162 protein-coding genes and 10 pseudogenes (1 of these 172 only partly in view) are annotated in these 198062 nt (G+C 61.7%); 105 read left to right on the top strand and 67 right to left on the bottom strand.

The annotated features are described in order from the left end of the window. Both I6F33_RS25270 and I6F33_RS25265 read left to right on the top strand, forming a co-directional pair. A partial coding sequence (locus I6F33_RS25270) for a methylmalonyl-CoA mutase family protein (protein WP_225144460.1) occupies positions 1 to 1292 on the top strand: 1292 nt, incomplete at its 5' end. 117 nt (positions 1293 to 1409) lie between these two features. Then, the gene (locus tag I6F33_RS25265; RefSeq protein WP_346657212.1) at positions 1410 to 1985 is read left to right on the top strand and encodes an FAD-dependent oxidoreductase; all 576 of its coding nucleotides are present in this window, start codon (positions 1410 to 1412) and stop codon (positions 1983 to 1985) included. 1065 nt (positions 1986 to 3050) lie between these two features. Here I6F33_RS25265 and I6F33_RS25260 read toward each other — a convergent pair. Continuing rightward, positions 3051 to 3455, bottom strand: a complete 405-nt coding sequence (locus I6F33_RS25260) for a MarR family winged helix-turn-helix transcriptional regulator (RefSeq protein ID WP_225144459.1) — start codon at positions 3453 to 3455, stop codon at positions 3051 to 3053. 473 nt (positions 3456 to 3928) lie between these two features. Here I6F33_RS25260 and I6F33_RS25255 point away from each other — a divergent pair, with 473 nt between their 5' ends. The 8 genes and pseudogenes from I6F33_RS25255 to I6F33_RS25225 all read left to right on the top strand — a co-directional run bounded on the left by I6F33_RS25255 (position 3929) and on the right by I6F33_RS25225 (position 10811). Further along, entirely contained in the window at positions 3929 to 6190 is a 2262-nt protein-coding gene (locus I6F33_RS25255; RefSeq protein ID WP_197964525.1) for a xanthine dehydrogenase family protein molybdopterin-binding subunit, read from the top strand. 4 nt (positions 6191 to 6194) lie between these two features. Further along, on the top strand, positions 6195 to 6644 hold the full coding sequence (locus I6F33_RS25250; RefSeq protein ID WP_225144458.1) for a CoxG family protein: 450 nt from the start codon (positions 6195 to 6197) through the stop codon (positions 6642 to 6644). Positions 6645 to 6646: 2 nt separating this feature from the next. Further along, positions 6647 to 7519, top strand: coding sequence for a xanthine dehydrogenase family protein subunit M (locus I6F33_RS25245; RefSeq protein ID WP_225144457.1), 873 nt, complete (start codon positions 6647 to 6649; stop codon positions 7517 to 7519). Next, positions 7516 to 8004 (top strand): (2Fe-2S)-binding protein, encoded by a 489-nt coding sequence (locus I6F33_RS25240; RefSeq protein WP_225144456.1) that lies wholly within the window; start codon positions 7516 to 7518, stop codon positions 8002 to 8004. Before I6F33_RS25245 ends, I6F33_RS25240 begins: the two co-directional genes overlap by 4 nt. A gap of 36 nt (positions 8005 to 8040) precedes the next feature. Beyond that, positions 8041 to 8643: pseudogene (locus I6F33_RS38360) on the top strand (FAD-dependent oxidoreductase); the annotation flags it as partial. Between the two features lie 79 nt (positions 8644 to 8722). Further along, positions 8723 to 9253, top strand: a complete 531-nt coding sequence (locus I6F33_RS38355) for an NAD(P)/FAD-dependent oxidoreductase (protein WP_276573697.1) — start codon at positions 8723 to 8725, stop codon at positions 9251 to 9253. A gap of 24 nt (positions 9254 to 9277) precedes the next feature. Further along, the gene (locus I6F33_RS25230) at positions 9278 to 9988 is read left to right on the top strand and encodes an isochorismatase family protein (protein ID WP_225144455.1); all 711 of its coding nucleotides are present in this window, start codon (positions 9278 to 9280) and stop codon (positions 9986 to 9988) included. A 1-nt stretch (position 9989) separates the two neighbouring features. Continuing rightward, positions 9990 to 10811: an alpha/beta fold hydrolase gene (locus I6F33_RS25225; RefSeq protein WP_225144468.1), complete on the top strand. Its 822-nt coding sequence runs from the start codon at positions 9990 to 9992 to the stop codon at positions 10809 to 10811. A gap of 13 nt (positions 10812 to 10824) precedes the next feature. Here I6F33_RS25225 and I6F33_RS25220 read toward each other — a convergent pair whose 3' ends face one another. Together I6F33_RS25220 and I6F33_RS25215 are read right to left on the bottom strand one after the other, a co-directional pair. Beyond that, positions 10825 to 11250 (bottom strand): PaaI family thioesterase, encoded by a 426-nt coding sequence (locus tag I6F33_RS25220; protein WP_197964529.1) that lies wholly within the window; start codon positions 11248 to 11250, stop codon positions 10825 to 10827. Between the two features lie 63 nt (positions 11251 to 11313). Then, positions 11314 to 11751, bottom strand: coding sequence for a MarR family transcriptional regulator (locus tag I6F33_RS25215; protein WP_225144454.1), 438 nt, complete (start codon positions 11749 to 11751; stop codon positions 11314 to 11316). Between the two features lie 632 nt (positions 11752 to 12383). Between I6F33_RS25215 and I6F33_RS25210 the strand changes: the two genes are divergently transcribed. The 12 genes from I6F33_RS25210 (at position 12384) to I6F33_RS25155 (ending at position 27161) form a co-directional block, all read left to right on the top strand. Beyond that, complete coding sequence (locus I6F33_RS25210) at positions 12384 to 13436, top strand: leucyl aminopeptidase (protein ID WP_197964531.1); 1053 nt, start codon at positions 12384 to 12386, stop codon at positions 13434 to 13436. A gap of 43 nt (positions 13437 to 13479) precedes the next feature. Continuing rightward, positions 13480 to 14436 carry a tripartite tricarboxylate transporter substrate binding protein gene (locus I6F33_RS25205; RefSeq protein WP_225144453.1) on the top strand — a complete coding sequence of 319 codons (957 nt, stop codon included), beginning with the start codon at positions 13480 to 13482 and terminating at the stop codon, positions 14434 to 14436. A gap of 6 nt (positions 14437 to 14442) precedes the next feature. Next, the gene (locus I6F33_RS25200; protein WP_225144467.1) at positions 14443 to 14940 is read left to right on the top strand and encodes a tripartite tricarboxylate transporter TctB family protein; all 498 of its coding nucleotides are present in this window, start codon (positions 14443 to 14445) and stop codon (positions 14938 to 14940) included. After that, positions 14940 to 16451 (top strand): tripartite tricarboxylate transporter permease, encoded by a 1512-nt coding sequence (locus I6F33_RS25195; RefSeq protein WP_225144452.1) that lies wholly within the window; start codon positions 14940 to 14942, stop codon positions 16449 to 16451. The genes I6F33_RS25200 and I6F33_RS25195 overlap by 1 nt, the downstream gene beginning before the upstream one ends. A 74-nt stretch (positions 16452 to 16525) precedes the next feature. After that, the gene (pimA, locus tag I6F33_RS25190) at positions 16526 to 18178 is read left to right on the top strand and encodes a dicarboxylate--CoA ligase PimA (protein WP_225144451.1); all 1653 of its coding nucleotides are present in this window, start codon (positions 16526 to 16528) and stop codon (positions 18176 to 18178) included. A 15-nt stretch (positions 18179 to 18193) separates the two neighbouring features. Beyond that, positions 18194 to 19378, top strand: coding sequence for an acetyl-CoA C-acyltransferase (locus I6F33_RS25185; protein ID WP_225144450.1), 1185 nt, complete (start codon positions 18194 to 18196; stop codon positions 19376 to 19378). Positions 19379 to 19478: 100 nt separating this feature from the next. Further along, a complete protein-coding gene (locus I6F33_RS25180; RefSeq protein WP_225144449.1) occupies positions 19479 to 21575 on the top strand; it encodes a 3-hydroxyacyl-CoA dehydrogenase NAD-binding domain-containing protein in 2097 nt (698 codons plus the stop codon). Between the two features lie 219 nt (positions 21576 to 21794). After that, the gene (locus I6F33_RS25175) at positions 21795 to 22871 is read left to right on the top strand and encodes an ABC transporter substrate-binding protein (RefSeq protein ID WP_225144448.1); all 1077 of its coding nucleotides are present in this window, start codon (positions 21795 to 21797) and stop codon (positions 22869 to 22871) included. 76 nt (positions 22872 to 22947) lie between these two features. Further along, positions 22948 to 23778: an ABC transporter ATP-binding protein gene (locus I6F33_RS25170; RefSeq protein WP_225144447.1), complete on the top strand. Its 831-nt coding sequence runs from the start codon at positions 22948 to 22950 to the stop codon at positions 23776 to 23778. A 38-nt stretch (positions 23779 to 23816) separates the two neighbouring features. Beyond that, a complete protein-coding gene (locus I6F33_RS25165) occupies positions 23817 to 24569 on the top strand; it encodes an ABC transporter permease (RefSeq protein WP_225144446.1) in 753 nt (250 codons plus the stop codon). A 110-nt stretch (positions 24570 to 24679) separates the two neighbouring features. After that, positions 24680 to 25864, top strand: a complete 1185-nt coding sequence (pimC, locus tag I6F33_RS25160; protein ID WP_225144445.1) for a pimeloyl-CoA dehydrogenase large subunit — start codon at positions 24680 to 24682, stop codon at positions 25862 to 25864. Between the two features lie 154 nt (positions 25865 to 26018). After that, complete coding sequence (locus I6F33_RS25155; RefSeq protein WP_225144444.1) at positions 26019 to 27161, top strand: acyl-CoA dehydrogenase family protein; 1143 nt, start codon at positions 26019 to 26021, stop codon at positions 27159 to 27161. 17 nt (positions 27162 to 27178) lie between these two features. Here the strand turns inward: I6F33_RS25155 and I6F33_RS25150 are convergent. Further along, positions 27179 to 27396: pseudogene (locus tag I6F33_RS25150) on the bottom strand (DNA polymerase/3'-5' exonuclease PolX); the annotation flags it as partial. Between the two features lie 585 nt (positions 27397 to 27981). Here I6F33_RS25150 and I6F33_RS25145 point away from each other — a divergent pair. Continuing rightward, the gene (locus tag I6F33_RS25145; protein WP_225144443.1) at positions 27982 to 28617 is read left to right on the top strand and encodes a hypothetical protein; all 636 of its coding nucleotides are present in this window, start codon (positions 27982 to 27984) and stop codon (positions 28615 to 28617) included. 649 nt (positions 28618 to 29266) lie between these two features. Here I6F33_RS25145 and I6F33_RS25140 read toward each other — a convergent pair. The 3 genes from I6F33_RS25140 to I6F33_RS25130 all read right to left on the bottom strand — a co-directional run bounded on the left by I6F33_RS25140 (position 29267) and on the right by I6F33_RS25130 (position 33509). Next, the gene (locus I6F33_RS25140; protein WP_225144442.1) at positions 29267 to 29695 is read right to left on the bottom strand and encodes a heme-binding protein; all 429 of its coding nucleotides are present in this window, start codon (positions 29693 to 29695) and stop codon (positions 29267 to 29269) included. Further along, positions 29688 to 32663: an FAD-binding and (Fe-S)-binding domain-containing protein gene (locus tag I6F33_RS25135; protein ID WP_225144441.1), complete on the bottom strand. Its 2976-nt coding sequence runs from the start codon at positions 32661 to 32663 to the stop codon at positions 29688 to 29690. Before I6F33_RS25135 ends, I6F33_RS25140 begins: the two co-directional genes overlap by 8 nt. A gap of 99 nt (positions 32664 to 32762) precedes the next feature. After that, positions 32763 to 33509 (bottom strand): GntR family transcriptional regulator, encoded by a 747-nt coding sequence (locus tag I6F33_RS25130; RefSeq protein WP_225136995.1) that lies wholly within the window; start codon positions 33507 to 33509, stop codon positions 32763 to 32765. A 133-nt stretch (positions 33510 to 33642) separates the two neighbouring features. On the opposite strand from I6F33_RS25130, the gene I6F33_RS25125 reads away from it, so the two are divergent. From I6F33_RS25125 to I6F33_RS25115, 3 genes are all read left to right on the top strand, one after another. Further along, positions 33643 to 34845: an alanine--glyoxylate aminotransferase family protein gene (locus tag I6F33_RS25125; protein WP_225136993.1), complete on the top strand. Its 1203-nt coding sequence runs from the start codon at positions 33643 to 33645 to the stop codon at positions 34843 to 34845. 147 nt (positions 34846 to 34992) lie between these two features. Continuing rightward, positions 34993 to 36192 carry an alanine--glyoxylate aminotransferase family protein gene (locus I6F33_RS25120; protein WP_225136991.1) on the top strand — a complete coding sequence of 400 codons (1200 nt, stop codon included), beginning with the start codon at positions 34993 to 34995 and terminating at the stop codon, positions 36190 to 36192. Positions 36193 to 36249: 57 nt separating this feature from the next. Next, positions 36250 to 37047 (top strand): enoyl-CoA hydratase/isomerase family protein, encoded by a 798-nt coding sequence (locus tag I6F33_RS25115; RefSeq protein WP_109143034.1) that lies wholly within the window; start codon positions 36250 to 36252, stop codon positions 37045 to 37047. Between the two features lie 821 nt (positions 37048 to 37868). Here the strand turns inward: I6F33_RS25115 and I6F33_RS25110 are convergent. From I6F33_RS25110 to I6F33_RS25100, 3 genes are all read right to left on the bottom strand, one after another. Further along, positions 37869 to 38729, bottom strand: a complete 861-nt coding sequence (locus I6F33_RS25110) for a class I SAM-dependent methyltransferase (RefSeq protein WP_225136989.1) — start codon at positions 38727 to 38729, stop codon at positions 37869 to 37871. 658 nt (positions 38730 to 39387) lie between these two features. Beyond that, positions 39388 to 39849, bottom strand: coding sequence for a hypothetical protein (locus I6F33_RS25105; protein ID WP_225136987.1), 462 nt, complete (start codon positions 39847 to 39849; stop codon positions 39388 to 39390). Between the two features lie 266 nt (positions 39850 to 40115). After that, positions 40116 to 40469: a hypothetical protein gene (locus I6F33_RS25100; RefSeq protein ID WP_036043883.1), complete on the bottom strand. Its 354-nt coding sequence runs from the start codon at positions 40467 to 40469 to the stop codon at positions 40116 to 40118. 280 nt (positions 40470 to 40749) lie between these two features. On the opposite strand from I6F33_RS25100, the gene I6F33_RS25095 reads away from it, so the two are divergent. The 4 genes from I6F33_RS25095 to I6F33_RS25080 all read left to right on the top strand — a co-directional run bounded on the left by I6F33_RS25095 (position 40750) and on the right by I6F33_RS25080 (position 45048). Beyond that, on the top strand, positions 40750 to 41724 hold the full coding sequence (locus I6F33_RS25095; protein ID WP_225136986.1) for a tripartite tricarboxylate transporter substrate binding protein: 975 nt from the start codon (positions 40750 to 40752) through the stop codon (positions 41722 to 41724). 213 nt (positions 41725 to 41937) lie between these two features. After that, the gene (locus I6F33_RS25090) at positions 41938 to 42480 is read left to right on the top strand and encodes a tripartite tricarboxylate transporter TctB family protein (protein ID WP_225136984.1); all 543 of its coding nucleotides are present in this window, start codon (positions 41938 to 41940) and stop codon (positions 42478 to 42480) included. A gap of 15 nt (positions 42481 to 42495) precedes the next feature. After that, on the top strand, positions 42496 to 44022 hold the full coding sequence (locus tag I6F33_RS25085) for a tripartite tricarboxylate transporter permease (protein ID WP_225144440.1): 1527 nt from the start codon (positions 42496 to 42498) through the stop codon (positions 44020 to 44022). Between the two features lie 153 nt (positions 44023 to 44175). Then, a complete protein-coding gene (locus I6F33_RS25080; RefSeq protein ID WP_225144439.1) occupies positions 44176 to 45048 on the top strand; it encodes an outer membrane protein in 873 nt (290 codons plus the stop codon). A gap of 65 nt (positions 45049 to 45113) precedes the next feature. Here I6F33_RS25080 and I6F33_RS25075 read toward each other — a convergent pair whose 3' ends face one another. The 5 genes and pseudogenes from I6F33_RS25075 to I6F33_RS25055 all read right to left on the bottom strand — a co-directional run bounded on the left by I6F33_RS25075 (position 45114) and on the right by I6F33_RS25055 (position 50724). After that, complete coding sequence (locus tag I6F33_RS25075) at positions 45114 to 46307, bottom strand: CaiB/BaiF CoA-transferase family protein (protein ID WP_225144438.1); 1194 nt, start codon at positions 46305 to 46307, stop codon at positions 45114 to 45116. Positions 46308 to 47013: 706 nt separating this feature from the next. After that, positions 47014 to 47244: pseudogene (locus I6F33_RS25070) on the bottom strand (CoA transferase); the annotation flags it as partial. Between the two features lie 905 nt (positions 47245 to 48149). After that, a pseudogene (locus tag I6F33_RS25065) lies at positions 48150 to 48577 on the bottom strand (CoA transferase); the annotation flags it as partial. Between the two features lie 136 nt (positions 48578 to 48713). Next, a complete protein-coding gene (locus I6F33_RS25060) occupies positions 48714 to 49175 on the bottom strand; it encodes a hypothetical protein (protein ID WP_225144437.1) in 462 nt (153 codons plus the stop codon). Between the two features lie 1063 nt (positions 49176 to 50238). Further along, a complete protein-coding gene (locus I6F33_RS25055; protein ID WP_225144436.1) occupies positions 50239 to 50724 on the bottom strand; it encodes a hypothetical protein in 486 nt (161 codons plus the stop codon). A 1716-nt stretch (positions 50725 to 52440) separates the two neighbouring features. Here I6F33_RS25055 and I6F33_RS25045 point away from each other — a divergent pair. Together I6F33_RS25045 and rfbF are read left to right on the top strand one after the other, a co-directional pair. Next, entirely contained in the window at positions 52441 to 54792 is a 2352-nt protein-coding gene (locus I6F33_RS25045; RefSeq protein WP_225144434.1) for a M10 family metallopeptidase C-terminal domain-containing protein, read from the top strand. Positions 54793 to 55091: 299 nt separating this feature from the next. Beyond that, positions 55092 to 55866, top strand: a pseudogene (rfbF, locus tag I6F33_RS25040) (glucose-1-phosphate cytidylyltransferase). Positions 55867 to 55995: 129 nt separating this feature from the next. Here rfbF and I6F33_RS25035 read toward each other — a convergent pair. Genes I6F33_RS25035 through I6F33_RS25025 form a run of 3 tightly spaced genes read right to left on the bottom strand, consistent with a single transcriptional unit; the run spans position 55996 to position 58993 of the window. Further along, a complete protein-coding gene (locus tag I6F33_RS25035; protein ID WP_225144433.1) occupies positions 55996 to 56820 on the bottom strand; it encodes a glycosyltransferase family 2 protein in 825 nt (274 codons plus the stop codon). A gap of 7 nt (positions 56821 to 56827) precedes the next feature. Next, positions 56828 to 58129 carry an O-antigen ligase family protein gene (locus I6F33_RS25030; RefSeq protein WP_225144432.1) on the bottom strand — a complete coding sequence of 434 codons (1302 nt, stop codon included), beginning with the start codon at positions 58127 to 58129 and terminating at the stop codon, positions 56828 to 56830. 24 nt (positions 58130 to 58153) lie between these two features. Continuing rightward, positions 58154 to 58993, bottom strand: coding sequence for a hemolysin activation protein (locus tag I6F33_RS25025; protein WP_225144431.1), 840 nt, complete (start codon positions 58991 to 58993; stop codon positions 58154 to 58156). Between the two features lie 100 nt (positions 58994 to 59093). Between I6F33_RS25025 and I6F33_RS25020 the strand changes: the two genes are divergently transcribed. The 11 genes from I6F33_RS25020 (at position 59094) to I6F33_RS24970 (ending at position 70637) form a co-directional block, all read left to right on the top strand. Then, positions 59094 to 59318 carry a hypothetical protein gene (locus I6F33_RS25020; protein ID WP_225144430.1) on the top strand — a complete coding sequence of 75 codons (225 nt, stop codon included), beginning with the start codon at positions 59094 to 59096 and terminating at the stop codon, positions 59316 to 59318. Positions 59319 to 59736: 418 nt separating this feature from the next. Then, positions 59737 to 60651 (top strand): FkbM family methyltransferase, encoded by a 915-nt coding sequence (locus I6F33_RS25015; RefSeq protein ID WP_225144429.1) that lies wholly within the window; start codon positions 59737 to 59739, stop codon positions 60649 to 60651. After that, the gene (locus I6F33_RS25010; protein ID WP_225144428.1) at positions 60632 to 62140 is read left to right on the top strand and encodes an oligosaccharide flippase family protein; all 1509 of its coding nucleotides are present in this window, start codon (positions 60632 to 60634) and stop codon (positions 62138 to 62140) included. The genes I6F33_RS25015 and I6F33_RS25010 overlap by 20 nt, the downstream gene beginning before the upstream one ends. Beyond that, complete coding sequence (locus tag I6F33_RS25005; RefSeq protein WP_225144427.1) at positions 62137 to 62856, top strand: FkbM family methyltransferase; 720 nt, start codon at positions 62137 to 62139, stop codon at positions 62854 to 62856. The genes I6F33_RS25010 and I6F33_RS25005 overlap by 4 nt, the downstream gene beginning before the upstream one ends. 152 nt (positions 62857 to 63008) lie before the next feature. Continuing rightward, positions 63009 to 64847 carry an asparagine synthase (glutamine-hydrolyzing) gene (asnB, locus tag I6F33_RS25000; RefSeq protein WP_225144426.1) on the top strand — a complete coding sequence of 613 codons (1839 nt, stop codon included), beginning with the start codon at positions 63009 to 63011 and terminating at the stop codon, positions 64845 to 64847. A 487-nt stretch (positions 64848 to 65334) separates the two neighbouring features. Further along, positions 65335 to 66174, top strand: coding sequence for a class I SAM-dependent methyltransferase (locus I6F33_RS24995; RefSeq protein ID WP_225144425.1), 840 nt, complete (start codon positions 65335 to 65337; stop codon positions 66172 to 66174). Continuing rightward, on the top strand, positions 66171 to 66740 hold the full coding sequence (locus I6F33_RS38350) for a DapH/DapD/GlmU-related protein (protein WP_276573696.1): 570 nt from the start codon (positions 66171 to 66173) through the stop codon (positions 66738 to 66740). Before I6F33_RS24995 ends, I6F33_RS38350 begins: the two co-directional genes overlap by 4 nt. Next, a complete protein-coding gene (locus I6F33_RS24985) occupies positions 66730 to 67587 on the top strand; it encodes a class I SAM-dependent methyltransferase (protein ID WP_225144424.1) in 858 nt (285 codons plus the stop codon). The genes I6F33_RS38350 and I6F33_RS24985 overlap by 11 nt, the downstream gene beginning before the upstream one ends. Beyond that, positions 67584 to 68510: an NAD(P)-dependent oxidoreductase gene (locus tag I6F33_RS24980; RefSeq protein ID WP_225144423.1), complete on the top strand. Its 927-nt coding sequence runs from the start codon at positions 67584 to 67586 to the stop codon at positions 68508 to 68510. Before I6F33_RS24985 ends, I6F33_RS24980 begins: the two co-directional genes overlap by 4 nt. Continuing rightward, positions 68507 to 69673, top strand: a complete 1167-nt coding sequence (locus I6F33_RS24975) for a glycosyltransferase family 1 protein (protein ID WP_225144422.1) — start codon at positions 68507 to 68509, stop codon at positions 69671 to 69673. Before I6F33_RS24980 ends, I6F33_RS24975 begins: the two co-directional genes overlap by 4 nt. Before the next feature lie 25 nt (positions 69674 to 69698). Further along, entirely contained in the window at positions 69699 to 70637 is a 939-nt protein-coding gene (locus tag I6F33_RS24970; protein WP_225144421.1) for an NAD-dependent epimerase/dehydratase family protein, read from the top strand. Between the two features lie 62 nt (positions 70638 to 70699). Here I6F33_RS24970 and I6F33_RS24965 read toward each other — a convergent pair whose 3' ends face one another. The 3 genes from I6F33_RS24965 to I6F33_RS24955 form a co-directional block, all read right to left on the bottom strand. Next, positions 70700 to 71920, bottom strand: coding sequence for a glycosyltransferase family 4 protein (locus I6F33_RS24965; RefSeq protein ID WP_225144420.1), 1221 nt, complete (start codon positions 71918 to 71920; stop codon positions 70700 to 70702). Between the two features lie 2 nt (positions 71921 to 71922). Next, positions 71923 to 73836, bottom strand: a complete 1914-nt coding sequence (locus tag I6F33_RS24960; protein WP_225144419.1) for an SDR family NAD(P)-dependent oxidoreductase — start codon at positions 73834 to 73836, stop codon at positions 71923 to 71925. Positions 73837 to 74204: 368 nt separating this feature from the next. After that, positions 74205 to 74570, bottom strand: coding sequence for a hypothetical protein (locus I6F33_RS24955; RefSeq protein ID WP_225144418.1), 366 nt, complete (start codon positions 74568 to 74570; stop codon positions 74205 to 74207). Between the two features lie 439 nt (positions 74571 to 75009). On the opposite strand from I6F33_RS24955, the gene asnB (I6F33_RS24950) reads away from it, so the two are divergent. The 5 genes from asnB (I6F33_RS24950) (at position 75010) to I6F33_RS24930 (ending at position 80429) form a co-directional block, all read left to right on the top strand. Further along, the gene (gene asnB, locus I6F33_RS24950) at positions 75010 to 76896 is read left to right on the top strand and encodes an asparagine synthase (glutamine-hydrolyzing) (RefSeq protein ID WP_225144417.1); all 1887 of its coding nucleotides are present in this window, start codon (positions 75010 to 75012) and stop codon (positions 76894 to 76896) included. Positions 76897 to 76929: 33 nt separating this feature from the next. Next, positions 76930 to 77865, top strand: coding sequence for a glycosyltransferase family 2 protein (locus I6F33_RS24945; RefSeq protein ID WP_225144416.1), 936 nt, complete (start codon positions 76930 to 76932; stop codon positions 77863 to 77865). An 11-nt stretch (positions 77866 to 77876) separates the two neighbouring features. Beyond that, complete coding sequence (locus I6F33_RS24940; protein ID WP_225144415.1) at positions 77877 to 78824, top strand: lysylphosphatidylglycerol synthase transmembrane domain-containing protein; 948 nt, start codon at positions 77877 to 77879, stop codon at positions 78822 to 78824. A gap of 157 nt (positions 78825 to 78981) precedes the next feature. Next, complete coding sequence (locus I6F33_RS24935) at positions 78982 to 79566, top strand: class I SAM-dependent methyltransferase (RefSeq protein WP_225144414.1); 585 nt, start codon at positions 78982 to 78984, stop codon at positions 79564 to 79566. 38 nt (positions 79567 to 79604) lie between these two features. Then, positions 79605 to 80429: a class I SAM-dependent methyltransferase gene (locus I6F33_RS24930; RefSeq protein WP_225144413.1), complete on the top strand. Its 825-nt coding sequence runs from the start codon at positions 79605 to 79607 to the stop codon at positions 80427 to 80429. A 28-nt stretch (positions 80430 to 80457) separates the two neighbouring features. On the opposite strand, the gene I6F33_RS24925 is transcribed toward I6F33_RS24930, so the two are convergent. From I6F33_RS24925 to I6F33_RS24910, 4 genes are all read right to left on the bottom strand, one after another. After that, positions 80458 to 81477: an NAD-dependent epimerase gene (locus I6F33_RS24925; RefSeq protein WP_225144466.1), complete on the bottom strand. Its 1020-nt coding sequence runs from the start codon at positions 81475 to 81477 to the stop codon at positions 80458 to 80460. A 181-nt stretch (positions 81478 to 81658) separates the two neighbouring features. After that, on the bottom strand, positions 81659 to 83338 hold the full coding sequence (locus I6F33_RS24920; RefSeq protein ID WP_225144412.1) for a hypothetical protein: 1680 nt from the start codon (positions 83336 to 83338) through the stop codon (positions 81659 to 81661). A 34-nt stretch (positions 83339 to 83372) separates the two neighbouring features. Continuing rightward, the gene (locus I6F33_RS24915) at positions 83373 to 84662 is read right to left on the bottom strand and encodes a nucleotide sugar dehydrogenase (protein ID WP_225144411.1); all 1290 of its coding nucleotides are present in this window, start codon (positions 84660 to 84662) and stop codon (positions 83373 to 83375) included. 168 nt (positions 84663 to 84830) lie between these two features. Beyond that, positions 84831 to 85199, bottom strand: coding sequence for a hypothetical protein (locus tag I6F33_RS24910; RefSeq protein WP_225144410.1), 369 nt, complete (start codon positions 85197 to 85199; stop codon positions 84831 to 84833). Between the two features lie 366 nt (positions 85200 to 85565). Here I6F33_RS24910 and I6F33_RS24905 point away from each other — a divergent pair, with 366 nt between their 5' ends. The 3 genes from I6F33_RS24905 (at position 85566) to I6F33_RS24895 (ending at position 87905) form a co-directional block, all read left to right on the top strand. Next, the gene (locus I6F33_RS24905; protein WP_225144409.1) at positions 85566 to 85763 is read left to right on the top strand and encodes a hypothetical protein; all 198 of its coding nucleotides are present in this window, start codon (positions 85566 to 85568) and stop codon (positions 85761 to 85763) included. A 1042-nt stretch (positions 85764 to 86805) separates the two neighbouring features. Then, positions 86806 to 87615 (top strand): SGNH/GDSL hydrolase family protein, encoded by an 810-nt coding sequence (locus tag I6F33_RS24900; RefSeq protein WP_225144408.1) that lies wholly within the window; start codon positions 86806 to 86808, stop codon positions 87613 to 87615. A gap of 98 nt (positions 87616 to 87713) precedes the next feature. Next, on the top strand, positions 87714 to 87905 hold the full coding sequence (locus tag I6F33_RS24895; protein ID WP_225144407.1) for a hypothetical protein: 192 nt from the start codon (positions 87714 to 87716) through the stop codon (positions 87903 to 87905). A 295-nt stretch (positions 87906 to 88200) separates the two neighbouring features. Here I6F33_RS24895 and I6F33_RS24890 read toward each other — a convergent pair. Further along, positions 88201 to 88343, bottom strand: a pseudogene (locus tag I6F33_RS24890) (single-stranded DNA-binding protein); the annotation flags it as partial. A gap of 788 nt (positions 88344 to 89131) precedes the next feature. Here I6F33_RS24890 and gmd point away from each other — a divergent pair. Both gmd and I6F33_RS24880 read left to right on the top strand, forming a co-directional pair. Beyond that, the gene (gmd, locus tag I6F33_RS24885; protein WP_225144406.1) at positions 89132 to 90202 is read left to right on the top strand and encodes a GDP-mannose 4,6-dehydratase; all 1071 of its coding nucleotides are present in this window, start codon (positions 89132 to 89134) and stop codon (positions 90200 to 90202) included. Beyond that, positions 90183 to 91124 carry a GDP-L-fucose synthase gene (locus I6F33_RS24880; protein ID WP_275970695.1) on the top strand — a complete coding sequence of 314 codons (942 nt, stop codon included), beginning with the start codon at positions 90183 to 90185 and terminating at the stop codon, positions 91122 to 91124. The genes gmd and I6F33_RS24880 overlap by 20 nt, the downstream gene beginning before the upstream one ends. Positions 91125 to 91334: 210 nt before the next feature. On the opposite strand, the gene I6F33_RS24875 is transcribed toward I6F33_RS24880, so the two are convergent. The 3 genes and pseudogenes from I6F33_RS24875 to I6F33_RS24865 all read right to left on the bottom strand — a co-directional run bounded on the left by I6F33_RS24875 (position 91335) and on the right by I6F33_RS24865 (position 93958). Further along, positions 91335 to 91943, bottom strand: coding sequence for a hypothetical protein (locus I6F33_RS24875; protein ID WP_225144405.1), 609 nt, complete (start codon positions 91941 to 91943; stop codon positions 91335 to 91337). Further along, positions 91940 to 93117 (bottom strand): annotated as a pseudogene (locus tag I6F33_RS24870) (ERF family protein). The gene I6F33_RS24875 and the pseudogene I6F33_RS24870 overlap by 4 nt, the downstream one beginning before the upstream one ends. Then, the gene (locus I6F33_RS24865; RefSeq protein ID WP_225144404.1) at positions 93101 to 93958 is read right to left on the bottom strand and encodes a YqaJ viral recombinase family protein; all 858 of its coding nucleotides are present in this window, start codon (positions 93956 to 93958) and stop codon (positions 93101 to 93103) included. Before I6F33_RS24865 ends, I6F33_RS24870 begins: the two are co-directional and overlap by 17 nt. Before the next feature lie 391 nt (positions 93959 to 94349). Between I6F33_RS24865 and I6F33_RS24860 the strand changes: the two genes are divergently transcribed. Together I6F33_RS24860 and I6F33_RS24855 are read left to right on the top strand one after the other, a co-directional pair. Then, a complete protein-coding gene (locus tag I6F33_RS24860; RefSeq protein ID WP_225144403.1) occupies positions 94350 to 94904 on the top strand; it encodes an HAD-IIIA family hydrolase in 555 nt (184 codons plus the stop codon). A gap of 57 nt (positions 94905 to 94961) precedes the next feature. Then, positions 94962 to 95357 carry a hypothetical protein gene (locus tag I6F33_RS24855; RefSeq protein WP_225144402.1) on the top strand — a complete coding sequence of 132 codons (396 nt, stop codon included), beginning with the start codon at positions 94962 to 94964 and terminating at the stop codon, positions 95355 to 95357. Between the two features lie 1594 nt (positions 95358 to 96951). On the opposite strand, the gene I6F33_RS24850 is transcribed toward I6F33_RS24855, so the two are convergent. The 5 genes from I6F33_RS24850 to I6F33_RS24830 form a co-directional block, all read right to left on the bottom strand. After that, positions 96952 to 97158 carry a hypothetical protein gene (locus I6F33_RS24850; RefSeq protein WP_225144401.1) on the bottom strand — a complete coding sequence of 69 codons (207 nt, stop codon included), beginning with the start codon at positions 97156 to 97158 and terminating at the stop codon, positions 96952 to 96954. A 129-nt stretch (positions 97159 to 97287) separates the two neighbouring features. After that, positions 97288 to 98406 carry a recombinase family protein gene (locus I6F33_RS24845; protein ID WP_225144400.1) on the bottom strand — a complete coding sequence of 373 codons (1119 nt, stop codon included), beginning with the start codon at positions 98404 to 98406 and terminating at the stop codon, positions 97288 to 97290. A gap of 1223 nt (positions 98407 to 99629) precedes the next feature. Continuing rightward, positions 99630 to 99896 (bottom strand): PilZ domain-containing protein, encoded by a 267-nt coding sequence (locus I6F33_RS38635; RefSeq protein WP_225133131.1) that lies wholly within the window; start codon positions 99894 to 99896, stop codon positions 99630 to 99632. Between the two features lie 943 nt (positions 99897 to 100839). Continuing rightward, positions 100840 to 106047, bottom strand: a complete 5208-nt coding sequence (locus I6F33_RS24835; RefSeq protein ID WP_225144399.1) for a DUF4082 domain-containing protein — start codon at positions 106045 to 106047, stop codon at positions 100840 to 100842. 823 nt (positions 106048 to 106870) lie between these two features. After that, complete coding sequence (locus tag I6F33_RS24830) at positions 106871 to 108100, bottom strand: GTP-binding protein (protein WP_225144398.1); 1230 nt, start codon at positions 108098 to 108100, stop codon at positions 106871 to 106873. A 213-nt stretch (positions 108101 to 108313) separates the two neighbouring features. Between I6F33_RS24830 and I6F33_RS24825 the strand changes: the two are divergent. Beyond that, positions 108314 to 108626: pseudogene (locus tag I6F33_RS24825) on the top strand (caspase domain-containing protein); the annotation flags it as partial. A gap of 1126 nt (positions 108627 to 109752) precedes the next feature. Here the strand turns inward: I6F33_RS24825 and I6F33_RS24820 are convergent. Beyond that, positions 109753 to 109974, bottom strand: a complete 222-nt coding sequence (locus tag I6F33_RS24820) for a hypothetical protein (RefSeq protein ID WP_225129315.1) — start codon at positions 109972 to 109974, stop codon at positions 109753 to 109755. A 618-nt stretch (positions 109975 to 110592) separates the two neighbouring features. Here I6F33_RS24820 and I6F33_RS24815 point away from each other — a divergent pair. The 3 genes from I6F33_RS24815 to I6F33_RS24805 all read left to right on the top strand — a co-directional run bounded on the left by I6F33_RS24815 (position 110593) and on the right by I6F33_RS24805 (position 111747). Further along, positions 110593 to 110802 (top strand): hypothetical protein, encoded by a 210-nt coding sequence (locus I6F33_RS24815; protein ID WP_225144397.1) that lies wholly within the window; start codon positions 110593 to 110595, stop codon positions 110800 to 110802. A gap of 18 nt (positions 110803 to 110820) precedes the next feature. After that, the gene (locus I6F33_RS24810; RefSeq protein ID WP_225144396.1) at positions 110821 to 111249 is read left to right on the top strand and encodes a hypothetical protein; all 429 of its coding nucleotides are present in this window, start codon (positions 110821 to 110823) and stop codon (positions 111247 to 111249) included. Positions 111250 to 111477: 228 nt separating this feature from the next. After that, positions 111478 to 111747 (top strand): DUF1488 family protein, encoded by a 270-nt coding sequence (locus I6F33_RS24805; RefSeq protein ID WP_225144395.1) that lies wholly within the window; start codon positions 111478 to 111480, stop codon positions 111745 to 111747. A gap of 3993 nt (positions 111748 to 115740) precedes the next feature. On the opposite strand, the gene I6F33_RS24800 is transcribed toward I6F33_RS24805, so the two are convergent. Then, positions 115741 to 115932 carry a hypothetical protein gene (locus I6F33_RS24800; protein ID WP_109143106.1) on the bottom strand — a complete coding sequence of 64 codons (192 nt, stop codon included), beginning with the start codon at positions 115930 to 115932 and terminating at the stop codon, positions 115741 to 115743. A gap of 2124 nt (positions 115933 to 118056) precedes the next feature. Next, positions 118057 to 118833 carry an outer membrane protein gene (locus I6F33_RS24790; RefSeq protein ID WP_109143108.1) on the bottom strand — a complete coding sequence of 259 codons (777 nt, stop codon included), beginning with the start codon at positions 118831 to 118833 and terminating at the stop codon, positions 118057 to 118059. A gap of 1198 nt (positions 118834 to 120031) precedes the next feature. Here I6F33_RS24790 and I6F33_RS24785 point away from each other — a divergent pair. Both I6F33_RS24785 and I6F33_RS24780 read left to right on the top strand, forming a co-directional pair. Then, complete coding sequence (locus tag I6F33_RS24785) at positions 120032 to 120211, top strand: hypothetical protein (RefSeq protein WP_225144394.1); 180 nt, start codon at positions 120032 to 120034, stop codon at positions 120209 to 120211. 271 nt (positions 120212 to 120482) lie between these two features. Then, positions 120483 to 120644 (top strand): hypothetical protein, encoded by a 162-nt coding sequence (locus I6F33_RS24780; protein ID WP_158284381.1) that lies wholly within the window; start codon positions 120483 to 120485, stop codon positions 120642 to 120644. Here I6F33_RS24780 and I6F33_RS24775 read toward each other — a convergent pair. Further along, positions 120640 to 120819, bottom strand: a pseudogene (locus I6F33_RS24775) (heme-binding protein); the annotation flags it as partial. The gene I6F33_RS24780 and the pseudogene I6F33_RS24775 sit on opposite strands and share 5 nt — an antisense overlap. Positions 120820 to 120830: 11 nt before the next feature. Here I6F33_RS24775 and I6F33_RS24770 point away from each other — a divergent pair. Beyond that, on the top strand, positions 120831 to 121343 hold the full coding sequence (locus I6F33_RS24770) for a hypothetical protein (RefSeq protein WP_225144393.1): 513 nt from the start codon (positions 120831 to 120833) through the stop codon (positions 121341 to 121343). Between the two features lie 295 nt (positions 121344 to 121638). Here the strand turns inward: I6F33_RS24770 and terL are convergent, their stop codons facing one another. The 5 genes from terL to I6F33_RS24745 all read right to left on the bottom strand — a co-directional run bounded on the left by terL (position 121639) and on the right by I6F33_RS24745 (position 126697). Continuing rightward, on the bottom strand, positions 121639 to 122145 hold the full coding sequence (terL, locus tag I6F33_RS24765) for a phage terminase large subunit (protein WP_225144464.1): 507 nt from the start codon (positions 122143 to 122145) through the stop codon (positions 121639 to 121641). Further along, positions 122043 to 123110 carry a hypothetical protein gene (locus I6F33_RS38500; RefSeq protein WP_225144469.1) on the bottom strand — a complete coding sequence of 356 codons (1068 nt, stop codon included), beginning with the start codon at positions 123108 to 123110 and terminating at the stop codon, positions 122043 to 122045. Before I6F33_RS38500 ends, terL begins: the two co-directional genes overlap by 103 nt. A gap of 3 nt (positions 123111 to 123113) precedes the next feature. Then, positions 123114 to 123488, bottom strand: a complete 375-nt coding sequence (locus I6F33_RS24755; protein ID WP_225144392.1) for a DUF5681 domain-containing protein — start codon at positions 123486 to 123488, stop codon at positions 123114 to 123116. Then, positions 123481 to 124848: a DNA methyltransferase gene (locus I6F33_RS24750; protein WP_225144391.1), complete on the bottom strand. Its 1368-nt coding sequence runs from the start codon at positions 124846 to 124848 to the stop codon at positions 123481 to 123483. The genes I6F33_RS24755 and I6F33_RS24750 overlap by 8 nt, the downstream gene beginning before the upstream one ends. Before the next feature lie 625 nt (positions 124849 to 125473). Continuing rightward, positions 125474 to 126697, bottom strand: a complete 1224-nt coding sequence (locus tag I6F33_RS24745; RefSeq protein ID WP_225144390.1) for a phenylacetate--CoA ligase family protein — start codon at positions 126695 to 126697, stop codon at positions 125474 to 125476. 86 nt (positions 126698 to 126783) lie between these two features. Here I6F33_RS24745 and I6F33_RS24740 point away from each other — a divergent pair, with 86 nt between their 5' ends. Then, the gene (locus I6F33_RS24740; protein WP_225144389.1) at positions 126784 to 127935 is read left to right on the top strand and encodes an AGE family epimerase/isomerase; all 1152 of its coding nucleotides are present in this window, start codon (positions 126784 to 126786) and stop codon (positions 127933 to 127935) included. A 12-nt stretch (positions 127936 to 127947) separates the two neighbouring features. Here the strand turns inward: I6F33_RS24740 and I6F33_RS24735 are convergent, their stop codons facing one another. From I6F33_RS24735 to I6F33_RS24710, 6 genes are all read right to left on the bottom strand, one after another. Beyond that, the gene (locus I6F33_RS24735; RefSeq protein WP_225144388.1) at positions 127948 to 128787 is read right to left on the bottom strand and encodes an ABC transporter ATP-binding protein; all 840 of its coding nucleotides are present in this window, start codon (positions 128785 to 128787) and stop codon (positions 127948 to 127950) included. A 121-nt stretch (positions 128788 to 128908) separates the two neighbouring features. Then, positions 128909 to 130192: an ABC transporter substrate-binding protein gene (locus I6F33_RS24730; protein WP_225144387.1), complete on the bottom strand. Its 1284-nt coding sequence runs from the start codon at positions 130190 to 130192 to the stop codon at positions 128909 to 128911. Between the two features lie 42 nt (positions 130193 to 130234). Then, complete coding sequence (locus I6F33_RS24725) at positions 130235 to 131308, bottom strand: branched-chain amino acid ABC transporter permease (protein WP_036015700.1); 1074 nt, start codon at positions 131306 to 131308, stop codon at positions 130235 to 130237. Between the two features lie 3 nt (positions 131309 to 131311). Further along, the gene (locus I6F33_RS24720; protein WP_036029874.1) at positions 131312 to 132205 is read right to left on the bottom strand and encodes a branched-chain amino acid ABC transporter permease; all 894 of its coding nucleotides are present in this window, start codon (positions 132203 to 132205) and stop codon (positions 131312 to 131314) included. A 118-nt stretch (positions 132206 to 132323) separates the two neighbouring features. Next, the gene (locus I6F33_RS24715; protein WP_225144386.1) at positions 132324 to 134255 is read right to left on the bottom strand and encodes a long-chain fatty acid--CoA ligase; all 1932 of its coding nucleotides are present in this window, start codon (positions 134253 to 134255) and stop codon (positions 132324 to 132326) included. Further along, the gene (locus I6F33_RS24710) at positions 134252 to 135073 is read right to left on the bottom strand and encodes an ABC transporter ATP-binding protein (protein ID WP_225142522.1); all 822 of its coding nucleotides are present in this window, start codon (positions 135071 to 135073) and stop codon (positions 134252 to 134254) included. The genes I6F33_RS24715 and I6F33_RS24710 overlap by 4 nt, the downstream gene beginning before the upstream one ends. A 333-nt stretch (positions 135074 to 135406) precedes the next feature. On the opposite strand from I6F33_RS24710, the gene I6F33_RS24705 reads away from it, so the two are divergent. From I6F33_RS24705 to I6F33_RS24690, 4 genes are all read left to right on the top strand, one after another. Then, positions 135407 to 136087: a Crp/Fnr family transcriptional regulator gene (locus tag I6F33_RS24705; RefSeq protein WP_225135812.1), complete on the top strand. Its 681-nt coding sequence runs from the start codon at positions 135407 to 135409 to the stop codon at positions 136085 to 136087. Positions 136088 to 136202: 115 nt separating this feature from the next. After that, a complete protein-coding gene (locus I6F33_RS24700) occupies positions 136203 to 136817 on the top strand; it encodes a helix-turn-helix transcriptional regulator (protein WP_158644890.1) in 615 nt (204 codons plus the stop codon). Between the two features lie 61 nt (positions 136818 to 136878). After that, positions 136879 to 137097 (top strand): DUF4287 domain-containing protein, encoded by a 219-nt coding sequence (locus I6F33_RS24695; protein WP_036015710.1) that lies wholly within the window; start codon positions 136879 to 136881, stop codon positions 137095 to 137097. Positions 137098 to 137100: 3 nt separating this feature from the next. Next, entirely contained in the window at positions 137101 to 137508 is a 408-nt protein-coding gene (locus I6F33_RS24690; protein WP_225144385.1) for a DoxX family protein, read from the top strand. A 19-nt stretch (positions 137509 to 137527) separates the two neighbouring features. Here the strand turns inward: I6F33_RS24690 and I6F33_RS24685 are convergent, their stop codons facing one another. Next, positions 137528 to 138790 carry an MFS transporter gene (locus I6F33_RS24685; protein ID WP_057028719.1) on the bottom strand — a complete coding sequence of 421 codons (1263 nt, stop codon included), beginning with the start codon at positions 138788 to 138790 and terminating at the stop codon, positions 137528 to 137530. Between the two features lie 124 nt (positions 138791 to 138914). Beyond that, complete coding sequence (locus I6F33_RS24680) at positions 138915 to 139757, bottom strand: uroporphyrinogen-III synthase (RefSeq protein ID WP_225144384.1); 843 nt, start codon at positions 139755 to 139757, stop codon at positions 138915 to 138917. Positions 139758 to 139898: 141 nt separating this feature from the next. Here I6F33_RS24680 and purU point away from each other — a divergent pair, with 141 nt between their 5' ends. Next, positions 139899 to 140762, top strand: a complete 864-nt coding sequence (purU, locus tag I6F33_RS24675; protein WP_036015720.1) for a formyltetrahydrofolate deformylase — start codon at positions 139899 to 139901, stop codon at positions 140760 to 140762. 75 nt (positions 140763 to 140837) lie between these two features. On the opposite strand, the gene I6F33_RS24670 is transcribed toward purU, so the two are convergent. Then, positions 140838 to 141119, bottom strand: coding sequence for a hypothetical protein (locus tag I6F33_RS24670; protein ID WP_225144383.1), 282 nt, complete (start codon positions 141117 to 141119; stop codon positions 140838 to 140840). Positions 141120 to 141692: 573 nt separating this feature from the next. On the opposite strand from I6F33_RS24670, the gene I6F33_RS24665 reads away from it, so the two are divergent. The 6 genes from I6F33_RS24665 to I6F33_RS24640 all read left to right on the top strand — a co-directional run bounded on the left by I6F33_RS24665 (position 141693) and on the right by I6F33_RS24640 (position 147538). After that, the gene (locus tag I6F33_RS24665) at positions 141693 to 142871 is read left to right on the top strand and encodes an ABC transporter substrate-binding protein (RefSeq protein ID WP_036015725.1); all 1179 of its coding nucleotides are present in this window, start codon (positions 141693 to 141695) and stop codon (positions 142869 to 142871) included. 161 nt (positions 142872 to 143032) lie between these two features. Next, entirely contained in the window at positions 143033 to 143902 is an 870-nt protein-coding gene (locus tag I6F33_RS24660; protein ID WP_036015727.1) for a branched-chain amino acid ABC transporter permease, read from the top strand. A gap of 8 nt (positions 143903 to 143910) precedes the next feature. Beyond that, positions 143911 to 144939: a branched-chain amino acid ABC transporter permease gene (locus I6F33_RS24655; protein ID WP_225111898.1), complete on the top strand. Its 1029-nt coding sequence runs from the start codon at positions 143911 to 143913 to the stop codon at positions 144937 to 144939. Next, the gene (locus I6F33_RS24650; protein ID WP_036043305.1) at positions 144936 to 145691 is read left to right on the top strand and encodes an ABC transporter ATP-binding protein; all 756 of its coding nucleotides are present in this window, start codon (positions 144936 to 144938) and stop codon (positions 145689 to 145691) included. Before I6F33_RS24655 ends, I6F33_RS24650 begins: the two co-directional genes overlap by 4 nt. Further along, a complete protein-coding gene (locus I6F33_RS24645; RefSeq protein ID WP_036029900.1) occupies positions 145684 to 146400 on the top strand; it encodes an ABC transporter ATP-binding protein in 717 nt (238 codons plus the stop codon). The genes I6F33_RS24650 and I6F33_RS24645 overlap by 8 nt, the downstream gene beginning before the upstream one ends. Before the next feature lie 19 nt (positions 146401 to 146419). Further along, positions 146420 to 147538, top strand: coding sequence for a cobalamin-independent methionine synthase II family protein (locus I6F33_RS24640; RefSeq protein ID WP_225144382.1), 1119 nt, complete (start codon positions 146420 to 146422; stop codon positions 147536 to 147538). Positions 147539 to 147698: 160 nt separating this feature from the next. Here the strand turns inward: I6F33_RS24640 and I6F33_RS24635 are convergent, their stop codons facing one another. Further along, entirely contained in the window at positions 147699 to 147845 is a 147-nt protein-coding gene (locus I6F33_RS24635) for a hypothetical protein (protein ID WP_157784118.1), read from the bottom strand. Positions 147846 to 148164: 319 nt separating this feature from the next. Between I6F33_RS24635 and I6F33_RS24630 the strand changes: the two genes are divergently transcribed. The 6 genes from I6F33_RS24630 (at position 148165) to I6F33_RS24605 (ending at position 155345) form a co-directional block, all read left to right on the top strand. Further along, positions 148165 to 149520 (top strand): hypothetical protein, encoded by a 1356-nt coding sequence (locus I6F33_RS24630; RefSeq protein ID WP_225144463.1) that lies wholly within the window; start codon positions 148165 to 148167, stop codon positions 149518 to 149520. Between the two features lie 60 nt (positions 149521 to 149580). Then, on the top strand, positions 149581 to 150777 hold the full coding sequence (metK, locus tag I6F33_RS24625; RefSeq protein ID WP_225144381.1) for a methionine adenosyltransferase: 1197 nt from the start codon (positions 149581 to 149583) through the stop codon (positions 150775 to 150777). A 123-nt stretch (positions 150778 to 150900) separates the two neighbouring features. Further along, entirely contained in the window at positions 150901 to 152322 is a 1422-nt protein-coding gene (ahcY, locus tag I6F33_RS24620; protein ID WP_036015760.1) for an adenosylhomocysteinase, read from the top strand. Positions 152323 to 152481: 159 nt separating this feature from the next. After that, on the top strand, positions 152482 to 153942 hold the full coding sequence (locus tag I6F33_RS24615) for an NAD(P)/FAD-dependent oxidoreductase (RefSeq protein ID WP_225144380.1): 1461 nt from the start codon (positions 152482 to 152484) through the stop codon (positions 153940 to 153942). 142 nt (positions 153943 to 154084) lie between these two features. After that, entirely contained in the window at positions 154085 to 154747 is a 663-nt protein-coding gene (locus I6F33_RS24610; protein WP_225144379.1) for a ParA family protein, read from the top strand. After that, positions 154716 to 155345 (top strand): phasin family protein, encoded by a 630-nt coding sequence (locus tag I6F33_RS24605; protein ID WP_225144378.1) that lies wholly within the window; start codon positions 154716 to 154718, stop codon positions 155343 to 155345. The genes I6F33_RS24610 and I6F33_RS24605 overlap by 32 nt, the downstream gene beginning before the upstream one ends. A gap of 121 nt (positions 155346 to 155466) precedes the next feature. On the opposite strand, the gene I6F33_RS24600 is transcribed toward I6F33_RS24605, so the two are convergent. Together I6F33_RS24600 and I6F33_RS24595 are read right to left on the bottom strand one after the other, a co-directional pair. Then, positions 155467 to 155703 (bottom strand): 4-oxalocrotonate tautomerase family protein, encoded by a 237-nt coding sequence (locus I6F33_RS24600; RefSeq protein WP_225144377.1) that lies wholly within the window; start codon positions 155701 to 155703, stop codon positions 155467 to 155469. 16 nt (positions 155704 to 155719) lie between these two features. Next, positions 155720 to 156430, bottom strand: coding sequence for an SDR family NAD(P)-dependent oxidoreductase (locus tag I6F33_RS24595; protein WP_225144376.1), 711 nt, complete (start codon positions 156428 to 156430; stop codon positions 155720 to 155722). 212 nt (positions 156431 to 156642) lie between these two features. Here I6F33_RS24595 and I6F33_RS24590 point away from each other — a divergent pair, with 212 nt between their 5' ends. The 3 genes from I6F33_RS24590 to I6F33_RS24580 all read left to right on the top strand — a co-directional run bounded on the left by I6F33_RS24590 (position 156643) and on the right by I6F33_RS24580 (position 158940). Next, on the top strand, positions 156643 to 157566 hold the full coding sequence (locus I6F33_RS24590; RefSeq protein WP_225144375.1) for a LysR family transcriptional regulator: 924 nt from the start codon (positions 156643 to 156645) through the stop codon (positions 157564 to 157566). Between the two features lie 146 nt (positions 157567 to 157712). Beyond that, positions 157713 to 157868 (top strand): hypothetical protein, encoded by a 156-nt coding sequence (locus tag I6F33_RS24585; RefSeq protein WP_007612486.1) that lies wholly within the window; start codon positions 157713 to 157715, stop codon positions 157866 to 157868. Between the two features lie 142 nt (positions 157869 to 158010). Beyond that, a complete protein-coding gene (locus I6F33_RS24580) occupies positions 158011 to 158940 on the top strand; it encodes an aspartyl/asparaginyl beta-hydroxylase domain-containing protein (protein WP_036029938.1) in 930 nt (309 codons plus the stop codon). Between the two features lie 95 nt (positions 158941 to 159035). On the opposite strand, the gene I6F33_RS24575 is transcribed toward I6F33_RS24580, so the two are convergent. Then, complete coding sequence (locus I6F33_RS24575) at positions 159036 to 159584, bottom strand: Spy/CpxP family protein refolding chaperone (RefSeq protein WP_036015773.1); 549 nt, start codon at positions 159582 to 159584, stop codon at positions 159036 to 159038. A 166-nt stretch (positions 159585 to 159750) separates the two neighbouring features. Here I6F33_RS24575 and I6F33_RS24570 point away from each other — a divergent pair, with 166 nt between their 5' ends. Beyond that, positions 159751 to 160209, top strand: a complete 459-nt coding sequence (locus I6F33_RS24570) for a nuclear transport factor 2 family protein (RefSeq protein WP_225144462.1) — start codon at positions 159751 to 159753, stop codon at positions 160207 to 160209. 72 nt (positions 160210 to 160281) lie between these two features. On the opposite strand, the gene I6F33_RS24565 is transcribed toward I6F33_RS24570, so the two are convergent. From I6F33_RS24565 to galE, 3 genes are all read right to left on the bottom strand, one after another. Beyond that, positions 160282 to 160983 (bottom strand): fumarylacetoacetate hydrolase family protein, encoded by a 702-nt coding sequence (locus tag I6F33_RS24565; RefSeq protein WP_036029941.1) that lies wholly within the window; start codon positions 160981 to 160983, stop codon positions 160282 to 160284. A 33-nt stretch (positions 160984 to 161016) separates the two neighbouring features. Continuing rightward, positions 161017 to 162819: an ABC transporter ATP-binding protein gene (locus I6F33_RS24560; protein WP_225144374.1), complete on the bottom strand. Its 1803-nt coding sequence runs from the start codon at positions 162817 to 162819 to the stop codon at positions 161017 to 161019. A 119-nt stretch (positions 162820 to 162938) separates the two neighbouring features. Beyond that, positions 162939 to 163952, bottom strand: a complete 1014-nt coding sequence (galE, locus tag I6F33_RS24555; RefSeq protein ID WP_225144373.1) for a UDP-glucose 4-epimerase GalE — start codon at positions 163950 to 163952, stop codon at positions 162939 to 162941. A 126-nt stretch (positions 163953 to 164078) separates the two neighbouring features. Here galE and I6F33_RS24550 point away from each other — a divergent pair, with 126 nt between their 5' ends. After that, entirely contained in the window at positions 164079 to 165116 is a 1038-nt protein-coding gene (locus tag I6F33_RS24550) for a glycosyltransferase family 4 protein (RefSeq protein WP_225144372.1), read from the top strand. A 185-nt stretch (positions 165117 to 165301) separates the two neighbouring features. Here the strand turns inward: I6F33_RS24550 and waaF are convergent, their stop codons facing one another. Continuing rightward, entirely contained in the window at positions 165302 to 166363 is a 1062-nt protein-coding gene (gene waaF, locus I6F33_RS24545; RefSeq protein ID WP_225144371.1) for a lipopolysaccharide heptosyltransferase II, read from the bottom strand. A 158-nt stretch (positions 166364 to 166521) separates the two neighbouring features. Here waaF and rfaD point away from each other — a divergent pair, with 158 nt between their 5' ends. The 5 genes from rfaD (at position 166522) to I6F33_RS24520 (ending at position 173264) form a co-directional block, all read left to right on the top strand. After that, complete coding sequence (rfaD, locus tag I6F33_RS24540) at positions 166522 to 167502, top strand: ADP-glyceromanno-heptose 6-epimerase (protein ID WP_225144370.1); 981 nt, start codon at positions 166522 to 166524, stop codon at positions 167500 to 167502. Between the two features lie 13 nt (positions 167503 to 167515). Then, the gene (rfaE1, locus tag I6F33_RS24535) at positions 167516 to 169000 is read left to right on the top strand and encodes a D-glycero-beta-D-manno-heptose-7-phosphate kinase (RefSeq protein WP_225144369.1); all 1485 of its coding nucleotides are present in this window, start codon (positions 167516 to 167518) and stop codon (positions 168998 to 169000) included. Beyond that, positions 168997 to 170283, top strand: coding sequence for an O-antigen ligase family protein (locus I6F33_RS24530; RefSeq protein WP_225144368.1), 1287 nt, complete (start codon positions 168997 to 168999; stop codon positions 170281 to 170283). Before rfaE1 ends, I6F33_RS24530 begins: the two co-directional genes overlap by 4 nt. Before the next feature lie 84 nt (positions 170284 to 170367). Beyond that, the gene (locus tag I6F33_RS24525; RefSeq protein WP_225144367.1) at positions 170368 to 172281 is read left to right on the top strand and encodes an SDR family NAD(P)-dependent oxidoreductase; all 1914 of its coding nucleotides are present in this window, start codon (positions 170368 to 170370) and stop codon (positions 172279 to 172281) included. 35 nt (positions 172282 to 172316) lie between these two features. Next, positions 172317 to 173264 (top strand): NAD-dependent epimerase/dehydratase family protein, encoded by a 948-nt coding sequence (locus I6F33_RS24520; protein ID WP_225144366.1) that lies wholly within the window; start codon positions 172317 to 172319, stop codon positions 173262 to 173264. Here the strand turns inward: I6F33_RS24520 and I6F33_RS24515 are convergent. Together I6F33_RS24515 and I6F33_RS24510 are read right to left on the bottom strand one after the other, a co-directional pair. Next, on the bottom strand, positions 173252 to 174271 hold the full coding sequence (locus I6F33_RS24515) for a glycosyltransferase family 4 protein (RefSeq protein WP_225135851.1): 1020 nt from the start codon (positions 174269 to 174271) through the stop codon (positions 173252 to 173254). The genes I6F33_RS24520 and I6F33_RS24515 overlap by 13 nt on opposite strands. Next, positions 174268 to 175227: a lysylphosphatidylglycerol synthase transmembrane domain-containing protein gene (locus I6F33_RS24510; RefSeq protein WP_225144365.1), complete on the bottom strand. Its 960-nt coding sequence runs from the start codon at positions 175225 to 175227 to the stop codon at positions 174268 to 174270. The genes I6F33_RS24515 and I6F33_RS24510 overlap by 4 nt, the downstream gene beginning before the upstream one ends. Positions 175228 to 175453: 226 nt before the next feature. On the opposite strand from I6F33_RS24510, the gene I6F33_RS24505 reads away from it, so the two are divergent. From I6F33_RS24505 to I6F33_RS24480, 6 genes are all read left to right on the top strand, one after another. Further along, on the top strand, positions 175454 to 176443 hold the full coding sequence (locus I6F33_RS24505) for an SDR family NAD(P)-dependent oxidoreductase (protein WP_225129368.1): 990 nt from the start codon (positions 175454 to 175456) through the stop codon (positions 176441 to 176443). A gap of 7 nt (positions 176444 to 176450) precedes the next feature. Then, a complete protein-coding gene (locus tag I6F33_RS24500; protein WP_192893141.1) occupies positions 176451 to 177863 on the top strand; it encodes a mannose-1-phosphate guanylyltransferase/mannose-6-phosphate isomerase in 1413 nt (470 codons plus the stop codon). A 183-nt stretch (positions 177864 to 178046) separates the two neighbouring features. Then, positions 178047 to 179051, top strand: a complete 1005-nt coding sequence (locus tag I6F33_RS24495; RefSeq protein WP_225144364.1) for a Gfo/Idh/MocA family protein — start codon at positions 178047 to 178049, stop codon at positions 179049 to 179051. Positions 179052 to 179089: 38 nt separating this feature from the next. Beyond that, a complete protein-coding gene (locus tag I6F33_RS24490; RefSeq protein ID WP_225144461.1) occupies positions 179090 to 180241 on the top strand; it encodes a DegT/DnrJ/EryC1/StrS aminotransferase family protein in 1152 nt (383 codons plus the stop codon). Positions 180242 to 180455: 214 nt separating this feature from the next. Further along, positions 180456 to 181982, top strand: coding sequence for a murein biosynthesis integral membrane protein MurJ (gene murJ, locus I6F33_RS24485; protein ID WP_225144363.1), 1527 nt, complete (start codon positions 180456 to 180458; stop codon positions 181980 to 181982). A gap of 256 nt (positions 181983 to 182238) precedes the next feature. Further along, entirely contained in the window at positions 182239 to 182634 is a 396-nt protein-coding gene (locus tag I6F33_RS24480) for a DUF1127 domain-containing protein (protein WP_225144362.1), read from the top strand. A gap of 14 nt (positions 182635 to 182648) precedes the next feature. Here I6F33_RS24480 and I6F33_RS24475 read toward each other — a convergent pair whose 3' ends face one another. Then, positions 182649 to 183113, bottom strand: a complete 465-nt coding sequence (locus I6F33_RS24475) for a hypothetical protein (RefSeq protein ID WP_225144361.1) — start codon at positions 183111 to 183113, stop codon at positions 182649 to 182651. A gap of 267 nt (positions 183114 to 183380) precedes the next feature. Between I6F33_RS24475 and I6F33_RS24470 the strand changes: the two genes are divergently transcribed. From I6F33_RS24470 to I6F33_RS24455, 4 genes are all read left to right on the top strand, one after another. Then, complete coding sequence (locus I6F33_RS24470; protein WP_225144360.1) at positions 183381 to 183647, top strand: hypothetical protein; 267 nt, start codon at positions 183381 to 183383, stop codon at positions 183645 to 183647. Between the two features lie 199 nt (positions 183648 to 183846). Then, positions 183847 to 186156: a xanthine dehydrogenase family protein molybdopterin-binding subunit gene (locus tag I6F33_RS24465; protein ID WP_036032067.1), complete on the top strand. Its 2310-nt coding sequence runs from the start codon at positions 183847 to 183849 to the stop codon at positions 186154 to 186156. 130 nt (positions 186157 to 186286) lie between these two features. After that, positions 186287 to 186736, top strand: a complete 450-nt coding sequence (locus tag I6F33_RS24460) for a cytochrome c (protein ID WP_109143141.1) — start codon at positions 186287 to 186289, stop codon at positions 186734 to 186736. Positions 186737 to 186967: 231 nt separating this feature from the next. Further along, positions 186968 to 188251 carry a cystathionine gamma-synthase family protein gene (locus I6F33_RS24455; RefSeq protein ID WP_225144359.1) on the top strand — a complete coding sequence of 428 codons (1284 nt, stop codon included), beginning with the start codon at positions 186968 to 186970 and terminating at the stop codon, positions 188249 to 188251. A gap of 212 nt (positions 188252 to 188463) precedes the next feature. Here I6F33_RS24455 and I6F33_RS24450 read toward each other — a convergent pair whose 3' ends face one another. Then, positions 188464 to 188883 carry a CHRD domain-containing protein gene (locus I6F33_RS24450; RefSeq protein ID WP_036015536.1) on the bottom strand — a complete coding sequence of 140 codons (420 nt, stop codon included), beginning with the start codon at positions 188881 to 188883 and terminating at the stop codon, positions 188464 to 188466. Between the two features lie 147 nt (positions 188884 to 189030). On the opposite strand from I6F33_RS24450, the gene I6F33_RS24445 reads away from it, so the two are divergent. Continuing rightward, entirely contained in the window at positions 189031 to 189954 is a 924-nt protein-coding gene (locus I6F33_RS24445; protein ID WP_225144358.1) for a cytochrome c, read from the top strand. Between the two features lie 137 nt (positions 189955 to 190091). Here the strand turns inward: I6F33_RS24445 and I6F33_RS24440 are convergent, their stop codons facing one another. After that, entirely contained in the window at positions 190092 to 190337 is a 246-nt protein-coding gene (locus I6F33_RS24440) for an Lrp/AsnC family transcriptional regulator (protein WP_018642903.1), read from the bottom strand. 102 nt (positions 190338 to 190439) lie between these two features. Next, a pseudogene (locus I6F33_RS24435) lies at positions 190440 to 192419 on the bottom strand (PAS domain S-box protein). A gap of 320 nt (positions 192420 to 192739) precedes the next feature. Between I6F33_RS24435 and thiD the strand changes: the two are divergent. The 4 genes from thiD (at position 192740) to I6F33_RS24415 (ending at position 196646) form a co-directional block, all read left to right on the top strand. After that, positions 192740 to 193540, top strand: a complete 801-nt coding sequence (gene thiD / locus I6F33_RS24430) for a bifunctional hydroxymethylpyrimidine kinase/phosphomethylpyrimidine kinase (RefSeq protein WP_225144357.1) — start codon at positions 192740 to 192742, stop codon at positions 193538 to 193540. A 189-nt stretch (positions 193541 to 193729) separates the two neighbouring features. Beyond that, a complete protein-coding gene (locus I6F33_RS24425) occupies positions 193730 to 194542 on the top strand; it encodes a UDP-2,3-diacylglucosamine diphosphatase (protein WP_109143147.1) in 813 nt (270 codons plus the stop codon). Between the two features lie 13 nt (positions 194543 to 194555). After that, positions 194556 to 195599: a glycosyltransferase family 1 protein gene (locus tag I6F33_RS24420; protein WP_225144356.1), complete on the top strand. Its 1044-nt coding sequence runs from the start codon at positions 194556 to 194558 to the stop codon at positions 195597 to 195599. Between the two features lie 63 nt (positions 195600 to 195662). Next, entirely contained in the window at positions 195663 to 196646 is a 984-nt protein-coding gene (locus I6F33_RS24415; RefSeq protein WP_109143149.1) for a threonine/serine dehydratase, read from the top strand. A 187-nt stretch (positions 196647 to 196833) separates the two neighbouring features. Here the strand turns inward: I6F33_RS24415 and I6F33_RS24410 are convergent, their stop codons facing one another. Next, positions 196834 to 198062 carry the 3' portion of a caspase family protein gene (locus tag I6F33_RS24410; RefSeq protein ID WP_225144355.1) on the bottom strand. The gene runs 595 nt beyond the window's last position, so 1229 of the gene's 1824 nt are visible here — the last part of the coding sequence; its start codon lies off the right edge, out of view; the stop codon is at positions 196834 to 196836.

Genomic DNA, 198062 nt, shown 5'->3' with positions numbered 1-198062 from the left:
TGCTTTGGGCCAAGCTGCTCAAGCCGTTCAACCCGAAAGACCCGCGCTCACTGTCGCTGCGCACGCACAGCCAGACCTCGGGCTGGTCGCTGACCGCGCAGGACGTCTTCAACAACGTGATGCGTACCACGGTGGAGGCGATGGCGGCCACCCAAGGCCACACCCAATCGCTCCACACCAACGCGCTCGACGAGGCCTTGGCGCTGCCGACCGATTTCTCGGCGCGCATCGCCCGCAACACCCAGCTGTTCCTGCAGCAGGAGAGCGGCACCACCCGCATCATCGATCCCTGGGGCGGCTCGTATTATGTCGAGCGGCTCACGCGCGACCTCGCCGCCAAGGCCTGGGGCCATATCCAGGAGATCGAGGAGCTCGGCGGCATGGCGAAGGCGATCGAAGCCGGCGTGCCGAAGCTGCGTATCGAGGAGGCCTCGGCCAAGACGCAGGCGCGCATCGACGCCGGCAAGCAGGCGGTGATCGGCGTCAACAAGTACAAGCCGACCGACGAGGACAAAATCGAGATCCTGAAGGTCGACAACACCAATGTGCGGCGACTTCAGATCGACAAGCTCAAGCGGCTGAAGGCCGAGCGAAACCAGCAGGAGGTCGATGCCGCCCTCGCCGCGCTGACGCGCTCGGCCGGCGAAGGCAACGGCAATCTGCTCGCGCTCGCGATCGACGCCGCACGCGCCAAGGCGACCGTCGGCGAGATCTCGGACGCGATGGAGAAGGTGTTCGGCCGGCACCGCGCCGAGATCAAATCCATCACCGGCGTCTACAAGCGGGAGGCGTCCAGCATGGGCACCCAGGTCGAAAAGGTTCAGGCGCTGATCGACGCCTTCGAGGAGGCCGAGGGCCGCCGCCCGCGCATCCTGGTCGCCAAGATCGGCCAGGACGGCCATGACCGCGGCCAGAAGGTGATCGCGTCGGCGTTCGCCGATATCGGCTTCGACGTCGACATCGGGCCGCTGTTTGCCACCGCCGACGAAGCCGCGCGGCAGGCGGTCGAGAACGACGTGCACATCCTCGGCGTCTCCTCGCTGGCCGCCGCCCATCTGACCGCTGTGCCGGAGCTGAAAGCCGCACTGAAGAAGCAGGGCCGCGACGACATCATGATCATCGTCGGCGGCGTGGTGCCGCCGCAGGATTACGATGCGGTCTACGCGGCCGGCGCGGAAGCGATCTTCCCGCCCGGGACGGTGATCGCCGATGCCGCGGATCAGCTGATCCAGAAGCTCAATGCTCGGCTCGGGCACAGTGAGGCGGCAAATAGTAAGCGCCACGGCAGATAGTAACGGCGTATCGGTCCAGATTGAAAGGCCGGTGCGTCGAACTTACGAATTGATCCTGCAGTCCGCAGGCAGAGTGCCGAACAGCGCATATCTGGGCTTGGAGAAGATTGGTGTAAGATGCGACGCAAAGGTTTCGTTGCAGTCAATAGGCAAATGCGGACGAATTTGCCTCATATTTTCGCGATCGGGGATGTCGCGGGTAACCCGATGCTAGCCCATAAGGCGGTTCACAAGGGGCATGTCGCGGCAGAAGCGGCTGCCGGGCTCAAGAGCTTCTTTGACGCGAAGATCGTCCCGAACGTCGCCTACACTGATCCTGAGGTGGTCTGGGTTGGCGTCATGGAACATGAGGCGGCCTCCTCAGGCAGGCACATTAGATCCGCGAAGTTTCCGTGGGCTGCCTCGGGCAGAGCGATCGCCTCGGGCGCGTCTTATGGCATGACCAAGCTGATCATCGACCAAGAGACGCACCGCATCATCGGCGGTGTGATCGTTGGCCCGCACGCTGGCGATATGATCGGAGAAATCTGTCTGGCGATCGAGATGGGCGCCGAAGCGATTGATCTCAGCAAGACCATTCATCCGCATCCGACGTTCGGAGAGACAATAGGCCTGGCTGCCGAAGTGTATGAAGGTGTTTGTACGGATGTATTGCCGGGTCCGAAGAGGTCGACCAAGCGCGCGAGCCACTAGAAATCCAAAACCGGAGCCGGCATCAGATGTCTCGCTGCCGGTCGTTCATATGGGACCGGAATATGGCGGGAGAGTCTCGGAGGGACGTCAAGGTATCTTTGAGCGTTCAAGAGGAGGAATTTGCCGCGGCATGTCGAGACTTCGTTCTGGAGAGAAAACCTGATCTGGCGGCGTCCATCGTCATTGTGGACAACCAACTCAGGATTGCGAACGATCCGTATGTTCGGGGCGCATTTGTAGAACTCGGTCTTGCCAGATTGGTGCGAGTTCTACATCTCGCAATCGACGGCAAGGCGATTGCGCTCAAGAGAGTGCCAAGGCTCCTGTTCGACCTGTCGAGCTTCAGAAGAAAGATGCTCCGGGCGCTAAGAAAAAATTGTACAGGACAGCCGGTTGGGAAATAGCTACGCGCGGTACGGTTCTAAATTGCGCTCGCGATATTGTGCTATCGAAATCTTACGACCATCAAATGCCGGAAAAGGCGTCTAGGGGTGTCGACTTCAGCACAAAATGCCGCTTGATGTGTACGATAGGGGTGCTGCTGGAGGTCGGTTGTTGGGTTGTTTCAATCGAATTCCAGGTTCGGCGTATACGAGAGATTTCTTATCTTTCGTTTCCTCCCTCTACTCGGCCCGGCGGCAATCGCCGGGCTTTTTTCTCGAGTCTGACTACAAGTGTTGCCTTGGGAGCAAGGCGTATCAGCATTGTAAAATCTTCTTCTAGATCTCGGCAAGCGTCCGAAATTCATCTCGGCTCAAGAACGCGAAAGTCTCGCTAAATCTCGCCGGCTGCCTCGATGGTGGGCCTGCTATCGCCTACCCTCCTTAGTCAGGTCGATCTAGCGCCCACCGCCAGAAGGCCTTTGGAGTTCTGATGAGGCTGAATATCGAGGCGATTGAGAACACCGGCGATTGGTGGAGTCGTGATGAATCGGCTGGGCTCAACCGGCCTCGCAGCTCGCCCAAGGGGGCAAAAGCCAAAACAGAATCAAAACCGCGGGAAACTGGGGCAGCAGGTCAGCCAAAGTCTCAGTTGTCGAATATCCTTGATGTGAATGCTTCGCGCTCAGCGGTGGATGATCTTCTTCAGAATGTCCGTCAGTGTACGATACTCCTCATGAGTCAAAGGGGCAAACGTCTCGCTTGAAATCTCTCCAACCGTGGCGATCGCCGCGTCGGCGATCTGTCTGCCTTTATCCGTCAAGTCGATTTCTCGCCGACGCGGATCCAAGGGGTCTTGGTAGCTTTTAATCAAGCCGCGTGCTTTGAGGCGGGTAATCACGCCGGTTATTGTGGCAGAGTCATAGTAGATTAGACGACCCAGGTGATTTTGCGAGCAGGGGCCAACCTCCCGCAGCTTAGCGAGCGTCGAAAACTGTGGCCCGGTAAGCCCTTCGATCATCTTCGCTGTGAAGATCGAGGTATGAGTGCGCAGCGCAACGCGTAGGAGGAAGCCTGGCGCGTCGTCCAAGGTGTACGACTCCACGGCTTGCTTCCGCTTCTCCGCGGAGCGGGCCTTTGTTTTTGGTTGCAAGGCTTGCGTCCCTTTGCGCTAGGTGGCTTTGGCTGATCTCGATGACGTGGTCTTGCGGGCGCCGTCAGCCTCCGCGCCGGGCGCTTGTCTACATTTCCTGCAGCCCAAAATCCATCCTCGCGCCTGACCCGCAGGGCCGCTCAGTGCGGTTTCCAGCGGCTCCGGGCCGAAATCGGGTCATTCCAAGGGTAAACGCGCTTTGCATGAGTTCAAGCTCGTAGACGAGAATTGTGCGGCTGCGAACGCGAGGCCGTAAGCCAGCTTCTGCCTCCGGTCGGCCTCTGCACGACAAATCGTAGTAGCGCACAAGCGCAGCGCTTGCATACGAGTGATAAATGTCATAACGATCGTGCTGCTCTCTCCACGACGGTCGAAACGGGGAACGGCTTTGAGGTAGTCCAGGCAGACGAATGTCCAACCCAACTGACAGCATGAGCTCCGTTCGCCCCGATCTGATCGAGAAGGTCACGGGCCGGGCCGAATACATCACCGACCTGGTGGTTCCAGGCATGCTGCACGGATTTGTCGTTCGCTCGCCCGTCGTCCATGCCCGAATCGTCTCCATTGATACGACCGCAGCTCGCTTGATCGAGGGCGTTGTGGATGTGCTTGTCGGCGCGGACGTCGCTTCGTTCGGCCGCTGGGGCGTAGTCCTCAAGGACCGCCCAATCATCGCGATCGATCGCGTTCGATATGTGGGCGAACCGGTCGCGGTCGTAATTGCCGAGACCGTCGAGATTGCCGAGAACGCCGCCGAACTGGTGGATGTCGAATATGAGGAACTACCGCGCGCCACGACAATCCGGGAGGCGCTGGCGGACGGCGCACCGCTGATTCACGAGCGACATGAAAATCTCGAGGACTTTTACTTCAAGGGCGGCGCCAGGCCGACCCAGAACAGCAACGTTTTCCATACGTACCGAAGCAGCGTGGGGGATGTCGATGCTGCCGAGGCCATCGCGGCTCATGTGCACGAAGATAGCTTCACCTTCCCGGCCATTTCTCATTTTGCGATGGAGCCGCATACCGTCATTGCCGATTTCCAGGGAGATGCCCTGACAATCTGGGCAGGTGCGCAGACGCCGACGGCAGTCCAGAAGGTGCTCTCCCGATTGTTCGGGCTGCAATTGGCCAAGATTCGCGTGGTGGTCCCCTTCGTTGGCGGTGGCTTTGGTGGAAAAGCGTCGGTGAAGATCGAGCCGCTGGTCGCGGCAGCATCCTGGAAGGTGCGGCGACCGGTTCGCGTAGCCCAATCCATCTCGGACTCCATGCTGACCTGCCGGCGGCTCGGCGCCGAGATCACAATCCGAACTGCTGTGGATGCCAAGGGGCGAATCCTCGCCAAAACTGCCAAGCTGCTGCTCGACGGTGGCGCCTATTCCGATACGGGCTCGGCCGTCGCGACCAAATCGGCAAATCGGATCATGGGTCCGTATGTCATGCCGAACCTCCGCCTTGAGGCGTCGGCGGTCTACACCAACACCGTGCCTGGTGCTGCCTTCCGGTCGATCGGTGGGCCGCAAGCCGTGTGGGCGAAAGAGTCCCACATGGACAATGTCGCAGCGGCCATCGGCATGGATCCCGTCGAGTTCCGACTTATCAACATGGCGGGTCGTGGCGAACGCACACGGCCTGACCTGCGGCCGCTCGACATGGATATGAGCGAGCTGGTGGGGCGTGTGACCCAGTCGCCTGTGTTCGAAACGCAGGGGTCAAACAGACGAGCGCGGGGCCTTGCCGTTGCGGCGACGGATCCGGCAAATACGCCGATTGCAAATGCGATCGTTCGTCTCAAGATCGACGGGTCGGTTTCGGTGTCTGTCTCCAGCATTGAGGTCGGCCAGGGCGCGCATGCGACCATGGCGCGGGTCGCGGCGCAGACACTGCAGCAACGATTCTCCGCTGTCACGACCCTGCGCACGGATACGGACATCGCGCCTTACGACTGGGGCACAGGTGCAAGCCGTTCCACCGTGGTGGTCGGCCTGTCGGTCGAAAGTGCGGCGCTCGACGCCGCCGATCAGATTTTCGACATGGTCGCCGACGTCTGGGAGTTGCCGAAGGACAGCCTGACTCTCGTCGAAGGCGGCGTATCGACAGGATCGGAAGTTCTCACATTCCATCAGATTTTCCATCGCGCGCTGGGAGTCGATTCCGGAGAGGTGGTCGGCCGTGGCGGGATCACGCCGCGCTCGAAGAAGGGCGCTCTGGCTGAATCGCCGCTGTTCTGGGAAACCTCCGCAGGGCTCGCCGAGATCGTTGTCGATGAAGACACCGGCCAGATCCACGTCCCGCGATACGCCAGCGCCGCCGATGTCGGCCGCGTGATCAATCGAGTCGCCGCCGAAGGGCAGGATGAAGGCGCCGCCGCCATGGGCTTCGGGCACGCGCTCTTCGAAGAGCTGGAATTCGACGACGGCCAGCCAGTGAATGCGACGCCGATCGACTATACGATTCCGCGGATCACGGACGTTCCGCCGGTGTTCGACACCATCCTGGTCGAAAACGGAGACGGACCAGGTCCAGGCGGCGCCAAGGGCATGGGCGAGGGCGCGATCCTGCCTGTCGCCCCCGCGATCGCCAATGCCTTGTTCTCAACTTATGGGATCAGGATCACTGATCTCCCGATGACACCAGAAAAAGTGTGGCGCGCCCTGCAAAAGAGGAAGTGAGCTCATGGAATTCAATATGTCGATGGTGGTGCCAGCGAGCCCGGCAGAATTGTGGAAGACGTTGCTAGACGTGCCCAGCATCTCGTCCTGCATACCTGGCTGCGAAAACGTCGAGGAGATTGAACGGCTCGCGACCTACAAGGCGACCGTCAAACAGAAAATCGGTCCGTTCAAAGTCGAGGTGCCCGCCGATATCGTGGTCGAGGCGATAACCGAACCTTCGAATGTGCGCATTCGCGCTACCGGTCGCGACAAGTTCACCGGCACGCGATTGACCGCCATTCTCGACGTCAATGTGACGCCCGAAGGATCCGACTCCACCTTGGCGGTCGATGCGAAGGTCGACATCCAGGGGCGTCTCGCCACAATGGGGCTCGGTGTCATCAAGCGTCGTGTTGATCAGAATTTCGAGGAATTCGAGATCAAGCTCAAGGGTCTGGTTGGCGCCGCCTGATCATGCTTACGTCGCCCTTCACATTTGAGAAGCCCACGACCATTGCCGATGCCATCGAGGCGGTCGGCGATTCCGGCGAGAGCATGTTCTACTCTGGCGGCACCGAGCTGCTACTCGCGATGAAAATGCGCGTCATTCACACTGAAAGGCTTGTCGACATCAAGGGAATTCCCGGCCTCGATCGCATCGTGTTGACCGACGCGAACGAAATCGAAATCGGTTCGCGCTGCACGCACAAGAGGATCGCCGCAGATCCCGTCATCCGCGAGCACGCGCCTGCATTGTCGACACTCTGCGATAATGTCGCAAACGTTCGAGTGCGCAGTGTCGGAACGATCGGCGGCAATCTGTGCTTCGGGGAGCCCCACGCGGATCCACCGACCATGCTCGCCGCTTTGAATGCGCGGCTGGTATTGCAGGGTCAAACTGGTGTCCGTTTCGTCCATGCAGACGAATTCATTCGGAGCGAGCTCGAAACGGTGAGAGAGCCGGACGAGCTTCTGACGATGATCGTGTTTCCGCGTCCGACCGGGCCGGTGACCTATCGGCGTTTCAAGCATGGTGAACGGCCCTCGGTAAATGTCGCTATGGCCTGGTCGATGGAGGCTACCAGCAGCACTATCAAGACCGCGCGCGTGCGGGTCGGGGCGCTTGGTTCGCGTCCGCAGCCGTTGAAAGCCGTCGAAGATGCGCTCAAAGACCGATCTATTGCCGATGTGCGTCCGGCCATCGAGGCTGTGCTCGCAGAAGCGCTGGATGAGCTCGATATCAACGACGATCGTCACGGAGGGGCTGACTATAAGCGTCATCTCGCAGGCGTGTTGCTTCTGAGAAACGCCGAAGAGGCCATGACCCGTGGGAAGAGGTCGCGGTGACGCACATGCTACCCATTTCCTTCTCGCTGAACGGCCAGACTGTGTCGATGGAGGTTGCCGCCCATACGCTTCTGATCGATCTCGTCCGGGGCCGCCTCGGTCTGAAAGGCACGAAACGCTCCTGCGACATGGAAGTTTGCGGTGCCTGCACCATGCTGCTCGATGGCGATCCGATCTCGAGCTGCACCACGCTTGCCGTTGATGTCGATCAGCGCGAGGTCACGACCATCGAGGGTGTGACGCCTCCCGACGGCCTGTCGCGCGTTCAGAAAGCGTTCGTGCTGCATGGCGGCCTTCAATGCGGCTTCTGCACGCCCGGTTTTATCATGGCTGTCACCGCACTTCTGAAGGCGAACCCACACCCGACCGACGACGAAATTCGCCATTACTTGCACGGCAACCTCTGTCGATGCACCGGATACGTCAAGATCTTCGAGGCTGTGAAGAGCCTTGTAATCGAACATGTCTCCGAAGATGCGGCCTAACCTAGAGCAACTACGAGAATATTGTCTGGAGAAATCATGATTACTGAACATGTCAGTAGGTCGAGCGTCCTTATCGCCGGCGCCGGCATTGGCGGGCTCGCCATCGCACTGTCGTTGCTCCGCCGAGGCATCGATTGCGACGTCTTCGAGCAGGCTTCGGAGCTACGTGAGGTTGGCGCCGGCCTGTGGATCTCGATGAACGGAGTGCGCGTTCTGCAGGATCTCGCACTGACGCAACAAATCGAGCAGAATTGCATCGCCGCGGAGCGCAGGGATATTCGGCTGTGGAGCAATGGTGGCAGTTGGCCGCTCTACAATCGAAGCTCTGATCCTGCGGGAAATCAGCCGTATTTGCTGCTCCGCGCGCATTTGCTGAAGATACTCGTTGAAGGCGTTCGCAGGCTCAAGCCAAGTGCGATCCATCTCAATGCACACGTTGTCGGATTTGGTCAGGATGACGAGGGCGTTCGGGCGAAACTGGCCGATGGAATTGAGGTCAAAGGGCGTGCTCTCATCGGCGCCGATGGCGCTCATTCGAAGGTACGCCAGGGTCTTATCGGCAATATCGAAAGCCAGTACACGAATGCCATCGCATGGCGCGGCCTGGTGCCGGTCGATCGACTTGCGCCGCACCAGCGCGAGCACGTCGTATCGACCTGGATCGGGCCGACCGCGCATGTCACCGCCTTATCCGGTCCGTTGGCAGGATACCGAGCTGATGACCTTCTCCGGTCAGGTCGACCGTGCGGATTGGCTGCTGGAGTCCTGGTCCGAGAAGGGGGCAGTCGAGGAATGTCTGAAGGACTTCGTGGGCTGGCATTCCGATATCATCGAACTGGTCAAGAACGTCGACACGCTCAACAAATGGGGGCTGTTCGTGCGGCCTTCGTTGGATACATGGTCGAATGGGCGCGTCACGCTGCTCGGCGATGCCTGCCATTCGATGTTGCCTTATCTCGGCCAGGGCGTGAACATGGCCCTGGAGGATGCTGCGGTTCTCGCGCGTTGCCTCGACGATCAGCCCAATGACCTCGCCGCCGCTTTCCAGACCTATCAGGATCTTCGGCTGGATCGGACGACCAAGGTGGCGAAATCCGCTGCCGGAATGCTGCCGGTCTTCCACAATCAAGCCCTGACCACGCCGGAGACGGCGGGCGACTACATCAAAACCCAATGGGCTCCGCAAGCAACGGCCGCGCGTTACGATTGGATCTACCAATATGACGCGACTACCGTGCCGCTTCACTGACACGACAGCAGCAGGAGCGCAGCCGTGACCGCAAAGCAGCCCTGGGACGACGTGATTCCATTGGAGGAGCGCAAGACCTACGCCATGGCGGGGCTCGGTGGCGCGGCCGGATTTGGCAACCGGCCTGCGCTTCTGGTAATCGACGTTCAGTATCGTTCGATGGGCGATCGGCCAATGCCGATCCGCGAAGCCATCGAGCAATATCCCACCAGTTGCGGCGAAGCCGGATGGCACGCCGTTGCGCATATCGCCGAACTCATCGGGCTGTTTCGGGAGAAGAAATGGCCAGTCATCTTCCCGCATGTTGCGCGGAAGGTGGGTCATGACCACGGTACATTTTCGGCAAAGATTCCCGGGATCATGCGGATTCCGCCCGAAGGCTATGACTTTGTTCGCGAAGCTGCTCCGGAGCCAGGCGAGCTGCTGCTGCCGAAGACGCAAGCGAGCGCATTTTTCGGCACACCGCTCGCGACCTATCTGATCGGCGGCGGTATCGACTCGCTGGTGGTGACCGGCTGCACGACCAGTGGCTGCGTGCGAGCTTCCGTCGTCGACGCTTGTGCCTTGAACTTCAAATCGATGGTGCCGAGCGATGCGGTTTATGACCGCTCGCCGACGTCGCACGCCGTCAATCTGTTCGATATCGCCAGCAAATATGCCGATGTGGCGCCGACACAGGCGGTTGTGGAACGGCTGCGCACGCTGCCGGAAGCGGCAGCCCGGCGGACAGACTGAGATGATTGGTAACGCTGCGGCCCGGCTTCTCTATGGTGCCAATGTGCGCGCCAATGGCATGCGGCAACATTATCTGCGGTTTGGCGGAAAGGGTCCAGCCATTGTCATCGTGCCGGGCATTTCGACGACCGCGGCACAGTGGGCCTTTGTCGCGGAACGCCTGTGCGATGATCGCGACGTTTATGTGCTCGATGTTCGCGGTCGCGGCCTGTCGGAGAGTGGACCGCATCTCAATTATTCTCTCGATGCATGTGCGGCCGATTTGGTTGCATTCGCCGAAGCACTCGGCCTCCATCGCTATACGATTCTCGGCCATTCCATGGGAGCCCGGATCGGTATACGGGCTGCGCGCTGGCGGGCCTCGTCGATCGAGCAACTGATCCTGGTGGACCCGCCGGTTTCCGGCCCCGGACGCCGCAGCTATCCGATTCCCATCGAACCGCTCCTCAAGCTGCTCCATAGCGCGCAACGAGGCGAAGCGGAGATGGCGCTACGCGGACCCGAGGCTCCAAAATGGCCGGAGAAGCATATCCGGACCAGGGCGGAATGGCTGCACACGTGCGACGAGCGCGCCCTGATCGAGGCTCACAAGGGCTTCCACAACGACGACATTCATTTCGATCTCGCCAATCTTACCGTGTCGGCCGCGCTCGTCATTGCCGGAAGAGGCGGGGTCATCCGGCCGGAAGATGAGAAGGAGATCCGCAGACTGCTTCCATCTATCGAGATCAGATGGCTGGAGAATGTGGGTCATCAGATGCAGATCGATGATACCGAGGGCTTCCTGTCGATCATCCGCGCGCTCCTGGAGTGCCGTTTCTAGGCTGCCGCGGGCACTATGCTTGAGCTGAGCGCTCCTGGTCAGCAATCAGAAAGACCATTCGGCCGGCTGCCAGCGCTTTGTTGTAAGGATTGAGCACCGACGCATCGACTGTTGCCAAGGTGCGTCCGTAGTGAAGGACGTTTGCTTCGACGGTCAACGCAGCGTCGAAGGCTGGCCGCAGAAAATCCACGCGCATGTCGACCGTCTGGGCAGGACGCCCCAGCAGGGTCGCCACCGCGTAGGAACCCGCAGTATCCAACAGCGTCGCGAGAATGCCACCGTGAGCGAACCGCTGGTCCGGGTTCGAAATGAACTCCTCCCGCCACGGGGCCGCCAATGCGATCTGGCCGGCCGCTGCGGACACGACCGAGAGGTTCATCCAAGCTGCCATGTGATTGCGGGAAAGCCGTGCCTGGAGCTGATCCAGGGATAGCTGCATCTGTCTGTCGGTCGCCAAGGAACGGGCCTGTTGTTTCTGTTCGAGGAAGGATGGCCGCAACGGCTATCTGCGGATCACTTTTTTCAGCAACGTCGTCAGCGCCGCGTGCTCCGCAGGGGAAAGAGGCGAAAACGTTTCCCGTGAGATTTCCCTGATCGTCGCGATCGCGTCGGCTGCCACCGCCCGGCCTAAGTCAGTCAGGTCGATCGCCACGCGGCGGCGATCGAGGGGATCGACGATGCTTTCGATGAAGCCCCGGGCCTTCAATCGATTGATCACCCCGGTGATGGTCGCGGAATCATAGTGAATGAGGCGGCCGAGGTGGTTTTGCGAGCAAGGTCCAACCTCGAGCAGTTTCGCGAGAGTGGAGAACTGCGGCGCGGTCAGGCCCTCGATCATCTTTGCCGTGAGGAACGCAGTATGCGTTTTCAATGCCACGCGTAGCAAAAAGCCCGGCTGGTCGTCGAGCACGTAACGCTCGGGCTCGTCGGCAGCAGTCACGGGTTGGATCATTATTTGAGCAGTCTGTGTCACGCGGTGTCGTCAGTCTTGAGCGGCCTTGCGCCCTATGAAGAGAGAGCGTCAGCCAAAACCAGTATCGACGAGGGCTCGGGATGAAGCCTTCGCAGCCTTCCGTAAGTCTCGTGGGAGCCATAGTGGCTGCAGGGGGTAAGCCACGGCAGCGCCATTATGGGTCAGCGCATGCCCGCCGGCACGAACCAAGCACATCGGCTGACAGCCAGTGCTTTCACGACGATACACCGTGAATGCACTTGCTTGCAAGTTGTGCGCTTGCGAACAAGTTTTACGCTTGCATACGAGTGATTGTCAAAATATCGTCCGACATAATGTCTGGAGAGGTAACGCAATTGGCACCCTTGGGAGGCCCAGCGCCCGCTGTTCGCAAGCTCGCCCGGATGGACACATCGCCGTCCGTCGGTGGCTGGGGTGTCGTGGCGTGCCTTGTGCCCGAAGATCGGCGCATCCGGCTGTTGCAGCGATCTTGTTCCCGGGGGGCGGGTTTCGGCAGATCGCCGAGCCAGCCGACTCCGCAGGGGCGCATGCGTCACGTGCGCTGCGTCGCGTAGCGCCCGCCAGGCGAGCACGTCACCAGCAATAAGTAGGAGAGATGAATGGCGAAGACCATAGTCGATGTCGAGATGCTCGATGTGTTCAAGGCGGAGCTTGAACTTTGCAAAGTGAAGAAGGGGGAAGTGGTCGCGGTCCTGAGTGGCGGCGACGATCACCCGGAATATGCGCAGACCTTCATGCTTGCGGCGCAGAGCCTCGGCGCGACAACGTTTCATGTGAACGTGCCGAAATATGGCCAGCAGAAGATTGCGGGCGTTCAGGGGCGCCACGCGCTGACCGGAAATCAGCCCGCAATCGACACGCTGAAGCGGGCCGATCTCGTGATTGACTTGCTCGGTCTCCTGTTCTCCGCCGAGCAGGCCGAAATCCAGGCCGCCGGGGCTCGGATCCTGCGCGTTATGGAGCCGTTCCATATCTTGAAGCAGATGTTCCCGACGGAAGATCTCCGCAGGCGGACGGAACTGTCGCGGACCATGCTGCAATCGGCCGAGACTATGCGGATCACGTCACCCGGCGGCACCGACGTGACTTACGGCCTGAGCCAATATCCCGTGATCTCGGAATACGGTTACACCGACGAGCCCGGCCGCTGGGATCATTGGCCTTCGGGCTTTGCGTTCACGCAGGCGACCGATGGCGAGGTCAACGGAACCGTCGTCTTGATGCCGGGCGATATCCTCTGTGCTTTCAAGCGTTACGTTCAGTCACCCGTCACGCTAAAAATCGAGAAAGGTTACATCGTCGATATCCAGGGCGAGGGGCCCGACGCGCTGCTCATCAAGAAATATATCGACAGCTTCGGCGATCCCCGTGGCTGGGCGATCTCTCACATTGGCTGGGGATCGAACGAGCGGGCCAAGTGGCATCATATCGCCTCGACGTCACAGCTCGCGTCCGAGCACATCATGAATGCGCTGTCCTTCTACGGCAATGTGTTGTTCTCGACCGGGCCGAATACCGAGCTTGGCGGCACGAACGATACACCTTGCCATCTCGATATCCCGCTCCAGGGCTGCAGTCTCTGGCTGGATGACATCCACGTTCTGGACCACGGCGAATTTGCACTTCCGGAGCTGAGGGCGCCTGGCCGATAGCTTCCGAACGTCACTTCCAAACCATTCAACAGGATCAATTACGATGCGGATGTTACTCGCGACGACGATTGCAGCCGGGCTTTCCTGGGCCGGAGCGCCGGCATTGGCTTCGGACGACCCGTTTCCCACGAAGCCGATTACCCTGAGTGTCAATTATGGTGCAGGGGGCGGGTCCGATGCGATTGCCCGCGCCCTTGGTCGCGCTCTCGAAAAGTCGCTGAAGCAGCCGGTGGCCATCGAGAATACCGCCGGCGGCGCCGGTACGCGCGGCGTCACCGCCGTCGTAACGGCGCAGCCCGACGGCTATCAAATCGGCGTCGCGACCAATAGCCCGATGACGATCGCCGTTCACACGGTCAAGGGACTGCCTTGGGGAGATCCGAGCACCTACGACATTCTCGGCGGTATCGGCATCGTTTATAACACCATCTGCGTGCAGGCGGACTCGCCACTTCAGACGTTGGACGACGTGGTGAAGTTCGCAAAGGAAAATCCCGGCAAGCTCAAGGTCGCCAGCATCGCCGGCGGCATCAATCAATACACCTGGGATGCCTTTGCCAAAAAGGCGAACATCAATATCAGGTTTGTTCCCTATAGCGGCGATGCCGAAGGCGTCGCTTCGTTTCTCGGCAAGAACACGGAGCTCGCGGCGCTCACCTGGCCCGGACTCAAGGCCCAGATCGAGGTCGGAAAGGCGAGGCCGCTGGCCGTGTTCGGTCCACGACGCATGGAGTCGAACCCGGATGTCCCAACCTTCAAGGAGCTGGGCTACGATGTGGTCACTACCAGCGACTATGTCGTCTATGCGCCGAAAGGAATCCCGGAGTCGCGACGCGTCGTCCTGATCGAAGCCATCAAGCAGAGCATATCGGACCCCGAATTTAGACGCGTGCTGACCACTCAGAACATTCAGGTGAAGTTCACCGATGGCGAGGAGATGACCCGTCAGTTCACGGAGGTCTTCCGCGGCACCGCGCCAACTGCTCAGAGCGGAAAGTAGCTGGTGATGGTCGAAGCGGCAATCGGCGTCGATGTACCGTCAGCACCGAAAATAGTGCGGTCGGCATCGCTGATCCTGACAGCCTTGGGGCTGTTCTATCTCCATCAAGCGTCGATGATGCCGCTAGGGGACCCGCCAGGAACGGGCATCGGCGCCGTTCCGCTTATGGTGGGCACTTGCTGGGTGGCCTTCGGTCTCTATGTGACCATACGCAATCAGAGCGGATTGGTCGATAGCGGGCCATGGCCGAAGGGGCGGGCCGCCCTGCGTGCCCTCTATGCACTTCTCCTGTGCGTCGTTTACATCGTCGGGCTCCCTTTCCTTGGCATCTTTATCACCACCGGGGTCTTCCTCGTCCTCATGGCGCGCCTTGCTGGTGCGCCATCGACGAGCGCGCTCGCTGTCGCGGTCATGACGCCTATCGCGTTCTGGGTGATCTTCTCGTTGGGTCTGAAGGTATCGCTTCCATACGGGTCTCTTCTCGCTGCGGTTCTCGGGAGCTGATGATGGATTTGCTTGGTCAAATGGTCGGCGGGTTTGCCGTCGCCTTGCAGCCGGTCAACATCGGCGCGGCATTGCTGGGCGCGTTGGTCGGCACCGCGACTGGCGTGTTGCCCGGTCTCGGCGTGCTCGGCGCGATGGCGATTCTGATGCCGATCACCATCCATTTCTCGGCGGTCACCGGTCTCATCATGCTGGCCGGCATCTACTACGGCGCAATGTATGGCGGCTCGACGACGGCAATCCTGCTCAGGATTCCAGGTGAAGGCGGCTCGATCGTCACCACGATCGATGGCTACGAGTTCGCGCGAAAGGGGAGAGCCGGTGCTGCGTTGATGATTTGTGCAGTCGGATCGTTCATCGCCGGCACGATCAGCATCGTCGGGCTGAGCTTTTTCACCACCATCCTCGCGGATGTGGCGTTGCGGTTCTCGTCGCCTGAATTTTGCCTGCTGGCGCTTCTCGGAGCTCTGACGCTGGTCCGGATCACGGGGAACGACCCGGCGCAGAACACGCTGATGCTGCTGGTCGGCGTTGCCTTGGCGACGATTGGTGTCGATGCGGTGAGCGGCGATACACGCTTCACGTTCGACACCAATGTCCTCGGATTAGGCTTCGATCTCGTGCCGATAACGCTTGGGCTGTACGGCCTGAGCGAGCTGTTTCATCTCCTCGCATCGCATACCGGATTCCCGCGTGCCGATACGGTACGCCTGCGTGACATGATTCCGACACGCTCCGAATGGTCGCGCGCGTGGCCTGCGATCGTCCGAGGGTCGGGCATCGGCTTTCTCATCGGACTACTGCCGGGGCCCGGCTCGCTCACATCGACATTCGCTTCATACGGTGTCGAGAAGGCGATCGCCCGCACCCATCGTGATGAGTTCGGCAAGGGCGCCGTGGAGGGCTTTGCCGGTCCGGAAGCGGCGAACAATGCGGTGGCGACCTCTGCGCTGGTACCTGTTCTCAGTCTGGGCATTCCGTTCACGCCAAACGTAGCGTTGATGCTGGGCGCGCTTATCGTACAAGGCATCCAACCTGGACCGCTGCTGCTGTCGCAACATCCCGACGTTGTATGGGGGCTCCTGGCCTCGATGTATATCGGAAACGTCGCGCTGCTCGCGTTGAACCTGCCGCTGGTCGGGTTATGGGTAAGGCTCCTGAGGGTACCGCAATATGCGCTGATCGGCTTCATTCTCGCCATCAGCTTTATTGGCGTCTACACGATGCGGAGCAGCTATTGGGACCTCTGCGTCCTGGTCGGCTTTGGGGCGATCGGTGCGATCCTGCGCCAGATTGGATTCGACCTTGCGCCGCTCGTGCTCGGATTGGTGATCGGCCCGATCTTCGAGAAAGCGCTTCGGGAGACGCTCTTTCTCAGCGGCGGCGATCTGTCGATCTTCGTGACCCGGCCGATCAGCGCGACATTGTCCGCACTGTGTGTCGTGGCGGTGGTTGGCCCAACCCTTGCCACGCTGTGGCGAAGAAGAGCCGCCGTTACAAAACAGGTGTAGCGCGACATTCCCATTCCATCACTCGGCATTTTATCACTCGGCATTGCCGGGGTGACGCTCCACGGAGAACATCAGTGAAATATGCAGGCGAGAAATTCTATCCAGAGGGTGTCCGCTGGGACGAACCGATCGCAGTCGGTCTCGTGCCGGCGTTGCTGGAGGAATCGGCGCGCAAATTCGGCGATCGCGCGGCGATTGAATTTCGCGATCGTCAGATCAGCTATCGGGAGCTGAACGCAAAGGTCGCACAGGCTGCAGCCGCTTATCTGCGAGACGGCCTCGCGCGCGGCACCAGCATCGGGCTCTTTCTCGGCAACACGCCCGATCATCCGGTCAACTTCTTCGGTGCGCTCAAGGCCGGCGCACGCATTGTGCATCTCAGTCCGCTCGACGGCGAGATCACGCTGAAGCACAAGCTGACCGATAGCGGCGCCCGTGTGGTCGTGACCAGCAACCTGTCGTCGATTTTCCCCCGAGCGCTCGAATTTCTCGACGCCGGCATCATCGACCGCATCATCGTCTGCGAAGATGAGGCGTGGGGCGAGGCGGAGAATAAGCTGGCGTCCTACGACAAGCGGCCTGCGATCGTCACCTACGCCGAATTCAACGCGGAGGCTCGGCTTCCCGCGACCTGGCCGGCCGTTGAACTGGATGACGTGGCGCTGCTGCAGTATACCGGGGGGACGACCGGCTTGCCTAAAGGCGCGATGCTTACGCATCGCAATCTGACCGCCGCGGTCTCGATCCGGGAAGTCTGGACGCGATCATTCCGGGCGAAGCGGAATGTTGCCGAGCGCGTCATCTGTGCGCTTCCACTGTTCCATATCTATGCCTTGACGCTCATCCTGATGAAGCGGCTGCGTTACGGCGATCTGATTTCCCTGCATCAGCGTTTCGATCTCGAGGAAATCATGCGGGATATCGAGGTCAAGCGTGCGACGGTGTTTCCGGGCGTGCCGACCATGTGGATCGCCATCACCAGCCTGCCTGATCTGGACCGCCGCGATCTGTCGTCGCTGGCCTATTGCAGTTCGGGCGGGGCGCCGCTTCCGGTCGAGGTCGCCGCGATCTTCGAGCGTAAGACCGGCCTCCGGCTGCGGAGCGGCTGGGGCATGACGGAAACCGCGTCGCCCGGCACGACGCATCCGTCGAACGGGCCGGACAAGCCCGGCTCGATCGGGCTGATGCTGCCCGGCATCGAGATCGACATCGTGGCGCATGACGACCCGCATCGCGTCTTGCCGGCTGGTGAGGTGGGCGAACTGCGCATCCGCGGGCCAAACGTAACGCGTGGCTATTGGAACCGGGACGAAGGGCGATCCGAATGGTTCATCGGCGATCGCTTCCTCACCGGTGACATCGGCTACATGGATGCGGATGGTTGGTTCTATCTCGTCGATCGCAAGAAGGATCTCATCATCTCGGGTGGGTTCAACGTCTATCCGCAGCTGATCGAACAGGCGATCTACACCCACCCCGACGTCAAGGAGGTGCTGGTCGTCGGTATTCCCGATGAATATCGCGGAGAGGCTGCCAAGGCCTATATCACGCTCCGGCCGGACGCTGCGCGCTTCAGCATCGACCACCTGCGCGCCTTCCTGACCGGCAAGATCGGCAAGCACGAACTGCCGGCGGAGCTCGAGTTCATCGACGAACTGCCCCGCACCAATGTCGGCAAGCTGTCTCGGCAAGCGCTGCGCGATCAACTCTCATCTCGTCCTGCCTAAACTGGGAATCATTCTATGGCTGATGCTGTTATCGTATCCACTGCGCGTACCCCGATCGGGAAGGCCTATCGCGGCGCGCTCAACAACACCGACGGTGCCACCCTGCTCGGTGAGGCGATCAAGGCGGCAGTGGCGCGGGCCGAGGTCGATCCTGGCGACATCGAAGACGTTGTCATGGGAGTCGCGATGCAGCAGGGCACGACCGGCGGCAATATCGCTCGCAAGGCGCTGTTGCGCGCAGGTCTGCCGGTATCGGTGTCGGGCACGACGGTCGATCGCCTGTGTGCATCGGGACTGCAGGCCATCGCCATCGCCGCACGGTCGGTGATCCATGACGGTGTCCAGATCGCCGTCGGGGGTGGGGGCCAATCGATCAGCCTGGTGCAGAACGAGCACGCCAATACCTATCGTGCCGTCGATCCCGTGCTGATGGAGCTGAAGCCTGACGTCTATATGCCGATGCTCGACACCGCCGAGGTGGTTGCAAAACGTTATGCGATCTCGCGAGATCGTCAGGACGAATATTCCTTCGATAGCCAAATGCGGACCGCATCGGCCCAGACGAGCGGAAAGTTTGACGACGAGATCGTGCCGCTGTCGGTCACGATGTCGGTCAGCAACAAAGAGACAAAGGAAACCAGCCTGAAGGACGTCACGCTCGTTCAGGATGAGGGACCTCGTCCGGATACGACGCTGGAGGGGCTCGCCAAGCTGAGGCCTGTGCGCGACAGCGGCAGCATCACGGCCGGCAATGCCAGCCAGCTCTCGGACGGCGCGAGCGCGATGGTGATCATGAGCGACAAGGAAGCCGGCAAGCGTGGCTTGAAGCCGCTCGGCATTTTCCGGGGTTTCGTGTCGGCCGGCTGCGAGCCGGACGAAATGGGGATCGGTCCCATTTACGCCGTGCCGCGGCTCCTCGCGCGTCACGGTCTGCGCATCGACGACATCGACTTGTGGGAGCTGAACGAAGCCTTCGCCGTTCAGGTGCTTTACTGCCGGGACAAGCTCGGAATTGATCCTGCCAGGCTGAACGTCAATGGTGGCGCCATTTCCATGGGCCATCCTTACGGGATGAGCGGCGCGCGGCTGGCCGGTCATCTTCTCATCGAGGGACGTCGCCGCGAGATCAAATATGGCGTCGCCACCATGTGCGTTGGTGGCGGCATGGGAACCGCCGGCTTGTTCGAGATCATCCACTGATCCAAGCACTTGAGAAAATCGTGGCAGCGTGGGGCCCTGTCGTCAGGACCGGGCTCAGATGCTCGCGCCTGTTGAGATTGTTTCTGATGGGAGACTTGAATTGAGCGACGCCGTCAAACTCGCGCTGGTCGATCATTGCGCGGTGATTATCATCGATGCGCCACCGGTGAACGCTCTGAGCGCGGCCGTACGCCGCGGCATCTTCGAGAGCGTCCAGGCCGCGAATGCGGATGCCGCGGTTCGGGCCATCGTGATGACGTGCGCTGGCCGCACCTTCATCGCCGGTGCGGATATCACCGAATTCGGCAAGCCGCCGCAGCCGCCGGCCCTCAATGAGGTGATCACGGCTATTGAAAGCTGCAGCAAGCCGGTGATCGCGGCGATCCACGGCACAGCGCTTGGCGGCGGCCTTGAGCTCGCGCTCGGCTGTCACTTCCGCGTTGCCGTCAAGGATGCCAAGCTCGGCTTGCCCGAGGTCAAACTCGGCCTGCTGCCGGGCGCGGGCGGAACGCAGCGCCTGCCGCGGGCGGTCGGCCCGGAGTTCGGCGTCAGGATGATCGTCACCGGGGAGCCGATCGGCGCGCCTGAAGCGCTCGAGCATGGCCTCATCGACGAGATCGTCGAGAGCCAGGCGGACGGCGCGATCGCATTCGCGAGGAAGCTCGTGGCGGAACAGCGCCCGCTGCTGCTGCTACGCAACGATGATTCCAAGCTCGTGGCGGCCAAGGCGGATCGTTCGCTTTTTGCCGCCGCTGCTGCAGCGGCCACCAAGAAGAACCGTGGCCTGAATGCGCCGCTGGCCTGCGCGGAGGCGGTGAGCTGGACGCTGGATACGCCTTTTGACGAGGCGCTGAAGAAAGAGCGCGAGGCCTTTTTGAAGCTGGTCGCCGACGATCAGGCGAAGGCACAGCGCCATGCCTTCTTCGCTGAGCGGGAAGCGGTCAAGGTTCGAGACGTGGCGGACGGCGTGAAGCCGCGTCCGGTCGGGCGCGTCGCCATCATCGGCGCCGGCACCATGGGCGGTGGCATCGCTATGTCCTTCGCTAATGCGGGCATTCCGGTGACCCTGATCGAAACCGGGGAAGAACAACTGACACGCGGCCTCGGCACGATGCGGAAGAACTGGGACGCCACGGCGGCGCGCGGCGGCATCCCGGCGGATGAGCCGGCGAAGCGGATGGCGCTGATCGACGGCAAGGTCGGCCTCGAGAACGTCAGGGATGCCGACCTCGTCATCGAGGCCGTGTTCGAGACCATGGCGATCAAGAAAGCGGTCTTCACCGCCATCGACGCCAACGCTAGGCCCGGCGCGGTGCTGGCCACCAACACCTCCTATCTCGACATCAACGAGATCGCTGCGGTCACCCGCCGGCCGCAGGACGTGTTGGGCATGCATTTCTTCTCGCCGGCCAACATCATGAAGCTGTGCGAGGTCGTGCGCGCCAAACAAACCGCGCCCGATGCGCTGTTGACCGCAACGACGCTGGCCAAGCGCATCGGCAAGACGCCGGTCGTCGTCGGCGTCTGCCATGGCTTCGTGGGTAACCGTATGCTGGCCGTCCGCGGCCTGCAGGGAGAGGCCCTGCTCAAGAGCGGCGCGCTTCCGGAAGAGGTGGACGCGGTGCTCACGCGGTTCGGCTTTTCGATGGGGCCGTTCGCCATGGGCGATCTCGCAGGTCTCGATATCGGCTGGCGTTCGCGTCAGGACCGCGGCATTCGCTGGGACATTGCCGATGCCATCTGCGAGGCCGGCCGTCTTGGGCAGAAGACTTCGAAGGGCTATTATCGATACGAGCCGGGGTCGCGTGCGCCGATTCCGGATCCCAAGGTCGAACAATTGATCGACGCGACGTGTAAGCGCCTCGGTCTGACCCGTCGCACCATCGGCGATCAGGAAGTTCTGGAGCGCATGATCTATCCGATGATCAATGAAGGCGCGCGCATCCTCGAAGAGAAGATCGCCGCGCGCCCGGGCGACATCGATGTGATCTGGCTGTACGGCTATGGTTGGCCGATCCATCGCGGCGGGCCAATGTTCTATGCGGATCTCGTTGGCCTCAGGACCATCGTCGAACGGCTCGAATTCTATGCGCGGAGCCTGAACGAGCCGGCCTTGAAGCCCACCGCGCTGCTCGGGCGCCTTGCGGACGAGGGCGCAACCTTTGCCTCGCTCAATACCGAGAAGACCCGCGGCTGACGCAACCCTTGCGGTAAGCGCTTGCGCCGCTCCATGTCCTGTCGGCGCGCGATGCTGCGCGAGCCGACACAGTCGCAGCATTGCTGCGACTGCACAATATCTCCCTCCGCTATGGGCAAAGCTTAATCACTCGCAAGCAAGCATAGAGCTTGTACACGAGTGATATACCGATTACCGTCCTGCCAAGTGCCAATCATCCGCCCCCAAGGATTTAAGAACATGCATCAGCTTCTTGCGATCTTACTCACGCTTTGCACCCTCATCGCGGCTGAGCGAGCCGCGGCTGCTGAAAAGATCAATGTTCTACTCCCGCAGCGAAACGCAAATGAAGCGATTGCGCCTTTCATCGCGGCGAAATATCTCGGCTATCTCGATCAGGAGGGAATTGAGGCTTCCTACCTGCTCGCTGCTGGTTCGAACGAGGTGGCGATCCAGGTTGCGACCGGAAACGCACCGATCGGCTGGGCCAGCCCAGCGCAGGCGGTGATCGGTATGCAGGATGGCGACGCGCAGCTGGATCTGCGTTATTTTTCTGCAGTCGAATATCGCAATATCTGGTCGATTTCGGTGCCGGTCGACAGCCCTGTCAGTTCGGTGGCCGAACTGAAGGGCAAGCGCATCGGCGTGACAGCGCTGGGCAGCGCCGGCATGAATTACGGAAAAGCGTATCTGCGGGCGGCCGGTCTCAATCCCGATCGGGATGTCACCTTCATCCCCATCGGGGCGGGCGGTCAGGCGATCACCGCCATGAAGCAGAAGGTGGTGGACGCCATCGTGTTCTGGGAAACTGCGAACATCACGTTCGGCATCGCCGGATCGCCGGTCCGGCAGCTGCCGATCGAACAGAAGCTCACGACATTGCCCGACGTGTCGCTGCTGGCCAGGAACGAAACCATCAAGAAGAATCCCAAGCTCCTCGTCGGCTTCGCCCGCGCATTGGCGAAAGGCCTGGATTTCTGCCTCGCCAATCGTCCGGCCTGCGTATTGATGACCTGGAAAATCTATCCCGAGAGCAAGCCCGCGGAAGGCACTCCAGAGCAGAAGCTCGAGCGCGGTCTGAAAATGACGACGACGTGGGACGGCTGGACCGATGCCCAATTGGGCGACAGGCGCGGTGAATTCATAGAATCCCGTTGGAACGATCTCAGCGACTTCCTGCTGCAGGGCGGGCAGATCGCGAAGCCGGTACCCGCATCGCGTATGTTTACCAATGAGTTCGTCGGCGAGATCAACAATTACGACCGCGCAGCGATCCTGAAGCAGGCGAAAGAGTTCGATCTGAGGTCGCTGCGGTGAACCGCGCTTCGAGCGCTGCTCCGGTCGAAACAACAGCGTGCAGGACCATCAATCAGTGAACGAGATTCATTCATTCATGTTGACTTCGCCCCTAAGTGCGTTGGATGAGCCGCTGCAGCGCGACAGCCGAACGCTCATCAGGATCGAGAACGTCGAAAAAAAGTTCGTCACCCATTCCGGTGACGTCGTCACGGCATTGGCCAAGGTCAATCTCGACATCAGGGAAAACGAGTTCGTCTCGGTTGTGGGACCGAGCGGGTGTGGCAAGACGACGCTGCTTCGCATTCTCGCCGGCCTGTCGTCGGTCAGCTCGGGCGAAGTGAGATTCGACGGTAATCGCCTTCGTGGTCCCCGATCCGATGTCGGCGTCGTGTTCCAGCAGGCGCTGCTGCTGCCCTGGAATACGGTGCTCGACAATGTTCTACTGTCGCCTCACTTGAGGAATGATCGTTCCGAGAAGACGCGGCGCCGGGCGAAAGAACTGCTGACCTTCATGGGGCTCGCCGATTTCGCCAGGAAGTATCCGTTCGAATTGTCGGGTGGCATGCAGCAGCGCGTTGCGATCTGCCGCGCGCTGATGCGCGAACCGAAAGTTCTGCTGATGGACGAGCCCTTCGGCGCGCTCGACGCCATGACGCGCGAATCGCTCAATGTCGAACTGATGCGTGTCTACTCCGAGGAGAAGAAGACGGTTCTCTTCATCACGCACAGCATTCCCGAGGCAGTGCTGCTCGGAGACCGCGTGGTCGTCATGTCGCCCCGGCCTGGCCGAATCTCCGAGATCATCGACGTCGATATCGCACGGCCGCGAAGTCTGAAGACAATGGCAAACAAGCGGTTCAGTGAAATCTGCGACCAGATCCGGACCATTTTCGGTTCCGAAGCTCCGATGGTGACCTCGCTATGAAGAACGCGCGTCTGAATCTGATGTCACCCAGCTATCAGGTGGTCGGCCTCGCGGTCGTTCTGCTCGCGGTCTGGGAAGGCATCTGCCGCTACGGCCACGTCTCGCCACTGGTGCTGCCGGCGCCGACCGGCATTGTGGTTCGCTTGTATGGAATGTTCGCCGAAGGATCGGTGTGGCCGCACCTCATGGTCACCCTGACCGAAGTTCTGATCGGTTTTGGCGTCGGCATCGCGTCAGGGCTCGTGGTGGGGGCGCTGGTGTCGCTGGTCCCGGCGGTCGAGAAGCTCGTGTATCCCTATCTCGTGGCATTGCAGACGGTCCCGAAAGTGGCGGTCGCGCCGCTTCTGGTCATCTGGTTCGGATACGGTCTGACCTCGAAAGTCGTCATCACTGCCTTGATCTGCTTCTTTCCGATCCTTGTGAGCGTGATCTCCGGGTTTCATTCCACCGATCGGGATCAATTGGACATGATGAAGGCCTACGGGGCGACGACCCTGCAGACCCTGGTGCGCCTGCGGATTCCCTCCGCGCTCGTGCTGATCTTCGCCGGTCTTGAGATCGCCTCAGTGCTGGCAGTGATCGGAACCATTGTCGGGGAGTTTGTCGGCGCGCAGGCGGGTCTCGGTTACCTGATCATGACCTATAATTTCAATCTGGACGTCACCGGCGTATTTGCCGTTCTGATCATCCTTTCGGCGATCGGTATGACGCTGCACAGCATCACGCGCTTCGCGGGCCGGCGGTACATCTTCTGGATCCGGCGGGAGCCAATGGCGGTGATGCCGCACTAGGACTGTCATCGCGTATCGACAAGAGGCGCAGAGCCTCGCTCCCGCTTGGCCGAGATGGGGCAGGTGCGGCGATGCGGACAAATATTTGGCTGATCTGGAGTCGTTTCACGATGGATTTGAGCTTCACTCCCGAGGAAGTCGCGTTTCGCGACGAAGTGCGCGCTTTCTTCAGGGACAAAGTCGATCCTGCGGTGCGCCAGAAGCTGTTGGAAACCCGGCACATCACAAAGGATGAGCAGGTGAGCTGGCAGCGAACGCTCAATAAAAAGGGCTGGGGCGTGCCGCATTGGCCGGTGGAATATGGCGGCACCGGCTGGAGTGCGGTGAAGCAGTATATCTTTCTCGAGGAGCTGCAGAGATATCCCGCGCCGGTGCCGCTGCCGTTCGGCGTCAACATGGTCGGCCCTGTCATCTACACGTTTGGAAACGAAACCCAGAAGAAGCAGTATCTGCCTCGCATCGCCAATATGGATGACTGGTGGTGCCAAGGTTTCTCCGAACCTGGGGCTGGCTCGGACCTGGCTTCGCTGAAGACGTCGGCAAACAAGAAGGGCGACACCTATATCGTCAACGGCCAGAAGACGTGGACCACGCTGGCGCAGCATGCCGACTGGATCTTCTGCCTCTGCCGTACCGATCCGACCGCCAGGAAGCAGTCGGGCATTTCCTTCATCCTCATCGACATGAAGACGGAGGGCATTACGGTGCGCCCAATCCAGATGATTGATGGTGGGGTAGAGATCAACGAGGTCTTCTTCGATGACGTGGTGGTGCCTGCCGAGAACCTCGTCGGTGAGGAGAACAAGGGCTGGGACTACGCCAAATTCCTGCTTGGCCACGAACGTGTCAACATCGCTCGCGTCGGCATCTCTAAGGCGCGGATCGGCCGCATCAAGGAACTGGCAGCCCGGACCATGTCCGGCGGCAGACCACTGATCGAGGATCCACTGTTCCGGCAAAAGCTCGCCTCGACGGAGATCGAGCTGAAGGCGCTGGAACTGACGCAGATGCGAGTGGTCGCCGCCGAAGGCAAGCATGGCAAGGGCAAGCCCGATCCGGCCTCGTCGATCCTGAAGATCAAGGGTTCGGAAATACAGCAGACGTTGACCGAGTTGCTGCTCGAGGTCACCGGTCCGTTCGCACTGCCGTTCGCGCAGGACAGTGCGCGAAGCACGAATGACGACTGGGCTTCGCCGATTGCGCCGACCTATTTCAACTACCGCAAGGTGTCGATCTATGGCGGCTCCAACGAGATTCAGCGCAACATCATCGCGAAAGCGGTGTTGGGACTGTGATCCGCCGAAACGGCCTCATTGTGAGGAGCGCACCGACGAAGCGATCCAGTGGCCGCGAGCGAAGCCTGGATTGATTCGGCGCAAGAGTGCCGCGCAATGACGGCGACTTCGAGCATTCACCACGCGCGTCGCGCGCGATCCGAGAGAAAAGAAAATGGATTTTGATCTTTCCGAAGAGCAGCGCCTCCTTAAGGATAGCATCGACGGGCTGCTGAAATCGTTCTACGATTTCGAAGCCCGCAAGAAATATCGCGCCGAGAAGGGTGGTTACAGCAAAACGATCTGGGGCAAGTTCGCCGAACAGGGCCTGCTCGGCCTGCCTTTCTCGGAGGATGACGGCGGCTTCGGCGCCGGCCCGATCGAGACCATGATCGTGATGCAGGCGCTCGGCCGCAATCTCGTGATCGAGCCTTATCTCGACACGGTGGTGCTCGGCGGCGGTTTCCTGCGCCGTGGGTCAAGCGAGCAGCGCGCAGCCCATCTGCCGGGGATCATTGACGGCTCCAAGACCCTGGCCTTCGCCCAGCTGGAGCGCGACTCGCGCTATGATCTCGGCGATGTCACCACATCGGCGAAGAGGAGCGGCTCGGGCTATGTGCTCAACGGCGAGAAATTCGTCGCCGGTCATGGCGACACCGCCGCCACCGTCATCGTCACCGCCCGGACCGCCGGCGGCCAGCGCGACGCCAAGGGCGTCGGCGTGTTCCTGGTGCCCGCCAATGCCAAGGGCGTCGATATCCGCGGCTACGAGACCCAGGACGGCAGCCGCGCCGCCGATATCAAGCTTGCCAATGTCGAGGTCGGCGCCGACGCGGTGATCGGCTATGCCGAGGACGGTCTGCCCATCGTCAACCAGGTGGTCGATGACGCCCGCATCGCGCTGTGCGCCGAGGCGGTCGGCGCGATGGAGGAGGCTGTCAACATCTCTGTCGAATATATCAAGGAGCGCAAGCAGTTCGGTGTCGCGATCGGCTCGTTCCAGGCGCTGCAGCACCGCGCCGCCGACATTTTCACCGCGCTGGAGACCGCGCGCAGCATGTCTTACCTAGCCTCGATGGCGTCGAACTTCACCGATCTCGACGAGCGCGCCAAGACGGTCGCGGCGGCAAAGGTGCAGATCGGCCGCTCCGCGCGCTATGTCGGCCAGAGCGGCGTTCATTTGCATGGTGGCGTTGGGGTCACCATGGAATATCGCATCGGTCACTATTTCAAGCGGTTGACCATGATCGATCACCAGTTCGGTGATGCCGACTTTCACTTAGCCCGCATCGCTGCAACGGGCGGCATCATCCGGTGATTAATGCGGCGTGGCGCCTTGGCAGCCTCCGCAACGATCGCGAGGTCACCGACGAGTTCGTAGCCCCGGCGGAAGTCGCCAGCGATCATCACGCGCTTGAGTTCGGATCCGAGTTCTTCGCGTGGGCGAGCAGGGCGGCGGCACGGTGCAGGTGAAGGTGGCCTTCTCCGCTTTTCGCGATGGCGAGGTTTTGCAGTATCTTGGTTTGGAGTGCGGCGCCGAGCCCTTTGGCCTGGTGCCTACTGCTTACGCGGATTTCGCGTATGAGTGAACCCCAACGCGCAGCCCTCGCAAGCCTTTGCATTACAATACTCTTTCTCCCTCACTTTTCGCACCAGCCGGCTTGACACCTGCCTTCGGAGGGCAACGCTATGCGACTGACTCAATTAGTAATTTGAGATGGTTGCAGGTCCCCGATTTGAACCTACTCCCCAACCATCTTTGGCGGTGAAGGACCGCGCACGGACGGTGGTTTCGCGCGGACTATCGAGATCCGACGTTCCGGTAGGCTGCTCTCCAGTAAGAAAGCAGGGCTTCCGAAATTGTGGGCCTGGCGATGTAGCGGACCCGTGACTCGGACCCCGACGGTTGTCAATGCGCTTTCCTCCGCGTGCTGATCAACCGAGGCTTAGTTATTCCGACAAAGAGAATATCTGTTGAGGGTTCAATGCAGGTCTGACGGTTCAGTTGTCGGAATGGACGTTGATTTTCCTGCCAAATCATCGGCCTCTTAATCAGCGGGACCCAGGTTCGAGCCCTGGTGCGCTCACTAAGCTTTCAATAGCTTGGAGTGGGACGGAGCCGGAATGGTTGTTGCGGTTTGCTGTTTGGTTTGCAGTTTCCGTTCTACAGACGTACTTCAAGCGGCATGGAAAACCCCTATTGGTCTAGTAAAGGCCAGACTCATCCGGTGAGCGTCGACCAGATCCGACGGCTCTCGTTCGAAATAGCGAACATCGTCGCAGCGAGTGGCGAATTGGCGTCTCACGGCCCGGATATTGACGAGCGGGATAACAAGACACCTTGGGAATCTCGGATTTTCAAGCTTCACCATGAGTTAGCGGAGACTGTGCTTTGCGAGAAGCTTCTTCAGCTTGCATTGCTGGTGCGGACCTTCGACGACGTCGCTTTGGGTTCGGCCAAGGCGGATCAGTATAAGCAGCACGCTGAGCGCACGAGCGGCAAGGACGAGATTGGCTGCCTAACGGTCGCGGGGCAGGACGTCGACTTTGGCCTTCGCGAAGCCTGCAACAAGATCATCCATGCCCAGGAGATCCGAGCGGTCTACGATGATGCCATCGAATTTTCTGGCGATGACATGATTAGCAGGCGTTGGTTCTGTGATGGACAGGTGGAACTGAAAGGAGCCCAACAGAACAAGAAAACTTGGGAAGCTTCAGTCTATATTTTCGATTTCATAGAAACTGTGTTGGAGCGTGTTGAGTTTGCGCTTTAGCCTCCGTAGGCAACCATTGACCTGCTCCGCCAGCCGACGAAGATGGGACCGCGCCAGCGATTTCAAGGCGACCGGGCTCCATAGCAACTGAACTGATGGCATTCGCTCGCGCGGGGCGATGGCAGACAGCGCGCGATCAAATCACACGTCTGTGCCCCGGCTGTACCCCGAGATTTCCCGGGCACACGCGGCGGGAGATAGTCAAATAAGTCGTTGATTTTATTGTATGAATGGTGGGCGCACAAGGGATCGAACCTTAGACCTCTCCCGTGTGAAAGGGGCCCTCCTCGGAGGCGCAGCATTAGGACCGCCGGGCCCAGATCAAGGCTCACATCAGGTAAGCTGACCACCGAGTGACCACCGAAACCTCTTGAACGGACGGCGATTAAGGTGGTCAATTGCGAGCAAACCTCATTGTTTCATTGATCTTTTCGTTTGCTACTTACGTTCGGGACGCAGTGGCCGCAGGTCAACATACGTGCCTGCCGCGATTTACAACCCAGCTGTAACTAACTGATCTTTATGGCTCCGTCAGAGCCATCTTTTACATCTAAGTGCCTGCACCCATTTATGAAATATGAGACTCTTAATCAGCGGGTTGCCCGAGCACTGCTGTGCCCCACCGATAGAAAACTTATCCCGGTTTGGGCTACCCCGCGTTCGCCTTGAGCCCCGCCGCCTGAATGCCCGCCATCGCGCACGCCTCGTCATTGTCGGACGTGTCGCCGGAGATGCCGACCGCGCCGAGCAAGGTCGCGCCGTCCATGATCAGCACGCCGCCAGGGACCGGCACCAGCGCCCCCTTCGCGATCGTGTTCACGGCATCGATGAAATAGGCCTGCTCCTGCGCGCGCTGGAACAAAGCGCGCGAGCCCATGCCCATGGCGAGCGCGCCATAGGCCTTGCCATGCGCAATCTCGGCGCGCATCAGGCTGGTGCCGTCCTGCGCTGCCGCGAGCTTGAGCACGCCGCGCGCGTCCAGGATGGTGACGACCAGCGGCTTCAGCTTCAGCTCGCCGGCCTTCGCGAAGGCGGCGTCGAGGATTTTTCGGGCGGTGTCGAGGGTGAGGTCAGCCATGGCTGGTTTCCTTTGCAGCTGGAGAAATGGGGTTGGATTTGGCGCGATCGAGGCTCATGGCCAGCACGCGCGCGACGTGAAGCGCCTCGTGTTGTGCGCCGTCATGAATCTGGTGCCGGCATGAGGTGCCGTCGGCGACGATCAGCGTATTCCGGTCAGCCTTCCGCACAGCCGGCAGCAGCGACAGCTCGGCCATCTCGATCGAGGCATCATAGGTATCCGCACCATAGCCGAACGCGCCGGCCATGCCGCAGCAGCTCGACTCGATGGTCTTAACCTCAAGGCCCGGGACGAGGCGCAGCACCTGCTCGACCGGCTTGAAGGCGCCGAAGGATTTTTGATGGCAATGGCCGTGCACCACGGCCTTGTCCGCGACGGTGCCGAGCGGCAATTGCAGCCTTCCGGCCTCGGCCTCGCGCACCAGAAATTCCTCGAAGGTCAGCGCGTGGGCGCCGACCGCCTTGGCGTCGTTGTCTTTGCGCAGTGAAGCAAGCTCGTCGCGCAGCGTCAGGAGGCAGCTCGGCTCGAGACCGACGATCGGCACGCCACGCGCCGCGTAGGGCGCGAAAGCCGTCACCAGCCGGTCGAGCTCGACTTTGGCTTCGTCGACGAGACCGGCTGAAAGGAAGGTGCGGCCGCAGCACAGCGGGCGGTTGCCGCTCGCAGGTTTCGGCAGATGCACGCGATAGCCGCCGGCCGTGAGCACGCGCAGCGCGGCGTCGAGATTCTCGCGCTCATAGATGCGGTTGAAGGTATCGGCGAACAGCACGACCTCGCGACCGTCCGTAGGTCCGACGCTTTCGTCCGGCGGCACGAACACATCGCGGCGGAAGGCGGGGAGGGCCCGGCGCGCGCTGATGCCGGCAAAGCGCTCGAACAGCCTTCGCAGCAGCGGGCTGCCGTTGCGCAAATTCGCCAGCGGCGCGAAGCGCGAAGCAAGGCCGGCATAGCGCGGCAAATATCCGACGAGCCGGTCACGCAGCGTCAGGCCGCGGCTGGCGGCGCGCGCGGCGAGCACCTCGATCTTCATCTTGGCCATGTCGACGCCAGTCGGGCATTCGTGGCGGCAGGCCTTGCAGGACACGCAGAGTTTGAGCGTCTCCATCATCTCGTCGGACGACAGCGCATCCGGGCCGAGCTGGCCGGAGATCGCAAGGCGCAGCGTGTTGGCGCGGCCCCGGGTGACGTCTTTCTCGTTACGCGTGGCCCGATAGGACGGGCACATTGCGCCGCCCTCCAGCTTGCGACAGGCGCCATTGTTGTTGCACATCTCGACCGCGCCCTGGAAGCCGCCGCCGGCGCCGGGATAAGCCGACCAGTCGAGCTTCGTCTTCAGCTCGCCGACCCGATAGTCGGGCTTGAAGCGGAACAGCGAGCGGTCGTCCATCCTGGGCGCATCGACGATCTTGCCGGGATTGAGCACGCCGGCGGGGTCGAAGCGCTGCTTCACCTCCCTGAAATCGGCGACGAGGCGTTCGCCGAACATCGCCTCGTGGAATTCGGAGCGCACCAGGCCGTCGCCGTGCTCGCCGGAATGCGAGCCCTTGTACTCGCGCACCAGGGCGAAGGCCTCTTCGGCGATGGCGCGCATCGCCTTGACGTCTTTTTCAAGCTTCAGGTTCAGAACGGGGCGCACATGCAGGCAGCCTTCGGAGGCGTGCGCGTACATCGTGCCGCTGGTGCCGTGCTTGGCGAAGACCTCGTTCAGCCGCGCGGTGTAATCGGCAAGGTGCGGCAGCGGCACCGCGCAGTCTTCGACGAAGGAGACCGGCTTGCCCTCCTGCTTCATCGACATCATCACGTTGAGGCCGGCCGCGCGGAAATCGGCGATGCCGCTCTGCAGAGCCGGCTCGGTAATCTCGACCACGCCGCCCCATTTGCGCGTGTCGTTGTTCCAGCCAAAGCCGAGATCCGCCATCAGCTCACCGAGCTGCTTGAGGCGCACGAGGTTGTCGGCTTGGTCCTCTTCGGCGAATTCGACCACGAGCACGGCGTCCGGATCGCCCTTGATCGCCGCGGAGATGACGGGTGCGAACATCGCGATGTCGCGGCCGAGCGCGATCATGGTGCGGTCGACCAGCTCGACCGCAATCGGCTTCAGCTTGACGAGGTGCTGGGCCGCATCCATCGCCTCGTAGAAGCTGCCGAAATGGCAGACGCCGAGCGCCTTGTTGCGGATCACGGGCCACAGCTTCAGCTCGACCTTGGTGGTGAAGGCGAGGGTGCCTTCCGAGCCGACCAACAGATGCGCCATGTTGTTCGGCGCGTTGCGCGGCACCAGCGCATCGAGATTGTAGCCGCCGACGCGGCGCTGCACCTTTGGGAAGCGCGCGGCGATCTCGTCGGCCTCGCGGGTGCCGAGGTCGAGCATGTCGCGGAACAGGGCGCGGGTGCTGTCGCCGGCCTCGAGGTCGGAGAGATCGCGCGCGACCTCGCCGAAACGGCCCAGCGTGCCGTCGGCGAGCGATGCCTCCATCGACAGCGTGTTGTCGCGCATGGTGCCGTAGCGCAGCGAGCGGCCACCGCAGGAATTGTTGCCGGCCATGCCGCCGATCGTGGCGCGGGAGGCCGTGGAGACGTCGACCGGAAACCACAGGCCGTGTTTTCTGAGCTGACGGTTGAGGTCGTCGAGCACGATGCCAGGCTCGACTACGCAGGTGCGGCCTTCGACATCGAGCGACAGGATCCGGTTGAGGTGCTTGGAGAGATCGACCACGAGGCCGTCATTGACGGTCTGGCCGCATTGCGAGGTGCCGCCGCCGCGCGGGGTGACCTTCAGCCCCTCGTCGTGCGCAATCGCCAGCGCCCGCAAGGCCTGGCCCATGGTCTTGGGGACCACCACGCCAGCCGGCATGATCTGGTAGAACGAGGCGTCGGTGGCGTAGCGGCCGCGGCTGAAGCCGTCGAACAGCACGTCGCCGGTCAATTCCGACCGCAGGCGCCGTTCGAGCGAGGAGGCGTTCGTCATCCCTGATCCCGGACTGACCCAGCGGGGCTCAGTCTTGCTGAGTTATTCATTGTGGTTCCTAACCGACTATATTGTGAATGCAAAATGAGCCGGGCGCCCTCAAGGCGATGCCGGCAGGCCCTCTTGGGGCTCGGTCAGGTGCTCGATCGCGGCCGTCCGCTTGTTGCGCAAATGCTGGAACAGGATGTCGCTGAGTTCACTGCCGGCGCGGCGGCGCAACGCATCGAGGATGGCCTCGTGCTCGCGCATGGCTTCCGCCCAGCGCTGCCGCTTGCGGGCGAAATTGGCGGAGTAGCGGACGCGTCGGATCCGGCCGGCGAAATTGGCGTAGGCAATCTTCAGCGTCTCATTGCGCGCGGCCGCGACGATGCTCTCGTGGATGCGCTGGTTGGCCTGGAAATAGCCATGCATGTCGCGATGCAGGTAATGGCCGTACATCTCGTAGTGCAGCTGCTCGATCGCCGTGATTTCCGCATCCGTTATGGCTTCGCAGGCGAGGCGCCCCGCCAGGCTTTCCAGGCCCGCCATGACGTCGAACAGTTCTTCGAGGTCGCGCTGGCTGAGCTGGCGCACGCGCGCGCCGCGGTTGGGCAATAGCTCGATCAGGCCCTCGGCGGCGAGCACCTTGAGCGCCTCGCGCAATGGCGTGCGGGAGATGCCGAGCATCTCGCAGAGTTGCCGCTCGGGAACGCGCGCGCCTTCGGGAATGTTGCCTTCGACCACGTAGTCGCGCAGCCGCAGCAGGATCTCGCCATGCAGCGAGGCCTCGTGACGGTTTTCCTGGCGATCGCCATTGCCGGGGGACGGGGTGATCGGAACCCCATTGTCGGGAATCGTGGATTTCATTTGCAGCACAGTAGTTTGCCCGGTTGATCGCGTCGACGCTCGCAATCGAATACCAGATTTCGATTGAAGGGACAAAAAATGAATGCAAAATAGCCGGCAGAGCCGGCCATAACCCGCCGAAAGGGAGCTTTGCATGCCGCAGGGACGCCATTTCCTGCAGATTCCGGGCCCGAGCCCGGTCCCCGAGCGCGTCCTGCGCGCGATGGACATGCCTGTCATCGACCACCGCAGCGCCGAATTCGGCGAGCTCGGCCGGACCGTGCTCGAAGGCAGCCAGCAGATCTTCCAGACCAGGGGGCCGGTCGTGATCTTCCCCTCGTCGGGGACCGGCGCCTGGGAAGCCGCGATCGTCAACACGCTGTCGCCGGGCGACAAGGTGCTGATGGTCGAAACCGGCCACTTCGCCACGATGTGGCGGCAGATGGCCGGGCGCTTCGGCATCGAGGTCGATTTCGTCCCGGGCGACTGGCGCCGCGGCGCCGATCCCACGGTGATCGAGGCCAAGCTCTCCGAAGACGCCGCGCGCACCATCAAGGCGGTGATGGTCGTGCACAACGAGACCTCGACCGGCGCGACCAGCCGCATCGCCGAGATCCGCGCCGCGATCGACCGCGCCTCGCATCCGGCACTCTTGATGGTCGACACCATCTCCTCGCTCGGCTCGGTCGACTATCGTCACAACGCGTGGAAGGTCGATGTCAGCGTCAGCTGCTCGCAGAAGGGTTTCATGCTGCCGCCCGGTCTCGGCTTCAACGCGATCTCGGAGAAGGCGCTGGCTGCGTCCAGGACCAACAAGATGCCGCGCTCCTATTTCGACTGGGAGGAGATGCTCAAGCCCAACGCCAAGGGTTTCTTCCCCTATACGCCCGCGACCAATCTGCTCTACGGCCTGCGCGAGGCGATCGCGATGCTGCTCGAGGAGGGGCTCGACAATGTTTTTGCGCGGCATCAGCGCTTGGCGGCAGCGACGCGGGCCGCGGTCAACCATTGGGGTCTCGAAGTGCTCTGCCAGGAGCCTTCGGAGTTCTCGCCGGTGCTCACGGCCGTGCTGATGCCGCCGGGGCATGATGCCGATCAGTTCCGGAAAGTCGTGCTCGACAATTACAACATGTCGCTCGGCTCGGGCCTGTCGAAGGTCGCCGGAAAGGTCTTCCGCATCGGCCATCTCGGCGAATGCAACGCGCTGACGCTGCTCGGCGCGCTCACCGGCATCGAGATGGGCCTGTCGGTGGCCGGCGTGCCGCACCGCGCCGGCGGCGTGGACGTCGCGATGAAGCTGCTGGAGCAGCGCCCGCAGGGCAATGCCGCGCCGCATCTGAAGATCGTCGGCACGTAAAGGTCGGCCCGCGAAGATGGTCGCGACGGAGCGGCCGAGGGCAGGCCGGCCCGCTATGCCCGAGGGGCCCTTTGGAGGAGAGGACAAGCCGGTCAAATGGTGCTATTCGGCGCCCACCAAACCAAGGCAAGACCGGGAAGGACGCCGATGACCGTGCATACTGGAAGGCATTTCTTACAGATTCCAGGACCGACCAACGTGCCCGATCGGGTGCTGCGGGCGATGGATATGCCGACTTTGGACCATCGCGGTCCGGAGTTCGCCGAGCTCGGTTTTGCCGTGCTTGCCGCAATGCAGCGCGTATTCCGCACCAAGCAGCCCGTGATCATCTTCCCCTCGTCCGGCACCGGCGCCTGGGAAGCGGCGATGGTCAACGTGTTCGCGCCCGGCGACAAGGTCCTGATGTGCGAGACCGGACAGTTCGCCGTGCTGTGGCGCGGCATCGCCGACAAGTTCAAGCTCGACGTCGACTTCATCCCGAGCGACTGGCGCCATGGCGCCGACCTTGCCGAGATCGAGAAGCGCCTTGCCACCGACAAGCAGCACGCCATCAAGGCGGTCTGCGTCGTGCACAACGAGACCTCGACCGGCTGCGTGACGCCGCCGCTGGAGGTGCGCAAGATCCTCGACCGCACCAAGCATCCGGCGCTGCTGATGGTGGACACCATCTCCGGCCTCGGCTCGATGGAATATGAGCACGACGCCTGGGGCATCGACGTTTCGGTCGCCGGCTCGCAGAAGGGCCTGATGCTGCCGCCGGGCCTCGGCTTCAACGCGGTCTCGGAGAAAGCGCTCGCGGTCGCCAAAGCCAACCCCGGCATGCGCTCCTACTGGGACTGGCAGGAGGTGATCAGCTTCAACAAGCTCGGCACCTTCCCCTACACGCCCGCAACGAACCTGCTCTACGGCCTGCGCGAGGCGGTGAAGATGCTGGAGGAGGAGGGGCTGGAGAACGTCTGGACCCGCCACAAGCGCCACAGCGCCGCGACGCGTGCTGCGGTCAAGGTCTGGGGCCTGGAGACGCAATGTGCCGATCCCGCCGCGCATTCGCCGGCGCTGACCGGCGTGCGCGTGCCCGAGGGACACGATGCCGACGCCTTTCGCAAGGTGGTGCTGGAAAACTTCGACATGTCGCTCGGCACCGGCCTGAACAAGGTCAAGGGCAGGGTGTTCCGCATCGGCCATATCGGCCATTTCAACGATCTGATGCTGATGGGCACGCTCGCCGGCGTCGAGATGGGTCTCGATCTTGCAAAGATCCCGCACCGGAGCGGCGGCGTGCTAGCGGCGATGGACGTCCTCAAGGGACGCGACGCGGTGCCGATGACCAAGGCTCAAGTCGCCTAAGGCTCAGGTTGCCTGAGGGCGGCCTGACCGAACTTTAACGAAGAAAGTGAGCGCGCGATGAACGCACCGACGACTGCCAACGAAGACCTGCTCTACTCCGTCACGGACGGCATCGCGCGGATCACCTTCAACCGCCCGCAGGCGCGCAACGCCATGACCTTCGCCATGTATGACCGCATGGCGGAGATCTGCCAGGAGATCAACGTCGACCGTTCGATCAAGGCGCTGATCCTGACCGGCGCGGGCGACAAGGCGTTCGCCTCCGGCACGGACATCTCGCAATTCCGTGCCTTCAAGACCGCGCAGGATGCGCTCGACTACGAGGCGCGCATCGATCGCGTGCTCGGCACGCTCGAGCAGTGCCGCGTGCCGGTGATCGCGGCGATCGCCGGCGCCTGCACCGGCGGCGGCGCGGGGATCGCGGCCTGCTGCGATCTTCGCATCGGCACCGAGACGACGCGGATGGGCTTTCCAATCGCACGCACGCTCGGCAACTGCCTGTCGATGTCCAACATCAGCCGCGTCGTCGCGCTGGTCGGTCCCGCCCGCACCAAGGATATGATCTTCAAGGCGCGCCTGGTCGAGGCGCCGGAGGCGCTGGCGCTCGGCCTGCTCAACGAGGTCGTGCCTGACGTGGAGACGCTGCAGCGCCGTGCCGACGAGACTGCAAAGCTCGTCGCCAGCCACGCGCCGCTGACGCTGGAAGCGACCAAGGAAGCGGTGCGCCGCATCCGCCGCACGCTCTCGCGCGAGGAAGGCGAGGACCTGATCCTGAAAGCCTATATGAGCGAGGATTTCCGCGAGGGCATGGACGCCTTCCTCAACAAGCGGGCTCCGGTCTGGAAGGGCAAGTAGCGCGCATCTTCAATACCCGCTGCAGCGCCACCGTATCCAGTCCCACCCAAAGCGCCCCCGACAGCCGCCGGCAAGCACGATCTCGACAATGCCCGTGCTTGCACGTTGCGCAGGCGTGAATATACCGGTTGTGGGTCACTGGAGATCGTGGCGAGGCGCGGCCAGCGCATTCGAGGTGCGTAGTGGCCTGGCTGAACGGCCTCCAGCTAAGACAGCCGCTTGCCAAGCGTGCATCTTATCACCTCGGGCCCTCCAAGCACCAATGAAGACCATCGCCGCTTAGGGGGGGCGGTTGGCTATCTTGCCGTCCCAACAAAATATCCGTCTGTGTCACCGTCCTTAGTGAATCTGGGACAGACGCAAAAGCCGCCCGGTGAGCTGCGAGTTGGACACATGACCTCTGGTGTTTCCGGCGGTAGTTCGGAGGCCTTCACGAGGCATTGCGATTTAGGTTTGGGATCGAAATCCTGCGACGACTCACGGTAGTGGCTGACCGCAATGAAGACCCACGCGATATCAGTCATCTCGGCCGCGCGCGCGATGGCTAGATAGCGGCTCTTGTTAGCAACGGCAATCTTTGCGGGGTGCGCGAATTCGGCTTCGCGGGTGAGTCAGGCTTTCGACCAGCGAGCGGCGTTCGCCCGCGTCAGGGCGCTGAGGTTTACCATGTGATTTTCCCAAAGAAAAAGCCGCCCGAAGGGGGCGGCGTGGTCGGTACTATTCTATTCGAGCGTGTCGGCTATCTAATGCCGCCGGCACAGATCGCGAGCACAACCGAAATGGCCGCAATCGCGATCAGTACCCAAGGAATGTGCGGCTGATCATCTTGCAATGATGCGGCCCTTGATAGCGAAGAGGTCGGCCGCATCGTAGTTTTTAAACCGATCCGCGATCTTCAGATCCGGCGGTGACTCTCCCGCAACCGAACTTTCTTCCAGGATCGTGAACCCGGCTTCCTTGAACATCCGCACATAGTCGCTGTGCCTGAGCCGATTCACATACTGCTTACCACTATTGAACGGCCGCCACTCCTTGTCGGAGTAGCGCAGGAAGTTCAGACGAGAGACCGACTTATCCGACCGCGCATAATGATCACTATAGTCGATCGAGTGCGTCGTGATGCCCTTGGTGATAGCACGCAGTCCTTTGAGCAGAAAGGCAAGCTGATCGGCCGGAACATGCTCAAGGACTTCATTCGAGCAGGAGCAATCGACCGTCTCATCATCTGGGCTGACATAGTGCGGGGCAAGGTACTTGACCCCGAACTGCTCCAGTTCATCCCATGAACGCAACTGCAACTGACCGGCCAGGAGGCGATTGGCCGCGTGCTGGATCAGATCCAACTTGCCTAGCCGCTCAACATCGCATGCAATGACCTTCGACACACCCAAGCGCCGGAGTGCCAATGGCACTGCGAGATCGCGCCCTGCCCCAACTTCAAGAACAGAGGCCGGCATCCCGCCGATGTGCCGCGCATAGTCTTCAACGACGCGCCGGGCTATGCCGGCCAAAGAATCCAGCGTCGTCGGCCTTCTAGGCCAGTTCCTCGTAACGTGCCGCTGCAAGAAATAATGGGCGTGGGCCCCACCAGGAAGCTCAAGAGCACGAAATGCCAGGGCTTTGATCCGCCAATCCATCGCGGCAAAACCTTTACAAGCGATAATCTCTCTCTGCAAGGTCATGGGTTAAAGAACACCCCAGCCGTCCTTCGGACGCGCATCAGCCGCCCTACTGGAACCAGCACCTTGCCCGTTATTCACCAAGTTGACGCAAGCGCCCTGCTTGACAGTGTTAAAGATCGCGAAATTTCCCGGCGTGTTGGTGCCTTGGAGCGTGACAAACTGAGTGCAATTGGCGCCCCGGTCGAGTTCATCACCACATTGGAGTGGATCCTGCGGCACGCCCTTGGCGAACACGGTTGTGCCAATGCTGGCTAGCAGAAACACCAGGACGCCTTGAGGGTGCATACGTCTCCTCGAACGATTGCCGAAGATGGCTGGCCACACTCAGAGTTTAATACCGGCTTGAAATTCCTGACATCCGTTAACGAGTGACGTGGAACCGTACGCCCAATCGCGTGCCGCGGTACATGAGCTTCAAATCATCTGCCGAGATGCAGCATGGCTGGCGCGCCATCAGGACCAACGCAAACTGCTTTCGCTCTATGAACCGATCTGCTTTAGTAATTTGTTGTGTTCGCAATCGAGTTGAGCAGTTCTCCAGCAATGTCGCTATGGCCCGGCACTAATAAATCCCCGTCCTAGATTGATATTGCAGGGTCGGAATATGTGAGGGGAGCTTTTGATTCATTCCTCGCGCCCGACATCCATCCCGGCCCGTCTACGTCTCGCGAGTTTCTTGGTAACCCGTAGCTTCATCTATGAGGCGCATAGTGCATGAGCGTTGAAGCTGCTCGGCGATAATTCCGGCGCGGTGAGCAACGTTGCGCTGAACGGCCCTTAGGACTCCGGCTCGTTGGGCGCGCGCAAAGACATCGCAGACCTCCGGCAGGAAGTTCGCCGCGTACCCGAATGCCTTAAAGCCCTGCTTGGTACGAAATTCGATCTGGTTAGCCATCATAACCAACTCTTCGCCGATAAAGGGCTTTAGGTTCTGCACTGTCAAAAAAGCAGGGAGATTGGCGCCGCTCCTGTAATACTGACGTCCCTTGGGGGGGCGAATGCGACCTAGGCCCACCATGAAGCCACTCTGAGTCACCAGGCGCTGTCCGTCATTGAGAACGGCAACCTCAATCTCGATGCCGCTAAACCGGATGACGCCTTCATGCGTCGCTTGCGGCAAGTGTCTCGCCCAACGGGCCTTGGCGGCCTTCCGCGCAATCTCCCTTCGCTCGTCACCGGATAGCGCGGCTGCTCTAGCTGTGCCGCCAGCGGCTCGGGCGGGAACTCCCCACTTCACTTTCCACCGCGTTCTCTTCCGCTCGTGGCCGTGGTTCAAAGTCAGTTTTCTACTGGTACTCATATTTTCAGGAATATGGTTGGAAAACGAAATTGCAAGCACAGACGAAACAGAATGCCTGTTAGGAGCCGTGCTTGCGGCTAGTAATGTTACCCTTCGAGCAGAGCCGGGTCGTTCAAAACGTCCTTAACACGTGCGGGTGAAGAGCTGTGCCAGACCGCTGTGCAGAATGCCTTGAGGATCACGTCTCTGCATTGAATTTGTGGAACCGGCCGAAACGTCGCGGCGAGAGCTTGAGCCACACTGAGTGCGCGGTAGACATCCCGCTCCTGATAGAGCTTCAGACCAAGCAGGCTTCCCAACAATCCACCCCAGAAGCTGTGCTTGTGAGAGCGTACCAAGACGCCCCTGCTGCCAACAGAGACCCAACAGGCGTCCCCGCTGTCGAGGATGATCGTTGCGTCATGGCCAAATTTCTCATTGATGTAGAGGAGGCGCGGCATCACTTCAGCACTTCAAGTACATTTCGCAAACTCAGAAAGGCGAACGGCTGAGGGCCCAAGATCTTTAGGCCCAAGAAGATCATTGATCTACCCTTCGCCTCCGATAGGACCAGCTCCCTTGCAGCTCGTATAGCGCGTGACTTGTCTTATTCCAAAGTCATAACCGGGATTGACGCGGGATGGCTTGAACTCGGCCGGATTCGCCAGCACAATGGGCCGAGTTCATCGCTGAATTTCCAATGTAAACAAGAAGATAGGGAAGACGCACGTGGGACATGGAATGAAGGCCGCAATCGCGCTTGCAACCGCGCTTTGTGGCGCGCCGGCTGTTGCGGGCTGGGAGCCGACGAAACCGGTGGAGATCGTGGTGGCGGCGGGCGCGGGTGGCGCCTCCGACCAGATGGCCCGGATGATGCAGGCCGCGATCCAGAAGAACAATCTGATGAAGCAGCCGATGGTGGTCTCGCTCAAGGGCGGCGCCTCCGGCGCGGAAGCGCTGATGTACATGAAGTCCAGCGAGGGCGATCCCAACAAGGTGCTGATCGCCTATTCGCTGATCTACATGCTGCCGCTGTCGGCGAAGATCCCGTTCAACTGGCGCGAGCTGACGCCGGTCTCCGTGGTGGCGCTCGACCAGTTCGTGCTGTGGGACAACAGCGCGGGCCCCAAGACGTTGAAGGACTTCGTCGCGGCCGCCAAGGCTGCGAGCGCGCCGTTCAAGATGGGCGGCACCGGCTCCAAGCGCGAGGACCACGTGCTCACCGTGTTCCTGGAGCAGAAGACCGGCGCGAAATTCTCCTATCTGCCCTACAAATCCGGCGGCGAGGCCGCCACCCAGCTGGTCGGCAACCACACCGAAGCCAACGTCAACAACCCATCCGAAAATCTCGAAGTCTGGCGCGCCGGCCAGGTGCGTCCGCTCTGCGTATTCGACAGGGAGCGCATTGCCTATACGACCAAGGTGACCGACACCCAGTCCTGGGCCGACATCCCGACCTGCAAGGAGGAGGGCGTCGACGTGCAATATCTGATGCTGCGCGCGATGTTCCTGCCCGGCAAGGTCACGCCGGAGCAGCAGGCATTCTACGTCGATCTGTTTCACAAGGTGACGCAGACCGCGGAGTACAAGGACTACATGGAGAAGCAGGCCTTGAAGCCGATCTTCCTCACCGGCAAGGACATGGTGCAGTTCCTCGAGGAGGACGATGCGCTGAACAAGCAGCTGATGACGGAAGCCGGTTTCGTCGCGAAGTAGCTCTCTCTTCTCCCTCGCCCCGTTCTTACGGGGAGAGGGCAGGGTGAGGGGCTCTCTCCACGAGTTGAGCTCGCAGAGAGAGCCTCTCACCCGGCGCTTTGCCATAGCCGAAGCTTCGCTTCGGCGTTCTAGAAAACGGCCGCGGATCCGGCCTCTGCCTCTCCCCGTCAGCACGGGGAGAGATGCACAATCCCCAGCCTCGCATCTGAGCCCATGTCCCAAACCGATATCGAAATCGTCGTCGAGGATCCTACCGCGCCCGAAGACGATTCCCCTTCCGTCGTCTCTTCCGGCACGATCGAGATCGTCGTCTGCCTGCTGCTGCTCGCGCTCGCGGTCACGCTCGGCTACGACAATTGGCGCACCGGCGCGTCCTGGGATGCGACCGGGCCGGAGCCCGGCTATTTCCCGTTCTATCTGTCCGTCATACTCGCCGGCGGCAGCCTCTACGGTCTGATCGCCGCGCTGCTGGCGCGGCGCGTCTCGCCCGGAACCTTCATCGCGCGCGCGCAAGGCCGCCGCGTGCTGGCGGTGTTCGTGCCGACGCTGCTGTTCTGCCTGGCGACGCAGTTCCTTGGCCTCTATGTCGCGAGCTTTCTCCTGATCGCGGGCTTCATGCGGCTGGTTGGCCGGATCGCGTTGTGGAAGTCGCTGCTCACCGCGTTCGCGTTCACGGCGATCATGTTCGTCACCTTCGATGTCGCCTTCGACGTCATCATGCCGAAGGGGCCGCTCGAAGCGGCCCTCGGCCGCTAAGCGGAGCCGCGCGCGATGGAAGCTCTCGGTCTCCTGCTCCACGGCTTTGCCGTCCTGCTGACGTGGAAGACGCTCGTGCTGATGATGGTCGGGCTGGTGCTCGGCATCTTCGTCGGCGTGCTGCCCGGGCTCGGCGGCCCCAACGGCGTTGCGATCCTGTTGCCGCTGACCTTCACGATGGACCCGACCTCGGCCATCGTGATGCTGTCCTGCATCTATTGGGGCGCGTTGTTCGGTGGTGCCATCACCTCGATCCTGTTCAACATCCCGGGCGAAGCCTGGTCGGTCGCGACCACTTTCGACGGCTATCCGATGGCGCAGCAGGGCAGGGCGGCGGAGGCGCTGACTGCGGCGTTCACCTCCTCCTTCGTCGGCTCGCTGGTCGCGGTGCTCCTGATCACCTTCCTCGCGCCGATGATCTCGTCCTTTGCGCTGAAGTTCGGCCCGCCCGAGTTCTTTGCGGTGTATCTCCTCACCTTCTGCTCCTTCGTCGGCCTCGGGCGCGAAGCCAAGCACAAGACCGTCATCTCGATGTCGCTGGGCCTGCTGCTGGCCGGCATCGGCATGGATACGGTGTCCGGCAGTCTGCGCATGACCTTCGGCTCGCCGGAGCTCTTGCGCGGCATCAACTTCCTGGTCGCCGTCATCGGCCTGTTCGGCATCAGCGAGATCCTGCTGACGATGGAGGAGCGCCTTGCGCTGCGCGGGCATGCGGCTAGCATCTCGCTGCGCGTCGTGCTCGGCGTCTGGAAGGATCTGCCGAAATACTGGGTGACGCTGCTGCGCTCCTCTTTCATCGGTTGCTGGCTCGGCATCACCCCGGGCGGTGCGATCGCGGCCTCCTTCATGGGCTACAATCTGGCAAAACGTTTCGCCAAGGAGCCCGAGAGTTTTGGCAAGGGCCGCATCGAGGGCGTGTTCGCGCCGGAGACGGCGGCGCATGCCTCCGGCACCTCGGCGCTGCTGCCGATGCTGGCGCTCGGCATTCCCGGCTCGGGCACGGCCGCGATCCTGCTCGGCGGGCTGATGGTGTGGGGTCTCAATCCGGGGCCGCTGCTGTTCGTCGAGCACAAGGATTTCGTCTGGGGCCTGATCGCCTCGATGTATCTCGGCAACGTCGTCGGCCTCGTGCTGGTGCTGACGACGGTGCCGATCTTCGCCTCGATCCTGCGCGTACCGTTCGCGGCGGTGGCGCCGATGATCGTGGTGTCCTGCGCGATCGGCGCCTATGCCATCCAGAACGCGATGTTCGACATCTGGCTGATGCTGGGCTTCGGCGTGGTCGGTTACGTCTTCAAGAAGATCGGCATTCCGCTGGCGCCGTTCACCCTGGCGCTCGTGCTCGGCAACCGTGCCGAGGATGCCTTCCGCCTTTCGATGATCGGCTCAGGCGGCACCCTGAAGGTGTTCTGGTCGAACGGCCTGGTCGGCTCGATCACGACCCTGGCGATTCTGCTGCTGTTCTGGCCGGTGATCGACGGCCTGCTCGGCCGTATTGGCCCGAAGGCCGCGGGGGAAAACGGCGGCGCAACGAAAAGTTGAATTCTATCAGCGCCTTGGTTTTAATGTGTCGTCACCGTCCGGTCGCTGACGCCTTGTGATTGTTTCCAGATGTTGCTGCTGCGCGACAGACTGGGCCGGACTTGGCGCTTATCCTTCCCGTAGATTTCTTAACTTTCTGATGGGGGCATTGCAATGAAGCAGGTTGTAATGGGAATTGTGGCTGCTTCGCTGGTCGCGAGCAGCGCACTGGCCGCTGATCTGGCTTCGAAGCCCTACGTGAAGGCCCCAGCCGTCGTCGATCCGGTCTGGAGTTGGACGGGCTTCTACGCCGGATTGAACGCCGGATACAGTTGGGGCAGGGCGGAGACCACGGTGGCGCCGATCGCATTGCCATTCCCGACCATCCAGTTCGGCTCGTTCGGCCAGAATGTCGACGGTTGGCTGGCCGGCGGACAGCTGGGCTATAATTGGCAGGTCGATCCGAAATGGGTCGTCGGCCTCGAGGGCGACATTCAGTGGTCCGGTGAGCGGTCGTCGCGGACGGTGACCACGACCAGCGCGCGCTATGGCTCGAATATCATCGGTCTTCCAATCGGCACCGACTTCAACTCCATTGCGACGCTCACCGCAAACCTGTCCTACGATCTGCAGTGGTTCGCAACCTTCCGCGGCCGCGTCGGCATCCTGTCGGATCCGCAGACCCTCTGGTACGCGACTGGCGGTCTTGCCGTCGGCGAGTTCAAATATTCGTCTGCGACCACCCTTGGCATCCAGGTTTTCGGACCGGGTCTGGGCGGCACGACGCCGCTCGGCGGGTTCGCCTTTCCGATCGGGCCGGGGGCGAGCAGCACCGATACCAGGGTCGGCTGGACGGTTGGCGCCGGCGTTGAACGTAAGTTCACCCGCAACTGGTCGGCCAAGCTCGAATATGTCTACATGGATTTCGGCAGCAAGACCTACTTTGCGGGAACCGCCAACCAGGCGGATGTGAGCTTCCACGACCATGTGCTGCGCGCCGGCTTCAACTATGCGTTCGCCCCAACGCCCGTCGTTGCGAAGTACTGAGCTGCCACCGCGAACTGCCTTCGATGCCCGGCAATCTCGCCGGGCATTGTCGTTTCCGGGATCGCTCACACCACCTTGGCGTCCCGGAGCTTCGCAATCTCGTCTGCCCCGAACCCGAACTCCTTCAGCACTTCATCGGTCTGCTCGCCGAATTCCGGCGGCCGCGCCACCATCCTGCTCGGCGTGCGCGACAGCGTCACGGGCTGGCCCACCAGGCGGATATGCCGGCCTTCATCGTTCGGCACGTCCTTCGCAATGCCGAGATGCTTGACCTGCGCGTCCTCGAACATCTGGTCGATGGCGTAGATCGGCCCGCAGGGCACGCCGGCCTCGTTGAGCTCCCGGACCCAGGTCTCGGTCGACTTCGTCACAGTACGCTTCTCGATCTCGGCGTTGAGCGCATCGCGATTCTTCGAGCGGGCGGGAGCCGTTGCATAGTCGGGATGGCTGTAGAGCTCCGGCGCGCCGATCGCCTGCGCGCAGCGCTCCCAGATCCGCCCGCCCGTGGTGGCGATGTTGATGTAGCCGTCGGAAGTCTTGAACACGCCGGTCGGAATGCTGGTCGGATGGTTGTTGCCGGCCTGCTTGGCGACCTCCTTCTCCATCAGCCAGCGCGCGGCCTGGAAGTCGAGCATGAAGATCTGGGCCTGCAGCAGCGAGGTCTGCACCCACTGGCCTTTGCCCGAGACCTCGCGCTCGAGCAGGGCGGTGAGGATACCCATCGCGCAAAACAGGCCGGCACTGAGGTCGGCGACGGGAATGCCGACCCGCATCGGGCCTTCGCCCGGCGCGCCGGTGATCGACATCAGCCCGCCCATGCCTTGCGCTATCTGATCGAAGCCCGGCCGCTTGTGGTAGGGGCCGTCCTGGCCGAAGCCGGAGATGCTGCCATAGACGATGCGCGGGTTGATCGCGGCGAGGCTGTCGTAGTCAATGCCGAGCTTCTTCTTCACGTCGGGTCGGAAATTCTCGACCAGGACGTCGGCCTTGGCGGCGAGGCGCTTGAACACCGCGAGCCCGCGCTCGTCCTTCAGGTTCAGCGTCATCGCCCGCTTGTTGCGATGCAAATTCTGAAAGTCGGAACCGCGCCGCGGCCCGCCAGGCTGCTCGCCGCCGGCATCCTCGGTCAGCGCATCGACCTTGACGACGTTGGCACCCCAGTCGGCGAGCTGTCGCACGCAGGTCGGCCCGGAGCGGACCCGGGTCAGATCGAGCACGGTGAAGCGCGACAGGGCTTCCGAGGCATGCGGGAAGGACATCGTGAAAGGCTCCGGGACAGATTGCGGGCCTACCATATTGGCTGACAGAGGAGCGGCAAAGCCCCTCGGGGCGTTGGTTCGCTCTGAAAACGCGAAGGGACGTCGCTGCAGCGTCGACGATTGTCGATCACGGGATGCTAGGGTGCCTTGACTTCGCGGGTCCGATGCGCTTGCTCCCGAACAAAGACGCGGCCGGGTCAGAACAACTTTGACCGTCTACTCTAGTCGCACCTATCGCTGTGCAAACGACTTGGTAGCGGGAGCCTGCTGATCGGGCGAGCAGGCTCCTACAACCGCATACAGCGAGCCAGCGCGGCAGGGTGTCATCTGGAAATCGGACACGATCCCGAAGGCGAGGGTAGCCAGGGCCAAAGCAGAGACGACGCCGATCCAGTTCATTCTACGAGAATACTTCAAGTTGTCCGCCAAACCAAGCCGCGCTAGGTGCCACCCGGTTGGTCAGTGAATAAGGCCGCGTCTGTGGATCAGGGCAGGGCCACCACTTTAAGAACGAACAACGGGTTGCTCGTGGAAAGGGGGCTCCCGAAGCCGATACCACATACCAACCCGTGTTGGATCGTACCGAGCAATGGCGATTGACTACACTTTGCGCAGCCGCTGTGCCAGTTTGACCCGGACCCCCTTTAGTTGGGATCAACCATGGCGCGAAAATCTTCGGGTGATTTACGCACGCCCGGCCGTAGAGCTAGAGTGTCTTAGATGACTTGAGGCTTGCAATCTCCTCGACGAAAGCCAGTCTCTTCAAGCACCTCTTCCGCTGCTCGCCGAATTCCGGCGGCCACGCCACCATCCGCTAGGCGTACGCGAGAGCTACAAGGGCTGGTTCCGGATATGCCGGCCTTCATCCTTCGGACACCTCCTCAGCGATGCCAAGATGCTTGACCTGCGCGTCCTCGAACATCTGGTCGATCGCGTATCAGCTTCTGTATCTATTCCGCGCGGGATAGTCCGAGCGACGAATAGGATGAAGTGACCGAACGAAGCCAAGCGTTGGCGTACCTCCGCGGGGGCGCAGCTGCCAGTCTAAATTGGCCGGAGTCCTAGAGGGCGATTTCGCGTTGACTCTCCCGGCGCAAGGGCACAAGAATCTTGAATAAGTCTGGTTTGACTCCATTTGGTCGCCTTGGAACTTCGGAAAACCTGCAACCAAATGGGCAAGGCGTTCGGAGCGTTCTGACGAATCCTAAGGGAGCCTGCGCTGATAGGAGCCAGCGAGCGTTCCCTTACTCGTCCGCCCACCAACGATAGAGCACGTGTAGACTGAGCAAACGATGAGAGAAGAGCGTCTTCGGCATCTGGTCTTCAATTGTCTATTTAGTTTCGTAGACCGATGGAAAGTTAGGCGGTTGCCGCTTGTGTGCCCAAAATGTTTTGAGCAAGCCTCGAGAGCGACCTTCGCGAGAGGACGACGGATAGTGGCAGAAAGAGACCTTCATTGCGATGCGTGCGGTGCCAGCAGCGATATCGCAGGATGGCGTTTTGCGGCGGAGTACAAAAGAAGGGGAGAGCGACCTCCATCTCTGTCTGCAAACTGATCTAATTTGCATAGCTTCCAAGTAGAGCCAACCGAACCCGACATTCAGTGCGTCATAAGATTGATGCGTGAGCCGGGTTCTCGATATGGTCGGGCATTCGAACTCTAATCTTCTATTCTTCGTGGTAGGGATTGTCCGTCTAGCTGTTGGAGAATCCTCCCTACTGCCAGACTCACGCCTATCACATAGATCCAGCCCGGCACAAAATCGAACAGATGTGAATTAAATAAATAACTAGCAATGCTTTTCCGAGCTCGCCTTGGATTTCGCTTCAATTATGAGACATTCAGACTACACGAGCTTCTGTCAAGCTTGCGATCTCGTCCGTGCCGAACCCGAACCCCTCCAGCACCTCGTCGATCTGCTCGCCGAATTCCGTCGGTCGCGCCACCATCCTGTTCGGCGTGCGCGACAGTGTTACGGGCTGACCGACCAGGCGGATACGCCGCCCCTCGTCGTTCGGCACGTCCTGGGCAATGCCGAGATGCCTGACCTGCGCGTCCTCGAACATCTGGTCGATGGCGTAGATCGGCCCGCAGGGCACGCCGGCCTCATTGAACTCGCGGACCCAGGTCTCGGTCGACTCATCACGGTGCGCTTTTCGATCTCGGCGATGAGGGCGTCGCGGTTCTTCGAGCGGGCAGGGGCCGTCGCGTAGTCGGGATGGGCGTACAGCTCCGGTGCGCCGCGCGCAGCCCTCCCATATCCTCCGGTGGAGACGGACGCTGTCGTCAACAAGCGGGTGCCGGTCTGGATGGGCAAGTAGCCCTGCTGGCTCGAGAGAGCGTAACACCGGGCGAAGGCCTTTACATGCATTCTTCGCGCCGACATCATCCCGGGGTGCTACACCCTATGTTTCACGAGCTTCGTGGTAACCGGCAGCCTCATCAAGGAGGCGCATCATATTCGAAAGTTCAAGTTGCTTGGCGACAATTCCGGCGCGGTTGGCAATTGTGCTTTGAGAGGCCTTTAGAACTCCGGCATCTCGGGCGCGCGCAAAGACATCGCAGACCTTTCGGAGGAAGTTTGGCGTGTAACCGAATGCTCTGATGCCCTGCATAGTGCGGAAGTTGATCTGGCCGGCTATCGTAACGAGATCTTCACCGATAAAAGGCTTCAAATTCTCGACGGTCAAGAAACCAGGGAGATTGGCGCCGTTCCGATAATATTGACGCCCTTTGGGGGGCCGGATGCGACCCAGCCCAATCATAAGGCCACGGTGAGTAATTACGCGCTGCCCGTCATCGAGGACGGCAACTTCGATCTCGATGTCCCCAAATCGAAGTGAACCCTGATGCGTCGCCCGCGGCAAGTGTCTCGCCCAACGGGCCTGGACGGCCTTCCTAGCAATTTCCCGTCGCTCGTCGCCTGAGAGCGCGGCTGCCCTTGCAATGCCGCCTGCGGCACGTGCGGGAACCCCCCAGTGCACCTTCGACCGCGTTCTCCGCCGCTCGGGGTCGTGATCTAAACTGACTTTTCTACGCGTACTCATAATTCAGGAATATGGTGAGATCAGAAAATTGCAAGCGCGGCGAGCAAGCAGAAATGAACTTGGTCAACGCTCTGCACGCAGCAACGTTACGCTGCGAGTAACGTCGGATCATTTAGGACGGTTTTGACTCGTGCGGGTGAAGAGCAATGCCAGACAGCTGTGCAGAAGGCTCTAAGCATCGAATCCCTACATCGAATTTGGGGAACCGGCCGAAACGTTGCCAAGAGGGCTTGGGCGACGCAGAGTGCCTGGTAGATATCCCGCTCTTGGTAGAGCTTCGGACCAAATAGGCTTCCAAACAATCCGCCCCAAAAGCTATGTTTGTGAGATCGGACAAGGACACCCTTCTTGCCGACGGAGATCCAACAAGCGTCTCCGCTCTCTAGTATGATCGTCGCGTCGTGGCCAAATTTCTCATTGACGTCGAGCAGGCGCGGCATCACGTCATGCTTCCCTCATTCAGGATTGCGCTTGATCGAAGCGGTCGGGACAAAAGCGATTGCGTCCGATAGGGACGGATGATTGCCCTCTTCGGCCCAGGAGGCTGACCATATGCTCACAGCTCCGATGCGCAAAGCTTACCGACCAAGTTGCAATGAGGATCATGTCCGCTTCAGTTTCGGCGAATTAGCCGGCACATATTCGCTGAGGTTATCTCCAAATTTCATTCCAATTCAAGAACATAGGTGGACACGCCTGAACCATGAATCAAGGCCGCGATAGCGCCGGCAGTCCCGGTGGTACGGCTCGCCGGCTGGGGAGCCGGCTAGTTTGGTCGAGATCGTGCTGGGCGGCTGCCGCACGGCACTTTGGAGAAATAGCGGATACTGCAAGCCGCTCCATAGGACGAACCGAATACGCCGGCGGAGTCCTGTGCGATAGATCAATGGATGCTTCTCGCGAGTACAGCAACCACCCCGGCGAATGCGAGCTGTGAACCCACGCCAAATATTCCCGTCAATGCCCGCTTAGAGTGTATCCACCAATGAAAGCGTTGGAGAACGTGCACTGGGCCACGCGGGTAGAGCGTGTGAACGAATTGCAACGCGTCTGGCAACATCGCGGTGAACGCGCCGATTGCAATCGCCCAGATCGATGTTTCCGTCGCGAACAACCAGAGCGCAAGGCCAAATCCGGCGCAGGTATCGATTCCGATGATTGCGAAATCCGTCAGCGTCGCGCTACTGAAGGAGAGGCGGCGATTGTCGGCACCTTTGCCAAGACTTATCGAGCGAAGTGGATAGTCCCAGTGCGGAATTGCATCAATTGCAAAATGGCTTGCGAACCCCGCGATCGCCGCGGCTGCCGGGTGCAATGGGACCAGGCTGGCAATCGCTCCGCCGACGATCGCGTGCGTGCTCAAGATCATGTTTTCTGTCTATTGCGAGGATGATGGGTGTGGGGAGCCACAGTTTCATGGGACGGATGTTTTCCCGAAGTTGCTGCGACGGGAAGAAGTGACGCGAGATCGTCGTTCTCTCATTCTGTCGGAGATACTATCGAGGAGGATTGCAACGAAGAGGCAGGCGACGATCATCCAGCCGCTAAAAACGGCCAGAAACCAATTTTGGATCATCTTCAACCATGTCCTCGTTTGGCGCTCAGCCTTCAAAAGCAGCGAGAGCTTGACTCGTCAAGTCGAACGGCTGTTGAAGAAACGATATCAGGATTGTACGAGCGGCGGTAGATTGTCAGGTTTCTCGGAACTCGGCGTCCCCAAGGCTTTCGCTTTTCATTCCGACCAGCCGAAATCCTTCGGTACCTCGTCTGCCGGCGCAAGTCCAGGAAGCTGCCGCCAAGCTCGACGCACCGTGCACTCTCATGATAGTTTTGAGCTACCGACTCAGGCAAAGTGCTTTGTAATGAGGGTGGCTTCATTTCGAGCGACCGGATTGCTCCCCGCCTACGGGCGGCGATTGGTGGTGGGTATGGCTGCCCTCGCGGCAAGCCTCCTTACTTCATCGTGTGTCGGCTCCGACAAAGCCTCTTCGGGCCTAAGAGTTACGACTGGTGCTCCTTGGGCGCGCGATCTCAACGAGCCGCCGCCTAGTCGACCGCCCGTGCGTAGACCTGACTAGCTGATCTCGCACGGCAATGCGATAGGCCCGATCGTTTTCACCCTTTGATTTTCGGATGATGTTCTTCTCCTTAGATCGTTGCGCTTGTGCGTGTTGTCCGGAAACCCAAGCGCTGCTAGGTGCTACCCGGTTGGTCAGAATGAGGTCGCGTCTGTCGACCAGGGCAGGAATACGACTTCCAGAACGGACAGCGGGTTGCTCATGGAAAGGGAAGTCCCGAAGCTGATACATAAACCAATTCGTATCGGATCGTACCGAGAAATGGCGATTGATTTCACTTTGCGCGGCCGCTGCGGCAGTTCTCCAACAAGCTACTTGATTTAGCCCGGACTTCCCCTTAGTCGGAATCAACCAGCGCGAATACTCTTCGGTTGATTCACGCACGCCCGATCTTAGAGCTAGAGTGTCTTAAGTGTCTTGAGTCGCCTTCAGGTTGCGACCTGTCGACGACAAGGCAGTCTCTCCCAGCACCCCATTTGCTGCTTGCCGCATTCGGGGCGGTGTCTGCGAGATCAGCGCGACAGGCGCTTCAATTCGGCGCGCGCCCGAGCGGCAAGGGGATCATCGCCATGGCGCGCAATGAAGAGCTCAAGGGCCTCCCGCGTTCCCTTCCGGCGGGCAGCTTCATATTCCTCGGCCACCGCAGCGGCAGGATCTCGTGCCATCGGCATGGAGGGCGCACGCCCTGCCTTGCTGCTGTCGTCTGCTTTGGCCCTCTCCACCATCACAGCCAGTCCTCCGAGACGTTGATGGGACAGTCCGGCAAGCACAATCAAGGCGCCAAACAGGCCGGCCGGAAGTGTGCGTCGTTTCATGAAACCAAAATCATGGGTGTTCCGGGAACGGACCCTAGCTGGCGTTCCGTATGACTACGGGATTTAATGGCTAACACAGCCTTGTGGAGCAGCGCAAACGCCCCTGCCCCATTTAAACCAAACGTTTAACTCTCTAGCTAGAATCATGTGCCCCCGCGGCGAATCACACGACGCGCTGCTTTGGAGAGTCAATTGGCCACCGCTGTTTATGTCAGTGCCACCAACAACGCCGAGATCGACGGCCTGCTGTCCGGCGTCAGATGGTCGGGCACGATCACCTACAGCTTTCCTGACGCTCCGAGCGACTATTCGAATCCTTATTCCGGGGGCAGCGGCGAGCCGACCAGGTCGGGCTTTGCTTCGGCTCCCGTGCAGATCCAGACGGCGATCAACTACGCCATCGGATTGATCCTCAGCTACACCAACGCCAATATCCAGTACGCGGGCACCAACGGCGCCGACCTCATGATCGCGCAGTCGCCGGCCGCCAATCCGACCGCCTACGCCTACTATCCCAGCAATTATGCGTCCGGCGGCGACATCTGGTTCGGGACTCAATACAATTTCTCGCTCGCCAAGCTCGGCAATTACTACTTCACCACCGCGCTTCACGAGCTCGGCCATGCCCTCGGCCTCAAGCACAGCCACGAGGCCGAAGGGCCCGCCAACGTCGCGCTGCCGACCGCGCATGACAGCAGCGAATATACCGTCATGAGCTATCGCAGCTATGTCGGCGCTTCGACCACGGGCGGCTACACCAACGAAGCCTATGGATATTCACAGACCTACATGGCCAACGATATCCTCGCGCTCCAGACCATGTACGGTGCGGACTACACGAATCAAAGCAGCAACACCGTCTACACTTGGAATCCGACCACGGGGCAGGAGTTCATCAACGGGGTCGGGCAGCTCGCACCCGGCGGCGGCGTCGGCGGTTCGGCCAACCGCATCTACGAGACCATCTGGGACGGCGGCGGCGTCGATACCTACGACCTTTCGAACTACACGACGAACCTGAGCATAAACCTCAATCCGGGTGCCTCATCGGTGTTCTCCGCCGTGCAACTGGCCAATCTCGGCAACGGTCACTATGCGTCGGGCAACGTCTACAACGCCTATCTGTACAACGGGGACGCGCGCTCCTACATCGACAACGCCACAGGCGGATCCGGCAACGACACCATCGCAGGCAACGCCATCGCAAACGTGCTCAACGGCGGATCCGGCAACGACATGCTGGACGGCGCTGGCGGTAACGACACCATCGCGGGCGGCGCGGGGACCGATACGGCGGTCTATTCGGGCAACTTGGCGAACTACGCGATTGCGTACAACGCGGGCACCCAGACCTTCATCGTTGTCGACCAGCGCGCCGGCGCGCCGGACGGCACCGACACCTTGACCGGGATCGAGAATTTCCAGTTTGCCGATACCACGGCCCCGAGCGCCGCACTCGTGAGCCCGCCGGTCTCGATCGAAGCCGTGGGGGCGACGAGCCTGGTGCAGAGCGGCAGCAATTTTTACATGAACCCGGCGGCCGGCTTCGGACCTACGCTGAAATACGTCGGCTCGCCGGTGGTGGCCGGCCAGTTCGGCGCCTGGACGCCGATCGCCGCGGAGCAGACCTCGAGCGGTTACGAGGTGGCGTGGAAGTACTCGGGCAGCGATCAGTTCGCGATCTGGACGATCGACAGCAGCGGCAACTTCGCCACCAGCACCGGTCAGGTGTCAGGCACCAGCGCCACGCTGGAGCAAGCCGAGAGCCGCTTCCATCAGGACCTCAACGGCGATGGCGTCACCGGCATCCCCATGACCAGCATCGAAGCGTTCGGCAGCACGAGCCTAGTGCAGAGCGGCAGCAATTTTTACATGAATCCTATAGTCGGCGGCTCAGGACCTGCGCTGAAATACGTCGGCTCGCCGGTGGTGGCCGGCCAGTTCGGCGCCTGGACGCCGATCGCCGCGGAGCAGACCTCGAGCGGTTACGAGGTGGCGTGGAAGTACTCGGGCAGCGATCAGTTCGCGATCTGGACGATCGACAGCAGCGGCAACTTCGCCACCAGCACCGGTCAGATGTCAGACACCAGCGCCACGGTGGAGCAAGCCGAGAGCCGCTTCCATCAGGACCTCAACGGCGATGGCGTCACCGGCATCCCCACGACCAGCATCGAAGCGTTCGGCAGCACGAGCCTGGTGCAGAGCGGCAGCAATTTTAACATGAATCCTATAGCCGGCGGCTCAGGACCTGCGCTGAAATACGTCGGCTCGCCGGTGGTGGCCGGCCAGTTCGGCGCCTGGACGCCGATCGCCGCGGAGCAGACCTCGAGCGGTTACGAGGTGGCGTGGGAGTACTCGGGCAGCGATCAGTTCGCGATCTGGACGACCGACAGCAGCGGCAACTTCGCCACCAGCACCGGTCAGGTGTCAGGTACGAGCGCCACGCTGCTGCTGGCGGAGGCCCGGTTTCATCAGGATCTCAATGCCGACGGGACGATCGGGCCGGTTGCGTCTCACGCAATCGACTGGCATCTCCATGTTTGAACACTGAGCCCCATCGCATGGGACAGCAGCGACTGCCGCGATGACGGTGGAAGAGTGGCTGCGGCAGGTCATTCGGCCCTGAGCCCTCTGTTTCCCAAAGGCGAGGGACGGCTAGCCAACGCGGTGATATTCAGCGCCTCGCAGTTCACTTTCGTGTCGGCACGGTCGTCGACATGGACGTTCACGTAAGCTGCGTGACGCCAGGTGATGGCGGGTGCCAACCGAGTTTGATTGAACGGTCAAATGTGCCCGCATTCCAGTGTTAACCGTAGCCGACCCCAGACCGCAGCAGGCAGTCAATGAAAATCGTCATTCTCGCGGGAGGTCTCGGCACCCGAATCTCCGAAGAGACCAGCACGCGACCCAAGCCCATGGTCGAGATCGGCGGCCGACCGATCCTCTGGCACATCATGAAAATCTACAGCCGTCACGGCTTCAATGATTTCGTGATCTGCCTTGCTACAAGGGTTACACGATCAAGGGAGTATTTCGCGAACTACTTCCTGCACATGTCCGACGTGACGTTCCATCTTGCCGAGAACCGGATGGAGGTCCACCGCGAAACCGCCGAGCCCTGGCGGGTCACGCTGGTCGATACCGGCGATAACACTCAGACCGGCGGCAAGCCGAAGCGGATGCTGTCTAATGTCGCGGATGACCCCTTTTTTGCGTTGACCTATGGTGACGACGTCGCCGACATCGATCTCGTCGCCGAGATCGCCTTTCACAAGGCGCACGGGCGCTAGGCCACCGTCTCGCTGGCGCGGCCGGCCAAGCGGTTCGCGGCGATTGCGATCGAGGGCGATCGCGCCGTCAACTTCGAGGAGAAGTCAGGCGACGACGGCGGCTGGATCAACGCCGGATTCTTCTGTGCTGTCGCCGTCGGTCGGTGACCTGATCGCGAGCGACAGCATGATCTGGGAACGCGAGCCCATGGAGCAGCTCGCCCGCGGTGACGATTTGCGCGCGTATGTTCATCCCGGTTGACAACGAGTGACCGTTGATGCCGGCGTACGGGATCGCCGAACCTTGCATTTTGCAGCTGATCGGGCCGTGGCGCGGGGCCAATTTTGAAAGTCAAGCGAAGGCTCGGGTGTTTTCGCCTCGGCGCCCAAACGCAATGAGATTGCGATGAATCATCATCGCGCTTTAGGTTGTTGTTTGCAAGATCTTTTCGGAAAACCGCTGCGCACGGATCATGCTTTAATTCCGGCCAGCGCGCCGCCATAAGCCGCGCATGACGTATCCGATATCGCCGTGGGCAAGCATCCGGGCGAGGCGGCGCAACTGGGAGTAGGCGACGCTCAAGCCTGACGGTGCGCGTCCACCGCGAATTGCCAGGTTCTCCTTCGCAAAACGTTCGGCGAGGACACTCGTTTTCGATTGGCCATGATACCGGAGGCAGCCCCAATGCTCCCGAACGTGGACCGCGCGTCCAGACTTGAGGAGGCGCATGAACCAATCATAGTCGAACGAGCAATTGTACTGCTCATCGAGAGTTCCAACGCGCTCATGCAGGGCGCGGCGCCAGAATGCCGCCTGGTTCGCGAGCACCATGCCCTCTGCGAATAGGCTCTCGTAGGTTGGCTTGACATATCTGACATCACGGATCGGCGCGCCAGCTTCATCGACGAGGACGATATCGGCCAGAACGATGTCGGCATCGGGATAGCGTCGAGTGGCGACGGCAAAGGATTCGAAAGCTCCGGGCAAATAGAAATCGTCGGAATTTTGCCAGCCTACCCAGTCGCCGGTAGCGCGCTCGAACCCCTTGTTGAGAGCGTGCACTTGGCCGCGATCTTTCTCGCTAACCCAAAATGTCAAGCGGTCACTGTAGCTTTCGAGGATCTCGCGGGATCCATCTGTGGAGCCACCGTCGATGACGATGTATTCGAGTCCAGGATAATTCTGGTCAAGAACGCTGTCGAGCGTCTGGGACAGGAAGGGTGCTTGATTGAAGGACGGCGTGACGATCGACAGGGTCGGGAAGGAGGCGGTCGTCCCGCGGAAAGCTTGGTCATTCGTCATAGTCATCTCACCGAGAGTTTGCAGAATTTCGAATAGGCCAGCCGCGCAAGTGCGGATGCTCGGATCTCGTGACCAGTGATGCTGAAAAGCCCAGCAAGAGACTAGCTGTCGACGACAAAAGAATTCGGCCATAGAATTGATCGAGAATTATGAAGAATAAGAGCAATGCGAGCACAACAATCGCTGGGCGACTTGTGCAAGGGAGACGATCAATCGCCAAGCCGATTAACGAGAATGTCGCTGTGGCGAGCAGTATTACGTACGCGATCCCCCCAACAGCGCCCATCTCGACGAAGGCTTGCAAAATAGTGCTATGCGGAAAGCTGCCTGGGCAAGAGTGGGCGGCGAAATTTTCGAGCCCGATTCCGAATACTGGCGTTTCTTGAAAAAGTAAGAAGCCTTTTTTAAACAGCCAGATCCGAATCGGCGTCGAATCAACCATTTTATTAAGGTGATCACACTCCTCCTGCGAGACTCGTCCCAAGTCCGGAACGCCAGCGCCCGCCGGCGGTTCTAGCGGCAGATAGGTACGCACCATGAAGTCGCGGGCAACGTGGTTCAATATCAGTGAGAGCGTGGCTCCGAAAAGTATGGCGGTGAACACGACAATGCGTTCGCGGCGTCCATCGCGGGTGGGTGCCATTACCATTAGCAAGGCAGTCGCGATGGTCGCGATAACGACGCCGCGCGCCCCGAGTACCACGAGCGCAGCGGTGACCAGCGCGGCGATCATCGGCCTCGTCCAGGTTGCGATCGAGTATTTCCCGGACGCGCCGCTGGCTTGGATCACGACGGAGATGCCGAGCGCAACGGCCACGATCAGTACGCCGTGGTTAAGGCCCAGCATGACCGGTCGTAAATTATCGCCCGCCGTCAACTCCAGTGAGAACCGCCACGCGATCGCTGCTGCGCTTACTGTCAGCGTTATCGCTGCGAGGATCTTGAGAAAGCGCGTTATGTCCTGCGCGGAAACGAGCCTCGCTGCAGCGTAGGGGCCGATCCAGAACGTCACGAGGAGGGCCCAGTCGCGTAGACCTGCATGGAGTGTGAAAACCTTGAGATGGACCGCAAGCAAGACAGAAACGAGGCAGAATGTAACGTCTATTGCTGTAATGCTCACCTGGCGACGGATGAAGTTCGGCAGAAGGAGAGCCAGAGGTATAAGCCAAACAGCTACCGACCAGACAGCAAAATAAGAGGATTCGTGGTTGATACCTAACAATTGTAATGAGAGAAAATACACCAGTGACGCGATTGGCAGGAGGCTCAACAAAGTGAGGCTGAGTGATCGAAGTAAAACGCCGCTCATCGTTCACAAGCTCTCTTCCGAAAGTTACTTTGGCCCTCGCATTGAGGTTTGCATCGTCAGATTGACGCGGAAAAGCAGACATCGCAAAAGGTTTCTTGCTCTCCGATAGAAGAGGGGATCTACGATGCTCGCGAGCTCGGCAAGCGATGCTTGATTGATTGCAACCTGGTCCGGCATCGGCGGCGACGATTCCGGTAACTCGTGAGTTAGGCCTCGCCATAGCAATTTTGAACGGGAGGTATGAGTTCCCGAGCTGTCGAGCCCATCATTCCGAACGAGGCTGATGGGCGGGTAGAGCACTAGCCCATCTCGGCGGAACACCGACCAGTACCATCGAATTGCCCAACTATCTACGCGGCCCGCTTCTTGTCTCTGTAGCATGTCGTAATAGGCAAATAACCCACCAAGGTCGAAGCGCGATCTAAGCGCGTAGTTGGAGCGCAAGGCATCGGTATCTCGGGCATCGGGATCAAAATCGTGCCACGATCGTTCCCATGTAGCCCAGCCCCAAGACGTCGTGACTGGCAAAAACCGTGCCTTCGAGTTCGGCGATGCGTTGCTTCGCGCAAACGCAAATCCAGAGATCTGCATGACGCGTGGATCATCTGCAAAGGTATCGAGGCCGGTATTCATATAGTCAAGAAATGCAGGTGAGACGGTCAGGTCGTCTTCGACAACAATGACGCGGCCGTATTGGTCGCATAAGCGAGTGACACCGGCGATGATCGAGCGGGCGAGGCCCTGGTTCTCGGTCGAGATGACGAGGGTCTTTCGTGGATGGTCGAAGGCCTCGACGATGGTGCGCACATCCGCGACCGCCTGGTCGTCGCGCGTGCCGCGAGGACCGTCGCAGAAAATATACAAATCAGTGTTTTCTATTCCCCTGCAGCGAGCGAGCGATGCTAGCGTGGCTCTCGTCTTTTCAGGTCGGCGAAAAACGAAAAGTGCTATCGGAGCAGACATTATGAAGTTGTTCCGTTCCCCCGAATTCAGGACTTACCCCTCCATCCTTCGGCCGCTTGTGATCATCTGTCAAGAAGTGCAGGCTGTTGGAGAAGGTTTAAATGAAGTTCGCGGCGATCTCTTGCTCCAGGTCGCGGCACTTGAAATTGCACTATGCTGTCTTCAATCGATGCACCCGCTTCACGTTGATCCGCTAACCGTCGCGCCGCAGGATGAAGGCTCGTGATGAGTGCCGCGACAAGCGGGAACCGCGGGACAGGCCGCGTCTGATCGAGACTGCGAAGCGCGCCCCAACTCCAGGGCGTGTGCGCGAGATCGGCTCCTCTGACTCCGTCGGCTGCAAGCCAGCTCGATCTGTGCTCTGTAACCGGGACTTCATCGGTGGCCGAGGCCCTTGCCAGAGCTAGCTGAGCTGGAAATTCGCACTGAGGCTGGTCCAAGAACTCGCGGACCAGCGCATCCTAGATTGGCCCCGACCTAGGCGGGACCTCCTGTGATCTCGGCAAGGAAGGTCCCCAACGATCCCATGAGCCCATCGATCAGGCGGACCGTTAGCGGCAATTATTCGCGGTAGACGATCCAAGCGAACCTCGTTATGACCCACATATAGACCTTGAGGGACAGGTGGTGACTAGGAGTTGGTTGTGTCGCGAAGCCTGAGCGGAGAACTTGCCGAAGCTTTTGAGGCTGCAGTCGCCCGGCGGAATGCGTCACGGATACAGCGACTGGTCGCCGACCCCCTGCGCGCTGTGACGCCTGCTTTTCTGCGGACGCTCGGGCACGTCAAGGAAGTTCCTGCCCAAACGTTCTGGGGCGAGACAATGCGGGTTGTGGTTCCCGAGCCGGTTTCGGCAATGATCTATCGCTTCGGCTATTACGATGAGAACGTTTGCCGTTTCTTGCTTGCAGCTCTGCGCGAGGGCAACACGTTTGTGGATATTGGCGCTCACTTTGGGTTTTTTTCGAAACTTGCCGTGCGGCTCGTCGGAGGGAGCGGGCATGTGGTTGCGTTCGAGCCCATGCCGCGGACACGCAGCCTGCTGAGCGCGAACCTTTCCGGCTCCATCGGAGCCGGTTGCGCAAGCATCGTCGAGTACGCCGCTTTCGATGAGGAAAAAACACTCGAGTTTCGCGACTACGGGGATGCGCATTCATCGTTCAACTCTGCATTCGTTGGACGCGGGCTCGAGCGAACCGGAATCCCTGTCGATGTTCGGGCGCGCCGCTTCGACGATATCTGGAACGAGCTGGGCCATCAACGCATCGACGTCATGAAGATCGATGCAGAGAGCGCCGAGCTGAGGGTTTTGATCGGTGCCGAACAATCGCTTGCGAAATACAAGCCTGTCGTCATCGCAGAATTCGGCGATTTCGACCTTCCGAACGTTCCCGCTTCGCGATCCATCGTTGAATGGCTGCTTCCCCGCGGTTACGTCGCGTTTGAGGCATCAAGAAGTGGCCCCAGGCCACACCAGGCCCAGGTCAGGTATGGTTATACCAACCTGATGTTTGTGCCGCGCGACAAGCTGGGCCTTATCGATGCGCGCGACAGTCACTAGGCAGGCGATAGCCTCCCAAGCCGATGTTGTTATCCAGGGCGTCGCACTCGCATTTCTGTACGGGTACCTCCTGCGTTCTCTCGGCTCGGATCAGGTCGGTCTTTGGGCAGTCGTTTTCAGCATCGCCGCGATTGGACGCGGCGCCGATCTCGGTCTGTCGAGGGGATTGATACGTTACCTTCCATTGCAGACCGATGACCCTCGGCGATCGCCGGATCTGGTCGATTCCGCAGTCGTGGGGACTCTCGTTCTACTTGCGCCGTTGGGCCTCATCTCGGCCGCAGCATTGTGGTTCCTAATCCCGTTATCCGTCCAAGGTTCCTTGCATGAAGCGCAAGCGCTGGTCCCATGGGCGCTGGTTCTGCTTGCGATCATGACGATGGGGCAAGTTTATCTGAATGCGCTTACGGCGGTTTTTCGTACCGACCAGCGATCCTATGCAAACATCACCGCGACCCTGGTCATGCTCTCGGCAACCGTATCCCTTGTGCCGGTCTACGGACTTCTCGGTGTCGCATGGGCGCAGATCATCCAACACGTTGTTTCGATCGCAGTTTCTGCCTTGCATCTGAAGCGCAGCCTTCCGGGATTTCGTTTCGTGCCACGAAGAGCCGGGCGCAAGGACATGCGCCTGCTCTTCGCCTACGGATTGAAGTTGCATGTTGCAGGCCTTGCCATGTTGGTATTTGAGCCAGCTACCCGGATCATCTTGGCCAGGGTCGAAACGCTCGACGCCGTCGCCTACTACGATATGGCCTCTCGCTTGCTCCAGCAGGCGAGAAACCTGATCGTCATGGCAAATCAGGTCATGTCGCCCTACTTTGCCCGGCTTTCCGCGCTCTCTCGCGTAGAGCTTCTGGCTGCCTATCGCTCGGCCTTGTCCATGACGCTCTTCTTCTCGCTGCCGACGATGGCATTCCTTGTCGTGTCGGCTCCCCTGATCGCAATACTGTGGATAGGCAAGAGCAATGATTCTTTTGTCGTCTTCGTTGCGGTACTCAGCGTAGGCTGGACCATCAACATTTTGAGCGCGCCCTCCTACTTCCTGGCGACCGCCGCGGGATACCTGTCTCCCGTCGTCGTTTCCCACCTGCTGATCTCCGTTGGCAGTTCCGTTCTTGCGTATGCATTCAGCCTGCTCGCCGGCGAGCGCGGAGTTGTTGTCGGCGTCACGTCCGGGCTCGTCGTCGGAAGCGTTTGGTGCATGCGAATGGTGCATGCCAACAGCCTTGGTGGGTCGGAACATCTGTGGCGGCCTTCGGATCTGCGCTTTGCAATTCTTTGCGTCGTTGGGCCGATAGCAAGCCTGACATTCTATTTCGCTATGCGCGCGTCGCTCGGCACATCGACAAGTGCGCTGGCGGGGTTGGCTGGCGGAACGCTCGTGATCGGATTGGCCGTTTTGACCAATCCCTCAACAAGGCTGATACGCGATAGTTTGCTGCCGTCGCTAAGGCGGCATGGCGGAAGGAAGGCCGTTGACATATGAGCATGAAGCACCTCGCCACTGCATTTCTCGCCAAGTTTGATCTTCACATCGAACGCTTGTCCAAGCATCCGAAAGAAACGCTTCTCGGACTTACGAGCGAAAACGTACGAAATGTGCTGGATATCGGAGCCAATACGGGACAGTTCGCGCGTGTGGCGCTCAACCGATTTCCCCGGGCGAAGATCTGGTGCTTCGAGCCGCTTCCCGCGGCATACAAGCTCTTGAAAGGCATGGAACAGGGCAGTGACGGTCGCATGACCGCCCTGAACTTCGCGCTCGGAGCCAAGCAAGGCGTGGTGAACATGCACTTCCATAGCGAGCATTCGCCGTCGTCGTCGCTGATGCCGACGACTGGGATGTGTGAGGAGCTCTTTCCCCAAACTCGTGCTCAGACCAGCGTTCCCGTCGAAGTCCGGACGCTGGACGGCGTTTGCGCCGAATTCCCGACGCCACCGCTCGAAGATCTCGTGATCAAGATAGATGTTCAGGGTTATGAAGCCGAAGTCATTGCGGGAGGCAGGAAAACGATAGCGGCGGCGAAGGCGGTGATCGTCGAGATTTCCTTTGACGAGCTCTACAAGGGAGCTCCAACCTTTGAAGACCTGAGTAAACTTCTGGGCGAGACGGGACATCGTTTCGCCGGAGCCATAGAGCAATTCACTGCAGGGGACGGCCACGTCATCTTCATGGACGCACTGTTCAAGAAGCTCGGATAGTCCTCGGCGACAGAAGGATGAGACACTGCCTTGGCGGCCAGCATTTCGTGATAGTCGTTGCCGTTTCGCGAAGTGGGCCGTATGACGCGACATGTCGGGGGGGATATACGTGTGATTGCGAGCCGCCTTTTGTCAGCGAAGGTCATCTAGCCATGTGCGGGATTGCGGGTATCGTTCATTTCCGTGGCAACGCGATTGAGCAGGAGGCGATATCGCGCTTGACGAATCTCCTGGCCCATCGCGGCCCGAATGGCGCGGGGACCTGGTTCAGCGCCGATCGCGATGTCGCCATGGGGCATCGCCGGCTGGCGGTTATCGATCCGGGAGAGGGCGGCTACCAGCCGATGTTGTCGGCTGATCGTCGCCATGTGATCGTCTTCAATGGCGAAATCTACAATTTCCTCGAGCTTCGGCGCGAACTTGAGGAGCGGGGCGCGATCTTCCGCACTCAATCGGATACCGAGGTCATTCTTGCTGCGTGGCGGGAATGGCGGGAAGCGATGTTGTCGCGCTTCAATGGCATGTGGGCGCTGGCAATCTACGACACCGAAACGAGGGAACTGTTCCTCGCGCGGGACCGCTTCGGCGTCAAACCGCTGCTCTATGCGATGTCGCCGGAGCGCTTTGTTTTCGCATCGGAGCAGCGCGCCCTGGTGCGAAGCGGTCTGATCGGGACATCGCTGGATGTCGACGTAGCGCGGCGGCTGTTGCTGGATGCCTTCGGAGTCGAAGGGAGCGAGCGGACCCTATGCCAGGACGTGCGCCGCTTGCAGAGCGGCCATTGCTTGTGGCTGCGTCATGGGCACGTAGAGATTCGACGCTGGTGGCGCACCATCGATCACTTGCCGGAGGTGCCGAAAACCGAAGCCGAGCGCGTTGAGCGTTTTCGCGAATTGTTCCAGGATGCCGTCGCGCTGAGGATGCGCAGCGACGTACCAATCGGGACCTGCTTGTCGGGAGGGTTCGATTCGTCAGCGGTGATTTGCACCATGGCTTCGCACGAAAAGGCCGGGATGGGACCGCGCGACAGTACGTCGTGGCGCCACGCCTTCGTCGCAACATTTCCGGGCGCATCGAATGATGAGCGGCCAATGGCCGAGGAGGCGGCCGCGTGGGCGGAAGTCAACCCGACCTATCTGGAGATCGGTCGGGCGGACGCTCTGACGGAGCTGGACCAGATCCTCGACGACAATGATGACGTCTATATCGGGCTCCCGAGTGCGATCTGGTTGATCTATCGTGAACTCAAACGTCAGAACGTGCCGGTGTCGATCGATGGCCATGGGGCCGATGAGTTGATGGGGGGCTATTTCCAGGGAGGGCAATACGGCGCTTTCTGGATTAGAAATGCCCTTGCGGGAATTTCCTCGAATTCAGCGTTGACCAGGCGTGGCGTCGATCTGTTGAGGGCGCTGATGATCAAGCGTCAGGGGCAGTATTTCCTGCGCGGCGGACTGCGCCAGGTTCCGGGCCAGCTCAGTCTTGTGGGCGATGACGACGTCCTGCCGCGCGATTGGGGCGCGTTCAATCGCCGCCTCTATCGAATGTTTCACGGCACCGTATTGCCGACAATTCTGCGAAACTACGATCGCCTCTCGATGGCCCATGGCATCGAGGTCCGGATGCCGTTCATGGACTGGCGCCTGGTAACCTACACGATGGCGTTGCCGGAGAGCAGCAAATCCTCCAATGGTCTCACGAAAGTCATTGCGCGGCGGGCAATGGAAAATCAGATGCCGGAGTCCATCCGCATGGGACGCCGGAAGGTGGGGTTTAACTCGCCGATGCCGGAGTGGCTGAACGGGCCTCTTGCCGGCTGGACGGCCAGCCTGCTCGATCAGAACGTTCCGGCATTCGCCGAGTTGGTGGACGAGCCTGCGTTGCGCCGGGCGGTCAGCCGCTTGACAACATCGACGGCCTGGGATTGGGAATCGGTCGGACGAGTTTGGCCGTATCTCAACATGAAATGGATGCTGGCGAGGCGCACTTGACGAGTTACGTCGGCCCTTAGAGGGCCGATCGATCGTCATCGTCGGCGGCTACTCGCGGCACCATTCCGCCCGCGCGAAAGCGCTGGAACAGGTGTCCGGGCTGCCGCAAATGCTTGAGGTCGTGTTCCACCTTCGATGCATCGCGCTTGACGCGTCTGGCCGAAACGGGCTGGCTCGCTTGTTTCCGAAACCTGGATGGCCTAGACGGCCGCACACGGTAGCCAAAATCAGCCGGCCACCGTATTTGGGAGGCCGTTGTACGAACGTGTCGGAACGTCCAAAAATCGTCCTCAACGGAGCCGTTGACATGGCGGGAATGGATCGAGGAAATATGGGCTGTTTCGAGGCGATTGGATGCGGCGCCCCGGGACGGAGGGAATTCCCCCTGGCATGAGCGCAGGCGTCACGATGCTGACTTATCAATCCCCGGAACTGGCGTTGACCGTCTCTGGCCAGCCGCCAGCAGGGATCATTTAGGACCTCGATCATGCGCACAGATGCCCCCGTGCATGCGGCCAAATCCCTGGTCGACGCAGCCGCGGCACCGCTTTTCAAGATGCGCCCGAGACCGTTCGGGCCAGGCTATCAGACCGTCAAGCGCCGTATCATCGGGCGCGCGATCGATCAGGGAGTCCTGCGCGAAGCCAGCGAATTGCCACCGGCCTACGGCGTCGCCATGGATGAGCGGGTGGTCGAGTATCCCTGGGCCTTCTGGCGGCTCCCCAGGGGAGGCAGGATGCTTGACGCGGGTTCGACCTTCAACCACGATTTCCTCCTGTCTCGCCCGCCCCTGAAGGATCTTGACCTCACCATTATGACGCTTGCGCCGGAAAAGCGGTGCTACTGGCACCTCGGGATTTCCTACGTCTTCGGCGATCTCAGAAGGACGCTTTTTAACGATCACGTGTTCGATGTCGTGGCGAGCATTTCCACGATCGAACACATCGGCCTTGACAACGCGATGCTGTATTCCGGCGACATGCGACATGCCGAAACCGACGAGAATGGGTTCGAGGCAGCTGTCCGCGAGTTTCGGCGCGTTCTCAAACCCGGCGGCACCTGTTTGATTTCTGTTCCGTACGGCCAACGTACGAATCTCGGCTGGTATCAGGTGTTCGATCAGGAGAAGATCCAATCCATCGTCACGGCCTTTGCGCCGACGTCTCATGTCATCGACTATTTCGGCTACAGCCGGAACGGCTGGTCGCGCGGCAGTTCTTCCGGTCTCTCCGATGCGACCGTCTATGACGTTCACAGCGGGGAGGGTTGGGCCGACGATCTCGCCGCATCGTCCCGTGCCATCGCGTGCCTGCAGTTGACCGCATGAACATTGACTACCTGATCCAGCGACTGATTGGACGTCCGACCTGCGTGTTGGAGGACGGCGCCGTGCTTGGCTCCAGCGCGAGGATCAGGAATATCTTCGGTCAACGTGACCGCATCAGGGTCGGATCGCATTCGCAGGTCCTGGGAGAGCTTCTGACGTTTCGTCACGGCGGGCGGATCGAGCTTGGTTCATGGTGCTATGTCGGCGAGAGCAGCCGAATCTGGTCCGCCGGCTCCATCATCATCGGCGATCGCGTTCTCATCTCTCATTCGGCCAATGTGTTCGACAACCTGACTCATCCGCTGAGCGCGCAAGCGCGTCATGTGCAGATCAGGGACATATTCAAGTCCGGCCATCCCAGGGAGATCGATCTCGGCGAGCGACCGGTACGGATCGGCAACGATGCCTGGATCGGCGCGAACGCCATCGTGCTGCGCGGCGTGAACATCGGGCAGGGGGGCGTTGTTGCGGCCGGGGCGGTCGTCACCAAGGATGTGCCGCCCTATTCGGTCGTGGCGGGCAACCCGGCCGTCGTGGTGAGGGAGCTTGAGGCCGATGTCGGCTGAAGCGAAGATGCGCAACTGGGAGGACGCGGTGGTGTGGCTGCGCGAGCAGCCGGATCAGCGCCAACTGGTGCTCGATGCCTACTATGACGATCCCCTGACCCAGGCCGCGGAGCGATACTTCCGGAGCGGCGAGTGGCACGAGATCGCCAAATTGCTCGCGGGCCGCAGCGGCAAGGCGCTCGACGTGGGCGCCGGCCGGGGCATTGCCAGCTATGCGCTGGCCCGGCAGGGTTTCGACGTCACCGCGCTGGAGCCCGACGGCAGTGCCATCGTCGGCGCGGAGGCAATCCGTAAGCTCGGCCGCGACACCGGACTTGCTATCGAGGTGGTTCAGGAGTTTTCGGAAGGGCTGCCGTTCGAGGATGGGACGTTTGACGTAGTGTTCGCGCGAGCCGTACTGCATCATACTCGTGACCTCGACGCCGCGTGCCGCGAGATGTATCGCGTGCTGCGCCCTGGGGGCGTATTTCTAGCCTTGCGCGAACATGTGATCAGCCGTGAAGAAGATCTGAACTGCTTCCTGGAGCAGCACCCGCTTCATCGGCTCTACGGCGGCGAGCGCGCCTATCTGCTTAATCGTTACTATACGGCGTTGCAGAGGGCCGGGTTCTCGCGCATCGAAATCCTGACACCGCTGAGGAGCGCGATCAATCTCTTTCCCCACTCGCGAGAGAGTCTGCGGGCGGCGATCATCGACCGGCTTTCCCGATATATTCCGAGGCGCGCACTGTTCGAGTTCTTGCTCGGCCGAGGACGCGGCTTCGACTATCTATTGTCTCTCGCCGGATACTTCGACAATCGTCCAGGCCGACTTTATTCTTTTGTCTGCCACAAGGGCGTCCCATGAGCGTTTGGGTCACAGGCGGCAACGGCTTCATCGGGCGCCATCTCATCGGTCAACTGGCCCGAGAGGGCGAAAGCGTGTATGGTGTTGGTCATGGTGCGATTGACGAAACGGATCGACGGAAGCTTGGCCTGAGAGACTGGATAAATGGCGAGATCATCACGCCGAACCTGGACGGTCTTGTGCAACGCGGGGGCGCTCCCAGCGCCATCTTTCACCTCGCCGGCGGGTCATCGGTCGCGCGTTCGATAGAGCAGCCCTACGAGGACTTCTCCCGCACCGTTGCAACGACGGCAAGCCTTTTGGAGTGGCTGCGCCATTCAGTGCCCGAGTGTCGGCTGATCGTGGCCTCCAGCGCTGCCGTGTACGGAGCGCATCATGCAGGCGCAATTTCAGAGCAGGACAACGCGCAGCCCATGTCGCCCTATGGACATCACAAGCTGATCATGGAGCAACTCTGCCGCAGTTATGCGGTTTCGTTTGGTATCCGGGCTACCATCGTTCGATTGTTTTCGGTCTACGGTCCCTTACTGCGCAAACAGCTGTTGTGGGATCTCTGCTTGCGGCTCGGGGAAGGCCAGCGCGAACTCGTGCTCGGCGGCACCGGCAACGAGACTCGTGATTGGATTGATGTACGGGATGTCGTGCGACTGCTAGCGGAACTCGCGCGAGCCGACGGTGCGCCCCTGAAGGTGCTGAACGGCGGCAGCGGCGTTCCAACCAAGGTTGCAGAGATCGCCCATTTGGTGACGAAAGCTTGGGGCGGCCATACCTCCGTGCGGTTTTCGGGTGTCGTCCGTGCGGGAGATCCCTTCAGCTTGGTCGCCGACGCCAGACAGCTCGCCTCCATCCCATTCAGCTGGCGTATCCCAGTCCAGGATGGCATTGCCCAGTATGTGAGCTGGTTCAAGGGGCGGGCCCATTGAGCGATGCCCGCCCCATCCGGCTCGCCTTCACCTTGATTTCTCGCAAGGCCTGGGCGGGCGGCTACAATTATCAATTGAACCTTTTCCATGCGCTTGCAAAATACTGCCCTGGCGCGATTACGCCGGTGGTGTTCGCAGGCAAAGCTCACGATGCTGGCGAACTGGCACCCATCCGAAAGGTGCCGGGTGCCGAGACTATTTGCTCGGCGCATTTTGATCGTCCCGCGCTGGCATCGTTGCTGCCGACCATGTTCGCCCAGGATCGCGACGCGATCTCCATCTTTCGCGATCACGATGTCAATGCGGTGTGGGAGAACGCCCGCTTCTTTGGATGGAACTCCCCCTATCCGACCGTAGCCTGGATGCCTGACTTCCAGCATCGGCAGTTGCCTCATCTGTTCTCGAATAAGGCGAGACGACGGCGTGAATTGGGTTTTCAGATGCAGGTCCTGTCCGGCCGCACTATCATTCTGAGCAGCCGCAGCGCCGAGCGCGATTGCCTTTGTTACTATCCGCGTACGAAGGGCCGGACCGCCATCGTGAGGTTCGCCAGCGAGCCTTCGGCCGATCTCCTCAAGCTGGATCCAGAAGAGGTGCTTCAAAGATACGATCTGCCGAGAACGTACTTCTATGTCCCTAATCAGTTCTGGCGCCACAAGAACCACAGGATCATTCTGGAAGCGCTTGCCTTGCTTGGGGAGCGCGGCATCCACCCCGTTGTCGTCGCATCCGGCGGCGGCGATCCGCATGAACCGGAGTATCTTGATCAAATCCTGCGCGAAGTGGCAGACCGCGGTCTGGAGCGGCAGTTCCGGTATCTCGGGATGATCCCGCTCGCCGATGTCTATGCCCTCCTGCGTGCCTGCGGAGCGATGATCAATCCGTCGCGGTTCGAGGGCTGGAGCACAACGGTGGAGGAAGCCAAGTCGTTCGGCGTTCCGATGATACTGTCCGATATTGACGTGCACCGTGAACAAGCAGAACAGCGCGCGCGTTATTTCGGCACGGACGATGCCGCCGCGCTCGCCGCCCACATCCATGATCTTGAGCATCCTGCCTTCGTCGTGCGCGACATGAACAATCAACTGGGCGAACGTGTGCGGGGATTCGCCGAAAGCTTCGTCTCGACCATCAAGCAGGCAATCCGAGCCCATCGGCATTGATCGGCAATCATTGGAGTGCAACGACATGAATCGACCGGTCGTTCTCGTCACCGGCGCGACCGGATTTATCGGGCGCAATCTTGTTCCCTTGCTCGATAGCAGCGGTTTTCGCGTGCGCCGGGCATTACGCGAGGGACGAGCCGGGAAGGATGATGTCCTGGTCGGCTCGGTCGGACCGTCCACTGATTGGGGCGCGGCGCTCGAGGGGGTGCACTCCGTGATCCATCTGGCCGCCCGGGTGCATCATCCCAATGAAGAGCACGCGGGCGGACTTTATGACGCGGTGAATATGCAAGGCACCATGCAATTGGCCCAAGCAGCCGCGCGGGCGGGGGTATCCAGGTTCGTGTTCCTGAGCACGATCCTGGTCAATGGAAGCTCGACCGACGGGAGGGGACCTTTTAAGGCGGACGACGCAACGGCGCCGCGCGGTGTCTACGGAAAGTCCAAGGCGGCCGCAGAGAACGCTCTGCGGCGCATCGGGGCTCAATCCAAAATGCGGATAGCTGTAGTGCGCCCGCCGCTGGTGTATGGACGCGAGGCGCTTGGTAATTTTCGTCAACTCGTCGGCGCGATCAGACGGCGGATTCCGCTTCCGCTTGGCCTTGTCGACAACAAGCGCGCATTCATCAGCGTGCAGAATCTCGTGTCCTTTGTCGCGCATTTGGTCGACTTCGACCTTGGTTCGGCGTATCAAGTCTACTTGGTTGCCGACGACGAGCAGATCTCGACCGCGGCTTTCGTTCGCCGCATCGGCAAGGCCATGGATAAGCCCGTCGTTCTTCTGCCTGTCCCTCCTTCGGCGCTGGCGCTCGTCCTTCGGGTGATCCGGCCGGAGCTGCGCCACAGCCTGTTAGGATCCATGGAAATTGACACCTCCGCCGCCCTGTCGACTGGCTGGAGAACGCCGCTCAGCATGACCGAGGGATTGCGGCTGGCGGTGGGTACATCGGCTTCGTCCTAGACACCCATCCGAGTCATTCGGTAGCTGCTCAGCTGACGCACCGGCGAAAACGTTGTGCGTGCTCATCGTTGCTCTGAAAGGTCGGGGCTGCGCAACAATTCGCCGATCAGGCCGGCATAGGCGTTCATCGCGACGGTCCGGTCAAACTTTGCAGCCGCCTTCACCGCGCGTCCCGCCATGGCGCCGTTGTCGGCACGGGATGCCGCCCGGATTGCGTCGGCCAGCTGATCAGCGCGGCCCGGCGGCACGACCCAGCCGAGCCCGCTCTCCACCACCGTCAGTGCGGCCTCGGCCTCCGGCTCGGACACCAGCACCACGGGACGGCCGACCGCCAGCAGGTTGTAGAACCGGCTCGGCACCGACACGCCCGCAACGTCCTTCCGGTACGGGATGATCCAGACATCGGCGGACGCCAAAAGCGCCTCCAGCTCGGAATCTTCGACCCGCCCGACGAAGGAGACGTTGGCGAGATTCGCAGCCGCCTGCAATTGCTTCAGCCGTTCGAAGCCGATGCCCCAGCCCGACAGGAGGAAGTGAACGTCCGTCTCGTCCTCCAGAAGGCGCGCCGCCTCGAACACAATCTCCGGATCATGGGTAAAGCCGAGATTGCCCGACAGGCCGACGATGAAGCGCGCGGCGATCGCCTTGCGGAACGGATTGTCCGGCGTGATCGGCCGCGGTGCGGGCACGAGTGTTGCCCAGTTCGGGATGAAGCGGATCTTGTTCCGCGTCATTCCGGGATAGCTCAGCAGCGGCCGCTCCGCGTCGCGGCCGATGGTGATGACGGCATTGAGCGCGCGGAACATCAGTCCGTTGACGGCCCGCATCGCCCACGTCCCGAACGAGCGGGGCTTCAGCAGGCCCGCCATCACCAGAACGTCGGGGAAGAGGTCGTGCATGATCAGGGCCGAGCGCGCGCCCCTCAGCCTCGCCGCCGCCGTCACTGCGTAGGGCAGCATGAAGGGCGCAGTGACGGTGAGCACGACATCGCCGCGCCTCAACTGCCGCGTCAATGCGACGAAGGTGCGCGAGGCGAACAGAAGCTCCGACACCGCGCGCCGTACCAGCGCCGCCTTGCCTGGAATGCGGTTTTTGATCGCGACTACGCGCGGCTTGCCCGGACAGGTTTGCGAGGCCGGCAACGCGCCCGGCCAGCCCGAGAGTACAACGACCTCGTGCTCGTCTGCGAGATGGCAGGCGATCTCGGCCACGATCGTCGCCGTCGTGCTTGTATCCGGCGGATAGTGCTGGCTCGCGACGACGATCTTGCTCAATGGCTGCATGGTCAGGCCGCGGTCGAACTGAATTCGGGGACCGCGTCCTTCAGGACGGTCCTGATGGTGGCGCGATCATCGCGTAGGATCGCCTGCTCCAGCGCCGCGATCCATTTGCGCAGCGTCTGCATCCGCGGTTCGTTCGGCTGCGCAGCCATGATTCCGGGGACGCCGATTTCGCGGGTCGGCTCCTCCGAGGCGAACAGGATCTCGTGCAGGCGCTCGCCCGGGCGCATGCCGGTGAACACGATTTCGATGTCGTGGCCGGGCTGCAGACCGGACAGGCGGATCATGCGCTCGGCGAGATCGACGATCTTCACCGGCTGGCCCATGTTGAGCACATAGACGGAGACGTCGGGACGCTGGGTTCCGAGCGCATGCGTGGCCGCGGTGATCACGAGATCGCAGGCCTCGCGGATGGTCATGAAGTAGCGGACCATGGCGGGATGCGTCACGGTCACCGGGCCGCCGGCCTCGATCTGGGCCTTGAACTTCGGCACCACCGAGCCGTTCGAGGCCAGCACGTTGCCGAACCGCACCGAGATCAGCCGCATCGGCGGCTTGGCCCCGCGTGCGCCGGCGGCGAGGTCGTGGTCCAGCGCCTGGCAGTACATCTCCGCGAAGCGCTTGGTCAGGCCGAGCATCGACACCGGCTCGATCGCCTTGTCGGTCGAGATCATCACCATCGCCTCGGCGCCGGCCGCCACCGCGGCGTCGGCAACGTTGATCGAGCCGAAGATGTTGGTCTTGACGCCTTCGCTCCAGTCGCGCTCGAGGATCGGAACGTGCTTGAGCGCCGCGGCGTGGAATACGATGTCCGGCTTGAACTCCGCCATCACGCGCGTGATGCGCTCCCGGTCGCGGATGTCGGCGATCCGCGCTTCGATCGCAGCTGCCGCCCGGCGGGCGGCGAGCGCTTCGGAGATCGCATAGAGCGCCGGCTCCGAGTTCTCCACGATCAGAAGCCGCGCGGCACCGAAGGCCACGACGCGCTCGCAGATCTCCGAGCCGATCGAGCCGCCGCCACCGGTGACGAGCACGGCCTTGCCCCTGATCAGGGCCTCGAGGCGCGCATAGTCGATCTTCTCGCTCGGCCGCAGCAGGAGGTCCTCCACCGCAACCGCCGTGAGCCGCGGCGTGTCGCCGCTCTCCAGCGAGGGCATCCGGTTGACGATCACGCCGAGCTTGCGCGCCCGCATCAGGACGGATTCCGGATGGGCCTCCGGCTCGAACGCCGACGGCGTCATGATGAGGCGCGCGATCGGCTTGTTGCGCTTGGCGAAGTCGGCGATGACGTCCTCGACGTCGTCGATGCCCCCCAGCACCGGCACGGTGCGGATGAGCTGGCCGCGGTCGGCGCTCGACGGCGACAGCACGCCGACCGGCCAGATCCGCTTGATCGCCCCGCTCTCGATTCCGCGCAGCAGCACCTCGGCATCCGCAGCGCGGCCGATCAGCAAGGTCGGCGCAGCATCGCCGGTCCTCGCATCACGGCGCACCCGCGTATAGCGGAAGTAGCGGTAGGCCATGCGCAGCGCGCTGAGGAAGGAAATCTCGAGGAACCAGTAGAGGACGATCGTCACCTTGCCGAGAAAAAAGGAGCCGCGGACGTTGGGGGCAACGAAGATGTAGTCGAGCACGAGCAGCGCAAAGGTCAGCACGGTCGCCGCGCGAATGATGTTCAGCGCGTCCGGCAGCGAGATGAAGCGCCACTTGGTCGTGGTCAGGTTGAGGACGAAGAAGACGACCACGCTGAAGGCGAGCAAGTAGGGCAGGATCTGGAACAGCAGCGGCAGGCGCTCGAAGAAGTCGTCGCCGCCCTCGAATCGCAGATAGAAGGCGGCAAAAAGCGCCGCCGTGGTCGCGAGCAGGTCGTGGAGCGCGATCAGGAAATTGCGCAAGGTGAGATGCGAAAGACGCGTCATTAGCTCACTGATCTCGGACTTCGGATCTACCGTGCTACGGCTCTTGCCTAAAGAGAATGACATCCATCTGAAATCCCACGTTCCATCAGCGGTCGCAAGGTTCGACAGGGCTAAATCGTATTTTGACGATGGCCCAACACCGAGGTTGCCAGTGAAGCTGCCTCCGCAGTTGACCAATCTGAGCAGGGTACTTGAGGACAATTTATTGAACGCCATGACACCTTGTGCTACCTTGCAGCAATGTCTTCTCCGGATCGGCCATGCCCTGGCCAAAGCGGCAACAATCGCACGGATACGCTCACTGGACCGATGTATGAGCGACCTCCATCGGCAGGGTTTCAAAGCTGATAGCGCCTGCCTTTGGACAACTATGGTCTTGCGGTGGCGGTTCGCTCTACTGTAGCTTTCAACGCGTCCACGTGGGCCCGAATTGCTCTTGTTTCGGCGACGTTGGTTGGGATTTCTTCCGTGGCTTTTTCTACCTTGGTCATGCGAAGATTCAATTCGGCCAGTCCCCTGTAGATCAGGTCCAGATACATTGTTTCGCTCTTCTTAGCCTCAGCTAATTCCTTGGCTAAAAAGTCAAATCGTTCGGTTGATGGTTGCTGGATCTGCTTAAAGTATGCTTCTTCGGTCCGCCATATCGCGAGCCTCTGCATTTGCAGGAGGCCCATGAAGACGAGGTTTGCCGCAAGCAACGTCACCAAAATTACACGCCAGTTTTCCTTGAACATCCGATTCCTTCCGATACAAGAGCGCTTATCACCTGGCGCTGGCTGACGGACGCGCAAACGTTTGATTACCCCCAAAATCAAAGGGCGCCGGTTCACGCTGGCGGGGCTCTTTCCGCAATCGCCCACGTTCTAACTACGGTCTGAGGATCGATTCGAGGTTCCCTTGATGGGCATGGAGATCTAGGCGATGGCACGGTTATAGCGGCTCGCAATGGTTGGGTTCTACCCTTCTCGACAGTTTTACGGGTCTTCCGGTCTGTTTCCTACCAACTCGTTTACTCTCGTACCAACCCTCCAATCGCGGTGATCGCATCGTGTATTCCGATTTGCGGGGGCGGCGCTCCCAGTATCCTTCCCGATCCCCGCACCTGCTCTCGCTAGCGGTACATTTGCCGCTATGCTAAGGGCTGCAGCTTCAGGGCGAAAGCGATCGATTGAAATGTGCGGAATTGCCGGTATCGTAAATTTCGATGGTGAACCGATCGCCCGTCAGTCCATCGTTCAAATGACTGAAACCCTGGCACACAGGGGCCCGGATAGCTCCGGGATCTGGGTCGAGGACCATGTCGGTCTTGGACATCGCAGGCTCGCGATCCGGGACCTGTCGCCCGCCGGCGCCCAACCAATGATCGATCCCGGTGCGAAGATCGCGGTCTCCTACAATGGCGAACTCTACAACGACGTTGAACTTCGGCGAACGCTCGGCAACACGGCGGGTGCCAGGTTCCACACCAGCTGCGATACCGAAGTCATCGCTCCCAGTTATCGTCTCTGGGGCAAAAACGCGTTCCTGAAATTCGAGGGCATGTACGCGATTGCGCTTTGGGATCAGGAGAACGAGCGCCTCATTCTGGCGAGAGATCCGATCGGGATCAAACCCCTTTATTTTTCCTTCGTTGGGCGGTCGTTGCGGTTTGCAAGCGAGATCAAAGCTCTGCTGGCGCTGCAAGATCAGCCGCGGCAACTTTCACCGCAAAGCCTGCATCGGTTCTTTGCGCAGGGCTATCCCGGACCAGCGCGCAGCCTGATCGACGGGATCGAGCCGCTGCCGCCCGGCAGCACGCTCGTCGCGGACCGGAACGGTTGGCGCGTCGAACATTTCTGGCAACCCAAGCGGCACACCAAGATCGTGAGCTTCGAAGAAGCCCTTTCCGGTTTCGATCAGCTCTGGCCCGAGGTGGTTGATGATCAGCTCATCAGCGACGTGCCGGTCGCTCTGTTGTTGAGCGGCGGAATCGACAGCGCGCTGATCGCCACCGCGCTGCCTGGTCGCTCGGACCTGTCGGCCTATACCGCCAGTTTCGGCGAAGCCGCCTTCGACGAAAGTGGACTCGCCGCGGTCACCGCCAGACACACCAATCTACGCCAGCGTTTTGTTTCGATCGATACCGAGGAAGATATCGAGGTTCGCTTTCTGGACGTTGTCGCCAAGGTCGATGGCCAGCTGGCCGATTCGAGCGCTTTGGCATTTTATTCTCTTTGCCAGAAGGCCGGCCGGGAAGTCCGCGTCCTGCTGACCGGTGATGGCGCCGACGAGTTCTTCGCCGGCTATGAAACCTATCGCGCCACCCGCGTTGCAACGGCCGTGGGGCCTTTGTTTCCGAAATTCGCGATGCGACATCTTTCAGACGCGCTGTTTGCGAAAGCGGCGGCGAGCCAGGCCAAGGTGGGAGCCGCGGAAAAATTCGCGCGATTGCTCGCCGGCATGGCGAACGGTGGCGCGCGGCCACACCCGCAATGGCGGCGATATCTATTTCCCGAACAGATCCACACCCTCTATGGCACCGGGATGAAGGACATCGATCGCGAGGCTGATGCCCTCGACGAATATGCCGCGGCACTCGGCACCGAAGGCTCCGCGGCGGACCGGGCCCTCGAGGCGGATCAGCGTTACTATCTTCCCGGCGACATGCTGATGAAGACCGATTCGATGAGCATGGCGCACGGCGTTGAGGTGCGGGTGCCGTTCCTCGATCGGCGCGTCATGGAATTCGCCAATGGCCTCGACGTGGCGGTGCTCAGCCCGCTTCGCGGTCCGGACAAGCGCATTCTGCGCGCCTATCTCGAGAGACACGGTCTGCCAAAGGACCTGACACAGGGGACTAAAAAGGGCTTCAATATTCCGGTGGCAAGCTATCTGCGCCATGGCCTGAGGTCGCTTGGAGAAAGGCTGCTGGACAGGGAGGCTGACTGTCTGGCGCCCTTCCTGCAGCCGGATGCCGTGCGGCGACTCTGGCGAGAGCACGTTGACGGAAATTCCCGTTATAGTTACACCCTCTGGACCTTGCTGACCTTGGCGACCTGGCGAACAACGGCCAATGTCTAGCAGTGCTTTCCGAGCCTAATTTAGGAAACAATTTTGGGGCCGTTCGAAGACGTTTCAGTCATCATTCCGGCGTTCAATGAAGCGGGCGGGATTGGTCCGACTTTGGAGCAGCTTTCGCTTGCAGTGCCGGGCGCCGAAATCATCGTCGTCGATGATGGCTCGATCGACAGCACCGCCGAGGTTGTCGAAAAATATCCGAACGTGACCCTGATGCGGCATGGCTTCAACCGGGGATACGGAGCGGCGCTGAAAACCGGCATGGCCCACGCCAGCCGTCCGCTGGTCGCCTGGTTCGACGCCGATAACGAGCATCGCGTCAGCGATCTAGTTTCGATGATAGGTGCCATTCGCCAGGGCGGTCTGGCGGCGGTGATCGGCCAGCGAATATCGGGCGGCGCGTCCGCGGTCCGCGGCGTCGGCAAGGCGGTGATCCTGATGCTCGCCCGGTCGCTCGGGTTCCGCGGCGGTCGCGACATGAACTGCGGGCTTCGCGTCTTCCGCACTGAGGTGATCTGTCGATATTTGCCGTTGCTTCCGAATGGTTATAGCGCGTCGATGACGAGCCTGCTGGTGATGCTCGAGCGCGGTTATCCTATCGGATACCATCCCGTGGAGCTCGCCGCCCGCATCGGAACCAGCAAGGTCACCCTCCGCGCGGGCTTTGCCAGTCTGCTGCTGGTGATGCGGGTGATCATGATGTTCGCCCCGATGCGGATTTTCCTGCCCTTCGCATTGGCAATGTTCAGCATCGGCGCGGTCTACGGCGCGACCCTGGCAATCCTGCACGGCGAAGGGTTTCCGACGTTCGGCATCTTCTTGATGCTCGCCGGCCTTCTCATCGGCATGCTGGGGCTGATCGCCGACCAGCTCAGCCAGTTGCGCCTCGTCCAATACGAGACCACCACACCCTATCGCGCGCTGCCGCTTGCAAAGGACCGCGAAGCGAAATTACCGCCGGGACTGTCTTGAGAAGCCATGTCTTGAAGGTCGGCCGATCCGCCGCGCCGCTGCTATTGACCTCGTTGCTGCTCTGGCAGGTGTCATACGCGGTCGATTCGAGCCAAGTGTTGCGGCAATTGTCGGCGATGCGGCCGGGCTTCTTCGTCGCCGCCGTGATGCTAATGTTGCTGAGCAACGCAGTCGCAACCCTGCGCTATCAAGCGGTGCTCCGAACCCTTTGTCCTGACGGTCCGGTGCATTACTTCCCGTTGCTCAAGCTCAACCTCCTGACGCTCTTCAGCGCGCATTTTGTCCCCTTCGGCGCGCTGGTGGATGCCATGCGCGCGCTGATTTCGCGCAGGCTCCTGAAAATGTCGGTCGGCAAGGCGGTGGAGGGCGTGATCGCAGATCGCGCGCTGGCGGTAGCCGGATTTGCGCTTTTTGGACTGCTGTTGCTTCCACTGCAGATCTCGATGCACTGGCCCTGGCGGATCGTCATGGCTCAGATCGCGGCCTTTGGCGGGCTGCTCGTGCTCCTCGGAGTCGCTGCCTTCGGCTTGACCTTGCACGTGCGGTTCCTCAAGTCCGCAGCAGAAGCCGCGCGACGGTTTTTGGGACATATCGCGACGTGCCATAGCCTCGGCTGGCAGCTTGGCCTCGCGGCCGTCAGCACCGGCCTGTTCGTAGCGATGCTGGTGCTGCTCGGGCTCGGGCTCGGCTTGCGCATTCCGCTCTGGGTCGCGTTCACGACGACGCCCGCCATCTATCTTTCGCAGGTTGTTCCGATCTTCTATGCTGGGTTTGGCTCGCGCGAGATTGCGTTCGCCGCTTTGCTCGTACCTAGTGGCGTTCTGGTCGACTCGGATGCGGTCGCCCTCAGCTTGAGCATAGGTCTTTGCAATCTGGCGGCCAGTGTCCCAGGAGTGATTTTCGCCTGGCCGCTGCTGCAGGCATTGCGAGGGAAGGCGATCGCGCCGGCGGTGAAATGATCGCCCGGTTGCCTCCTCTGATAGCGAAAGGGACACGGGTTCGGCCATGAATCCCAATGCGACGACACATGATGGAACTCTCCCGCCCAGCTGGGCGCTCGCCCCGCGCAGGAGCTTGCTGCAGTCGGCCTGGGACCTAGCCGGTGCCCCCCTGCGGATGGTGCTGCTGCCGGATTCACAGAGCGAACGGCTGCACTTGACATCGCTGCGGGCCGAGCGCTATGCGGCCGTGTTGCCGCAGCTCAGGGGACGGGTTCTCGACATCGGCGCTGGCGACAATGCGCTGATACGTCTCTATCTACAAAGGCTGCGACGCTCAGGCAAGGATGACGCCGGCGCGGACGACAGCGTCGGGGTCGATGTCGTCGACTGGGGCGGGGATACGCTAAAGATCGCATCCTCGGACAGTCTTCCGTTCGAAGCGGAAAGCTTCGATACGGTCGCCTTTGTCGCATGCCTCAATCATATCCCTGAGCGGATCGGTGCCCTGAAGGAAGCGCATCGTGTGCTCAAGCCCGGCGGTTTGCTGGTAGCGACGATGATCGGGCGGCTGATCGGCGATGTTGGCCATGCCATCTGGTGGTACAGCGAAGACAAGCACCGCGACGTTGCCGAAGGCGAGGTCATGGGAATAGACAAGACTGAGATGCTACGGCTTCTTGAGCAAGCCGGCTTCACGCAGGTTTCGGTAAAGCGGTTTGTCTATGGAATGAACTATCTCTATCTGGCTACGCGCACCTGATCCAGAAGGCGCGGCGCGCCGGAAGCGGGAAACGGGCAATGACATCCTCGCATTCAGCAAAATCCAAGCCGGACGTCGGTCAGCGGACGATTGCCGATTTCGGCGATCAATGGACCCGTTACACCGACAATTCTGGCTATTATGGCTCGCTCGGACTCTTTGCCGATATCTGCGAGCCGCTACTGAGCCTCGACAATGTGCGCGGACGCACTGTTGCGGATATCGGATCCGGTACTGGCCGAATAGTAAGTATGCTGCTGGATGCCGGCGCCGCGCACGTGACCGCACTTGAGCCCTCGGAATCCTTCGCTGTTGTCGCTGCCAACACCGCGGATCGCGCCAGCCGGGTCGAGGTGATACGCTGCGACGGGACGGCCATTCCGCAGGATCGTGATTTCGACCTCGTGGTATCGATCGGCGTGCTGCATCACGTCGAGGATCCCGCACCGATCGTCAAGGCGGCGAGATGCGCGCTAAGACCGGGAGGCGTGATTTTCATTTGGCTCTACGGTCGGGAAGGCAATGGCATATACCTGGCGCTGTTCGGGCCCTTGCGAGCCGTCACCAAGCGAATGCCGCATCGCCTGCTAGCCATTCTGTGCCACGTCTTGGACTTCATTGCGATGTCGTACACCGCGGCTTCGCGAATCCTGCCGCTTCCGATGCGCCAATATATGCAAATGGTCTATCGCCGGCTGCCCCCCGATAAGCGACGCCTGGTGATCTATGACCAGCTCAATCCAGCATACGCCAAGTATTATAGCGAAGACGAGGCGCGGGGCCTGTTGGAGAACAACGGCTTCACGAACGTTCGTACCCATCACAGGCATGGCTACAGCTGGAGTGTGATCGGGGTACGATGAAAACTGCTGGTGGCCCCTCGCAACGTGGTTAGGCGGACTGGTCGGGCTTGTAGTAGCTTAAATACCAATCGACGAATTTCCCGACTCCCTCTTCAATCGAGGTCTTCGGTTGAAATCCAACGGCTTCAGCGAGACTATCAACATCGGCATATGTGCTGGCTACGTCGCCCGGCTGCATCGGAAGAAATCGTTTAATGGCCTTCCTGCCGATTTTCGCCTCGATACACTCGATAAATGAAGTCAGCTTAATCGGATTTCTGTTTCCAATATTGTAAATTCGGTAGGGCGCCGATGAAGTTGCCGGATCGGGCGCCTCGTAATTTCGGACCGCGCTGGGCGTTGCAATCTTGTCTGCAACCCGAACGACGCCTTCGACAATATCATCAATATAGGTGAAGTCTCGCTCATGCTTCCCGTTGTTGAATACGTCGATGGGCGTTCCGGAAATAATACTGCGCGTAAAGAGAAACAGAGCCATATCCGGCCTACCCCAAGGACCGTACACGGTGAAAAATCGCAATCCGCTTACAGGCAGATTGTATAAATGGGCATACGAGTGCGCCATTAGCTCATTGGATTTTTTGGTGGCCGCGTAGAGGCTGAGAGGATGATCAACGTTATGACTGACCGAAAACGGCATCTTGGTATTTGCGCCGTATACGGACGAAGACGACGCAAAGACGAGATGCTTGACGCCGTTGTGGCGACAGCCCTCCAATATGTTCAAGAAACCTATGATATTTGAGTTGATGTAAGCATGTGGCGCTTCCAGGGAATAGCGCACGCCAGCCTGAGCCGCCAAATGGATGACCTTCTCCGGCTTGAACTTTGAAAACAAGCCCGAAACGGCGCTGCAATCTTCGAGATTCGCTTCTACAAAGTGAAAATTCCGAAAGGCAGAAAGCCGGCTTAGTCTGGCTCTTTTCAAATTCACATCATAATAATCGCACACATTATCGATCGTAACGACGTCGTGACCTGCCTCCAACAGACGGTGGGCGGTGTGATATCCAATGAAACCAGCTGCGCCGGTTATCAGCGTCGGCATCTTTGACTTCACGAACTCAGGGTTCGTGCCCTCGATATTGTCTTGGCTTCCAAAGCCGGCTCCGCTTTGCTTTGGGCCGCCCTGAACGTTCATCCTGAGCCAGTTAGCGTCCTTCAGTGTTGTACGCCAAATGGCGCGGGTGGAGCAACGGACGATCGGTGGCCTGTACGCGGCGTTCGAGTCATGCCCGAAGGCTCCAGCGAGCGCCTTCAATTGGAATTGGACTGTTTCCGCAATCCACCCCCTTCCTGGCAAATGAAAAGTTCCTCTTAACGATCGCGGAGATCTGAAGAAGAACCGGCGTTGGAGGCAAAGGCAAAAGGGCAAGGCACGTTGCTATGGAAAAAAGGAACGTCCCGAGCAAAGCGTAACTATAGCGGACGTCTGCGAACAACGAGCTTCCCGTGATGTAGATATTGATCAGGGGTATCCCGAGAAATATCGCGCCAAGCAAAACGTCCTTTCTCACGAGAACCGCCGATGCCGCTAATGAAAGAAGAAAGAAGAGGTCAAGCGGAATATAGGCGACCAACCCCATGATAAAATGAAGGTAAGTCGGCTGGCTTCTGAAGTATGGTTTCATCGATGCAGCAAACACCCGATGAAGTTCGGACTTGCCATCCTTCTCAAAGAACTCGGCGATTTGACTGTCGAAGGCGCCAACGTTTGGCTGAACCCAGGACAGGTAAAGATAGTGATTGCGTTCATGCGCAAAGAGCTTCTTGCCATTGAAGCCGCGAAAAATCTCATAGTCGGCTGGAAGAGCTAAAAGATAAAAATTGAAACCGCTCGAAGAAAGACCGTAGCCGATCGAGTTAAGTCGAGGTCGATAGCCGTCGGCCACAAGCGCCCGGCCCATGTCCTCGATTTTGCCGATGACTTCTGTGTTGGAGGCACCCGCATCAATCCAGGAGCGCATGATGGTCGTAACGTCACCAAACGAAGCTCCCTCCTTGAGCAGCCTTTCCGCACTGATCGAGGGTGGTAACTGGTAGCTTCTAAATCTCTCGGTCAATTCCGGGCTCGGTTTGGGATTTGCATACAGCCCCGCCCACAACTTGCTCGGACCCAGTCGGGGAAAAATGAACTCGCCTCCATCAAGTGCTCTGATTGACGGGAAAAGCAAAATGCCGAAGATGAAAACCAAGCTGAATGCCGCAAGATTCCCGGAGAGCAGCCGGCCTCGCCGAATGAGCGTCGCGCAAGCGATGCCAAGACAGAATACTGCTACGGTGCTTCTCAATTGAGTTGCGAAGAAGATGCAAATGCAAAAGAGAACCGAAGCTCGAGCGCTCATGCTGCGGCTATTGATCGCGCCGACCGATGTTCCCAAGGATATCAGCAAAAACGACGAAGATAGCGACTCCGTCAAAAGCGCATTATGCATCGATTGATAGAATGGAATGAGACAAAGCGCCACCGCCGCAACCGCAAACCATCTTGACGGCCAGGTAGAGTAAAAGGATCGGGTGCAATAGACGAGTGCAGAAGCGGCAATTGCGTGTTGTCCGACTGCAAGGCAAGGCCAGATCAGCTTGACTGGCAACAACGCCAAGGCGTTCCAAAGCAACGGCAAGCCTAATGGAACGTAATTGTGCCACCAAAGGGGCTCCCCCGTGATGATGCCGACGCCACGCTGTGAGGTAAAGAGCGCATCAGATATATTGATGTAGCTTGATGCATCCGCCCATATGACTGCACCCTGCAACCATAGGAAGAGGATGTGAAGAAGCACTATCAAAAAAATGAAAGATCGCTTCTCCGGGCTCAAACAATTCAGGCTCTGCTCTCCCAGAGAGAAAGAAACAGGCGCGCAGTTTTTTCCAAGTCGCCCCAACTGCATTAGACGTCCAATGGCCATCTCAGACTGCACAGACATTCAACCAGTTCATCCGTCAAAGGCGGGAGAGATGGATTCCGCTAGGCACATCACTCCGCGGCAACATGCCCTTTAAATCGAAAACAATGCCTTGATCGGCCAGCTTGAGCAGGCCGGAGACGCGACGCCATCCATACTCACTGAAGATCTTGTGCGGGACAGCAATGATCACCGCATCGGCCGGGGCAAGATCATCAAACTCAAAAAGACTCAAGCCGTATTCCTTCATTGCCTCGAGCCGATCCACAACGGGGTCATGCACCTGGATGTTAATCCCGTATTTTTCAAGCTCTTTCACCGTGTCTGCAACGCGACTGTTTCGTATGTCAGGCACGTTCTCTTTGAATGCCAACCCCAAGATCGTCACTGTCAGCGGGTGGTCAAGTTTCTTCATCATCATCACACGAGCGCATTCGTCAGCTACGGACTTACTCATGGAATCGTTTACGCGGCGCCCTGCAAGTATGACTTCCGGGTGGTAGCCGATCTGCTCTGCCATATGGGTCAGGTAGTACGGATCGACGCCGATACAGTGCCCGCCGACCAGGCCAGGCGAGAAGGGCAGGAAATTCCATTTTGTTTTTGCGGCCGCCAGCACGTCACCCGTGTCGATACCAAGGCGTTTAAAGATCAGCGAGAGTTCGTTGATCAACGCGATGTTCAAGTCGCGTTGTGTGTTCTCAATGACCTTTGCCGCTTCGGCGGTCATGATGTTTGGCGCTTCATGGATAGGTGCGTTAATGACCGCGCCATAGACACGCGTCATCGTTTCCAGTGTCTTTTGATTCTGACCGGCAACTATCTTGGCGATGTTTTCGAAGCGATGCACTTTATCTCCGGGATTTATCCGCTCAGGCGAGTAGCCAAGAAAAAAATCTCTACCTGCTACCAACCCGGATGCTCTCTCCAGATAGGGCGCACATTCATTCTCCGTGACACCAGGATACACAGTTGACTCATAAACAACGATATCGCCCCGGGAAAGCATCGAGCCGACGAACTCCGAAGCGCTAAACAACATGCTAAGATCAGGCCGCTTGGCGTGATCCAAGGGAGTCGGAACAGTCACGATGAAAAAGTTTATCGCCGCAAGACTCCGAACATTGTTCGAATAGACCACATCGGCTTCTTTGAGATCGTCTGACTCAACTTCTCTGGTCCGGTCGTAACCTCTGATGAGCTCATCTATGCGTTGCGGGTTTATGTCGAAGCCTACAGTTTGAAATCCCGCGCGTGCGAACGCAACAGCAATCGGTAACCCAACGTAGCCGAGTCCAACGACGCCAATCCTAATTTCATCACGCACTTCTGTTTCCCTCTTTAGCTGTCGTGCACTTTAGAAAAGTTGCCAACTCGACCGAGGTCGGACCGAGCAACGCAATTGCTGTTCCTGCAACTTACAGGAAATTCCTGGGGCTGCTCAACTCGAATTGCTGAGTCATTTTGGTTTCGGCTTGCGTGGCGCCTCCGGGGTTTATTGCCCGTAGTTTGGACACCACGCAAGAGGAGGACACCATGACGGAAGCGATGGCGCTTGAAATGCTTGAGCGATGGATGTCTTGCCAAACCTTATAGTGTCGGCAATCTTCACTCCTTCCAGCGAATTACCGCCAGGACAATCCAGTCTCACGTTGGCAACGAATTTTCCGGCATCGTTTGCCTGGCGAGCCGACTGCGAAACCCTATGCGCATCGGCGGGAACAATTTCTCCGGTGATCCAGATGGTCGCTTGACCGGATTTGTCCACGCCGACTTTGATCTCAACAGATTCAGCATTGCTCAAAAGCGTTGCGATCAACAGCAGTGTAAAAACGACTGAGGCCGTCGCCCGCGAAATGATCATCGTATACCCCCAATGAGGGATATTGTTCAGAAACCTGGAAGCGTGCACAAGTGCTTCCAAAAGGGAATGGATTCTTGTACCAAATCAGCGCGATTCCCGTCGGACGCCTGCTGGATCTGAGCTATAGTCGCTTCAATGGGCGGGACTTGGTCGTTGGCACCGGCAACAAGCCGCCCGCCGGCCTCTGCGCTGGCCATGGTGTGCTGTAACGAATGGGCGAGTCCGGATTCTTCCACCGCCCAGTCCGGGTAAGTCCGCGCGTGTCGAGTCCACCATAGCGATGCATCCACGCGCTGTCCGTGTGGCAGAAGATGTGAAAGCCCCGCATGCGGCGGGCAGCACTACCTTGGCGCGGTCCAGTGCCAGGTGCAGCATCTTGTAGAGCCGGCCGCCCTTGCAGAGCCGGAACAGCTTTTCGCCTGGGACGGCGCGCGAGGAAGGGCACGCCTGCGCCGGCTCTGTCCCTACAAGACCTTGCCGGTCGAGGAGCAGCGCGGCGTGGTCGATAGCTTGAAGAATCTGGAGCACATCGTATTGCGCTGGGACAAGCTGATTGATGCATAGCGCGAGCGCGAGTTCTCGGCGGCGGCGGAAAGCATCCGCGACGCGATCGACAAGTATTTGCCGAAACGTCCGCCCGGCGAGGACGAATGGCGAGCAGGCGCGCAACCTCGCGCGTGCGTATCTCGATAGCGTGCTGAAGCCGTCGAGCGCTTCCAAGCTTTACACGATCACACGCCGGCAGTCATCATCGGCCGATCCGGCGCAAGCATTGTCATGTGGGCGAATGAACGCGTCTTGCTGCGCTCGAACCGCACGGATTGGAGGTTGTCCAGGCGAAGCAAATTCCGTTCGTCGGCTTGCTGACACGCGCGACCGACCAAGCGTCTGCGGCGCACCCGCTGTCAAGGTCGACCTGACGGCTGCGAGCAACGATCCGGCCGGGCTCAACCTGTTCTTCGATAGCGCTAACAAGACGTTCGTTGCCCCGCGCGCCGGGCGATATCTAGTCAATGTCTACGTCTATCAGACGTAGGGCGGTTCGCCATCGTACACCAAGCTTGGGTTTGTGACACGACGAGCGTGCAGAAATCGCAAGTGTTCTCATTTACGGGTCACTCGCGGCAGGGACGGTCTACGGCCCTTGCATGCAATTCCTGAACGCTGGCGATCTCCGATCCATCGGAGTTCAGGCCAACGGGACGACGCGACCTGTCATGGCCCGCTTTGAGTTTTCGGAAGTGTGCCCCTCGTGGTGAACCGGCATTCTACTTTAGGATGCCTCGTTTCATGTTTGGCCCGCTTGCGCCGGGAGGTACAAGATGTAATCACTCGTTTTATGGCGCTGGCAAGACGGCAACTCCTTCTTGGGGTGCCTGCGATGATGTTGAGAATTGGCGCGCAACGCGTCAGGGGTGGCAGCGGAGTATCCGAGTTGCCTCCTCCTGGTCGCATGCCCGGAAGCTACCCCGCCAATGATCCCGCTATTTCCTACAGCGATTGCGTTGCGCCGACGTTCGTTAATGGTTGGGCTCGCTTTCAGCGGCCGATCGCTGATCCTGGGTCGGACTTCCAGTACTGCATGCCCGGAGCGCGGCAGCGGTTCATGTCGAACGCGCCTTCTGTTTCTGTGCGATTGCGCTGGAACGGATTAGTAACGCGGACTGACGCGCGCAATCTGATCGGACACGTCTTCGTTGATGGCGTGTTTGTCCAGGACTTCCAAACGTTGGCAGAGATCAATGAGGTCACTACTGGTGCGGTCGTGATCAACATGGGGTCGAGCGCGAACCGCCTCTATGAAATCATCCTGCCATATGCGGATGGCGTTGAGTTCGGTGGCGTCGAGGTCGATCCGGCCTATGTCGTGACGGCCGCAGCGCCGCGCACGGGGCCGCTGATGGTGTGCCTGGGCGATAGCATCACGCAAGGATTTGGGGGAACCGACACTCGCCGATCTTGGCCGTTCCTGCTCGCCCAGGCGAAGGGCTTTCGCTGCATCAATCTCGGCTATGGCGGTCGCCAAACAGTGCCGAGCGACGGGACTGCTGCCGCAAATTTGAACCCTGACAGGATCACTGTTCTGTTGGGAATGAATGACTTCCTCGGTCAACGGCCGGTCGCCGACTACAAGGCTGATCTTAAGCAACTGTTGATGAACATCCACGTCGTCGCGCCGACCGTGCCGGTCTACGTCGCGGGCGTGACGCTCTCGACGCAAGTACTTCCAATCCCATATGCCAGCTACAAGGCTGTGGCCGGGCAGGTGATCACGGACTTGGGGTATACTCAACTGGTCGGCGTCGATACGGCAACGCTCATTCCCGATGGGTTGAAGCTGACACCGGACGGCGTTCATCCGAACGATGCGGGTGAAGCGAACATGGTGGCCGGCTGGGCTGCTGCTATTTCGTAACAACGTTGCGAGGCGCTCAGGTGGCCCAAAGCGGGCCGGGCGGATTATCATGGATGAAGTCACGCGAGCTGAGATCGAGTCCACGGGAGCTTAACGACATGAAAGAGCGTGTCGTTCTCTTGGAAGCGCAGCAGCCGCACATCAAGCAATCGCTGGAGCGGATCGAAACCAGCGTTGACAAGCTGAACGGCTACCTCTCGAGACTGATCTGGCTCGCAGTCGCCCTGTTCGTCGCCGCCGCCGCAAAGTTCATCCTGGCGGGCGGGTTCAACCACATTCCGCAAGCTTAGCCTGCAACCATTGCCGGTGCAGTGTGCCGTCCTCAACTGAGGGCAGGCTTAGATGAGGCGTGGCATCGCCTCTGGTCGGTGCGGGTCGCAATCCGTGGCGGTCTATTCTGAAGCGCCATCGACGGCCTGATTATGGTTTGGCCGCGCTCGCTGACAAAATCCCAACACTCGCATACGTGCTCGGTGGCATCGTTCTCTCGACGGCGTTCGGCCTCGCGCGCGTGCTCAAACAGCCGGGGGCTGAATAATGGCGATCACCAAGAAACACGTCGGTCTCTCTGCCGCTGGCGCGGTAGCGGATAATACTGAGGCCGGAGGCCAAGGACGCATACCGAAAGCTTCGATCATCCTCTCGGGGAAAGGTGATCGGATCACGGCAGTCGGTGTCTTCTCGGTATTTGTCAGTTCAGCCTGAGCCCGGGCGAGGGCCGCCTCGATGGTTCCGCCTGCCCATCAATCTTTGTGCGTCTTACTTCTGCCCCCCCGATGAGAAGGGCAATTAGATAGCATTGTCAATGGAGTGCACCCCTGGAGTGGGCGAGCCATTCTCCTAGGCGCTTCTATCGATCCGAGAAGGGCTTCGCAAGAGCGGTACATGACTCCGCCATGCGGTCAGATAATTCCTTCCGGGCGGCTCCCGGTTGACCGCTCCCTCCTCTATGGGATTTTCTAAGATCTTGGGACATTGCCGATGGGCTCTAATCATCCAAATGACAGCATAGCTTGGGAAGCCAAAGAGCTGACACCAGACGGCATAAAGAACGTTTTGGTTGTGGAGACTCACTTGGTGCTTACAGCTAGTGCTGAGGGCCACGATCCTCTTGCCGTAACCAATCTTCTCTCGGCCGCGAACCGGTATCTTTGTCCAAAATGGGGAGCGTTAGGAACCACGAATGCCCTCAATTCAAGAAATATCGAAGCAGGTCCGACGCGGCGGTTCGCGCAACCCTCTAGGCGCGGGCGAACGAACTGTTCCCCCATGTAGGTTGAGGAACTGAGTTCGTGTGGAGGCAGTGGGAAGGGCGGGTTAATATCTGCGACCACCTGGCCACTGTCCCGTCGGTTAGCCATGTCACTGTTTCCAATCAGCTTGCAGTCGTTTGACAGACGCCGGGATGGGGGTTGACGTGCGAATGGTGATCTGTCCAAAAAGACGTGCGTGAACATGCTTCGCTGGCGCCTCGTCGCGCCTGTTTTATCTTAGATGCGCGGGAACAAGGTAGGCCATGACCAAACGGGTCGCTTTAATCACCGGCGTGACGGGTCAGGACGGGGCCTATCTCGCCGAGTATCTGCTGTCGCTCGGCTACGTCGTGCACGGCATCAAGCGGCGCTCGTCGTCCTTCAACACCGCGCGCGTGGACCATCTCTACAAAGACCCGCATGTCGGCAACGTGCCGTTCCTGATGCACTATGGCGACATGACGGATTCGACCAATCTGATCCGCCTGGTGCAGCAGATCCGCCCCACAGAGATCTACAATCTTGCCGCCCAGAGCCACGTCGCCGTCAGCTTCGAGAGCCCGGAATACACTGCTAACGCCGATGCTGTCGGCGTGCTGCGCCTGTTGGAGGCGATCCGCATCCTCGGCATGGAGAGAGAGACGCGGTTCTACCAGGCTTCGACTTCCGAGCTCTACGGCCTCGTGCAGGAGATCCCGCAGAAGGAGACGACGCCGTTCTATCCGCGCTCGCCCTATGGCGTCGCCAAGCTCTACGGCTACTGGATCACGGTGAACTACCGCGAAGCCTACGGCATGTTCGCTTCCAACGGAATCCTGTTCAACCACGAGAGCCCGATCCGCGGCGAGACCTTCGTTACCCGCAAGATCACCCGCGGCGTCTCCCGGATCGAGGTTGGGCTGGAGCAGACGCTCTATCTCGGCAATCTCGAGGCCAAGCGCGACTGGGGCCATGCCAGGGATTACGTCGAGGGCATGCACATGATCCTGCAGGCCGACAAGCCCGACGATTTCGTACTCGCCACCGGCGAGACGCGCTCGGTGCGCGAGATGGTCGAGCTGTCCTTCGCCCATGTCGGCCGCCGCATCGAATGGCGCGGGAAGGGCGTCGACGAGACCGGCGTCGAGGCCATCAGCGGCAAGACGGTGGTGAAGATCGATCCGACCTATTTCCGCCCGACCGAGGTCGATCTGCTCGTCGGCGATGCCAGCAAGGCGCAGAAGGTGCTCGGCTGGAAGCCGAGGCGGACTTTTGCGCAGCTCGTCGACGAGATGATGACGGGCGATCTGGCCGAGGCCAAACGGGAAGCAACTCATGGCAAGCGTACCATTTGAGCTGAAGGGCAAGAGCGTCTACGTCGCCGGCCATCGCGGCATGGTCGGCAGCGCGATCGTGCGCCGGCTGGCGCGGGAGGATGTGAATCTCGTCACTATCGAGCGTCGCGAGCTCGATCTCTGCAACCAGGCGCAAGTATTCGACTGGTTCGCGAAAGTGCGGCCGCAGGTGATCTTCCTCGCCGCCGCGAAGGTCGGCGGCATCGTCGCCAACAACACGCTGCGCGCCGAGTTCATCTACGACAACATCGCGATCGCCACCAATGTGATCCATGCTGCGCATGTGAACCATGCCGAGAAGCTGATGTTCCTCGGCTCGTCCTGCATCTATCCGAAGCTGGCGCCGCAGCCGCTGCGGGAAGACTCGGTGCTGACGGGCCCGTTGGAGCCGACCAACGAGCCCTATGCCATCGCCAAGATCGCTGGCATTAAGATGGCGGAAGCCTATCGCAGCCAGTATGGCAGCGACTTCATCAGCGTGATGCCGACCAACCTCTACGGGCCCGGCGACAATTATCATCCTGAATTGAGCCACGTCGTTGCCGCGCTCATCCGCCGCTTCCATGAGGCCAAGCTGTCGGGCGCAAAGACCGTCGAGGTCTGGGGCACCGGCACGCCGCGGCGCGAGTTCCTCTATGTCGACGACATGGCGGATGCCTGCGTGTACCTCATGAAGACCTATTCCGGCGCCGGGCTGGTCAATATCGGTACCGGAAAGGACATCGCCGTTGCTGAGTTCGCCCGGGTCGTCGCAGACGTCATTGACTACAAGGGTGAGATCTCTTTTGACACATCAAGGCCGGACGGCACGCCGCGCAAGCTACTCGACGTCAGTTGCCTCGAAGGGCTCGGCTGGCGTGCGAAGACCGCTCTCGCGGACGGTCTGAAACAGGCGTACGCGGCATATCTGTCGCTCGGCTGATAGAGCGGTTACTCTCGCTTAATCCATCGTAAGCTGTCCACGGGAGCTGTGATCGCTTGAAGGTTATTACTTCGAAGACGATCCGATCAGATCCTGCAATACTCGCACTGCCTTGGCGATGTTTGCCTCGTCCGCGGAAGCTGGGCGGCGCTCGCGTTGGTCTGCTTCGATCACTTCGCAGGAGGTCCATTGATGTCATCGCTTACGTCTTTACGCTCCGCCTTGCCGCAAAGCGGTTCGATGCGCACCGCGGATTGGGTGCCGTCTGGCCGGGTTCCGCGAAGCATTGAATTCTTTTATCAGCAGTAGGCGCCGAAGCTGCGCTCCGTTCAGGAGTGATTCAAATAGCGTGAGGATCTCGTGCGCCTGAACATAAACCTCCATGCTGATGGCGTGCTGATCGAAGCCGTGCGATCTGAGACGGGCCTCGCTGTCGTGCGCGGCCGAAGCATCCATTTGCCAATCCAGGGCATTATTGATGGTGTAGATTTCGGCTACATCCTGAACGTCTGGAGCAATGCCAGCTAGGTCGACGCGGCGAAGCGTCATCTCGATAGCCTTCTGGCGGTAGGTGTTCAGGACCCTATGCCGCAGTACCCGGTAGCGCTGCATCTCCCAGGAGAGTTCGGCAACGTCGATAGCGAGTAGCCATTCGACGGCCGATTGAGGGCTTAGGTCGCGAAAGATCGTTGCCTGGATTGCATGATAGTGCTCAACATCCTCTCCGGGCAGAAGTTGAGGCGGAGGGCACAGCGCCTCGAATTGAGGCGGCAAGACGCTCGTCTGCTGAGATTTAGATAGGTTGACAGGACCATTCATTGACCTTGCGCACCCGTTAGTCGACGCGAAGGCGGTGCAGCAACTGTTGCTCCGTTCGCCAGATGGACGGGACTGCCATCCCAAAGCTCCTTCGCGATCGGCAGGGGCGAAATCTGAAGGTTGGTCCACCAGGCACTTTCGTCTCCGTGTCGGTGCAGAGATTGATGGTGGGATCTGCAGAGCGGCACGGCGAACTCGTCGCTGACCTTGCGTCCCAAGGAGCGTGGCTGGGCAAACTTCAGGTGATGCGCATCGGCAGGTGTCTTCTGCAAACCAGGCAGCCCTGGCTGCGAATGAAAGCGAGGTGATCCTTGCTGCGTCGCCGGGGCGGCTCCTTCGGGAAGGCAAGACCGGCCTGCTCTCCGGGAGAGGTGTCGCGAGGTGCGCGAACGTCGCTGGATGGTTCCGAGGATTGCTCAAGTCCGGGCTGTCCGGCCGCTGATATGGGGCGCTGCTCTGCTGGATCGATCTCTGGGAGCGGAGCTTCTTCGAACCTCTTTTGATAGGCGGCCTCGAGCACGCGAGCATCTGCCTCCAGCAGAGTGTTTTTGAGAGGAAGGCAGGTCCTAGCCCAGGCAAGCAGTCCTTCGCTGCCCTCTAGGCGGCCCAGCTCGTCCAGGAGCTGGTCCAGCAGGTCGGCGGATCGTTCGGGAGGCAGCACCGGTGGCCGGTTCAGGACGCCCTTAGGCGACTTTCCCTTCGGCCCTGGTGCGGCCTGCGGCTCGGTGGCGGCGGGAGGCCCTGTAACGACATCAGGCGGGTCCAGATCGTCCTCTCCGGCTATGCCGACCAGTGCAAATAGGGCATACCGGCGGGCATAGGTCAGTGCTGCGCCCATCCGGTGCGGCGCCTCGACCTCCTTCGAGGCGCAGACCGGTAGGTCCGAGGAAATCCATTCGCCGGAAGCATGGGCCAGCAGGGTGGTGAGGTGGATCTGACCGGTGACCTGCTCAATCCGGGTGGTCTGGATGGTGGCGATCTCCTGCTGGCTCAAAGTCTTGCGGACAATGTCCAGGCCGGAAGCCAGAGACGCGTAGCGGAAGGTGCGATCGTCCTCGCGCGGGAATGGCGACCGGATCACGGCGGTCAGGGTCTTTTCGGGATTCGTCAGCTCGGCCTGAGCTCGGGCGAGGGCGGCCGCGATAGTCCCGATCCGCTCACTGGACTGATGCATGGGGCCCCTCCGTCGCCTGAGCCTCGAAGCTGATCGCGCCAGACTTGGAGCGCTTGGCCTTCCCGTGACCGATGGCTTCCTTGGCGTCCTCCGGCATGAGCGCCTTCAGGTCGGCCTTCGCTGCTTCATGTTGCCCGTGGGCCTCTCGAGTTCGCAAATAAGTGGCCGCCAGCTCTGCCCATTGGTTGGAGGTGGACATGTCGACCACTCTGACAGCCTCCAGCCGCGGGCGGGGCGTCTCGATGTTGAACAGAGCGGGCGGCTCCCCGCTCTGGACGCAGCGCCAGAACTTCTTCTCGGCGGTCAGCAGAAGATGTTGATACAGCGGATCGGCGTGGACTTTGATCTCCACCCACTTGCCGCCGCCGGTGATGATCGAGAGGACTGCGTTGCGGCTGGCTGTGACCCACATGTTGTGCTGCAGCTGGGCCATGTGCTTCTCGGCTGCAGCTTCCTCGGTAAAGGCCCAGGGCAGCATGAACTTGGCTTCGAAGACCGCGCCGGTCTGCTCGACGGTCCCGTCCAGCGTTGCCGCCATCCATTTGTGCACGGGGTGACGGACGCGCTTTTGGATGTCCTTGACCGTGTGCCCGCTTGCCCGTTGGTACCAGGCGCGGTTCAGGACCTCCGTCACGGTGCCGAGCTGAACGATCAAGTTGTCTGATAGATCCTCAGGCTCTGCTTCGCCGCGCTTTTCGCGCCAAAGGCGAACGAGACTCTCTTGATCATCCCCCATGATGATGCGGGCGTCCGAGCCGCCGATGAAATGCCGGCGGTCGTTTGGGTTGAACCTGATGATTTGATTGGACGCGTCTGCGCCATTCGTTTGAACCGTCGTCACCGGTATCTCCTACGCAAGAACAAGCCGCGGTACATGCCGCACTGCCTGAAGCCCCGCGTCCGCGAGGCGAGATACCGGCGCTATAATCGGTGGTAGCGCCCGGCCGACTCAGTAACGCTCCGATCGCGCGGGAATGCCAGTTCTTTCTGCAGCAACATTGTTGCTCTCTTTAGGGTCAAGAATGGGCTCTTGTTCTCACGCGTTTGGGGCGGGGGTGACGGGAGGCGGACCAGCATCAAAGCGGCAAAACGAAGCTAATTTATGCTTCAACGCAGACAGCTGGACGCAAGGCGCGGGCGCAGAGGAGGATCTTGTCCGGCCGCGACGTGTTGAAATGGAGCAGTGATTGTCGGAAGATCGGCAGTATTGCTCGAACGTGGGTGAATGAGCTTTGAAGCGTCCAGCAGTTTTCTTTGATCGTGATGGCGTCCTCAATGAGGACGACGGCTATGCTTTTGATCCGGACAAGATCCGGTGGGTGGAAGGAGCCCAACAAGCCGTGAAAGCAGTCAATGACGCAGGGTACTTTGCTTTTGTCGTAACGAACCAATCAGGGGTTGCGAGAGGCTTTTACGAGGAACGGCATGTTCGCACCTTGCATGAATGGATGTCGCGTGAGCTTGCTATTGTTGGTGCACATATCGATGCGTTCGAGTTTTGCCCACATCACCCCGATGGACTGATTGAGAGATACCGTGTCCTTTGCAACTGTCGCAAGCCGCAGCCGGGGATGATTAGAGCCCTGCTTGAGCGGTACTCAGTGGATCTCGATGCAAGCTTCATAATTGGGGACAAGCAGAGCGACCTTGCCGCAGCGCGGGCGGCTGGCATCGCGGGCTATCTGTTTGATGGGCCTAACCTCCATACCTTTGTCGCCCCGCTGTTGACGGCTTGGTCCCGCCATCCTCCTCATCAACACCGCGGGTTCGCGGGAACGGAGGATTAGCGCCTCGATTAGCGATCGAGATCGGTCGATCGCTAGCTCCGAAATCAAGGAGGGAAGTTGGCAACAAGGAGACAAATCGAAGCCAATCGCGCAAACGCGACGAAGAGTACCGGCCCGCAAACAAGTGCTGGGAAGTCAATATCAAGCCGCAATGCTTACCGACATGGTCTATCTCGTTGGGACGATTCTGAAGGCTCTGTTTCCACTGACTTCGATGCAGTTCTTGCAGAGGAATTCAAAGGCGCGGGTATGGAGATCGCGCTTCAAGATTTTGTTCAAGCCAGGAATCGACAGGATCGCCTGCGAGCTCTTCGGCTAAGTCTGATCCTGGCCGTGATCGAGGGCGCTGATACAAAACAAATGAGACTTCTGCCGAGCTTGGAACGTTATGAGAAGGCCGCGCTCTCGCGACAGCGGCGAGGGCTTAAACGCATGAAGCTCAACACCAGATGAGGACTTGGAGCTTTCACATTTACTTCGACGACTTGGAGACCGCATGGAGTACATTTTTCCCTGCTAACGGTGACCTCACCATCGGTCTTTTCTGCTTTACGCGATGGTGCGGGCGAACCTGCGTCGATGGCGGCCGGCCCGTGAAGTTGCTGACTAGCCCGATTCGAGTCAGAGATAGGCAGCTGAGCTACTTTGGGCAGGTTGGCGATCAACTGTACGAGGCTTCTATCGGCGGGGACCCGCAGGGTATCCAAAAGCTGAAGTGACGCTTGTAAAGTTGGACTAGACAGTCCGCTCAGCTGCCCCTCGTGCGGATATGGTTTTACTTCGGCTTAGTCACCGTGCAGGGACGGGGATCTCCCGACAGAGATAAGCTTTGAACTGGGCAGGGGCGGGAAGATATGTTTACGCAGGCCAGTCGTCGCAAGTAGGCCTTTGCTTACGCGAGTTTTCTCTGAACGCATCTGAGCAGACGCAATTTGGCTTTCAATCGGAGTTTTAGGCTATATGCTTGGAGCGCTAGGAACCGCTGCGTGGGTTTAGAGGTATGCACAAAGAGGTCCTCATAACACTGTGGTCTTTGGCTGCTGCATGCGTGGTGGCTTTCAGCCTAGCCGCACTCGTGTCATCGCACTAGGATTTGCACGTGCGCTGCTTTCAGGTCGTTCTGGTTGGCTTTTTGTTCGCCGGCGCTTGGGGCGCGTTCGCCAAAAGCACGCCGCACGCCACAACGCCTAAATCGCAGTGCCTCGTGCATGCGTCCGAACTGCCGTCGGAAACACCAAGGGTGGTATGTCCGACACGCAGCTCGCCGGGGAGGCTTTTGCGTCTGTCCCAAATTCTCGGAGGACGGCCAAGCCAACGGATACTATGTTGGTACGGTAAGATAGCATCCGCGAGCGTGAGGCACGTCCTCAGCGAGCTAGCCACCGCCGCAAAAAGGGTGGCGCGCAATCATCTCTATCTTGCAGACACCAAGCCTGCAAATTGGGATTTTCTCGCTTAGGATTAGATCGGTGTGTTGGACGTGAAGGGGCTCCGATTCATACTCAAAGGAACACGCTCGCTGTAGACGTCGCTCAGCGAGAGCATCGGGTAAACTGTTCCAAGGGTTTTTTTGGATTCATCCGGCTGCAAAGCCTGTCGAAAAACCGAAATGGAACTTGCGTCGTCGGGCAAAACAGTGGTTCATAGGGTGCTGGTCCAGTGCGAAATGGAGTCCAGCCAATGGCCGACCAATGCAAGGTTTCGTCCGATCTGCCGGAGCTAGCTAAGCTAAACGGAGAATTCCGAAGGAACTACGGGAAGCTGCTTGGAGCCTTTCTTTATCTACGCTCCGTTAGCGCCGCCCGTGGGCGCTCCTGGTTTTGGGCGGCATTGCTTTCGGCCGCTTGCTCGACGGCACTGGCGTGGCTGGGGAAGAGGGGGTTGCTGCTGTAAGCTGACATGCTTCCTAAACCAGCCGGGTGCCCGCCGGAAGCGAAGGGCTCTCACTGCTCAGGGCTGGATCGCGAATGGACGCTGATACCGTCAATTCCTTCGCGCGTTGTGCCGATATCTCGCTGCGATAGCAGAGGCTTAAACCTTCAAGTGCCTAAACGATACCGCCAAAGTCGATGCCTTCCTTGGTAAGCTCCTCGGCTTCCTCGGCGGAAGCGGCGGGTTTCGTATCAAGGTAGGGATGCTCAGAGGTTGGTAGGATGGTTCGGATGTTTTGACCATCCGCCCTTGTGATGCGGGCAACCCAGCGCTTATGGCCGTGCTCAAACCGCTGGATGTGATACTGCTTGTACGTGATCATGAAACCCGAACGCAACAACACCCTTCATTTCGGCCTGACGCAATCCGCTCTGCAATTTGTCATGCGCAAGTCGGGGCGGCACCGGATACTTGCTCGTCGAAGCAACGCAGCGCGCAAAGCGCCAAAAGGCTAGTCGCGATATCGGCTCGCAGAGGCGAGGTCGCGCGCGGCAAGCTCCAATTCAAGGTCAGTGATCCGCTCGAAGATGTGAGCGGCGACCCTCTCCGATTCCTGGAAGGTCAGCGATCGGATGCCCATGGACGCAAGTTCATCCCTGAGGATTTTCGCGACAATCGACTTAACACTCATAGTAGGCATATCCCAAATGCGAGCATCAAAGCTCAGCCCGAGCGCCAGCGCAAGGTCGCAAATCCGGCTTGCTGAATCAGCGCCGCTGGCGGATGTTTTGGTCTTGGATCGTTGCGCTTTTGGCCGCTTGCTCCTAGGCCCTTGCGCGATGTGAGAAGTAGGATCCGGCTTTATGAATCGGCGGGCGACGGCTTGGATTAGGCCATTGACTGTCTTGAAACGCGCAATCCCCCGCCGCGCTCGTGACTTTTCGGAAAAGCGGATTGTGCGTTTCATTTTGCCGTCGGTAGGCAACAGGACGTAATCGAGTACTGTCTTGTTGTGCTCGGCCAAGCGAATGGCGGCGATCCAGCCGTGAGGAAGGCACGCCTCGCGCTCGATACTACAGTACGGTGCATGCGTTGGCTTTTGGCCAGGGGTCCAACGGGCGGCCCTGACGGAAAGACAGGCCATCCCGTCCACTCGGACGCAATCGCTCCAGCCCCCCGAACTGATCCGCCCGCCCGCCGCCTTAATGGCAGCGGTGGCCTGTTCGACGAGCTTTGACCTGAACTCAGACCAGACAGGCCGCGCGTCGAGAAACTCGTAGTTTCGCTTCGGGGTGTAGCCGAGCAACCGATACAGATTGCGAAAATTGCCAAAGTGGGTTTGGCAGGTCGCGGAGCAGGGCAGCCCCGGCGTTCGATCGATAATGGTCGGTGTCAAGCGGCCTTCTCTAAGAAGTGCTTTGCGCAACCGGGAGAGCATCTCCTCCTCTGACAGATCAACCCGGCGCTCCTCGATAATCTTCCTAACGCTGAAGAAGACCTCGCGATCGATGATGGGCTCGATGCAACCCTCGCTTCTAGTCCATTGTTCGGGCGGGTTCTTCACGGCCGTTTGTCGGAGCTTTTGGGGCTTTCGGTTGAAAATGAGATTTCCGATATAGCTGAGAATCAAGGAGATCCTACTAGGCGCATCATCGATTGCTGATATACGTACGCAAATGAAGCAGCCGAACTCGTATTATCCCGAGTTCGCTGGTTTCCCCACACAGCTTCTTCGGGAAAGCAACCTTGCATTCCTGCAGAAGGTCGCAAACTTCAAAACCTTGCTAGGTGGAGCGTCACCACCGCCACGGCCAGAACTCCTGAGAATCTATTCTATAGCAAGCGGCCAACTTCCTGACGCGCTTTCGGATAAGGACCTTCCGTTGTTGCGTGAGTTCGGAAATGTTGTCCTCGCGACGCAGCGCCCCATCCCGTTACCAGGCTATGGCCTCAGTCGATTTGAGCCATCTTGTGGCCCGAGGACGCTTTGGGGACTGTTCTTCACTGGACCTTCTGTCAGCAACATTAGAGCAGGGGCTCCTCCGCCCCCGCCGGCGATTCTTCCCTACCTGTAGCAAGGCAGGGTTATCGTCAGCCGGCCTTGGATTGCAGTTTCTCGGCGCATATACATTGGCCGGAAGCCGGATTCACGGAAGCAGACATTTGGCGCGGTGGCGTCGACAGAGTGGGCGCAGGTGGAGCTTAGTTTTAATTGCGTGTTGTGGCAGACAATAGCTCGAGACCGCGGCTAGCTGCGAACCTGCGCGTTTCAGAGAGATTGTTTCGCGGGGAGGAGCGTGAGGATAGAAAATCGTCCCGCTTACGAGAAATGAGGTTTGACCGGAACGACCCTCGCCATCTGTCGATCGGCGAAGCCTGTCGGGGAAAGTACGCTGCGTGAGCAAAGCACTCGTGTGAGCCGATCCAAAATTGCTTACTGGATTAGTCTTTCAAGGCGAGCCGAGCGCAATTCGGACACTGGTAGACGGAAGTTTGTTGGCCGTCTCGCGGATCAAGAATGACCGATCTCAAATCAGCGGCAATGTGGCAGTCGTCGCACTTGGGACGCAAATCAACAAAGGTCGGGTCAAAGATGATCTGCTGCTCGCGCATGTGATGCGGCCCCCTCAGCAAGGGGATCAGATAGCGAGCTCGACATCAATATCCTGAGTTATGTTGGCGGCGTAGAGGCCGGACGGCCGCATGGTCAAGCGAGCCCCGGCCCTGTCTTTCGGGTCGATTGCGTGTCCGCTATGGGCTGCTCATCGGACGTCCGAAGATGCGACGAGCAAGTCGCGATGGGCCAAAAGGCGACAACATTCGAAAGGATGAGGGTCTCTAGCTGATGCGGCGTTACGCGTAGAAAGCTACGCCGATCTGACCGTCCTTTCGCCAAACAATATGGCAGGGCCTAGAAGTGCCATCCGAGGCTATCGCGAGCACGAAGCTGTCAGGAAACCAAAACGGGCCCCGCGCTTGGATGCGGGCACCCGTCGCGGAGATATCGCGAACGATGCAATCAACCGAAAGTGAGCCGAATACAATTTGGCCGCCCTTGAGAATGCGACGAAAGTGGTTCGAGAGCCCCTTAGCGAAATTGCCGAACACCAAGTCTATCATGAATGAGAGGAGGTGACCCCCGGAGGTGCAGCTCCTGCCCATTTGATGAGCGGACGTTTTCGCGCAGGTTGCGCCCTTGTGTCCCAACCAAACAATGTCGATCCGACTGCAGTGCCAAAAACGCCCAGCCCAAGGAAGTCCCTTCGTCGCATGTGCCCCCCTCTAAAGCGCCATCGTCTATATCGGGGCTAACCGGGCGGCCACCGTGACGCGGTTCACGGACGAAGACGTTCCGGTCCCACACCATGCGGCGGCTTGCACAGACGCAAGCGACCACATCAAAGGGTCAGAGACATGTTCAAGACCATATCGTTGGCGGTTGCCGTCGCGCTCTCCGCCCTTTCCATTGCGCCAGCAATGGCCTCGCAGCGCCCAGAAAGAGACATGCAGAGCCAGTCACGCCTCGCTTTTCCGCAAGGGGTTGAGCACACGTTATGCGGAGTTGTAGGTCCTTGCATCGAGGTACCCACGCATAGCCATCCAGAAATGATCTGCGATCCCGGACTGTGTAGAACCAAGCCGCCTGTTGAGAAACCGCTGCTCGGGCGTAATGTCATTTCCAAACTGACTTGCGATACCGGGCGTCGGTTATGTCTACCGTCCGCCCGGAGTCTCGCGCGTTACAACTCGCGCTCCATCGCTGGATTGGCTGCGGTTCTTCACCTTGATCCAGAACTTTTGCCGTCCGCCGGGTAAGGCCGATCGCGATGCTTGGGCAGGAGACCTGATTTCAAAATCTGCAAAAACAACCCGATGCAGTAGCCGACACGAGACTCAGGCGACCCTTGCGGCACCAACCGCAACCCGCGCTCTAGTGGAGACACGGTGGGAGGAATTTCGGATAAGCTAGTGTAATGATTCATCGACTGAAGTCATGGAGCGTACTCCGCATTGCGTCCTTGCCATCTGACCGTAGTCGCTACGCAAACGGGCGCTGCCCCCGTTAGCCAGTCAGTTGCTGGCGGAACAGAACGTCCACACCGTAGCTCGTTGAGTTGTAAGTGTCGGTTGGGAAGAGGCTGTTTGATCCATATGCATACACTCCATTGCCTCCGCTCGAAGCCGAGGATGGCGCAGTCAGCGGTCCGTTGCTAACCGCCGAGCTAAACAAGTTGGGATCGGCGGAGTAGTTTCCCGACGTATGATAGGATGCAACATACGTCTGCCCTGGCGTGATCGTCACCGGTGTGGCGAAGTTGACTTGCTGCCAGCCGCTCGCCGTCTCGTTGGTGAAGGTGGCGGTGGCCAGCAGGGTGCCGGTGCTGCTCCAGAGATTGGCAGTGTGAGTGCCGGTGTTCGACGGGCCCTTGTAGAAGCGTAGCCCGGTGACATCGCCGGCGCTCGACGCCCGGAATTTGAACCCAAGCTCCACCGAATTCGGATCATTGGCCGATACCACACTCGGCGTCGGATTATTGCTGAACAGACTTACGATGCTCGCAGATGCTGCGTTGACGTTGAGAGAGGCGGACGCGCTTGCCGTCCCACCTCGACCGTCAGAGATTGAATAAGTGAATGACGCCGGTCCCGTATATCCGGAGTTCGGGGTGAAAGTGACGGTGCTGGTCTGCGCGTTGTAGCTCGCGACGCCGCCGGCGCCGTTGCTGACGCCCGTGATGGTCAGGGCATCGCCGTCTGGATCGGTGTCGTTGGCCAACAATGCCGAAGCCGGGATCGAGATCGCAGTGTTCTGAGTAGCGCTGAACCCGGAGTCATTCGCCGCGACTGGTGGCCGGTTGACACCGCTCGCGGGGCTATACATCACGTCCACCCAGTAGTTGGTGGCCCCGAAGGTGCTGGTTGGGAACAGATTGCCGGTGCCGTAGGTGTAGACGCCATTGTTGCCGGCGGGCGCTGTGAGCGGACCATTGACGCGCGGGGCCGTAAAGTAGTTGCTCGTGGACGTGTAGTGCCCGTTGCTGTGGTAGCTTGCCACATAGGTCGTGCCGGCGGCGATCGAAACCGGATTGTTGAAGATGACGGTCTGCCATCCACTGCTGGTTTCGTTCGTGAACGTCGCGGTCGCGAGCAGCGTGCCCGTGCTGCTCCATAATGACCCCGTATGGGTGCCGGTGTCGCCGGTACCCTTGTAGTACTTGATGCCGCTGATGGTGCCGGCCGCGGATGACGTGAAACGCACCCCGAGATTGACCTGGGCCGCGTCAGGATCCGAGAGAATGGCCGGCGTGTCGGAACTTGAAAACAGGCTCACTGTCGGCGGGGTCACTGTCAAATTAGCCGTTGCAGTTGCGGTGCCGCCGCGACCATCCGAGATGGCATAGCTGAAGGATGCAGCGCCGGTGTAGCCGGTGGTCGGCGTGAAGGTGACGCGATTGGTCTGGGCATTGAAGCTGACGGTACCGTTGACGCCGCCGCTCACGCCCGTGATCGTCAGCGGGTCGCCATTCGGATCGGTGTCGTTCGCAAGCAGGGCCGACGCGGCAATCGTGAGAGCCGTGTCCCGCGTGGTGCTGTAGCCGCTGTCGTTGCTAGCTACCGGCGGCTGGTTGGTTGCGGTATTTACCGTCAGGCCGACCGTGGCAGTTGCGGTTCCGCCCTGTCCGTCGGCAATGGCATAGCTGAAGGATGCCGCACCGGTATAGCCGGTAGTCGGCGTGAAGGTAACTACATTGGTTTGGCTGTTGAAGCTGACGGTGCCGTTGACGGCGCCGCTCACGCCGGTGATTGTGAGAGTGCCGCCATTGGGATCGGAGTCGTTGGCGAGCAGCGCGCTGCCCGCAATCGTCAGTGCGGTATTCTGGGTGGTGGTGTAGCCGCTATCGTTGTTGGCAACCGGCGGCTGGTTGCCGCCGCCGGACGGCGCGAACACAACATCGACCCAGTAGTTGGCGGCGTTATAGGAGTTGGTCGGGAAGATGCCGGACGTGCTGGTGCCACCATAGGAATAGACGCCGTTGCCGCCGGCCGTCGTAGTCGAAAGCGCGGTCAATGGGCCGTTGGTGACAGCCGTGGTGAAGTAGTTGCCGGTGGCCACATAGGAGCCGGTGGTGTGATAAGAAGCAACATAGGTCGTGTTGGCGGCGATCGAAACCGGGGACGGCAGGTTAACGGTCTGCCAGCCGCTGACCGACGTATTGGTGAAGTTGGCTGTAGCGAGGCGGGTGCCCGTCGACGTCCAGAGATCAAGGACGTCGGGACCAGTGTCGCCGGGACTGCGGTAGAATTTGAGAGCCGTGATCTGGCCGGCAACGGAGGACGTGAACTTCATCCCGACTTCAAGCTGCGATCCGTCATTGAGGTTGATCTGCGCTGGTGTATTTGACGCGCTGAACAGGCTGACGGGAGCCGCACCGGGCGGTACCACCGTGAGGCTGACATTGGCAGTGGCCGTACCGCCGCGCCCGTCCGAAATCGTGTAGCTGAAGCTGGCCGGACCGGTATAGCCGGCGGCGGGCGTGAATGTGATGTTGTTATTCTGCGGATTGGGTTGCGTGTTGAGGACCACGGTGCCGTTTGTCGCTGCGCTTACTCCGCTTATGGTTAGTGCGTCCCCATTGGGGTCGCTGTCGTTGGCGATCAGCGACGCCGCCGTGATCGTCATGGGCGTATTTTGCGTCACGGTCGGCCCGGTATCGTTCGTAGCCACCGGCGCGGAATTGGTGGTGGAAGGGTTGAACATGACGTCAACCCAGAAATTTGTCGATTGGAACGTGGTGGTCGGGAATGCCCTGTTGCTGCTGTAGGTATAGACGCCGTTACCATTGGCGAGGGCGGTCAGCGGACCGCTGGTCACATTGCTCGTGAAGTAGTTCACGCTGGAGGAGTAGTGGCCTACGTTCGTGTGATAAGACGCGACATAGGTGGTGCCTGCCGTCAGCGGGACCGGGTTGGAGAAGGTCACGCTCTGCCAACCGCTTGTCGTTTCGTTTGTAAACGTGGCGGTTGCCAGCAAGGTGCCGGTGCTGGTCCAGAGTTCACCCGTGTGGGTGCCTGTATCCTGGCTGCTCTTGTAGAAGCGGATTCCGCTTACGGTGCCGGCAGTCGACGTCTGAAACCTCACACCGAGCTCGACGGCGCTGGCATCTATCGTGTTGACTGTGGCGGGGGTCGCCGAGCCAGGAAAGAGCGAGATGAAGGACGGCGCGCTCACGGTCACCGTGCGGCCCGCCGAAGGCGTTTCCAGATTGATGCTGTCGTCCACCGCGCGTGATTTGATCGTGTAGGTCCCGGCAACTTGCGGCGCCCAGGTATAAGTCCATGTCTCATCGCCAATCGCGTTCTGCCAGCTCAGCCCACCATCGGTCGAGACCTCCACGCCAGCGATCACGCCGCCGCCGACATCCGCTGCCGTGCCGGAAATCGTGACCGCACGTCCGGCACTGAAATTCGCCAGGGCGTTGATGGTGGAAGTCGGAGCCGCCGAGTCCGTCGAGCCGGTGCCCGCGACCATCCCCGGTTGGAGCGTTCCCGGTTGAATCCCCATGTCGGCGAGCAGATTGATCATAGCCTGTTGCACGCGCGGATCGGTCGGCGTCGGCGCCAGGTCGTGATTGTCGCTCAGGCCCCATGCCCAGTAGACCGTACCGGCGCCGAAGACTAATGCGCCGCTCGGAGCGCGATAGAGGGTCAGGTTATGGGTTGAAACGCCACTTCCGGTCGTGTTGCCATAGTCAAGCAGGTAGGTATTGACCGGAATGGTTGTCGAGGAAAGCCGAACCAGGCCGGCTGGATCGAATCCGTTGTCAGGCGCTTCATCCCACTCATAGCCAAGATAGTTCTTGGTCAGCGTTGCCGTTTGCCCGGGCTGAAGATTGGCAACGCTGGTATTGCGCCAGAAGCGCAGGTTAGCGTCGTCATAGGGAATTGTGATTGACTGGAGGCCGCTGCCTTGGCCGACATCATCGACCTGGAACATCTGTCCGATCAGGGCATTTTCCGGGATTCCCCCGCCGACCGCCGGCGGGCTGAGGCGCGGATCACGGAACGTTCCTGTCCACTGGTCGCTTGGATCAATCGACGCTCCTGGTGAAAAAGTCTCCTTATAGGAGATCAAGGTGCGGTAGGCGGTGGCGTCGCTGCTTATGCTGTTACCCCAGCGCGTGCGCCAATACATCTCGTTGCCGCTCCAGAACGCAAGATTCACGCCGGCATCGCGGGCCGCCTGGACATTGGCGCGTTGCTGCCCTGACCAGTATTCGTCGTGGCCAACGTCGAGGTAGAGCTTGTGATTCAGGAGGAGACTGCCGTAACGATCGGCATCGACTCCCGACATGTAGGAGACGTCGTAACCATTCTGCTCCAGCCAGTAGATCGCAGAATACTCAGCGCCGAACAAATAGTCCTGCGGGCCGGCATAGGTCCCGACGTTGCCGCGGGTGGCGATCGGCCGGTTGTAGCTCACCGCGTAGGCGCGCCCGGCGCCTTGACCGGTCGCGGGACCGTTGCCGCCATAGAAATTTGCACCGCCCCAGCCGTTATAGGCCTGCCAGGTTGTATCCGAGGTCTGGAAGATCACATCGCTGGTGCTGCTGTCGTCTCGAACGATGAAGGGGATGTGATTGGCGCCGGCAGTTCCGTCCTGGCGCACGAGCTTTGCAATATAGACGCCGGACACGGCATCGGCGGGAATATCCCAGGAGGCTGAGACGGACCAATTGCCGGCATCGACCAGGCCGGTCGCCGCGTCGCGCAGCGGCGTAGGCTGGTTCTGCACGCCCGTGTGCTGGATGGTGGCGACCTTTCGCGCTCCCATGCCGCCATAGTAGCCGAGGCGGTAGATGTCGATCCGGTAGTTTGATGAATTCGTATTGATCTTGAAGTCGACCCGGTTACCCCGATTGACGCTGATGTCGGTGGCGAAACCTTCGATATTCGAACTGCCCGCGCCAACGATATCCCATTCGCTTTGTGGGTTTCCCGGCTTCTGGTTCTCGAGAACAATTGGGTTTGTCGAAGTCGCTGCAGCCGCGAGACTGCTGGTGGACTCCGTTGTGGCGGCCTGCCGGCCGGCTGGGGGAGTCTTTGCGGTTGTCACCGAGCCGGACAGAATTCCAATTGGGCTGGTTGCCGTCCCGGTACCGGTCTCTCCTCCACCTGGCAGCGCGTTCCAGTTGATAAGAGGCGTAACCTGCTGCAATGGCATGTCGGCACTGGTGGAGGCTCCCATGATTCCGGTCTGGCCGGTCAGCACGAAGTCCGCTCCACCAGATAAACGAGTACCTTGCAACTGCCCGATGTGGGCTGCACTTTGATCGAGCAATCGTGTTGGAGCAATGAAGTAGCCGCAACCACAAACCTGCGCGGCCGCTGGAATCCCCGACGATCCAACGATACTCGGAGCCAAGGCCGCCGAGGGAATCCGACCAAGAATGACGACCGGATTTGAGGTCGTTTGGTCGGCTGCCGCAGAGGTTGGCGTTCGCCATCCTGCGGTTACCCTCGGCAATTCGGCGCTCGAAGCCAAATTGGATAAAGATAGTGCAGTGGCATCTGAGGCGCGCAGGTCCGTTTCAAGCGGATTGCGCACGGGGTGCGTTGGCAGCAGTTCGTCCTTAGCCTCTGGATCTGACGCCCAAATGCTCCTCCGGTGCAGGGTCCGTGGCCAAGTCCGCAATCCGAAAGCCAACTGGCTCAAGCCAGACTTTTCGTACAAGGACCTCATGACATCCTCGCGAGAGATGGGAGAGTGTGAATGAAAGATTCTGATGCCCGTCACCTAGACGATGACGTGGATGTCGGAGGGACATCTCCAATGTTCGCGAACGAGCCAATCTTGGACTGACAGGCGGGGCTCTGAACCAGTAGGCGAGCGGGAAGCCGCACTGCTCGATCTGCCTTTCGGCTGCGGTTGCACCGTTACTCGTAGCGGCTGCCATGATTGCCCAAAATTCAATTCCGCCGAATTAAAGCGCACGTTTTAACTTATTAAATATTAAATATCAAGATTTTTCATATCACATACTCGCCATCTGGCCGTCTTGATGTAGCTAAAATGCAAAGCGCCCCGGCGCCGCCTAGCTTACGTGATCAGGATATTGCCAGGGCGGAAAGGGATCGCTGAGATTGCGCCAGCTCTGGGGATCAAACCCATTCTTCGAATTGGCAAGGCAGGCATCCAGCGAGGCTCGGATGTATGCTTCGTCCATGCCTGAACCGATGAACACCAGCTCCTGACGACGGTCGCCCCAAGTGCTGTCCCACTGATCATTGAGGTGTTGTTGGACGTTAGGATGGCTTGGCCACTTCGACTTTGGGACTGTTGCCCACCAGTATCCTATGGGCTCGCACCGACGTTGCATCCCTGCAACCGAGAGGACACCGATCCAATCCGGACGGGTCGCAAGCCAAAAATGTCCTTTGGCGCGCAATACGCCTGGCCAGGGTTTATTGAGAAAGGACAAGAGACTGACGGGATCGAACGGACGTCTTTCCAAGTAGACGAAACTGGATATGCCGTACTCCTCGGTCTCCGGCACATGGCAAGCGGGATTGTACAGCTCCTTGTTCCAGAGAGGATGTGTCGCAGCCTTGGCTTCATTGAAGAGGCCGGTGTTAAGAATTGTGTGGAGAGGAACGTCGCCAAAGTCGGTCTCGATTGTGCGTGCCCGGGGATTGAGCGCGGCAACCACCTTGCGCACGTCCGCTCGCGTCGCCTCGGTCACTTCTGACACCTTGTTGATGACGACCACATCAGCGAATTCGATCTGCTCAACTAGGAGATCGACGACCGTACGAACGTCGGAGGCATCACGTAGCTCGCCGTGGTCGCGCAAAAGATCGCGACTGCTATACTTGGCGAGCAAGTCCGTCGCGTCCACGACGGTCACCATCGTGTCGAGTTTCGCAAGATCGGAGAGCGAGACGCCGGCTTCGTCGCGAAAGGAGAAAGTTGCCGCGACAGGGAGAGGTTCAGAAATACCGGTCCCTTCAATCAGAAGATAGTCAAAGCGCCGCTCCTCGGCCAACCGCCTGACCTCCACCAGGAGATCGTCGCGCAGCGTGCAGCATATGCAACCATTGCTGAGCTCCACGAGTGTTTCAGTGGTATGCGATAGGTTCGCGCCACTGTTGCGAACCAGATCCGCATCTACGTTCAACTGACTCATGTCATTGACGATGACTGCAACTCGGAGGCCCCCGCGATTCCTCAGCACGTGGTTGAGCAATGTCGTCTTCCCCGAACCCAGAAATCCACTGAGCACGGTGACCGGAAGCCGATTGGCGGCGCTTGCTCTCTCTTGCATAAGTCTCCCCGGCCGATGACGTCCCAACTAAACAACGTTGACGGAGGCAAGTTGTGCTGCTGCAGGCGCGCATCGCAACTATTTAGACCTATCTGTCTCTCCCGAGTCTGCCAGTTATTAGTATAATGACAATATTAATAACAGGTCTAACAATTAAATCAGCAAATCGCCGCCGGCAGAAGTTCGTCCGTGTTCCCGACACGGCGCTAGGGCCTGCTTCGGCTAATCGCCTTGTTGATATTGTGCGGTCTGGTTGGGCTATAGCTCCGCACACGCTGAAAAGCGCGGCGCGCTGGTGATCGGTAACTCGGCGCGAAGCTGGCGAACCCCACGAACGATGCCGCATTAGTCGCCGGCATGCAGGAGGGCCGGGTTCGATAATGTTAACATCAAGCTCGAACTCAATGTTTCGGAGATGCGCAGGACGCTGCGCGACTTTGCCAGTAAGGCGCGCGATGCCGAGGTCGCGGTGGTCTATTACGCCGGGCATGGCACCGAACTGGACTGCATCAACTATCTGATCCCGGGCTGTCGGCTGGTAAGGTCCGGCTGTCGGACAGAAGGCACTGTCGTACGGGTACGCGGCGGGAGGGCACAGCGGAAGTGTGTGATTGAGCCGCGCGGCCGCACAGCTCACGTCAACTTCCGCAACGGGTCAAAAGCTGCCCAGGCCGGGGGGGCGCCGAAGGTCCGCTATTGAGGCAGAACCAGTCCCATCCACTCTCTCAGGGAGGCGCTAGCGGACTGCGGCTGCAGGATGGTCACCACTCGGAACGACCCAGTCGATCGCGAGGAGGCAGGCTTCGACTATGACAAACGAGAGTAGGCCCCCAATCCATCCGAAAAAGACGACCGCGAAAGTTGCAATCAAAATCGCGCAGAATACATCGGCCAGCACCTTAGCTGCGCGTTCGCCTTTGTCCTGTTTGGATGTGAAATAGAGGCATGGTCTCCTCCGGGCGCTTCACTGGTCCGGCCTTAGCCACACCTGCGAGCGGCCGTCCACTCCCTCAGGGGTACCGCACTTACCGAGCGTCCTATTCCCGCTATGGGTCGCAAGCGGCGGTCCTGGCAAGCGCAGCCGTACGCCCGGTTAAAGGCAATAGCCGACAAGCATCGGAATTGCCGTTCTACGGCGAGGGCGGGCCGCAGGCAGGAAGCCCACCCGTAAATTTCCCAAGTGTCGGATTTTCGCTCGCTGGTTAACTGGTGCGGATCGAGCGCCGCATTATGAAAACACCGAAGCCGAAACAATGGGCCGAGCAGGAGGTCCGACGATTGATCGCGCTGGCTCGGCAGGGAGTCGGCGCAGCGAGGATAGCCGCCGAACTCGGCCGCCACACCGGATCGGTGAGGCGCATGGCGCGAACGTTGGGACTGCTGTTGAAGAAGTAGCCCCCGAGCAATCTTGAGCGCAGCGCGGCAGACCTGCAGACCAAAGCCCCCGACCTCCCGCTGCGAGCGGGCCTGCAATTCGCGCAGAGCTCGAACTTAGATTGCAACAATATCATTCCGACGACGGTCACAAAGACTCGCCCGTTCACTCCATTCAGGGGCGTGCAACAGCTGAGGTCCGCTGTCAGAACGGAGTCGGACGAGCTTGCGCATTCTGGAAGGTTAGGCCAGAGGCGGACAGGCCTTGCCGAGCACTGTCAGTTGAAGCCCTCGATGTAGGCGCGAACTCCGGACGCGTCGTCCGCCGCAGCGGCGCAGATGCCTATTGCGTGGATTTCGGGAGGTACGCCAAAGTTCGCGCTAATCCGCATATCCACCATCATCGAGGCAACCGCCTCACGTGCCCGACCAACGTTCAGCAGCGAGAGCGCATGTTCCTTGCTTTGCTCTACGTATTCTTTTCGAGTCATTGCCAACACACTAGTCTTCAGGCCGAAAGTTCGTTCAATTGGGCGTCAGCATCGCATGCTTTCCTTGGAATGACTACCTCGCGTAGGTTGCCGGCCCATTCCATCTCGGCCCGTCAGAGGCGAGTTGCAACAAATCGCCCCCTCAAGGGGAGCGCCCGCCCTCTTCAAGGAAGATTCGAAAAGGCAGCCTGAACGTCCGCTGAGGGTCAGAAGCGTCGGTCTGTCGTTCCACTGCAAACGTCCGCTCTGCACTGTAAAGTGACATCTAGCGGTAGCGCCTCAAGGGAAGCCGCGGCTTACAGTTGCCGCCAAACCCCCACTTCCGTTGGCAAGACGCTCCCGCCCGTTGATCGGGTTTACCAGAGTGATCGAGGGCGCGCGGCGGTCGCAATCAGTCCAATTCCGAGCGAATCTCGGTCATCAACCCGAAGTAGCTTTGACCGTTGAAGCGATCCTCACATCTTCACGTCCTCTCCGCCTTGAAATTGGAGTTGCCATGCGCCGTTTGCCCAACGACACGATCACGCTGACACTCCCGCAAGTTAGCTTCGAAGCCTTATCGGCGACCCTGAGTTCCCGGCCAATGCGCATGGCGGCAACGACACCATTACGATCAACATCGAGGCCATGACGTTCGTCAACCTGGTGGGCGATACTGCGACCTTGCTGGATCATTCCCAAGGCGGCAACGACACACTCAGGGTGAACATCGACGGCTCGCTCAACACCGTCATCATCGACGGCGATGCACAATCCATGTCAGGCCATGCCAGGGGCGGCAACGACACGGTGATCGGCGACAGCACGGGCTCGGTTCGCAGCGGCTTCACACTCTAGGGGGACGCCGAGGGTGCCATGTCTGACCACGTGCAGGGCGGCAACGACATCGTCATCGGCGCGTTCGGCGGCCGATCATTGAACATTCTGGTGGGCGATGGCACAACCATGTCCGGGCACGTCCATGGCGGCAACGACACGCTGATCGCTCTCCAGACCGGCCAGACCGGCTCGGCAATTCTGTACGGCGATGCCTTCGGCATGGCCGATCACGCGCACGGTGGCAATGATAACCTCACCTTCACGATCGGGGACGAAGCCCAGACCGGAGGCGGGAGATTATACGGCGATGGGGGTGGGCTCTCGGGTGATGCACGTGGCGGGAACGATACCCTCACCGTGGTCGATCTCCATGGCAATCTTCACTTCTATTCCTTCCTGCTGATTGGCGATGTCGATTCCATGTTCGGCAATGCGCAGGGGCGTAAGGGATTGTACAAGAAATAGCTCATCTGCCTGCGGGCCTCCGTTTGCGGACGCACAACCGCGCCGGCGTCGGCACCTTCAGCACCCCCGCGGCGATCAGAGCAATTTACGTGATCTGGATGCGCTCGTTTCCAGTAACGCCGTCTGCCGCATGCGCACCAATTTGGCCTGCCGTAGGCCACCGTTCCACCCCTTGTGAGGAACGACAGAACCCACCAAAATCGAGGGATTGCCTATTGGAGATTTCAAATGCCCCTTACTACCGATCCGTCTCGCGATATCGAGTTCCGACTTTTCGAAGGTATCGCGTTTGCGATGTTGGACAGCGAACAGCGCGTCCTTTGCTTCGTCACTTGGGCTGCCTTGCTCGATCGCGCCGCAAAGGATGGGACCCGTCAAACGGACCTCAGAGGCACGTTTGAGCAGTACCGTTGGAAAATCGAAGCGATCGCGAGCGGGAATTACGACCAGGGGGAAACCAGGCCCGTGGTCCGTACCGAGCGGCTCACCCCGCCCTAACGGCTCCTGCGGATTTATGGCCCGCAGCTCCGACGCTGGCGGCGAGCCGCGCTGCGGCTTCCGGGGTCGGCCCAAAGGGCGAGCTTCAACGTGCTTCACGCTGCGGCCTTAAGGCCTCATTCCTTGATTCAGGAATAAATCATGACACGTGGTGCGAGCGGGAGGGAGCAAAATCGCGCCTTTTCACAGCCGGTAGATAATTCGTGGTCGGCTCTTTGACCCGCCGCGACTCAGGCGTGCCCCCCAATCGAAAGCTACTACGCTGGTATGGCAAGATAGCCCTCGCAACGCGTGCGAAGGAAAAGGGGCGCCTACGCAAAACCTCGAAGGTGAATGTCGGCCGGGCGATCTACCTTGTCGGGTGACAGCCATCTCCCACGGGTGATGGGATCAATCCATGTCCCGGTTATCTCAAACTCCGGATTTGTTGGGCGAGGGGCGCGAAGTCCCATTGCGCTGCGCATTCGACAGTTTGCTAGCCATCGACGAGCGTGCAGTTGGCATTCCGGAGAATCCTGGAAGTCGCGGTTGGTCAGAGCTAGCTTGCTCCATTGCCCGCTCAGAGATAGACCATAGTGCGCGCCCTCCGAGGTGCAACGAGAGGGCCAAAGTTGAGATCGTAAGATCTGAGGGGCAACCCTCTCGACTAATTCCCTGTTGAAGATTTCACCGGATTCCTCCGAGGCGTAATAGTGAGCGCGATAGCCGGACGGTCCATTGAATATCCAATCGTAAAGTGAGGCCGAACAAGGGAAGGCTATCCGCACCCGAATATAACCAGGCTTCTCATCGGCAGCCTCCGGCCAAAGCTCTCCTTTGTTGATGCGCGAGCGCGCCTCGACAGCGATTAGATCAGCAATCTCTCGCCGTCCGGTGAAGCATCCAGATGCGAACGGCGATCTTGCGGAAGATCGTACATCCAATCTGTTGCTGGAATCCGAACTCTCATGACTTGCCCGGAAGAGCATCGATGGACAGATGCTCCCGGAACCGGAGAGCGGGCGCAAGAGAAAGCTGCTGGGGATTACCGACAGCTTTCGTCTTAGTCGAGATATTTGGCGATCTGCTCCAGCGAAGCGTTATAGCGCTCGCCGAGCACACAGAAATTCTGACCGGAATCGACGAGCATGTATTCGCCGAAATCGTCCGCGTGAACCGATCGGCTCCGGGATTTTCAGATAGTGTACCCCGCCCGGTGAGATCGAGCTCGCAGAGCGCTTTCGTTTCATTGACGGTGTGAGCGCTCCGGCTTGGTTGAAAAGGAGGCCGGTTGAAACCCCAATCACGCTCGCTTCAACATGGCCCTAGGGCCATACCTTTCCGCGCCACAAGACCGACCTGGTTGGGATTGGCACGCCGGATCAGTTCGCGAATCATATCGCGGTCGAATGCGCCGGCAATGCGCGCGGATTTCCCCAATCGGCCAAGCGTTCAGCGGCCAGACCTGAGACCAGCCTGCGCCTACTAGTGCAACACGCGGCCGGCCTCCGCGAGCCGGCCCCTTTCTCTCAGCTCCTCGAGCTCCTCGATCGCCTCCAGCAAACGCACCAGCTCACGGGCAGTATGTGTCAAACGGGGCTTCGGTTGCTTTGAAATCCGGACTCGCTGTCCCATCGGTGCACGCCTCTGCGCTGGGGACGTGCAATTCGCAAGGAGGGTGCCACCCCATGAAAGGGGGTGGATTTTTAACGCGCCGAGGCCGTTGCTTGGGAGATAGCCGTCCAGGATCAGAACCTGCCGGTGGCGCAGCTCGCGACGCCACTGCGGGGGCCTATCGTGACTGTTGTGGGCTGGCCATGCAATGGTCAGCACGACACCAGCTGATCCGAAGGCTCTCTCGTGGACCCTCTGCTCTACTGAAGAACTTCACCAGTCTTCCGTAGGAGGTGGTCGGCCGATCACTGGCGCTAGACCTGCTTCACACCGTGAGGATGTCCCTGACGAAGATCACCAAGTACGGGAAGGATAAATGAAGCGCCGGCGCAGGACACACAGAAGCGCGACTGGCAGGGGCCTATGACGCACCGCCGAAGGCTGAAATCCGCAACCAGGCATCAACCGGCACCGCTTTACGATCGGTCATCGCGATTGGTGACGAGTACCGCGGTATGCATGGGAAAAGAGACCGGCCGGCTCCCAGGTCGGCGTTTTTTTATTGGGTTAGCCGTCCTGGCAGCTAATGCCGAGTCTGTCGCAAGTGAGGGCGAATGAATCTTTCGACTTGGAATCTTCAAAGCAAAACCTAGTGCCGAACTCAGCTCGATCGGTCCACCAACTGACGTTAGCAGCTTTCGCGATGCGGGAAGCTTCGCCTCGTTGCAAGTCGAGCTGTTTCCCGGCTGCACGAACAATCAGGCAATTCTCTTCGGGCATAAAAGGGCCTCCAATAGCAATTTGGACACTGCAAAACTGTCGAGACAAAACCAAAACTTGCGGTGGGATACAAAGCTAGCTGGGGACGGAGCCCCGTCAGCAAAGGCCGCAGCAGGCCGCTTCCTCGATCCAGGGATAGTGCTTGGTTGTCGGTCAGATCCGACGTTTGAAAAGCTCGTTGCTCAAGTGTTGCTTAATATTTTTCCGGCCGACGCTCGCCCCGGGAAGCGAGCTTGAGAATGCGCTCAGCGACCTCTACTGCCGACCGCTTCTGCTGGAGCGCGAATGGCGGGCTCGAAAGAACCTCATCAAGAAACGTCGCAAAGCATTTGCAAGGTGGCGGCATCGTAGCCGAGCCTCCAAATTAAGAGAAACCAGAAAAACAGCGGTGCCGAGCTCGAATACGCGTTTCGGCAGCGCCTGTTTTCAAACTGAGCACTGAAATCCCGTTGGCGTTTATCAAGCAACGGCCATGCCACAATCATATGACAGGCTGGGCCGACCCAACATCCGCTCTTCGACCCGCTGCAGTTGTCCAGCGAACTCAATTCAGGCGAGGCAGGCAACGATCGCAAGCACCACATCGGTGCCGAGCTCGGGTGAATAAATCCAGCAGAACAATCCGGCACCAAGGACCGCCGCAATTCCTTGAAGTGCAATCATCTGAAGTCTCCCCATGAAAAGGTCCAAATGGAAGACTGGCCCCCGTCTGTTTCCGGGATGCTTCGATCGGAGGGGGAAGGTGTTTCGTTCACCAACGTGTTATCGAGCACGGCGGTACCGCTCTGGTCCGCGCCCCCCCAGCTCACGTTGGCGGGCTTCTCTCTTGCGGCTCTCCCCGTTTAAATGGGTTCGATAACTGGGAGGATCGCAATGCACAAAATGATCACGGTGGGAGTTATGACTGCCGCGCTCATCCTTGCGGCCTGTGGCAGAGAGCCTGGACCTAAAGGTGATCCAGGGCCGCAGGGGCCGGCCGGCCGGCAGGGTGCCCAAGGGATTCAGGGGGTACCGGGACCACAGGGCCCAGCGGGTGCGCAAGGACCACAAGGGCCGCAGGGGCCGAAAGGTGAGAAGGGAGACAAGGGCGATCCGGGGACGGTCAATATCCGCTCAGTGCAAGCTGATGGCGCCGTCAATTGCGACAACAGCGAAACGCTAGTGTCGGTGTTCTGTCCAAGCGGGGGCTCAGTCGACGGAGCGAAATGCGGGACGTCGCCGACAGTCGGGCTTTGTTTGAAGAAGTGAGTGCTCGGGCCCGCCGGTTCACGCTGGCGGGCCTGCTCCATTAAGCAAACATTAACCATAAGCGCTCACCTTGCCGGGCAACGGCTAAGGAGCGCTGACATGAAATTACTCTTTGCCTGCTTTCAAACCGTGCTCGCAATCGTCGTCGTGGTAGACGCAGGAGTGTTGCACCTGCTTTGACTGCGGGGAGGGGTGCCTTCGCAGGTTCATGCAGCCTCTGGCTCAGGCGGAGCTTGCTTCTTCATGCTGGAAGCCATTCTCATCCTGCTGGTGATCGGAGCCGTGGCCCTTCTCCTTACGGCCTTTTGGGGCCTGCATAGGCACGTATGAGCGGCACGGCCCCGCCAGGGTGAAACCGGCGGGGCTCGAAGCTTAGGGAGGCCAGATTTGATAGCCCTGCTTATTGAAGGTCTCGGGATCGAAGCCGATCAAGCCTGGCACCGTGACATCCTTCACCTCCTTGATCCGCTCCCAAGAGCCGACCTTGGGCGGCGGCAGGTTGCTTCCGTCAGGTTCTTTTGTAATGGCCGTTTGAGCGCCAGCCTTAAACACATAACCCTTCACGCTTTACTCCTTAAGAAAATGCCCCCGAGGACCTCATATAGGGGCAAATTTCTGCGGACAAAGCTGATGGCGCCGCTGCCCGGTCAGAGCTCTCACGGCGCCGCGCTGATAGAGCGACGAATGCTCAGAGGCGCTTCGGACTCATAAATTGCGGTGGCTTGCCGCTCTCGAAATCCCGCCTAACGTCAGATCCCCGACTGCCGCATTCGCCGCAGACGAAGCGCGGCTCGATATCAGACAGGCGAACATCGTCGCGCCAGCGATCTGCGCTCAGAGCGATGTGGTGGCCGCAATGGCAGTAGACCAGGACGCCGTGAAGGCCCATCTGCGCATCTGGCCGAAGGTGATCTTGAGCGGCCGGCCGGCGTGGTAGGCGTGTGGTGGCGTGCAGGGCGAGGAATGCCCCCCTCAAAGCGGCAATGTAAGTACCTCGCAAATTATCGATCCCTTGGAGCTCATCCGTCGCGCGATCTACCGCGCGTCGTGGGCGTGGAAAACGACCTGCCGTGGTCCGGCCGGTTTAGGCTGGCGGCTCTCTATTGCGGTACTTTCCCGCGACTGCCAGAGTGGTCCGCAGGTTTCGAGACGATTGTCGTACCAATGGCCAGCAGACATCACATGCCAAGCGACAGGACTGAGTAGCCTTTGAAGCAACCGGCGCCCAGAACGGTTCAGGAGGCTCGCGCGAACGCGCGGGCAGCCGAACTAGCCCCTCTTATCGAAGCTCTCCAGAAGTCCGGTGCCACGTCCTTGGGGGCGCTTGCAAAGAAACTCAATGAGACCTGCGTTCCTACGCCAGCCGGGCAAGGCAGATGGTCCGCCACGCAAGTCTGGCGAATCCTCAAGCGCTTGCGTCAGATCTCACATGGCCCTTGAGCAATTGTTGAAATCCGGGCGGCGACGGGACATCAGCCGTGCCGGCCACAAATGCAATCCCCCTCAGGCATGCCTGTAAACGCTATGGCTGCATCGGTCATCGGCGCAATAGACCGCGACGCTTCGCACGGCCATCACGCGCATCTGGCCGAAAGTGATCTTGAGAGGTCGGCCGTCAGCATTTGTGGGTGTGTGGCGTCTGGCGGGGCACACGGAAATCAAAGCAGCACCGCTGCCACTGGCAAGTTACCGAGTCGTATTTCAAAGGGGCCAGGCCGCGCTACGTCTGAACGGCCACCTACCAACCAACGGAGGATTTTCCCGGCCCCCAACTCCACTTTCTAGGCAAGTAGAGATCAAGAGGACCATCCGCAGACGCCGCGGACACCGAGAGGTCAACACTAACTTCTGGTCTTATCGTTTGAGCGTGGACTGGAGCAACCTTCGTGCGTTGTTCGCCCCCGTCAGTGCTCTGAGCGACTTCCGTTGACATGGCTAGGGCCTCCACTGAGCGTAGAAGCCTAGCAACGACGGTTGGCGAATGCTGTAGCGGAAATGCGACAACTTCTGCGGAAGCGCGCCGCCCGGTCCTTTGTTTCACACCCGTAGTATATCGTGAATTGCTGTCTTGATGCCCGCAGGAATTAATGGTCGGGCTATGGTGGCAGGCTTTTTGATTGCTGGCGGCGTTGCCGTGTTGGCTCTGGGCGTCACATTCGCCGCCGTGAAGTATATGGACGGTCGGACGGAGCGAAAGCGCCACTAGAAGCATCGGTACCTATGCGGCGCTACGGGGCTTGAACCACTTCGTTGGCAATCCAATGTGGTAACCGCGCAGGCGAAGCTCTTGCTCGGTTGGGTTCAGCGTTTCGGAAATGAACTCGACGGGCGCGCCGAGATGAACAAGCACTCACGCAGCATCTCGTCTTCTTGTCTGGTCCAGGAGGAGCGGGCCTGCTTCATATTGGAGATTGGATGTATGTTGGAAGTAAACGGCTATCGTACCTCTCGTTGCCGAACGCTCGATAAATGCTTTGTGCGCGGCAGCCCGGTCTTTTCGAGATCTCTGAAACGTTGAAATTTTGAGGGTCTGCCCGATCGCCCAGCAGATTGTATGAGGTTCTGGGAACACGAAAGCTTAGCTCATCTGCGAGCTTCGACGTGGGGACTTGTCGGTAAGGCTTCGCCTAAGCCTCAAAGCAGAAGGCCGGCTCAAAAAGCCGGCCTTTGTTTCTTTAGTGGAGATAATCAGTACCTGGCAGCGACCGGAGCGCCAAAACCACCAAAACGGTAGTTCACCCGAACCAGAGCCAGATCTACATCCTGTCCGATACGAGCGGTGCCGAAAGTAGCCCCAGCTGGCGTGGTGAAAACCGTGTCATGGTCGTCCAGGAAGATATGGTTATACTCGAAACCGACCGACCAGTTCGGAGCGAAGCCAAATTCGACGCCAGCGCCCACGGTGGCACCCCAGCGCGTGTCGCGTGCTGACGCCAGGAGCGTACCGGCACCAATGAAGCCAGGCGGAATATAGGTGTCGTAGCGATTGCCAACCACCGCTGCACCGCCCTTGACGTAGAGCAGGACGTTGTTCCAGGCGTAGCCCACTTGGCCGGTAATCAACCCAAACGCATCGATCCGGGTGTGATTGTCGAAACCCGTGGCAAGGCCAATGTTGCTGCCGCTGAAGTCCGCCCAGTTGCCCTGGCCTTCAACGCCGAAGACCCAGTTGGCTGATTGCCAGCGGTATCCGATCTGGCCACCAACCGTTCCGCCGCTGGCGTCATGGCAACCATCGGCCACAGCCGGCACGACCGGAACAACGCCAACCGCCACGATATCGGCGCAAGTACGCGAAGAGCCCCAACCGCCGTTGACGCCGATGTAGAAGCCGCTCCAGTCGTAGATAGTGGCCACCATTGGCGGAGCCTTGGTCATCGGACGAGCGGCCAAGTCCGCCGCACTGGCGGGAGCCGCTAGACCAAGTGCCAGAGCACCGGCCGCAGCCGCGAAAAGTTTTCTCATTCGAGTGTCTCCCCAATAATAACGAGTTCAATGAATCAGTGCATTCGCCCACCTGCCAAACTGAGCGTACTCACCTCAGGCAGAATTGCTGTAGCTCCGGCGCAACACCCGTGCTCTTAAAGAAGCCTAATTCTACAGGTACTTAGGGAACTAAATGCACTCTAGCGTGCCCAACGGCAGGTTTGATACCCGCAGCTCTTAAGGGCGGAACGAGAAAAACGTATCTCGGGCTGGAGTTCACCAGCGGCGCCGGCTTGGACAACGGGTGTTGCTTTCCCATCACATCGCGGCTCGTGATTTAGAAGTTGGAACCGCTGCAGGATCGCGGGAAAGGGCGTCGGGTGAGTGCTACCTGCGCGAGGCTTTCTGGCGAGTATGACGTCGGCTGTCGAAGCCGCTGACCAAAGTGTACCGCTTTTCACCAAGGCGCCCACGGCTGCTAGGCATCAAACCTGGACAGGATTGCATGTAGGCGGGAACGTCGGCGGCGCTTGAGCAAATCGCACTGTGAACCTCGCAGGTGATCCGCTTCCGCTTTCCTCTTCAATCTGGAGTTCCGGTCTTAGCTCCCTTGCAGGGCAGGTTGCTTTCACAGCCTAAGACCTCTCAATGAGTAGTGTTAGCGGAGGCTGGCAAGCTAGCTGGCGTTGAAGGTGACTTGAGCGCGGCGAGCTTGCGCGGAAGAGCCGCTAAACGCTCGATCATTTGTTCGGGAGAGGCCGCGGCGAGCATCGTCTTCTTGATCTCAGGAGTGGTTCGTGAGGTACATCCGGCCGCGCCGGCGGATGCTAAGGCTGGTGGTCGGCGGCGGCCGACGGATGCGGCGGGAGTCGATGGTCGTCGGCGAACAGAGTTGCGGTGTCCAGGCCTTCCGTTTCGTCGCACATGGCTTGCTCTCCGTGAGCCCCAGCAAGCGCTTGGGACCCACCGAAAACTGAGCTCGGTCAATCGCGAGAGTTTGTTGGCTTTTTCGACAGTGCACGAAGTGTCTGAGATTTAGCGGTCCGTCGGCGTTCTCGATGGCATTGTCGAGCAACGAATCGATCCCGAGTGAATCAAGGCAAACTCCAGACAAAACCAACATCACGAGGACATCATTGCGATCGCTTCATTTTTCAAGTCGCGAGGACTCACAACTCCCACAATTTGACAGACAAACCTCGGACGTGGCCGGCTTCCCCTCTCGGAGGGAGCCACCATGGTCGAACCGCCGCTCTATTACGAACATCAGGTACTGAAACGCTTGAAGCTCAGGGCCTCCGAGCTCGAGGAGCTTCTGAATATCGGCATCGTCTCGCCGGTCGGGCGCAGGGGGAGCGACCCGCTTTACTGCGTGGAAGCGATCGTCTCGCGACAGAATACCACAACACGAGGATGAGCGGCAAACACATAAATCATGTCCAGGGGCCGCGCGCGTATGTCCAAGGCGCACGCCCAAAGGTGCGCGGGGCCGTCTAACGTCGGTCATTTCGCCCCTGGGCTTTAGCTCTTGCTCGAAAGGCAAAACGTTATGTGCTCATCTCTCGCCCTCCGTACAAACGTCATTCTTCTGAAACTGAAATCGGCCGCGCTCTCGCGCCCACGAAAACCAACGTCATCCTGATCATTGAAGAGGGGGCGCCCTCGTTCAGTGCCAAGTGAGCTCGGGAGTGGCCGCCGCGATGTTGGCGCCGCTCAAGGGGAAAGCTGCCGGCCAGTTCCGCGCGCTCGCTGGCAACCTAGTTGAGATTGACGCCCTGGTGACGCTGCCGATGGCAATGCGGATGCTCAAGGCGAAAGACGGCGCGCAAGCTCGGTTGCAGCTCAACTGACGCCGACCGCGCCGAGCAAGGTCGCGCCGTCCATGATCAGCACGCCGCCGGGGACAGGCACCAGCGCGCCCTTGGCAATCGTGTTAACGGCATGGATTAAATGGGCCTGCTCCTGCGCGCGCTGGAACAAAGCGCGCGAGCCCATGCCCATGGCGAGCGCGCCGGGGGAGCGCCCGGCGTGCGCTGATGAAGGCAAAGTACTCGAACAGCTTCCGCAACAGCGGGCTGCCGTTGCGCAAATTGCCAGCGGCGCGAAACGCGGCGCAAGGCCGGCATAGCGCGGCAGATATCCGACCAGCGGTCGCGCAGCGTCAGGCTGTGCGAGGCGGCGCGCGCGGCCAGCACCTCGATCTTCATCTTGGCCACGTCGACATCAACAGCACATTCATGCCGGTAGGCCAGGCGATGTTGGCCGATTTGTTGGAGTGTTTTGCGCCGGCAAAAGTGCGGCGGCTCAACGGGCTTGAGCGCTATGAGCGGGCCGCTCTGGTGAGCAGAGGCGGGCGCATCGCGTTCCCAAACCAGAGGATAGTTGAGCAATGGCCACTCAGCTTCGTTCTGGAAATCTGCGTTTTGCCGCACGATGCTCTGCAAAGCTCAAGACCGCCCGGAAGCTCGGATTGTGTGGGCTCGACAATTTCAACCGGGCTACGCCAGTGTGCTGATCTGCGTCCTGGACCTCGGGTTTCTTCAAGTTAGGCCAGAGCGTCGAGGTTGCTCATTCAATAGTGCCACAGCATCGGCGTAGATGGTCCGAGACGGCAGCGTTCTTGGGGGCGATCTGCGAGAATCATCAGCTTGCGTTGGCTCGGCGGCTGGCCAGCGATCGAAAACGATCCATCTGATGCACGAAAAAGAGCCGATGAGTTCAGACAGAATTTGTTGATGCCGAGTAGGAAAGTGGGCCCAGGTCCTGGGCCGCATCTTGACAACCTCCAGGACAGCGCTGGCGAGTATGCCTGGCGCGCCGGTGATTTCGACGAGAGGATGTGCGTTATCTCAAAAGATGAAGCATTTCACTTGCCGAGGGAGCCCCAAGCCTTGCCACCGATCCGCTCGATCCATTCGAGGCATTGTCCCAGTCTGCCTTGAAGGTGACCCGTCGCTCGGCTTCGGTGCGCCAGGTTAGAAACTGGGACAACGCATCCATCATGTCATCGGTCTTGCCGAACGGAAACGAGACGTACTCCAACATAAAATCGTCTAGCCAGGGTGCCGTTCGCGGCAAGATGAGCGAGCCGGCCTGCAGCTTTGCGGTCTCGCCGCTCATACGCGTCCGCTTGTCTTTGGTCGGTTTGATCGCAACAATGCCTTGCAGCCCAACCCGCATGAGCTCACCGGCCAGCGGAGATCCCATAGCTGTATCTTCGATGAGCACGGCATTAGGCGCGTGTTTGGCTACTTGCGCCTGCATGAGTTGGCAAAGCTCGTGGAAGGCAACCTTTCCTCGCCAAACGTCAATAAGATGATACTGGTTCCGATTGCGGACAAGAAAGGCCAAACAAGTCGAGTAGTTGCTGTTCTCACTAGCTTTCGCGGCCATATCGCAGGAGAGTACGACTTCGTCCCCCGACTGACGGGTCGGAACGACATCATACGACTGGAGCCATTCCCGCTTGAGGTCATTCCCCTCATCCGGAGCGGGATCTTGAAGATATTGTGTTTGAAACACCAGCGATCCAACTTGGCTCTTGAGGTCGTCCAAGACTTCGAGGGGCTCTCTCGCTTGTAGAGGCTCTCCTTGTTTCCAAAAAAAGATCGATTTTGCAGCCGGAACTTCGTGTCCTGCGCCGCAACAGCCGGAAGCACCAGATGATCCCAGCCTCGTCTTTGGATGAGATGGCCGGTTAGGTCTTGCTGGTGCAGGCGCTGCATCAGAACGATGATGCTGCCTTTGGACTTGTCATTGAGGCGCGACATGAGCGAACGATCAAACCACTCGTTGCAGTGCTTGCGCGTCACATCGGAAGCCGCCCCGGCTGCGTTGAGCGGGTCATCAACGATAATGGTGTCGGCGCCAAAGCCGGTTAAAGTGCCGCCGACGGACATTGCTAACCGACAGCCCCCATTCGTTGTCGCGAGCTGATTCTCAGTGCTCTTGTCCAGACGTGTTGAAAATAGCGCGCGGTACCAGGGCGATTCCATAATTCGTCGGCAATCGGCCGAATGCTTGTTTGCTAAGTCTTGGGAATAGCTGACGCATATGAACTTGTGAGTGGGATCTTGGCCCAGTCTGAATGCGGTCCACGCCACCGAAACGAGATAGGACTTGAGCGCGCGGGGCGGCGCGTTGATGATCTGTCTTGTTGCGCGTCCAATGCTGCCATTTAGTCTTTGGGCGACCGATTCATGAAACCATTCCTGCGAATACGTGTCGCTGGAAAAGACGTAGAAGGCCTTCCTGGCGAAGGCAAGATAGTCGCTGCGATAGATCGCATCGCGTTGGGCTGGGGTGGAGATCGGCACTGATCACTCCTCATGTTTGGAATGGCGGCGTAGAAAATCTGCAATAATCTCTTGATCATGCTCGGTGACGATTGTGGTCTCGCTGTGGGATTGCTCTCCGGGCTCGAACTTCATGATCATGTTGAACAGTTGCGTGCAGGCCTTGGTATCGCCCTTTGCGGCCCGCTCGAACAGTCTGAGGAGCACGAGCTCCTGCCGGCTCACCAAGCGCGGTTCGCCATCCTCGCGAATCTGGACGCGCCTTTTCATCATGCTGCTCAGGTCCGTCCTGAGATTGCGCGATCCCTTTGGCCGACCCTTGGGATTACCTGACTGTCCCTTCTTAAAGCGTCCTGAAATAGGCGGGCGGTGATATCCCGCCCCTTGATCGTCAGTCACGAGCGTCTCCCTTGCGAGAGGGGCCAGGCAGCAGAAGCGGCGGCGCGTAAGTCAGGGCGGCGGCCGCCGCTTCTCGGTCGGCAAAGCTACGGCCAGTCCTGACGCAGATTGCGGCCTGGCCGGTGTGATTTTGCCAACGGCGTACGATGACGTCGCAATATAGCGGGTCGATTTCTAACAGAGCGGCGCGGCGGCCGGTCTTCTCTGCGGCGATCACGGTGGTGCCGGATCCTGCGAAAGGATCCAAGACGAGGTCGCCGCGCCGTGTGCAGTCCTTGATCACGTCGCTAATCAGGGCGACGGGCTTCACCGTGGGATGCAAAGCCAGCAGCTCGTCGCGTTGCCGGCCAAAGCTGTTGATGCCCTGGTAGGTCCACAGGTTGGTTCGATTGCGGCCGTGGACGCCGAGCTCAATGTTGTTGATGTGCGGCGCGATGCCGTTCTTGAACACATGAACGAGTTCGTGCTGGGAGCGGTAGAACGAGCCCATGCCGGCATTGGTCTTAGCCCAGACGCAGGTATTCTTATGCTCGGTGTAAACACGCCGTGCCGCGGTCAACAGCTCGAGCGTATGTCGCCAATCCATGCATAGGTAATGCAGCGAGCCATCAACGCTGTATCTGGCGGAGAGCGCGCAGGCCGTGGTCAAAAATTCGGTGAACTGTTGCGGCGTCATTTCGCCGGAGGCCATGGCGAACTCGCGGTGCTTGATGCTGCCGCGGCCGCCGACATGGCCGTCGACGGCAACGTTGTAGGGCGGATCGGCGATCACCGCGCGTGCCCGCTGATCGTGCAGGAGGGTCTTGTAGGCTTGCTCGTCCAAGGCATCGCCGCAGATCAGCCGGTTGCTGCCAAGCCGCCAGACGTCGTCTCGCCTGGTGACCGCCGGCACGGCAGGTCCAAGCTCGGGCAGGCGGTCATCGCTCTCGGAGGGCTGATCCAGGATCAAATCGATCTCTGGCGTGTCAAATCCGATCGCGTCGAAATCGAAATTCAGATCAACAAGGACCTGCAGTTCCTCTCTGAGAAGTTGCAGATCCCAGGTGCCGTTGGCGGCGATTTTGTTGTCGGCGAGGGCGAAAGCCCGTTTCTCGGCCGGCGACAAGTGTCGAATAATGACGACCGGTAATTCCGATATCCCGAGTTGCTCGGCAGCGGTGACGACCGCGTTGCCGTAGATGATCTTGAGATTTTCGTCGGCGCCGATTGGTCTGTTCACTCCAAATGTATTGATGCTCTTGGCAATTTGATCGATCTGCTGCTGCGGATGGCGGCGCGGATTGCGGGCATTTTTCGTCAGCATCTGTACAGGAAGATAGTCGAGCCACAGTCTAGGGGAGTTCGACTTTTCGATGGGCATGACTGCTCCGGCGCAAATAAAGGCCCTCTAAGCACCGGAATATTGGCTCTGTAACAGAAGGACGGGCGCTCTCATCGATGAAATGAGCCGGAGGACGGCTCAAAGCCGAAAGGCACGCGTGGTCGTGGCCCGTAATAGGCCAATCCAGCGGCAGCGAGATCACCTCAAGGTTGGGGTGGGCGAGCCGGTTGGTTTTCCAACCGACCCGGCGCCGTCCCCCTTGGCCCGCCTAAAGCGGAATTGGGTTGGGCCGGCTCGGGAATTTCAGGCTTGCACGCCATGCTCGCCGCTGAAGTTCCGATCGCCCCACACCCGCGAAGACCAACCGGAACCAGCCGGGGGAGATGACTGACGATCGACCTAGATCGCTTCGGCGCTCCGATTTTGAAATCGGCGAAGTGATGAACCTGTCAGCCTGCCTTTGAGCGCCTTGGCGCGTCCCTGTTTCGGACGGGTGCATTGCCTGTTCTACACCGGACATTTCCCTGTTCCAGTTTTGTCGCTCCGCGGCCGAGATGCCCAAGATTTCAAGGCACTTCCCACGTGTTCATGCGTCGCGGTCCGGCACGCTGGAATGACTTTCCCTGCAGAATTCCCTGTTAGCAGGGAATGGAATCTTGGAGTTTCAGCGCTCGTCCGCGATGACCTTGCCGTCATTCGGCAGCGTGCCTGGACCGACCAGCTCGACGGCTCCGCCGAGCTTTGTCACGGCGCGCAAGCTGGCCGCGATCTCGTCACGGAGCGAGCCGTTAGCGGCCGCGGCTTCCGCTCTCAACGTCATGGCATCGGTCTCGCCTTGACGCGTGACGACGAGACGAAGTCTTCCGAGCCCGGCGTGGCGCTTGCCGATCTCGGCGATCTGCTCGGGCCGAACGAACATGCCCTTGATCTTGGTGGTCTGGTCGGCGCGGCCCATCCAGCCCTTGATGCGCATGTTGGTGCGCCCGCACGGGCTCGTGCCGGGCAAGGCCGCGGTGAGGTCGCCGAGCGCGAGCCGGATCCAGGGATGGTGCGGGTCGAGCGAAGTCACGACAGTCTCGCCGACGTCACCTGGTGCGACCGGATCGCCAGTGCCGGGCTTGACGATCTCCAGGATCAGGTCCTCGTTCACGACCATGCCTTCGCGGGCCTCGGTCTCGAAGGCGATGAGGCCGAGATCGGCGGTACCGAAGGCCTGGTAGGCATCGATGCCGCGCCCCTTGATCTCGGCCTGCAGCGAGGGCGGAAACGCTGCGCCCGAGACCAGCGCGCGCTTGATCGAGGAAACGTCACGCCCCGAGCTTGCCGCGGCATCGAGCAGGATCTTCAAGAAGTCCGGCGTGCCGCTGTAGCCGACCGGCCGGTAGGCCTCGATCAGCTCGAACTGCTGCTCTGTGTTGCCGGGCCCGGCCGGGATCACCGCGCAGCCGAGCGCACGCGCCGACGCATCGAAGATGAAACCCCCGGGGGTAAGATGATAACTGAAGGTATTGAGGACGATGTCGTCGGGGCGGAACCCGGCTGCGAACAGCGCCCTTGCGCCGCGCCAGGGATCGGCCTGTCGCCCTTCCGGCTCGAAGATCGGACCGGGGGAGGTGAACAGGCGGGCGAACGAGCCCGGGGCCCCCGCCACGAAGCCTCCGAAGGGCGCGGAGGCCTTGTGCAGAGCGGGCAGTTCCGACTTGCGCAACACCGGCAAATCCGCCAGAGCCGCCCTGGAGGTCACGGCGGCGGGATCGAAGCCTTTGAGCCGCTCGGCATAGGCCGGGGCGGCCATCGCGGCTCGCAGCACCTCCGGCAGGCGGGCGAACAGGTCGGCCTCGCGCGCGGCCTGCTCACGCGTCTCGCGGGCGTCGTAATGGGCGGTCATGGCTGTTCTTTCCGTGTTGGCATCCGTTGCGCGCCGCCACCGGCATGGCTATCAGACCGCCATTGGCGAGGCTTGAAAGGGATCCGATGGCGGACGAAGGAATCATCGCGGCGGACGAGGCGTCGAACGTCGTTGCGCGCCTGAAGCGCAGTATGATCGACGCGGCGCTGCCGCTGTGGTCGACGGTCGGCTGGGATCACGCCGCGGGCGGCTTCATCGACAGGCTGCACCGCGACGGCGCGGCGGATGCGGCCGCGCCCCGGCGTGTGTTCGTGCAGGCCCGCCAGATCTGGTGCTACGCCAAGGCGGCACAGATGGGCTGGTATCCCGAGGGGCGCACGATTGCGTTGAAGGGGCTGGAGCACCTGCTGGCCAGAGCGAAGGCGCCCGATGGCCGGCCCGGCTATGTGCACCGGCTCACGCCGGACGGATCGGTGCTGGATGCCCGGCGCGATGCCTATGACCACGCCTTCATCCTGTTTGCGCTCGCCAGCGTCTATGCGCTCGACCAGGATGCACAGGTCCGCGCCGAGATCGATGCGCTGCTCGCCTTCCTCGACGGCCACCTGCGCTCGCCGCATGGCGGCGTTCACGAAGGTCTTCCGGTCTCGCTGCCGCGCCGGCAGAACCCCCATATGCATCTGTTCGAGGCGATGATCGCGTGCTTCGAGGCGACGCACGATCTGTCGTTCCAGAACCGTGCCGGAGAATTCTTCGCACTGTTCCTCGCCAACCTCTACGACAAGCAGAAGCACGTATTGTCGGAGTATTTCGAGGAAGACTGGTCGAAGATCGAACCGGTCAGCGTCGAGCCGGGTCACCAGGCGGAATGGGTCTGGCTGCTGAAGAATTTTGAACGCATCACGGGATGCCCGACCGGCCAGCGTCGTGCGGAACTGCTGGCGACCTCGCTGCGCTATCGTGACGAGGCGACGGGTTGCCTCGTCGACGAGGGCGACGCAAGCGGCAACATCCGCCGCAGTACGCGCCGGCTGTGGCCGCAAACCGAGATCGCGAAGGCGTGGATCGCGCAGGCCGAATCCGGCGAGGCGGGCGCGGCGGACGAGGCGCGCGCGGCGCTGGTGCGGCTCGAACGGCATTATCTCAGCCATCCCGTTAAGGGCGGCTGGTACGACCAGTTCGATCGCGACGGCAAATCGCTGATCGACACCATTCCTGCGTCGTCGTTCTATCATGTTCTCTGCGCGGTCACGGAAGCCGACCAGGTGCTCGGCTAGGCTCCTTGTGGATCACAGCCAGCGCTTGCGCCGCTTGAAGCTCTTGAGGTTCTTGAAGCTCTTGCGCTGGTCGCCGGCGCCGCCGAGGTAGAATTCCTTGACGTCCTCGTTGTCGCGCAATGCGTCGGCGCTGCCGTCGAGCACGACCTTGCCCTGCTCCATGATGTAGCCGTGGCTCGCCACGGAGAGCGCAGCGCGCGCGTTCTGCTCGACCAGGAGGATGGTGACGCCGAGATCGCGGTTGATCTTCTGAATGATCGAGAACACCTCTTTCACCAGCAGCGGCGACAGGCCCATCGAAGGCTCGTCCATCAGGATCATTTTCGGGCGCGCCATCAGCGCGCGGCCGATCGCGAGCATCTGCTGCTCTCCGCCGGAGAGATAACCGGCGAGACCGGTGCGCTCTTTCAGGCGCGGGAAGTAGCTGAAGACCATGTCGAGGTCGGCGTCGACCTCGCGGTCCCGGCGCGTGAAGGCGCCGAGCTTGAGATTCTCGAGCGAGGTCATGTCGGCGACGATGCGCCGGCCCTCCATCACCTGGAAGATGCCGCGGCGGACGATCTTGTCGGGATCGATGCCGTTGATCCGCTCGCCCTCGAACAGGATCTCGCCCCGCGTCACCTCGCCGTCCTCGGTCTTGAGCAGCCCCGAGATCGCTTTGAGCGTCGTCGACTTGCCGGCGCCGTTGGCCCCGAGCAGCGCCACGATCGCGCCCTTGGGCACGTCGAGGCTGAGGCCGCGCAGCACCAGGATCACGTCGTCATAGACGACCTCGATGTTGCGCACGGCGAGGAGGGGTGGTGCGGGGACGATGCTTGGGGAGGAACGGGTTGCTTCGCTGATTTCGGTCATTATGCCGCCAATCCGTAACTGTCGTCATGCCCGGGCTTTTCCCGGGCATCCACGTTCTTCGTACCGCGTGGTCAGACGTGGATGGCCGGGAGAAGCCCGGCCATAACGTCGGAGATTTCAATCACCACCCGAGCCATTCCGGCTTGCGCGGCAGCTCGACGGTCTTGACCTTCTCGACCTTGATCGTGCCGTTGGCCATCAGGTCGTTCAGGTCGCCATTGGTCGAACCGGACACCTTGGTGCGATAGAGATCGACCTTGAGGGTGCCGCGATGGTCCTTGTTGGTCCAGGTCGAGGGATTGCAGACGCCGTCCATGCCTGATGGCACCCAGTCCTTTTTCTGGTAGAAGCCCTTGGCGACGTTCTCACCGGTGGCACCTCCGTTCTTGGCGGCCCAGTCGAGCGCTTCCCTGGCGTAGAGCGCGCTGCAGACGCCTGCGATATAGTGCACCGGACGATAGGCCTTGCCGCTTGCATCCGATATTTTCGAGATTTCCATCACCGTCTTCATGCCTGGCGCGTTGCCGCCCCAGGTTACGGCCGTGCGTAGCGGGAAGACGACGCCGTCGGCGGCGTCAGCCGCGGTCTTGGCGGCGTTCTCGTCCATGCCCCAGACATTGCCGAGGAACTGCACGTCCACGCCGGCGGTCTTGCAGGCCTTGAGCACGGAGATGTTCGAGGCTGCGGTGTTGCCGAGATAGGCGTAGTTGGCGCCGGAGCTCTTCAGGCTGAGGCATTGCGCGGAGTAATCGCCGGGCGTCAGCGCGAACACGATCGGCGGCAGCACTTCGAAGCCGAGCTCATTGGCGATCGCCTCGCCGGCGGCCTTCGGCGCGTTCGGGTACGGATGATTGCCGCCCATATGGACGAATTTCGGCTTACCGCTCTTGCCCTTGGCCTTCCAGTCTTCCGCCGCCCAGGTCACCAATGCCCGCATCGCGTCCGAATAGCTCGGGCCGTAGAAGAAGTTGTAGGGCGCGGGTTTGGCCTTGCCGCTCACGCCTTCCGGATCGGTCAGCGCCGCCGCGTAGGAGGCGGAGATATAGGGAATCTTGTCCTGCGCAACAAAGCCGGTCAGCGCTTCGGTATCTGCGGTACCCCAGCCCATGATCGTTGCAACCTTGCCATCCGGCGCCGACCACTTCTTGTAGAGCGCGATCGCGCGCGGCACCTGATAGCCGTAGTCGTTGGTATCGAGGTTGACCTGCTTGCCGCCGATACCGCCGTTCTTGTTGATCCAGGCAAAGGTGTCGGCGACGGCCTGGCCGTAGGGCGTGCCAACGTCCGACGTCGCACCGGAGTAGTCGGCGAGATGGCCGACGGCGATCTGGGCCTGCGCACTGGCCGCAAAACCAGCGATCGCAAACGCGAGCGACGCGGTGCTTAAAAGCGATTTGGTCTTCATGGGTTGGTTCCTCCTGTTATCGTTTAAGTGAAGTAGCCGTGCTCAATGCGAGAACGGGTAGAGTTTCCAATACGCCTTGATCTGTCGCCAGCGATGCGCGAGCCCATCGGGCTCGAACATCAGGAATGCGATGATGATCACCCCGATCGCGATCTCGCGCAGAAAGGTGATGTTGGTGTTAAGCGAGAGCGCCTTGTCGATCGCGCCGCCCTTCAAATGATGGCTGATGAACTCCATCGCCTCGGGCAGCAGCACCACGAAGGCGGTGCCCATCAGCGTGCCCATGATCGAGCCGGTGCCGCCGATGATGATCATGGCCAGGAACAGTATTGAGCGCTCGATGCCGAAGCCTTCCTGGGAGACCACGAGCTGATAGTGCGCGTAGAGCGCGCCCGCGATGCCGGCGAAGAAGGCGGCGAGACCGAACGACAGCGTGCGGTACCTGGTGAGGTTGATGCCCATGATCTCGGCGGAGAGATAATGGTCGCGGATCGCCACCAGCGCGCGGCCATCGCGCGTGCGCATCAGGTTGGTGACGAGGATGTAGCTCAAGAGCACATAGGCCAGCACGACGTAGAAATATTGCCGGTCGCCCCGCAGCGTGTAGCCGAAGATCGAGAACGGCTCGGCGCTCGCCGGCACCGAGCCGCCGGAGAACCACTCGGCGCGCGAGAAGAAGTCGAGCAGGATGTATTGCGCGGCCAGCGTTGCAATGACGAGGTAGAGTCCCTTCAGCCGCGCCGCGGGGATGCCGAAGATCAACCCCACCAGCGCCGTCACGAGTCCCGCGAGCGGGATCGCGAAGAACACCGGGATCGGCGCATTATTGGAGATGTAGGCCGAGGTGAAGGCGCCGAGCAGGAAGAAGGCCGCGTGTCCGATCGAGATCTGGCCGGTGAAGCCGACCAGGATATTGAGGCCGAGCGCCGCGATCGAGAAGATGCCGATCTGGATCAAAATGCTGAGCCAGTAGCCGCTGAAGAGTTGCGGCGCGAGGCAGAGCAGCGCGACGCCCAGAATCGCGAAGTTGCGGCTGGTGGTGGTCGGGAAGATCGTGGTGTCCGCGGCGTAAGTGGTGCGGAAATCACCAGCGGGAATGAGGGCAGGGCCGGCCATGGATCAGATCCGCTCGATGTCGTGGGTGCCGAACAGGCCGTAGGGCTTGATCATCAGCACGATGATGAGAACGTAGAACGGCGCGATCTCGTAGAGATTGCCCCAGTGCAGATACTCGCTGTCGACATATTGGGCGACGTTCTCCAAAAGCCCGATGATGATGCCGCCGAGCACCGCGCCGCCGACGGAATCGAGCCCGCCGAGGATCGCCGCCGGAAACACCTTGATGCCGTAGGCAGCAAGGCCCGAGGACACGCCATTGACGACGGCGACGACGACGCCGGCGACCGCCGAGACGGTCGCCGAGATCGCCCAGGCCATCGCGAACACGCTCTTGACGGAAATGCCGAGCGACTGCGCCACCTGCTGGTTGAACGCGGTGGCGCGCATCGCAAGGCCGTACTTCGACGCGCGGAAGAACCAGGCCATGCCGATCATCATCGCGACCGACACCACCAGGCTCATGACGTACACGGTCTGGATCTGCAGTCCGAACAGGTCGACCGACTGGCTCTCGAACACGCGCGGGAACGGCTGCGGATTGACGCCGAACATCCATTTCAGCGTCGCCTGCAGCACGGTGGAGAGGCCGATCGTCACCATGATCACCGAGATGATGGGCTCGCCGATCATCGGCCGCAGGATCAGCACCTGCACCGCGATGCCGAACACGAACATGAACACCAGCGTGATCGGCATGCCGATCCAGAACGGCACCTGGTATTTCGCCAGCAAGGCCCAGCACACCCAGGCGCCGACCAGCAGCAATTCACCTTGCGCGAAGTTGACGACCTGCGTCGCCTTGTAGATCAGCACGAACGACATCGCGACTACGCCATAGAGCGTGCCGACCACGAGGCCGTTGACCAGGAGCTGGATGAGGAAGGCGGTGTTCATGTTGAGTGACTCAGCCCGTCATTGCCGGGCTTGACCCGGCAATCCATCGATGAGGAAGGAAGACTGTTCGGAAGAGGATGGATGTGCGGGTCAAGCCCGCGCATGACCAGGATCTGTATCACTCCGCAGCCTCCGCCATGTGCCCGTGCCCGCCGAGGTCCACCACCCGCAGCGTCGTTCGCACCCGCTGCGTGGTGCCGTCCTGGAAGCGGATCACGGTGTCGACGGGGATGTCGGAATCGCCGCGGTAGATGGCGTCGATGATGCCGGCGTATTTCTCGTTGATGACGCCGCGGCGCACCTTTCGCGTCCGGGTGAGCTCGCCGTCGTCGGCGTCGAGCTCCTTGTAGAGCAGCAGGAAGCGCGAGATGCGCTGGGCCGGCGGCAGCGTGGCGTTGACGGTCTCGACCTCCTTCTGCAGCAGCGCGTAGACCTCCGGCCGTGAGGCGAGGTCGCTGTAGGTCGTGAAGGAGAGGCGGTTCTTTTCCGCCCATTTCGAGATGATGGAGTAGCGAATGCAGATCATTGCCGCGAGCGCGTCGCGGCCGGCCCCAAGCACCACAGCTTCGGCGATATAGGGCGAGAATTTCAGCTTATTCTCGATGAATTGCGGCGAGAAGCGCTCGCCGCGGGAGGTCTCGGCGAGATCCTTGATGCGGTCGATCACGACGAGCTGGTGGTTGGCGTTGAAATAGCCGGCGTCGCCCGAGCACATCCAGCCGTCCTTGATGTCGGCGACGCTGGCCTCGGGGTTCTTGTAGTAGCCGAGGAACATGTTGGGGTGCCGCACGACGATCTCGCCGACGCCGTGGACGTCGGCATTGTCGATACGGATCTCGACATTGTCGGCCATCGGTACGCCGGTGGTATCAGGATCGACCTTGCCCTCGGGATGCAGCGTGTAGGCCCCGAGCAGCTCGGTCTGACCGTAGAGCGTGCGCAGCGGCACGCCCATGGCCTGGAAGAACTTGAAGGTGTCAGGCCCGAGCGCCGCACCGCCGGTCGCGGCCGAGCGCAACCGGGTGAAGCCGAGGCGATCGCGCAGTGCGCGGAACAGGATCGTGTCGGCAAAGCCCGAGCGCTTGCCCTGTTCGAGCGCGGCAAGGCCCGACTTCATGCCGATGTCGAACAGGCGCTGCTTGAAGGGCGTTGCGTCCATCACCTTGGCACGGACGTCGGCGGCAATCGATTCCCAGACGCGGGGCGCGAACAGAACGAAGGTCGGTGCGATCTCGCGCAGATCGTTCATCATCGTGTCCGGCTCTTCGACGAAGTTGATCTTCATCCGGCAGAGCAGACCTTTGCCGAGCACGTAGACCTGTTCCATGATCCAGGGCAGCGGCAGCACCGACACGTATTCGTCATCGGGACCCTTGGGGTCGAAGGCGAGATAGGTGGCGCAATGGCCGAGCACGCGTCCGGCGGCGAGCATCGCGAGCTTCGGATGCGAGGTGGTGCCCGACGTCGTGCAGAGAATCGCGACGTCCTCGCCCTCGGTGGCATCGACCAATCTGTCGTAGAGTTCCGGCTCGCGTGCTGCCCGCGCGCGGCCGAGCTCGGCGAACTTCTCCGCCGGCATCAGGCGCGGGTCGTCGTATTTCCGCATCCCACGCGGATCGGAATAGATGATGTGCTTCAGCTTCGGCACGCGCTCTGCAAGGATGAGCAGCTTGTCGACCTGCTCCTCGTCCTCGGCAAAGACCAGCTGCGCCTCGCCGTAGTTGAGGAGATAGGAAGCTTCCTCGTCCAGGACGTCGCGATAGAGCCCGAGGCTGAGGCCGCCAATGGCATGCGTCGCAACTTCTGCCGCGACCCAGTCGGGCCGGTTGTCGCCGATGATGGCGATGACATCACCGCGGCCCAGGCCGAGCTCGATGAGGCCGAGCGCGAAATCGCGCACGCGGGCCTGATAGTCGTTCCAGGTGAAGATGCGCCAGAGCCCGAGATCCTTCTCGCGCATTGCGATCTCGTTGCCGTGCTCCGTGGCATTGAGCCGGAGCATCTTCGGATAGGTGTCGGCCTGCGCGACGCGGCCCGCATAATCCATCATGCCGCGCTCTCCTGCGCCGGAGAGGCATCATCGGGATCGACAAGCACCTCGTCCTCTTCGCCGAGATAGGCACGCCTGACGTGCGGATCGGCGAGCACTGTCGCCGGATCGCCCTCGGCGATCTTCTTGCCGAAATCCAGCACCATGACGCGATGCGAGATATCCATCACCACGCCCATGTCGTGCTCGATCATCACCACCGTCATCCCGAACTCCTCGTTGAGATCGACGATGTAGCGGGCCATGTCTTCCTTCTCCTCGAAATTCATGCCGGCCATCGGTTCGTCGAGGAGGATCAGGCGCGGCTCCAGCGCCATAGCGCGGGCGAGCTCCACGCGCTTGCGCAGGCCGTAGGGGAGGGTGCCGGCGGTGGCCTTGCGCACCGGCTGCAGATCGAGGAAGTCGATGATCTCTTCCACCTTGCGACGGTGCTCGAGCTCCTCCTTGCGCGCGCCGGTGAGCCAGTACAGCGAGCCCGTGAGGAAATTGTTCTTCAAGAGGTGATGGCGGCCGACCATGATGTTGTCGAGCACGCTCATGTGGTGGAATAGCGCGAGATTCTGGAAGGTGCGGCCGACGCCGAGTGAGGCGCGGGCATTCGGCGTCAAGCCGGTGATGTCGCGGTCCTGATAGAACAGCTGGCCTTCGGTCGGCTTGTAGCGACCGGAAATACAGTTCACGATCGAGGTCTTGCCGGCGCCGTTGGGGCCGATGATCGAGAACAGCTCGCCTTCCCTGATGGCGAAGCTGACGTCGGTCAGCGCGCGGACGCCGCCGAATCGTAAGGACACGCCGCGCACTTCGAGACTGGTAGCCACCAAACGAATCCCTCCCGGTGATGGCGCTTGATTGGCGCTCTTCCGTTCCTGTCAGGCGATCCTAGTACGGTCGTGCCGGCCAGACCATGCAGCTATTGGTCTCGACCGGACCGGCGCCACCTTCGTTCCCGTGAGGGATCAAAAGCCGCATCGCCCGAGGTGGTCCTCAATAGGGGAAAGCGCTATTTTGAAATGTCTCCGGCCTGACAATTCTGCGACAAAGTTGTCGGGCCGAGCGGGTCTTCATCTTTCGTCGGATGGATAGCCGAAGCGATTCTGTTGCAGTGCAACAGGAGCATGGGGTGACTGAACGGTGCGGCTGGCTTCGAGATCATGATTTCAGAGGATCATCTGAAGCGCATTGCCGCCTGGTCGCGTGAGCTCACACCAGCCGAGATCGAGGTCGCGCGCGCCGGAATTACGGAACGGTCCTACGGCACCGGCGAGAGCGTGTTCATGCGCGGTGATATCTTTGCCTATTGGGCCGGCATGGTGCGCGGCCTTGCCCGCATGGGTGGGGTCTCGCGCGACGGCAAGGAGACCAGCCTTGCCGGGCTGACGGCAGGGGCCTGGTTCGGCGAGGGCAGCGTGCTCAAGAACGAGCCGCGCCGCTACGACGTGGTCGCGCTGCGCGACAGCCGCATCGCGCTGATGGAACGCAGCGCCTTCATGTGGCTGTTCGAGAACAGCGTCGGCTTCAACCGCTTCCTGGTGCGCCAACTCAACGAGCGGCTGGGCCAGTTCATCGGCATGCTCGAGGTCAACCGCACGCTCGATGCCACCGCGCGCCTCGCCCGCAGCATCGCCTCGCTGTTCAACCCGATCCTCTATCCGGAATCGACTGCGCATCTGGAGATCACCCAGGAGGAGATCGGCGCGCTCTCCGGCATGTCCCGCCAGAACGCCAACCGCGCGCTGAACCGGCTGGAGAAGGAGGGGCTGCTGCGGCTGGAATATGGCGGGGTCACGATCCTCGATATCGCGCGGCTCGGGAGCTACGGGGAGGAACGATGATCTGCGCATTCCCGGTGCTTCCGTGCTCATAGAGTTCGACCATCGCGCGTCGGACTCGCCTTACGTCGAGCGGGTATGGCGCAGCCGGAGCCGGCGTGGCGGCTCGTTCCTGTCGATGGCCGAGGGAAATATCGAGCTTGTGGTCACCAGGCTCCCGGAGCTTCTGGCGGTGACGCTCCGAGGGCCGGTCACCCGCGGGACACTCGTCGAATGTCCCGCGAGCGGCGAATGGCTGGCGATCCGGTTTCGGCTGGGAACCTACCTGCCGGAGATACCGACGAGCGCACTGATCGACCATCAAAACATGCAGTTGCCGGTGCTGCCCAACGGCCGTTTTCTGTTTTCGGGTCTGAGCTGGGACATTCCAGGCTATGACGATGCGGAAAGTCTCGTCGCTCGCATGGCGCGCGCGGGTGTCATCGCACGCAGCCACGCGACCGATGCGGCGATCGACGGCGACGTCGACTGGATGAGCCGGCGTTCGGTTCAGCGCCACTTTCGCCGCGTTACGGGCATGACGTTCAGCAGCCATCAGCAGATCGAGCGGGCGCGTCGCGCCGCGGCCTTGCTGGTGAGCGGCAGCTCCGTTCTGGACGCGACATCGGGCGCTGGCTATTTCGATCAGGCCCATCTTACCCGCTCGGTCAGGCAACTGATCGGCATGACGCCTGCGCGCCTCTCGCGCGAGCGGCCGCAATTGTCGTTTTCATACAAGACGACTACGTCCTGACCGCAATATGCCTGGATCGCTCCGGCCGCGCTGGTGGAGCAAACATCGGAGGAGCGCTGCGGTGAGTTTCAAGGCCTATCTCGACAATATCCAGGCCAAGACCGGCAAGAGCCCGGACCAGTTTCGCAAATGGGGCAAGGACCGGGGTTTTTCGACCGGGGCGGGATTGGCCGCCGGCGTGAAAGCGGGTGCCATCGTGGCCGCGCTCAAGGACGAGTTCGGCCTTGGCCATGGCCATGCGATGGCCATCGTCGCGCTTCTCAAGGGGAAGGCGTCGTAGGTGATGACGATGTCCAAGTCGAGACATGTGGCCGGCTCCGTCATGAGCGGGCTCGTGATTGCCTTCATGCTGTTTGATGCCGGGATGAAGCTCGTCCCGCTGGACGTCGTGATCAACGCGACCGCCGAGCTCGGCTATCCCCCGTCGGCCGATCTGGCGCGCGCGCTGGGCGTGGTGGCGCTGGCCTGCACCGCGCTCTACGGCCTCCCGCGAACGGCCGTGCTCGGTGCGACCCTGCTGACCGCCTATATGGGCGGCACGGTGGCGGTTCACTTGCGGGTCGGCAACCCGCTCTTCAGCCATATGCTGTTCGGCGTCTATCTTGCTGGTCTTGCCTGGGGCGGTCTCTATTTGCGCGATTCGCGGGTGGCGGCGTTGCTTCCTCTGAGATCGCCGCCGGTGGAGGTCTGACGTCGCTACGGGGACGCCGTCATCGCGCATTGGCCGGCGCGTGCGCCGGCCACAGATCGGCGCGCCAGCGGATCGCGATTGCCAGCATCGCGACGAATCCTGCGCCCGCATAAAGCGAGCCCGTCGCGGAATAGCCGATGACGTCGATCAGGCTGCCGGCCGCGAGCAGTCCGATCGGCAAGCCATAGATCACCATCATGCGCACGCCCATGACACGGCCGCGCAGATGTGCGCTCGCGGTGCGCATCAGGATGACGGCAGCCGAGATCATCGACATGCTCTGGGCGATACCGGCGAGGACGAGGCAGGCCATCGCCACCGGCATCGTCCTGACCTCGACGAACACCAGCAGCATTGCGTACCAGGCCAGCGTTGCGCCGATCAGGAGCCGGGCAATGCGTACGCCACTGACCAGGCTGAGCGTGATGGAGCCGATTAGCGAGCCGACGGCGAAGCTCGCCGAGAGATATCCGAGGCCGGTCTGATCAGTGTGAAAGATCTCCCGCGCGATGTAGGGCAACAATCCGCCCGTGAAAGGAAATGCGGTGAGATTCGCCAGAAAAGCGACGCACAGCGCCGCGCGCATTGCCGGCCCGTTCCAGGCATAGACGATCCCCTCTTTGAGGTCGCCAAGCAGCCGCGAAACGGTGTGGCTGCTTGCGGGAAGATCGCTCGTGGTGACGGTCCTTTTCGGCTGGGTCAGGCAGAGCATGAGAAGCGCTGCCGTGAAGTAAAGGCAGGCGATCGCCACATAAACGAGGCCGATACCGAGCACGGCGAACAGCCCGGCCCCCGTCAACGCTCCGGCAATGCGCGCGCTGTCCTGGGTCGTGCGCGCAACACTGATGGCGCCCACCAGCTGCTCGGCCGGCATGATATCGGCGAGCAGCGCGCCGCGAACGCCGAGATCGGAGGGGCGGATCAAGCCCATGATCGTGACGATGATCATGACGCTCAGCGGCGACAGATGACCGCTCAGCGCGAGGACCATGATGGTCGACGACAGCGCCGTATAGGCAAGGCGCATGACGACCAGGAGATCGCGATGGCCGATCCGGTCGCCGATCATACCGAACACGGGCGCGACCAATGTTCCGACGAACTGGAGTGAAGCCAGCAGCGTGAGCAGCAGCACCGAGCCGGTCTCGACGATGACGTACCAGCCGAGCACCAGCGTCTCGACCTCGAAGGCCCAGGAGGTGAGCAGATCGGACGGCCACTGGAAGCGGTAGTTGCGGATGCGGAATGGCGCGAGCGCCGAAGGTCGTGCAGTGGCGCTCACGACGCGATGACGCGTGTCACGGCGATTTCCTTAACCTTGTTGTTTCTTCTTGCTGTGGCGCAACCTAACGCTGGCGATGCCGGTGTCAATCGCAGTCGCCGCAGGCCGCCCCCGCGCTCGGCTCTTACCTCGCCGCGCTGGCCGCTTTCCTGTCGGCCAACGCACTTGCCATGGCCGAGATCAGAGGACGCATGAAATAGGCTTCGTCGGCGGGCGAGACGTCCGTGCGCAAGCCATGCGCTGCGAGCTCGCCGGAAACGGCCGGGCCGACCGATGCGATCAGCGTGCGTTCGAGACCTGCGCGCAGCTTCGTCTCGCTGCCGCGCGCCTTGGCAACCTCGATCAGCCGGCGGACCTGGCCGAGATTGGTCAGGGCGATCGAGTCGATGCGTCCCTCTGCCACGTCGTCAATGGCGGCGACGATGTTGGCATCGGCAGCCTTGGAATCGTAGACGTAGGGCAGCACCGTATCGACGTCGGCGCCTTGCGCGGCCAGCGCGCCGGTCAGCGCGCTATGATCCTTGTCGGGATAGAGCTGCAGACCGAGGCGCCGCCCCTTCAGGTCGAGTCTGGCCAGCATCTCGATCACGCCTTCGGTGGTCGGCTTCTCCGTGGTCTGCTGCGTCTCGAGGCCGATCTCGCGCAGCGCCTTGCCCGGCTTCGGGCCTCGGGTGAACTTGCGCGCCTGGGCGAGCGCCGCGACAAGGGCAGCGTCGAGCCCGCGGGCGCGGGCGAGCTTCATGATGCGGCGCAGGCCTTCGCCGGTCATCAGCACGAGATCGTCAAAGGGCTTGTCGATGGCACGGCGAATCCAAGCCTCGACTGGAGCCGGATCCGGCGCATCATGGATGGTGAACATCGGGCATTGCACGACCTCGGCACCTTGCTCGGCCAGAAGCTTGGAAAACTGCGCCTCCTCGCGCGTTTCCAGGATCAGGATGCGGTAGCCGTTCAAGCGGTCGGCCATGGGTATGCTCCGTTGAGAATTCGCAATTGTCCGTTCATCCTGACTCCGCGGTTGGGATTGGCGCAAGGGCGGGTCGGTGCTAGAGCAGGGCGCAATCCGCTGGATCGTTCCGCTGCACAAACCTTCATCAAGAGCCGAGCCTTGCCCGACCATCAATACGTCCTGACCCTGTCCTGTCCGGATCGCCCAGGCATCGTCTCGGCGGTCTCGACGTTTCTCGCTCATAACGGACAGAACATCCTCGACGCCCAGCAGTTCGACGACGTCGAGACCAAGAAGTTCTTCATGCGGGTGGTGTTCACAGCGGCCGATCTTGCCGTGGAACTCGCGGCACTGCAGACCGGCTTCGCCGCGATCGCCGAGCGTTTCGGCATGGAATGGCAGATGCGCGACCGCGCTGCGCATCGCAAGGTGATGCTGCTGGTCTCGAAGTCCGATCACTGCCTGGTCGACATCCTCTATCGCTGGCGAACCGGCGAATTGCCGATGATTCCGACCGCGATCGTCTCCAATCACCCGCGCGAGGTCTATGCCGGGCTCGATTTCGGCGGCATCCCCTTCCACCATTTGCCCGTCACCAAGGAGACCAAGCGCGAGCAGGAGACACAGATCATGGACCTCGTCGGCAAGACGAAGACCGATCTGGTGGTGCTCGCCCGTTACATGCAGATCCTGTCCGACGATCTCTCGGCAAAGCTGTCGGGGCGCTGCATCAACATCCACCACTCATTCCTGCCGGGCTTCAAGGGTGCCAAGCCCTATCACCAGGCCCATGAGCGCGGCGTCAAGCTGATCGGCGCCACCGCGCATTACGTCACGCGCGACCTCGACGAGGGCCCGATCATCGACCAGGACGTCGAGCGCATCAGCCATCGCGACACGCCGGAAGATCTGGTCCGCAAAGGCCGTGACATCGAGCGCCGCGTGCTGGCCCGGGCCATCCGCTACCATCTCGACGACCGCGTCATCCTCAACGGCCGCAAGACCGTGGTGTTCGTGGATTAGCGAATGGGGGGTGGCGAATGGTAAGTGGAGGGGGAGAGCGCCCTATTCGCTACTCCCTGTTCGCCATTCGCTTCCTCAGCGCCCCGCGCCGGCTGACGTGGTGCCCGTCGCGCCCTTCTGGGCCTGTTCTTCCTTCTCGCGATCGGCCGCCGGCATCAGCCGCTTGCGCTCGCGCTCCTTCATGTAGGCGTCGTATTGCGGGGTGCCGGGCCGTGGCGGCGCATCAGCGGGCAGGCCGCCGGCCCATTGCGGGACGTAGTCGCCCATCCCGGCGGAGAGCTTCTCGTTGACCGTCCCGCAGCCTGCGAGATTGAGCAGGACGAGTGCGGCGGCGATCGAAAGCGAGCGAGAACGCATGAATATCTCTGGTCGTGCCCCGACGGGGCGCGGAGGGTGGAGCGCCATAGGCGTTAGCGGCAACCATATCTCTCAATAGGTAAAATTGGCCTATTCAAGGGAGGGCAAAGCTGTATACAGAGAAGGTATTATAATAGGCATATTTTGCACTTGATGAGGTCGCAGCTGTTGGTACGGTATACACCGGGTATTTGTCATTGGGCGGATCGTAGGACGGGGCATGCCACGGACGCACTTAAGATGTCCGGATTCTGCAAATGAGAGACTGAATCCTCCATCCCCGGTGTGGTGCGGCCCTTAGGGTGGCAAAGCCATCGCCCTCCGGCCCAGTGTCACAGGGCCTTTTCGTTGACAGGACCATTTCATTTGTACAATCGTACAAATAGCTCTCCGCCGTTGTTGAGGCAGATTGCGCGGCTTGCGCCGAATAGTCGCCCAACGTTCGATTGACAACGGGGTTACAGAGGACGCCATGTGGCCGCACGGCATGGCTTGTCCGTGAGTGAAGCGCGGCAAGGACCGGGTACTCGGTCCGCCGCACAAGAGGTGAGGAATGAAGGGGAGGGACATCTGATGTTCGAACGCAGGATTTTTTTACGCACCGCAGCGGTCGTTGCGATCGCGGGCCTCGCGGCCGTCGCGCCTGCCAAGGCGCAAGACACGGTCAAGATCGGGCTGATCCTGCCGATGACCGGCGGCCAGGCCTCGACCGGCAAGCAGATCGAGAACGCGATCAAGCTCTACATGCAGCAGAAGGGCGACACCGTCGCCGGCAAGAAGATCGAAATCATCGTCAAGGACGACGCGGCGATCCCGGATAAGACCAAGACTGCCGCGCAGGAGCTGATCGTCAACGACAAGGTCAACTTCATCGCCGGCTTCGGCGTGACGCCGGCCGCGCTCGCCGCCGCGCCGCTGGCTACCCAGGCCAAGATTCCTGAAGTCGTGATGGCGGCCGGCACCTCCATTATCACCGAACGTTCGCCCTATATCGTGCGCACCAGCTTCACGCTGGCGCAGTCCTCGACCATCATCGGCGATTGGGCGGTGAAGAACGGCATCAAGAAGGTCGCGACGCTGACCTCGGACTACGCGCCGGGCAATGACGCCCTCAACTTCTTCAAGCAGCATTTCACGGCCGGCGGCGGTGAGGTGGTCGAAGAAGTCAAGGTGCCGCTGCAGAACCCCGACTTCGCTCCGTTCCTGCAGCGCATGAAGGACGCAAAGCCGGACGCGATCTTCGTGTTCGTGCCGGCGGGCCAGGGCGGCAACTTCATGAAGCAATATGCCGAGCGTGGCCTCGACAAGGCCGGCATCAAGGTGATCGGGCCGGGCGACGTCACCGACGACGATCTGCTCAACAACATGGGCGACGCCGTGCTCGGCACGGTCACCGCGCATCTCTATTCCGCGGCGCACCCCTCGCAGATGAACAAGGATTTCGTCGCGGCCTACAAGAAGGCCTTCGGCAACCGTCCGGGCTTCATGGCCGTGGGCGGCTATGACGGCATCCACCTGATCTACGAGGCGCTGAAGAAGACAGGTGGCGACACCAACGGCGACAAGCTGATCGAGGCCATGAAGGGCCAGAAGTGGGAAAGCCCGCGCGGCCCGATCTCGATCGACCCCGAGACCCGCGACATCGTGCAGAACATCTACATCCGCAAGGTCGAGAAGGTGGATGGCGAACTCTACAATGTCGAGTTCGCGACCTTCGAGGCGGTCAAGGATCTCGGCAAGACCAAGAAGTGACGCGCGAAAGCGCGTCATCCGGGGCGCGCATGAGCGCGAACCCCGGGGATCTCTCTCCAGCGTCATGCCCGGGCTTGACCCGGGCATCCACGCGGCGGCCCAGACAAGAACGTGGATGGCCGGGACAAGCCCGGCCATGACGGATTACTCAAGCTGAGACAATGACCGCAATCCTCACCAACCTGTTCGATGGCGTCGCTTACGGCATGCTGCTGTTCGTGCTCGCCTGCGGGCTCGCGGTCACGCTCGGCCTGATGAACTTCGTCAATCTCGCCCACGGCGCCTTCGCGATGGCGGGGGGCTATATCTGCATGGTGCTGGTCAACCGGATGGGTTGGCCATTCTTCGCCGCTTTGCCGCTCGCTTTCGTCTCCTCGGCTGCAATCGGCATCGCGCTCGAACGGACGCTGTACCGTCATCTCTACGCCCGCAGCCATCTCGACCAGGTGCTGTTCACGATCGGCCTGACCTTCATGTCGGTGGCAGCCGTCGATTACATCCAGGGATCCTCGCGGGTCTTCATCAATTTGCCCGCCGCGCTCCAAGGCCAGTTCGATCTGTTCGGCGTCGGTATCGGCCGCTACCGGCTGATGATCATCGTGATCTGCGGCCTGCTAACCATCGCGCTTCAAATGGTGCTGGCGAAGACACGTTTCGGCAGCCGCCTGCGCGCGGCCGTCGATGACCCCCGCGCCGCGAGCGGTCTCGGCATCAACGTGCCGCAGGTATTCGCCTTCACCTTTGCCTTCGGTTGCGGGCTCGCCGGCCTCGGCGGCGCGCTCAGCGCCGAGATCCTCGGCCTCGATCCGTATTTCCCGCTGAAGTTCATGATCTACTTCCTGATCGTGGTCACCGTCGGCGGCTCCTCCTCGATAACGGGCCCGTTCCTCGCCTCGCTGCTGCTCGGCATCGGCGACGTCGCCGGCAAATATTACGTGCCGAAGATGGGCCCCTTCGTGATCTACACCATCATGATCGTGATCCTGATCTGGCGTCCGAACGGCCTGTTCGGCCGCACGGCCGCGCGTTGAGTTCACCGATGAGCGCTGCTTCCGACGTCGGCTACCATGCCCAGCGCCAGGCGCGCTGGCACTACGGCGAAATCGCCTTCTGGCTGATCGTGCTGGCCTGCGGCTTCGCATTTCCGTCGCGCTATCTGATCATGACCGACATCCTGCGCCTCGCGCTGTTCGCGATGTCGCTCGATCTCATCCTCGGCTATGCCGGCATCGTTTCGCTGGGCCATGCCGCCTTCTTCGGCGTCGGCGCCTATGCCGCGGGGCTGCTGGCGCTGCACGGCATCGTCAAGGAGCCCGTGCTGGCGCTGATCGTCGCCGGCCTTGCCGCCATGGTGCTCGGCTTTGCCACCAGCTTTCTGGTGATCCGCGGCGTCGACCTGACGCGCCTGATGGTGACGCTCGGCATTGCGTTGCTGCTGGAAGCGCTCGCCGAGCGCTTCTCCAATATCACCGGTGGGACCGACGGCCTGCAGGGCATCGAGATGCAGCCGATCTTCGGCGAGATCCCGTTCGACATGTTCGGCAAGGCCGGCTTCTTCTATTCGCTCGCCGTGTTGTTCCTGCTGTTCCTGTTGGCCCGCCGCGTCGTAAATTCCCCGTTCGGCCTGTCGCTGCGCGCCATCAAGAACAATCCTCTCCGCGCCGCCGCCATTGGCATTCCGGTCAACCGCCGCCTGGTCGCGATCTATACGCTGGCTGCGTTCTATGCCGGCATTGCGGGCGCGCTGTTCACCCAGACGACCGCGATCGCCTCGCTCGACGTGTTCGCCTTCGAGCGCTCCGCGGACCTGATGCTGGTGCTGGTGATCGGCGGTACCGGCTATCTCTACGGCGGGCTGGTCGGCGCGGTGATCTTCCGCCTGCTCCAGGAATTGTTCTCGACCATCACGCCGCAATACTGGCAGTTCTGGATCGGCCTCGTGCTGGTCGTGATCGTGCTGGTCGGCCGCCAGCGCCTGCATCGCTGGGTGCTGTATGTGCCGAACCTGATCATCAGGCAGATTGCGGGCCGCAAGGCGATCGTCGCCGTGCCGGAGAGCGATTCATGACCATCGCGCTCGAAACCCAAAATCTCGAAAAGCAGTTCGGCGGCCTGCGCGTCACCCGCGATCTGTCCCTGAAGGTCGAGCAGGGCGCCCGCCACGCGCTGATCGGTCCGAACGGTGCCGGCAAGACCACGGTCATCAACCAGCTCACCGGCGTGCTGAAGCCGAACGCAGGCCGCATCCTGCTCGAAGGTCAGGACATCACCGATCTGCCGGTGCACAAGCGCGTGCTGCGCGGGTTGTCGCGCACGTTCCAGATCAACCAGCTCTACCCGGACCTGACTCCCCTGGAGACCATCGGGCTCGCGGTCTCCGAGCGCCTCGGCCATGGCGGCGACTGGTGGCGACGAATGGGCACGCGCAGTGACGTCAATGGCGAGACCGCCGATCTGCTCTCCCGCTTCCATCTGCTCGACGTCATGAACGAAGAGACCGTGACGCTGCCCTACGGTAAGCAGCGCCTGCTCGAGATCGCGGTGGCCATTGCGGCCAAGCCGCGCGTGCTGCTGCTCGACGAGCCCGCCGCCGGCGTGCCCGAGAGCGAGCGCCACGACATTCTCGCCGTCGTGGGCAGCCTGCCGCGGGACGTCACCGTGCTCCTGATCGAGCACGACATGGACCTCGTGTTCTCCTTTGCTGATCGCATCTCGGTGCTAGTCTCGGGCGCGCTGCTGACCGAAGGCCCGCCCGAAGAGGTCGCGCGCGATCCGCAGGTGAAGGCGGTCTATCTCGGCGAGGAGGCGGTCGATGTCTGACCTGCTCGCGATCGATTCGCTTCGCGCCGGCTACGGCGAGGCGGTGGTGCTGCCGAAGATGACGCTCCGTCTCGCCGAAGGACAGGTGCTGGCGCTGCTCGGGCGCAACGGCACCGGCAAGACCACGCTGATCAACTCCATCGTCGGCGTCACGCGCCGCTTCGCAGGCTCCATTGCGCTGGCCGGCACCGATGTCACGGCGATGCGGCCCGACCAGCGGGCGCGCGCCGGCATCGGCTGGGTGCCGCAGGAGCGTAACATCTTCCGCTCGCTGACGGTGGAAGAGAACATGACCGCCGTAGCGCAGCCCGGTCCCTGGACGGTCGAGAAGGTCTACGAGATGTTCCCGCGGCTGAAGGAGCGGCGGAGCAATTTCGGCAACCAGCTCTCCGGCGGCGAGCAGCAGATGCTGGCGATCGGTCGCGCACTTACCCTCAATCCGAAAGTCCTGCTGCTGGACGAGCCGATGGAGGGCCTTGCGCCCATCATCGTCGAGGAACTCTTGAAGGCGATCGGGACCATCACCCGGTCCGGAGGTATCTGCTCGATCATCGTAGAGCAGAATGCCCAAAAGATTCTGGGGCTCGCCGATCGCGTTGTGATATTGGAGCGCGGAACGATCGTCCACGACGCTCCGAGCGCCGCGCTGAAGACCGACCCCTCTGTCCTGGAGCGCCATCTCGGCGTCGCCGGGGCGGCGGCCCACTAAGATGTCCAGGGAGTAACACATGCAGCGAACCAAAGCCCCCTTCCGCGCCGACGAGGTCGGCAGCCTCCTGCGTCCGCTCAAGATCAAGGAAGCCCGTAGCCGGCTGGAGAAGGGCGAGATCTCGGCCGACGATCTGCGCAAGATCGAGGACATGGAGATCGAGAAGGTCGTGCACAAGCAGGCCTCGATCGGGCTGAAGCTCGCGACCGACGGCGAATTCCGCCGCTCCTGGTGGCATTTCGACTTCCTGGCCAAGCTCACCGGCTGCGAGCTGTTTCACCCCGACACCGGCATCCAGTTCACGGGCGTGCAGACCCGTCACGATGCGGTCCGCGTCATCGGCAAGCTCGACTTTCCAGACAGCCACCCGATGCTGGACCACTTCCGCTTCCTGAAGAAGGTCGCCGACCAGGCTCACGTCACCGCCAAGATGACGATCCCTTCGCCGGCAGTGCTCCACTTCCGCGGCGGACGCAAGTCGATCTCCAAGGACGTCTATCCCGATCTCGACGCCTTCTACGAAGATCTCGGCAAGACCTACCGCAAGGCCGTGAAGGCGTTCTACGACGCCGGCTGCCGCTATCTCCAGTTCGACGACACCGTCTGGGCCTATCTCTGCTCGCAGGACGAATTGCAGAAGGCACGCGAGCGCGGCGATAATCCGGATGGGCTGCAACAGATCTATGCGCGCATCATCAACTACGCGCTGGCGGAGAAGCCGGCCGACATGGTGGTGACGACCCACGTCTGCCGCGGTAATTTCCGCTCGACCTGGATTTCCTCGGGTGGCTACGAGCCGGTGGCCGAGACCATGCTCGCCGGCACCAATTACGACGGCTACTTCCTGGAGTACGACAGCGACCGCGCCGGCGGCTTCGAGCCGCTGCGGTTCCTGCCCAAGGGCAACAAGGTCGTCGTGGTCGGCGTCATCACCTCGAAGTTCGGCGAGCTCGAGAAGAAGGACGACATCAAGCGCCGCCTGGAAGAAGCCGCCAAGTTCGCGCCCTTGGAGCAGCTCGCGCTGTCGCCGCAATGTGGCTTTGCCTCGACGGAAGAGGGCAACATCCTCTCCGAGGAGGAGCAGTGGGCTAAGCTCAGCCTCGCGGTCGAGATCGCGAACGAAGTGTGGGGGCAGTAAGGCTCCGCCGTTAAGGCTCACCCGTGTCCCGGACGCGCAGCAACGCTCCAGCGTTGCTGCGCAGAGCCGGGACCCATGCTGCTCGACTTGCTGCGCGGAGCTATAGGCCTCAGCTCTGCAGCGCACCGCTGAGAAGCGCTGCGCTGCGTCGGGGCACGAGTCACTTCTCCGCCAGATAGACCCCCACAGAGAGGAGTTCGACCATGGGCACGTGCTTGTTCTTCGGGGTCGAGATCACCTTGCCGCGCCTGGCTTTGCCGCGATTGAGCTCGTGCCGCTCGGCGGGCCGTGCCCCTGCACCTCCCACGCGATGATTCCTTCGCAGGCATTGATCATCTTGTCTGCCGGCGTCGTGTCCGCCGTGCAGCTCGGCTCGAGCTGATTGCGCGTGCCTGCGCGACCGCGGGCGGACCACAGGATCGCGGCGAGCAGGGCGACCGGGCAGGCGCGCACGGTAAGGAGGCGACCAGAGGAGAAGCGCCAGTTGTTGCTCGGCGGGGCCAGAGTGGGGCGCGGCTCGCGGCCGGAGCAAACTGTGAAGGAGGCGCTTGGATCCGCTATTCCCTCAGTGGGCAGATTTTGCTAGGAGATTGGTCCCAATCCGTCTGCCCACCGATTTCCCACTCATGAAGAACGACGAAATCCTGAGCCAGATCACTGACTTCTGCCGCAAGGCAGACATGGCGGAATCGACGTTCGGCCGGCGCGCGGTGAACGATGGGAAGCTGGTGCACCGCCTGCGCGAGGGAAAGCGCATCACCATCGACACGCTGGAGCGGATCCAGGCCTATATGGCGGCGTCGATGGCCGGCGGCGTGCCGCCGCCGCGGGGACTTCAGGTGCCGCCCGAGAAGCGCGATCCACGAGGCAATTTCCGCTTCTTCGAGAACCGCCAGAAATACCTGCTGTTCGTCCACACCTGCAGCGAAAAGCGGGTGATCGCGGACCGCGTCGCGCTGGAGCTTGCCTCCATCCATCCGCGCCCGCCGGCGCTGCGCCTGTTCGACGCCGGCGTCGGCGACGGAACGGTGCTGGCGCGGGTGCTGCGCGCCACGCACCAACGCTTTCCGCACATGCCATTCTACGTCGCGGGCAAGGAGCTCAGCCTGGAGGATTTGCGCCTGACGCTGGAGAAGGTGCCGGACCGCATTTTCGAGCACCCGGCATCGGTGTTCGTGTTCACCAACATGTTCTACGCCGAGGCGCCCTGGCTGACCCCCGCATCGCCGGCGGCGGCCGCCGCCATTGTCTGGCACGAGGTGCCGCTCCGCGGCGCTTCGTCGGGCGAGTTCGAGCAGCAGATCGCGGAGCTGAGGCCCTTTCTGGAGCAGAACTGGCGCGCTGCGATCAGCCCACGCACGGCCATGCCGCTCTACGAGCGGCCGGTCGTCCTCGTGCTCTATCGCGAGGACCACAGGTTCCTGCTGGATTCGACCATTCCGCGGCCGGGCCAGACTGAGGCCAATTTCGACCTCGTCATCGCATCCCAGCCCTACCGGGCCCTGTCATCGGTCAATTTCCGGGCCAAGCGGATCATTGCACCTCTGGCGCGGGCGCTGCGGCCGGGCGGCAGGCTGATCGGTATCCACTCCCATGGGCAGGATCCGGGCATGGAAATGATCCAGGCGATCTGGCCGGGAGAAAATCCTTTCTCAGTCAGCCGTCATGAGCTACTGCGTGCCGTTAAGTATGAACTTGGATCGGTGGGCCGCGACTTAAATTTTAATGCATACGCGGACAATCGTTCGATCTTCAGGTATGATATGGAAGCTCTGCCCAACGAGGTCACCGGCACCATCGGAACCTCGACGGCCTTTGCAGCGTGGAATGCGGCGGTGTATGTCGCTCAGATTGAGGACGACCGATTGACAGAAATGACTCAAAACGGCCGCACTCTGGATGCCGCCAGGGATGTGCTGCGGAAGTACAACGGGCTCTGGTTTCTCGACGAATCCTACGTCATCTCGCGCCGGCGTGATTGACATCATCAAAAGTAAACATCGCAAACGCCCGCCGGCTAGCGGCGGAACAAGGGGTTACTGATGCGCGCGTCCTATCTCTTCACCAGCGAGTCCGTGTCCGAGGGCCATCCGGACAAGGTCTGTGACCGGATCTCCGATGAGATCGTCGACCTGTTCTACCGTGAAGGGCCTAAGGCGGGCATCGACCCCTGGCAGATCCGCGCCGCCTGCGAGACGCTCGCGACCACCAACAAGGTGGTGATCGCCGGCGAGACCCGCGGCCCGAAGTCGGTGACCAACGAGCAGATCGAGGGCGTCGTGCGCGGCGCGATCAAGGACATCGGCTATGAGCAGGAAGGCTTCCACTGGAAGACCTGCGACATCGAGATCCTCCTGCACCCGCAATCGGCCGACATCGCCCAGGGCGTCGATGCGCTGCAGCCGGGCGAGGTCAAGGAAGAAGGCGCGGGCGACCAGGGCATCATGTTCGGCTACGCCACCAACGAGACGCCCGATCTGATGCCGGCGCCGATCTTCTACGCCCACAAGATCCTGCGCCTGATCTCGGAAGCCCGCCACTCCGGCAAGGAGAAGGTGCTGGGTCCGGACTCCAAGAGCCAGGTCACCGTGCAGTACGAGAACGGCAAGCCGGTCGGCGTGCGCGAGATCGTCGTGTCGCACCAGCATCTGGTTCCCGACCTCAGCTCGAACCAGGTTCGCGAGATCGTCGAGCCCTATGTGCGCGAGGCGCTGCCGAAGGACTGGATCACCGCGAAGACGATCTGGCACATCAACCCCACCGGCAAGTTCTACATCGGCGGTCCCGACGGCGATTCCGGCCTGACCGGCCGCAAGATCATCGTCGACACCTATGGCGGTGCGGCCCCGCACGGCGGCGGCGCGTTCTCCGGCAAGGATCCGACCAAGGTCGACCGCTCCGCGGCCTATGCTGCGCGCTACGTCGCCAAGAACATCGTCGCCGCCGGTCTTGCCGACCGCTGCACCCTGCAGCTCGCCTACGCCATCGGCGTGGCGCGCCCGCTGTCGATCTACATTGACACCCACGGCACCGGTAAGGTTTCGGAAGACCAGCTCGAGAAGGCCGTTGCCAAGGCGATGGACCTCACCCCGCGCGGCATCCGCACTCATCTCGATCTCAACCGGCCGATCTACGCGCGCACCTCGGCCTACGGCCATTTCGGCCGCACGCCCGACAACGAGGGCGGCTTCTCCTGGGAGAAGACCGACCTCGTCGAGCAGCTCAAGCGCGCGCTCTAATAAACGCGACATCCCGGGGCGCGTACGCGAGCGAACCCGGGATCCTCATCTATCACGTCGAGATTCCGGGTTCGCCTCTTGGAAGTGCCCCGGAATGACGAGTTCAACAACAGGACACTCGCCATGAACGCGAAGCCCGGCTTCACCGATTACATCGTCAAGGACATTTCGCTCGCCGATTTCGGCCGCAAGGAGCTCTCGCTGGCCGAGACCGAGATGCCTGGCCTGATGGCCACCCGCGAGGAGTACGGCCCGAAGCAGCCGCTGAAGGGCGCGCGCATCGCCGGCTCGCTGCACATGACGATCCAGACCGGCGTGTTGATCGAGACGCTCGCCGCGCTCGGCGCCGACATTCGCTGGGTCTCCTGCAACATCTATTCGACGCAGGATCACGCTGCCGCTGCGATCGCCGCCGCCGGCATTCCCGTCTTCGCCGTCAAGGGCGAGACGCTGACCGAGTACTGGGACTACACCGCCAAGCTGTTCGACTGGCACGGCGGCGGTCACCCGAACATGATCCTCGATGACGGCGGTGACGCCACCATGTATGTCCATCTCGGTCTGCGCGCGGAGAACGGCGACACCGCCTTCCTCGACAAGCCCGGCTCCGAGGAAGAGGAAGTATTCTTCGCGCTTCTGAAGAAGCAGCTCAAGGAAAAGCCGAAGGGCTACTTCGCGGGGATCGCCAACAGCATCAAGGGCGTCTCCGAAGAGACGACCACCGGCGTGCATCGTCTCTATGACATGCAGAAAGCGGGCACGCTGCTGTGGCCGGCCATCAACGTCAACGACAGCGTCACCAAGTCGAAGTTCGACAACCTCTATGGCTGCCGTGAATCGCTGGTCGACGGCATCCGCCGCGGCACCGACGTGATGCTGTCGGGCAAGGTAGCGATGGTCGCCGGCTTCGGCGACGTCGGCAAGGGCTCGGCCGCCTCGCTGCGCCAGGCCGGCTGCCGCGTCATGGTCTCCGAGGTTGATCCGATCTGCGCGCTGCAGGCGGCGATGGAAGGCTACGAGGTCGTGACCATGGAAGACGCCGCGCCGCGGGCCGACATCTTCGTCACCGCCACCGGCAACAAGGACATCATCACCATCGAGCACATGCGCGCGATGAAGGATCGCGCCATCGTCTGCAACATCGGCCACTTTGACAACGAGATCCAGATCGCGTCTCTGCGCAATCTGAAGTGGACCAACATCAAGCCGCAGGTCGACGAGATCGAGTTCCCCGACAAGCACCGCATCATCCTGCTGTCGGAGGGCCGCCTCGTGAACCTCGGCAACGCGATGGGCCATCCGTCCTTCGTGATGTCGGCGTCCTTCACCAACCAGACGCTGGCGCAGATCGAGCTGTTCGCCAACAACAAGGACGGCAAGTACGAGAAGAAGGTCTACGTGCTGCCCAAGACGCTCGACGAGAAGGTCGCCCGCCTGCACCTCTCCAAGATCGGCGTCAAGCTCACCGAGCTCCGCAAGGACCAGGCCGACTATATCGGCGTGAAGCAGGAAGGCCCGTACAAATCGGACCACTACCGCTACTGAGCCACCGGTTCGACCAACCATCGACGCAAAGCCCCGGAGCGATCCGGGGCTTTGTTGTTTCGGGACATGGAATTCAACTCGCTTTGCAGTTGCGGCACGTTGATTGCCGATTGACGGCCAGCAGCGGCAGGCGGACAATCCGCCCCGGCGGAGGAAACCATGCAACAAGAACATTTCGACGTGCTGATCGTCGGCGCCGGGCTATCAGGCATCGGCGCCGGCTATCATCTGCAGACCAAGTGTCCGGCCAAGAGCTACGTCATCCTCGAGGGACGCGATTGCATCGGCGGCACCTGGGACCTCTTCCGCTATCCCGGCATCCGCTCTGACAGCGACATGTTCACCCTCGGCTATTCGTTCAAGCCGTGGACCGATCCGAAGGCGATCGCCGACGGGCCGCAGATCCTGAACTACGTGCGCGAGACTGCTAGCGAGAACGGCATCGACAAGCACATCCGCTTCCACCACCGCGTCAAGCGCGCGGCGTGGTCGACGCCGGATGCGCGCTGGACCGTCGAGGCCGAGCGCATCACGGGCGAGGGCGCGACCGAGCTGGTGCGCTTCACCTGCAACTTTCTATTCATGTGCTCAGGCTATTACAAATACGAAGCGGGCTATACGCCGGAGTTCAAGGGCGCCGCTGATTTCGCCGGCCGCATCGTGCATCCGCAGAAATGGACCGAGGACATCGACTACGCGGGCAAGCGTGTCATCGTGATCGGCTCGGGCGCGACAGCGGTAACGCTGGTGCCGGAGCTCGCCAAGCAGGCGGAGCAGGTCACCATGCTGCAGCGCTCGCCGACCTATGTGGTGTCGCGGCCGGCGCAGGATCCCGTCGCCAACAAGCTGCGCCGCAACCTGCCGGCGAAGTTCGCCTATCACCTGATCCGCTGGCGCAACGTGATGTGGGGAATGTTCTTCTTCCAGCTCAGCCGGCGCAGGCCGGCGAAGGTGAAGGATCTCATCCTCAAGGGCGTGAGGATCGCGCTCGGCCCGGACTACGACGTCGCGACCCACTTCACGCCGCGCTACAATCCCTGGGACCAGCGGCTGTGCCTCGTGCCCGACGGCGACCTCTTCAAAGCGATCCGCGAGCAGCGCGCCAGCGTCGTCACCAGCGAGATCGACACCTTCACGCATGACGGCATCCGCCTGAAGGACGGCCGCGAGCTGGCGGCCGACATCATCGTGACGGCGACCGGGCTGGTGCTCCAGGTCGCCGGTGGCCTCGAGGTCAGCGTCGACGGCCGCTCCGTCGATTTCGCCAACACGCTGACCTACAAGGGCATGATGGATGCCGACGTGCTGAACATGGCCTCGGCCTTCGGCTACACCAACGCGTCCTGGACGCTGAAATGCGACCTCACCTGCGAATATGTCTGTCGCCTCATCAATTACATGGACCGGCACAATTTCCGCCAGTGCATGCCGCACAACGATGATCCCACTATCACCGCGCAGCCTTCGCTCGATTTCACCTCGGGCTACGTGCAGCGCTCGATCGCCAAGATGCCGAAGCAGGGCTCGAAGCGGCCCTGGCGGCTCCACCAGAACTACGCGCTCGACATCGTCTCGTTGCGCTTCGGTCGGATCGACGATGGCGTGATGCAGTATTCCTGATCTTGCTACGTAGGATACCGGGATAGCCCCGCGTTCGCTTGAGACGAATCGCGACTTGCGGTAGTATTATTGCGCTGCAAGAAGTTTAGTTCCGACAACGTCTGAGTTCCGCGTCGTTGCCGTCATAAGGGAAGCGCAGGACATGCACGTCCTTGCCCTGGTCACGCAAAAAGGCGGAAGCGGCAAGAGTACGCTGTCCGTTGGACTGGCGGTGGCAGCAATGGAGCGCGCTGAGCGCGTCGTTCTCATTGAGGCGGACGCGCAAGGTACGATCTCGAAATGGAAAGAGCGCCGCGATCTTCCCTATCCCCGCGTCGAGCGCGTTGCCGATCCTGCCGAGATCGAACCGTTGATCGCGCGGCTGAAGGCCGAAGGCGTCTGGCTTGCCATCGTCGACACAGCTGCCACGACCAACAGCCTGGCGCCGCGCGTCATCGCCTGCGCGGATCTCTGTCTCATCCCGGCGCGCCCGAGCCCGGCCGACATCGAAGCCGCAATTCCTACACTGATCGCCATTCGCAGGCTCAACCGCCGATTTGCCTTCATCCTCAATCAGACACCGACGCGAGGGTGCCGGCTGAGCGAAGCTGCCACATCACTAAGCTCGCTCGGCGTGCTTGCACTCCCGTTTATTGCGCAGCGTAACGATCACCAGGATGCACTCGGAGCGGGATTGGGCGTGACGGAGTTCGCACCGGCGGGCAAAGCTTCGGACGAAATTGTAAGTTTGTGGGGTTGGATCGCGGCGCACTTGGCCGAGGAGTCGGACGATTATGGGAAAGGCGCGCTCAAAGCTGCCTGCTGACGTTGCACGCACCGGGCGTCGCTCGCTGCTGGAACTGGCCGCGGAAGTGAGCCGTGCGGTCGACGAGGGCTTGGCCATGCCGCCGGGCCCAGTCGTCGTCTTCCCGCAAGATGCGCCGCAGATCGCGCAAGAAGCACCTGCTCCGATGACTGTTCCGGTACAAGAAGCTGCCAGCGTCATCGTTGCAACACCTGAACCTCCGAGCAGCACCACCACTGATCTCATCGTGGACATGGTCAAGGAGTATCAAGCCCGCGCTTTGGACGGCATGAGCACTACGCTCAACTACGCCAACGACCTCGCAAAGTCACGGCTGGCCAGTGTGAGTTCAGAGGCCAATGAAGCCGTCGTCGTGGAAAGCGATCTCATCGACGCGATTGGGACGGCAGCCGAGTGTCGCACCGTCGTGCTCGAACTGATGAAGGTTAATGCGGGCGCGACCTTGGAGTATGCGCGGGAGCTAGGGCGTGCAAAGACTCTGGCAGAGTTGGTTGAGCTGTCGGGCACGCATGCGCGAAAGCAATGTGAGTTGGTCCTGAAGCAAACCGAGTTGCTGAGGTCGCTTGCTCAAAGCATGACAAAGCCCAGTGCCAGGTGATGCAGCTCGCCTGCGCGAAGGGCGGGACCAAAACCCGAGCGGTCGCCGAGATGGCCGGTGACGAGCGGGCCGACGATCGTGCCGAGGTCATGTCATCCTCTTGCGCGCGACGGCGTGCAGATCATCCTGCCTGGGCGGCGCGGTGGCGGCGGAATTCCTGCACGCGCAGGCCGCCCCAGCCCCAATTGTCGGTGTCGACCTCCTCGATCACGACGAAGGTGGACTCGAGCGGCTTGCCGAGCACGTCGCGCAGCAGCTCGCTCGAGCCCTTGATCAGTGCGGCCTTCTCCTCCGCCGTGAGCGACGCCGCACCCGGCGCCGTTCCGTCGCGGGTCACTTGAATGGTGACGATGGGCATTGTCGTTCTCCTCCGCTCAGTGGCCGGCGCTCTGGCCGCCGTCGACATGCAGGATTTCGCCGGTGACAAAGGAGGCGCCCTCGAGATAGAGCACGGCATCGACGATGTCAGACATCTCGCCCATGTGGCCGACCGGGTGCAGTGCGTCGAGCTGGGCATGCGTCGCGACCGGGTGCATCGGCGACTTGATGATGCCGGGCGACACCGCATTCACGCGGATGCCGCGCCTGGCGTATTCGATCGCGAGCGACTTGGTCGCGGCGTTCAGCCCGCCCTTGCTCAGCGAGGCCAGCACCGAGGGCACATTCGAATTGGCCTGATCGACCAGCGTCGTCGTGATTTGGACGACGTGGCCAGACCCCTGCTTCTCCATTTCGGCGATGGCAAGCTGCGTGATGTTGAAGAAGCCCGCGACATTGGTGCCCATCACTGCGGCATAGTCCTCGGCCGTGTACTGGGTGAACGGTTTTGCGACGAAGATGCCCGCGTTGTTGACCAGCGTGTCGACTCGGCCGAAGCGGGCGATCGCTTGCGACACCGCGCGCTCTGCGGTGGACCGCTCGGCGATGTCGCCTGCAACGGCGAGGACGTCGTCATCACCCGACGGCTTGATGGAGCGCGCCGTTGCGACGACGCGATAGTTGCGATCGCGAAAACCCTGGACCAGGGCGGCGCCGATACCCTGCGATGCACCGGTGATGATGGCGACCTTCTGCTCGATACCCATGACGGGCTCCTGTTGTTGGCTTGAAAACCTGCGCCAGCGGCGGCTGGCTTGGGCGTTGAGGTACGCTGCGGCGGCTTGCTTGCGAATATCCGCTGCCCGGCAGACACTCTTTCGCGACGCGAACGAATGCCGGATCGATCCTTGCGGAGGTTGTCGCAGCCGGCGCAAACGCCTAGCTTTCAGCCGAAATCTCAGGGGGCTGCGGCGAGCGCATGGATCGTCTGGACGCGATGAAGGTGTTTGTCCTTGCGGTGGACGAGGGCAGCTTGGCTGCCGCAGGACGCAAGCTCGGCCGATCGCCGGCCGCGGTGAGCCGCGCCATCGCCTTTCTGGAGCAGCGGGTCGGCGCCGAGCTGCTGCACCGGACGACACGCTCGATCAAGCTGAGCGAGGAAGGCGAGCGTTATGTCGAGATCTGCCGCCGCGTGCTCACCGATCTGGAGGAGGCCGAGGACATCGCGGCCGGACCGCGCACGGCTCCGCGTGGTCTGCTCACGATCACCGCTCCGGTGGTCTCCGGCGAGATGGTACTGCGGCCGATCCTCGACGCGTTTCTCGACGCCTATCCGACCGTATCGGCAAAACTCCTGCTGTTCGACCGTGCGGTCAATCTGATCGAGGAAGGCGTCGATATCGCGCTTCGCATCGGTCCGCTGGCGGATTCGGCGATGGTGGCGATGCGGGTCGGCGGGATCAGCCGCGTCGTGGTGGCAGCTCCCCGCTACCTGAAACAACATCCGCGCATCACCGAGCCGGGCGATCTCGCCAAACACCAGATCGTCGCGATGGCGCATCTGCCCAATTCCTGGACCTTTGCGCCGCAGCCGGGCTCATCGGCGCCGCGCACCGTGCAGTTCACCCCGCGGCTCGTCGTCAACAGCACCTATGCGGCAGTGGCCTCCACTGTGGCCGGGCGCGGCGTGGCGCGGATGTATTCGTACCAAGTGGCCGAGCAGGTCTCGCGCCGCGAGCTCGAGATCGTGCTGGCGGACGACGAGGATCCGGAGATGCCGGCGCATCTGATCTGCCCGCAGGGCCGGCTTTCGGTGCCCAAGGTGCGCGCCTTCACCGACTTCGCCGTGCCCCGGCTGAAGAAGCAGTTTGCGCTGCTGAAGCAGAGCACCAAGGCGCGTTGAGCCGCTTCATGCCCCCGCAATGCGCGGTTTCGCGTATACGGCGGGGCGGCTGAATCGGCGATGGTTCCTGAACGGTTAACGCCGATTTAACGGATGAGTCCTACCCTGTCTCGGCCGGGGTTACTCGCAAGGCCGAGGTGAGCCCAATGGAAGCCCAGAGAATAGCGGTCGACGCCGTCGTCGCGCTGACCGATTGCGACCGCGACGCCGTCATCGCCTTCATCCGCCGCCTCTATCTCGCCGGCGTCACCGACCCCAAGCGCCTGACCTTCAAGGGCCTGCAGGCGCTGTCGCGGGCTTGATTCGGCTCGTTTCGGCCGGTTTGGACCCCAGTCCATCCCCTTGCTCTCCCCGGCGTGATTGCAACCCAGCGTTGAATATCTTGCCGCTCCGGCCGGGTCGGGCTACACGACACCCCGGCTGGGTCACTTGGGGATTGGGGAAATGTTGAAACAGCTTTTTGCGCCGCAGCTCGTCATTTTGTACGTGCTTGCGGCTTCGACGATTTACGTCCACTTCCGCGGCAAGCAGCGGCTGCGCTTCGCGCGCCAGCTCGGCGATCACTCGACCTATCTCGCACCTTACAATGTGCTGATGTATGCGGGCTCGGCGGTGCCGAACAAGCCGGTGATCTCGGTCGATCAGTTTCCGGAGCTGAAGCCCCTCCGCGAGAACTGGGAGACCATCCGCGACGAAGCCGTGCGCCTGTTCGATGAAGGTTTTATCCGCGCGGCGGCGAAGAACAACGATTGGGGCTTCTACTCGTTCTTCAAGAGCGGCTGGAAGCGGTTCTACCTGAAATGGTACGACGACTTCCTGCCGTCGGCGAACACGCTGTGCCCGACGACGGTGGAGCTACTCAAATCGATCCCGAGCGTGCATGGCGCGATGTTCGCGATGCTGCCGCCCGGCGGCAAGCTCGGCGCTCACCGTGATCCCTTCGCCGGCTCTCTGCGCTATCACCTCGGCCTCGTCACGCCGAACTCGAACAAGTGCCGGATCCTCGTCGATGGCGTCGAATGCGTCTGGCGTGATGGCGAGGCCTTCATGTTCGACGAGACCTTCATCCACAGCGCCGAGAATGCGACCGACGTCAACCGCATCATCCTGTTCTGCGACGTCGAGCGCCCGATGAAGTACGGCTTCATGACCGCGATCAACCGCTGGGTCAGCCATCACATCGTCAAGGCGTCGGCGACCCAGAATGTCGACGGTGAGCACGTCGGCGTGCTCAACAAGGTGTTCGGCAAGCTCTACGAGATCCACCTCGCCAGCCGCAAGGTGAAGGAGTGGAACCGCAACGTCTACTACACGCTGAAATACGCGCTGGCGGCGCTGATCCTCGGCCTCATCGTGTATTCGGCACTGAATTGAGGCAAATGCACGGGGCGCGGATCAGCGAAGCTTGGTCGGCCGTTGCCTCATCTCGATCCGCCCTAGCGCGATCGTCTGATCTCGGTCGGCATTGTCTAGTGATGGTGCTTGTGCTTGTGCCCTGCGGAGCCGTCGGGACGCTGATAGCCCCGTAACTCTGCATATCGCTGCATCTGGCTCTGATCGAGCACGGCAGCGGTTGAGAGGTGGTATTTGAGGTGGCTCTCGCGGAGCTGCCCCTGAGTTTCGGCAATGGCACCAATGCTGGTCTTGAGCGCTTCCGATGTGACCCTACGGGAAGAGAAGAGGTCTTCCAGCGCTCTCTCTTGCTCGACGAGCTTGTTACCCAGCGGAACGGCTTCCTGTTTCATGGCATCGAACAGCCGTTGAACCTCGGCGCGCTGATCGGCGGTCAGGCCGAGACGATCACTGAGCTCGAGGACGTGGCTGGGACCGGGATATCCATTGAGCTCCGCAGCGAGAGCTAGGCCCATACCGCGTCCGGCGCGGAGATCGTCGATCTGTTGCTGTGACAGCGCCTTGATGGGGCGCTTCTCAAGGCCGGCATAGGGTTGACTGGACTGCGCGCCGGCTGTGCTGCCCGTGAGGAGGAGGGAGGCTGCAAGCAGAAGGACGCGGTTCATGAATCTGGCTCCCACAAAATGGAGCCGGCCGATGTCGAAGCATCGAACCCGGCTGTGACGTGACACCTGTCGCGATCGAGTGATCCCGGAGCACAAATCTTGCTGGATCGTCCGGCCCATGGCAACAAAGATCGCCGTGATTGAGTTGCCGAATGTGGAGCAGGTGATGGCCTCTTTGCCGACCGCGAATACTGAGATCACGCAGTTCTTCCGCCGATGGCTAGACACCTTCGCGGGTTATGTCCGAGAGGTCGATTACGCCTCGGCGCGGCCGCTCTTCGATCCGGACGTGCTCGCCTTCGGCACCCATAGCGACGTCATCCCCGGCCTCGATCAATGGGTCAAAACCCAATGGGACAATGTCTGGCCGAAGACGACCGACTTCCGTTTCGTCCTCGATCAGACCTCCGTTCTGGCATCACCGGACGGTATGATGGCAACCGTCGTCGCGCCGTGGACGAGCACGGGCTATCATCCCGATGGCAGCACGTTCGCGCGCCCAGGCCGCGCGACGATGGTGTTTTCGAGGAACGGCGATGGCTGGCTGTGCGTGCATTCGCACATGTCGCTCAATCGCGGTGTGCCGCAGGCGAGCCACGCCAATCGGCCGGTAAAGGCCTGTTAGCTCGACCGCGTGCACGATCGACATGCAAAAGGCCCCATTCCGGGGCCTTTTGAGTTCGAGCTGCAGCGAGCCTTATTCCGGCTGGCCGATGCTGACCTTCAGCGTGCCGATGCCGTCGACGCCGCATTCGAGCTTGTCGCCAGGCTGGAGCTGCGACACGCCGGCGGGCGTGCCGGTCATGATGATGTCGCCGGCGGCGAGCTTCACCTGCTGGGAGAGCTGCCAGATGATCTCGGGCACGTTCCAGATCAACTCGGTGAGGTCGCCCTTCTGCGCTTCCTTGCCGTTGACCGTCAGCCAGATCTTGCCCTTGGAGGGATGGCCGATCTTCGAGGCCGGCTGCAGCGCGGAGCAGGGCGCCGAATAGTCGAACGACTTGCCGATCTCCCACGGGCGCTCCTTCTTGCGCGAGGCGATCTGGAGATCGCGCCGGGTGAGGTCGATGCCGACGGCGTAGCCGTAGACGTGGTCCAGAGCCTTGTCGGCGGGAATGTTCAGTCCACCGCTCTTCATCGCGACGACCAGCTCGACCTCGTGATGCAGATCCTTGGTCAGAGGCGGATAGGGAATGGTGGCGCCGTCGGGCACCAGCATGTCGGCATGCTTGGCGAAGAAGAACGGCGGGGCGCGCTCGTCATTGCCCATCTCGCGGATGTGCTCGAGATAGTTGCGGCCGACGCACCAGATGCGGCGTACCGGATAACGGCCGCTCTCGCCGACGACGGGAAGCGAAGCCTGGGGCGGAAGCGGGATGACGTAGGAGGCGGCGTTCATGCGGGTCTCGCTGCTCTTGAGGTGGAACGAACTCTATGCGGTTGCGCTGATCGGCGCCAGAGCGCCGGCGTCGTGATGCTGCAGGCGGAAGAACGAGGCATAGCGGCCGCCGCGACGGAGCAGCTCGTCATGGCGGCCCTGCTCGACGATCTCGCCGCCTTCGACCACCAGGATGCTGTCTGCGTGCATGATGGTGTGCAGGCGGTGCGCGATCACGATGGTGGTGCGGTTCTGGCAGAGATGCTCGATCGCCTCCTGCACCTGCCGCTCGGATTCGGAATCGAGCGCGGCAGTGGCTTCGTCCAGGAGGATGATCGGCGCGTTCTTGAGCAGCGCGCGCGCGACCGCAATGCGCTGGCGCTGTCCGCCCGAGAGCTGGGTGCCGTGCTCGCCGACGGGCGTGTCGTAGCCGAGCGGAAAGCCCGTGATGAAGTCGTGCGCGCAGGCCGCCTTCGCCGCCTCGACGATCTCGTCCTCGCTGGCGTCCGGCTTGCCGAAGGCGATGTTGTTGCGGATGGTGTCGCGGAACAGATAGACGTCCTGGCCGACATAGGCGGTCTGGGTGCGCAGCGATTTGCGCGAGACCGACGAGATCGGCTGGCCGTCGATCACGATGTCGCCCTGCGTCACCTCGTAGAAGCGCAGGAGCAGGCCCAGCACGGTCGACTTGCCGCCGCCGGAGGGGCCGACCAGCGCAGTCACCTTGCCGGGCTCCGCGACGAAGCTCATCCGGTTGAGCACCGTCTCGCCCGAGCGATAGGAGAAACTGACATCGCGCAGCTCGATACGGGCATCTGTCAGCTTCAGCGCCGGCTTGTCATCGTCGGACTGCTCGCTCGCGGGGCTGTCGACGACCTCGAGCAGCATACGGGCGCCGACGAGCTGGCTGTTGAGATCGATGTTGAGCCGGGCCAGCCGCTTGGCCGGCTCGGTCGCCATCAGGAATGCGGTCATGAAGGAGAAGAACGCGCCGGGCGTGGCGTTCAGCGCGACCACGGCATAGCCGCCATACATCAGGCAGCCCGCGACGGCGAAGCCGCCCAGCATCTCCATCAGCGGGTTGGAGCGGTTGGCGACGCGGGCCATCTTGTTGGCGTTGCGCTCGACGACCGCGATGTTCTCGTCGATGCGCTTCTGCATGGTCTCTTCGAGCGTGAACGCCTTGACGGTGCGGATGCCCTGCAGCGATTCCTGCATCGTCTCCATGATGTCGGCGGTGCCGGTGAACTGGTTGAAGGCGAGGCCCTTGATGCGCTTGACCAGCTTGCGCAGCACCAGCATCGCCGGGGGCACTGCGACGAGGCCGATGAACGACATCAGCGGATCCTGCCACACCATCACGCCGATCATGGCGAGCAGCATCAGGAGGTCGCGCCCGACGGCGTTGACCAGCATGTTGAGCACGTCCGTGATCGACTTGGCGCCGGCGGTCAGCCGCGCGAGGAATTCGGAGGAGTGCCGCTCGGAAAAGAAGCCGACGCTCTCGCGCATCAGCTTGGCGAACAGCTGGCGCTGGTTGGTGGCGAGGATGGCGTTGCTGATCTTGGTCAGGATCACCATGTGGCCGTAGGTCGCCACGCCTTTGATGAAGAGCAGAACGACCGTGATCCCCGAAAACGTCGCGATGCCCGGGATGTTCTTGTCGACATAGGCCTGGTTGATGACCTGGCCGAGCACGTAGGTCGCGCCTGCGGTCGCACCGGCCGCCAGCGCCATCAGCGCGAAGGCCACGAGGTAGCGCCGCCAGTAGATGATTCCCTGTTCCGTGATCAGGCGGCGAATCAGGACCGCTGCCGCGTAGGGATCGTCGGTGATTCTCTTTGGAAACTGGGCCATCCGGTGTCCATTGACGGCGCAGGACAAAAGCCTGCCCGCGCGTCAGGGATCGATGGGCCTCTGTGCCCGCTCAAGCCGGGTTTTTCAAGCCCAATTAAGGGCTTGCGCTTGGGATGATTCTAGGCGGAGGCGGCGTGGCGGAGCTCGCCGTGGCGCTCGCGGAACAACTTGTCCTCCCAGGCCAGCGCATGGGCTGCGATGGTCTCGAGGTCGTCGTATTGCGGCCGCCAGTCGAGCAGGCTGCGGATGCGGCTGGTGTCGGCGACCATGGTCATGATGTCGCCGGGCCGGCGCGGGGCGTATTGCACGGCGAAGCTGCGGCCCGAAACCCGGCGCACCGCGTCGATGGTCTCCAGCACCGAATAGCCGCGGCCATAGCCGCAATTGAGCGTGGACGAGGCGCCGCCATTGCGCAGATAAGCGAGTGCCGAGCGATGGGCCTGCGACAGGTCCGTGACGTGGATGAAGTCGCGGATGCAGCTGCCGTCCGGGGTCGGATAGTCGGTGCCGAACACGTCGATCTTGGCGCGCTGGCCGGTGGCGGCTTCCACCGCGATCTTGAGCAGGTGCGTGGCGCCGACGGTGGCTAGCCCAATGCGCGCCTGGGGATCGGCGCCGGCGACATTGAAGTAACGCAAGGTCACGTATTGCATGCCGTAGGCGGCAGCGACGTCGTGCAGCATGACCTCGGTCATCAGCTTCGAGGAGCCGTAAGGCGACAGCGGCCGCGTCGGCGCATGCTCGGGCACCGGCACCTGATCCGGATTGCCGTAGACCGCAGCGGTCGAGGAAAAGATGAAGCGGCCGATGCCGCGCTTGACCGCCACGTTGAGCAGGTTACGCGCAGTGGTGAAGTTGTTGCGGTAATAGCCGAGCGGATCGCGCATCGAATCCGGCACGACGACCGAGCCTGCGAAATGGATGATGCTCTCGATGTCGTGCTGGGCGATCACGCCTTCGAGCAGGTTCTCGTCGCCGGCATCGCCGATGAACAGCGGCACGCCTTCGGGCAGGTAGGCCGAGAAACCGGTGGAGAGATCGTCGATCACGACGACGTCCTCGCCGGCTTCCGCCAGCGCCAGGACCGTATGACTTCCGATATAGCCGGCGCCGCCGGTGACTAGCACAGTCATGATCTCACCCGTCTTCGATCAACGCGCAAGGCTAGCGCTTGCGTGGTGAAGAGGGGGTATCGGCACAGCTGAACTGGTCACTATGCTTAATGTTGCGTATAGGGACTTTGCGAAATGGAGTGTGACGTGGCGGGTGTCCCCGGCGATCTCGAATTGATCGTGCCAAATCTGCACAGGCGCTATTCCGGGGTCACCGCGACCAACCGGATGGTGGCGCCGCGGCTGGCAAAGCTGTACCGCGCCGCCTGGTTCGGCTCGGACGCGCCGGCGGGGATCGCGCGCCTGAGCATCGGAGATCTCCTCAAGCTCTGGCGCCGCAAGCGGTCTGTGATCTGGCATGCGCGCCGCAACAACGAGATGATCGCGGGCGTTGGCTTGCGCGCGCTCGGCTGGCCGCTCAAGCTCGTGTTCACCTCGGCGGCGCAGCGGCACCATAGCTGGATCACGCGCTGGCTGATCCGACAGATGGATGCGATCATGGCGACGAGCGACATCTCGGCCTCGTTCCTGAAGGTGACGGCGACGGTGATCCCGCACGGCGTCGACACCGACGTCTACGCGCCGCCCGCCGATCGCGCTGCGGCCTTCGCCGAAGCCGCGCTGCCCGGCCGTTACGCCATCGGCTGCTTCGGTCGCGTGCGGGCGCAGAAGGGCACCGATCTGTTCGTCGATGCGATGTGCCGCCTGCTGCCGCGTTATCCGGATTTCACTGCTGTCATCGTCGGGCAGGTCACGGCCGAGCAGACGCCCTTTGCCAACGACCTGAAGAAGCGCATCGAAGCAGCAAACCTGCAATCGCGCATCGTCATCACCGGCGAGCTGCCGATCGAAGCGGTGCAGCGCTGGTATCAGCGGCTGACGATCTACGCCTTCACCTCGCGCAACGAAGGTTTCGGTCTGACGCTGATCGAGGCGATGGCGGCCGGCAGCGCGCTCGTGGCCGCACGCGCCGGCGCGGCGGAGCTCGTCGTCGAGGATGGTGTCACCGGCGTGCTGATCCCGACGGGAGATGCCGACGCGCTCGCTGCGGCGCTCGAGCCGCTGATGCGTGATGTGGCCGTGGCGACCGCGATGGGCGAGCGCGGGCGGGCGCGGGTGCTCGAGAAGTTCAGCCTCGATGCCGAGGCGGCGCGGATCGGCGCGGTCTATCGGCCGCTGCTCTGAGGCCGTTTTCGCCTGTCGCAAACAAAACCGCGAAAACAACCCCATGCACAGTAGCCGGGGTCAGCAAAATCAAGGAGTTGGCGGAGAGTTCGAGAAATTGCGGATTTTTCGAACGAATTTTGACTCGTCGGGCAAAACAGTGGCAGGATGTCATCATCGGCCCGAGCCACGATCGCCTCAGTTCGTCACCCGCTTCCCGCTTCCCCCAGCACCCTCTCCGCAATCCCCACCACCTCGCTTGCCGCAATATTCCGCATGCAGCGGTGGTCGTTCACCCCGCAGACCGTGCTCTGGCAGGGCTGGCAGGACAGCTTTTCCTTGTCCTGCACCAGTGTCGCGGCGAGGCCGTTCAGCGGGGCCCAGAGATAGGGGCTGGTGGGACCGAAGATGCCCATGGTCGGCGTGCCCAGGGCGGCTGCGATGTGCATCAGGCCGGAATCGTTGGAGATGGCAACGCCGGCGGCGGCCATGGCGAGGATGCCGTTGCGCAAGTCCGAGCCGGTGAGATCGCGGACGCCCGGGCCGCCGGCGGCGACGATCTCCTGGGCGAGCTCCTTTTCGGCGGGACCGCCGACCACCCAGACCTCGAGGCCGCGCTCGACCAGCAGGCGGGCGGCTTCGGGATAAGAGGTCCAGCGCTTGGAGACGCCGACCGAGCCCGGGGCGAGTGCCACCGCGGCGCCGGCACCGAGACCATTGGCCTCGCGCCACCGGGCGATCTCCTCGGCCGGGACGCGCAGTTGCGGTACCGGCCATTCCGCGGGCAGGGGCGCGCCGTCGGGCTGGGCGAGGGCGGCGTTCTTGTCGATGAAGCGGGGCAGCTTCTTCTCACCCCAGCGCCAGCGGTTGAGCAGGCCGAACCGGAACTCGCCGACAAAGCCGATCCGTTCAGGAATACCGGCGAGTGCCGGCGCGATGGCCGCTTTCCAGGTCCGGGGCAGCACCAGGGCAGTGCCGTAATTCTGTTTCCGCAGCAGCCCTGCCAAGCCGAACTGGCGTGCGACGGCCAGCCGGCTGCGCGGCATATCCCAGACGATGCCGGCGCGCACCCCGGGCATGTAGTCCACCAGCGGGGCGCACAGGGAGGTGGTGAGGAGATCGACCGGCCGGTTCGGCCAGCGCTCCTTCAGGACCCGCACGACGGTGTGATTCCGCACGAAATCGCCGATCCACATGTAGGGGACGATCAGGATCGGGCGTGTGTCGCTCCGATCTGCATCACTACCAAGTTGCGAATCAATATTCATTCGTTATGAGGGCCGAACACGTGCCGATATGGCGGCTCGGTTAGCCGCTCCGGGCCGGCAGGTAAAGGCGGCAGAAGAGCAATCCCAAAACAGCTTACACTTTGGCGGATCATGCGCTAGGGCAGGATCGGGCACCTAAAATCGGGCAGGTAGGTGGAATGTTGCTGGTGACCGGCGGGGCCGGTTTTATCGGATCGAATGTCGTGGCCGCGCTGAACGAGGCCGGTCGCAGCGACGTCGTGATCTGTGATCTCCTCGGAACCGAAGGCAAATGGCGCAATCTCGCCAAGCGGCAGCTTGTGGATATCGTTCCCCCGACCGAGCTGATGGACTGGCTGAAGGGCCGCAAGCTGGAGGCCATGATCCATCTCGGGGCGATTTCCGCGACCACGGCGACCGACGGTGATCTCGTCGTCGAGACCAATTTCCGCCTGTCGATGCGCCTGCTGGACTGGTGCACGATGAATGCCGTGCCGTTCATCTACGCGTCCTCGGCGGCGACCTATGGCGACGGCACGGAAGGCTTCGACGACGATTCCTCGCTGCCGGCGCTGAAGAAGTTGCGGCCTATGAATCTCTACGGCTGGAGCAAGCACCTGTTCGATCTCGCTGTCGCCGAACGTGTGGCGCGCGGCGATCGGCTCCCGCCGCAATGGGCCGGCCTGAAATTCTTCAACGTGTTCGGGCCGAACGAATATCACAAAGGCTCGATGATGAGCGTGCTGGCGCGGCGCTTCGACGACGTCAGGGCAGGCCGCGTCGTGCAGCTGTTCAAGTCGCATCGCGAGGGCATCGAGGACGGCGATCAGCGTCGCGATTTCATCTATGTCGACGATGTCGTGCGCGTGGTCCTGTGGCTGCTCGCGACGCCTTCGGTGTCCGGCCTGTTCAACGTCGGCACCGGCAAGGCGCGCAGCTTCAAGGACCTGATGCTGGCTGCCTATGCCGCGCTCGGCGCCAACCCCAACATCGAATATATCGACATGCCCGAGCAGATCCGCGGCGCTTACCAGTATTTCACCCAGAGCGAGGTCGATCGTCTGCTCCGCGCCGGCTATAACGGCGGCTTCACGACGCTCGAGGACGCGGTGAAGGCCTATGTCGGGGATTATCTCGACCGGCCCGACCGCTTTCGCTGAGGCCCTTTCGACCATGCCGACGCCCATTCTCGATTTCGATGCCCTCGCGCAAGCCATCTCAGGCCGTACGGTGCTGTGCATCGGCGACATCATGCTGGACGAGTTCGTCTACGGCGAGGTGTCGCGGATCTCGCCGGAAGCGCCGGCGCCCGTCATCGCCGCCCAGCGCAGCGAGATCCACGTCGGCGGCGCCGGCAACGTCGCGCGCAACGTCGCTTCGCTCGGCGCGCGCTGCATCTTCGTCGGCCTCGTCGGCGAGGACGACGCCGGCACGCGGCTCGAGGCCGCGCTCAATGATCAAGCCGGCACCGAGAGCGTGCTGGTGCGCGACGCCTCGCGGCCGACCACGCGAAAAGTCCGCTTCGTCTCCGAACATTTTTCCACGCACATGCTGCGCGCGGATTGGGAGCAGGCGCTGGCTGTGTCCGACGAGATCGAAACGAAGTTGATCGACGCGATCCTGCCGCAGATCGCGCGCGCCGATATCGTGCTGCTGTCCGATTATGCCAAGGGCGTGCTGACGGCGCGCGTGATCCGCCACACCATCGATGCCGCGCGCAAGCTCGGCAAGCCCGTCATCGTCGATCCCAAGAGCCTGAACTGGGCGATGTATCGCGGCGCGACGCTGCTCACGCCCAACCGCAAGGAATTCTCGGAAGCGACCCGCAGCCGCGCCGACACGGTGCAGAGCATCGTCGAGGCCAGCGAGGACGTGATGCGGCTCGCCGACTGCGAGGCGATCCTGGTCACCCAGGGCGAGCACGGCATGACCTTGGTGCCGCGGAATGGCGGCGCCGTCCACGTGCCGGCCGTCCCGGTGAAGGTGCGCGACGTCTCGGGCGCCGGTGACACCGTCGCCGCTGCGGTTGCGGTGTCGCTCGCGGCCGGCGCGGACTGGGACACGGCACTGCGCATGGCCAACGCCGCCGCCGCCGTCGCGGTCGGCAAGCAGGGCACCGCCAGCGTCAGCGCGGCCGAGCTGCGACGCAAGATCCTGCCGCATGCCACGCTCGCGGCCGAAGAGAAGATCGTGCTCGACCCGGCAGCACTCGACGCGCAGCTCGCCGAATGGAAAAGGCAGGGCCTGCGCGTCGGCTTCACCAACGGCTGTTTCGACATCCTTCATCCCGGCCACGTCAAGGTGCTGACCGCGGCGCGCGCCGCCTGCGACCGCCTGATCGTGGGGCTCAACAGCGACGCCTCGGTGCGGCGGCTGAAAGGTGCCGATCGTCCGGTCCAGGACGAGCGCGCGCGTGCCGAGGTGCTCGCCGCACTGGAGGCCGTCGATCTCGTCGTCATCTTCACGGAGGACACGCCGATCGACCTGATCACCAGGATCAAGCCCGGCGTGCTGGTGAAGGGCGGCGATTACACACGCGAACAGGTCGTCGGCCATGAGGTGGTCGAGGCCGCGGGCGGGGCGGTCGTGCTGGTCGACATTCTCCAGGGCTTCAGCACGACGGCGCTGGTGCATCGCGCCAGGGGAGGGAGCAAGTGACGGCGCTCGCCCGCGAAACGACCAGCGAGATGTTGCATCGCCGTCTGCGCAGCCCCGCTGCCTGGCGCGAGACCGTCGATCTGTTTGCGATCCTGACCGCGGCCTCGCTGCCCTGGTCGACATCGCTTGCGGGGATATTCAACGCGCTGATGCTGATCTGCATGGTGCCGTTCCTCGATCTACGCGATTTCCTGCAGTCCTTGAAGCGTCCGATCTGCATTGCGCCGATCGCGCTGGTCGTTCTCGCGCTGCTGGGGACGCTGTGGTCGGATGCCCCGTGGGGCGCGCGCTTCTATGCGGTTAATCCGACCGTCAAGCTGCTCGTGCTGCCGGTCCTGCTCTATCATTTCGAGCGCTCGCCGCGTGGCCACTGGATATTCATCGCCTTCCTGGTGTCCTGCGCCTTGCTGTCGGTGATGTCCTGGCTGGTCGCCTTCTACCCGAACCTCGCGCTCAAGACCGATCCGCCCGAGCGCGGCATCTTCGTCAAGAACTACATTGACCAGAGCCAGGAATTCGCGCTTTGCGCGGTGGCGCTCGCCTATCCGATCGTGATGCTGTTGCGCGAGAAGCGATACTGGTTCGCCGCGTTGCTGACGGCGCTGGCGCTTAGCTTCTTCATCAATATGACCTTCGTGGTGGTGTCGCGCACCGCGCTCGTCACCATTCCGATCATGTTCGGCGTGTTTGCACTGCTTCACCTCAAATGGCGCAGCATCGCGATCATCTCCGGCGCGCTGCTCGTCGGCGCCGTTCTCGCCTGGCAGGCCTCGCCGCAATTGCGCCACACCGCCGAGAGGTTTACCACCGATTACACCGGCTATGTGGAACGGGGCGAGGCAACCTCCATGGGCATGCGGCTCGAGTTCTGGCGGAAGTCGCTCGGCTTCTTCGCGGAGGCGCCGATCCTGGGGCACGGCACCGGTTCGACCCGCGGGTTGTTCGAACGCGTCGCGACGCCCGCCGGTCAGCGGCGGGCGTCAGCCGAGGTGATCGGCAACCCGCACAATCAGACGCTGAACGTTGCGGTGCAATGGGGCGCGATCGGCGTCGCCATTCTCTACGCGATCTGGATATTGCATCTGCGGTTGTTTCGCGGCGACGGGATTGCCAATTGGATCGGACTCCTAGTCGTGGTGCAGAACGTCTTTACCTCGCTGTTCAACTCGCATCTGTTCGACTTCCACGAGGGCTGGATGTACGTCATCGGAGTCGGCGTTGCCGGGGGCATGGTGATCCGGGCACAACAGGTTCGGACCAAGACGGCGGAAGCGGGTTCCTGAGCGGTCGCGCGGCTGGCAAGTCTTGTCGAGATGGGCTATCAGCGCGGTCAGGTTGCATCTAACTGGGTTTTCATCGGTCGGCGGATGACGCGACTTACGCATCTCACCTCGCGCAATTTCCTGATCGCGCTCCACGACCTGCTGGCGACCACGGCGGCGCTTTTTGCCGCCTTCTATCTGCGATTCGAGGGTGGCGACGATTTCTACGCCCGATTGCCGCTGCTGTTCCAGATCCTGCCCTACTTCCTCGCCTTCAGCGTGGTCGTGTTCTTCTTCTGCAATCTGACCACGACGAAATGGCGTTTCATCTCGCTGCCTGACGCGCTGAACATCATTCGCGCGGCGACCGTGCTCACGGTTGCGCTGCTCGTGCTCGACTACATCCTCGTTGCCCCCAACGTTCGCGGCGCCTTCTTTCTCGGCAAGGTGACGATCGTCCTCTACTGGTTTCTCGAGATCTTCTTCCTCAGCGCGCTGCGCATGGCGTACCGCTACTTCCGCTATACGCGGGTGCGGCGTCACGCGAGGGGCGGGGAGGCCGCGCCGACGCTGCTGATCGGCCGCGCCGCGGATGCCGAAGTGCTGCTGCGCGGCATTGAGAGCGGAGCGATCAAGCGCATCTGGCCGATCGGCGTCTTGTCACCATCGCCTGCCGATCGGGGCCAGCTCATTCGCAACGTGCCGGTGCTGGGCGGCATCGACGACGTCGAGGATGTGATCTCGGATTTCGCCAAGCGCGACAAGCCCATCGCGCGCCTCATCATGACACCATCGGCTTTCGAGCCGGAGTCGCATCCGGAATCGATCCTGATGCGGGCGCGCAAACTGGGTGTGATCGTGAGCCGGATGCCCTCGCTGGAGAGCGGCGATACGCCAAGGCTCACGGCGGTTGCGGTCGAGGACCTCCTGCTGCGTCCGAGCGAGAAGATCGACTATGCTCGCCTGGAGGCCTTGATCAGGAGCAAGGCCGTGATCGTCACCGGCGGCGGCGGCTCGATCGGATCCGAGATCTGCGAGCGTGTGGTCGCCTTCGGCGCGGCACGTCTCTTGATCGTGGAAAATTCCGAGCCGGCTCTCTACGCGGTCACCGAGGCGCTGGCCGCGCGTGGTGCCACCGCACAGATCGAAGGCCGGATTGCCGACATTCGCGACCGCGAGCGCGTCATGCGCCTGATGGCCGAGTTCAAGCCCGACATCGTCTTCCATGCCGCGGCGCTCAAGCACGTGCCGATCCTCGAGCGCGATTGGAGTGAGGGCGTCAAAACCAACATCTTCGGTTCCATCAACGTCGCGGACGCCGCCGTTGCCGCCGGCGCCGAGGCGATGGTGATGATCTCTACCGACAAGGCAATCGAGCCGGTGTCGATGCTCGGCCTCACCAAGCGCTTTGCCGAAATGTACTGCCAGGCGCTCGATCGCGACCTCGCAGCCGGAGCGAGCGGCAGCAAGCCGCCGATGCGGCTGATCTCGGTCCGGTTTGGCAACGTGCTGGCCTCGAACGGGTCGGTGGTGCCGAAGTTCAAGGCCCAGATCGAGGCCGGCGGGCCGGTGACGGTAACTCATCCCGACATGGTCCGTTACTTCATGACCATCCGCGAGGCCTGCGATCTCGTCATCACCGCGGCGACGCATGCGCTTGGGACGCAGCGTCCCGACGTCTCGGTCTACGTGCTCAACATGGGCCAGCCGGTGAAGATCGTCGATCTCGCCGAGCGCATGATCCGCCTGTCCGGGCTGCAGCCGGGCTACGACATCGAGATCGTGTTCACCGGCATGCGGCCGGGCGAGCGCCTGCACGAGATCCTTTTTGCCTCGGAGGAGCCGACCCGCGAGATCGGCGTGCCCGGCATCATGGCCGCGCAGCCGAACGAGCCGCCGATGCAGACGCTGCGCAAATGGAATGCGGCGCTTGAGCAGGCGATCGCGCGCGACGATCGCGCCACCATCAGGACCATCCTGAAGGATGCCGTGCCGGAATTTGGATCCACGGCGGCCTGACCATTGTTGCGCAATCCAGCGCTCGGGGAGCGACGATGAGCGAACGCAAACCGGTCGTGCTGGTGACGGGAGCGAGCGGCTTCATCGGCCGTCACCTCGGGCAGGCGCTGGCGTGCGAGGGCTGGTCGGTCCGCCCCGTGGTCCGCAAGCGTCAGGGCATCGACGGCGAGGTCGTGATCGAATCGATCGGCGCCGACACCGATTGGCGGGCCGCGCTCGAGGGGGTGGAGGCGGTCGTTCACCTTGCCGCGCGCGTGCATCACAGGCGCGAGGAGCATGCAGCCCAGCTCTACCAGGACGTCAACACCGCCGGCACGGTGCACCTGGCGCGCTGCGCGGCGAGGGCGGGCGTGCGCCATTTCATCTTCATCAGCACCGTGCTGGTGCATGGCCGCAGCAACGAGGGCAGGGCCCCGTTCAGCGAGAACGACGTCCCGACGCCGCGCGGCCTCTACGGGACGTCCAAGGCGGCGGCCGAGGCAGGCCTGAGGACGCTCGCGGGCGAGAGCGACATGAAGATCTCTGTGATCAGGCCGCCCATGGTCTATGGCGCGAGCGCCAAGGGAAGTTTCGCTCTGTTGACGCGCGCGATGAACCTTGGGGTGCCGTTGCCGTTCGCCGCGATCCGCAATCGCCGCGCCTTCCTTGCCGTGCAGAACCTGTCGTCCTTCATCCTGCATCGGCTCACTCATCCAGATGCGGCCGGCCATTTCGAGATATTCCTGCTCGCCGACAGTGCGCAGTTCTCGACGCCCGAATTCATCGCGCGTCTGGCGAAGGCGTCCGGCAAGAGCCCACGACTATTCGGCTTGCCGCCGGGCTTGCTCAGCGCGCTTTTCCGAATGATCGGCCGGCAGGACATGCATGACAGCCTGATCGGCTCGCTCGAGCTCGACGTCTCCAAGGCGCTCGCGACCGGCTGGCGGCCGGAGGTTTCGCTCGACGAGGGGCTGCGGCTCGCCGTGTCGGCTCAGGACGCCTGAGGCCGGGAGAAGCGGCGCAGCAGGAGGGCGACCGCGATGGCGCCGGCGATCAGCGCGGGCAGCGTGACGGCCACCGTCGCGGCGCGAACGGCGAGGATCGCCAGCCCTGCGAGCACGAGGTTAAGCAGGAAGACTTCGCCGCTCACCCGGGACACCGAGAAACCGTTGTCGGTCGCGCGCTGATAGAAATGCGAACGGTGCGCCGACCAGAACGGCTCGCGGCGCGCGATGCGCCGAAACAGCGTGATGGTGGCATCGGCGAGGTAGTAGGCCGGCAGCAGCAGCGCCGCAGCCGCTTGTCCGTGCCAGGCGAGCTCGAGCAGGCACCAGCCGAGCAGGAGGCCGATCGGCAGGCTGCCGACATCGCCCAGGAAGACTTTTGCGACAGGACGGTTGAACGGCGCAAAGCCGAGCATGGCGCCGCACAGCGCGGTGGCGATCAGCACGGCCGGCCATGGGAGATCCCCGAGCATTCCCAGCAGCAGCAGCGCAGCGGTGACCGGAACGACTTCCGCCACCGTCATCAGGTCGAGCCCGTCCATGAAGTTGACGAGGTTCACGAACCAGACGCCGGCAAGGACGATGAGGCCGCGCTCCAGCGCGAGCGGCAGCGCCGGCACGATGCGCGCGGTGTCGGGGGCGGTGAACACCACGGCGCCGACGCAGGCGGCCTGCAGCACCAGGCGCACCAGCACGGGCAGCGATACGATGTCGTCGACGAAGCCGACCAGCGCGATCACGATTGTCGCAGCGACCAGCGCCGGCGGGATCGCGACATTGGCGGAGACCCCCCACAGCGAGGCAACGATCAGCGTCGCGGCGATCACCGCGATGCCGGCGCCCTGCGGGGTCGGGACGCGATGGGAGGACCGCGCATTCGGCCGCGCCAGCGCGTAGCGCTGCAGCAGGGGGCGGCTGGTCCAGGTCACGAGCGCCGAGATCAGCGCGGCCGCCGCAACGGCAAGCAGCAGGGCCGCGCCGGCGAGCGCATCGGCAGCCGAATTCACTCCGGCACTCCGATCGCGGCCGACCCTTGCGCGGCTTTCTCGGCGCTGAGGATCCATACCAGACCGCCGACTGCCCCGACCAGGAAGAACACGGCGCCGAACAGCAGCGAGACGTTGACGCCCTCGTTGGCGGAAAGTCCCGCGAAGCCGAACGCAAGGCTCATCGTGGCCTCACGCACGCCCCAGCCGGCGATCGAGATCGGCATCATCGTGATCAGCATCACCGGCGGCACGAGCAGAAAGACGTCGCTGAAGCGAACCGGGGCCCCAATCGACTGCACGACGCACCAGGCGATGACGACGGCGAGCACGTGAACGAGGACCGACAGGATCGCGACGACGGGGCCGCTTGTGCCGCTGAAGATCACGCGATTGGCGATGACGGCGCAGGCGTGGATGTGATGCGTTGCCCACCAGGTCTTCAGCCAGCGCCATTTCAGCGCGCCGAAGATCAGGAAGCCGAGGCCGCCGGCGAGCGCCAGGAGGTCGATGAGCAGCAGCGCCGAGCGACCGTGCGGATCGGTGATGAGGGTGTAGCTCCAGGGCAGGCTGGCGACGATCAAGATCGCGAGCGCGACCAGGCCGATGGCGCGGTCGACGAAGATCGAGTAGGTCGCCGTGCGCCAGCCGGCGCCGGCGCGGGCGACCAGCCACAGGCGCACCGCATCGCCGCCGATCGCCGACGGCAGCGTCTGGTTGAAGAACGAGCCGATCACGTTGTATCGCATGGCGCGGCCGAGCTCGAGCGGCGCGCCGCAGGCGGCGCTGATCTCGCGCCAGCGCAGCACGCCGACGAAGATCTGCAGGAACGTGACCGCGATCGCCACACCGAGCCAGACCAGGCTGGTCAGGGTGAATCGGGAAAACAGCTCGGACAGGTCGACCTTGCGCAGCGCCAGATAGAGCAGCGCCGCGGAAATCAGGATCTTGGCCGTCGACAACAGGATTCGGCGCATCTCGTCCGCATGAACAGGGTTTGCTAAGATTTGGAGGCAACCCGACGCGAGGCGCCGAATTCGGCCGCTTTGGTATGGTTTTGGCGCCGATCTTGCAATAGCTCTCGTCGAGGAGCCGTCGTTAAGGACGCCATGAGGAGATCGCGTGAAGGAGCGGGGAGCCTATTGCGACCCCGTCGAGGTGGCGGCTAGACAGGATCGGGCGAGGGATCACCCAGGGAACAGGATGACGGATCGGGCGATTTTGGTAACGGGTGCGGCCGGCTTCATCGGCTTCCACGTCGCCCGGCAGCTCCTGGGCGAAGGTCGCGCCGTCGTCGGGCTCGACAATCTCAACAGCTATTACGATCCGGCGCTGAAGAAAGCGCGCCTTGCTCTGCTCCGGGACCAACCGCGTTTCTCGTTCGTCGAGGCCGATCTCGCCGACCGCGAGACCATGGCGGCGCTGTTCGCGCAGCATCGTTTTGCCAAAGTCGTGCATCTGGCCGCGCAGGCCGGCGTGCGCTACTCGATCGAGCAGCCGCAGACCTACGCCGATTCCAATCTCGTCGGCTTTCTCAACGTGCTGGAGGGCTGCCGCAACAATGGCTGCGGTCATCTGGTCTACGCCTCGTCATCCTCCGTTTACGGCGCCAACACAAAACTGCCATTTGCGGTTGCGGACCGCACCGACCATCCGGTCAGCTTCTACGCCGCGACCAAAAAGGCGAACGAGGTGATGGCGCAGTCCTACAGCCATCTTTATCGCCTGCCGGTCACGGGGCTGCGGTTCTTCACCATCTACGGGCCATGGGGCCGCCCCGACATGGCCATGTTTTTGTTCGCGAGCGCCATCATGGCCGGCAAGCCGATCCGGCTCTTCAACCATGGCAAAATGCGCCGCGATTTCACCTATATCGACGATGTGACGCGCGTCGTGTCCAAGCTGATCGATCTCGTGCCTGCGGACGATCCGGCTGCCGCAAATGCGCCGTCAAAGCTCTACAATGTCGGCAATCATCATCCGGAGGAACTGATGCACGTCGTCGGTCTTCTGGAGCGGGAGCTGGGCCGGACGGCGATCAAAGAATTGCTGCCGATGCAGCCGGGAGATGTGCTGGAAACGTTCGCGGATGTCGAGGATCTCTCGCGCGACACCGGCTTTGCACCGTCAACGCCGATCGAGCATGGGGTTCATAACTTCGTCACCTGGTATCGGGACCATTTCAAGGTTTGAGATCACGATGGACAAACGCATAATCCCCCTGATCATGTGCGGCGGTGCCGGCACGCGGCTGTGGCCCGCTTCGCGCGAGGTTCGGCCCAAGCAGTTCCTGCCGCTGTTCGGCACGCGCTCGACGTTCCAGGACACGCTGCTGCGCGTGTCCGATCCCTCTTTGTTCGACCGGCCGATCGTCATCACCAACGCGTCCTACCGCTTCATGGTGCTGGAGCAGCTCGCCGAGATCGGCATCGAGGCCGACGTGATCCTCGAGCCGATGCGGCGCGATTCCGGCCCTGCGATCGCGGCCGGCGCGGTGTTCGCGCAGAACCGCGCCAGCGAGGCGATCGTGCTCGCGCTCGCCGCCGATCACGTCGTGCAGAATAATGCCGCCTTCGTCGCCGCCTGTCGCGAGGGCCTCACCGCCGCGAATGCCGGGCGCATCGTCACCTTCGGCGTCAAGCCGGAGCGGCCGGCAACGGAATATGGCTACATCAATCCGGGCGACGTGATCGCGGGCGAGGTGCAGGCGGTTGCGCGCTTCGTCGAGAAGCCGGATGCGGTGAAGGCCTCCGACTACGTCAATTCGGGCTATCTCTGGAACAGCGGCAACTTCATGTTCCCGGCGAGCGTGCTGCTCGACGAATATCGCAGGGTCGATGCGGCAAGCGTCGAGGCCGTCATCAATGCGGTCAACAATGCCGGCCGCGATCTCGGCTTCGTCACGCTGGAGCCCGACGCGTTCGGCGCGGCCAAGGCGATCTCGATCGACTATGCGGTGATGGAGAAGACTTCGCGCGCCGCCGTCGTGCCGGTGTCGTGCGGCTGGTCCGACGTCGGCTCCTGGCATGCGGTATGGGAGCTGTCGGAGAAGGACGCGCAAGGCAATGCCGCGCACGGCACCGCCGTGTTCGAGGATTCCCGCAATTGCAACGTCACCACGGATTCCGCGCTGGTCGCGCTCGAAGGCGTCGACGATCTCGTCGTGGTCGCGACCGCGGACGCGGTGCTGGTCTCGCGGCAGAAGGATGCCAACGGGCTGAAGCGCCTCGTGACGAAATTGAAGTCGGTCGCGCCGAAAGTCACCGAAGAGCATCTCAAGGTGCACCGGCCCTGGGGCAGCTATCAATCCGTCGACAATGGCGAGCGCCACCAGGTCAAGCGCATCGTGGTGAAGCCGGGCGGGCGGCTGTCGCTGCAGAAGCACCATCATCGTGCCGAGCACTGGATCGTGGTCCGCGGCACGGCGCAGGTGACCGTCAACGAGACGGTGAAGACGGTGCACGAGAACGAGTCGATCTACATCCCGATGGGCGCCGTCCACCGGATGGAGAATCCCGGCAAGATCCAGCTGGAGCTGATCGAGGTCCAGACTGGAAGCTATCTGGGGGAAGACGACATCATCCGGATTGAAGACGACTATCAAAGGTCGTAACCAGCAAACTCCGAATCACGCGACCCGGGCCGAGAAGCGGTATCTCTTTCGGCCTAAGGCCCGGGGAACGTGTAACTTTTTGAATCAAATCGTGTCCGGCCCGCCAGGGCGGCATTCGCCACAAAAGTGGCGTCCGTGCTAGAAGCGGCCCGGGGATTTGCGTTGAATCGGGGGTTTGCTCAGATGACTTCCAGGGGATCTGCACCGGCAAAGGCCGGCTTGCGCGTCGGTGTCATTGGCGCCGGCGTGATGGGCAGCAACCATGCGCGCGTGCTCAGCGGCCTGCCCGGCGTCAGCCTCGTCGGCGTCGTCGATCCCTCGCCGGCACATCGTGCGCGGGCCACGGAGCTCGCCAATTGCGAAAGCTTCGAGACGCTCGACCAGCTGTTCGCCGAAGGCCTCGATGCCGTCACCATCGCGGCACCGACCCATCTGCATCACGAGGTCGCGCTCGCATGCATCGCCAAGAACATCCACGTGCTGGTCGAGAAGCCGATCGCATCCACGGTGGAAGAGGGCCGCGAGATCGTCGCCGCCGCGCACAAGGCGGGCGTCACGCTGATGATCGGCCATGTCGAGCGCTTCAATCCGGCGGTCGCCGCGGTCAAGCAGGCGATCGCGGGCGAGGACATTCTCTCCATCGCGATCACCCGCGTCGGCCCGTTCCCGCCGCGCATGTCCAATGTCGGCGTCGTCATCGATCTTGCCGTGCACGACATCGATTTGATCCGCTGGTTCACCGAATCCGACATCGTCGAGGTGCAGCCGCAATTGTCGAGCGCGGTCGCCGAGCGCGAGGACATCGCGCTCTTGCAGTTCCGCACCGAGAGCGGCGTGCTCGCCCACATCAACACCAACTGGCTGACGCCGTTCAAGGCGCGCAGCGTCACGGTCGCAACGCGCGGCAAATACGTGATGGGCGATCTCTTGACGCGCCAGGTCACCGAATGCTTCGGCTTCAAGCCGGACGGCAGCTACTCGATGCGGCATCTGCCGGTCGGCCATGACGAGCCGCTTCGCGCCGAGCTGATCGCATTCCTTAAGGCGGTGCGCAACGGCGAGACGCCGGCAGTGACGGGCGACGAGGGCGTCGCCAGCCTCGAGATCGCCACGCAATGCCTGGAGAGGCCCTCGCGTCCTGCGGCGACGTCACCCGCGCGCAAGGGGCCGCGCCGCGTCGCCGGCTGATCCCTTCCATGTCGACCGCTCAAACGTCACAAGGCGTCATGAACCAGCACTTACGTTCCGAACCCATTCCCTTCATCGACGTCGCCTCGCAGCGCCGCCGGCTCGGCGCCTCGCTCGATGCGGCCGTGAAGCGCGTGATGGATCATTGCCAGTTCGTCAACGGGCCGGAGGTCTTCGAGCTCGAGAAGCAGCTTGCGGCCTACTCAGGCGCCAAGCACGTGATCGGCTGCGCCAGCGGCACCGACGCCATCCTGATGGTGATGATGGCCAGGAATGTCGGGCCCGGCGATGCCGTGCTGTGTCCGTCCTTCACCTTCATCGCGACCGCTTCGCCGGTGGCGCGGACCGGCGCGACGCCGGTCTATGTCGACGTCGACGAGACCACCTTCAACATGAGCCCGGAATCGCTCAAGCGCGGCATCGCCACCGCCCGCAAGGCCGGCCTCAAGCCGGTCGTGGTGATTCCGGTCGATTTGTTCGGCCAGCCCGCCGATCACGATGCCATCGCCGAGATCGCCACGGCCGAGGGCCTGTTCGTGCTCGACGACGCCGCGCAAGGCTTTGGCGCGAGCTACAAGGGGCGCAAGCTCGGCACCCTCGGCCACGCCACTGCGACCAGCTTCTTCCCGGCAAAGCCGCTCGGCTGCTTCGGCGACGGCGGCGCCATCTTCACCGATGACGACGAGCTCGCCGCCACCTTGCGCAGCATCCGCGTGCACGGGCAGGGCGTCGACAAATACGACAACGTCCGCCTCGGCCTGACCGGCCGGCTCGACACCATGCAGGCCGCGGTCCTGATCGAGAAGCTGAAGATTTTTGACGACGAGATCGCCGCCCGCAACAGGGTCGCGGAGCGCTATGCGCGCGGCCTGTCCAACGTGGTCACCGTGCCGCGCATCGCGCCGGGCAATACCTCAGTCTGGGCGCAGTACACCATTCGTCTTCCCAAGGGTATCGACCGCGACGGCTTCGCTGCCGCGCTAAAAGCCCAGGGAGTGCCGACCGCGATCTATTACGGCAAGTCGATGCACCAGCAGACCGCCTACAAACAGTACCCGGTCGCCGAGGGCGGATTGCCGGGTTGCGAGAGCCTGTCGCAGGACGTCGTCAGCCTGCCGATGCATGCCTATTTGACCGAGGCCGATCAGGAGCGAATCATCGCCGCCGTCCGCGGCGCGCTGGCGGGCTGAGTTCTTCCCTCTCCCCTTGCGGGAGAGGTTGGCTTCGCGAAGCGAAGCCGGGTGAGGGGTCTCTCTCCGTACGGCATGCGCTGAGAGATACCCCTCACCCGATTGAGTCTGTATCTGCCTGCGGTGCTGCCCTCTCCCGCAAGGGGAGAGGGCGCAGTAATGCGCATCGCAAGATGCATCGACCTCCGTCCGATAAGTCTCTACAACAATCCGCATGCTCGGACGCATCTTCACGGTCGGTGGTTACACGCTGCTGTCGCGGCTGACGGGGTTTGCCCGCGACATCATGCTCGCGGCGATCCTCGGTGCCGGGCCGGTGGCCGACGCCTTTTTCGTGGCGCTGCGGCTTCCCAACCATTTCCGCGCGATCTTCGCCGAGGGCGCCTTCAACGCCGCCTGGGTGCCGGCCTATGCCCATGTCCATGGCGAGAAGGGGGAGGCGGCCGCACATTTGTTCGCCGACCGCATCTTCACGCTGCTCCTGGCCTCGCAGGTGGTGCTGCTGATCGCCGCCTGGCTGTTCATGCCGCAGGCCATGAGCATCCTGGCGCCAGGCTTCGGTGAGGATGCCGAGCAGCGCAAGCTCGCGATCGAGTTGACCCGCATCACCTTTCCCTATCTGCTCTTGATCACGCTGGTGACGCTCTATGGCGGCATGCTCAACGTGATGCAGCGCTTTGCCAGCGCCGCGGCCGCCTCGATCTTCCTCAACGTCGCCATGATGATGACGCTGGCGGTTGCCGTCTGGTTTCCGACCGCAGGCCATGCCGCGGCCTGGGGCGTGCTGATCTCCGGCTTCCTGCAATATTTCCTGCTCGCGGGCGATCTCGCCCGCCATGGCGGCCTGCCGCGCTTTGCGCCCTTGAAGCTTGATGAGGACGTTCGCGGCTTCTTCAAAGCGCTCGGACCTGCGACGCTGGGCTCGATGGGCACGCAGCTCGCGCTGTTCGCCGACACCATCATTGCGACGTTCCTGCCCGCCGGTGCGCTGTCGGCGCTCTATTATGCCGACCGGCTCAACCAGCTGCCGATCGGCGTCATCGGCATCGCCATCGGCACGGTGCTGCTGCCGGAGATGTCGCGGCGGATCACCGCAAACGACCACGACGGTGCGCTGAGCGCGCAGCGCCGTGCCTTCGATTTCACGCTGCTATTCTCGATCCCGTTCGTCGCGGCCTTCCTCACCGTGCCCGATGCGATCATGCGCGCACTGTTCGCCCGCGGTGCGTTCTCCAAGGCCGATGCCGCCGCCGCCGGTGCGACGCTCGCGGCCTATGCCATCGGCCTCATCCCGTTCGTGCTGATCCGCAGTGCGGTCGCGACCTTCTATGCCCGCAAGGATACCGCAACGCCGGTCCGCGCGTCGCTGACCGGCATCGCCGTCAACGTCGCGCTGAAGGTTGCCTTGATGGGACCGCTCGCCCAGATCGGTCTCGCGCTGGCGACCGCCGTCGGCGTCTGGACCAATCTCTTGCTGGTGCTGTTCTTCGCTGTGCGGCGCGGCTTTCTCGTGCTCGACCGCGCCTGGCTGCTGTCGCTCGCCAAGTTCTTGCTAAGCGGCCTCATCCTCGCCGCCGCGTTCTGGCTGATTGCACGTTTCAGCGGCCCCTGGTTGGGCGCGATGCACTTCCGGGATGAATTGATACTGATCCTGCTCGCCGTCGGCGGCACGATCGTCTACGCGCTCGCGATCCTCGTATTGTTCGGACGCAAGTGGCTGGTCTCGCTGGTGCGGGGTTAGAGAGCACGGCATTCGCCTCCAAGCTGCAGCCAACATCGGCACATCTCTTGATTTTGCGCGATTGCGGTGGTAGGAGTCGCTCATGATCAAATGCTCGCGCAAAGTCTCCCGCGATCACATCACCCGCTTCGGCTGGGCGGTGGGAGGAGTCGTGCGCTAGGATTTCGACGACATCTTTTCCACCAGGCCCCGCCGGCATCGGACGGGGCCTTTTGTTTGGCCACGCTCCCTGCCGGCTCAACAGCAGGAGCGTCCGATGCCACCACAACTGACGAGCGTTTCATCCGAGGCCGAGCACGATGCGGCGGTGCTTCGCCTCGACCAATCCATTGCGCTCGCGAAGCAGGCCATGGACGAGGTTCTGGCGGCAGCGGCTCGTCTCAACGTGTCCGTTGCAACGCCGGGCCAAGCCTTGTCGGGGAGAGAAGCTGCCGCAGCCGCGCCGGCGCAAAGTCTCCTGGGCCTGCTCAAGCGATATTGGTCTGCTTTTGGGACGTGGCGCCTGCACCCGCGGGTCAGTTTGATGGATCTGAGCGACAGGGAGCTGATGGACATCGGCCTGACGCGCGCCGAGATCAACTATCTCGCACCTGGGCGGGAGATCGATGCGCTCAGAGATAGTACGAGGTATCTGCTGAGCCGCGGAATGTGAGTGATCGACGATCCTCACGCCGGCATATGACCTGCCGCGCGCGGGTTGAACTCGGCAAGGTCTGGCTCAATCCAGCCGTGCCGGGCCTCCCGCGAGAACAGCGCTTCGCGGCTCCAGAAACGTAAGAGTACGTCCTTTTCGGTTGCCGGGGACGCCAGCACCGCGTTGCAGGCGGCGACAATATCGCGGCGGCCGACCTCCGCGAGAATTCCTTCGATGATCATCAAGAAGGCCATCGTCATCGTGTGGTGATAGCCACGCACATCGTCGTTCACGCCGCCAGCGGCAACATTGTAGGCGCGGATCATCTCGGGGAGTTCGACCCGCCAGTCCCGAGCCGGATCAGTGGCGAGCAAGTAGCTCGTCACGATCAGATGTTCACGATGGCTGAAACGTGCCCCCGGAAGTGTACGCGCGAGGAAGCCCTCGCTCAGTTCGGCGACCTCTGCAGCATCCGTGCAGCAAATTCTGTTGCTCATGGCGGCGTCCTATGTTATCTTGGTACCAAGGTAACATTCTAGAACGGAAAAGGCAAATTGGGATCGGTCAACTCGGCCGCCCAGGCTCTGCCTGTGTGACAACAATCGTTCCGCGATCAGAGCGTCGACCCCGCAGGCGTCCGAACGAATCCAAGATTCACCTGGTCTCTGAGGACGTGAGTTGCAGGGCTGGAGACCGATGCCCGAGCAAGTCCGGCAATGGCATGATGCGACTAAACCCCCGCCTTCCGATCGAGGTCACACATTATGAACTCAGAAGCTCACAAACATTCAGTCCAACGCGTACAGACGGGAGTTCGGATCGAGAAGCGCATTCTCAAGGTCGCGAAGGGCCTCGCCGAATACCTGGATATGAGCCTCGGTGATTTGCTGGAGGGCGTTCTCCTGCATTCGTTCGAAGGCAAGACGCCGTTCGAGCCTGCGACGCTGCAACGCATTTCGACGCTGAAAGATTTGTACGGGCTGACGCTCACGGCCTCCGATGCTCATCAGCTATTTGAAGCTCGGGGGTGAGCACGAGAACAGCTAAGTGGGAGCGCTTGGCTCTCGCCGTCAACGTCACACGATCACGCTGGGACCTTGCCGAGCATTCCCGTGAGGCACGCGTGGCGCGATTGAACCTGCGACCCCTGCGCCCGCCTAAACCCGTTTGCCTTGCCAGTTTTTCCACGGCAATATGCCCACAAAACAACCATGAGAACGGGAAGATAAAATGGCGGCTCCCATCAAGTTCGGCGTTGGCCAAAGCGTGCTGCGCAAGGAGGATGACGCGCTCATCCGCGGCAAGGGCCGCTATACCGACGATTACGCGCCGCAGGCCGCGCTCCGCTGCCTGGTGCTGCGCTCGCCGCATGCGCATGCCAAATACAGCATCGATGCGAGCCGCGCGCGCGGCCTGCCGGGCGTTGCGCTGATCCTGACGGCCGACGACGTCGGGGATCTCGGCAATCTGCCCTGCCTGTTCAACCTCGAGACCGATCCCTTCACCGGCCCGCCTTACCCGATCCTGGCCAAGGACGAGGTGCGCCACGTCGGCGATGCCGTCGCCTTCGTGGTCGCCGAGACCATCGACCAGGCTCGCGATGCGATCGAGGCGATCGAGGTCCAATGGTCGCCGCTGCCCGCGGTGACTGGCGTCGTCAACGCCGTGAAGAAGGGCGCAGCCTTGGTCTGGCCCGACAAGCCGGGCAACGTGCTGTTCGACGTCTCGATCGGCGACAAAGCGGCGACGGAAGCTGCCTTCGCGAAAGCGCATGCGGTCGCCGAGATCTCCATCGTCAATCCGCGCGTGGTTGCAAGCTTCTTGGAGACCCGCGCTGCCGTCTGCGAATACGATTCCAAGCGCGACCATCTGACGCTAACGGTCGGCAGCCAGGGCAGCCACCGTCTGCGCGACATCCTCTGCCAGAACGTGCTCAACATCCCCACCGACAAGATGCGGGTGATCTGCCCCGACGTCGGCGGCGGGTTCGGCACAAAACTGTTTCCGTATCGGGAATATGCCCTGATGGCCGTCGCTGCGCGCAAACTGAAGAAGGCGGTGAAGTGGGCGGCCGACCGCTCCGAGCATTTCATGGGCGATGCGCAGGGCCGCGACAACGTCACCACTGCCAAGATGGCGCTGGCTGAAGACGGCAAGTTCCTCGCGATGGATTGCGACCTCATGGGCGACATGGGCGCGTATCTGTCGACCTTCGGGCCCTACATCCCGCATGGCGGCGCCGGCATGCTGCCCGGCCTCTACGACATCCAGGCCTTCCATTGCCGGGTGCGCACGATCTTCACCCACAGCGTGCCGGTCGACGCCTATCGCGGCGCGGGCCGGCCCGAAGCCGCCTATGTCATCGAGCGCCTCGTCGATGCCTGCGCGCGAAAGCTCGACATGACGCCGGATGCCATCCGCCGCAAGAATTTCATCCCTCCGAAGGCGCTGCCCTACAAGACCGCGACCGGCAAGGTCTACGATTCCGGCGACTTCGCCGCGCACCTGAAGCGCGCGATGGAGATCGCGGAATGGAAGGAATTCCCCAAGCGCGCCAAGGCGGCCAAGAAGGGCGGCCTGATCCGCGGCATCGGGCTTGCGAGCTACGTCGAGATTTGCGGCGTGATGGGTGAAGAGACGGCCAACGTCCGCCTCGATGCCAATGGCGACGTCACCGTGCTGATCGGCACGCAATCGAGCGGGCAGGGCCATCAGACCGCCTATGCGCAGATCGTCGCCGAACAGTTCGGCGTGGCGCCCGAGCGCGTGCATGTTCGCCAGGGCGACACAGACGAGATCGCGACCGGCCTCGGCACCGGCGGCTCGGCCTCGATCCCCTCCGGCGGCGTCAGCGTCGAGCGCGCCACGCGCGAGCTCGGTTCGAGGCTGAAGGAGATCGCGGCACAGGCGCTCGAAGCCAGCGCCGGCGACCTCGAAATCTCCGAAGGCGTGGTGCGGATCGCCGGCACCGATCGTTCGATCTCGTTCGCCGATCTCGCCAAGCGGCCCGGGGCCGATCCGTCGAAGCTGAACGGCAGCGCGACCTTTGCCAGCGCCGACGGCACTTATCCCAACGGCACCCATGTTGCGGAGGTCGAGATCGATCCGGCGACCGGCATCATCAAAATCGTCAACTACGTGATCGTCGACGATTTCGGCAAGACGCTCAATCCGCTGCTCTTGGCCGGCCAGGTGCATGGCGGCGCCATGCAGGGCATCGGCCAGGCCTTGATGGAGCAGGTGGTGTATGGACCGACCGACGGCCAGCTCATCACCGCGACCTTCATGGACTATGCGCTGCCGCGCGCGGCGGACGGGCCGGCCTTCGTGTTCGAGACCCACAACGTGCCGTGCAAGACCAATCCGATGGGCGTGAAGGGGGCCGGCGAGGCCGGCGCGATCGGCTCCTGTCCGGCCGTGGTCAACGCCATCGTCGATGCGCTCTGGCGCGAGTACAAGATCGACCACATCGACATGCCGGCAACGCCCGAGCGGGTGTGGGTTGCGATCAGCGAGCATCACCGCCGTCACAGCTTGTGAAGCCGCGCTCCCCCGCGCGCACGGGAATAAACGCGCCGCGCGGGGTTCTACCTATGATGGGTCCCGGCTTCACCAGAAGCCGGTGACAGTCTCATTCCCCGAACGTCTCGAGAGCCGGAGAAACGAACCAATGAAACGGACGATGATTGTCGCGGGCGCCCTCGTGCTGGGCGCGGGCGCCGTCATGGCGCAACAGGAGATTGCCGTCCAGCAGGACAATCTGATGCGAGCGATCGCCAAGAATCAGTATGGCGTGCTTCAGAAGATGAGCAAGGGCGATATTCCCTTCGACAAGAAGGCTGCCGATGAGGCCATCGCCAGCATCGAGGCCGATGTTGCCAAGATCGCCAAGACCTTCGAGATCAATCCCAAGCAGGATGTCGTCAACGCGACCTACGGCTCGTCGCCGAAGGTCTGGCAGAACAAGGCCGATTTCGATGCCAAGATCCCGCCGGTGCAGAAGGCGATCGCCGACGTCAAAGGCAAGATCACCAATGTCGCGGGCCTGAAGGCGGCCTACACGGCGATCAACGACCGCTGCAATGATTGTCACGAAACCTATCGCGTGAAATTGAAATAGCGGGGCGCAGTTAACGGGCTACCAAGGACTTCGGAAAGGGCGGTTGCGAAAGCAACCGCCTTTTTCTTGACCGCGGCCCGCAGGAACTTCCGTCCGCAAGGCCTGACGGATTGCCGCGAGAGCGGCTATCTTTGCGCCAACGGCCGTGCGCTCACACGAGTCTCCTCCCGGCATCCTCACGTCGGGATTCCCAGCGCGCGGCGAGCACCTCGATCAACAGCGAGACAGGCCATGGCAAAACCGTTCCCCTCCAAGACCCATATCGGCAATCATATGCTGCATCCGGAAACCCTGATGCTGACCTATGGCTATGATCCGCAATTGTCCGAGGGCGCCATCAAGCCGCCGGTGTTCCTGACCTCCACCTTCGTGTTCAAGACCGCCGAGGATGGCCAGGACTTCTTCGACTACGTCGCCGGACGGCGCGAGCCGCCGGAAGGCATGGGCGCCGGCCTGGTCTATTCGCGCTTCAATCATCCCAACAGCGAGATCGTCGAGGACAGGCTCGCGATCTACGAGCGCACGGAGAGTTGCGCGCTGTTCTCGTCCGGCATGGCAGCGATCGCAACCACGATTCTGGCCTTTGTTCGCCCGGGCGATGTCATCCTGCACTCGCAGCCGCTCTATGGCGGGACGGAGACGCTGCTGACGAACACGCTCGCGCGCCTGTCGATCGGCGCCGTCGGCTTTGCCGACGGCATCGACGAGACGGCGGTCAAGCAGGCCTCGGAGGAGGCCATGGGCAAGGGGCGGGTTTCGATGATCCTGATCGAGACGCCGGCCAATCCGACCAACGGCCTCGTCGACATCGCAATGATCCGCCGCATCGCCGATTCCATCGGCAGGGCCCAGGGACACACGCCGGTCATCGCCTGCGACAACACGCTGCTCGGGCCGGTGTTTCAGCGGCCGATCGAGCACGGCGCGGATCTGTCGCTGTATTCGCTGACAAAGTATGTCGGCGGTCATTCCGACCTGATCGCGGGCGCCGCGCTCGGATCGAAGGCGATCATGAAAGGCATCAAGGCGCTGCGCGGCGCCATCGGCACCCAGCTCGATCCGCATTCGTGCTGGATGATCAACCGCTCGCTCGAGACGCTCAGCCTGCGGATGGAGAAGGCCGATGCGAATGCGCGGCTCGTGGCAGACTTCCTGCGCGACCATCCGAAGGTCGCCAGGGTGCACTACCTCGGTCACCACGAGCAGGGCTCGCTGTCCGGCCGTGTGTTCGCGCGGCAATGCCTGGGCGCGGGCTCGACGTTCTCGTTCGACATCGTCGGCGGCAAGGAGGCGGCGGTGAAATTCCTCAACGCGCTGCAGATCCTCAAGCTGGCGGTGAGCCTTGGCGGCACGGAATCGCTCGCAAGCCTGCCGGCGACGATGACCCATTCCGGCGTTCCCGCCGACATCCGCCAAAAGATCGGCGTGCTCGATTCCACGATCCGGCTGTCGATCGGCATCGAGAACCCGTCGGACCTGATCGCCGACCTCGCGCAGGCGCTGAACGCGGCTTGAGCACGGTCAGAGTCGTAGCGTCGTAGCCCGGATGGGGCGCAGCGAAATCCGGGGACCTGTCCGCAACGCGCAGGGCTCCCGGATTGCACCAACGGGCGGCGCTTCGCGCCGACCGTTGGCTCCATCCGGGCTACGAAGTTGCTTGGAATCGAAAAGGCCGGACGCTCCCTCCTTGCGTCCGGCCTTTCCGCGACGAAGCCCACGTTTTCGCTTTACTTCGTCACCTGACCGCGGATCTCGCCGGCCGGGTTCGCCGCGGTATGGATGTTGATGTAGTACTTGCCGCCGAGCAGATCGGCGGCCTGCGCGTCGGTGAGCGTGGCTTCGCCCTTGACCGGGCTCGAGGCTGCATTCGGGATCGGGACCGCGACGCCGGCGTTCTTGCCGGCTTCGGCAGGCCCGTGGAAATGCGCGGCGGTGGCGGGGCCCGAGAGGCCGGAATAGGTGACGGTCCAGGACAGCTTCTTGCTGGCAGCGTCGTAGTCCAGATCGGCCGTTCCGGTCGCGCTGCTGGTGTTGGCGGGGACTTCGGATTTGCCGTCCAGCGTCGCCTTCAGTTTCTCCGCGCTGGCCGGGGCGGCGAACGCAACGGCGGCTCCGAGTACCAGTGTGGCAAAAACGGCTTTGGTCATGGCTTTCTCCTGTTGACGCCTGATTGCTTTTCAAACAGTGCGTCATGCGGTTTATTCCGGCATTACATCCGGGCCGTCTAAAATATTCGTGGTTGGATCGAGCGCGGCATGACCCTTAAGTTCGCGCGTTCACGATGGAATGATCGAATGTTGCGACGAACGCTCCTTGCCGCCCTGATCGCCGCCGCCGCGGCGTTCGCACTCTATTGGTGGTTGACCGCCCCGGCCGTGCTGGCCTTGCCGGCGCCGACACGCAACCCCGATCTCGCCAACGGGCAGGAGCTGTTCAACGCCGGCGGCTGCTCGTCCTGTCATGCCACCCCCAATCAGCCCGATCGCCTGCGGCTCGGCGGCGGGCTGGCGCTGGGCTCGCCGTTCGGGACGTTCTACATCCCCAATATTTCCCCCGATCCCGCCTACGGGATCGGCCGCTGGAGCGAGGCCGATTTCGTCAACGCCGTGATGCGCGGCATCTCGCCCACGGGCACGCACTATTTCCCCGCCTTTCCCTACACGTCCTATCATCTGGCCAGTGTCGACGACGTCCGCGATCTCTTTGCCTATCTGAAGACGCTTCCGTCGGTGTCCGGCACAGTGGGCGACCACGCGCTGCCGTTTCCGTTCAACATCCGCCGCAATGTCGGCATCTGGAAGCTGCTGTTCATGGACACCGCGCCGTTCGTCGCGGACGCCGCGCGCTCGCCGCAATGGAATCGCGGAGCCTATCTCGTGAACGCTTTCGGCCATTGCGCCGAATGCCACAGCCCGCGCAATGCGCTCGGCGGCATCATCGCCAGCCAGCGCTTTGCCGGTGGGCCCAATCCCGAAGGGGAGGGCTGGGTGCCCAACATCACGCAGCAGGGCATCGGCAACTGGAGCGAGAAGGATATCGCGGATTTTCTCGAGACCGGCGACCTGCCCGAGGGCGACAGCGCTTCGGGCGCGATGCGGGCGGTGATCAAGAATCTGGCGCAACTTACCGCGGAAGACCGCGCCGCGATGGCCGCCTATCTGAAGTCGCTGCCGCCGGTGCAGGGACCGACACCGCCCAAGCGCAAGGAGGGCGGCTAGCGCTGCCGGCGCTTCGGCCGTTGTTTTGCGCGTGATCTAAAGCGCGATGAGATTGGGATGAATCATCATCGCGCTTTAGGTTGTTGTTTACGCATGATCTTTCCGGAAAACCGCTTCGCACTTTTCCGGATCATGCTTTAGCCGGTGCCGAACGCCTTGAAGGTGATGATGGTGAGAGTGTCCTGGATGCCCGGCAGCACCTGCACCTTCTCATTCACGAAGTGGCCGATGTCGGTATCCTTGTCGACGTAGAACTTCACCAGGAGGTCGTATTGGCCGGCCGTGGAGTAGATCTCGGAGGCGATCTCGGCTTCGGCAAGCGCATTGGCCACCGTATAGGACTGGCCGAGCTTGCACTTGATCTGAACGAAAAAAGGAACCATCGCGGGCACTCCGAAAGCGTATTCTACCGGCTAATAGGCCAAAACCGGCTGGATTTAGCAAGCGAACTTGCTGGATCATCCGAGGTGCATTCGGGCGCGATGCTAGGATGGGACCACTGCGGCGGCCAATGCATCCCTCAGGCGCTGGGCGAGCTCGACCTTGCGGTAGGGCTTGGTCAGCACGACCGCTCGCGCCTGCGCGCGGCCCTGCTCGACCAAGGTCTCCAGCGCGTAGCCCGAGGTGAACAGGACCGGCAGGCCGGGACGCACCCGCCGCGCCTGATCGGCGAGCTCCCAGCCGCTCATGCCGCCCGGCATCACGATATCGGTGAACAGCAAGTCGATGCCGGGATCGCCCTGCAGCTGCTGCAAGGCATCCTTGCCGTTGACCGCGGCGACGACGCGATATCCGAGCGCTTCCACCCTGCGAATGACGGAGGAGCGGACGAACGGATCGTCCTCGACGATCAGGACCGTCTCGTAGCCTCGCGGCGCCGTGTCCTCGCCGTCGGGAAGATCGGCTTGCGACCTACCGGTGCTCGCGCGCGGCAGGTAGATCCTGGCCGTGGTCCCAAGGCCAGCCTCGCTGTAGATCGAGACATGGCCGCCTGATTGCTTGGCAAAGCCATAGACCATGCTGAGGCCGAGGCCCGAGCCCTTGCCGACCTCCTTGGTGGTGAAGAACGGCTCGAACGCGCGTGCGGCGACCTCCGGCGTCATGCCTTCGCCGTCATCGGTAACCGCGATCAGGACGTAGCTGCCGGGTGCGACCTCCCGGTGAACGGCACCGTCATCATCCTCGATCGTGATCAGCTCCGTGGCCAGCGTGAGGTGGCCTCCCGATGGCATGGCATCCTGCGCGTTGAGCGCGAGATTGAGCACGGCGGATTCGAGCTGCGCGCGGTCGGCAAAGGCCAGGATCGTGCCGGGCCCGGAGGTCGTCCTGATCTCGATGTCTTCGCGCAAGGTGCGCTTGAGCAGCTTGAACATGGAATCGAGCAGGCTCCGGCAATCGATCGTCTGAGGCCGCAGCAATTGGCGGCGGCTGAAGGCGAGCAGGCGCTGCGTCAGCTCGGCACCCCGTTCGCCCGATTGGCAGATGTCGTCGGCAAAGCGCCCGAGGTCGGGCCTCGCCTTGAGCTGCTCGCTCAGGTGCTCGGCATTGCCGATGATGACGGTCAGCAGATTGTTGAAGTCGTGCGCGATGCCGCCGGAGAGCTGACCGACCGTCTCCATCTTCTGCGCCTGCTGAAGCTGCTGCTCGGTCAGCTTGCGCGCGGTGAGGTCGTGGACGATGCCGACGAAGATCAATTCGCCGTCCTGCCGCGCCTGGCCGACCGACAGCTCCATCGGAAACGTCGTGCCGTCCTTGCGCAGGCCGACGGCCTCGCCGCCGGTCGCGAAATGCCGCGCCTAGCGGTCGGATGCTGCATCCGCCTCGGGCATCAGCATGCCGACGTTGCGGTTCATCACCTCGTCGGCACGGTAGCCGAACAAGCGCTCGCAGGCCGGATTGAACAGCAGGATGCGGTCCTGCGCATCGAGCAGGATGACGCCGTCGACCGCGGTCTCGACGATCGCGGTGAGGCGCGCCACGCTCTCGCGCATCGCGCGCTGGGCGTCGCGGACCTGCTGCAGCAGCAGCGTGGCGTCGCGGCTCTTGATTTCCTCCTCCTCGAGCGCGGCCTGGACCTGTCGCAGCTCGAACGGCGAGGGGATCGTGAGGATCTTCGGCAGCAGCGGCCAGAGCGCGGCGGCGGTGAAGACCGACGCGACCGCCGTGGCGGCCTTGAGCATGCCCTCGATGCCGTAGATCGGAACCCAGAGCGTATAGATCGACAGCACGTGGGTCAGGCCGCACGCCATGATGAAGATCGCGAACGCCCAATAGACCCAGCCGAATTTGAGGTCGCGCCGCTTGGTGACGAGGATGGCGAGGGCGAACGGGATCGAGAAATAGGCGGCGGCAATGCTGGCGTCGGAAACGACGTGAAGCCAGATCAGCTGAGGCTCCCACAACAGGCAGATGCCGTGCGGCGACAGCATGGACGAGTCGAGGAGACGTTCGAAGAAGGCCCACATCGTTCCACCCCAAGGAGTCTTGTTCAGGTGGTTTGCGGGGCCGGCGGCCCGCAACATGGGGGCGCTGGACGGTTCCACCACCTGACGTCTCGCGTAACCGGCGAAGCACGCTAAGGTACGCGACTATAGCAAGGGTCCGGCGCCGTTGCATTTCCAAGCCCGCATCATTGCGGGCCTTGGTCCGCGCGGTGTCCGACTGATTCGCAAGGCGCGCAATCGGTTCGCGAATCACGCCTGGCGGCGGCCCGGCGCGCTTGCTGACGTTCCACGGTCGCGCTACGAGTGGCCATGGCGGCCTCCTCAAGCACATGTCTCCCGCGATGACGACCACGGTCGCACTCACCATCGCCGGTTCCGATTCGAGCGGCGGCGCCGGCATCCAGGCGGACCTGAAGACCTTTGCCGCGCTCGGCGTCTATGGCGCCTCCGTGATCACGGCGCTGACGGCGCAGAACACGCGCGGCGTGACCGGCATTCACGCGGTGCCGGCCGGGTTCGTCACCGAGCAGATCGACGCGGTGTTCTCCGACCTCGACATCGGTGCGGTGAAGATCGGCATGGTGGCCCAGGCCGCCAGCATCGATGCCACCGCGGCCGCGCTGTCGCGCTGGGCGCCGCGGCATGTCGTGCTCGATCCCGTCATGGTGGCGACCTCCGGCGACCGCCTGCTCGCCGCTGAAGCCGTCGACGCCCTGCGCACCAGGCTGATGCCGCTGGCTGCCGTGATCACGCCGAACCTGCCGGAGGCTGCGGCCCTGCTCGATGCGCCGGTGGCGGCGAGCGAGGCCGACATCGAAAGCCAGGGACGCCGCCTGCTGGCGCTGGGCTGCCGCGCCGTCCTGATCAAGGGCGGGCACGGGGAGGGCGCCGAGAGCACCGACTATCTCGTCACTGCCGAGACCGCGATCGCGCTCGCCGCGCCGCGTGTGGCCACCCGTAACACCCATGGCACCGGCTGCTCGCTGTCCTCCGCCATCGCGGCCGGGCTGGCCAGGGGCGAGGACCTCGAGGCCGCCGTGCGCAACGCCAAGGCCTGGATCAGCGCCGCGATCGCCGCCGCCGACCGCTTCAGCGTCGGCCACGGCCATGGGCCGATCCATCATTTCCACAAGTTCTACTGAGGCGGGCTTGCTTCGCCTGCCCCGCAAGCGGGGAGGGAGCGCACCTACCCTGCGGCGCCATGTCGCCTGATTGTCGCATGCGACTGATATTCGCGGGGAGGGCGAGGCAAGGCGTGATTCGTATTTGAAGGTGCCTCAAGGGTTCAATCGGTCATCCCCCTGTCACGGGACATTGTTACAGGCTGGCGCATGGGAAGTTACGATGTGAGTGACGAGAGCCCGGAGCGGCGCTTTCGCACGTTGTTCATCTCCGACGTCCATCTCGGGGCCCGCGGTTCACAAGCCGATCTTCTGCTCGACTTCCTGCGCTACCATGATGCCGATACGATCTATCTCGTCGGCGACATCGTCGACGGCTGGGCGCTGAAATCGAGCTGGCACTGGCCGCAATCGCATAACGACCTCGTCCAGAAGCTTTTGCGCAAGGCGCGCAAGGGCGCCAAGGTCATCTACATTCCCGGCAATCACGACGAGTTCCTGCGCAACTATTACGGTACGCATTTCGGCGGCATCGACGTGGTCGAGAACACGGTTCACACCGGCGCCGACGGCAAGCGCTATCTCGTCATTCACGGCGACATCTTCGATCTCGTGGTGCAGAACGCGCGCTGGCTCGCCCATCTCGGAGACAAGGCCTACGACTTCGCGATCCAGATGAACCGCCTGGTCAACTTCTTCCGCCGCCTGTTCGGCGTGCCCTATTGGTCGCTGTCGCAATGGGCCAAGCAGAAGGTCAAGAACGCCGTCAACTATATCGGCGCCTTCGAGCAGGCGCTCGCCGCCGAGGCGCGGCGTCACCAGGCCGACGGCGTGATCTGCGGCCACATCCACTACGCCGTGATCCGCGACGAGGCCGGCATCCGCTACATGAATTGCGGCGACTGGGTGGAGAGCTGCACCGCCCTGGTCGAGCATGACGACGGTCACTTCGAGATCATCACCTGGGCGGATCAGTTGCGGAAGCCGGAGCAGGTGCCACAGGTCGCAGCCAGAGCTGCATAACAAGGACCACTTGATGCGCATCCTGGTCGCGACCGACGCCTGGCACCCGCAAGTCAACGGTGTGGTTCGGACGCTGACCAAGCTCTCTGACGCTGCAAAAGCGCTCGGCGTCGAGTTCACGTTCCTGACGCCGCAATCGTTCCGCACCTTCGCGATGCCGAGCTATCGCGACTTGCGCCTCGCCATGCCGCGCCCGGCCCGGATCGCAAGGCTGATCGAGGAGGCGCGTCCCGACAGCATCCACATCGCGACCGAAGGGCCGATCGGCCTGATGGTCCGCCGCTATTGCCGCCAGCGCAAGCTGCCGTTCACGACCAGCTTCCATACCCGCTTTCCCGAATATGTCCGCGCCCGCGTGCCAGTGCCGGGCTCGCTGATCTGGCGGGCGCTGCGGCGCTTCCACAGCGCCAGTCGCGCCGTGATGGCGGCGACGCCGGCGCTCGCGCGCGAACTGACCGAGCGCGGCTTCGACAATGTCGTGCTGTGGCCGCGCGGCGTGGACACCACGTTGTTCCACCCGCGCGTCATCGATCTCTGCCTGCCGGCACCCGTGTTCCTGTCGGTCGGCCGCGTCGCAGTCGAGAAGAATCTCGAGGCGTTCCTCGACCTCGACCTACCCGGCACCAAGGTGGTCGTCGGCGACGGCCCGGCGCGCGCCTCGCTGGAAGAGGTCTACCCCGATGCGATCTTCCTCGGCGAGAAGCTCGGCGAGGAACTGGCGGATATTTACGCGGCCGCCGACGTGTTCGTGTTCCCGAGCAAGACCGACACTTTCGGCCTGGTCCTGCTGGAGGCGCTCGCGAGCGGCCTGCCGGTCGCGGCCTTCCCCGTGAAGGGTCCCCGCGGCGTGATTGGCGATGCGCCGGTCGGCGCGCTCGATCACGATCTGCGCAATGCCTGCTTCGCGGCGCTCGATATCTCCCGGCAGGACTGCGTCGCGTTCGCCGCCAACTACACCTGGGAGGCCTCGGCAACGGTCTTTATCGACAGCATTTTGGGGGTCGGGGCGGTGCTGCCCGGCCGGACCGGCGCGGAACAGCCGCGTTTCGTGGCTTGAGGCAAGAAATCCTCTCGCGGAGGTGTCTTGCCCGGGCCTGATTGGCCGCGATAGCATTCCGCCATGACCGAACAGGCCCTTCCGGTCGGCCCTGCCGACATCGATGCCGCAGCGCGCGTGATCGCGCCTTACGCCATCCGCACCCCGCTGTTGTCCTTCCCCGTGCTCAACGAGCGCGTCGGTGCGAAAGTGTTCCTGAAGCCGGAGATGCTTCAGCGCACCGGCTCGTTCAAGTTCCGCGGTGCGTTCAACAAGGTGTTCTCGATCCCGCAGGACAAGCGCGCCGGCGGCGTCGTCGCGTTCTCCTCCGGCAACCACGCCCAAGGCGTGGCGGCGGCGGCAAAGATCCTCGACATGCAGGCCACCATCGTGATGCCAGCGGACGCCCCGCTGTCGAAGCGCGAGCGCACCAAATCCTACGGCGCCGAGGTCGTGCTGTACGACCGCGACAAGGACGACCGCGAGGCGATCTCGCGCGGCATTGCCGAGAAGCGCGGCGCGACGCTGGTCAAACCCTACGACGATCCGTTCGTGATCGCAGGGCAGGGCACCGCCGGCCGCGAGATCGCCGAGGACATGGCAACGCTCGGCCTCGGCCCCGACATCGTGGTGGCGCCGGCCTCCGGCGGCGGCTTGATCGCGGGTGTCGCGACCGCCGTGAAGGCGCGCTATCCGCAAGCCGAGATCGTGGTCGCCGAGCCCGAGGCCTTCGACGATCACGGCATTTCACTCAGCGCAGGCCATCGCGAGCCGCATCCGCCGGCCGGCCGCACCATCTGCGATGCGCTGATGGCCCTGATGCCGGGCGAGATGACGTTTGCGATCAACAGCAAGCTCTTGGCGCGCGGCGTCACGGCGTCGGACAAGGAAGTCGGCGCGGCGGTCGCCTTTGCCTATCGCGAGCTGAAGCTGGTGGTGGAGCCCGGCGGCGCGGTGGGGCTTGCTGCGCTACTCGCGGGCCGCCTTGATGTGGCCGGCAAGAACGTCGTCATCGTGCTGTCAGGCGGCAATGTCGATGCGGATCTGTTTGCGGAGCTGGTGGCCTGATCGTCATTCCGGGGCTCGCGCAGCGAGAGCTATGATGCGCAATTGCGCATCTGAGAATCCATAACCACGATCGGGAGTATGGATTCCGGGCCTGCGCCTTACGGCGCATCCCGGAATGACCAAGAACAGACATGAAGAAGGGGCAGAGCGTTTCCGCTCTGCCCCTTTGTCGTCTCGCTCGCCGCAATCAGTGCGTGAAGCCGCCGCGACGGTTGCCGCCATTGTTCATGCTCGGCGCTTGGTTCATCGACTGCCGGAAGTTGTTGTTGCTGCTGACCATGCGGTTCGGCACCGTGTTGAGCTGCGGACGGCTCGTCTGCACGTTGGTCTGCACCTGCACCTTGTTGACCGGGCTAATGTTGGGCCTCACGATGCCGGTGTTGCCGTTGTTGACGCGGATCGGCTGGTTCTGCGTCTGAACGTTGGCCGGCTTCACGTCGATCTTGGTGCTGCCTTTGCCGACATTCACCGGCATGCTCACGATCTTGGGCGGAGAGCCGTTGCCGGCATTGTTGCCGCCGTTCTGCGGCTTGCTGGTCGCAGGCAGGGTCACGATCTTGCCGATGCCGACCTTGCCGTTGACCGTGTTGGTCGGCGCAGGCAGCGTGACGATCTTGCTCGGGGTCTGCGGCGGCGTGCCGTTCTGCGGGTTCGGCTGGTTGTTGCCCGCAGGCAGGGTGACGATCTGTCCGCCATTGCCGAGCTTGCCGACGACATTGCCGTCGAGCGGCTTCTGCACGACCGGCAGATTGCCGTTCACCTGCGCGCCAGTGCCCTGCTGCATCAGCGGCATGTATTTGGGCTGGCCGAGATTGCCGATCTTGATCGTCGGAGCAATGGTCTGCGGCGCCAGGAACTTGGTCGCCTGCATCAGGGGGATCTGCTTCGGCTGCACCTGCAGCTTCAGCGCGACCTGCGCATAGGGACTGTTGCCGTAGCTGTCATAGAAGCTCTTGTAGGCGAGCGGCGAGTTGGCGAGCACCGCCTTGTGCCAGGCCTGCGAGATCAAGATGTTGTTGAGCAGCCAGCGGATGTGGTCGCACAGCGGGTCGTGCGGGTACATCCGGATGAACTCCTGATAGTACTCCGGACGGCCCTCGGACACGACGTAGTCATAGGCCTGGCGGGTGGAGCGGCTCGGCAAATTGGAGGCCATCTGCACGACCGGCGCTTTCACCGGCGCGCGGTTGGCGGCAACGGCGGTGTCACCGAAGAAGGTGAAGTCGCTCGTCAATGACGAGCTCTCCCACGGAATCTGCGCGCCGCTGGTGGTCTGGTTGACCTGCAGGCGCACGCGCTTGAACAGCTGCTCGATCGGCACGTTGGGCTCGCGCGCGACGTTCAGGAACGCCTGTGTGTACGGGCTGTGGCCATTGGTGCCGTCGAGCGCCTCGGCACCTGGCGCGGTCGAGTAGC

Source organism: Bradyrhizobium sp. BRP20, from assembly GCF_020194215.1.
Classification (GTDB): Bacteria; Pseudomonadota; Alphaproteobacteria; order Rhizobiales; family Xanthobacteraceae; genus Bradyrhizobium; species Bradyrhizobium yuanmingense.
This window is presented reverse-complemented; position numbering and strand designations above follow the sequence as displayed.

Bases quoted from the DNA above. Each gene is read 5' to 3' on its own strand.
- I6F33_RS24495 (WP_225144364.1), top strand. From the start codon at position 178,047: ATGACTTCCAGGGGATCTGCACCGGCAAAGGCCGGCTTGCGCGTCGGT.
- I6F33_RS24445 (WP_225144358.1), top strand. From the start codon at position 189,031: ATGTTGCGACGAACGCTCCTTGCCGCCCTGATCGCCGCCGCCGCGGCG.
- I6F33_RS25080 (WP_225144439.1), top strand. From the start codon at position 44,176: ATGAAGCAGGTTGTAATGGGAATTGTGGCTGCTTCGCTGGTCGCGAGC.
- I6F33_RS24630 (WP_225144463.1), top strand. From the start codon at position 148,165: ATGAAGAACGACGAAATCCTGAGCCAGATCACTGACTTCTGCCGCAAG.
- I6F33_RS24455 (WP_225144359.1), top strand. From the start codon at position 186,968: ATGGCAAAACCGTTCCCCTCCAAGACCCATATCGGCAATCATATGCTG.
- I6F33_RS24500 (WP_192893141.1), top strand. From the start codon at position 176,451: ATGGACAAACGCATAATCCCCCTGATCATGTGCGGCGGTGCCGGCACG.
- I6F33_RS25115 (WP_109143034.1), top strand. From the start codon at position 36,250: ATGAACGCACCGACGACTGCCAACGAAGACCTGCTCTACTCCGTCACG.
- I6F33_RS25090 (WP_225136984.1), top strand. From the start codon at position 41,938: ATGTCCCAAACCGATATCGAAATCGTCGTCGAGGATCCTACCGCGCCC.
- asnB (WP_225144417.1), top strand. From the start codon at position 75,010: ATGTGCGGAATTGCCGGTATCGTAAATTTCGATGGTGAACCGATCGCC.
- I6F33_RS25005 (WP_225144427.1), top strand. From the start codon at position 62,137: ATGAGCATGAAGCACCTCGCCACTGCATTTCTCGCCAAGTTTGATCTT.
- I6F33_RS38635 (WP_225133131.1), bottom strand. From the start codon at position 99,896: ATGATAGACTTGGTGTTCGGCAATTTCGCTAAGGGGCTCTCGAACCAC.
- I6F33_RS24930 (WP_225144413.1), top strand. From the start codon at position 79,605: ATGACATCCTCGCATTCAGCAAAATCCAAGCCGGACGTCGGTCAGCGG.
- I6F33_RS24665 (WP_036015725.1), top strand. From the start codon at position 141,693: ATGTTCGAACGCAGGATTTTTTTACGCACCGCAGCGGTCGTTGCGATC.
- I6F33_RS25255 (WP_197964525.1), top strand. From the start codon at position 3,929: ATGTCCAACCCAACTGACAGCATGAGCTCCGTTCGCCCCGATCTGATC.
- I6F33_RS25125 (WP_225136993.1), top strand. From the start codon at position 33,643: ATGCCGCAGGGACGCCATTTCCTGCAGATTCCGGGCCCGAGCCCGGTC.
- I6F33_RS25205 (WP_225144453.1), top strand. From the start codon at position 13,480: ATGCGGATGTTACTCGCGACGACGATTGCAGCCGGGCTTTCCTGGGCC.
- I6F33_RS24590 (WP_225144375.1), top strand. From the start codon at position 156,643: ATGGATCGTCTGGACGCGATGAAGGTGTTTGTCCTTGCGGTGGACGAG.
- I6F33_RS25210 (WP_197964531.1), top strand. From the start codon at position 12,384: ATGGCGAAGACCATAGTCGATGTCGAGATGCTCGATGTGTTCAAGGCG.
- I6F33_RS24985 (WP_225144424.1), top strand. From the start codon at position 66,730: ATGTCGGCTGAAGCGAAGATGCGCAACTGGGAGGACGCGGTGGTGTGG.
- I6F33_RS24935 (WP_225144414.1), top strand. From the start codon at position 78,982: ATGGTGCTGCTGCCGGATTCACAGAGCGAACGGCTGCACTTGACATCG.
- I6F33_RS24615 (WP_225144380.1), top strand. From the start codon at position 152,482: ATGCAACAAGAACATTTCGACGTGCTGATCGTCGGCGCCGGGCTATCA.
- I6F33_RS24995 (WP_225144425.1), top strand. From the start codon at position 65,335: ATGCGCACAGATGCCCCCGTGCATGCGGCCAAATCCCTGGTCGACGCA.
- I6F33_RS24745 (WP_225144390.1), bottom strand. From the start codon at position 126,697: ATGACCGCCCATTACGACGCCCGCGAGACGCGTGAGCAGGCCGCGCGC.
- I6F33_RS25095 (WP_225136986.1), top strand. From the start codon at position 40,750: ATGAAGGCCGCAATCGCGCTTGCAACCGCGCTTTGTGGCGCGCCGGCT.
- I6F33_RS24480 (WP_225144362.1), top strand. From the start codon at position 182,239: ATGCCACCACAACTGACGAGCGTTTCATCCGAGGCCGAGCACGATGCG.
- I6F33_RS24415 (WP_109143149.1), top strand. From the start codon at position 195,663: ATGACCGAACAGGCCCTTCCGGTCGGCCCTGCCGACATCGATGCCGCA.
- I6F33_RS24605 (WP_225144378.1), top strand. From the start codon at position 154,716: ATGGGAAAGGCGCGCTCAAAGCTGCCTGCTGACGTTGCACGCACCGGG.
- I6F33_RS25195 (WP_225144452.1), top strand. From the start codon at position 14,940: ATGATGGATTTGCTTGGTCAAATGGTCGGCGGGTTTGCCGTCGCCTTG.
- I6F33_RS25200 (WP_225144467.1), top strand. From the start codon at position 14,443: ATGGTCGAAGCGGCAATCGGCGTCGATGTACCGTCAGCACCGAAAATA.
- ahcY (WP_036015760.1), top strand. From the start codon at position 150,901: ATGAACGCGAAGCCCGGCTTCACCGATTACATCGTCAAGGACATTTCG.
- I6F33_RS25020 (WP_225144430.1), top strand. From the start codon at position 59,094: ATGAAGTTGTTCCGTTCCCCCGAATTCAGGACTTACCCCTCCATCCTT.
- I6F33_RS25120 (WP_225136991.1), top strand. From the start codon at position 34,993: ATGACCGTGCATACTGGAAGGCATTTCTTACAGATTCCAGGACCGACC.
- I6F33_RS24725 (WP_036015700.1), bottom strand. From the start codon at position 131,308: ATGGCCGGCCCTGCCCTCATTCCCGCTGGTGATTTCCGCACCACTTAC.
- I6F33_RS25155 (WP_225144444.1), top strand. From the start codon at position 26,019: ATGGATTTTGATCTTTCCGAAGAGCAGCGCCTCCTTAAGGATAGCATC.
- I6F33_RS24505 (WP_225129368.1), top strand. From the start codon at position 175,454: ATGACGGATCGGGCGATTTTGGTAACGGGTGCGGCCGGCTTCATCGGC.
- I6F33_RS24610 (WP_225144379.1), top strand. From the start codon at position 154,085: ATGCACGTCCTTGCCCTGGTCACGCAAAAAGGCGGAAGCGGCAAGAGT.
- I6F33_RS24720 (WP_036029874.1), bottom strand. From the start codon at position 132,205: ATGAACACCGCCTTCCTCATCCAGCTCCTGGTCAACGGCCTCGTGGTC.
- I6F33_RS25085 (WP_225144440.1), top strand. From the start codon at position 42,496: ATGGAAGCTCTCGGTCTCCTGCTCCACGGCTTTGCCGTCCTGCTGACG.
- I6F33_RS24690 (WP_225144385.1), top strand. From the start codon at position 137,101: ATGACGATGTCCAAGTCGAGACATGTGGCCGGCTCCGTCATGAGCGGG.
- I6F33_RS24655 (WP_225111898.1), top strand. From the start codon at position 143,911: ATGAGCGCTGCTTCCGACGTCGGCTACCATGCCCAGCGCCAGGCGCGC.
- I6F33_RS24955 (WP_225144418.1), bottom strand. From the start codon at position 74,570: ATGTTCAAGGAAAACTGGCGTGTAATTTTGGTGACGTTGCTTGCGGCA.
- I6F33_RS24520 (WP_225144366.1), top strand. From the start codon at position 172,317: ATGAGCGAACGCAAACCGGTCGTGCTGGTGACGGGAGCGAGCGGCTTC.
- I6F33_RS24785 (WP_225144394.1), top strand. From the start codon at position 120,032: ATGGTCGAACCGCCGCTCTATTACGAACATCAGGTACTGAAACGCTTG.
- thiD (WP_225144357.1), top strand. From the start codon at position 192,740: ATGACGACCACGGTCGCACTCACCATCGCCGGTTCCGATTCGAGCGGC.
- I6F33_RS24670 (WP_225144383.1), bottom strand. From the start codon at position 141,119: ATGCGTTCTCGCTCGCTTTCGATCGCCGCCGCACTCGTCCTGCTCAAT.
- I6F33_RS24575 (WP_036015773.1), bottom strand. From the start codon at position 159,584: ATGAACCGCGTCCTTCTGCTTGCAGCCTCCCTCCTCCTCACGGGCAGC.
- I6F33_RS24715 (WP_225144386.1), bottom strand. From the start codon at position 134,255: ATGATGGATTATGCGGGCCGCGTCGCGCAGGCCGACACCTATCCGAAG.
- I6F33_RS24920 (WP_225144412.1), bottom strand. From the start codon at position 83,338: ATGGCCATTGGACGTCTAATGCAGTTGGGGCGACTTGGAAAAAACTGC.
- I6F33_RS25185 (WP_225144450.1), top strand. From the start codon at position 18,194: ATGGCTGATGCTGTTATCGTATCCACTGCGCGTACCCCGATCGGGAAG.
- I6F33_RS24790 (WP_109143108.1), bottom strand. From the start codon at position 118,833: ATGAGAAAACTTTTCGCGGCTGCGGCCGGTGCTCTGGCACTTGGTCTA.
- I6F33_RS24680 (WP_225144384.1), bottom strand. From the start codon at position 139,757: ATGGCCGACCGCTTGAACGGCTACCGCATCCTGATCCTGGAAACGCGC.
- I6F33_RS25225 (WP_225144468.1), top strand. From the start codon at position 9,990: ATGATTGGTAACGCTGCGGCCCGGCTTCTCTATGGTGCCAATGTGCGC.
- I6F33_RS38355 (WP_276573697.1), top strand. From the start codon at position 8,723: ATGACCTTCTCCGGTCAGGTCGACCGTGCGGATTGGCTGCTGGAGTCC.
- I6F33_RS24980 (WP_225144423.1), top strand. From the start codon at position 67,584: ATGAGCGTTTGGGTCACAGGCGGCAACGGCTTCATCGGGCGCCATCTC.
- I6F33_RS25130 (WP_225136995.1), bottom strand. From the start codon at position 33,509: ATGAAATCCACGATTCCCGACAATGGGGTTCCGATCACCCCGTCCCCC.
- I6F33_RS24660 (WP_036015727.1), top strand. From the start codon at position 143,033: ATGACCGCAATCCTCACCAACCTGTTCGATGGCGTCGCTTACGGCATG.
- I6F33_RS25220 (WP_197964529.1), bottom strand. From the start codon at position 11,250: ATGCAGCTATCCCTGGATCAGCTCCAGGCACGGCTTTCCCGCAATCAC.
- rfaD (WP_225144370.1), top strand. From the start codon at position 166,522: ATGTTGCTGGTGACCGGCGGGGCCGGTTTTATCGGATCGAATGTCGTG.
- I6F33_RS24570 (WP_225144462.1), top strand. From the start codon at position 159,751: ATGGCCTCTTTGCCGACCGCGAATACTGAGATCACGCAGTTCTTCCGC.
- I6F33_RS24965 (WP_225144420.1), bottom strand. From the start codon at position 71,920: ATGCAGCCATTGAGCAAGATCGTCGTCGCGAGCCAGCACTATCCGCCG.
- galE (WP_225144373.1), bottom strand. From the start codon at position 163,952: ATGACTGTGCTAGTCACCGGCGGCGCCGGCTATATCGGAAGTCATACG.
- I6F33_RS38350 (WP_276573696.1), top strand. From the start codon at position 66,171: ATGAACATTGACTACCTGATCCAGCGACTGATTGGACGTCCGACCTGC.
- I6F33_RS25010 (WP_225144428.1), top strand. From the start codon at position 60,632: ATGCGCGCGACAGTCACTAGGCAGGCGATAGCCTCCCAAGCCGATGTT.
- I6F33_RS24850 (WP_225144401.1), bottom strand. From the start codon at position 97,158: ATGATCACGTACAAGCAGTATCACATCCAGCGGTTTGAGCACGGCCAT.
- asnB (WP_225144426.1), top strand. From the start codon at position 63,009: ATGTGCGGGATTGCGGGTATCGTTCATTTCCGTGGCAACGCGATTGAG.
- metK (WP_225144381.1), top strand. From the start codon at position 149,581: ATGCGCGCGTCCTATCTCTTCACCAGCGAGTCCGTGTCCGAGGGCCAT.
- I6F33_RS24600 (WP_225144377.1), bottom strand. From the start codon at position 155,703: ATGCCCATCGTCACCATTCAAGTGACCCGCGACGGAACGGCGCCGGGT.
- I6F33_RS24490 (WP_225144461.1), top strand. From the start codon at position 179,090: ATGAACCAGCACTTACGTTCCGAACCCATTCCCTTCATCGACGTCGCC.
- I6F33_RS25265 (WP_346657212.1), top strand. From the start codon at position 1,410: ATGCGACGCAAAGGTTTCGTTGCAGTCAATAGGCAAATGCGGACGAAT.
- I6F33_RS24810 (WP_225144396.1), top strand. From the start codon at position 110,821: ATGTCTGACCACGTGCAGGGCGGCAACGACATCGTCATCGGCGCGTTC.
- I6F33_RS25135 (WP_225144441.1), bottom strand. From the start codon at position 32,663: ATGACGAACGCCTCCTCGCTCGAACGGCGCCTGCGGTCGGAATTGACC.
- I6F33_RS24510 (WP_225144365.1), bottom strand. From the start codon at position 175,227: ATGCGCCGAATCCTGTTGTCGACGGCCAAGATCCTGATTTCCGCGGCG.
- I6F33_RS24735 (WP_225144388.1), bottom strand. From the start codon at position 128,787: ATGACCGAAATCAGCGAAGCAACCCGTTCCTCCCCAAGCATCGTCCCC.
- I6F33_RS24420 (WP_225144356.1), top strand. From the start codon at position 194,556: ATGCGCATCCTGGTCGCGACCGACGCCTGGCACCCGCAAGTCAACGGT.
- I6F33_RS24740 (WP_225144389.1), top strand. From the start codon at position 126,784: ATGGCGGACGAAGGAATCATCGCGGCGGACGAGGCGTCGAACGTCGTT.
- I6F33_RS24560 (WP_225144374.1), bottom strand. From the start codon at position 162,819: ATGGCCCAGTTTCCAAAGAGAATCACCGACGATCCCTACGCGGCAGCG.
- I6F33_RS24805 (WP_225144395.1), top strand. From the start codon at position 111,478: ATGCCCCTTACTACCGATCCGTCTCGCGATATCGAGTTCCGACTTTTC.
- I6F33_RS25175 (WP_225144448.1), top strand. From the start codon at position 21,795: ATGCATCAGCTTCTTGCGATCTTACTCACGCTTTGCACCCTCATCGCG.
- I6F33_RS24700 (WP_158644890.1), top strand. From the start codon at position 136,203: ATGGCCGAGGGAAATATCGAGCTTGTGGTCACCAGGCTCCCGGAGCTT.
- I6F33_RS24465 (WP_036032067.1), top strand. From the start codon at position 183,847: ATGGCGGCTCCCATCAAGTTCGGCGTTGGCCAAAGCGTGCTGCGCAAG.
- pimC (WP_225144445.1), top strand. From the start codon at position 24,680: ATGGATTTGAGCTTCACTCCCGAGGAAGTCGCGTTTCGCGACGAAGTG.
- I6F33_RS24925 (WP_225144466.1), bottom strand. From the start codon at position 81,477: ATGCCGACGCTGATAACCGGCGCAGCTGGTTTCATTGGATATCACACC.
- I6F33_RS25110 (WP_225136989.1), bottom strand. From the start codon at position 38,729: ATGACCTTGCAGAGAGAGATTATCGCTTGTAAAGGTTTTGCCGCGATG.
- I6F33_RS25055 (WP_225144436.1), bottom strand. From the start codon at position 50,724: ATGATCTTGAGCACGCACGCGATCGTCGGCGGAGCGATTGCCAGCCTG.
- I6F33_RS24585 (WP_007612486.1), top strand. From the start codon at position 157,713: ATGGAAGCCCAGAGAATAGCGGTCGACGCCGTCGTCGCGCTGACCGAT.
- I6F33_RS24815 (WP_225144397.1), top strand. From the start codon at position 110,593: ATGACGTTCGTCAACCTGGTGGGCGATACTGCGACCTTGCTGGATCAT.
- I6F33_RS24970 (WP_225144421.1), top strand. From the start codon at position 69,699: ATGAATCGACCGGTCGTTCTCGTCACCGGCGCGACCGGATTTATCGGG.
- I6F33_RS24830 (WP_225144398.1), bottom strand. From the start codon at position 108,100: ATGCAAGAGAGAGCAAGCGCCGCCAATCGGCTTCCGGTCACCGTGCTC.
- I6F33_RS24425 (WP_109143147.1), top strand. From the start codon at position 193,730: ATGGGAAGTTACGATGTGAGTGACGAGAGCCCGGAGCGGCGCTTTCGC.
- I6F33_RS24730 (WP_225144387.1), bottom strand. From the start codon at position 130,192: ATGAAGACCAAATCGCTTTTAAGCACCGCGTCGCTCGCGTTTGCGATC.
- I6F33_RS25245 (WP_225144457.1), top strand. From the start codon at position 6,647: ATGCTTACGTCGCCCTTCACATTTGAGAAGCCCACGACCATTGCCGAT.
- I6F33_RS24750 (WP_225144391.1), bottom strand. From the start codon at position 124,848: ATGCCCATCGAAAAGTCGAACTCCCCTAGACTGTGGCTCGACTATCTT.
- I6F33_RS24450 (WP_036015536.1), bottom strand. From the start codon at position 188,883: ATGACCAAAGCCGTTTTTGCCACACTGGTACTCGGAGCCGCCGTTGCG.
- I6F33_RS24460 (WP_109143141.1), top strand. From the start codon at position 186,287: ATGAAACGGACGATGATTGTCGCGGGCGCCCTCGTGCTGGGCGCGGGC.
- I6F33_RS25035 (WP_225144433.1), bottom strand. From the start codon at position 56,820: ATGACGAATGACCAAGCTTTCCGCGGGACGACCGCCTCCTTCCCGACC.
- I6F33_RS24525 (WP_225144367.1), top strand. From the start codon at position 170,368: ATGACGCGACTTACGCATCTCACCTCGCGCAATTTCCTGATCGCGCTC.
- I6F33_RS24650 (WP_036043305.1), top strand. From the start codon at position 144,936: ATGACCATCGCGCTCGAAACCCAAAATCTCGAAAAGCAGTTCGGCGGC.
- I6F33_RS24645 (WP_036029900.1), top strand. From the start codon at position 145,684: ATGTCTGACCTGCTCGCGATCGATTCGCTTCGCGCCGGCTACGGCGAG.
- gmd (WP_225144406.1), top strand. From the start codon at position 89,132: ATGACCAAACGGGTCGCTTTAATCACCGGCGTGACGGGTCAGGACGGG.
- I6F33_RS25100 (WP_036043883.1), bottom strand. From the start codon at position 40,469: ATGCCGCGCCTCCTCTACATCAATGAGAAATTTGGCCATGACGCAACG.
- I6F33_RS25075 (WP_225144438.1), bottom strand. From the start codon at position 46,307: ATGTCCTTCCCGCATGCCTCGGAAGCCCTGTCGCGCTTCACCGTGCTC.
- I6F33_RS24565 (WP_036029941.1), bottom strand. From the start codon at position 160,983: ATGAACGCCGCCTCCTACGTCATCCCGCTTCCGCCCCAGGCTTCGCTT.
- I6F33_RS24470 (WP_225144360.1), top strand. From the start codon at position 183,381: ATGAACTCAGAAGCTCACAAACATTCAGTCCAACGCGTACAGACGGGA.
- I6F33_RS24595 (WP_225144376.1), bottom strand. From the start codon at position 156,430: ATGGGTATCGAGCAGAAGGTCGCCATCATCACCGGTGCATCGCAGGGT.
- murJ (WP_225144363.1), top strand. From the start codon at position 180,456: ATGCTCGGACGCATCTTCACGGTCGGTGGTTACACGCTGCTGTCGCGG.
- I6F33_RS24440 (WP_018642903.1), bottom strand. From the start codon at position 190,337: ATGGTTCCTTTTTTCGTTCAGATCAAGTGCAAGCTCGGCCAGTCCTAT.
- I6F33_RS24900 (WP_225144408.1), top strand. From the start codon at position 86,806: ATGTCGAACGCGCCTTCTGTTTCTGTGCGATTGCGCTGGAACGGATTA.
- I6F33_RS24880 (WP_275970695.1), top strand. From the start codon at position 90,183: ATGGCAAGCGTACCATTTGAGCTGAAGGGCAAGAGCGTCTACGTCGCC.
- I6F33_RS24895 (WP_225144407.1), top strand. From the start codon at position 87,714: ATGAAAGAGCGTGTCGTTCTCTTGGAAGCGCAGCAGCCGCACATCAAG.
- I6F33_RS25170 (WP_225144447.1), top strand. From the start codon at position 22,948: ATGTTGACTTCGCCCCTAAGTGCGTTGGATGAGCCGCTGCAGCGCGAC.
- I6F33_RS24960 (WP_225144419.1), bottom strand. From the start codon at position 73,836: ATGACGCGTCTTTCGCATCTCACCTTGCGCAATTTCCTGATCGCGCTC.
- I6F33_RS24580 (WP_036029938.1), top strand. From the start codon at position 158,011: ATGTTGAAACAGCTTTTTGCGCCGCAGCTCGTCATTTTGTACGTGCTT.
- I6F33_RS24475 (WP_225144361.1), bottom strand. From the start codon at position 183,113: ATGAGCAACAGAATTTGCTGCACGGATGCTGCAGAGGTCGCCGAACTG.
- I6F33_RS24770 (WP_225144393.1), top strand. From the start codon at position 120,831: ATGAAGGCAAAGTACTCGAACAGCTTCCGCAACAGCGGGCTGCCGTTG.
- I6F33_RS24705 (WP_225135812.1), top strand. From the start codon at position 135,407: ATGATTTCAGAGGATCATCTGAAGCGCATTGCCGCCTGGTCGCGTGAG.
- I6F33_RS25250 (WP_225144458.1), top strand. From the start codon at position 6,195: ATGGAATTCAATATGTCGATGGTGGTGCCAGCGAGCCCGGCAGAATTG.
- I6F33_RS24640 (WP_225144382.1), top strand. From the start codon at position 146,420: ATGCAGCGAACCAAAGCCCCCTTCCGCGCCGACGAGGTCGGCAGCCTC.
- waaF (WP_225144371.1), bottom strand. From the start codon at position 166,363: ATGAATATTGATTCGCAACTTGGTAGTGATGCAGATCGGAGCGACACA.
- I6F33_RS25030 (WP_225144432.1), bottom strand. From the start codon at position 58,129: ATGAGCGGCGTTTTACTTCGATCACTCAGCCTCACTTTGTTGAGCCTC.
- I6F33_RS24910 (WP_225144410.1), bottom strand. From the start codon at position 85,199: ATGATCATTTCGCGGGCGACGGCCTCAGTCGTTTTTACACTGCTGTTG.
- I6F33_RS25140 (WP_225144442.1), bottom strand. From the start codon at position 29,695: ATGGCTGACCTCACCCTCGACACCGCCCGAAAAATCCTCGACGCCGCC.
- I6F33_RS24875 (WP_225144405.1), bottom strand. From the start codon at position 91,943: ATGAATGGTCCTGTCAACCTATCTAAATCTCAGCAGACGAGCGTCTTG.
- rfaE1 (WP_225144369.1), top strand. From the start codon at position 167,516: ATGCCGACGCCCATTCTCGATTTCGATGCCCTCGCGCAAGCCATCTCA.